This is a genomic window from Aquipuribacter nitratireducens, assembly GCF_037860835.1.
In the GTDB taxonomy this organism is placed as follows: domain Bacteria; phylum Actinomycetota; class Actinomycetes; order Actinomycetales; family JBBAYJ01; genus Aquipuribacter; species Aquipuribacter nitratireducens.
Map to the genome: position 1 here is coordinate 57,672 of NZ_JBBEOG010000001.1, position 230,686 is coordinate 288,357.

Genomic DNA, 230,686 nt, shown 5'->3' on the forward strand with positions numbered 1-230,686 from the left:
CGCCCTCCTCGCCGGCGAGGCCGTGCACGTCGTCAAGATCGACGTCGAGGGCATGGAGTGGGAGGTGCTCCGCGGGGCGGAGCGCACGCTCGCCGAGCACCGGCCCGTGCTGTTCGTCGAGGCCGCCGAGCCGGGCGGCCTCGCGCGCCTGTCGGCGTGGCTGCGCGAGCGCGGCTACGCCTACGTCGACACGTTCAACGCCACGCCCACCCACCTGTTCGTCCGCGACGACCACCCGCGGCTGCTGCCCGAGCTCATCGAGCGGCACGAGCGCGCCGTCCGGGACCGGCTCGAGCTGGAGGCACGCTCGCGCAGCGCCGAGCAGCGCCTCGCGGTGGCGCGTCGCGCGCTCGCCCGTCCGCGCGTGCCCGCGGACGGCGCTGTCGGCGACGGCGCTCCCGGCGACGGCGGCGCGAGCGTGTCGACGGCTGCGGCCCTCGGGCGCCACGCGCAGGAGCGGCTCCGCGCGGCTCTCGGGCGCGAGGAGCGTGCGCTCGTGGCCCTGCGGGAGGCCGTCGGCGAGGTCGAACGCCTCGTCGAGGAGTCCGAGCGGCAGCGCGCCGACCTCGAGCGCGCGGCCCACCGGCTCGCGACCCTCCGCCGCTCCCGGCTGCTGCGCTCGGCGGCCGCGCTGCGCCGGACCGGCAGCGCCCGCGACGTCGTGACGCTGCCCGCCCGCCTGCTCCGGGCGATGCGACCGGTGGCCGTCCCGGCGCCCGCCGCGACGGTCGCCGGGGCGCCGCCGACGTCCCGGGCCGTGCCGCAGGGCGCGCGCGGGGGCACGAGCACCCGTGAGGTCGACGAGCGGCTCGCGGTGCTCGCGACGACCATCGCGGCCGGACCCAGGAGCGACGGTCCCGACGGGCCGCGGGTCGCCGTGGTCGCGGCCGCGTCCGTCGGCGGGGTGCTCGCCCCGGCGTGCGCGCTCACCATGCTGTCGCAGGGGGGGTGGCGCGACGAGGTGGCGCTCGCCTCGCCCGAGCTCGTCGTCGTCGCGGGCACCGGCGCGCCCGCGTACGGCGGGTGGCCCGACGCCGAGGGCGTCGAGCTGCTCGCGTGGGCCGGGCCGGCGGGCGTGCCGGTCGTCCACTGGCGGGGGAGCGACGACCCGCCCGTGTGGGTGCAGGCGGTGCCCGCGACGCTCGACCTGCCCCCCGCGGTGGACCTGCACGTTCACGGCCCCGTCGCCGCGTCCCCCCGCGCGCGGACCGGGGTCGTCGTCGTCGGCGCCGGGCCCGACGCCGAGGTGCTGCGGGACCGGGTCGAGGCCGCGGGCGCCGCGGCGCGCCTCCTCGCACCGGCCATGCGGCTGGACCCCGGCGTGGGCCGCAAGACGGCGGTGATCGTGATCCACCCGTCCGTCGGACCGCACGCCGACCAGCTCGTCGTCCAGGCGCTCGCCTGCGGCGCCGCCGTCGTCGCCGAGCGGCACGGCGGTGCCCTCGACGACCTCCTCGCCGACGTGCTCGCGGGTGACAGCACCCCTGGCCGGCTCGCCGCGCTCGCCGCCGACGACCGTCGACGAGCCGTCCAGCGCGCACGGGCCCTCACCGCCGTGGCGCACGACCACACGGGCCTCAGGCGCCTGCAGCAGCTGGCCGCGGCCGCGGGTGCGGCTCTTCCGGCGCCCTCCGGCGCACGCGTCCTCGCGCTCCTCGCGCCGCCGGACGCGGCCGCCGCCGAGCGGCTCGTCGCGACCGTCGCGCGGCAGGCGGACGTCCGGGTGCCGGTCGTCGCCCTCGCCGCCGGCGACGCCGCCCGCGTGCTGTCCGAGGGCCTGCCCGACGCCGTGGTGCTCGGAGAACCCGACGACGTGGCCGCGGTGGTGGCCGAGCGGCTGCTCGTCGACGTGGACCTCGTGGCCGTGCTCCACGAGGACGACCGCTACGGCGAGGACTACCTGTCCGGGCTGGCGCTGGGTCGGCTGTGCTCCGACGGCGAGGTGTTCGGCAAGGCCGACCCCGGCGCGCCCGACTTCGTCGTCGCCCGCCGGCTCCCGGTCCGCCGCTCGGCCACCGCTGCCGGGTACGCCCACCACGTCGACTGGGCGGACGCGCTGCTGCGGCGGGACGACGCCGAGATCGTGTCGGGACGGTGCGTCGTGCTCGACGCGGAGGGCTACCAGCAGGGGGTCGATCGATGAAGGGACCAGCGGCGACCTCGGGGGAGACGGTGTGAACGCGACGAGCGTGCGGCGCGCGGCGGTGGTCGCAGTGACGCTGGCCGTCGCCGCGGCCTGCGTGGTCCTGCTCGGCGCGACGGGCTGGCTCCTCGCCGTCGAGGTCCTCGTGCTCGGGGTCGTCGTCGACCTGTCCCTCCTGCTGCGCGCCGAGCGGCGTGCCGCCGCCGCGCGCCACCGTGCCCGCGAGGCCGCCCGTCGCGCGTCGGACCAGCAGCGTGCCGCCACCGCGGAGTCCCTCGCCGAGACCCGGTCGGGGGTCGAGGCGCTCGACCGGCGTCTCGACGCGCTCGCCGACCGCCTCGCCGAGGTCGCGGCCGCCGTGCGGGAGGTCGGCCTCGTCTCGGACCGTCTCGAGACGGGCCTCCGCCGGGTCGACGACCAGTGCGTGTCCCTGCGGCTCGAGGTCGACCGGGCGACGGCCGCGATCGCCGACCGCGCCGAGCTCCTCGAGGCCGCCGAGGGCACCGAGCGGGCGTGAACGGGGACCCGAGGCCCGGCGTCACGGTCGTCGTGCCGTGCTACCAGGCGGGCGGCACGGTCCTGGAGTGCCTGGAGTCGCTGCGGCACCAGCGCCTGCCCCGCGCGGCCTTCGACGTGGTCGTCATCCACAACGGCCCCCCCGACCCGGCCGAGCAGCTCGTGCGGCGCATGGCCCGCCGGTACCCGACGTTCGGGCTCACCCAGCGCCGGTCACCGGAGGGCGCCGCGGCCGCCCGCAACGTCGGGATCGAGGCGAGCGACCGCGAGCACGTGACGTTCGTCGACCACGACGACGTCGTGACCCCCAACTACCTCCGCGGTCTCCTCGAGGCGGCAGGCCCCGGCGTCGTCGCCACGGCCCAGCTCGCCGACCGCGACCCCCGGGGCGGGGCGCTGCCGGAGTCCGACCTGTCGCGGGCGCTGCGCGCCGCCGCCGGGCACGAGCGCCAGGTCGGCTCCCTGCCGCAGGTCATCGGGTACTCCGTCGGCAAGCTCGTCCCCCGCGCGTGGCTCGACACGGTCCGCTTCGACCCCTCGCTGCGCAGCGGGGAGGACGTCGAGTTCTACCACCGCCTCTTCCGCGACCACCCGGCGCGGCTCCTCGTCACCCCGCCCGGCGAGGACTGCACGTACGTGCGGACGGTGCGGACTGGCTCCCTCGGGCGCCGCGAGGTCTCGTGGGGGTTCAGCGTCGAGGAGCGGCTCGCCGTCGTGGCGCGCCTCCATGCCGCCCGGGACCCCGACCGCGCGCCGGGGCCGCTCCTCGCGACGGCGCTCGCCGGTCAGGCCTGGCACATGAACCGCTACCTGCGCCTGCACCCGCAGGACCGCACGACCGTCGTCGACGCCGTCCTCGACCTCGGCGTCACGTACTTCCCGTTCCCGTCCCTCAACCGCTCCATGGCGCGCGCCGCGACCCTCGCCTACCGGTTCTCGCCCTACGCCGGGCCCGCGCACGAACCCCTCGTCCGGCTGCTCGAGGAGCGCGGTGAGGTGCACGACGTCCTGCAGGCCGACCTCGACGGGCACCACCCGCCGTCGTGGCAGTGGCGCGACCGCACCAACCGCCACCTCGACGAGCGGGTCCTGCTCGCCGTCACCGACCCGGCCGACCGCTCACCCGCGGCCGTCGAGGCGTACGTCGAGCGGCTCGTCGAGGCAGTGCGGGAACGCGCGGCGCGCAAGCGGTACGACACGCTCGTCTGCACGACGGAGCGGGTCGAGGACGTCCTCGCCTGCCGGCGGCTCCGCGGGATCCTCCCGGGCGTCCGATGGGTGTGCCTCGACGCCGGGCCGGCGTCGGACCCCTCGCTCGACCGCGCGGACCTCGCCGAGGTCGACGACCTCGTCGTGGCGGGCGCGGACTAGGCGCTCACCGGGACGTCGACGGCGTGGACGTCGAGGTCCTCGCCACGGAACCACCGGCCCCCGGAGACGGCGGAGACGACGTCGTCACCCGGCGTGGCGCTGCCGCTGAGCCGCCTCGCCCGGTTGAGCGCTGCGACCCGGTGCACCCGCAGGCCGGGGTCGACGGCCCCACCGACGGTCGCGGCGAGCAACCCGAGGTCGGTGCGCACCATGGTGTCGACGACCCGCTCGAGGGCCTGGGGACCGAGCCGGGCACCGGCCGGCAGCCTCGTGACGAACGGGACCGCCGGGTCGGTGCCGGCCATGGCGTCCGGACCGTCGACGAGGACGAAGCGGGGGTCGGCCCTCACGTACTCGCGCACGAGCCGGAACGGCATGCGGTCGTCCCGCAGCGGGGACCAGCGCCCCTCGTCCAGGGTGCGCCACGGCCCGGCCAGGCGGACCTGGAAGTCGTGGAGCGGGCCGCCCGCCACCGCGAGGAGGGTGGCGACGAGCGCGTCGACGCCGGACGGGTCGATGCAGTGAGCGGTGACGTCGACGCCGACCGCGACGACCGGGACGTCCCACAGCGGCCCCTGCGCACGGCGCCGGAACCGCGGGAGCGGCATGCGCTGCGCGACGTGGGGGCGGTTGTAGGCGATCACCCGCTCCTTCGTCGTCATGACGGTGGACGGACCGAGGTGGAAGGCCGCCGCGCGCGGCTCCGGCACGAACACCGCACCCTGGTTGTACAGCCGGTAGCCGGCCTCGGAGTCCTCGGCGAGCTTGAGCGAGACGTCGAGCCCGCCCGACGCCGCGAGGAGGTCGGCCCGCACCGACGCCGTCGCGCCCACGAGGACGCGGAAGGCGTCCCACCCCGCCTCCGCGAGACCGCACGTCCGGTCGACGATGGCCTCGATCCAGTCGTGGGGCAGGCGGGGCACCGACGCGTCGACGAGCGCCTCCTCCTGCCCGGCCCGCACGCGCCGGACGACCTCCGCCGGCGTGGCGAGGGGAGCGTCGACGAACCGCTTGTACCCGAGGGTCACGACGTCGTCGGCCACCTCGTGCCAGCGGACCTGCGCCTCGACGTGCTCCCGGAACGGCAGCATGTCGGAGTCGAGCCACAGCACGACCTCGCCGGTCGCGTGCTCCGCGCCGGTCTGCCGGGCCGCCGCGCTGCCCCAGCCGTGGCGGGGGTCGGTCGCGACGACGCGGGTGCCGGCCGGCCGCGGGCCGGCGAGCCGGACCGGCACCGCGCCGCCGTCGTCCACCACGAGCACCTCGAGGAGGTCCTGCGGGTAGCTCTGCTCCGACAGCGCCGCGAGCGTCAGGGGCAGGGTGTCCGCGCAGTCGTACGCCGGGACCACGACGCTGACGGTCCGCCGGGGCGTCCACCGCCCGAGCTCCGGTGGCCGGAGGCTGCGCCAGTCGTTGCGGAAGACGGGACCCGTCACGGCGTCAGACCCACCGGCGGTCGTCGTCCGCGTCCGTCATCGCGGGCCCCCCGGCCCGCCCCCACGTCTGGTGGTAGGCGCGGTCGAGGAAGTAGTCGACGCCCGGGTCCCACGTGTGCCCGTCGCGGGACCGGCGCAGGACCATGTTGTGGGCGTGGGTGCGGTAGATCGTCGCGCCGGCCGCCGTCGCGGCGGCGAGGAGGCCGGCGTCGACGCCGCTGGCGAGGGACGGGAACCCGCCGAGGTCCTCGACCGTCTCGCGGCGGGCGGTGATGGTGCCCCCGGCGACGTGGGTCGTCGGCAGCTCGTTGACGGACTGCCGGGCGACCGTGACGTCGAGCGCCTCGAGGTGGACGAACTCCGCGTTGCAGCCGACGACGGCGGCGCCGCTGGTGGTGAGGGCGGTGCGGAGCTCGCGGAGGTGGTGCGGGCCGTACCAGTCGTCGTCGTCCCACTTCGTCACGAGGTCGGTGCCGGCCCGCCGCACCGCCGCCGTGAGGACGTCCCCGAAGACCTCGTCGGCGCCGTGGACCGCGACGTCGGCGGCGAGCCCGGAGTCGTCGAGCGCCCCGCGGGCGTCGTCCGGCAGCCGCTCGACGCCGTGGAGCGCGATCACGAGGACCGGCCGGACCCCACGCTGGCCCGCCACCTGCTCGACGGCGTGCCGGAGCATGCCCGGTCGGCGGGAGCACAGCACGACCCCGACCTCGGGCTCGGGTCCTGCCGGCGCCGCCCGCTCCACCGCACGGCGGAGCCGGATGCTGTGGGTCTCCCGCTCCAGCGGGGCCCACGGCCCCGGGGCCCGTCCGACGAGCCGCGCGAGCGGGCGACCGAGCAGGTGCTCGGCCCACCGGGGGAGGGGCCCGCTCACGAGGGGGACGCCCGCGGCGGCGAGGGCGACGACGAGCCGGGTGTGCGCGAGGGGGTCGCGGACCGAGGACCACGTGACCTCCACCGCCGACAGCGGGCGGAGGGCCGCGACACCGACCGGGGCACCGCGCTCGAACCCGACGGGGGCGCGCCGACCGCCGGGCATCTCGACCGACCAGCCGAGGGTCGAGTCGCGCAGCACGCCGGTGTCGGGGGCGTGGCGCACGAGGAAGCCCCCGCGGTGCGCGGCGAGGACGTCGGCCGTGGCCGCCGCGACCCCCTCCGGCAGCTCCCACACCGGGGAGCCGTCGGCGGCCGCGGACCACGCGGAGGGGCCGGGTCGGTCGAGGCTCGCGGGGGCGTGCACGGGTCAGGCGCCTCCGAGGGTCACGCGCACGCAGCCCTTCTCGTGGTACGGCAGCGTCTCGGCGAGCGCGCCCTCCTCCTCGACCCAGCGCTCGACCGCCGCGCGCTCCGCGGGCCGCGCGGCGTCGTCGAGCAGGAGGACGGCGTCGGGGGCCAGTCGGTCCCGCAGCAGCGGGAGGGCCGGGTAGCGGGCGCAGTCCGCGGTGAGCTCCGGCGGTCCGTCGACGAAGACGACGGCGACGTCGTGGAGGTCGGCGAACGCGGCGGGTGAGTACCACACGACCTCCTCGCCCGAGGGGGTGCGCACGCGCTCCAGCGGGGCGAGCCGGACGTCGGCACTGCCCTGCACCTCGGTGCGGGCCAGCTCCTCGAGGGTGTGGTCCCGGAAGGTCTCCTCGTGCTCGAGCGCGACCACCCGGCCCCCGGTGCCGAGCTGCTCGAGCAGGGCGGCGAGGTAGACCGTCGAGACCCCGCTGCCGCACTCGAGGACCGTGACGGGTCCGGTGCGGGCGCGCCTGTCGACCTCCTCCAGCAGCGTGAGGAGCACGTCGGGGGAGGCGGCCCACCCGCGGGCGTGGCTGTGGAGCAGGTGCCCGCCGGGCAGGAGCTTGTCGAGCTGCTGGAGGGCGGAGACCTGCCGGTACTCCGTCTGCAGCTGCCGTGTGACGGCCGGCACCACGCCGGCCTGGGCCTCACGGGTCTCCCGCACGGCGGCGAGGACGTCCGTGCTGCTGCGCTCGACGGCGGCGGCGTGGGACTCGCCCGCCTCGCGCACGGCCGACTCGACGCGGTCCGCGAGGCGTGTGGTGTCGTCGGCGAGCAGGCGCAGGTCCGCCTGCGTCGCGCCGGCGAGGCTGTCGAGCGACAGGCGCAGCTCTGCGACGGCCGCGCTGACCTCCTCGAGCCGGGGCGCGAGGGCAGTCGCGTTGTCGCGGGCGGCGAGGGCGGCCACGCGGCGGTCGAGGGCGGCGAGGGCGCGGGACAGGGTGCGGACGTCGCCCCGTGCCCGGGAACCGACGCGGTACGTGGCGCCCGCGCGGCGCAGCACCCACAGCTGGAGGCCCGCGACGGCGGCGAGCGCGAGGACGACGAGGGCGTCACCGGCGCCGAGCACGCCCGTGACGGTGAGCACAACGAGCACGACGACGAGGACGGCGGCACCGGCCGCGGCCCCCGCCCGGATCCGGCTCACGGTCTGCCCCCACGGCAGCGGCGCACGCGACGCACGAGTCCCCTCTCCTCACGGCCGGGTGCGCCGCAGCGCCCCGGGTCTGACGCCCGCACCCTAGTCGACCGCATGGCGTGCCGGTCGCTCACGCAGCGTCAGGACACCTCGTCGCCGAGCAGGTCGTCGGCGTGCGTGGCGACGTACTCCGGCATCTGCTCCTCCGTGGCGGCGCGCCACAGCTCGTCGGCGCCCGCCTCGTCGAGCACCACGATGGACTGCCCGTCGGCGCTGCGGCCCGTGCCGTCGGTCGGGACCGTGAGGAAGTGCATGTCGTCGCTGCGCAGGTTGCGCAGCTCGAGCGCGAGGGAGCGCAGGTCGCCGGCGCCCATGCCCGCGTCGAGGGAGATCGAGCGGGTGGTGGCCCGCAGGAAGTCGTCGAGGCGACCCGGGTTGGTGAGGGTGTCCCGGCTGGCCGCCTCGGACAGGACCGCGCGGATCCAGTTCTGCTGCCGCTTGACGCGGTCGAAGTCACCGCCGGCGAGGCCGTAGCGCTGGCGCACGTAGCTCAGCGCCTCCTCACCGCCCATGCGGTACGTGCCGGCCTCGAACTCCGCCCGCATGTCGCCGGTGTCCTCCGGGACGGTGATCTCGACGCCGCCCAGGGCGTCGGTCATCGCGACGAAGCCCTCGAAGTCGACGACGCCGAGGTGGTCGACGCGCAGCCCGGTCAGCTGCTCGACGGTCTGGACGAGCAGCGGGGGACCACCGAAGCTGAACGCCGCGTTGATCTTCGCCTCGCCGTGGCCCGGGATGTCGACCCACGTGTCCCGGGGGATCGAGACGACGTAGAGCGCGGAGCGGTCCGCGGGCAGGTGCACGAGCATGATCGCGTCGGTGCGCTGGGCGCCGAACTCCCACTGCGAGGCGTCCCCGGCGGAGATGCGGCTGTCGCTGCCGAGCAGGAGGTAGTTCCGGGCGACGCCGCCGTCCTCCCCTTCGACGGGTGCGGGCCGCTGCTCCTCCGGCAGCGCCTCGAACGGGTCCTCGAAGCGCTCGATGTTGGCGTCGTAGCGGGCGCGGAAGGCGAGGTCGGCAGCGACGACCCCGACGCCGACGAGCGCGACGAGCACGCCGACGACGACGAGGGCGCGTACCCAGCGCCGGCGGCCGGGCCGGGCGTGACGAGGTGGTGCGGTGCTCACGGTGTGCTCCTCGGTGCGGTGCGGATCACCCGGTCGGTCGCGGTCGGTCCCGGCCCGGCTGACCCGTTCGGGCCAACGATCTCACGCGGTGTCATCGGTCGACGGCGGCGCGGACTTCAGTCGAGGGGCAGACGTGCCGTAGTAGGGGAGGCACAATCCGTGAGACAGGGGCGTCGGACCCCTGCCTGACCCAGGGACTTGCTTCGTGACTCCTCGCCAGCGCCGCACTCTGACCGCCTCCTTCGCGCTCCCGCTCACCCTCGCCCTCACCGGTGGGCTCGCCGCCACCTCGTCCGCGGCCCCCGCCGACGACTGGTCGACCGAGCAGCCCGCCGACGCCCGCAAGGGCGCGACCGCAGCGGGCGCCGCTGCCCTCGAGGTCGCACCGGCGCCGGCCCGCGCCGGTGTCGCCGAGGCGGCCGCCGCGCCGACGGCGTCCGTCGCGATCTCGGACTGCTTCGTCCTCGACTCCTTCGGCACCACCGAGATCTCCGGCACCCTGACGGCGGACTCCGCCGCCGCGACGACGTTCAGCCTCACCGACAGCTTCGGCGACGTCTACGACGTCGACGTGCCGGCCGGCCAGACGTACGTCTTCAGCTACGTCGAGGACTGGGGTCCCACGACCGTGGAGGTCCGGGTCGGTACGACACTGCTCGCCTCGCGCAGTCGCGACGTGCCGGACTGCACGCCCACGACGGTGTCGAGCACGTACGGCAAGGACGAGATCATCCGCTGGAGCACCCGCGGCTACGGCGACTTCGTCAGCACCCTCACCGACGGCAACACCGAGCTCCTCGGCTACTGGGACCCCAACGTCGAGGCCGACATCGTGGTGCCGGTCGAGATCGACGGGCAGCGCGGCGACGAGTTCATGGTCTACGACAGCGTGAGCGGCCGGCAGACGTTCTACGGCTTCGACTTCGTCGACGGGCCGTTCGTCATCTCCGACCGGCAGTGGTCGAAGGGGTGGGACGTCGTCAAGCCGATCCAGCTCGACGGCGACGCCCTCAGCGAGCTCGTCGTCTACAACTCCGTGACGGGCCGGCAGGTGCTCGTCAACCTGTTCTCTAACGGCACCACCGGCACGTACTCCGACCGGCAGTGGTCGCGCGGCTGGGACGTCGTCGAGCCGATCCAGCTCGACGCCGACGCCCAGAGCGAGCTCGTCGTCTACAACTCCGTCACCGGCCGGCAGGTCCTCGTCAACCTCTTCTCCAACGGGAACACCGGCACGTACTCCGACCGGCAGTGGTCGCGCGGCTGGGACACCGTCGAGCCGATCCAGCTCGACAGCGACCGGCTGTCGGAGCTCGTCGTCTACAACTCCGTCACGGGCCGGCAGGTGCTCGTCAACCTGTTCTCCAACGGCAACACCGGCACCTTCTCCGACCGGCAGTGGTCGAGGGGCTGGGACGTCGTGACGGCGGTCGAGTCCGACAACACCGCGCTGTCCGAGCTCGCCGTCTACAACTCGGTGACGGGCCGGCACGTGCTCGTCGACCTCAAGGCCGGCGGCGGCACCGGGACCTACCTCGACACCTTCTGGGGCCGCGGCTGGTCGGACGCCGTCCGGATCAACTTCGACGGCGACTGAGGTCCGTCCGGACCCAGCGCCACGGTGAGGGCCGGTCCCCGCAGGGACCGGCCCTCGCCCGTGTTCTCATGTCCCCGCACGTCGTCCGTCCCCGAGGAGCTCCCATGCGCTCGTCCCGTCCCCTCGTTGCGCTCGCTGCCGTGGCGGCAGCCGCTGTCGTCGGCGCCAGTGCGCCCGCAGGCGCGGCGGTCCCCGACGGCCCGAGCGGACAGAAGGGCTCCGGGGGTGACGTGTCAGGGCTCGAGTCGGGCCTCGAGGTACGACCGGCTGAGGGCGCCGACGAGGCGGCCGCGAGCACGGCGCGCGCGGCGGCGGCCGCCTCGGCCACCGTGCGCATCTCCTCCTGCTTCGTCCTCGACTCGTGGGGGACGGTCGAGGTGAGCGGCGTGCTCGTCGCGGACTCGGCGAGCGCCACGACGTTCACGGTCGTCGACAGCTTCGGCTTCGAGGAGCCCGTCGACGTCCCCGCCGGGGCAGCGGTCGAGTTCTCGTACCTCGAGGACGCCGGCCCAACGTCGGTCGAGGTGCGCGTCGGCGGGTCGACGATCGCCGGGTCCACGCGGGACGTGCCCGACTGCACGCCGACCACGATCGCTCCCACCGGTCGGGACGAGCTGATCCGCTGGGAGGGCGACGCGCTCGGTGAGTTCGTCGACGTACTGGCGGACGGCAACACGGAGTTCCTCCGCGAACTGCGCCTCTCGTGGGACGGGCGGGACAGCTACGCCGCGGTGGCGGTCGAGGCCGACCGGACGGCCGGCGAGGAGCTGCTCCGCTACAACATCCGCACCGGGAACAAGCAAGTGATCGACCCGGTGGTCGGGGCCGATGGGGGGCTCGACCTCCAGTGGCTCGCCTTCGCGGACTGGTCCCCCGGGTGGTCGACCGCCCGCCCCGTCGAGCTCGACGGCACACCGGGGTCGGAGCTGGTGCTCTACAACGCGACCACGGGTCGTCAGGTGATCCTCGACTTCATCGAGGACGGCAGGGCGCTCACGGTGTCCGACCGGCAGTGGTCGAAGGGCTGGGACGTCGTCGAGCCGATCCAGCTCGACGCCGACTCCCTCAGCGAGCTCGTCGTCTACAACTCCCTGACCGGTCGGCAGGTGCTCGTCAACCTGTTCCCGAACGGCACCACCGGCACGTACTCCGACCGGCAGTGGTCGCGCGGCTGGGACACGGTCGAGCCGATCGAGCTCGACGGCGACCGGCTCTCCGAGCTCATGGTCTACAACTCCACGACCGGCCGGCAGGTCCTCGTCAACCTCTTCGCCGACGGCAGCACCGGCACCTTCTCCGACCGGCAGTGGTCGAAGGGATGGGACGTCGTCACCGCCCTCGAGAGCGACACCACCGCCCTGTCCGAGCTCGCCCTCTACAACTCAGCGACCGGCAGACACGTCCTCATCGACCTCAAGGCCGGCGGCGGCACCGGCACCTACCTCGACACGTTCTGGGGTCGGGGCTGGTCCGACGCCATCCGGATCGACCTCGACGGGCGCTGAACCGTGACGACGTGCCGCTTCGCCAGCCTCGTCCCCGCGGCGCTGGCCGCCGTCCTCGGCGCCGGCCTCGCCGCCCCTGCCACGGCGGCGACCACCCGCTGGGCCGGTGAGCCGTGGGAACCGGGTCGGCTCTCGGTGACTGCCGTTGCGGCGCCGACGCTCCCCTCGCTGCCCCCGGGCAGCGCGGCGGCTGCCGCCGCGCCCACGGCGTCGCTGACGGTGTCGCCGTGCTTCGTCCTCGACTCCTACGGCGCCGTGGAGGTCGTCGGCACGCTGGTCGCCGACGCCGCGGCCGACACGGCGTTCACCGTCGTCGACAGCTCGGGCAGTCGTCACCCCGTGACGGTGCCGGCGGGGCGCGCCGTCAGCATCCGCTGGGTCGAGGGCTGGGGCGAGGTCAGCGTGGAGGTCTATGCCGGGGACACGCAGCTCACGCGTGTCGAGCGCGACGTCCTCGACTGCGGGCCGCGCAGCGTGTCGTCCTTCGTCGACGGTGCCGACGAGCTGCTGCGGTGGGACGCCCGTGGCGTGGGCGACTTCGTCGAGGTGTTCACCAACGGGCACACCGCGCTGCTCGGCTTCTGGGACGCCGAGATCCCCGCCGACGTCGTCGTCCCCGTCGACGTCGACGGCCGGCCCGGCGACGAGCTCGTGGTGTACGACAGCCTGACGGGGCGGATGGTCGTCGTGGGCATCGACCCGTTCGACGGGCCGTTCGTCATCTCCGACCGGGCGTGGTCCCCGGGGTGGGACACTGTCGTCCCGGTCGAGGTCGACGGCAGCCCCGGCTCCGAGCTGGTGGTCTACAACAGCGTGACCGGCCGTCAGGTGGTCGTGAACCTGTTCGCGGATGGTGGCACCGGCACCATCAGCGACCGGCAGTGGTCCCTCGGCTGGGACGTCGTCGAGCCGGTCCAGCTGGACGGCGACGCCCTGTCCGAGCTCGTCGTCTACAACAGCGTCACCGGCCGTCAGGTGCTCGTGAACCTCTTCGGTGACGGCCGCACCGGCACGTACAGCGACCGCGCGTGGTCGCGCGGCTGGGACACCGTCGAGCCCGTCCAGCTCGACACGGACGGGCTGTCCGAGCTCGTCGTCTACAACAGCGTGAGCGGGCGCCAGGTGCTCGTGAACCTATTCCCCGACGGCTCGACGGGCACGTTCTCCGACCGGCAGTGGTCGAGGGGCTGGGACGTCGTGACCGCCGTCGAGTCCGACCGCACCCCGCTGTCGGAGCTCGCGGTCTACAGCTCGACGACGGGCCGGCACGTGCTCGTCGACCTCAAGCCCGGCGGCGGCACCGGCACCTACCTCGACACCTTCTGGGGCCGGGGCTGGGCCGACGCGGTCGCCTTCGAGCTCGACGGCCGCCGCTGAGGCCCGCCACGACTACTGTGCCGCCGGGGTCATAGCGACGGAATCGCCGAATCCGGCGCTACAACCCCTGTGCCGCAGGGGTCGTGGCGGCGGTGGCGGCGAGGGCGGCGATGGCGGCCACCCGCGTCCACAACCTCTGTGCCGCAGAGGTTGTAGCGCGGAATCGGCCTGATCCCGGTCTACAACCCCTGCGGCACAGCCCTGGTAGGTGCGTGCGGGCGCTCAGCGCAGCGACGCCGTGAGGGTCATCGACCGCACCCGCGGCAGCGCCACGGTGACGACCGTCAGCGCACGCCCGTCGGAGGAGGTCTCCGGCGCCGGCGCCTCGCTGATGACCGACCCGGCGGGCAGGCCCGAGAAGCGGAGCGTCGCGGTCTGACCGGCCTTTCGGAGCACGACCTGACCCGAGCCCACCGACACGTCGGCGTCGGTGACCCAGCGCCACTGGAGGTTGACGGCGCTGTCGGCCCGGACCTCGTCGCGGATGTCGACACGGTCCGAGTAGTGGGTGACGGTCCGCTTCGCCAGGCGCGTGCCCGGGACGGCCTTCGTGAGGTCGACCCCGACCTGGGACGCCGTGAAGCCGCTGAAGGTCGCCCGCGCCGTGGTGGGCTGGTTCGCCCCGGCCCGCACGAGCGTCGAGTGCGCGGACACGCTGGGGTGCCAGTACGTCCACCGCTTCACCGAGTCGAAGTAGCCCGGCTGGGAGTAGCTGCCGAGGCCGGGGTCGACGGCCCAGTCGACGCCCTTGCGCTGCACGGACACCGAGCCGAGGTCGAGGTGGCCGTGGGACAGGCCGTTCCGCCCGCCCTTCACCGTCACGGTGCCCTCCGGGCGCTGGAGCACGGCGAGGCCGCTCGCCGGGTACAGGGACGAGCGCGGCGTGGCGACCGACCCGCCGTCGACCCACCACCACAGCAGGTACGGGTGCGGCTCCTGCGCGAACTTCCCCCGCGCCCACGCGGCGACGGTCGTGTTGCCCGTCGCCTTCGCGACCCACGCGGGCGCGAACGGGGCGACGTCCTGCGGCGCGGAGTCGCCGACCGGCACGACGGAGCCGTCCTTGTTCGCGCTGTTGAGGGCGTACGTCGCGAGCTTCCAGGGCGAGGGCAGCGTGACGGGGCCGGTGCCGTAGACGGCGTCGTAGGTGGCGTACAGCGCGGCGACCCCGCCGACGCCCGACGTCATGTAGTTCCAGTAGCCGGGGCCCTCGACCGACCCGCCGTCCTGCGCCAGGGCGCGGAGACCGGGGGCGACGCCGCCGAGCGTCGCGCGGGCGAACGCCGCGGACTGGGCGGGCTTGCCGCGGAGGAACACCGCGCCGGCGATGAAGTAGTTGCTGTTCTGGATGACCGGGATGTTCGTGCTGCCGGAGACGAAGCTGTCGCGGAACGCGTGCTCGCACGTCGCCGGTCCGAGCCAGCGGACGTACACCCGCTCCTCCGTCATCGGGTCGACCGTGGCCGTCCAGTTGTAGCCGGCGGCCATGGCGCCGAGCACACCGGCGGCGCGCAGCGTGTTGGTCTGCCGCTCCGGACCGGCAGCGGCGAGGGTGCGGACGTCCTTCTGCAGGGCCGTGCGCGACGCGCCGTCCCCGCCGCCGAGCCACGCGTAGCCGAGGCGCGTCGTGCGGGTGCCGAAGGACTGCCAGGCGCCGTCGACCGCCTGGGGCGTGCCGCGCTCGCGGGCCGCGCTCTGGAGCATCTGCCGGTGCGTCGTCGCGAGGGGCTCCCGCGTCACGCGCTGCTTCGCGGCGCTCACCATGGCGCTCGTGGTCGCGACGACGGGACGGTCCGTCGGCACGCTCGGGCGCCACACCGACGTCGCGTACGGCAGCGCGCAGCCGCCCGCGAAGCCGGTCCAGCCGCTCGCGGCGGGGACGCTGCCGCTGCGCGTCCGCACCGAGGACAGGTAGCGGGAGGAGAACAGGGTCGGCGTCGCCACGGCCTTGCCGGCGGCGGCGAGGTGGGCGGCGGTGTCGCCCGCGAGCCGCGTGGAGAACGACTCGAGCCGGGTGCGCTGCGCGGCGTAGGCCGACGACGACATCCGGCCGGTCGCCCGGTCGTCGAGCGCGGTGCGGGCGAGGGTGTGCTGCTCCGTGCGGTAGGCGGCGATCGTCTGCAGACGACCGGCGACGTCGCGCACGGTGCGGGCGCGGCGCGTCTCGCTGTCGATGCGGCGCTTCGCCGTGTCGTACGTCGACCAGCTCGTGACCGCGGAGATGAGCGGACCGGACGCGGTGAGGGAGGCGTAGCCGCGCGCGTTCGCGTCCTGCATCGCGACGACCTGCGAGCGGGGCAGGCCACCGAGCCGCGTCCGCGCCACCTTGTAGTCCTCGCCGGCGGCCTTGTACCTCGTCCACAGCGCCGCCTTCGCGTCGGCGAGGGCCGAGGCGGCGTGCCCGGGGGCGGGCAGCAGCAGCAGCGCGAGGAGGAGCGCGGTCAGACCGGCGAGGAGGGCGGCGGGCGTGGCAGAGCGGGAGCGGGTCACCGAGAAGTGGTCGGCACGCGCCCGACCGGTCTTGACGCCGACGCCCCGGACAGGACCCGGTCAGCTCCCGTCGACGTCGAGCGCGGTGAGCGACCAGCCCCTCGACCAGGTGGTGTCGCTGAGGGTCACCGTCGTGCCGTCGGCGCGCAGGTCGAGCAGGACGCGTCGGCCGGTGGTGGGGTTGTAGGTGAGGAGCTCGCTGCCGGTGGTGCCGTCGGTCTCGACGGGGGTGAGGGTCCAGGCCTTCGACCAGGTGGTGTCGGTGAGGGTGCGGGTGGTGCCGTCGGCGCGGAGGTCGAGCAGGGCCCGTCGGCCGGTGGTGGGGTTGTAGGTGAGGAGCTCGCTGCCGGTGGTGCCGTCGGTCTCGACGGGGGTGAGGTGCCAGGCCTTCGACCAGGTGGTGTCGGTGAGGGTGCGGGTGGTGCCGTCGGCGCGGAGGTCGAGGAGGACGCGTCGGCCGGTGGTGGGGTTGTAGGTGAGGAGCTCGCTGCCGGTGGTGCCGTCGGTCTCGACGGGGGTGAGGGTCCAGGCCTTCGACCAGGTGGTGTCGGTGAGGGTGCGGGTGCTGCCGTCGGCGCGGAGGTCGAGCAGGGCCCGCCGGCCGGTGGTGGGGTCGTACGCCACGAGCTCGTCGGTGCGCGTCGCGCCGCCGGGCCGGTCGTCGAGCCACGACTGCGGGCCCATGACTATCTGCGGTGTCGCGGCGGGGTCGAGCCAGCGGAGCAGCGTGTGCATCTGGGTCTGGCTCACCGAGACGCAACCGAGCGTCGCGTCCCGTCCGTTGACGTGGAGGAAGATCGCCGAGCCGCGGCCCGCGACCGGGTCCGGGCGGTTGAAGTCGATGACCGCCGCGTAGTTGTACTGCGGGTCGTACGTCGCGAGCCGCTCCGAGGCCTCGGTCCGGAAGCCGCCCTGGGAGCCCAGCCGCATGTCGTTGTAGTACGGCGACTCGCTGCCGCCGACCCAGTAGTGGTCCATGCCGACCTGGACGTACGGCATGCGGGTGCCGGGGTCGGCGAGCCGGCCGAAGGTCTCGGTGATGCTGTAGCTGCCGGCGGGCGTCGTCCGGTTCCCCACGACCCGCTCCTCGCCGATCATGAACCCGTTCGGTCCCAGACGCGCCTGCCACGGCCCGTGGACCCGCTCCCAGCCGGTGGCGCGCCGCTCGTAGGCGGTGAGCGTCGCGTAGGACGTCGTCCACGACGGGGCGGTCACGACGATCACCTGGCTCGTGGCGGCCGGCAGCCGCGACTCGAAGCGCTCGATGCCGGGCACCGTGACGGTCCCCGCGCTCGCTGGCGCGACGGCGCCCAGCAGGACGACGGCGAGGGTGAGCAGCACGGTCACGACAGGGCGGGCGGTACGGGACACAGCGGTCTCCTCGTCGACGGCGTCACCGATGTCATCGGCAGGGTGCACCGTCGAGCCAAGCGTCACGCCCGTTCCGCCACTGCGGACGCGACTATGGTCGGTCGACCGGGCGGTCGATCCCCCGGGGAGGAGGTTCGACGTGCGGGTGACCTGGACCTCCGTCGACGAGCGGACGCTGCACCTGGAGTTCCGCCCCGACGCCGAGGACGCGCTGGTCGCCCGACGTGGACCGGACGTGCGGCTCATGACGACGAGCGCGAACATCCGGCTGCCGGTCCCGGCCGACGACCTGCACCCCGACCTCCTCGCGCTGGCGGCGTACGCCGTGGTGTGGCCGTGGACCCGCTCGCGCCTCGTCGTCGACCGCCCCGTGAGCGACGCCCTCGCGGAGGCGATGGCCCTCGACGGCGTCGCGATCACCCCGACCGGGGGCGAGGCCCGCCGGCCGGGATCACGGGTCTCCCTCGCGTACTCCGGCGGCACGGACTCGATCGCGGCCTCGGTCCTGCTCCCAGAGGACACCGTGTACGTCCACCTGCGCCGGCAGAAGCACCCCCGGACCGTCGACCGCATGACGCACGTCAAGGGCGGCGTCCTGGAGCGGCTCGTGAGCGACGCGGGCCGGCGTGGCGTCGAGACGACGGTCGTGCGGACCGACCTGGAGTACGTCTGCCTGCCGTTCGCCACGTTCCCCGTCTGGTGGGCGGTGCTGGTCGGCTCCATCCTCACCGCGGACGCGTACGACGCCGGGGCGGTGGCGACCGGGACGGTGCTCGAGGCGCGGTACCTCGGCAGCGGGATCCGATTCATCGACCACGCCCACCCCTCGACCTTCCACCGCCTCTTCGAGGCCGTGGGCCTACCGTTCCTGCGCCCGACCGCAGCGCTGACGGAAGTCGGCACGACTCTCGTGGCGCGGCACTCGCCGCTCGCCGACCTCGCGCGGTCGTGCCTCCTCGGCTCGTACGAGCGGCCGTGCCTCCGCTGCGACAAGTGCCTGCGCAAGGAGATGACGACGGCGGCGATCGACGGCAGGCGCCTGTCGCCGGCAGTGCTCGACGCCATGCGGAGCCACCCGGCCATGTTCGCCAAGGTCCTCGCCGAGCCCCCGCTCTACATGCAGGACATGGTCGAGTACGCGCTCGCGCGGGTGGACGTGTCGGGGACACCGCTCGAGGCAGCGGCCGAGCGCCTCCGGCCCTCGGCGGAGTCGACGCGCTGGGTGGAGGGGTACTACGCCCCGGCCCTCGACCACGAGGTGCCGCCGCGCTGGCGCACCGACGTCGAGCGGCGCCTCGGCGGTCTGGTCCGGCGGATGACGGCGCAGGAGGAGGCCGTCGTCGAGACGTGGGACGCCGCCACGAGGTCGGAGGTCCCGGCGTGACGCGGCTGCGGGTGCGCCTCGCCGATCGCGTGAGGTCGCGTCTGGGGGTCACGGCCCTACGTCGCGAGAACGCGGACCTCACGCGGCGGGTGCGCGCGCTCGAGGCGGCCCTCGTGCGCGCGACGAGCGGCCCGGCGTCCGACGTCGAGCTCCTGTCCCTGCGCACGGAGCTGCGCGCGCTCGTGACGGCGCACCGCGACACGAGCCGGATGACGGTCGAGGCCGCGAAGGCCATCGAGCTCGTGCTCGCCGACCTCGTCGAGCTGCGGCGTGACCTCGACGCGCAGACCCCGGCGTCACCGGAGCACCACGACGAGTGATCGGTCACGGACACCCGCCGTCATAACGGTCCTGCAACGAGTCAGTCACGATCTCGACGCAGGTGCCATGAGGATCCCGCAGGTCATAGCGTCTGGTCCGAGCGTACGTCGAGGGCGTATCGACGCGTCCCGCGCTCCCGTGTCAAGGGGGATCCAGCCCGATGCGTCATGCCCGCCTACTGCCCGTCGTCGCCACCGCGGCCTGCGCAGCCATCGTCACCACCGGCCTGGCCGTGCCCGCGAGCGCGGACCGCGTGCCGGCCGCCGACTTCACATCCGAGGTCGTCGTCTACGACGCCGACACCGGCCGCCAGGTCACGATCGACCTGCGGACCGCCACGACCACCGGCACCCTCGCGGACCGGCGCTGGTCGGCGGGCTGGGACCACGTCGTCCCGGTGGACTACACCCAGTACGCCGCTGGCAACCCGGCGACGCTCGTCTACAACAGCACGACCGGGCGCTACGCAGTCGTCGACCACTACGACGACGGCAGCACCGTCACCCTCGCCCAGGGCCAGTGGTCGCGCGGCTGGGACGTCATCACGACGATCCCGGCGAACAGCCAGGAGCCTGGCCGCGTCGACGAGGTCATGCTCGTCGACAGCGAAACCGGTCGCGTCGTCGTCCTCGAGACCTTCGGCCTCGATGGGGGCGCCGGGTTCCGCACCGTCGCGGACCAGTCGAGCACCGCCCCGGTCGGCACCGACACGGTGCTCGCCTCCGAGGCGTTCTTCCGGGCGCCCGGCGACGACGTCTTCCGGGAGGCCGCGCTCGTCTTCTACGACAGCCGCACCGGCGAGCGGTCCCTCGGCTTCGTCTCGAGCAGCTACGCGAACACGCTCGTGTCGGTGGTCGTCGAGGACACGCTGCCGGCGTGGTCGGCGGGCTGGGACGTGGTGAGCCGGGTGGAGGTGGACGGCACGGCGGGGGACGAGGTGCTGTTCTACAACGCGAGGACGGGGCGCTCGATCCTCGCGGACCTTCTCGACGCGACCTACCGCTACCGGGTGATCTCGCAGCGGCCGTGGTCGGCGGGCTGGGACGTCACGGTCGTCGAGGCCGACGGCAGCCTCGGCAGCGAGGTGCTGCTGTACAACCCGGAGACCGGGCGGCAGGTGACGGTCGACCTCAAGCGGGACGGTTCGACCGGCACGTACGCGGACCGGCAGTGGTCGCGTGGCTGGGACTCCCTCGTCGCGATCGAAACGGAGTTCTTCGCCGACTGATCCACGCACCGTTCGCACGGCCCGCCACGACCTCGGTCGTGGCGGGCCGTCGCCCTGTGAGCACGCTCGGCGAGTGGCTGTCATCACGGATCGGCCACGGTCCCATCACGGATCACGCACCGCTCCCCACGGTGTTCTCGCAGGTCATAGCCTTCGCGGTGAGCGCACGTCGAGGACGCACCGAAGCGTCCCGCGCTCCCGTGTCAAGGGGGAACCACCCATGAGCTCTGCCCGTCGTCTGCTGCCCGCGGTCGCCACCGCGGCCTGTGCAGCAGTCGTCACCGCCGGCCTCGCCGGCCCGGCCACCGCCAGCCACACCACCGGCTACTACGACTACACGTCCGAGGTCGTCGTCTATGACGCCGACTCGGGCCGGCAGGTCACGATCGACCTGACGAGCGACGCCAGCACCAGCACGCTCGCCGACAGGCGCTGGTCGACGGGGTGGGACCACGTCGTCGCGCTCGACCACGGCACGGCGACCGGCCGGGCAACTCTGCTCTACAACAGCACGTCGGGCCGGTACGCGGTCGTCAACCACCTCCCCGACGGGCGCACCGGCACCCTGGCCCAGGGGCAGTGGTCGAGGGGCTGGGACGAGATCATCGCTGTCTTCGCCAATCGGTACACCGTCGGAACGGACGAGGTGCTCCTGCTCGACTCCGAGACGGGTCGCGTCGTTGCCCTGGACACCAGCAGGCTGTGGGACGGACGCGGGTTCCGGACCCTGTCCGACGACGTGGCTGCGCCTAGGGGGACGGACGTCCTCCGGGGTCAGGTCGGCAGCTCCGACACGTCCCTGGCGACAGCGGGGCTCCTCTACTACGACTCGGTGAACGGCTGGTACCACAGCTCCCACACCGATGATCGACGCTTCCCGGTCGATGGCACCATCGACGTGCGTGAACGCTCCGCGTTCGTCAGCAACCGGAAGTGGTCGGCGGGTTGGACGTACATCGAAACAGTGGAGTCCGACGGCAGCTACGGCCCGGAGACCCTCTTCTACAACCCCGCCACCGGCCGGGCGGTGGTACGCGACAGGTCGGGCATCGGCATCGGGTCCCAGCAGCCCAAGGAGGCGAACTGGGGCTCGGGCTGGAAGGTGACCGTCGTCGAGATCGACAACTTCACCGACACCGAAGTCATCCTCTACAACCCCGACACAGGCCGGACGCTCATCGCGGAGATCGAGCCCGACGCCACCCTCCGGGTCCTCTCCGAGCGCACCTGGTCGACCGGCTGGGACGCCATCACCGCCATCGACACGGAGTTCGCCTGGTCCTGACCGACGACGCCCGCCGGACGGCCCGCCACGCCCGCCGTGGCGGGCCGTCGCCGTCCCGGTGACCGGCGGACGTGCCTCAGCGCCGCCCGCGCGCCCGCACGTAGCTCGCGACGACCGCCCCGCCGAGCCGGTCCGGGTCCGCGGACAGCACCCGACCCCCGTTGCGCCGCGCGATGGCGTCGACGAACCGGACGAGCCCCGGGTCGTCGCCGAGCATCACCGTGTCGATCGGCACCCGCATGCGCGTGAGCGCGTCGACCTCCCGCACGGTCGCCTCCACCGTCTCCGGCAGCGGCGGCCAGCTGAACACCGCCTCGCTCTGCACCCCGCCGGTGCCGTCGGCCCACGTCTCGAGGTGCGCCGTCGGCTCCCCGTCGGTGACGACGAGGACGACGGGCGTCGCGTCCGGGTGCCGGCCGACGTGCCGTCGGGCGAGCGACAGCGCGTGCGCGAGGTTGGTGCCCTGCACGTACGCGGGTTCGACGTGGGCGAGCTCGGTCGTCGTCATCTCACGGGCGTAGCGGTCGAAGCCGATGACCTGCAGGGCGTCGCGCGCGAAGCGGGTCTCGACGAGGTGACCGAGCGCGAGGGCGGTCCGCTTCATCGGCGCCCACCGGCCCTCGCTCACCATGGAGAACGACAGGTCGACGCACAGCGCGACGGCCGCGCGGGTGCGGTCCTCGGTCTCGACGACCGCCATGTCGACGGGCGCGAGCCGGACGGCGCCGCCGCGGGCGACGCCGTCGCGAGCGACGTCCTCACCCGGTGCCTCCGACGCCGTCCGCAGGACGGCGTTCGTCACGGTCCGGACGACGTCGAGGGGCTGCTCGTCGCCGAAGCGCCACTCCCGCCACGCCCCCGTCGGCTCCCCGGCGCTGCCGGCGCGGGTGTCCTCGTGCTCCCCGGCCGCCCCGCCCGTCAACCGGTCCGCGACCGCGCGCAGTGCGCTCTGCCCGAGCCGGCGCATCGCCTTCGGCGACAGCCGCGCCTCGTGCGCGGGACCGGTCAGCCAGCCCTGGTCGCGCAGCGCCCGTTCGAGCTCGCGGAGCGCCTGCACGTCCTCCGCCGCCGTGCGCCCCAGGGCGCGCTCGACCTGGTCGACGTCGACGTCGTCGAGGGTCGCACCGGGGTGGCGCTGGCCCAGGGAGTCGAGGAGGTCGTCGAGGTCGGCGATCTCCGCGAGCGCGCCCGCCGCCTCGCCGTACCCGGACTCCCCCTGCCCGCGCAGCGGAGTGCGCGGCCCGGCGAGGTCCGGGCGCAGCTCGGCGAGCCGGTTCCCGAGCGAGGCCATCGCCTCGGCGAGACCCGGGTCGCGACCGAGCGCCTGCTCCATGAGGGAGGACAGCTCGGCCCGCTGCTGCGGCGACAGCTGGTCGAGCAGCGCCTGCGACGCCGCGGCCCGGCGGGCGAGCTCGTCGACGAGCTCCTCGGTGTTCCGCGGGTTCCCGGGCACGAGGTCGCCGTGCTCGGCCATGAAGCGCTCGAACTGCTCGGTCGTGTCCTCCCCTCGCGCATGGGCGGCCAGCAGGTCGTCGAGGTCGCGGAGCATCGCCCGCAGCGCCTCCTGCGCCGCGGCGTCCCCACCGCCCTCCGCCATCTGCCGCAGCGCCTGCGACATGCCGCGGAACTGGTGGTCGAGGACCTCCTCGCGCAGCTCGTCGAGCACCTGCCGGTACAGCTGCTCGGCCTCCGCCGACGCCCACTCGTAGTCGGACAGCTCGGCGACGGCCCGGGAGGTGGACCGGGGGAGGGAGTCGAGCCGCGCCTCGGCGAAGCGGGCGTCGTCGTCGTCCCGTGCCTGGAGCTCGGCGCGCTCGGCGGCGAGCGCCTGGTCGAGGCGCGCCTGGGCGCGGGTGAGCGCCCCCTCCGCGTTGCTGCGCCGCGCGAGCTCCGCCCGCCGACGCGCGGCCTCTGCCCTCAGCCGGTCGAGGCCGGCCCGCTGCTCGCGGCCGTCGCGGAACCCGTCGCGCAGGAGGCTGCGCAGCGCCTCCGCGGCGCCCTCGCCCTGCATGATCCGCTCGCCGAGCTCGTCGACGGCCGCCCGCACGTCGACTGGGGGCGCGAGCGGGTCCGCCCCGCCGCGCCACGCGCCGTAGCGGTACCCGCGCCCGGGTCGTGGGTCACGCGCCGGCACGGGGCTCAACCGTCCTCGCCGACGGCACGCGGCCGCTGCCGGGCGCTGAAGCGGGCCCGGCCCTCGCCGACCGGGTCCTTCGCGAGCCGTCGCGTGAGGTGGAGTCCCTCGAGGACGAACTCGACGACCGAGGCGAGCTCCGCGGGTTGCGGCGCGTCCTCCACGCCGAGCCGCGAGCACAGCGCGCCGAGCCCCGGCACGGCACCGAGCCGGGCGAGGAGGTCGTCGACCCGCACGTCGTCGCCGACCTCGACCGGTTCGCCGTCGGCCACCCGGTCGAGCACACCGCCGAGGTCGGCCCCGGCGAGGCGGTCGCGGAACGTCTCGGCGGTCGCGACCTTGAGCAGGTGGGCGAGGACCTCGACCTCGCGGCCCTCCTCGCCGGCCTCGAACTCCACCTTGCCCCGCAGGGTGGCGACGGCGGCCTCGAGGTCGCCAGCCCGCGCGACGACGGCACCGTCCTCCCCGAGGACGGCGGCGCGACGGTCCGCGGCGGCCGCGACGGTCTCGACGGCGGCGACGGCGAAGCGGGCCGACACGCCCGAGCGGGAGTCGACGCTGGGGGAGTCGCGGACCAGGCGGGTCCAGCGGGCGACGACCTCGACGAGGTGGACGGGGACCCGCGCGACGTCGGCGTGCCCGACAGCGGCCTCCTGGGTGACGAGGTCGACCTCCGCCTGGACGTCGACGGGGTAGTGCGTACGGACCTCCGCGCCGAAGCGGTCCTTGAGCGGCGTGATGATGCGCCCGCGGTTCGTGTAGTCCTCGGGGTTGGCGCTCGCGACGAGGAGCACGTCGAGCGGCAGACGCAGGGCGTAGCCGCGCACCTGGAGGTCCCGCTCCTCCAGCACGTTGAGCAGGCCGACCTGGATGCGCTCGGCGAGGTCCGGCAGCTCGTTGACGGCGAACACGCCCCGGTTCGTGCGCGGCAGCAGGCCGAAGTGGATGGTGTCGGGGTCCCCGAGCGAGCGGCCCTCCGCGACCCGGACGGGGTCGACGTCGCCGATGAGGTCGCCGATGCTCGTGTCCGGGGTCGCGAGCTTCTCCCCGTAGCGCTCGCTGCGGTGCCGCCACCCGACGGGCAGCTCGTCGCCGAGCTGCTCCGCGAGCGCCCGCGTCGCGGGCAGGACCGGCTGGAACGGGTCCTCCCACAGCGGCGAGCCGGCGACGTGCGGGCTCCACTCGTCGAGCAGACCGGCGAGGGAGCGCAGGAGGCGGGTCTTGCCCTGCCCGCGCTCGCCGAGCATGACGACGTCGTGACCCGCGAGCAGCGCCCGCTCGAGCTCGGGGAGGACCGTGTCGTCGAAGCCGACGATGCCCGGCCAGCGGTCACCGGCCGACGCGCCGGATCGCATGAGGCGCAGCAGGTTCGCCCGGACCTCGTCCCGGACGCCGCGGGACGTCCACCCGGACTCCCGCAGCTCCCCGACGGTGCGGGGCGAACCGGGGGGCGGGGCCGGGGGCAGCAGCGACGGAGCCGTCATGGCCTCACGGTAGGCATGCCGCGCACGACGGCGCGCGGGGTGGAGGATGTCGCCATGGTCACCGGCCCCGAGCGCGACCCGCGTCGACGCGTCGAGGTGCCGTGGGCGCTGGAGCTCGCGACCGCATGGGGGTGGCGTCTCCTCGTCGTCGGGGCCGCGATCTACGTGTTCTCCTTCGTCGTCCTCGGTCGGATCGACGTCGTCGCGGTGCCGCTGCTGCTCGCCGTGCTGGTGGCCGCCCTGCTGTTCCCCTTCTACAAGGGGCTCGTGCGGGCCCGAGTGCCCCGCTACCCCGCGGCGGGCATCGCCGTCGCCGTGTTCGGCACGCTCCTCGTGCTCGTCGTGGCGCTCGTCTCCCAGCAGATCGCGACCCAGATCGGGGACTTCGGCACCTCGGCGTCCGAGGGCCTCGACCAGGCCATCACGTGGGTCGCCGAGCTCATCGGGGTGCCGCTGTTCGTCGTCCGCCAGACCATCAGCGACGCGGTGTCCGCGCTCGGCGAGCAGTCGGTGGGGATCGCGACCGGTGCCGTCGTCGCCACGGGCGGCGCGATCAGCGTCCTCACGGGGACCCTGCTCACGCTGTTCGCGGTGTTCTTCTACCTCGCCGACGGGCCCCGGATCTGGGCGTTCGTCGTGTCGCTCCTGCCGCGGCAGGGCCGCGCCCGCGCCGACGTCGCCGGCCGCCGCTCGTGGCAGACGCTCGCCGGCTACGTGCGGGCCGTCCCCGTCGTCGCCGCCGTCGACGCCATCGGGATCGGGGCCGGGGCCGCGCTGCTCGGGGTGCCGTTCGCCATCCCCATCGCCGTGTTCACCTTCATCGGGGCGTTCGTCCCGCTCGTCGGCGCGATCGTGACCGGGACCCTCGCCGTCCTCGTCGCCCTCGTCACCCAGGGCCTCGTGACGGCGCTCATCCTCCTCGCGGTGGTCATCGGGGTGCAGCAGCTGGAGTCGTACGTGCTCCAGCCGCTCCTGCTGGGGCGGGCCGTCGAGCTGTACCCGCTCGCCGTCGTCACCGCGATCACGACCGGCATCGTGCTCGCCGGCATCGTCGGCGGCGTCCTGGCCGTGCCGCTCCTCGCGATGAGCGTGACGTTCATCAAGTCGTTGGCGGCACCGCAGGCCGTGGACGCGATCGAGGTGGAGCCGGACGACGTCGCGCCCCCGCCGCCCGGGCGACCGCCGAGCGCGGCCGAGCCCGTAGCCTCACCCGGCGCACCCCCACGCCGACGCGACGACGTCGTCGCGGCACCACCGGAGGCCTGAGCCATGACCACGCCCGCGACCACCCCGACCGTCCCCGCCGTCCCGGACGCCGCCGACCGCGCCGCCGCGCGCGCCCGGCTCACCGACGTCGTCCGCCGGACGCCCGTGGTCCGCAACCGGGCGCTGTCCGACCTCGTCGGCGGCGACGTGTGGCTCAAGTGCGAGAACCTCCAGCGCGCCGGGTCGTTCAAGATCCGCGGGGCGTACACCCGCATCAGCCGCCTGTCGGAGGCCGAGCGCGCCCGGGGTGTCGTCGCGGCCAGCGCCGGCAACCACGCGCAGGGCGTCGCCCTCGCCGCGTCCCTGCTCGGCACCCGCGCGACGGTGTTCATGCCGGTCGGGGCGGCCCTGCCCAAGGTCGCCGCCACCAAGGCGTACGGCGCGACGGTGGAGCACGTCGGCCGCAGCGTCGACGAGGCCCTCGTCGCCGCGCGCGAGATGGCGGAGCGCACCGGCGCGGTGCTCGTCCACCCCTTCGACCACGTCGACGTCGTCGCCGGGCAGGCCTCCCTGGGCGCGGAGGTGCTCGAGCAGGTGCCCGACGCCCGCACCGTCCTCGTGTGCACGGGCGGTGGCGGGCTGCTCGCGGGCATCGCGCTCGAGGTCGCCGCGGCCCGCGACGCCGGGCGCGCCGTCCGGCTCGTCGGGGTGCAGGCGGCGAGTGCGGCCGCGTACCCCGCCTCGCTCGCGGCCGGGCACCCTGTCGCGCTCGAGCGCATGTCGACGATGGCGGACGGCATCGCGGTCGGTCGGCCGGGGCAGGTGCCGTTCGGGATCGTCCGCGACCACGTCGACGACATCCGGACCGTCACCGAGGAGGACCTCTCCCGGGCGCTCGTGCTCCTGCTCGAGCGGGCCAAGCTCGTCGTCGAGCCCGCGGGCGCCGCGGCCGTCGCGGCCGTCATGGCCGACCCGCGGGCCTTCGAGCCGCCCGTCGTCGCGGTCCTCTCCGGCGGCAACGTGGACCCGCTCGTCCTCCACCGCGTGCTGCGGCACGGCCTCGTCGCCGCGGGCCGCTACCTGCAGCTGCGGGTCGCGATCGCCGACCGGCCCGGCGAGCTCGGGCACCTGCTCGAGCTGGTCGGCTCGAGCGACGCGAACCTCGTCGAGGTGGAGCACCGGCGCACCGAGGCGCGCCTGCACGTCGACGAGGTCGAGGTCGCCCTGCAGCTGGAGACCCGCGGCGGCGAGCACCGCGACGCCGTCATCGCCTGCCTGCGGGAGGCCGGTTACGCGGTGCAGGTCGACTGAGCGTCCCGGCGTCTACGACCCGCGCTCGAGCAGGTCGAGGAGGTACTGGCCGTACCCGGACTTCGTCTGCGCCTGCCCGACGCGACGCAGCGCGTCGTCGTCGAGCCAGCCGTTCCGCCACGCGACCTCCTCGGGGCAGCCGACCTTCAGGCCCTGCCGCCGCTCGACGGTCCGGACGAACTCGCCGGCGTCGAGCATCGAGTCGAACGTCCCGGTGTCGAGCCACGCCGTCCCGCGCGGCAGCACCTCGACCTCGAGGGTGCCCCGCTCGAGGTAGTGCCGGTTGACGTCGGTGATCTCCAGCTCGCCGCGGGCGGAGGGCCGCAGCCCGGCGGCGACGTCGACGACGTCGGCGGCGTAGAAGTAGAGCCCCGGGATCGCCCACCGGCTGCGCGGGTGCGTCGGCTTCTCCTCGATGGAGACGGGGCGGCCGTCGGCGCCGAGCTCGACGACGCCGTACGCCTGCGGCTCCGCGACCCAGTACGCGAACACGACACCCCCGGCCGGGTCGGCGAAGCGGCGCAGCTGGGTGCCGAGCCCGGAGCCGTGGAAGATGTTGTCGCCGAGGACGAGCGCCGCGGGCTGCCCGTCGAGGAAGGCCCGGCCGATGACGAACGCCTCCGCGAGACCGCGGGGCTCCGGCTGCACGGCGTACGACAGGGACACGCCGAACCGGCTGCCGTCGCCGAGGAGACGCTGGAAGCCGGGCGCGTCGTGCGGGGTCGTGATGACGAGGACGTCCCGCACGCCGGCGAGCATGAGCGTCGACAGCGGGTGGTAGACCATCGGCTTGTCGTAGACGTTGAGCAGCTGCTTCGACGTCGCGATGGTGATGGGGTGCAGCCGGGTGCCGGAGCCGCCGGCGAGGATGATGCCGCGCACCCGCCCGATCCTGGCCGACGTGGGCGTCTCGGCGCAGCGGTTCGTGCCCGCGCGTGCCTCGCCGACAGGGTCAGCGGGGCAGCAGCCCCTGCTCCTTCGCCTCGGCGAGCGTCGGGGCGGCGGCGTCCTTCTCCGACAGCACGGGCGTGAGCGGCGACCCCTGCCGGTCGGTGGTCGGCCACCCGATGCCGAGGGCCGGGTCCAGCGGGTGGACGCCGTGCTCCGCGCCGGGCGTGTACGGCGTCGAGCACGCGTAGACGACCGTCGAGCCGGCCTCGAGGGAGCAGAAGGCGTGCCCGAGGCCCTCGCCGATGAACACGGCACGCTGCTCGCCCGGCTCCAGCAGGACGCTCTCGTGCGCGCCGAACGTCGGCGACGACGTCCGCAGGTCGACGACGACGTCGAGCACCGCCCCGGCCACGCACGTCACGTACTTCGCCTGGCCGGGCGGGACGTCGGCGAAGTGGACCCCCCGCAGCACACCCGCCGCGGACACCGACAGGTTCGCCTGCGCGAGCGACAGCTCCCGCCCGGTCGCTGCGACGAGCGAGCGCTGCGTGAACAGCTCGAGGAACGAGCCCCTGTCGTCGCCGTGCCGGCGGGGCGTGAAGACCCACGCCCCCTCGATGCCCATCGCCGCGACGTCCACCGGGGCACCGTAGTGACCGGCCGGGCGCGAGGTGCGGCTTCGTCCGAAGCACCCCGGCGGGCCGGGCGCGGGCCGTAGGCTCGGCGACCATGCGCGTCGTCGTGACAGGGGGAGCGGGGTTCATCGGCTCGCACCTCGTGCGGGCCGCCCTCGGGGGCACGCTGCCGGGTCTCGAGCCGTCGCGGCTCGTCGTGCTCGACAAGCTGACGTACGCCGGCAACCTCGACAACCTCGCCCCGGTGCAGGACGACCCCCGGCTGGAGGTCGTCGTGGGCGACATCTGCGACCCCGCCGCGCTCGACCGGGTGCTGCCGGGCGCCGACGCCGTCCTCCACCTCGCGGCCGAGTCGCACGTCGACCGCTCGATCGCCGGCGCGGCCGACTTCGTCGTGACGAACGTCGTCGGCACCCAGACGCTGCTCGACGGCTGCCTTCGCCACGACGTCCCGACCGTCGTCCACGTCTCCACCGACGAGGTCTACGGCTCGATCGCCGAGGGCTCGTGGCCCGAGACGCACCCGGTCGACCCCAGCTCGCCGTACTCCGCGAGCAAGGCCGGCAGCGACCTGCTCGCCCTCGCGTACGCCCGCACCTTCGGCATGGACGTGCGGGTGACCCGCTGCTCGAACAACTACGGGCCGTACCAGTTCCCGGAGAAGGTCATCCCGCTGTTCGTCTCCAACCTCCTCGACGGCCTCCAGGTGCCGCTGTACGGCGACGGCCTCAACGTCCGCGACTGGCTCCACGTCCACGACCACTGCCGCGGCATCGCGCTCGTGCTCGCCGGCGGGCGCGCCGGTGAGGTCTACAACATCGGCGGCGGCACCGAGCTCACGAACCGCGAGCTCACCGACCGGCTCCTCGCGGCGTGCGGCGCAGGGCCGGGGATGGTGAAGCAGGTCCCGGACCGCAAGGGCCACGACCGGCGCTACTCGGTCGACATCACGAAGATCCGCACCGAGCTCGGCTACGAGCCGTCCGTGCCGTTCGACGACGGCCTGCGCGACACCGTCGAGTGGTACCGGGCGAACCAGGCGTGGTGGCGCCCGCTCAAGGCCGCCGCCGCGCTGTGAGCGGTCCCCGCCGCTGGCTCGTCACCGGCGCCGCCGGGACGGTCGGCAGCCGGGTCGTCGAGCGGCTGCTCGCCGACGGCGAGGACGTGACCGCGGCGACGCGCGCCCACCTCGACGTCACCGACCAGGAGGCGGTCGACGCCGCGGTCGAGGGCCACGACGTCGTCGTCAACGCCGCGGCGTGGACCGCGGTCGACGACGCCGAGACGCACGAGGCGGAGGCCTTCGCCGCCAACGCCGTCGGGCCCGCGCTGCTCGCGGTCGCGTGCGCGCGCCGCGGTGTCCCGCTCCTCCACCTGTCGACCGACTACGTCTTCGACGGGCAGGCCGACCGCCCGTTCCCGGAGGACGCGCCCCTGCGGCCGCGGTCGGCCTACGGCCGTACGAAGGCGGCGGGGGAGTGGGCGGTCCGCGCCGCCGGCGGGCCGCTGTGGCTGCTGCGGACGGCGTGGGTGTACGACGTCGACCGGCCGTGCTTCCCCCGGACGGTCGTCCGCCTGCTCGGGGAGCGGGAGTCCCTCGACGTCGTCGACGACCAGGTGGGCCAGCCGACGTGGGCCCGCGACGTGGCGGACCTCGCCGTGGCGGTCGTCCGGGCCGGTGCCCCGCACGGCACGTACCACGCGACGGCCGCCGGGCAGGTGTCGTGGTTCGGGCTGACCAGGGCGCTGCTCGCGCACCTCGGCGAGGACCCGGGGCGGGTCCGCGCGACGACGTCGGAGGCGTTCCGGCGCCCGGCGCCGCGACCCGCGTGGTCGGTGCTGGGGCACGCGGCCTGGCAGAACTCCGGTGTCACGGCGCCGCGGGCGTGGGAGGCGGCGCTCGCCGAGGCGGTCGGAGCGGGCCTGCTGCGATAGCGCCGTCAGCGAAACGCGCTCGCGGACTGTCGGACCGCGTGGACAGGATGGGTCCCGTGACCGACACCATCGTCGCCGAGGGCCTCGTCAAGACCTACGGCTCCGTCCGCGCGCTCGACGGCTTCGACCTGTCCGTGGCGCCGGGCACCGTCATGGGTCTGCTCGGCCCGAACGGCGCCGGCAAGACGACGTCCGTCCGGGTCTTCACGACCCTGCTGCGGGCCGACAGCGGCCGGGCGAGCGTCGCCGGCCTCGACGTCGTCCGGGACGCCACCGAGCTCCGCTCCCGCATCGGGGTGTCGGGGCAGTACGCCGCGGTCGACGAGAACCTCACCGGCTTCGAGAACCTCGACATGGTGGGCCGGCTCTACCACCTGGGCTCGAAGGTGTCGCGGGAGCGGGCGTGGGAGCTGCTCGAGCGTTTCGACCTCACCGAGGCGGGCCGGCGCCCGGTCAGCACGTACTCCGGCGGCATGCGCCGGCGCCTCGACCTCGCCGGCGCGCTCGTCGCGCAGCCGGAGGTGCTGTTCCTCGACGAGCCGACGACCGGGCTCGACCCCCGCAGCCGCATCGGCATGTGGGACGTCATCGCCGAGCTCGTCTCCGGCGGCACCACCCTGCTGCTCACCACGCAGTACCTCGAGGAGGCCGACCGCCTCGCCGACCGGATCGCCGTCATCGACACCGGCAAGGTCATCGCGCTCGGCACCGCCGACGAGCTCAAGCAGCAGGTCGGCGGGGAGCGGATCGAGGTGACCGTCGCCCGCCCGGAGGAGCTGCCCGTCGCCCGCGACGCGCTCGCGCGGCTCTGCCTCGCCGAGGTCGGCGTGGAGGAGCACACCCGCACCCTCACGGCGCCCGTCAGCGGCGGGGTCAGCGTCCTCGTCGACGCCCTCCGCGCGCTCGACGCCGCGCAGGTCGAGGTGCTCGACGCCGGCGTCCGGCGGCCCACCCTCGACGACGTGTTCCTCACCCTCACCGGGCACGCGGCCGAGGAGACCCCCGACCCGGACGCCGACGACGGCGGTGGCGTCGCCGGACGACGCGGGCGCCGGTCCCGACGCAGCAGCACCGAGAAGGAGGCGGCGCAGGCATGAGCGCTCCCACCACGCCCACGGGCACCACGACGTCCACCCGGTCCGGGCCGTCGCGCCGCCCGGCCGCGTCGCCCGCGAGCGGGCCGCTCGTGGCCCTGCAGGACGGCTGGACCGTCGCGCGGCGCAACCTCATCAAGATCAAGCGGGTGCCGGACCTGCTGGTCGGCTCGATCATCTCGCCGATCATGTTCATCCTGCTGTTCGCCTACGTCTTCGGCGGGTCGATCGCCCTACCCGGTCAGGACGCCCTCGACCCGGCGCTCTACCGGGAGTTCCTCATCGCCGGCATCTTCGCCCAGACGGTGATCTTCGGGGCGACCATCACGGGCTCCGGCATGGCGCAGGACCTCAAGACCGGCATCGTCGACCGTTTCCGCTCGCTGCCGATGGCGCCGTCGGCGGTGCTCGTCGGCCGCACCACCGCGGACGTCGTCAACAACGTCCTCACGATCGTCATCATGTCGCTGACCGGGCTCGTCGTCGGCTGGCGCATCGGGAGCTCGGTCGGGGAGGCGCTCCTCGGGTACGCGCTCCTGCTGTTCTTCGCCTACTGCATCAGCTGGGTCATGGCGTACGTCGGACTGCTCGTGCGGACACCCGAGGTCTTCAACAACGTCGTCTTCATCGTGATCTTCCCGTTGACGTTCATCGCGAACACGTTCGTGCCGCTGGAGAACTTCCCCTCGGCGCTGCGCGTGTTCGCCGAGTGGAACCCGGTGTCGGCGGTGACGCAGGCGGCCCGCGAGCTGTTCGGCAACGTGCCGCCGGGGTTCCCGGAACCGCAGGCGTGGCCGCTGCAGAACAGCGCCCTCTACACGGTGCTGTGGGGTGCGGCGATCCTGCTCGTGTTCGTGCCCCTCACGGTGCGGCAGTACCAGCGCGCCGCCGCCCGCTGAGGCCCCCCGGGTCTGACGCAACGCGCCGTGGTGTCGGATAGGGCGACGCGACGGCCCCTTGTGTCGGGTGAGGAGTGACGCAACGGCACGTCCCGTCAGACGGTTCGGCGCGTCAGCGCGGGTCCGGTTGGATGCGCAGGACCTGGCGGCTGCCGTGCGCGACGTACCAGACGTCTCCGGCGGCGTACGCCGCCGGGCCGGCGAACAACCAGCCGCCCAGTCGCAGGTGCTGCACGATCCGGCCGTCGTCGGCGCGGACCTGTGCGAGCGTGCCGCCGCCGGCCGTCACCCAGAAGGCGTCGCGGTCCGGGTCGTGGACGGCGTACGGGTCCTGCTCGTCCCGGCCGCCGGGGACGGTGAGGCGACGGACCTCGACGAGAGTGGTCGGGTCGAGGCCGACGAGCTCGTCGGTCTCGGGGACGCCGACCCACACCAGCCCGTCGCCGGCCAGGAGCGCGCCAGGCCTCCCCCCGAGGGGCGCCGGGTCGCCGACCGCGCCGTCGGGGGCGACGCGGACGGCCGCGCCCAGCGCCGGGACCGTCACCACGACGGCGCCGTCGGGCTGGACGAGGACGCGTTCGGCCGGCCCCGGCAGGGGCACCCGCTCGGCCACGGTGCCGTCGGCCGGATCGATCCGGGCCAGGCCCGCTGCGCCGTCGCTTGCCCACACCTGCTCGCCGGAGGCGCCGATGCCGAATCCGTCGCCGACCGCCACGCGCGTCCGCACCTCGAGCGTGTCGGGGTCGACGCCCAGGACCTCCTCGCGCAGGTGCACCCAGACCATGTCCGCCGACAGGGCCGGCGCCTCGACCCGCCCCGGTGGCAGTTCGACCTCGACGAGGCCGCCGTCGGCCGGGTCGATCCGGCTCAGCACGACCCCGCCGCCGTCTCGGGCGCTGGTGACCCACACGTGCCCCAGGCCCGCACTCGCGCCCGTCGGGAAGCCGGGGACGGACCACGTGCCGAGCACCGTGCCGTCGGCGGGGCGGGTCGGCGAGGGCGTCGCGAGGGCCGACGGCGGCGCCGGACGGACGGGCACCACGGGGGTGTCCGACGGTGAGCCCGCCAGGGCGACCACGGCCACCGTGGTGGCGGCGGCGGCTGCCACGCCGAGTGCGACAGCCACCCGCGGGCCGCGCGGGGGGCGCCGGGCGCGCGACCGCAGCTCGTCCCACGCCCCGGGCCGGGGACGTACTGTCTCGGCGCGTGCGGCGAGGGCGGCGCGGAGCTCGTCCTCCAACTGGTCCTGGTGCCGGCTCACGTGCCCACTCGCTCCAGCCCCGTGGGGCGGGCTGGGTCTGCCGGCCGCGCGTGCTCCCGCCGAACCCGCAGGGTCGCCGTGGCCCTCGACAGGTGCTGCTTCACCGAGCCCGGCGAGATCCGCAGGGTCTCGGCGATCCCGCGGTCACCGAGACCCGCCCAGTACCGCAGCACCACGCACTCCCGCTGCCGACGGGGGAGGGCAGCGACGAGGCCCAGCAGCTCGTCGCGCTCGCCACGCCCGACGACCTGCGACTCGCCCGACGGCGCGTCTGCGCGGGCGAGCCACGCCTCGGCCTCCAGCGCCCGCTGCCGGCGCCTCACCGCGACCCGCCGCCGCATCGAGGACCGGCACACGTTCACCACGGCGCGCCGCAGGTAGCCCTCGGCGGCGTCCGGGTCGCGCAGAGCCATGCCGCCGCGACGGTGCACGGAGAGGAAGACGTCCTGCACGACGTCCTCGGCCTCGTCGTGGTCCAGGAGCAGCCGAGCCAGCCGCACCATCGGCCAGTAGTGCACCTCGTAGAGTCGCTCGAGGTCCTCCAGCGCCGACGTGCCCGCCCCGGCCTCGCCCCCGGACCCGCGACCTCCCCGGCCCACGCCCACCAGGCTAGAGCCGCGAGCGGTCGACGTCCCGGCTCCCGGTCGACTGGTCGCGATCAGGTGAGGTACGCGCAGAGCGCCGTCTCGTCGAGCTCCTTCGGCCCGGCCGAGACCAGCTGCTCCCCGCCCGAGAGGACGGCGCGACCCGCGGACAGGAGCACGACGCCGTACCCGGGCACGGTCACACCGCGCTCCTTGCCGCGCAGGGTCACGGTCCCCGAGGGGTCGAAGGTCTCGTTGACCACGCCCCGCGAGCCCAGCGAGGCTCCCGTCTCGGGGTTGGACCACGTCAGCGTGTACGCAAGGTGCACGTCGAGGCGCTCGCCCCGGAACGTCTCCTGCGCCCAACCCTCGGCGGCCACGTCGAGCGCGACCTCACCGCAGTCGACCAGGCCGGGCAGCACGAACGCGAAGTGGATGCGTTCAGGTCGCTCCGGCGGCGCCGCCGACGCCACGGCGGGGGTGAAGGCCACGAGGGCGGCGCCGGCGGTGAGGGCGAGGGAGTGGCGGACGGTTCGATGCATGGCTGGTCTCCTCCGGACGGGCCGCGTGGTGCGGCGCCTGTGGTCGTGTGACCCCAGGTCGCCCGAGACCGCTCGCTGGTTGACACCCCTGCGCGCCCTCCCCCTGACGGAACGGCACATGGCGTCGACCTGGTCGACGCCATGTGCCGTTGCGACAGAAGCGGTGGGTGGGTGGCGGGTTGCTCAGCCGGTGAAGCGCTCCGCCTTGAGGATCCTCACGGGGATCTGGCGGCCGTTGGGCGCGGTGTAGCTCGTCTCGGTGCCGACCGGCTGGCCGAGGACCGCGGCCCCCAGCGGGGACTGCTCGGAGAACACGTCGAGGTCGGTCGTGGCGGCGATCTCGCGGCTGCCGAGGAGGAAGGTCTCCTCGGCGCCGGCGACGTCGGCGGTCACGACCATGCCGGCGTGGACGGCGCCGTCGTCGGCGATGTCCTCGGGCGCCCCCACCTGCGCGTTCTCGAGCATCTGCTCGAGCTGGCGGATGCGGGCCTCCTGCTTGCCCTGCTCCTCCTTGGCGGCGTGGTAGCCACCGTTCTCCTTGAGGTCGCCCTCCTCGCGGGCGGCCTCGATCTTGCGGGCGAGCTCCAGGCGGCCCTCGCCCCGCAGGTGGTCGAGCTCGGCCTGCAGCCGGTCGTGGGCCTCCTGGGTCAGCCAGGTCACGCTGCTGGTCTCGGACATGCACGTACTCCTCGGTGGTCGGGTCCCCCGGGCCCGTCCGCGTCGGCGTCGCCGGTGGCGCGCCGCGGGACCAGCCGGGCTCTCGTCACGGGTCCGTTCCCCCTGTCCGGGGCCCGTGGGTAAGCCCACGATCATACGCCAGTGGGTGCCCCCGGCCGGTACGGGTGCGAGCCCGGCGCCGGTCAGGCGCCGGTCAGGGGACGAGGATGCACGTCCGCACCGACGACGTGACGGCGCGGGAGGTCGTGCGGACCTCGGTCGTCACGCTCGTCGCGCGCTCCGCCAGCGGGTCCAGGTCGACGTCGACCTGCCCGACGTCGCCGTAGCGGGCGTCGGCGGCCCGGACCTGGCAGCGCAGCCGGTCGCCGGGGTCGGCGTACACCTCGAAGGTCGTCCGCACGAGGTGGTCGTCGACCACCTCGAACGACACCTCCCGCCACCGCACGTCGTCGGCGAGGACGGCGCGGGTCACGAGCGCGAAGGCCGACACCGCGAGGAGGCCACCGAGCACTGCGACGGCGACGGCGAGGGCGCGCCCGCCGCGTCGCGGCGGACGGGCGTAGCGGGCCGCCACGTCGTCGGCGGGCACACCCGGCGTGACCGCGTCCCGGCCCTGCTCCACGCGCCCTCCCGACGATCGGGGACAATCCCTGTCGGCCCCGACCCGGTGTCGGAGCCCGACCCCATGATGACCCGTCGTCCCCGGGCACACCGCCCGCCCGGTCGGGGACCGACAACGAGGGAGGACCGTGAGCGAGCAGCTCCGCCTGATGGCCGTCCACGCGCACCCGGACGACGAGTCGAGCAAGGGCGCGGCGACCACGGCCCGCTACGTCGCCGACGGCGTCGACGTCCTCGTCGTCAGCTGCACGGGAGGCGAGCGCGGCGACGTCCTCAACCCCCGGCTGCAGCACGACCCCGAGGTGGTCCGCGACATCGTCGGGTACCGCCGCCGGGAGATGGCCGAGGCCGTCCGCATCCTCGGGGTGCAGCACCGCTGGCTCGGGTTCGTCGACTCCGGGCTGCCCGAGGGAGACCCCCTGCCGCCCCTGCCGGACGGCTGCTTCGCCCTCGAGCCCCTCGAGATCGCGGCCGCCCCGCTCGTGCGGCTCGTCCGGGAGTTCCGCCCGCACGTCATGACGACGTACGACGAGAACGGCGGCTACCCGCACCCGGACCACATCATGTGCCACCGGGTCTCCGTCGAGGCGTACGAGGCCGCGGGCGACCCCGACCGCTACGTCGGCCACGGCGCGCCGCCGTGGACGCCGCTCAAGCTCTACTACAACCAGACCTTCTCCCGACTCAAGATCACCGCCTACCACGAGGCGCTCCTCGCCTCGGGTGCCGAGTCGCCGTTCGCGGAGTGGATGGAGCGCTGGGAGGAGCGGGAGGAGCGCCCCGTCACCACGCGCGTGCCGGTCGGCGACCACATCGAGACCGCTGACGCCGCCCTGCGCGCCCACGCCACGCAGGTCGACCCCGACGGGTTCTGGTTCGCGGTGCCGGCGGCGCTGCGCCGCGAGGTGTGGCCGACGGAGGACTACGAGCTCGCGCGCAGCCGCGTCGGCGGTCCCGTGGCGGGCACGCCCGAGGCCGACGGCGTCATCGAGGACGACCTGTTCGCCGGGGTCCGAGAGCACCTCGCCGCCCAGGCCGCCGGGGTCGCGAGGTGAGCGTCGCGGGTCTGCTGCTCGGCGCGAGCCCGTCGCCGGCGCCCGACGGCGCACCGCCCCCGGAGCTCGTGACCCCGGGGACGATCGGGTTCGTCGTGACGTTCCTCGTCGCCGTCGCGTTCGTCTTCCTGGTCCGCGACATGGTGCGACGCGTCCGCGGGATCGACGTCCGTGCCGCGCGGGAGGAGCGCGAGGCGCAGGCCTCCGACGGCGGGTCGGGTACCGAGGGCCCGCACGGCCGACCGGGTGAGCGCGGCACGGGCCGTGACGACGCGGACGGCACCGGTGGGGTGCCCGGACCCCGTCGCTAGCCCGTCCGGCTGACCTCGTCCGGCGGACCCGGTGACACGCCGTGGCCGCGGCCGCGGGCGGCCTACGGTCGGGTCATGACCCCGGTCCCCCTCCAGTCCCGCCGCCCCGACGAGGCCGCCGCCGTCCCGGTCGTGCCGGTCGAGCCGGTCGTGCCCGGCGCCCTCGCGGAGCCGGCCGTCGTCGACCTCGCGCTCCTGGAGCGGGTGCTCTCCGCCGTCGAGCGGCTCTGACGCCCACCGTCCGGGCGTGACGGCGCGCCGGACGGGTTGTGTCGCGGGCCCCGCCTAGCGTCGTCGGCATGCGGTTGCTCCACACCTCCGACTGGCACCTCGGGCGGCGTCTGCACGGTGCCGACCTCACCGAGGCGCACGCGGCGTGGGTCGACCACCTCGTCGAGGTCGTGGTCGGGGAGCACGTCGACGTCGTCGTCGTCGCGGGGGACGTGTTCGACCGGGCCATCCCCCCGGTGGCCGCCGTGCGGCTGTGGGACGAGGCGCTGCAGCGGCTGCGTGCGGCCGGGGCCGCCGTCGTCGTGTCGAGCGGCAACCACGACTCCCCGGCCCGGCTCGGCGCCCACGGTGCCCTGCTCGCCGAGCTCGGGGTCCACGTGCGCTGCGACCCGGCCCGCGTCGCGGAGCCCGTCGTGCTGCACGACACCCACGGCCCGGTGGCCTTCTACCCGCTGCCCTACCTCGAGCCCGTCACCGCGACGTCGTCGCTGCCCGACACGGTCCCCGGGCCTGCCCGCAGCCAGGCGGCGGTGGTGGGCCGCGCCGTCTCGCTCGCCACCGCCCACGCGGCGCAGGTGGGGCACGGCCGCACGGTCCTCCTCGCCCACACGTGGGTAGCCGGGGTCGGGGGCGAGGACCGTTGCGACAGCGAGCGCGAGATCGGGGTGGAGCCGCCCGTCACCGGCGGGTCCGTGCCGCGGGTGGGCGGGGTCGACCGCGTGCCCACGGAGCCGTTCCGCGGCACCACCTACACCGCTCTGGGGCACCTGCACGGGCCGCGCACCCTCGACGAGCACCTCCGCTACAGCGGGTCGCCTGTGGCGTTCTCCTTCTCCGAGCGGAACCACCGCAAGGGCAGCTGGCTCGTCGACATCGGTCCGGACGGCCTCGAACGGGTGGAGCGGGTCGAGGCCCCGGTCCACCGGGGACTCGCGCAGCTGCGCGGCACGCTCGAGCAGCTGCTCGGCGACCCCGCCCACGCGGTCGCCGAGCACCGCTGGGTGAAGGCGGTCCTCACCGACCCCGCCCGCCCCGCCGAGGCGATGCGCCGGCTGCAGGACCGGTTTCCGCACGCGCTCGCCCTCGAGTGGGAGCCGGAGGGCCGGGCCCCGGAGCTGCCGTACGCGGTGCGGCTCGCCGCCGCCCGCACCGACACCGAGGTCGCGACCGGCTTCGTCGAGCACGTGCGTGGCACACCCGCCACCGCGGCCGAGGCGACGGTGCTCGACGCGGCCTTCCGGGCCGTACGAGCGGCCGCGACGGGGGAGCCGGTGGCCGCGTCCGCCGCCCCCGCCGCCGACGAGCTCGCTGCCCTGGACGACGTCGACGGGCTCGACGGGCTCGACGGGCTCGACGCGGACCTGCTCGCAGGTGCGACCGACGTCCCACCGCCTCCGGCGCGGGGCGAGGGCGCGGCCTGATGCGCCCGCACCGGCTCCGCGTCACGGCGTTCGGGCCGTTCCCCGGGAGGGTCGAGGTCGACCTCGACGAGCTGTCGTCCGGCGGGCCGTTCCTGCTCCACGGCCCCACGGGGGCCGGCAAGACGAGCCTGCTCGACGCCATCGGGTTCGCCCTCTTCGGTCGGGTACCGGGCGCCCGCGGCCAGAAGCAGCTGCGCAGCCACCACGCCGCCCCGGAGCAGCGCACGGAGGTCGAGCTCTGGGCGAGCCTCGGCGACCGTGCCGTCCACATCACGCGCACCCCGGACCAGGAGCGACCCAAGACTCGTGGCAGCGGCACCACGAAGGACCGCGCGAGCGTCGCTGTCGAGGTCGCCCGCGACCTCGCCGGGCTCGAGCGCGGCGACCTCGTCGCGAGGTGGACGGGCGTCCAGGAGGCCAACGACGAGCTCCAGCAGCTCGTCGGCATGTCGCACGAGCAGTTCTTCCAGGTCGTCGTCCTCCCGCAGGGCCAGTTCGCCCAGTTCCTGCGCGCCACCGACGACGACCGCGCGGCGGTCCTCCGGCGGCTCTTCGACACCGCCCGCTTCGGCGCCGTCGAGCAGCGGCTGAAGGAGCGGGCCCGGACGCTCGAGCAGCGGTGCGCCGACGCCGCGCGGGCGTGCGAGGTCGCCGCCGCCCACGTGAGCGCGCACGCCGGTCTGTCGGACGAGGGCCCGCCGGACGCCGACCGGTCCGGGTGGGGGCTCGACCTGCTCGCTGCCGCCGGCCGGCTGGAGGCCGCCGCGGACGCCGCCGCGTCGTCGGCAGCGGCGAAGGAGGCGACAGCCCGCGCCGCCCTGGAGCTCGCCCGCGAGGCCGCCGACCTCCTGGACGCGCGCCACGCCGCCTCGTCCGCGCTCGCCGCCCTCGAGGCGGACGGCGACCAGGCCGAGGCGGACCGGCTCGCCCTCGCCGCCGCCGACCGCGCAGCCCCGGTGGCCGGGCTCCACGCGGCGGCCGTCGCCGCCACGACCGCCGTCGCCGAACGGCGTGCCCTCGCTCAGGAGGCCATCGAGGTCGTGCGCGGGACCGGCGCGGGCGACGGGTCACCCGCGTGGGTGCTCCCGACCGAGATCGACGGCGAGGCCTGGCAGGCGCTCGTCGACGAGGTCGCCGAGCGCGTGCGTACAGCCGTGGCGGGCGCCGAACGGCTGGCCGGGCTCGGTGCCGACCTCGAGCGCCTCACGCACCTCGTCGCCGGCAGGGGAGCCAGGGACGGTGCCGTCGCGGCCGCCCGCCGTGACGCCGACCACCGCCGGCGCGCACTCGAGGGGCTGCCCGCCCGGGTCCGCGCCGTCCAGCGCGAGCGCGAGACGGCCGTGCAGCTGGCGGCCGGCGCGAGCCAGGCGGAGGTCGAGGCCGCGCGCTACGCGAGGGCCGACCGCCTGCTCGACGAGCTCCTCGAGCAGGTCGGTGCGGTCGCCGACGCGGAGCGTGCCGAGCTCGACGCCAGGGCCGCCGCCCGCGCGGCCGAGAGCAGGTACGACGCCGTCCGGGAGGGCCGGCTGCGCGGCATGGCGGCGGAGCTCGCCACCTCCCTCACCGCGGGCGAGCCGTGCGCTGTGTGCGGTGCCACCGAGCACCCCGCGCCCGCGCGACCCGGCCCCGAACCGGTCGACGCCGGCACCGAACGCGTCGCCCGTGCGGCCGCCGACGACGCCCGCGCCGTCGCCGACCGCGTCACCGGACAGCTCGCGGACGCGCGCAGCTCCGCGGAGCGGACCCGTGCCGCGCTCGCCGAGGCGCTCGCGCCCGACGGGGAGGACGACGCCGTCCCGGCGCTCACCGACCTCGTCGCACCCGAGGGCGCCACCGGGCTCGACGCCCTGCGGGCCGAGGTGGCGCGGCGCAGCACGGCCGCCCTCGCACGGGGCGAGGAGTGCCGGGCCGCGCAGGTGCTCGTCGCGCACTGCGGCGAGCGGCTGGCCGCGCTCGATGCAGAGGAGGGCGAGCTCCGCGAGGGTCACGAGGCCGCGCGCCACGCAGAGCAGCACGCGGTCCACGAGGCGGCGACCGCCGAGAGCGAGGCCTCCCGGTTGGCCGCCGGGCTGGCCACCGACCTGGGTGTCGACGGAGTGCCGGCCGAGGGGTCCGGGGCCCCGGTCGAGGCGGAGACGCTCGTGCGCGTCGGGGAGGCCCTCGAGGAGGCACGGACCTCGGCGGCGGACGAGGAGGGGCGCGCCGACTCTGCGCTCACCGCCCTCCACGACCTCGCGTCCGCCGCCGGTCGCGAGCGCGCGGCGCGGGCGCACGCTCGCACCGCCGCCCACGACCACGGCTGGGAGGAGCCGGCCGAGGCGGCCGCCGCCGCCCGGCCCGCACCCTGGTGCGACACCACCCGGGCCCGGCTCGAGGACCGGGACCGGCGGTGCGCCGAGGAGCGTCGCCGCCTCACGGACGCCGACGCCCGGCTGACCGACCTCCTCGGACCCGAGGTGTTCGACGCAGCGGACGCCGCCGACGGCGGCGACGGGCCGGGCGAGGTCCTCGCAGCGGCCCGCTCGTGCGCGTCCGAGGTCCCCGTGCACGAGGCGGCGCTCGTCGCGGCCGGCAGGGCGCGCCGCGAGGCGGACTCGGCCGACGCCCGGGCCGCCGACCGGCACGCGGCGCTGCGCGTGTCCGTCCCGCGCCTCGTCGAGGCCGAGCGCGCCGTCGGGCCGCTGCGCGAGACCGCTCGCGAGGCGCGGCGTCTCGCCGACCTGTGCAGCGGCAGCAACGACAAGGGCATCCCCTTGTCCACGTACGTCCTCGCCGCGCACCTCGAGCACGTCGTGTCCGCCGCCAACGTCCGCCTCGGGCGGATGAGCGACGGTCGCTACGCGCTCGAGCACGTCGACGAGGGCGAGGATCGGCGGCGTCGGGCGGGACTCGGTCTCGCCGTCCTCGACGGCTGGACCGGCACGCGGCGCCCCGCCGGGACCCTGTCCGGCGGGGAGACGTTCCTCGCGAGCCTCGCCCTCGCCCTCGGGCTGTCCGACGTCGTCACGGCCGAGGCGGGCGGCACCCGGGTCGATGCCCTGTTCGTCGACGAGGGCTTCGGCACCCTCGACCCCGAGGCCCTCGACCGTGCGATGGACGTCCTCGACGGGCTGCGGGAGCACGGTCGCGTCGTCGGCATCGTGAGCCACGTCGACGAGCTGCGTCGCCGGCTGCCCACGCAGCTCCACGTGCACCGCGGGCGGGACGGCTCCTCCGTCGAGGTGCTGACGGCCGCGCTGCCCGGTTGACGGGTGGAACCCGTCACGATCAGGCGTGTTCCGCTGACAGCCCGTCACCTCCGCTGACACGATGTGTCGCCATGCGAGCCGCTGTCGTCGACGCCTTCACCGACCGGGCGTTCGCCGGCAACCCTGCCGCCGTCGTGTGGCTCGACCCCGAGGCCCCCACGCCGGCGCTGGGCTGGATGCAGCGGGTCGCCTCGGAGTTCGGTCTGTCGGAGACGGCCTTCGTCAGCCCGCTCGGTCCGGGTCAGTACCGGCTCCGGTGGTTCACCCCCACGGTCGAGGTCGAGCTGTGCGGGCACGCGACGCTCGCCACCGCCCACTGGCTGCTCGAGCAGGGCCTCGAGACCGGCCCCATGACGTTCCGCACCATGTCGGGACGACTCAGCGCCGACGGGTCCCCCGGCGACGTCCGCATCGGGCTCCCGCTCGTCCCGGTCGGGGACCGCCGCGCCCCCGACGGTTTCGAGCAGGCGATGGGCTTCCTCAGCTACGAGCTCGTCGGCTTCACCGACCAGTCCGAGGCGCTGCAGCGCAACGCCCTCGTCCTCGTCGACGCCGTCGACCTCCGTGACATGCAGCTCAACCTCCGCAAGCTCGCGCAGCTGCCGCTCGGCGGGGTCATCGCCACCGCCGCTGCCGACGACGTGAACGCCGCCAAGGGCGTCGACGTCCTCAGCCGCTACTTCGCCCCGGCCCTCGGGATCGACGAGGACCCGGTCACCGGGTCCGCGCACTGCACGCTCGCCGACTACTGGTGCGGCGAGCTCGGCCGGCGCAGCTTCCGTGCGGCGCAGGTGTCGGAGCGCGGTGGGCTGCTCGACGTCGAGCTCGACGACAGCCGCGACGAGCCCCTCGTGCTGCTGCGCGGCGGGGCCGTCACGACGATGGAGGTCACCCTCAGGGTGTGACGGTCACGGCGTGACCCTGCCGTCGTGGGCCGCCCGTCGCGACCTCGAACCAGACCCGCAGCCCGCTCGTCGTGCGCTGGCTGCCCCAGGCGTCCGCCACGTCGGCCACGATGCCCAGCCCCCGGCCCCGGGTGGCGCCCACAGGAAGGTCGTGCGGCCTCGCCTCGCCGTGCGCGCCCCGGTCGCTGACCGTCACGAGCACCCGCTCGCCGCCGCATCGCACCGCCACCTCGGCGGTCGACCTCGCGTGGACGACGGCGTTGGTCACGACCTCCGACAGGGCGACCTCGAGGTCGCCGACGCGGTTCGTCACTCCCCACGCCGCGAGCTGGTCCGCGAGCCACCGTCGTCCCTCCCGCGCCGCCGACGGCTCCGCCGGCAGCACCGTGCGGGCCGTCCGGACCCGCCCGGCGGTGCGGGCGGCCGCGAGCAGGGCGACGTCGTCGGACGTCTCGGGGCCGTAGCGCTGCAGCAGCGCCCCGCACAGGACGAGGGGGTCGGCGTCGCCGTGGCGGGCCACCTCGTCCAGCAGCAGGTCGAGCGAGTCGGTGAGCGACTGGTCGCGGCGTTCGACGAGCCCGTCGGTCAGGAGCAGGAGGAGGTCGTCGACGGCGAGCTCGAAGTCCATCGCCTCCCGGTCGCCGGCGATGCCGAGGGGCGGCCCCACCGGCAGCTCGAGCAGCCGCGGAGGCGGCAGCACTCCCTCGACCGGGGCGGGCCGCAGCACCGGCGGCAGGTGGCCCGCGCTCGCCGCGCACGCCCGGCCCGTCGCCGGGTCGAGCAGCACGTAGCAGACGGTGACGAAGTGCCCGGAGCCCAGGGCGTCGCTGGAGGACGCCATCCGCTCGAACAGGTCGCTGCAGGTCCCCAGCACGTGACCCGGGGAGGGGTCCCGCAGCGCGACGGCCCGGATCGCGGAGCGGACCTGACCCATGACCGAGCTCGCGAGGACCCCCTGTCCCATGGCGTCGCCGAGGACGAGCGCGACCTGGCCGTCGGCGACGTCGAACGCGTCGTAGAAGTCGCCGCCGACGGTCGCGCGGGCCGCACCCGGTTCGTGGCGGACCGCGACCAGCAGGTGGTCGTGCTGCGGCAGGTTGTCCGGCAGGAGGCTGCGCTGCAGCAGCTGCGCCGCGCTCCGTTCCTCCTCCAGGACGTGCGCGCGCCGCAGGGCACGGGCCAGCAGCCCCGCGCAGCTGTCGAGCAGCCGCAGACCGGTCGGGTCCGGTGCGGCGTCGGCGTAGCCGAAGGCGAACCAGCCGTCGCGGACGGGTCGGCGGCCGAGCTCGGCCTCGTCGCCGTCCAGGCGGACGGGAAACACCGCGACCTCCCCGACCTGCCGGTCCACCGCGTCCGCGGCCGGACCCAGCCAGCGCAGCAGCTCCTCGCCGGGGCGCAGGGAGGAGCGGGTGCCGGGCTGCTCGCCGCCCGCGACCGCGAGGTCCCACCGGGTCCCCCCGGACCCCGCGGAGCGGCTCCCCGACCGGCTCGGCGACCGTCCCGGCAGGGAGCGCCACAACGGCGGCAGGCGTTCCGTGGCCGGGTCCGCGAGGTCGGCGGCCGTGAACCGGACCGTCACCCAGCCGTCGCGTCCGGGGTCGCGCAGCGCGAGACGCACGAGGTCCGCCCCGAGGTCGGCGACCGCATGGTGGAGGGCGGCGCGGACGACGTCGTCGACCGTCACGGCCTCGGTGAGGCGGGCGGCCAGCCGCGTCACCACGTCGGCGCCGCCCGGCCCCGCCGCGGGCGCGGACCCGACGAGCAGCAGGCCCGCGAGCCCACCGGCGGAGTCGAGCACCGGCGAGCACCCACCGGCGAGGGGTGGCGTGATCTCGCCCGCGACCTGGTCCCGCCAGACCCGGTGCACGGCGTCGCCGACCCCCGGCACCTGCCACACCCCGGCGAGCACCTCGTCGGCCCGGCGGCCCGCCCCGTCGGCGCGGCCGACCAGGGCCGCGAAGGCGGCGTTGCCGAGCACGAGGTGGTCGGGTCCGTGGAGGTAGGCCATGGGGGCCGACGAGACGAGCACCGTGCGGACGACGGCACGGACGGCGGCATCCCCCGCGTGGCGGCCCAGCGGCGCCGCGAGGTGCGTCGGCAGGTCGTCGGCCACGGGCGCCACTGTGCCGGAGCGGGGCCCGTGTCGCGCGCACAGCCCCGCCCGGCGTCCCGCACAGCGTCCTGACAGCAACCCGGCGGAGGGTCGTCGGTACACGCGGGAGACACCCGCGCAGAAGGACGGAGGCACACCGTGACCCGACGCAGGACCCTCGCCGCCGTGGGGCTCGCCGGCGCCACGGCTGTCGTCGTCGGCGCGGCCGCCCTCACGGGCGCCGCTGCCGCGACGACCGACGACACCACGACGGGAACCGTCGTCGACCGCGTCCAGGCGCGCGTCGAGCGCATCGCCGAGGCGCTCGGCGGGCTCGTCGACGACGGGACCATCACCGAGGACCAGGCCGACACCGTCGCCGAGACGCTCGCGGAGTCCGACGCCCTGCGCGGCCCGGGCGGTCACGGGGGCCACGGCGGACCCGGTGGCCACGGCGGGCGGCTGCTCGTCCTCGACGCCGCCGCCGAGACCCTCGGCATGAGCGCCGAGGAGCTGCGCACCGCGCTCCAGGAGGACGGCGCGACCCTCGCCTCGGTCGCCGAGGCGCAGGGCGTCGACCGGGACGCCCTCGTCGACGCCCTCGTCGAGGCCGCGCAGACCCACCTCGACGAGGAGGTGGCCGAGGGCGACCTCACGCAGGAGCAGGCCGACGAGCTCGGCGCGGACCTGGAGACCCGCGTCGCGGACCTCGTCGACGACGAGCTGCCGGCTCGCGGTGTCGGCGCTGGTCGGGGCTGGCACCACGGCCCCCGCGGCGGGATGACGGACGACGGCACGGACGACGGCACGGACGACGGCACGGACGACGGCACGACGACGCCGTCCCCGTCCGCGTCGACCGCGGCCCTCGACGTCTGACGAGCCGCTGGGACACGGCCGGCTGCGCCGCCGGTCGCTGATGGCGACCGGCGGCGCAGCCGCGTCCACGACCTGGCCGGTGCCACAGCGACCGCACAGGAACCGCACAGCACACGCACCCTCGCCGCACAGCGCGCCGCGCCATGCTGGTCCCATGACGAGCCCCGCCCGCACCGAGCGCGCCGCGCCCCTCGCCCGGGCGGACGGCGCACCCGTCCGGGTCCTCGTCGTCGACGACGAGCAGGCGATCACCGAGCTGCTCGCCATGGCCCTGCGCTACGAGGGGTGGGAGGTCCGCAGCGCCGCCGCCGGCATCCCCGCCGTCCGCGCCGTCAAGGAGTTCCGACCGGACGCGGTCGTCCTCGACGTCATGCTCCCCGACATCGACGGGCTCGAGGTGCTGCGGCGCCTGCGCGGCGGCGGCGACGACGTTCCCGTCCTCTTCCTCACCGCGAAGGACGCCGTCGAGGACCGCGTCGTCGGCCTCACCGCCGGCGGCGACGACTACGTGACGAAGCCGTTCAGCCTCGAGGAGGTCGTCGCGCGGCTCCGCGGGCTCATCCGTCGCAGCGGCGCGGTGGCGGCGAAGACCGACGCCCGGCTCGTCGTCGGTGACCTCGTGCTCGACGAGGACTCCCACGAGGTCACCCGCGGCGGCGACGAGATCGCGCTGACGGCGACGGAGTTCGAGCTGCTCCGCTTCCTCATGCGCAACCCGCGTCGGGTCCTGAGCAAGGCGCAGATCCTCGACCGGGTGTGGAACTACGACTTCGGCGGGCAGGCGAACATCGTCGAGCTGTACGTGTCGTACCTGCGGAAGAAGGTCGACGCCGGCCGCACGCCCATGATCCACACGCTGCGCGGGGCCGGGTACGTCCTCAAGCCCGGCGCCGACGCCTGATCCGTGACCGGCAGCGTGGCCCACGGCCCGACCGATCGCGTGGCGCGGCGTCGCCTCACCCTGCGGGGGCGGTTGCTCCTCACCCTCGTCGCGGTGACCGCCGTCGTGTCGCTCACCGTCGGCGGCGTGAGCGTCGTGCTGCTCCAGGCGTTCCTCGTCGGCCGCCTCGACGACCAGCTCGCCGGAGCCGTGGCTCGCTCGAGCACCGGTCGTGAGGGCGGTTTCCCCGGTCCCGGACGCGGGCCGCGCGGCGGCGACTTCGGGTTCCTCCTCCAGCCCGGGCAGGCCGAGGGCACCCTCGGGGCGGAGATCGAGGACGGGACCGTCGAGCGGGTCGCCGTGCTCGACGACCGCGGTCGGGCCGCGTCGCTCGAGACCGACACCGCCTCGGCCCTGCTCGGGGTCGACCCCGGTGAGGGCCCGACGACGGTCCGACTCGCCAGCCTCGGGGCGTACCGCCTCGTCGCGACGACGACACCCGACGGGTCGACCATCGTCACGGGCCTGCCGCTGTCAGGGGTGCGGAGCACGACCCTGAGCCTGCTCGCGATCATCGTCACGGCGACCGCCGCCGGCGTCGTCGTCGTGGTCCTGCTGGGAGGTGCCGTCATCCAGCGGGCGGTCCGGCCCCTGCACGACGTCACCCGCACCGCGACGCGCGTCCGCGACGTCGACCTCACGAGCGGCGCGGTCGTGCTGCCCGACCGGGTGCCCGCCGACGTGGCCGCGACGCCGGACGAGGTGGGCGAGGTCGCCTCCGCCCTCAACCGCATGCTCGACCACGTCGAGGCGGCGCTCGCCGAGCGGCACCGCAGCGAGACGCAGGTGCGGCAGTTCGTCGCCGACGCCAGCCACGAGCTGCGCACCCCGCTGGCGTCCATCCAGGGGTACTCCGAGCTCGTGCGGCGCCGGCCCGAGCCGCTCCCCGACGACGTCGTCGCGGCGATGGGCCGGGTGGAGTCCGAGGCGCGGCGCATGGCCGGGCTCGTCGACGACCTCCTGCTCCTCGCCCGCCTCGACGCCGGCCGCCCGGTCGAGCGGGAGGAGGTGGACCTCGTCCCGCTCGCCGTGGCAGCGCTGTCCGACGCGCACGCCGCCGGCCCCGACCACCGGTGGGTCCTCGACCTCGACGGCCTCGACCCCGAGTCGGGTGACGCGGACGAGGTGACCGTGCTCGGGGAGGAGGCACGGCTGCAGCAGGTGCTGGCGAACCTCCTCGGCAACGCGCGGGTCCACACCCCACCCGGCACCACCGTCACCCTGCGCGTCGAGCGATCCGGCGGCGACGCGGTCGTGACGGTCGCCGACGACGGCCCCGGCGTCCCCGACGGTCTGCGGGACTCCGTGTTCGAGCGGTTCACGCGAGGCGACTCCTCCCGCTCCCGCGCCGCGGGGAGCACCGGGCTCGGGCTCTCGATCGTCGCGGCCGTCGTCCGTGCGCACGGCGGGACGGTCGCGAGCCCGGCGCAGGCGCGAGGAGCCGCCTTCGTGGTCAGCCTTCCTCTGGCGAGGTCGAGCGACGAGACCTCCACCACCGATGGTGGAATCGGAGGAGATGTACACCATGGCGCTCAACATCAAGGACCCTGAGGCGGAGCGTCTCGTCGCCGAGCTGGCCGCCCTCACCTCCCGTACCAAGACGGGTGCCGTGCGCGAGGCCGTGAGGGCGGAGCTCGAGCGACTGCGACGCGACGCTCATCCGGCTCGGGCCGACCTGCTCCGGGTGATGGCGGCGGAGGTGTGGCCGACGATTCCCGACGAGGCGCGTCGTCCCTGGACCAAGGCCGACGAGGAACGGCTGCTGGGCTACGACGACTCGGCGACGGCCGGGTGATCCTCGACAGCTCCGCGCTCGCCGCGGTCGTCCTCGGCGAGCCGCTCGCGCCGGCGATCCTCCGGGCGATCGGTGCGTCGGACGAGGTGTCGGTCGGGGCTCCGACGCTCGTCGAGGCCTCGATCGTCCTGCGTGCTCGCGCCGGTGAACCGGGGACCGCAGGCCTCGACCGTCTCCTGGTCGCCGGTGAGGTCGACGTGATCCCACTGGCGGCCGGGCACGTCCCCGTGGCGCTCTCACGTCCCTCTCATGAACGCTGCGGTTGTCTTGGTCCTGGCGACGAGGAGGCTGTCCTCGCCTGGTCCGTTCCCCCTTCGGCGGGCTGAGGGCGAGTCGCCGGGTGGCGTCGTCGGGGTCGGGCTGGGCCCCGACGACGCCCTGTCCCGCGTCCGGGAACAGATCTCCGACCTCTCGGGTTGGCCACAGCCGACGGCTCCACCGGCGTAGGCGTCCACCACATCCTCGCGACGGGACGGACGACCATGGCCGACGACACGACCACGCGCACGACCGACGGCGCGGCTGATCGCAGCCTCCTGCGGATGGTCCTCGTGCTCGGGGCCTTCGTCGCGGTCGGCCCGCTCACGATCGACATGTACCTACCGGCCCTACCGACCATCGCCGCGGAGCTGCAGACCACCGAGGCCGCGGTCCAGCTCACGCTCACCGGCACCCTCGTCGGCCTCGCGCTCGGGCAGCTGCTCATCGGGCCGCTGTCGGACGCCGTCGGCCGTCGGGTCCCGCTGCTCGCGGGGACGGCGCTGCACATCGTGTCGTCGCTGCTCATCGTGCTCGCGCCCGACATCGTCACCCTCGGCGTGCTCCGCGTCCTCCAGGGCGTCGGGACCGCCGCGGGTGCGGTCGTCGCCCTCGCCGTCGTCCGCGACCTGTTCACCGGCCGGGCCGCCGCGACCATGCTGTCGCGGCTGTTCCTCGTCATGGGGGCCGCGCCCGTCCTCGCCCCGACGATCGGCGGGGAGCTGCTGCGCTTCACGTCGTGGCGCGGGGTCTTCGTCGCGCTCGCCGTCTACGGGGTGGCGCTGCTCGTGCTCGGGTCGATGGCGCTGCAGGAGACGCTGCCCCCGGAGCGGCGCCGCTCCAGCCGCCCGCTCGCGACCCTGCGGACGTACCGCGGGCTGCTCAGCGACCGCTCGTACGTCGGCCTCGTGCTCGTCGCGGGGCTCAGCATGGCGGCGCTGTTCAGCTACGTCGCCGGCTCGTCGTTCGTCTACCAGGGCGAGTTCGGGCTCGACGAGCAGCAGTTCGGGCTCCTGTTCGGTGCCGGCGCGTTCTGGCTCATCGCCGCGACCCAGCTCAACCCCGTCGCGCTGTGGTGGTTCTCCCCGGCGCAGCTCCTGCTCGCCGGTGTCGTCGCCGGGACGGTGGCGGGTGGCGTCCTCCTTCTGCTCGCCCTCACGGGTGCCGGTGGGCTCGTTGGCGTCGTCGTGCCGCTGTGGGCGGTCCTCTTCGCCGCGGGCCTCGCGCTGCCGAACGCGCCCGCGCTCGCCCTCACCCGGCACGGCGAGGCCGCCGGCTCCGCCGCCGCGGTGCTCGGCGCCGTCCAGTTCGGGGTCGGGGCGCTCGTGTCGCCGCTCGTCGGGCTGCTCGGCAACGACGCGGCCGCGATGGGTGCTGTCATCGTCACGGCGTTGACGATCGCGCTCGTCGTGCTCCTCGTCGTCGTGCGCCCGTGGCGGCTCGACACCGGTGCGGGCGACGCGCAGGAGGCGGCGCTCGCCGCCGCGCACTGACGGGTCCGGACACCCTGGTCAGCCGAACGGAACCGCCCGCCACGGCACGACCGGTACGCCCGGGACGTCGACGCGGGCGCTGAACAGCCGACCGGACAGCGGGTGGGCCGCGCGTCCGGCGTCGTCGAGCTCGGCGCTGCCGGTCGTGACGACGAGCGTGCGGAGGTCCCCGCCCGCGAGCGCCGCGCTCGTCGTGTGCGGCGCGGGGACCCGCACGACGGTGTCGAGCACCCCGGTGGGGGAGAAGCGACGGACCTCGCCGGCGCCGAACACCGCGACCCACAGGTGGTCGGCGGCGTCGACCGTGATGCCGTCGGGCAGCGCGTCGCCGAGGTCGAGGTGGACCGCGCGCGGTCCCGTGCGGCCGGTCGCCGCGTCGTAGTCCCGGGCGTGGACGACGTGACGGGTCGTGTCGACGCTGTACATCCGCGTGCCGTCGGTGGAGAACGCGATGCCGTTGGCCTGGCCCAGGTCGTCGTCGAGGGTCGTGAGCGAGCCGTCCGGCTCCAGCCGGACGAGCGCCTCGTGGTCCGAGCCGCCGTCCATCGTCAGCGTGCCGACGAGCAGGCGACCGGCCGGGTCGGTCGTCGCGTCGTTGCACCGTCGACCGCTCCCGGCGGGGACGACGCGAGGGCCGAGCGCCAGCCGGCGGTCCGCGCCGAGCACGGCCACGTGCTCCTGGGCGGCGAGGACGAGCCCGCCGTCCGTGGTCGGCAGCGCCGCCCCGACCATGCCGTCGACGTGGTCCCGGTGCTCGACGGTGACGAGGCCCGGGCCGTCGACCGTCCCGCGGAGCACCTCCCCGGCGTAGATGTCGACCCACACCAGCCGCCCGCGCGCCGCGTCCCACCGCGGCCCCTCGGCCAGCTGGTACGTCTCCTCGCCCGCCGAGAGGGCCTCGATCGTCGTCAGCACGGCCCCACCGTGCCAGACCCTGCCCCGGCCCCGAGGTGCCTCGCCATCCGTGCCGCGGGTCGTGTCCGGCCCTGTGTCTACCGTGGTCAGGGTGACGGGGGAGTCGGTGGTCGAAGCGGTCGGGCAGGCGCCGTTGTGGCAGGGGTTCCTCCTGTCACCCGGATTCGGGGGTCTGGCCGCGCTGCTCGCCGCGCTCGTGGCCGGAGCCGTGGCGGCCTCCGTCGCCCGCAGGGACCGGCTCCAGCGCGAACGCACCGACCGCAAGAACCAGTGGTGGACCCGGGCCCAGTGGGCGCTCGACGCGACGACCAGTGACCGGGCGTGGGTCCGGGTCACCGGCTTCCGCATGCTCGAGGCCTTGGCGGAGAGCGAGTGGGCGGACGAGCACGAGGCGGACGTCGTCGCCGCGGCGACGGCGCCCTCGTTGAGCGGACCCTCGCCCGTCCGCCGGGTCCGGCGCATACTGGGGGGAGGGAGGTCGACATGACCCTGCACCAGGAGTGGACCCGCTTCCGCCGGAGCCTGCGGGACCGTGAGGCCCGCGTGGCAGACGGTCGTGAGCCCGTGACCGACGAGGAGCGCGTGGCCGCCGCACGCGCCCGGGTCGCGGCCGACCGCAAGCGCGGGGTCGAGACCGAGGCCTGGATCCTCCGGCTGGCCGAGCAGGGGCCGCGGCGCGACCGCCCGGCCTGACCGCTCGCAGAAGGGCCTCTCGCCGGGCTCCAGCGGCGCCTCGAGCCCTCAGGCCGCGTGCACCGACACGAGGACCGACTCCGCGACGCGCAGCGCGGGCGCCGACACCCCGACCGTCGTGAGGACGGAGCCGGGCAGCCGCACGCCGTCCGTCGCCCAGCGCGGCATCCGCTCCTTGTCCGGTGCGGACGTGGCCGGGTGCTCGAGGGCCAGCCGGTACGTGGTGTCGTCGCGGAGGCCGGGGAAGGTGATGCGGTCGATCGGCCACGTGAGGGGGTGCTCGAGCAGGCTGATGCGGTACAGCGCCGCGGAGCCGTCGGCGGCGACGACGCCGTCGACGCTGACGGCGGGGTCGGGGCGGTCGGCGTGGACGACGTCGCCGCTGTGGAGCAGGTGCCGGTGCTGCTTGTGCAGCTGCACCCACTCGGCGAGCTCGGACAGGTCGGCGTCGGACATGGTCGTGAGGTCGTTCTCGATGCCGAGGTGACCCCAGAGGGCGGTGGCGGCGCGGAAGGCGAGGCTGTGGTGCCGGTCGGTCGTGTGGTCGGTGGCGGAGCCGATGTGGGTGCCGAGGAGCTCCGGGGGCAGCAGGAGCCCGGTCCAGCGGACCATGCGGTGCCGTTCGTGGGGGTCGATGCAGTCCGACACCCACACCCGGTCCGTCGCCTCGACGGTGCGGAGGTCGACGCGGCCGCCGCCGCCGGCGCACGACTCGATCTCGAGACCCGGGTGCCGGCGCCTGAGCGCCGTCATGAGCCGCAGGACGGCGGCCGCCTGGTCCCGGCCTGCCGGGCGGGCGTGAGGCTGGTGGGCGGGGTCGAGGACCGGTCTGTTGTGGTCCCACTTGAGGTACGCCACGTCGTACTCCTCGACGAGGGCCGAGATCCGCTCGAAGACGTGGGCGAAGGCGTGGAGGTTGCCGAGATCGAGGACGTGCTGCTGGCGCGACGGGATACCGGGGCCGTGCTCGGTGGCGAGCAGCCAGTCGGGATGGTCTCGGGCGAGGTGGGAGTCGAGGTTCACCATCTCCGGCTCGACCCACAGGCCGAACTGCATGCCGAGGTCGCGGACGCGGGAGACGAGCGGGTGGAGACCCTCCGGCCACACGTCCGGGTCGACGACCCAGTCGCCGAGCCCGGCGCGGTCGTGCCGGCGGCCGAGGAACCAGCCGTCGTCGAGCACGAACCGCTCTACCCCCACCCGCGCGGCGCGGTCGGCGAGGTCGAGGAGCGTGTCGAGGTCGTGGTCGAAGTACACCGCCTCCCACGTGTTGAGCAGGACAGGGCGCGGTGTGGTCGGGTGCGCGGGCCGTGCCCGCAGGTACCGGTGGAGACGGGCCGCGAGCGCGTCGAGCCCGTCACCCCACGAGCCGACCAGCCACGGCGTGGTGTACCGCTCGCCGGGCGCGAGCCGCACCTCACCGGGCGCGAGGAGCTCCCCGCCGCCGAGCAGCCGCCAGCCGACGACGGTCCGCTCGGCCGCGACCTGCTGGCTGCCGTTGTGGGCGACGTGGACCCCCCACACCCGGCCGCCGCGGAAGCCGAAGCCGGTGCTGCCGGCGAGCAGCAGCGTCGGGGCGTCGAGGCCGGGGCGCCCGCCGCGGGAGTCCCGGACCCAGGCGCCGACGGGGAACGGGTGGCGCTGCGGGTGCCGCTCGTGCGTGTGGCGCCCGGTGAGGTCGACGAGCTCGGTCGCCGTCGCGGGGACGGGCAGGCTCACGCGGACCTGGTCGACCTGGTACGGGTCGTCGCCCCGGTTCTCCAGCCACGCCCGCAGCCGCACGAGACCGCTCGCGAGCAGCTCGAGCTCGGTGCCGACGACGACCCGGGCGACGGTGTCCTGGGCGGTCGAGACGACCCGGACCGCGTCGACGGGGCCGTCGGGCCAGTCGTGGGACCCGGCCTCGTGCACCTCGTGGTCGACGGCCGTGTAGTCGAGGGACCACGCCGCGCCGTCGCGGCCGCCGACGACGCCCGGGTGCCCCAGCCAGCCGCGGGCCGTCCGGGGGAGGACGGGGACCACCTCCTGCGTCGTGACGAGGCTGTCGGTGTCGGGCACGGCGAGCGCGGCGAGCAGCGCCCGCTCGTCGGCCGCACGGCTGCCCGCACCCGGGCCCGCACCCGGACCCGTGTCCGGCAGTTCCTGGCCCCAGTGGGCGAGGCTCGGCAGGTCGCGGCGGGGGAGCCGGACGAGCAGGCTCGTCCCGCCTCGTCGCAGGTGGACCAGGCGGTCCTCGTCGTGCGGCACGGCATCCACGTCCTTCGTCGTCCGGTTCGTCGTCCGGGTCGTCGTCGGTGTCATCGGGGGATCGGGAGGGGGGTGCGGGGCGGGCAGTGCCACCCGCCCCGCACCGGTCTCACTCGAACAGGGCGTTGACCTGCTCGTTCGCCGCGGTCAGGCTCGAGGCGTCCGCGGAGCCGTTGAGGACCGCGTCCATCGCCGGCGCCATGATGGCCGTGACGTCGGCCGCGTTGTCGGTGATGGGCAGCAGGAAGGTGGTGCCGTCCTCGACGTGCGTGGTGAAGGCGGAGACGTCCACGCCTCGCTCCTCGAAGGAGGCGGTGGCGGTGTCGACGGCGGCGGGGATGGCCGGGAAGACGACGCCGGCCTCGCCGACGAGCTGCTGGCACTCCTCGGATCCCAGGAACTCCACCCATCGGGCGGCCGCCTCCGGGTTGTCCGTTCCCGCGAAGATGGAGTCGGCGAGACCGTTGAACATGCTCGACCGCTCCCCGTTGGGGCCGATCGGCGTGGGCGCGATACCGAGCTCGATGCCCTCGTACCCCGCGTAGCTGCCGATCATCCACGAGCCGTTGGCGTTGATGGCGGACTGCCCGGCGCCGAAGTTGTCGTTCATGCTCGCGCCGACGGTCTGCTCCAGCGGCGGCATGTAGCCCTTGTCGATGAGGCTCTTCCACCACGCGATCGCCTCCTGGAAGGCGGGGTCGTCGTAGTTGTAGCTCGTGCCCCAGGGGTTCTCGTCGGTGTGGGTCCAGCCGACCGTGTCGGTGAAGAAGCTCCACTCGGTCTGGCCGAGTCCGCCACCGGACCCGGGCAGGCCGAGCCCGTAGACGGCGACGTTCTCGGGGTCGAAGCCGTCCTCGTTGCCGCGGACGCCGTTCTCGTCGACCGTGAGCGCCGCGACCGCGGCCTCGAAGGTGCCGCCGTCGTCGGGGTTCCACTCGAGGCTGTTCATGTCGTCCTCGGTGAGGCCGGCGTCGGCGAGCATCGCGGAGTTGTAGAACAGTGCGATGGTGTCCCAGTCCTTCGGAAGGCCGTAGCGCTGGCCGTCCTGCGCGATCCACAGGTCGGCGAGGCCCTCGACGTAGATGCTCGTGTCGACGTCGGGCAGCACCTCGTCGAGGGGCAGCAGGACCCCGTTCTCCACGAACTCGGGGTAGCGGGACAGGTGGTTGGTGAACACGTCGGGCGCGGTGTCGGACTGGAAGCCGGTCGTGAGCGTGGCCCAGTAGTCGTCCCAGCCGCGCTGCGTGATGGTGACGGTGACGTCCGGGTTCGCCTCGGTGAAGGCGTCCGCGCACGCCTGGTAGGCGGGCTGCTGGTTGGCGTCCCACAGCCAGTAGTCGATCGTCGTGGCGCCGTCGCCGGCGGCGCCCGACGCGTCGTCCCCGGAGCTGCCGTCACCGCAGGCGGCGAGGGCGAGAGCCACCGCCGAGACGGCGGCGAGGGTGGCGATCCTGTGCGTGTGCATGGTGGTCCTTTCGTGGGCGCCGGACCGGTGCGGCCGCGGACGGGTGGGTCGGGCAGGGGTGGGTCGGGTCGGGGTCGTCGGGGCTGTGGGGCTCATGGGGGTGGTCACTTGATGCCGGTGAAGCCGATGGAGTTGACGATCCGGCGGGCCAGGAGCAGGTAGAGGACGAGGATCGGGATGGCGGCGATGAGGGTCGCCGCCATGAGTCCCGCCCAGTCCGGCGAGCCCTGCGGGGTCTGGGAGCGGAAGACGCCGAGCGCGACGGTGAGCACGCGCGAGCCCTCGGTCTGCCCGACGAGCAGCGGCCACAGGTAGTCGTTCCACGCCGCGATGAACTGCAGGAGGGACAGCGTCGTGATCGGGGCGATCGACATCGGCATGATGACGCGCCAGAAGATCCTCAGGTGCGAGGCGCCGTCGATCTTCGCCGCCTCGTCGAGCTCGCGGGGGATGCCGAGGAAGAACTGCCGCATGAAGTAGACGGCGAACGGCGTCATGAGCATCGTCGGCAACGCGATCCCCGGCAGCGTGTTGAGCAGGCCGAAGGACTGGATCGTGAGGAAGTTCGGCAGCGCCACGAAGATCGGCGGCACGAGCAGGGCCGACAGGAAGAACGCGAAGACGACGTCGCGGCCGCGCCAGCGCAGCCGGGCGAAGGCGTACGCGGCCATCGAGCTGAAGAAGACCTGCCCGACGGTCACCAGCACCGCGACGACGAGGGAGTTGCGCAGGTACAGCCAGAACGAGAGGGACGCGCCGGACCCGCCCTGCGCCTGCGCCTCCTCGAGCGTCGCGAGGCCGAGGACCCGGCGGAACGCACCCAGGGTGAGGTCGGCAGGCAGCAGGTTCGCGGAGTTGGCGGCGAGCGCGACGTTGTTCGACAGCGCCGTGCGGAGCATCCAGTAGAAGGGGAAGAGGGTGAGGAGGATGAAGAGGACGAGGAACGCCCAGGCGACGACGCGGCCGGGGGAGAAGGAGCGGCGGTCCTTGGCGGTGGGGGTGGCAGTGGGGGTGGGGGTGGCGGTGGCGGACGACATCGGGACCTCTCAGGCCAGGTCCGACTCGCCGCCGCGCAGCCACTTGTTCTGCGCGAAGGCGATGACGGCGAGGATGACGAACAGGACGACGGACAGGGCGGAGGCGTAGCCGAAGTCGCTGCGTTCGAAGGCGCGTTCGACGATGTACACCTGGATGACGCGGCTGGCGTTGACGGGGCCGCCGCCGGTGGTGACCGCGACGGTGTCGAACACCTGGAACGAGCCGGTCACGGTGATGATGAGGACGAGCACGAGGACGGGGCGCAGCAGCGGCAGCGTGATCGACCAGAACGTGCGCCACTCCGAGGCCCCGTCGACCGAGGCGGCCTCGTAGACCGTCGGCGGGATCATCTGGAGCCCGGCGAAGATGAGCAGCGCCGTGTAGCCCATGTGGCGCCACACGTTGACGAACGCGATGGTCGGGATCGCGAGGTCCTCGCTGCCGAAGAACGCCAGGCGTGAGGCTCCGAGCCAGTCCAGCGCCGTGTTGACGATCCCGATCTGGAAGTCGAGCAGCCAGAACCACAGAAGCGCGACGACGACGTTGGCCACGAGGTACGGCAGCAGCAGGCAGATCCGCACGAGCAGCGAGGTCGTGAGGCGCTGCATGAGGACCGCCAGGCCGAGCGCGATGGCGGTCTGGAACCCGATGTTGAGGACGACGTAGTAGAGCGTCACCAGCATCGAGTTCCAGAACAGGTCGTCCTGGGCGATGTCGACGTAGTTGTCGACGCCGACGAACTCACCGCGCCCGAAGAGGTTGAAGTCGGTGAGGCTGAGCCAGATGCCGCGGACGGTCGGCCACAGGAAGAACAGGACGAAGCCGACCGCGGCGGGGAAGAGGAAGAACGCCGCCACGCGGGCGTCGCCGCCTCGCCGGCGCGGCCGGGTGGTGCGCGGGCGCCTCACCGTGCCCGCGACGGTGGCGGGGACGGTGGGGGTGAGCTGACTGCTCATGGGGACTCCTACACGCCGTCGTGTCCGGATCTGTTGGCTGGTGGATCGATCCACCATCTGGTTGATCGAAACATCGCACGGCCGTACGGTTGTCGTCAACCCCCCTCTTCGTCATGTGAGGACGCGAAAACGACGATGCGAGCCACGACACCGGCCCCCGCGGGGCGCGCCGCCGGCGCGCGGCGACCCCGCATCAAGGACGTCGCCGCCGCGGCGGGGGTGTCGCCGCAGACCGTGTCGAACGTCATCAACGCGCGCGGTCGCTTCACGGACGCGACACGGGACCGCGTCGAGCAGGCGATCGCGGACCTCGGGTTCCGGCCCAACCAGTACGCGAAGAGCCTCCGCACCCGGCGCACCACGATGATCGGGTTCGACCTGAGCGGCACCCAGATGAGCGTGCGGAACCCCTTCACGCTGTCGTTCCTCCACGCCCTCGTCCACGCCGCCGCCCTCCGCGGGTACCGCGTGCTGACGTTCACCCACGACGCGCCGGGCGCCGACGACCTGCGCGAGTCCTCCGTCGACGCGCTCGTCGACGGCTTCGTCCTCAACGACTCCACCCCCGCGGACCCGCGGCCGCGGGTCCTGCACGAGCGGGGCATCCCCTTCGTCGTCGTCGGGCGGACCGCCTCCGACCTGCCGGCCGCCTGGGTCGACGTCGACAACCGGGCGGCCATGCGCGCGCCCGTCGACCACCTCGTGGGGCGCGGCTTCCACCGCTTCGCCTTCCTCGGCTACGACACCCACGACTACTGGGACGTCGACCGCCTCGTCGGCACGGAGGAGCACCTCGCGCGGCACGGGCTCCCGCTGGCCTCGACCGTGCTCGTCGACCCGGCAGGAGCCGGGGTGCGCGAGGCGGTCGTCGACCTCCTGTCCGGCGACGACCGTCCGGACGCGGTGGTGACGAGCAGCGACTCCCTCGCGGTCGTCGTCGCCCAGCTCGCGCCCGGCCTCGGGCTGCGGATGGGGACGGACCTCGGCCTCACCGGCTTCGACGCCGGCCCGCTCGCGGGCATGACGGAGCCCCCCCTGGCCAGCGTCCGCATCCCCGTCGAGGAGATCGCCGAGCTCAGCATCGAGCGGCTCGTGCGCCGGCTGGAGGGGGAGGAGGCGCGGGACGGCCTGCTCGTCGACACCGAGCTCGTCACCGACCCCACGAGGCCCGGGGCCGGGACGTCGGACGGCTGACGCCGGGCGCGCGTGACGTCACCGCGAGGTGACCGTCCACCGAGCCCCGTCGACCGCGGGCCGCCCTACGGCATCGGGGTCAGGAAGTGCCGGAACCCCTCTCGCCGCTCGTGCAGACCCCAGACGACGTCGGCGATCGTCGTGGGGTTCGTCTGTGGGTCGTCCTCCCGGATGGCGCCGGGCACGACGAGCTGCGTCACGTGGATGCCCTCGGGGGCGAGGACCTCGTGGAGCAGCTGCGCGTAGACGCTCTCCGCCGCGAACGCGACGGACGTGCCGGCGTAGTCCGCGCGGGGACGGACGGCGGTGCCGCCGTTGACGAGCACGACGGTGCCGGCACCGGCCGCGCGCATTCCGGGGAGCACCGCGTCGACGGCCGTCTTGGGGCCGAGGACGGAGAAGTCGAGCGCGGCGGCCAGGTCGTCCCCGGTCGTGTCGGTCAACGGCTTGAGGAACTCCCGCTGCGGGATCGGGCTGAACTGGAGCACCTGCACGGGGCCCAGCTCGGCGGCCGCCGCGGCGAGCGCGTCCCGCAGGCCCGCGCGGTCGCGGACGTCGGCGGCGAACCCGCGGGCGGTGATGCCCTCGTCGGTCAGTGCGCGCGCGAGGGTGTCGAGCCGGGCCTGGTCCCGCGCGAGGAGCGCGACGGCGAAGCCCTCCCGGCCGAACCGGCGGGCGACGGCAGCGCCGACGCCCGCTCCGGCGCCGACGATGGCGATGGTCGTCATGGTGGTGTCCTCCGTGGTGGCGGCCGGCCGCTCAGGGCGTCCGGGACCGGTCGTCGACCGGTGCGATCGGGGGGTCGGTCGTCGCCGCCCACGACGCCAGGAGCGTGAGGGCGGCCGCGCTCGGTGACCCGGGCTCGGCGCTGTAGATGGTCATGGACAGGCTCGGGTCGGCGCGGAGGTCGAAGCTCTCGAAGGCGAGGGCGAGGTCACCCACCACCGGGTGACGGAAGTGCTTGACCCCCGTGCCGTGGGTCCGGACGTTGTGCGCCGCCCAGCGGTTGCGGAACTCGTCGGAGCGGGTGGAGAGCTCCCCGACGAGGTCGTGCAGGTCCTTGTCGTGGGGGTCCTTGCCGGCCGCCGTCCGCAGGTTGGCGACGCACATGTCGGCGGCCAGGCCCCAGTCGGGGTAGAAGCTGCGGGAGTCCGGCTGCAGGAAGATGTGCCGGGCGAAGTTGGGCGGGGTCGCGCCCGCGTGGTCGAGCCCGTGGTACATGGCGCGTGCGAGGTGGTTGGCGACGAGCAGGTCCTGGCGGCTGTTGCCGACGATCGCGGGGCCGCCCGTCACCGCGTCGACCGCCCACTGGAGGCTGGGGCGCGGCGCGGCAGGCCGGGCCCGGCGGCGCGAGCGCAGGATGGCGTTGGTGCCGTCCGCCTCGTGCGCGAGGTGGAGCAGGTGCGCCCGCTCCGCCTCGTCCAGGCGCAGGGCGGAGACGATCGCCTCGAGGATGCCGGCCGACACGCCCGCCAGGTCGCCGCGCTCGAGCTTCGCGTAGTACTCGACGCTCATCCCCGCCAGGGCCGCCACCTCGCTGCGGCGCAGACCGGGCACGCGACGGTGCCCGGTGGTGGGGAGACCGGCCTGTTCGGGGGTCACGCGCGCACGGCGTGTGGTGAGGAACGCTCGCACCTCGGCCCGGTTGTCCACGCCCCGAGGTTACGAGCGGGTCGAGCGACGAGGGATGCCCTCTCGGTACACCCATCGTCGGTGACTTCCCCGCTGCCGTTCCTCGCGGTGCAGTGGTGCCCCAGCACCGACGAAGCACGATGGAGGAACGCGCATGCGTGTCGCCGTGATGACAGCCCCGGGCCGCGTCGAGGTCGAGGAGCGGCCCGACCCGGGGATCGAGAAGCCCACCGACGCGGTCATCCGCCTGGCCGCGACGTGCGTGTGCGGGTCGGACCTGTGGCCCTACCGGGGCATCGAGCCGCTAGACGGGCCCCGGCCGATGGGTCACGAGTACGTCGGCGTGGTCGAGGAGGTGGGGGGCGAGGTCACCACCGTGTCGCCCGGCGACTTCGTCGTCGGGTCGTTCTTCGCCTCGGACAACACGTGCGAGATCTGCCGCGCGGGGTACCAGAGCTCGTGCGTACGACGCGAGGCCGCCGCGCCGGGCGGCGCGCAGGCCGACCTCATGCGGGTGCCGCTCGCGGACGGGACCCTGATCGCGACGCCCGGCGTGCCCGAGCCCGACCTCGTGCCGAGCCTCCTCGCCGCCTCCGACGTGCTCGGCACCGGCTGGTTCGGGGCCGTCGCCGCGGAGGTGGGCCCTGGGAAGACCGTCGCCGTCGTGGGGGACGGCGCCGTCGGTCTGCTGGCGGTGCTCGCCGCCCGCGAGCTCGGCGCCGAGCGGATCATCGCGATGAGCCGTACCCCGGCGCGGCAGGCGCTGGCCCGCGAGCTCGGCGCCACCGACGTCCTGACCGAGCGCGGCGACGAGGGCGTGGCGGCGGTGAAGGACCTGACGGACGGGCTCGGTGCCCACTCCGTCGTCGAGGCCGTCGGCACGCAGGAGTCCATGATGCAGGCGCTGCGTGCGACCCGTCCCGGCGGTCACATGGGCTTCGTCGGGGTGGCGCACGAGGTGTCCCTGTCCGGCATGGACGTGTTCTTCTCCCACGCGCACCTCCACGGTGGGCCCGCGCCCGTCCGGCAGTACCTGCCCGACCTGGTCCGACGGATCTGGGAGCGGCGGATCGACCCGGGCAGGGTCTTCGACCTCGAGCTGCCGCTGGAGCGTGCGGCCGACGCATACCGCGCCATGGACGAGCGCAAGTCGGTCAAGGTGCTGCTCCGACCCCGTGGCTGACGCGGGCCCTTCAGCAGCAAGAACCGACCGTCGAGCGCGAAAGGGAGTGTGTCGATGCAGACCCTCGACGCTGTCGGCTGGGCCGCGACCGCTCTGGGCTCGACCTTCGCCGTCCCGCAGCTCGTCCGTCTCGTCCGGACCCGGCGGACCGACGGCCTCTCCCTGCTCGCGTGGCAGGCCATGCTCGTGCTCAACCTCGCCTTCAGCGTCCACGGGGCGCGGATCGGGCAGGCCCCGCAGCTCGTCACCAGCGTGCTCGCGCTCTGGTCGAGCCTCCCGCTCGTCGTGCTCATCGCGCGTCACCGGGGACTGACCCCGTGGCGGGCGCTCGCACCGCCCCTCCTCGTCGCGTGCGTCGCCGTGGCCGTCGACGTCACCGTCGGCTCCGCGGCCTTCGGCGTGCTCGTGATCGGACCCGCGATCCTCGCAAACATCGGGTACAGCGTCGAGCTCGTGCGTGCGCCGTCGGTCGCCGGGGTGTCCCCGGCCTACCTCGTCCTCGCCGTCGTCAACCAGGCGCTGTGGGTCACGTGGGCGCTCCTGGTCCCGGACATGGGGACGGTGGTCGCTGCCACGACCATGACCGCCCTCACGACGTTCAACCTCGGGTGGTGGGCCGGGCGCCGACTCCGCGGGACCGCCACGCGACGCGGGACGCCGGGCCGCGTGGCGGACCCCGCGCCAAGCGTTCCGGAGGGAGCAGCGTGACCTTCCGACTCGGGTACCAGGTCGTGAGCTTCACCTACCCAGGCGGCGCGCCGTCGATCCGAGACACCCTGCTCGAGCAGGCCCGCGAGGCGGAGGTCGGCGGCTTCGACGCGGTCATGGTCATGGACCACTTCCTCCAGCTCGACTCCCACGGGGCGCTCGACGAGCCGATGCTCGAGTGCTACACGACGCTCGGGGTGCTGGCGGCCGCGACGTCCCGCGTCCGATTGTCGGCGCTCGTCACCGGCAACACATACCGCAACCCGGCGCTGCTGGCGAAGACCGTCACCACGCTGGACGTCCTGTCCGGGGGGAGGGCGGTTCTCGGGCTCGGGGCCGGCTGGTTCCGGGAGGAGCACGAGGCCTTCGGGTTCGAGTTCGGCACCGTGACCGACCGCTTCCAACGACTCGAGGAGGCGCTCAGCATCATCACGCCGATGCTCGCGGGCGAGCGTCCCACCGTCGAAGGTGTCTGGTACGGGGCGCGGGACGCGCTCAACGAGCCGCGCCTCGGCCGGGTCCCGGTGCTGCTCGGTGGGAGCGGCGAGCAAAAGACCTTCCGACTGGCGGCACGCTTCGCCGACCACCTCAACCTCATCTGCCCGTACGACGTCATCGACCACAAGGTCCGCGTCCTCGCGCAGCGGTGCGAGGAGGCGGGTCGCGACCCCGCCACGCTCGCGACGAGCTTCCTCGTCTCCGCGGTCCCGGTCGAGGCAGCGCGTGACGTGGCTCGGGTCCGGGCCGACCTGACGCCGTACATGCAGGAGTTCGCGCTGGTCGGGACGCCCGAGCACATCGCAGGACGGGTCGCCGAGGAGGTCCTCGGCCGGGGGGTGGGCGGTGTCGTGGTGAACCTGCCGACCACGGGGCACGTACGGGGCACCGTGCGGGCAGTGGCGGAGGCGCTGCTGCCCGTCCTCGGCGCCACCGGCGGAGGCGGGGACGTGGCCTGACGACCGCTACGCGCGGCCGTCCACGACCACCACGTCCAAAGTCCTCGGGCCGTGGACGCCCTCGACCCGGTCGAGCTCGATGTCGCTCGTGGCGCTGGGCCCGCTGATCCACGTGAGCGGCCTGGTGGGGTCGAGCCGCGCCAGCGCCTCCGGGACGAGCCCGACGACCTGGTCGGCGCGGACGACGACGACGTGGTGGTCGGGCACCAGGGTGAGCGCACGGCGGCCCTGGTCGGGTGAGGCGTCGAGGACGATCGTGCCGGTGTCGGCGACGGCGACCGCGCAGGCGGTGAGGACGCTGTCGGTGGCGTCGAGCCTCGACAGGGGCATCGGGGCGGCGGGGTGGTCCGGGCGCACCTCGACCCCGGTCGCGGCCGCGGTCCACGTCATGTCGAGGCCCGTCGGCACAGCGAGGCTTCGGGCGGGGTGGTCGCGCCGCTCGCGCAGCAGCCGCGCGACGACGGCGGGCACCTCCTCGGGCGTGCAGCGGTGGACGCCTGCCTTGTAGTCCTCGAGCCGGTCGACGAGCACGTCCACCAGGCCCGGGTCCCCGGCGGCCCGGCCGTCGCGGCGGCGGTAGTCGCGCGGCACGGGGCCGGGGGCGTCGCGGTGGTCGGCGCCGAGCGCCGAGCGCAGCCGGTCGAGGACCTCCTCGCGCGCGCCCGGGCTGCTCACGAGCGGCCCTCCTTCTCCCACCAGTCGCGGAAGCTGCCGCGGGGGACGGGCAGGTCCCGGGTGCGGGTCCAGCTGCGGCCGGGGCCGGGCAGCCACGACAGGTGCCGGGGGTGACCCTGCAGGCGCGCCAGCAGGCCCGCAAGCCGCGACAGCCGCTGGGCGAGGCGCAGGCGACGCGGGTCCCGGAACAGCCACGCCACCGTAGCCATGCCGGCGCGCTCGGCGACGTGGTCGACGTCACGGGCGTGGGCGTCGACGGCCTGCGCGCGCATGTGCACGAGAATCGAGGGGATGTCGATGCGGACCGGGCACGCGTCGAAGCACGCCCCGCACAGGCTGGAGGCGAACGGCAGCGACGCGCTGGCGTCGTCGGTCACTCCCGTCAGCTGCGGCGACAGCACCGCGCCGATCGGGCCGGGGTACACGCTGCCGTAGGCGTGCCCGCCGGTCCGCTCGTACACCGGGCACACGTTGAGGCAGGCGGAGCAGCGGATGCAGTGCAGCGCGGCACGTCCCCGCGGGTCGGCGAGGACCCGGCTGCGGCCGTTGTCCAGGAGCACGAGGTGGAACTCCTGCGGCCCGTCGCCCGGTGTGACACCCGTCCACATCGACGTGTACGGGTTCATCCGCTCGCCCGTGGAGGAGCGGGGCAGCAGCTGGAGGAACACCTCGAGGTCGGCCCACGTCGGCACGAGCTTCTCCACGCCCATGACGGTGATGAGGGTCTCGGGCAGGGTGAGGCACATCCGCCCGTTGCCCTCGGACTCCACCACCGACAGGGTGCCGGTCTCGGCGACGGCGAAGTTCGCACCCGAGATCGCGACCTTCGCCCGCAGGAACGTGCGGCGCAGGCGCAGCCGGGCCGCCTCGGCGAGAACCCGAGGCTCGTCGGTCAGGCCCTCAGGGAACAGCTCGTCGACGTCCGGCATCTCCCGTAGGAAGATCTCGCGGATCTCCCGGCGGTTGCGGTGGATCGCGGGCACGAGGATGTGGCTGCCCTCGTCGTGGCCGAGCTGCACGATGAGCTCGGCGAGGTCGGTCTCGTGCGCGGTGATGCCCGCGGCCTCGAACGCGTCGTTGAGCCGCGTCTCCTGCGTCGCCATCGACTTCACCTTCACGACCTCACGCGCCGCCTGCGGGTGACGGTCCAACGCCGCCCCGGCCAGGTCGACGACGATCCGGTTGGCCTCCTCGGCATCGCGGGCCCAGTGCACGACACCGCCGCGGGCGGTGACGGCGGCCTCGAGCTGCTCCAGCAGCTCGGGCAGCCGGGCCATGGTGTCGGCCTTGAGCGCCTCTCCGGCGAGCCGGAGCTCCTCCCAGTCCGGCACCTCGGCGACGACCCTCGCGCGCTTGCCACGGATGGTCGTCGTCGCGTGCGCGAGGTTGCGCCGCAGCTGGTCGTCGGTGAGCGTGCGCGCCGCGGCGTGGGGGAACGAGTCGGTGCCCCGCAGGTGCGACCCGGACGAGGCCGGAGGCGGGGGAGCGGCGGGCATCCCGAGGAACGTCGTCATCCCGTCACCCCGTCACCCGCTCAGGCCGGTCGGCGCGCGTGCTCGCGAGGATCTCCGCGAGGTGCACCGCACGGGGGGTGCCGTCGCCACGCGTGGTCGACAGCCGGGACAGGCCCCCGCCGAGGTGGAGCAGGCACGACGCGTCGCCGGCCGACACCACCTCCGCCCCGGTCGAGCAGATCGCGCTGCACTTGTCGGCGAGCATCGCGGATGACGTGTCGGCGTTCTTCACCGCGAACGTGCCGCCGAACCCGCAGCACTGCTCGGCCCCCGGCAGCTCGACGAGGTCGATACCTCCGACCGCCCGGAGCAGCTGCAGGGGTCTGTCGCCGACCCGGGCCATCCGGAGCGAGTGGCACGTCGGGTGGTACGTCACGCGGTGGGGGTACCAGGCGCCGACGTCGGTCACCCCGAGCACGTCGACGAGCAGCTCGCTGAGCTCGAACGTCCGCGCGGCGACGGCTCGAGCGCGCGCGGCGAGGGCCGTGTCGCCGGCCTGCTCGGCGACGTCGGCGTGCTGGTGACGCACCGACCCGGTGCACGACCCCGACGGCACCACGACCGCCTCCGCGCCGCCGTCGGGACCCTCACCCAGCGCCCGCTCGAACGTCTCCACGTAACGCCGCACCAGCGGCAGCGCCATCGCGGGGTACCCGGAGTTCACATGCATCTGCCCACAGCACGTCTGCTCGGGCGGGAACACCACCTCGTGACCCAGACGCTCGAGCAACCGGACCGTCGCAACGCCGACCTCAGGAGCCACCGTGTCGGCGAGGCACGTGACGAACAACGCGATCCTCATGCGGCGGCCTTGACGTGCCCAGTCATGCGGGCCATTGTGGCCTGAATCGTTTCACTGCGTCCACCGCCCCGGAGCCTCGTCCTCCGCCGCACCCTAAGGAGCGCTGCATGCCTGCGCCATCGGCACCCGTCGACGTCCGCTTCGACCACCTGCCCGCCGGGCGACCTGCGCTGGGGATCGGCAGCGCCGAGCCACGCCTGTCGTGGAAGGTCCTCGAGGCCCCCTCGGACTACAGCCAGGCGGCCTACGAGATCGAGCTCAGCCGGAGCGGCGAGACCGCCACGTACGTGGTCGAGTCCGACGAGCAGGTACTCATCCCGTGGCCCGCGGCGCCGCTGTCGTCCGGCGAGGCGGCCGAGGTGCGAGTGCGCGTCCGCGCCTCGGACGGCGACTGGAGCGGGTGGAGCGACCCCGCCTCCGTCGAGGCCGGGCTGCTGGGGGTCGAGGACTGGTCGGCACGGTTCGTCTCGCCCGCGGGGGCCCCGGCCGGGGGGGAGGGCCCTGCGCCCGTCCTCGTCGGACGGCTCACCCTCCCCGACGGCGTCGTGCATGCCCGGCTGCGCGCCACCGCGCACGGCGTCTATCGGGCGCACGTCAACGGCCGCCATGTCGGCGACGAGGAGCTGGCCCCGGGCTGGACGAGCTACTCCCACCGGCTGCGCTACCAGACGCACGACGTCACCGACCTCGTCTCCCACGGGGAGAACGTCGTCGAGGTGCTGCTCGGCAACGGCTGGTACCGGGGTCGGCTCGGGTTCCTCGGGCAGCGCGGCCTCTACGGCGACCGCCTCGCGCTGCTCCTGCAGCTCGAGGTGACGACGGCCGACGGCCGTGTCCACGTCGTCGGGACCGACGGGTCCTGGGGCTGGCGCCCGAGCGGCGTCCTGGCCGACGACCTCTACGACGGCGAGGAGCAGGACCTGCGCATCCCCCTGCTGGGGGACCCCGACGCCGACCACGGGATTGTCGACGTCCTCGACGACACCGACGCGCCCCTGAGCCGGCTCGTCGCTCCGGAGGGCCCCCCGGTCCGGGTGACCGACGAGCTCCCCGCCGTCGAGGTGTTCACCTCGCCGTCGGGTCGCACCCTCGTCGACTTCGGTCAGAACGTCGTCGGCCGCATCCGCCTCCGCGCCCGCGGCACCAGCGCCGGGCAGCGCGTCGTCGTCCGCCACGCCGAGGTGCTGGAGGACGGCGAGCTCGGCACCCGACCGCTGCGCACCGCGAAGGCGACCGACACCTACACGTGCGCCGGGGCGGGCGAGGAGGTCCTCGAGCCGCTCCTGACCTTTCACGGGTTCCGCTACGCGGAGGTCGAGGGCGTCGACGACCTCCGGCCCGACGACCTCACGGCGGTCGTCCTCGGCTCCGACCTCGTCCGCACCGGCTGGTTCTCCTCCGGCCACGAGCTGCTCGACCGGTTCCACGAGAACGTCGTATGGGGGATGCGGGGGAACTTCCTCGACGTGCCGACCGACTGCCCGCAGCGCGACGAGCGACTCGGGTGGACCGGCGACATCCAGGTCTTCGCCCCGACCGCCAGCTACCTCTTCGACTGCGCCGGCTTCCTCTCGACGTGGCTGCAGGACCTCGCCGCCGACCAGCTCGACGACGGCGGCGTGCCGTTCGTCGTCCCCGACGTCATCCGCGGCGAGGAGGCGGCGGCCGCCGCGTGGGGCGACGCCGCCGCCGTCGTGCCCACCGTCCTCCACGAGCGCTTCGCCGACGTCGACGTGCTGCGACGCCAGCTGCCGAGCATGCGGGCGTGGACGGACAAGCTCGTCTCCCTCACCGACGAGTCCGGGCTGTGGCAGGGCGGGTTCCAGTTCGGCGACTGGCTCGACCCGACCGCCTCCCCGCACGCCCCGTTCGACGCGAAGGCCGACCCGGACGTCGTCGCCACCGCCCACCTCGTCCGCTCCGCCGAGCTCACCGCCCGGGCCGCGCGGCTCGTGGGGGAGGACGACGTCGCCGCCCATTACGACGACGTCGCGGCGCGCACGAAGGCCGCGTTCCAGAAGGCGTACGTCACGGCGTCCGGGCGGGTGCTGTCCGACGCCCAGACCGTGTACGCGCTCGTCCTGTGCTGGGACCTCCTCCCCACCGAGGAGGCCCGTCGCGGCGCCGCGGACCGGCTCGCCGACCTCGTGCGCGGCTCCGGCTTCCGGATCAGCACCGGGTTCGTCGGGACCCCGCTCGTCACCGACGCCCTCACCGACACCGGGTACGCCGACCTCGCCTTCCGGCTGCTGCTGCAGACCGGCTGCCCGTCGTGGCTGTACTCGGTGACGATGGGCGCGACCACGGTCTGGGAACGCTGGGACTCCATGCTCCCGGACGGGACCATCAACCCCGGTGAGATGACGTCGTTCAACCACTACGCTCTCGGCGCGGTCGCCGACTGGCTCCACCGTCGCGTCGCCGGGCTGGCTCCCGCGGCGCCCGGCTACCGCAGGATCGCCGTCCGTCCCGTGCCGACCCCGCACCTCGACCACGTGACAGCGCGGCACGAGACGCCGTACGGCCCCGCGGAGGTGGCGTGGCGACGCGAGGCCGGCACGGTGCACGTCCGGCTCGAGGTGCCGGTCGGGGCCACCGCCGATGTCACGCTGACCGGTGGCGAACCGACGAGGGTCCGGCACGGCCGCCACGAGTGGGCAGTGCCCGACCCCTGCGTCGACAGCGCGCCGACGGCACCCGCCACCGTCCGCGACGTCCTCGACGACGAACACCTGTGGCAGCGGGTCGTCTCGGCGGCGCAGGAGCTCGACGTCGTCGGCGACGAGGCCGCTGCGGCCGCACGGGTGCGGCCCTACCTCGGGTCGTCGATCCACGCGCTCGCGCCGGCGCTGCTCGGACCGATGGGCATCGGGGAGCACGGCCCCCTCGCCGACCGGCTCCGAACGATCCTGCCTGCCCACGCGGACGCCTGAGGGCGGGTCGTTACCGGATCGAGACTGAATCCATTCACTACGGGCGCCTGTGACCTCTTGACGACGCACCTCAGCGCCGTCTACCGTCGGAATGAATCGTTTCACTAGCGGGTCGACGTCGACCTGGGTGGAGGACACACCAATGATCCCAACGCGAATCTCCCGCCGCGCCGCGGCCGTGACGGCGGCGCTGCTCGCGCCCGTGTTCGCCCTCGCCGCCTGCGGCGACGACGCCGGCTCCGAATCCGGAGGCGACGCCAGCGACGCCGCCGGCTCGGCCGAGCCCGTCGAGCTCTCGATCCTCATCGACGACGCCGAGAACAGCCTCCTGCTGTTCGAGGGGCTCACCGAGGCCTACACCGAGCAGAACCCGAACGTCACGTTCTCGGTCGAGACCCGCCCGGGCGGCGGTGAGGGCGACAACATCGTGAAGACCCGCCTCGCGACCGGCGACATGACGGACCTCTTCTTCTACAACTCCGGCTCCCTCCTCGCAGCGCTCAACCCCAGCCAGACGCTCGTGCCGGTCACCGACCAGCCGTGGGTGGACAACCTGAACGACGCCTTCGTCCAGGCCGTGAGCGCCGACGAGGACGTCTTCGGTGCGCCGGTCGGCAGCAACATGGCCGGCGGCATGTTCTACAACGAGGCGATCTACGAGGAGCTCGGGCTGGACGTCCCCACGACGTGGGAGGAGTTCATGGCCAACAACGAGGTCATCGCGGCCGAGACCGACGCCGCCCCCGTCGTGCAGACCTACCAGGACACCTGGACCTCGCAGCTGTTCGTCCTCGGCGACTTCCACAACGTCCTCGCCGACAACCCCGACTGGGCCGAGCAGTACACGGCCAACGAGGTCAAGTACGCGAGCGACGAGTCGGCCATCCAGGGCTTCGAGCACCTCCAGGAGGTGTACGACGCCGGCTACCTCAACGAGGACTTCGCCTCGGCGACGTACCCCGAGGGCCTGGAGAAGATCGCCACCGGGGAAGGCGTGCACTACCCGATGCTGAGCTTCGCCGTCAGCGAGCTCGTCGCGAACTTCCCCGACCAGGCGGAGGACGTGGGCTTCGCCGCGCTGCCCGGCGACGACGCCGACAGCTACGGCCTCACCGTGTGGACGCCGGGCGGCATGTACCTGCCGCAGAGCACGGAGGGTGCCGAGCGTGACGCCGCCCTCGACTTCATGGGCTTCGTCGCGAGTCCCGAGGCGTGCGAGGTCCAGACCGCGGCGGCCCAGCCGACCGGCCCCTACGCGGTGGAGGGCTGCGAGCTCCCCGCCGACGTCCCGAACGCCGTGCAGGACCTCCAGGCCTACTTCGACACCGAGGGCCAGACGAGCCCCGCGCTGGAGTTCCTGTCGCCCATCAAGGGCCCGGCTCTCGAGCAGATCACCGTCGAGGTCGGCTCCGGCATCCGCAGTGCCGAGGACGGCGCCGCCCTCTACGACGAGGACGTCGAGAAGCAGGCCCAGCAGCTCGGCATCGAGGGCTGGTGACCTGATCCACCCACCACGGCCGGCCCGGTCGGGCACTCGACCGGGCCGGCCGTGCACCACCAGGTCCGCCGCCCGAGGAGGGGTGTCCCATGACCGTCACCGCCGACCGATCGAGGGACGCCGCCCTCGAGGCGCAGGGGCCGAGGAAGCACCGCCGCCCGCGCGGCAGCCACGCCCGCAGCGCCTACCCGTTCTGGTTCTACCTCCCCGCGGCGATCGTCTACGGCGTCCTGTTCCTCGCGCCGACGTTCTTCTCCTTCTACTTCAGCCTCACGCGCTGGTCGCTCTTCGACCAGGAGTTCATCGGGTTCGACAACTTCGTCCAGTTCTTCCAGGAGCCGGCCCTCGTCACCGGTCTCGTCAACACGCTCGTCTACGGGTCCGTGACCTCGGCGGCGAAGGTCGTCCTCGGCCTCGCGCTCGCGGTGCTCCTCACCTCGCAGATCGTCGCGCGGGGCTGGCTGCGGTCCGTCGTCTTCTTCCCCGTGCTCGTCAGCACCATCGGCGTCGGCATCACGTTCCAGGTCCTCATGGACCCGCAGGACGGGCTCATCAACACGACGCTCGCCGTCTTCGGTGTCGACGGACCCGGCTGGCTCACCGACCCCGACCTCGCGCTGCTGTCCGTCGCGGCGGTCGACGTGTGGAAGGGGGTGGGCCTCGCGACCGTCATCTACATCGCCGGGCTCGTGTCCATCCCGCGGGACTACCTCGAGGCGGCGGCCGTCGACGGCACGACCGCCTGGCAGCGCTTCCGCACGATCACGCTGCCGCTCATGCGCCCGGCCACCGCGACGGTCATCATCCTGTCGCTCATCGGCGGCCTACGGTCCTTCGACCTCATCTGGGCGATGACGCGGGGCGGGCCCGGGTTCACGTCGGACGTCATCGCGTCCGTCATCTACAAGCAGTACCAAGCCGGCTTCTACGGCCTGTCGACCGCGGGCAACGTCGTGCTCTTCGCTGTCGTCACCGCCATCGTCGTGCCGCTGTCGTGGTGGCTCAACAAGCGCCAGGAGGACCTGTGAGCAGCCGGGCCACCGAAGCCGGGATCCGCACCGGCAGCCGCACCCGTCAGCGCGTCTTCAGCTGGGTGGTCGGCTCGATCGCCGTCGTCGTCAGCCTCGTCGTCTTCGTCGTCCCGTTCGCGTTCATCGCGGTCCAGGCCCTCAAGACGCGGCAGGACGCGAACCAGCTCTCCTTCGCGTGGCCGGAGGAGATCGTCCTGTGGCAGAACGTCGTCGACACGATCCAGACCCGCGACTACATCGTCGTCACGGCCCTCATCAACAGCACGATCCTCACCGTCGCCAGCGTCACGTTGATGATCATCTTCGCCGCGATGGTCGGCTACGTCCTCCAGCGCCGCACCACGCGGTGGACCGGGTTCATCAACTTCCTCGTGCTGTCCGGGCTCATCATCCCGCCTGCGGTCGTGCCGACGATCTGGGTCCTCCAGGGTCTCGGCCTGTTCCGGACCCTCACCGGCATGGTGTTCGTCGAGGTCGCCTTCGGACTGTCGTTCAGCATCCTGCTGTTCCGCGCCTTCATGTCGACGATCCCGAGGGAGCTCGACGAGGCCGCGACGATCGACGGTGCCGGGCCGCTGCGGGTGTTCTTCCAGGTGATCTTCCCGCTGCTGCGTTCGGTCGTCCTCACCGTGATCATCGTGCAGTCCGTCGTCGTGTGGAACGACTTCGTCCACCCGCTGTACTTCCTGCCGGGCGACGACAACGCGACGGTGCAGCTGACGCTCTACAACTTCCAGAGCCAGTTCTCCACGCAGTACAACCTGCTCTTCACCAACATCCTCATCATCACGATCCCGCCGCTCGTGGTGTTCCTCCTGTTCAACCGGCAGATCGTCGGCGGCTTCACCACCGGTGCCGTCAAGGGATGAGGTCAGTCGTGGCGCCGTGCGTCGCTCGAGCGGCGGATCACGAGGTCCGGCTCGAACCGCACCTGCCGAACCGGGCGCCGCTCGCCCTCGTCGGCGGCCTGCACCTGCTCGAGGAGCAGCTGGGCACCGGTACGACCGAGCTCCTCCCGGGGCTGGCGGACCGACGACAGCGGGATGGCCGCGGAACCGGCGAACTCGATGTCGTCGTATCCCACGATGGCGACGTCCTCGGGGACGCGAAGGCCGTGTCGGAGCAGGCCCTGGAGCAGTCCCAGGGCGGTGAGGTCGTTCGCGGCGAAGACGCCGGTGGGCCGCTCCGTCTCCGGCAGCAGGGCGATGGACTCGGCCGCACCGCGACCGGCGTCCGTGGTCAGGCCCTCCGTGGACAGCACGAGGAGGTCGGCGCCAGCGTGGGCCGTCACCGCCGCCTCGGCGCCGGCGCGACGTTCCCGCACCTGCCGCAGCGACGAGGGCCCGCCGGCGAACGCCAGTCGACGGTGACCGCGAGCCAGCAGGTGCTCGGCCGCCAGGCGGCCGCCGACCTCGTCGTCGACGCTCACCGACGAGAACGGGGCACCGTCGGGGTAACGGTCGAGGAACACCACGGGGATGCCGAGCCGCGTGAGGCCCTCGAGGGGCGGCGACTCGTCCGTGCTGGGGGCGATGAGCACCCCTCGCACGCGCTGCTCCTCGAAGAGCTCGAGGTAGCGCTGTTCCCGCTCGGGTCGCCCGGCGGCGTTCCCGAGGAGGACCACGCCGCCGGAGTCCTGGACGACGTCCTCGACGCCCCGTGCGACGTCGGCGAAGTACGGGTTGGCGGCGTCGATGACGACGAGTCCGATCGCGCGACCCGCGCCGGTGCGCAGCTGGCGAGCAGACTCGTTGCGCACGAAGCCGAGCCGCTCGATCGCATCCCTGACGCGCGTGAGCGTGTGGTCGGACACCCGGTCCGGACGGTTGAGGACGTTCGACACGGTGCCGACCGACACACCGGCAGCCACGGCGACGTCCTTGACGCTCGGGCGTGGGTTCACCGGCGGAGCCGCCGCGTGCTTGACGCTGTCACGAGGCGCAGCCTAGCGTGTAATGAAACGTTTCATCCAGTGCTCACGGAGGCCAGGCCATGACCCTCATCGACGAGGAGCGCACGCGGCGCACGCTCGATCGGCTCGCGTCCCAGGAGATCGAGCTGCCGTCGTGGGCGTTCGGGAACTCCGGTACCCGGTTCCGGGTGTTCGGGCAGCCGGGGGTGCCCCGGGACCCGTTCGAGAAGGTGGCGGATGCGGCGCAGGTGCACGCGCACACGGGTCTGGCGCCGGCGGTGGCGCTGCACATCCCGTGGGACCTGGTCGACGACTTCGGGAAGCTGCGTGCCCACGCGGAGGACCACGGGGTCCGGATCGGGACGATCAACTCCAACACGTTCCAGGACGAGGCGTACAAGCTCGGGTCGCTGTCGCACTCCGACACCGCGGTGCGGCGCAAGGCGATCGAGCACCATCTGGAGTGCATCGACGTCATGCGGGCGACGGGGTCGCAGGATCTCAAGATCTGGCTGGCGGACGGCACGAACTACGCCGGGCAGGACGACATGCGCGCCCGGCAGGACCGGCTCGCGGAGTCGCTGGCGGAGATCTACGCCGCGCTGGATGCGGAGCACCGGCTGGTGCTGGAGTACAAGTTCTTCGAGCCGGCCTTCTACCACACGGACGTGCCGGACTGGGGTACGAGCTACGCGCAGGTGAGCGCGCTGGGGGAGCGGGCGGTGGTGTGCCTCGACACCGGGCACCACGCGCCGGGCACGAACATCGAGTTCATCGTCATGCAGCTGCTGCGCCTGGGGAAGCTGGGGTCTTTCGACTTCAACTCCCGCAACTACGCCGACGACGACCTCATCGTCGGCGCGGCGGACCCGTTCCAGCTGTTCCGGATCATGTACGAGGTGGTCCGCGGCGGTGGACTGGACCCGGCCAGCGGGGTGGTGTTCATGCTGGATCAGTGCCACAACATCGAGAGGAAGATCCCTGGGCAGATCCGCAGCGTCCTCAACGTGCAGGAGATGACCGCCCGCGCGCTGCTCGTCGACACCGACGCGCTGCGTGCGGCGCAGGCCGCCGGTGACGTGCTGGGGGCGCACGAGGTGTTCATGGACGCCTTCTACACCGACGTGCGCCCGCTGCTCGCGGACTGGCGCGAGTCCCGTGGCCTGCCCGCGGACCCTCTCGCCGCCTACGCCGCCTCCGGCTACCAGGAGACGGTCGACGCGGAGCGCGTCGGCGGCACGCAGGCCGGCTGGGGCGCCTGAGCGTCCCCCCCTTGCTTCTCCTTCTCATCCCGCTCGACCGACAGGAGGACTGATCCCCGCATGAGAACGCACCCGGCCGTCGCCGACCTCGTCGCCCGCTCCAACCGACTCGGCGCGGACCCCAAGAACACGAACTACGCCGGCGGCAACGCCTCCGCGAAGGGCACGACGACGGACCCGGTCACGGGCTCCGACGTCGAGCTGCTGTGGGTCAAGGGCTCCGGTGGTGACCTCGGCACGCTGACGGAGAAGGGTCTCGCAGTCCTGCGCCTGGACCGGATGCGGGCGCTGGTGGACGTGTACCCGGGCGTGGAGCGGGAGGACGAGATGGTCGCGGCGTTCGATTTCTGCCTGCACGGCAAGGGCGGCGCGGCCCCGAGCATCGACACCGCCATGCACGGGCTCGTCGACGCCGCGCACGTCGACCACCTGCACCCCGACGCCGGCATCGCGATCGCGACGGCGGCGGACGGGGAGGCGCTGACGAAGCAGGTCTTCGGTGACGCGGTCGCGTGGGTCCCTTGGCGCCGCCCCGGGTTCCAGCTCGGGCTCGACATCGCCCGCATCAAGGCGGAGAACCCCGGCGCGATCGGGGTGGTCCTCGGCGGGCACGGCATCACCGCGTGGGGGGACACGAGCGAGGAGTGCGTGGCGAACAGCCTGCGCATCATCACCACCGCGCAGGAGTACATCGACGCCAACGGGGCGGCCGAGCCGTTCGGGCCGGTGCTGCCCGGCTACGAGCCGCTGCCGGAGGCCGAGCGCCGCCGGAGCGCGGCCGCGCTCGCGCCGCTGCTGCGGGGGCTCGCATCTACCGACCGCCCGCAGGTCGGGCACTTCACCGACTCCGACGTCGTCCTCGACTTCGTGAGCCGCGAGAAGCACCCGGCGCTCGCGGAGCTCGGCACGAGCTGCCCGGACCACTTCCTGCGGACCAAGGTCAAGCCGATGGTCCTCGACCTGCCGCCGACCGCGCCGCTGGAGGACGTCAAGGCGCGGCTGCGGGAGCTGCACGAGGCCTACCGCGCCGACTACGCCGCCTACTACGACCGGCACGCGAGCGCCGACAGCCCCGCGATGCGCGGCGCGGACCCCGCCATCGTGCTCGTGCCGGGCGTCGGGATGTTCAGCTACGGCGCGAACAAGCAGACCGCCCGAGTCGCTGGCGAGTTCTACGTCAACGCGATCAACGTCATGCGCGGCGCGGAGGCGCTCAGCACGTACGCCCCCATCGACGAGGCCGAGAAGTTCCGCATCGAGTACTGGTCGCTGGAGGAGGCCAAGCTCCAGCGCATGCCGAAGCCCAAGCCGCTGGCGACCCGGGTCGCGCTCGTGACCGGCGCCGCGTCGGGGATCGGGCTGGCCACCGCCAGGCGGCTCGCGGCGGAGGGCGCGTGCGTCGTCGTCGCCGACCTCGACCTCGAGAAGGCGACGGAGGCGGCGAAGGAGATCGGCTCCGCAGACGTGGCCGTGGGCGTCGCCGCGGACGTCAGCGACGCCGAGCAGGTCGCGGCCGCGATGCGAGAGGCCGTCCTCGCCTTCGGCGGGGTCGACCTCGTCGTCAACAACGCGGGCCTGTCGATCTCCAAGCCGCTGCTGGAGACGACGGAGAAGGACTGGGACCTCCAGCACGACGTCATGGCGAAGGGCAGCTTCCTCGTTTCCCGGGAGGCCGCGCGCATCATGATCGAGCAGGGCATGGGCGGTGACATCGTCTACATCAGCTCGAAGAACTCCCTGTTCGCCGGCCCGAACAACGTCGCGTACGGCGCGACGAAGGCCGACCAGGCCCACCAGGTGCGCCTGCTGGCGGCGGAGCTCGGCGAGCACCAGATCCGTGTCAACGGCGTCAACCCCGACGGCGTCGTCCGCGGTTCGGGCATCTTCGCCGGCGGCTGGGGCGCCAAGCGGGCGGCGGTGTACGGGGTGCCGGAGGACGAGCTCGGCGCGTACTACGCCCAGCGGACCCTGCTCAAGCGCGAGGTCCTGCCGGAGCACTGCGCCGACGCGGTCTTCGCCCTCGCCGGCGGGGAGCTGTCGCGGACCACGGGCCTGCACGTGCCGGTGGACTCCGGGGTCGCCGCCGCGTTCCTCCGCTGACGGTGCCGACGATCGGGAGCAGCTGATGACCACGAGGAGGGTCGCGGCCGTCGACATCGGGGCGGGCAGCGGCCGCGTCATGCTCGCGACGGTCTCGGAGGACCACCTCGATCTCATCGAGGTCCACCGTTTCGCCAACCGGCCGGTGCGGGTCGGCGGGACCCTGCACTGGGACGTCCTCGCCCTGTACGCCGGGGTTCTGGACGGGCTCAAGGAGACGGCCGGCCACCTCGACGGGGAACCGCTGGACGGGATCGGGATCGACACGTGGGCCGTCGACTACGGCCTGCTCGGCCCCGACGGCTCGCTTGTCGGCCTGCCCGTGCACTACCGCGACGCCCGGACCGACGGCATCTCGCAGAAGGTCGCCGCCACGGTCGGGGCCGCGGAGCTGTACAACCGCACCGGCATCCAGGATCTGCCCTTCAACACCGTCAACCAGCTCGTCGCCGAGCGGTCCGGTTCCCGGCTGCAGGCGGCGGAGCGGATGCTCCTCGTCCCCGACCTGCTGACGTACTGGCTGACCGGCGCGATCGGCGCCGAGGTGACGAACGCGTCCACCACCCAGCTGCTCGACGCCACCACGCGTGCGTGGGACAGCGACCTCGCCGGCCGGCTCGGCATCGACCCCGGCCTGCTGCCGCCCCTGCGGCACCCCGGGGAGGTCCTCGGTGTGCTGTACGGCGACGTTCTCGCGGAGACCGGGCTCACCGATCCCCACGGCGGCCCCGTCCCGGTCGTCGCCGTCGGCTCCCACGACACCGCCTCCGCCGTCGTCGGCGTCCCCGCCGACCGCGACTCCTTCGCGTACGTCTCGTGCGGCACGTGGTCCCTCGTCGGCGTCGAGCTCGAGCAGCCGGTCCTCACCGAGGACAGCCGCGCCGCCAACCTCACCAACGAGGCCGGCGTCGACGGCACCGTCCGCTACCTGCGCAACGTCATGGGCCTGTGGCTGCTGAGGGAGAGCCTGCGGACGTGGGCCGACCGCGGTGAGGAGCACGACCTCACCCAGCTCCTGGCCGCGGCCGCCGCCGAGCCGGCTGGCCGGTGGCCTGTCGACGTCGACCACCCCTCCCTCCTGCCACCCGGCGACATGCCCGCCCGCATCGCCGCCCTGTGCCGCGAGACCGGCACCCCCGAGCCCGAGACGCCGGCCCAGGTCGTCCGCTGCATCGTCGACGGCCTCGCCGAGGGACACCGGCGCGCCGTCGACGACATCCGCCGGCTCACCGGGCGCGACGTCGAGGTGATCCACGTCGTCGGCGGGGGAGCACGCAACACCCTGCTGTGCCAGGCGACCGCCGACGCGTGCGGCGTGCCGGTCCTCGGCGGCCCCGTCGAGGCCACCGCCCTGGGCAACGTCCTCGTCCAGGCCCGCGCCCTGGGCGTCGACCTGCCTGACCTCGCCGCCATGCGCGCGCTGGTCCGACGCACGCAGGAGCTGCGGCGGTTCGAGCCGGCTACTGCACCGACCACCCCAGGTCCGACGGCAGCACCGCGCCCGACACGTTCGTCGCGTCGTCCGACAGCAGCCACGTGATGCTCGCGGCCAGCTGGGTCGCGAGCGCCGCCGGCGGGAGCGCGCCCATGAACGACCCGAACCGGGGCGGTCCCATCCCGGCGCCCATGTGCATCGTCTCGGAGATGTTCGTGACGACGGGACCGGGCGCGACCGCGTTGACCCGGATGCCGAGCGGCGCGTAGGTCACCGAGGCGTTGCGGGTGAGCCCGATGACGGCGTGCTTCGACGCCGTGTAGGCGAGCCCGGCCGCGGAGCCGCGGAGGCCTGCCTCCGACGTCACGTTGACGACCGCTCCGGAACCGGCGGACAGCATGAGCGGGAGCACCGCCCGGGTGAGCCGGAAGACCCCGTCGAGATTGATCGACAGCACCCGTTCCCACACGTCGTCGGGGACCTCGTGCAGGGCCTCCATGTTGTCCATGACCCCGGCGACGTTGGCGAGGCCGTCGACGCGCCCGTCCGCGGCGGCGACGATGCGGGCGATGTCCGCCTCCTCACGGACGTCGCCCGCGACGGTGACGACACCCGGCGCGTCCCCGGAGGCGGCGAGCTCGTCCAGCCGTGACGCCGAGACGTCGGCCGCGACGACCCGTCCGCCCTCCCGGGCGATCCGCGACGTGGTCGCCCGACCGATCCCGGACCCGGCGCCCGTGACGACGACGGTGCGCCCGTCGAAGCGGCCCGGCACCACCTGCTCGTCCCATGACTGGATACGGACTCCCGCCGCCGCCGCCGCGGCTGCAGTCCCGGGGTCGTTCACGGCTTCGGACATGGCAGCTACCTCCGTCGGCGCTCCGGCGGCCGCGGACCGCGACCTCGTGCTGATCCTGCCCCGCCACCGTGCAGGCAGTCACCGGACCTTGGTCCGGGGCCCAGGGGTGGGGTCGACCTCCGGGCGCAGCGCCGTCGCGAGCAGGGCGGCGACCCCCAGGAGGACGGACACGGTCGTGATGGCCCGCAGCACGCCGACCGAGTCGCCCAGCACACCGATGAGCGGCGGGCCCGCGAGGAACGCGCAGTAGCCGATCGACGCAACCACGCTCACGCGACCCGCGGCGTGCTCGGGGTCGTCGGAGGCGGCGCTCATGCTCACGGGGAAGCCGAGGGACGTGCCGAGACCCCACAGCAGCACCGCGACCACCGCCACCCACGTGGTCGGGGCGACGACGAACAGCAGCGACCCCACCACCGCGAGGACGGCGACGGCGCGGACGACGGGGACCCGGCCGAAGCGGTCGATGACGTCGGGGCCGAACCACCGGCCGAGGGTCATGGCGGTGAGGAAGCCGGCGAAGAGGAGGGTGCCGACGACCGCGCTGCGGCCGTAGCCGTCGATGGCGGCGACGGCGATCCAGTCGTTGCCCGTGCCCTCGGCGAAGGCGAAGGCCAGGGCGACGACGCCGACGAGCAGGGTGCGCGGCTCCTTCCACGCGGCGAAGGCGCCGCGGCGCGGATGGTGGTCGGGGTCGGCGTCGTGCAGGGCCGCGTGCGAGGGGTCCGTCTCGTCGACCGCGCCCCGGTCCACCAGGAAGCCGCGCGTGCTGAGCGGGACGACCACGGCGACGAGCGTCGCGACGACCGCGAGGTGCACCGGCACGGGGACGTCCAGGGCGACGACGCCCGCGCCCGTCAGCGCCCCGGCGACCGTGCCGACGCTGAAGCCCGCGTGCAGTCGCGGCATGGTGGACCGCCCGCGCCGCTGCTCGACCATGGCGCCCTGCACGTTCATTGCGACGTCCCACGCGCCCGTCCCGAGGCCGACGAGGAAGAGCCCGGCCACCACGGGCCACACCCCGGCGAGCACCCCGAGCGCGACGACCCACAGCCCGACCGAGAACAGCAGCGACATCGCGACGACCGTCGCCGCCGAGCCGACGCGCGCCACGACGGGACCGGACAGGGGGAGCGCGATGAGCGACCCGACGGCGATCGCGAGGAGCACGAGCCCGAGCTCCGACGCGCTCAGCTCCAGTCGGTCCCGGACCTGCGGGATGCGCGAGGCCCAGCTGGCGAAGGCGACCCCCGACCCGACGAAGGCGACGTAGGTGGCGCGCAGCGCGCGGGCGACCTCGGGCGGGGCGATCGGGAGGTCGGGCCGGGCGGACGTGGACACGAGCGCCAGTCTCGGGGCGGAGGTGGGCGTCGTCACCCCGCCGCGCGGACACCCTCCTGCTAGACAGGACCGGTGAGCCGCTTCCCGCGCTGGGTGTACGACCTGGGTACGGAACCCGACCCGCGGTTCTCCCTGGCGAACGAGCGGACGTTCCTCGCGTGGAGCCGGACGTCGCTCGCGCTCATCGCCGCCGGCGTCGCACTCAAGGCGCTCGCGCTGCCGCTGGAGCCGACGCTGCGGGTCGTCGCCGCGACGCTGCTGCTCGTCCTCGGGGCGGTCCTGCCGCTGCTGTCGTGGTGGGACTGGGGGCGGGCGGAGCGGGCCATGCGGCTGGGGACCCCGCTGCCGAGCTCCCACGTGCGGCTCCCGCTCGCCGTGGGCACCTCGCTCGTCAGCGTCCTCGTGCTGCTCGGGCTGCTCCTGCGGTGACGGGCGCGCTCTTCGACCCCGGCCTGCAGCCGGAGCGGACCCGGCTCGCGTGGCGGCGCACCACCCTCACCCTGCTCGTGGGCGCCGTCGCCTCGACCCGGCTGCTCGCGCCGCTGCTCGGGGCGTGGGCGCTCGCCGTCGGCACGGCCGGCGTCGTCGCGTGCCTCGCGTTGTGGTCGGGCGCGAACCGTCGCGCGCGGGCCGTCGACCGGGCTCTCGCGACGGGCGAGCACCTGCCGGGCGCCGGACCTGCGCTGCTCGCGGTGGCGATCGCCACCGCGTCCGCGGCCGTGCTCGGCGTCGTCGTGGTCGCCGGGGGAGTCACCGTCCTGCAGCCGTGACCCGCGCGCCGTCGCGCACCCTCCCGTGCTCCCAGCGCCAGCGCCGCCACACCGGAACCGCGCGACGACGGCGCCACGCGGCGAACGTGCGGCCGAGGGCCGGATCCGGGGCCGGCGGGTCCGCGGTGTCGGAGCGCAGCCACCGCAGCAGCGCCGCCACCGCCTCGAGGCGCTCGCGGCGCGACCCGTCGGAGCCGTCGGCGCCGAGGTGGCGGGCGACCGCGGTCGCGAGCGCAGAGCGCCCGTCGTCCAGCAGCCGGGAGCCGTCCTCCTCGGTGAGCCCGAGCGCGTCGAGCACGTCGCGCCACGGCCAGCCCTCGACGTCATGCAGCCACAGCACCTCGCGGACCGCGAGCGGCTGGGCGACGAGGGTCCGCCGGACCACGACCCAGCCGTCGTCGCCCCAGTGGGCCGACCACGGCAGCGTCGCCCACGGGACCGGACCCGGGGCGGGTCGGTCGCGGGGTGCGGGTGCGTCGTCGATCCCGCACGTGTTGTCGCGACCCGCCCGCGCGCGGCCCTGGGTGACGAGGATCCCGGTCAGCCACGCCCGCAGGCTCGTGTGCCACGTGAACATGTCGAGCCCCGGAAGCGCGACCGACCACGTGTGCCGCACGAGCGTGTCGACCTCGCCGGGGCCGACGTACAGCGCCGCCACGCGGCGCATGACGGGACCATCGTCGCGCAGCACGTCGGCGAAGGCGCGGCTGCTGCCGAGTCGCAGCCCCTCGTAGGTGACCCCCTCGTCGTGCACGTGACCCGCGACCGCCGCCTCAGAGCCCGTGGTGGCGGTCGCCCGTCACCCGGCGGCACACCTCGGCCTCCGTGCGCGCCGAGAACGGTTCCTCCGTCTCGGCCGGCGCGGGTGCACGCGTCGAGGGGACGAGCTCGGGCGCGCGCAGGGGCGTCGTGGTCGCTGCTGGATCGGTCTCCGTGGTCGTCATCGGGTCCTCCGTCGCCGTGTCAGCGAGGGTCCTCCCGGTGCCGGGTCATGGCAAGGGTCGGGTGAGCTGGGCCTGCACGTGCGCGCGCACCGCGCCCACCATCGGGGCGCCGGTGAGGAGCCACTGGATCTGCAGGCCGTCCATGAGGGCGATCAGCTGGCGCCCGGCGACCGCCGGGTCGACCCCCGGTGCGAGCGCCCCCTCGCGCGCAGCCGCCGCGAACGCGTCGACGGCGTGAGCGACCGTCCGCTCGTAGCGGGCGACGAAGTACGCGTGGGCGGGGTGCGCGGGCGACGTCGCCTCGGCCGACAGCACCGCGTACAGCTCGACGACGCCCCGGCGGGACTCGTTGTGCCGCACGACGTCGACGAGCCCGGCCAGCTGCTCGACGCCGGTCCCGCTCGTGCGCAGCAGCCCGGCGTCGGCCTCGTCGCGGTGCGTGAGGGCGGCCATGAGCAGGGCGTCCTTGGTGGGGAAGTGGTAGAGGAGCCCGGCGTGGGTGATGCCGCAGCGGCTCGCGAGCTCCCGCAAGGACATGCCGCGGAAGCCGGCGGCGGCGAACGCCTCGAGCGCTCGGTCGAGGATCTCGCCCTTCGTCGCGCGGCCCTTCGCGTACCCCGTCATCTTCGCCCCCTCCAACTTTTACCACGTGGTCAGTTTTGCTCTACAGTAGCCGTCGAGTCGATGACGATCCAGCAACCGAGAGGACCCGCCCCATGCTCGACATCCCCGCCCTCCTCGCCGACCTCACGCTCGAGGAGAAGGCCTCGCTCCTCGACGGGTCCGACTTCTGGCGCACCCAGCCGGTCGAGCGGCTCGGCATCCCGTCGGTCATGGTCACCGACGGCCCGCACGGGCTGCGCAAGCAGCAGGAGGGCGGCGACCACCTCGGCATCGAGGACAGCGTCCCCGCCACGTGCTTCCCGCCCGCCGTCGGCCTGTCGTCGACGTGGGACGTCGACCTGCTCGTCCGCGTCGGTGAGGCGCTCGGCCTGGAGTGCCGCGCCGCGGAGGTCGCCGTGCTCCTCGGCCCCGGCGTCAACATGAAGCGCTCGCCGCTGTGCGGCCGGAACTTCGAGTACTTCTCCGAGGACCCCTTCCTCGCCGGCGAGCTGGGCGCCGCCCTCGTCCGCGGCATCCAGAGCCAGGGCGTCGGCACATCGCTCAAGCACTACGCGGCGAACAACCAGGAGACCGACCGCATGACGGTCTCCGCCGACATCGACGAGCGCACGCTCCGCGAGATCTACCTGCCCGCCTTCGAGCGGGTCGTCACCGGCGAGCAGCCGTGGACGGTCATGTGCTCGTACAACCGCATCAACGGCGTCTACGCCTCGCAGGACCCGTGGCTGCTCACCGAGGTGCTGCGCGACGAGTGGGGCTACACCGGTCTCGTCGTCTCCGACTGGGGTGCGGTGGACGACCGGCCCGCCGCGGTCGCCGCCGGTCTCGACCTCGAGATGCCGGCGACCTCCGGTGCGAGCGCGGCGAAGGTCGTGGCCGCCGTCGAGGCCGGCACGCTGTCGCAGGCCGACGTCGACCGCGCCGTCGAGCGCGTCCTCCGCCTCGTCGACCGCGCCCAGCCCGCCCTCGGGTCGGGGCAGACCTTCGACGTCGAGGCGCACCACGCCCTCGCGCGGGAGGCGGCGACCGCCAGCGCCGTCCTGCTGAAGAACGACGGGGGCATCCTCCCCCTCGACCCGGCCTCCGGTGGCGCCGTCGCCGTCGTCGGCGAGCTCGCCCGCACCCCGCGCTACCAGGGCGCCGGCTCCTCGCAGGTCAAGCCCACGCAGCTCGACACGGCCCTCGACGCGCTGCGCGCCGGGCTCGACGGCCGGCGCGACGTCCGCTTCGCCCCCGGCTACACCGTCGAGAAGGTCCACACGGAGGCCGGTCCCGCCGACCCCGCGCTCGTCGCCGAGGCCGTCGAGGCCGCGACCGGCGCCGACGTCGTCGTCGTGTTCCTCGGCCTGCCGGCCGTCTACGAGTCCGAGGGCTACGACCGCGCGCACATGGACCTGCCGCCGCAGCAGCTCGAGCTCCTCGAGGCCGTCGCCGCCGCCAACGACCAGGTCGTCGTCGTGCTGTCGAACGGGTCGGTCGTCACGCTCGAGCCGTGGCAGCACCAGGCGAAGGCCGTGCTCGAGGGCTGGCTGCTCGGGCAGGCCGGTGGCGCCGCGACCGCCGACCTCCTCCTGGGCGTCGCGGCCCCGTCGGGCCGGCTCACCGAGACCGTCCCGGTCCGCCTCGGTGACAACCCCACCGTCGGCAACTTCCCCGGCGAGCACGAGCACGTGCGCTACGGCGAGGGGCTGCTCATCGGCTACCGCTGGTACGACGCGCACGACCTGCCGGTCGCGTACCCCTTCGGGCACGGCCTCACGTACACGGCCTTCGAGTACTCCGACGTCGACGTCTCCGTCGCGAAGGACGGCGAGGACCCGCGCGTCGGTGTCCGCGTCACCGTCACGAACACCGGGTCCCGGGCCGGCACCGAGACCGTCCAGGTGTACGTCCGGGACCCGGAGGCGAGCGTCTACCGGCCCGAGCAGGAGCTCAAGGCGTTCGCCCGGGTCGCGCTCGAGGCGGGGGAGAGCACGACGGTGACCCTCACCCTCGACGCCCGCGCCTTCGCGTTCTGGCACGTGCCCGCCCACCGGTGGGTCGTCGAGGGCGGCGCCTTCGAGGTCCGCGTCGGGGCCTCGTCCCGCGACATCCGGGCCGCGGTCACCGTCGAGCTCGAGGGCCAGACCGTCGTGCCGCCGCTGTCCGGCATGTCGGCGACCTCCCAGTGGCTCGAGCACCCGCAGGCCGGTGACTGGCTGCGAGGCGCCCTCGGCGGCACGGAGTTCGGGCGGATGATCGACCACCCGGTCAACGGGGAGATGTTCCGCGCCATCCCGCTCACGCGCCTCACGCGGATGCCGGGCTTCCCGGTGTCGGAGTCCGACGCGGACGAGGCGGCGGCGCGGTTCTCGTCCTGACGAGTTCGGTCGGCGCCGTCAGTACGGCGCCGACCGCTTCGTGAACACGTAGGCGACGAGGTCAGTGAACAGGGCGACCGCTCGGGCGGACGGTCACGAGTCGGTGAGCCGCCGCACCGTGCCGCGGGGCAGGCTCTCGACGTGGTTCTCGCCCGGCGAGCCCGAGTCCGGTGCGGGACGACTCCGACAGCAGCCGCTCGTACTGACCGTCGGTGAGCGTGACCTGCGTCCGGTGACTCACTCCCTTGAGGCTGGATCGGTCGTCCACCGTCAGCGGGGCGGACCCTGGAACTCCAGGCGCATGCCCGCGTCGTCCCGGAGGGCGACGAGGGGACGGGTGCCGGGCTGCCAGTCGTCGGGCACGAGGAACCACGTGTCGCCCGTGCGCTGCAGCAGGCGGAGCCCCTCGTAGCGGAACCGGTAACGGGACGTCTCGTCGCCGACCTCGTCGGTGCGGACCGGCGGTGCGAGCTGCAGGTCGCGCTCGCTGAACACGACGACCCCCGAGCGGGTGCCGACGGCGGCCACGACCGCGTCGGCCCGGCCCCTGCCGACGACCTCGGCGTACTCGGCGACCTCCCAGAACAGCAGCGCCGTGACGAGGACCCCGACGAGGGTCGAACGTCCCGACGGCAGCACGCGTCGCGGGCCATGCGAGTCGCGCGACGTGGCGTCGAGGCGGTGCCGCACCACGCTGCGGTGGTGCAGGAGGAGGACGAGCACGGCGAGGCCGAGCGGCACGACGAGGTCCCGCCCGGGTGGCCACCAGACCGCGAGCGCGACGGTGAGGGCGGCCCACACCCACCACAGGTGGAGCGCGACGCGTGCGGCCGGGGGCGTGCGCCGCGCGCCCGCGGCCCCGCTCTCGACGTCGTGCACGACGCGGGCGCGGAACGCCGACCACGCGATGAGGGCGGCGGAGCCGACGAGGACGGGGACGAACAGCGCATCGAGGCTGCGCAGGACGTAGTCGGTGGTGCCCATGCCGAAGATCGACTCGTCGAGACCCATCGCGGCGGCCTGGGCGTGGGTGGTCGCCCAGCCGAAGTAGAACAGCAGCGCGGTCGCCACCGTCACCGGTGGGCCGACGAGCGCGACGCCCCGCAGCAGCCCGCCGAGGGTGACGGCCGGCGCCGGCTCGTGTGCCGGCGCCGGCGGTGTCGGCGGCTGCGCGGGGGCGGTGTCCCGTGCGGGGTCCGACGCCCCACGGCGGGCGCGCCGCCTCACCCGCCGCCCTCGTCGATGTAGGTGAACGTGCCCGCGTCGACCACGCCGTGCCCGCCGAGGTCGAGGGTCACAGGCACGTCCCCGGTCGGACCCTCCGGTGCGAGGTACGACGCGTGGCTCGGACCTTCGTCGAAGGTCCACGTCGCCTCGACGTCGCCGAAGCGGACCGTCATGGTCGTCGCGAGCCACGCCGCCGTGCCCCAGCCGATGCGGACCTCGGTGCCGGGCGGGCCCGAGGCGGGGTCGAGGACGAGGTCGCTCGGCGGGCACGCGACACCGGGTCCGGCCGGCCCGAGCTCGGGCGGCGCGGCTCCGGCGGCGGCCAGCGCGGCCGTGACGTCGCGCACCGCCTCCTCGAGGCACCCGTCGGGGGCGTACGTGGCGCCGCCGGCGTCCCACGCCGCCAGGCCGGCGGTCCACGCGGCCTCGTCGCCCGCGCGCGCACCCGCGCACAGCAGCGCGGCGGACCGCCAGAACTCCGCCTGGGCGCCCGTCAGGCCCTCGCTGTCGACACGGTCGACGGCGTCGGCGCAGCTGCTGTCGAGCGTGGCGTACAGCCGCATGACGGGCGACGGGGAGTCCGGCGTCGACGGCCCGAACGGCAGCCAGGCGAGCACGCCGCCACCGCCCTCGCCCTCGTCCTCTGTCTCGTCCTCTGTCTCGTCCTCGGTCTCGGTCTCGGTCTGCGCCTTGGTCTCGATCTCCTCGTCGTCGTCGACGGTGGTCGAGGACGGACTCGAGACGGCGGTTTCGGTGGGCCCGGAGGTGTCGGGTCCCGTGGTGCTCGTGGTGACGGACACGTCGCCCCCGGCGTCGGCGGTCGTGCCGGCCGCCCCGCAGGCCGCGAGGGCGAGGCCCACCACCGACAGACCGGCGAGGCGCAGCGCGACGTCGTGTGCTCCCCGGCCCCGTGCGCCGCTCGTCCGCCTCATCCGCCCTCACTCCTCCGGTGTGGCGGACCTCAGGAGGCGTGCGAGTGACCCGTGATACCCCTGACGTGCTCGTCGCCCGTGCTACCCGGCGCCGACGAGGACCACCTCGCAGCGGGGACCAGCCGCGTGAGCGAGGCGCGCGTCGGCAGTGAGCAGCGCCGCGTCCAGCCGCTCGGCGAGGGCGACGTACATCGCGTCGTATCCGCGGACGTTCGTGCGGAGCTCCCACGCCCGCTGGAGCAGCGGACCGTGGGGCCAGCGCTGCGCGGGCCACGACCGCAGGTCCGCGACGGCACGGGCGGCCGCGCTGCCGTCGAGGAGGCCACGGCGGTGCTGCGTCTGGATCACGGCCAGGACCTCCGCGTCGACGAGATGCGGAGCAGCCAGGTCGTCGTGAGCCGCCATGATCCGACGAGTGGGTTCGGCGTGTGCCGTGTCGGCGACCACCTCGAACAGCGGGCCCGCGTCAACGACCAGCATCTGGCCACGAGCCCCGGAGCTCGTCGAGCGAGGCGAGGACGGCGTCGCGGTCGATGTCGCTGGGGTGGTGGCGCGTCCGCTCCAGCCACTCCTCGACCGGGGGCCGGCTGGCCAGGCGCCTCATCTCGCGGCGAAGGAGCTCCGGAACCGTCACACCCGCCGCTGCCGCGTGCCGACGCAGGCCTGCATAGGTCTCGTCGTCGACGTCTCGCACCTGCAGGGTCCGTGGCACAGGCGCAACTCTACATGCGAGAACGCATGTCAAGAGTTCAGGTGCCCGTGGGTCGTGCGGCCGGCACCACGACGACCCCGGTGCCAGGGTCGCCGTCGAGCCACGCGGCCTGCTGCCGCCACGCGGCGGTGCACCCGGTCCGCAGCCACGTGCAGTGGACCCGGATCCGGCCCGTGCGGTGCACCCACTCCCCGGTCGCGGGGTCCCGGAGCATGCGGGCGTCCATGATGTCGGGGCTCACGACGCGCTGGTCCTCGGGCCGGCGCAGGCTCGCGATCCCGTCGACGTAGTACGCCCACAGGTGCCGCGCCCCGCCGGTGACGTCGCGTTCGAGCATGAGGAGCTCGCCGGCGGGCGACACGATGAGCTCGGCGATGCTGTAGGTGCCCTCGCCGCCGCGGTAGCGCGCATCACGGGTGCCGACGCACGCGCGGGCGCGTGCCGCGCTGTCCGGCTCGAACGCCCCGCGCAGCTTGAGGGACCGCCCGCCCTTCGCCGACTTGTACCGGGTCGTGCCGACGAGGTCGAGGCCGCCGCCGTGCTCGCTCACCTGCCGGTCGATGCGCACCCCGGCCTCGGCCGCGACGTCGGTGAGACGGGCGTCGAGGTAGCGCCCGCTCAGCAGCTGCGCCAGCCGCGTCGGGCGCGGCCGCCACCTCTCCCGGAAGGTCGCATCGGCGTCCCACAGCCGGTCGAACAGCGCCGCGAAGCGGTCGACCTCGGGCCGCAGGCCCGCAGTGAAGGCGGCGTCGGTGCGCTCGTCGACCGCGCGGAGCGCGGCCAGCGACTCCGCGAGCCCGACACGCCCCGCGGTCACGACCGTCATGCTGCCAGCGCTCGCGCGGGAGGACCACGGACCGGTGCCGACACCCGCCCGAAACCCGACGGCCCTACCATCCGCGTCGTGGCCGACACCGACTACGTCCTCGACCCCGTCAAGGGACCGCGCACCGTCCCGACCCACGAGCGGGCGCTCGCGCCCGTGTCGACGCCCCCGCACACCGTCGACGCGTTCGTCGAGGCGTTCCTGCGCGAGCTCAACGTCGGGCAGGGGGTGTCCCTGGCCCGGTCCTCGGTCAACGACCAGGCCCTGGCGCTCGCCCGCACCGTCCGCCACCACCTCATGGCGCGGTGGCTGGAGGCCATCGCCACGCAGCGCCGCTCCCCGGTCAAGGCGGTCGGCTACCTGTCCGCGGAGTACCTCCTCGGGCGGCAGCTCGACAACGCCCTGCTCGCGACCGACCTGCTCGACGTCGTCCGGGAGGGGCTCGCCGCGTGCGGTCTCGACCTCGACACCCTCCGCGACGCGGAGCTCGAGCCCGGGCTCGGCAACGGCGGCCTGGGCCGCCTCGCGGCGTGCTTCGTCGACTCCCTCGCGACGATGAACGTGCCGTGCATCGGCTACGGCATCCGCTACGAGTACGGCATCTTCCGGCAGACGTTCGTCGACGGCCGCCAGGTCGAGCAGCCCGACACGTGGCTCACCCTCGGCAGTCCGTGGGAGTTCCCGCACCCGGAGTCCGCGCAGCAGGTCGACTTCGCCGGGTACACCGAGACCTACGTCGACGACGACGGGCAGGAGCGCTGCCGCTGGGTGTCCGGCTGGCACGTGGTGGGGGTGCCCTACAACTACATGGTCCCCGGCTACCGCAACGGCCGGGTCAACACGCTGCGGCTGTGGAGCGCCCGGGCCACCAAGGAGTTCGACCTCGAGATCTTCAACTCCGGTGACTACGCCGACGCGGTCCGCGCCCGGACCTTCGCCGAGAACATCACGAAGGTGCTGTACCCGGAGGACTCCACCCCCCAGGGCAAGGAGCTCCGGCTGCAGCAGCAGTACTTCTTCGTCGCGTGCTCGCTCGCCGACTACATGTTCGAGGTCCTGCCGCGGGACTTCGACATGACCCGGCTCCACGAGCGGATCGTCTTCCAGCTCAACGACACCCACCCGGTGATCGCCGTCCCGGAGATGATGCGGCTGCTCGTCGACGTCAGGAAGCTGTCGTGGGACGACGCGTGGGCCGTCACGCAGAAGTGCTTCGCCTACACGTGCCACACGCTCTTGCCGGAGGCGCTGGAGGTGTGGCCGGTCGACCTCATCGGCCGGCTCCTGCCCCGCCACCTGGAGATCATCGAGCGGATCAACGCGGAGTTCCTCGCCGAGGTCCGTGAGCGCTTCCCGGGGGACGAACTCCGGGTGCGCCGCATGTCGATCATCTCCGACTACCCGGAGCGCGGCGTGCGGATGGCGCACCTCGCGACGGTCGCCGCCACGAAGGTCAACGGCGTCGCGGCGCTGCACTCCGAGCTCCTGCGCGACAAGGTCCTGCCGGACTTCTCCGAGATGTGGCCGGAGCGGTTCACGAACGTGACGAACGGCGTCACGCCGCGCCGGTTCCTCAAGCAGGCGAACCCCCGCCTGTCCGACCTCGTCACCGAGGCGATCGGCGACGGGTGGATCACCGACCTCGACCAGCTGCAGGGCCTCGAGCCCCTCGCCGACGACGCGGAGTTCCGTGCCCGCTTCCGCGCGGTCAAGCGGAGCAACAAGGAGCGCCTCGCGGACCTTCTGCGCCGTCGGGACGGTTACGAGCTGCCCGTCGACAGCATGCTCGACGTCATGGTGAAGCGGCTCCACGAGTACAAGCGGCAGTCGCTCAAGCTCCTCCACGTCGTGTCCGTCTACGAGCAGATCGTGTCCGGGCGCGTCGACCCCGCCTCCGTCGTGCCGCGCACGGTCGTCTTCGGCGCGAAGGCGGCCCCGGGCTACCGGATGGCGAAGGAGACGATCCACGCCATCAACTGCGTCTCCGCCGTCGTCAACGACGACCCCGCGGTCAAGGGCGTGCTGTCCGTGGTGTTCCCCTCCAACTACAACGTCACCCTCGCGGAGAGCCTCATCCCCGCCGCCGACCTGTCCGAGCAGATCTCGCTCGCCGGCAAGGAGGCCTCCGGCACGGGCAACATGAAGCTCGCCCTCAACGGTGCGCTCACGATCGGCACGGACGACGGGGCGAACGTCGAGATCCGCGAGCTCGTCGGCGACGACAACTTCTTCCTCTTCGGCATGCTCGAGCCCGAGGTGGCGACGCTCGCCGAGCACTACGTGCCGAGCCGGTGCTACGAGGAGGACGACGACCTCAAGCGGGCCATCGACCTGCTGTCGTCCGGGGCGTTCGCCGGTGGCGACCGCACGGCGTTCGAGCCGCTGGTGTCGAACCTCCTGTACGAGGACCGGTTCATGGCGCTCGCCGACTACCGCAGCTACGTGGACGCCCAGTCGCGCGTCGACGCGGCGTACCGCGACCCGGACGCGTGGGCGCGCGCGGCGATCCTCAACGTCGCCCGGTGCGGGTTCTTCTCCTCCGACCGCTCGATGCGCGACTACATCGACCGGATCTGGCACACGGAGCCGGCGCCGGCGGGGGAGTGACGCAGTGGGTCGCCGCTGTGTGCCTTACTATCGGGTAAGGAGGTGTCTGTGGTCGCGGCGACAGTGACGAGCAAGGGCCAGATCACCATCCCGGCGAGCGTGCGGGCGGCTCTCGGCCTGCGGGCGGGGTCGAGAGTGGAGTTCGTGCCGACGTCCGAGGGGACCTACGAGCTCGTGTCCGTCGCGGGGAGCGTGAGGTCCCTGCGGGGCGCCGTGCCGACGCCGGTGCGGGCGGTGTCCCTCGCCGAGATGGACCGGGCGGTCGCGGACGGGATGGCGGGGGAGGCGTGACGGTCGGGATCGACACGAACGTCCTCGTTCGCTACCTCGCTCAGGACGACCCGCATCAGGCCGCAGCCGCCGACGTATTCATGAACGGCCTCAGCGAGCAGGCGCCTGGCTTCGTCTCGCTCGTCACGGTCCTCGAAACCTACTGGGTGCTGACGCGCAGCTACGGCGTCAGCCAGGACGACGTCCTCGACATCATCGACCGCTTCCTCACGTCGGTCGAGCTCGAGGTGGAGGGTGCCGACGTCGTACGCCGCGGACTGCGGCTCGCTGGAGCCGGCGCGGACTTCTCCGACGCTCTCATCGCAGAGGCCGGCCGAGCCGCTGGCTGTAGCGCGACCGTCACCTTCGACCGACGCGCGGCGTCGAGGGCGGGCATGGTCCTGCTCGACGCGTAGTCGCTCCGTCACGATCGACGGTGGGCAGGGTCGAGTCAGCCGGCTCGCGGCGAATCGCGGCCATCACGGCGGTCATGTCGACATCGTCCGTGATCGCGGGGTGGCGCGGACCTCATCCGCGCGGGTAGGCCACGCCGGCGCACTTCGGCCACCAGCGCATCCGGCAGATAGACGGTCACGATCGCCACGCCCACGATCGTGACGCACCGGAGCCCCGGTCGCCCGTGTCTTGACTCGTTCAAGTCTTCGTACCAGGGTGAGTCCGTGCCCACGAGCGAGGAGCTGACCCGCGCGCTGCGCGGCTCGGCGCTGCGCGTCACACGTCCACGGCTCGCGGTGCTCGAGGCCGTTCACGCCCACCCGCACGCCGACACCGACACGGTGCTGCGAGCCGCCCGCGAGTCCCTCGGTGCCGTGTCGCACCAGGCGGTTTACGACGTGCTGCGGGCCCTCACCGAAGCGGGGCTCGTCCGCCGCATCGAGCCCGCGGGCTCCGTCGCCCGCTACGAGGCACGCACCGGCGACAACCACCACCACGTCGTGTGCCGCGGCTGCGGCGCCGTCGCGGACGTCGACTGCACGGTCGGGCACGCACCGTGCCTCACCGCGTCCGACGACCGGGGCTTCGTGATCGACGAGGCCGAGGTCGTGTTCTGGGGCACGTGCCCCACGTGCACCACCTGACGCACCACCCGACGCACCACGTCCGTTCCACCCACCTGATCGAGAGGACCGACGTTGACCACGCCGCCCACCGACCGCCCCGTCGACAGCCCGAAGCCGTACGACACCTCGGCCGACCCGCAGGCCGCGCCCACGACGGCGAGCACGAGCGAGAGCGAGAACCCGGCGATCAAGTCCCCGACGGTGCAGGTGACGAACCGCCCCCGCACCGAGCAGGACTGGTGGCCCAACCAGGTCGACCTCTCCCCGCTCACCCGCACCTCGCGCGACTCCGACCCGCTCGGCGAGGACTTCGACTACAAGGCCGCCTTCGCCACGCTCGACGTCGACGCGCTCAAGGCCGACCTCCGCGAGGTCATGCGCACCTCGCAGGACTGGTGGCCCGCGGACTGGGGCCACTACGGCCCGCTCTTCATCCGCATGAGCTGGCACGCGGCCGGCACCTACCGCAGCGCCGACGGCCGCGGCGGGGGCGGGCAGGGCGGGCAGCGCTTCGCCCCGCTCAACAGCTGGCCGGACAACGCCAACCTCGACAAGGCCCGCCGGCTCCTGCTGCCGATCAAGCAGAAGTACGGCCGGGCGATCTCGTGGGCCGACCTGCTCGTGCTCGCCGGCAACGTCGCCCACGACGACATGGGCCTGCCGACGTTCGGCTTCGGCTTCGGCCGCGAGGACGTGTGGCAGCCCGACGAGGTCTTCTGGGGCCCGGAGGACACGTTCCTCGGTGACGAGCGCTACGCCGGACCGGACACCCCCCTCGACCTCGACGCGGGCGACCTGGCCGCGGTGACGATGGGTCTCATCTACGTCAACCCCGAGGGCCCGCAGGGCAACCCCGACCCGCTGGCCTCGGCGCACGACATCAAGGTGACGTTCAGCCGCATGGGCATGAACACCGAGGAGACCGTCGCCCTCGTCGCCGGCGGCCACACCTTCGGCAAGACCCACGGCGCCGGCGACCCGGAGCTGGTCGGCCCGGAGCCCAACGGCTGCCCCGTCCACGCCGGCGGGATCGGCTGGAAGAGCCAGTTCGGCACCGGCAAGGGCGCGGACACGATCACGAGCGGTCTCGAGGGCGCGTGGACCCCCACTCCCACGAAGTGGGACAACACCTACTTCGAGATGCTGTTCTCCTACGACTGGGAGCTGACGGAGTCGCCCGCCGGGGCCAAGCAGTTCCGGCCCACGAACCCCGAGGCGCAGGAGCTCGTGCCGGACGCGCACATCGAGGGGAAGAAGAACCCCCCGATGATGGCCGTCACCGACATGGCGCTCGTCGTCGACCCGGAGCTCCGCGCGATCTCCGAGCGGTTCTACAACGACCCGGAGTACTTCGCTGACGCCTACGCGCGGGCGTGGTTCAAGCTCCTGCACCGCGACATGGGGCCGCGCAGCCGCTACCTCGGCCCGGACGTGCCGTCCGAGGAGCTGCTGTGGCAGGACCCGGTCCCCGCCGTCGACCACGAGCTGATCTCCGAGGCCGACGCGGCCCGGCTCAAGCAGCAGATCCTCGACTCCGGCCTGACGGTGTCGCAGCTCGTCCACACCGCGTGGTCCTCGGCGGCGTCCTTCCGCACCACCGACAAGCGCGGCGGGGCGAACGGCGCGCGCATCCGGCTGGAGCCGCAGGCCTCGTGGCCGGTGAACGCCGGTACGCAGGAGGTCGTCGCGCGACTCGACGAGGTGCGGCAGGCCTTCGACGCACCGGTCTCCCTCGCCGACACGATCGTCCTCGGCGGCTGCGCGGCGGTGGAGAAGGCGGCCCGTGACGCGGGCGTCGACATCAGCGTCCCGTTCACGCCGGGCCGCACCGACGCCACCCAGGAGGCGACCGACGTCGACGGCATGCGGTGGCTGCAGCCGCGTGCCGACGGCTTCCGCAGCTGGATCGCGGAGGGCACGAAGGTCGAGCCCGAGAAGCTGCTCGTCGACCGCGCGTACATGCTCGAGCTCACGGCCAAGGAGATGACGGTCCTCGTCGGCGGGCTCCGCGTGCTCGGCGCCAACACGGGCGGCACCGCCCACGGCGTCTTCACCGAGAACGTCGGCGTCCTGTCGCAGGACTTCTTCCGGACCCTGCTCGACCTCGGGGTCGAGTGGCGGACCTCGGTCGACAGCGAGGGCGTCTACGAGGCCCTCGACGCCGACGGGAACGTCGTCCGCACGGCGACGGCGGCCGACCTCGTGTTCGGCTCGAACGCGATCCTCCGCGGGATCGCCGAGGTGTACTCGGCCGACGACGCGAAGGAGCAGTTCGTCCGCGACTTCGTCACCGCGTGGGACAAGGTGATGATGCTCGACCGCTTCGACGTGCGGTGACGGTCGACTGACCTCGAGGGCCCGGGACGGCAGCCGCCGCCCGGGCCTCCGTACGTCGTGCGCGGGCCGACGCGTCAGCGGCCACAGCGCAGGCCCGGGCGGGCGGGCCGGTCGGCGACCAGCCGGTTCGCGGCACCGTTCCTGCGCTGTGGCCGCTCGGGGGGTCGACGCCTCGGCGGGTCGAGGTGTCAGCGGGCGATGTAGCCGCCGTCGACGTACAGCTCGAGGCCGGTGACGAAGGAGGCGTCGTCACCGGCGAGGAACGCGACGGACGCGGCGACCTCGTCCGGCTGACCGAGCCGCGCCATCGGGGTGAGGTCGATCATCGCCTGCTCGAACGGGGTGCCCTTCGCCTGGTCGAGGATCGGCGTGTCGATGAAGCCCGGGTGCACGGAGTTGACCCGCACCTGTCCCGCCCAGTGCAGGGCCGTGTTCTTCGTGAGCGTCCGGACTGCGCCCTTGGCCGCGTGGTAGGCGGGGGAGGAGCCGAACCCGCCGCTCGTGCCGAAGATCGAGCTGATGTTGACGACGGACCCGTGGCCGGACTCCTTGAGCAGCTCCGCGGCCGTCCGCATGCCGAGGAAGACGCCCGTCTGGTCGATCGTGACGGTCCGCTCCCAGTCCGCCAACGACGTCTCCTCGATCGTCGCGAGGTCACCCATGCCCGCGTTGTTGACGAGCACGTCGAGCCGGCCGTGCTCGCGGCGGGCGGTCTCGACCGCGCTCTCCCAGTCCGCCTCGCTCGCGACGTCGTGGTGGACGTACGTCGCGGTACCACCGGCGTCGCGGATCTCCTGCGCCACCTTCTCGCCGGCGTCGTCGGTGATGTCGGTGACGACGACCGCCGCGCCCTCCGCCGCCAGGCGCAGCGCCGTGGCCCGCCCGATACCGCTCGCCGCGCCCGTCACGAGCGCCACCCGTCCCTGCAGCCGTGTCATCTCGGTCATGGCTCCAGCCTCGCGCCGTCCCGGCCTGGCGGGACGGGACATTGGTCCCGGCCGACGCAGGCCTACGCTCCGCCCGTGACGATGACGGACGAGGAGCTCGTCGACGCGCTGCCCAAGCACGAGCTCCACGTCCACCTCGAGGGCTCGATGCCCCCCGAGACCCTCCTCGCGCTGCGGCACCGCCACGGGCTCCACACCCTGCCGGGCGACCTCGACGGCATCCGCGACCTCTACGAGTTCCGCGACTTCGACCACTTCATCCGGACCTACCTCGCCGTGGTGCAGGCGCTGCGCGAGGAGGAGGACTTCGAGCTCCTCGCGCGCTCCGCCCTCGGCCTGCTCGCCGACCAGGTCGTCCGCTACGCCGAGGTGACGTGGACGCCGGTCCTCCACGCCGACCGCGGCGTCCCCGTCGAGGCGGTCTTCGCGGGTCTGGAGGCCGGTCGGCTCGCCGTCGAGGCCGAGGGCGGCCCCGTCGTGCGGTGGGTGACGGACCTGCCCGGCCACCTCGGACCGGACGCCGCCGAGCGGACCCTCGACCTCGTCCTCGGTCTCGGTGGCGGTACCCCGCCGCCGAGCGTCGTCGGGTTCGGCCTCGGCGGCCCCGAGGTCGACCGGGCGCCTTTCGCGGCGGCGTTCGCCCGCGCCCGTGCGGCCGGGCTGCGCTCGCTCCCGCACGCGGGGGAGGTGACCGGCCCGGAGTCGGTCCGCGCCGCGCTCGACCACCTCGGCGCCGAACGGCTCGGGCACGGGATCGCCGTCGCGCAGGACGCCGCCCTCATGGCCGAGGTCGCGGAGCGCGGCGTGGTCGTCGAGGTCTGCCCCACGAGCAACCTGCGCACGCGCGTCGTCGCCTCCTACGAGGAGCACCCGCTGCGCCGGATGCTCGACGCCGGCGTGGCCGTCACGATCAACAGCGACGACCCGCCGATGTTCGGTACGACGCTCCGCGAGGAGCACCTCGTCGCGCTCCGGCACCTGGGGCTCGGGCCCGCGGAGCTCCTCGCGTGCGCGCGCACGGCCGCGACCGCGGGCTCCGCACCGCCCGCCGTGGTCGAGCGCACGCTCGCCGACCTCGACGCCCTCGAGGCCGTCGCCGTCAGACGGTGACGACGACCTTGCCCCGGGCCCGCCCGCTCCTCACGTGGGCGAGCGCGGCGGCGGCCTCGGAGAGGTCGTAGGTCCGGTCGACGACGACCCGAAGGGAGCCCGTCGCCGCCTCGTCGACGAGCGTCTCGACGTCCTCGCGGGTCGTCCTCGCGACGAGGAACCCGAGGTGCCGCGACGAGCCGAGTGACGCCGCGGCGGCACTCAGCATGACCGGGAGGGGTCCGAGCAGGCGTCCGCCGTCCCCGGACACGAGGACCAGGCGTCCGTCGGGGGACAGGGCGCGACGCATCGCGAGGACCGATGTCGGACCCGCGACGTGGACGATGCGCTCGTACGGCCCGCCGTCCGGCACCGGGTCCGTCGTGCGGTCGAGGACCCGCTCGGCCCCCAGGGACCGGGCGAGGGCGACGTTGTCGGTCCGGCACGACGCCGTCACTCGGGCGCCGGCGGCAACGGCCAGCTGGACGGCGAACGCCCCCACCCCGCCGGAGGCGCCGGTGACGAGCACCCGGTCGCCCGCGCGCAGCGGCCCGCCGTGGCGCACCGCCTGCAGCGCGGTGGTGCCTGCGAGGGGGAGCGCCGACGCCTCGACCGGGTCGAGCGTGCCGGGACGGAGCACGACGTCGTCCTGGCGAGCGACCACGAGCTCGGCGAGCCCGCCGCCGTCCGCCCACGCCACCACCTCGTCGCCGGGGCGCACGCGGGTCACGGCCGCACCGACCGCCTCGACCGCCCCCGCCACGTCCGAGCCGGGGCAGCGTCGCCGCGGCGCCCGGACACCCTCACCGGCCCGGACGAACAGCGGCACGCCCTCGGACAGGTGCCAGTCGGCGGCGTTGAGCGACGTCGCGCGGACCCGGACGACGACGTCGTGGGGGCCGACCACGGGGTCGGGGACGTCCGCGAGGCGGAGGACCTCCTCCGCCGGTCCGTACCGGTCCTGCACCACTGCCTTCATGCGGCCATCCTTACGTCGTAAGACTTACGACGTAAGGTAAGGTCGGCCGGCATGGCCGTCAAGCCCCGCCCCGCCCTCGACCGCGCACGCGTGCTCGCGGTCGCCCTCGATGTGGCGGACGCCGAGGGCCTGCCCGCGCTGTCGATGCGGCGGCTCGGCGCCGAGCTCGGCGTCGAGGCGATGTCGCTGTACCACCACCTGCCGAACAAGGCGGCGTTGCTCGCGGGCATCGCCGACCTCGTCGCCGAGGAGGTGGCCGAGCCGGACGCCGCGCTCGGGTGGAGGGACTCGCTGCGGTCACGGGCCACCGACACCCACGCGGCGCTGCTGCGCCACCCGTGGTGCGCCTCCCTGTGGGCGGGGCAGGCGGTCGAGGCCGGGCCGGCGAGGCTCCGCCACCTCGACGCCGTGCTGCGGACGCTGCGCGAGGCCGGCTTCCCGCCCTCGCTGCTCGAGCTCGCCTTCCACTCCGTGCAGAACCACGTCGTCGGGCACGCGTTCCAGGCCGTCGCCTTCGCGCGCGGGGCCGCCGCGGCGGAGGGGCTCGACGTCGCCGCCCGGCGCTTCCTCGAGCGGCCGGGCCTCGACCGGCTGCCGGACCTCGCCGCACACGTCCGCTGGCACGCCGAGCACCCCCACGAGGAGAGCGCCTTCGGCTTCGCCCTCGAGCTGCTGCTCGACGGGTTCGAGCAGGCGCTGGCGGAGGCGCGCCCCAGGTCGTGATGGCGCGACGTGCGGCCGACGTCCTCAGGCGGCGGGCTCGGCCCACTCCGGCGCCGGGCCGAGCCCGAGCCGCCAGCGCGCCGACTCCTCCGACGGGCTGCGGGTGCCGAGCGCGAGCGTCAGCGCCCGCAGCTGTCCGGCCGCGGCCCCGAGCCGGGCCCGGGCCACGAGGTCGCGGCGGTCCCGGCCCGGCACGCCCGCGCACGCGGCGAGCCGCGGCGACACGAGCAGCCCGGCCGCGGCGGCGAGCCCGCCGTAGAACAGCTGCTCGGGCGGGCTCAGGCCGGGCGGGGCGGACAGGAACGCCCGCAGGTCGTCCGGGACCGGTTCGAGGACCGGCCCGTAGGCGGCGAGCGCGTCGTCGAGCTCCGCGACGCTCGCCGGCAGGTCGGTGGCGCCGAGCACCTCGGCGCTGCGGGCCCACTCCGCGACGTACGTGTCCGGCCACTCGCGCCCGAAACGGTCGCGGAGGTCCGTGCCGACGGCGCGCTGGGCGGCGAGGAACGCGTCGGTGAAGGCGAGGTGCACCCAGCGCAGGAGGTCGGGGTCGGAAGCGGCGTAGGGCCGGCCGTCGTCGGCACTGCCGCGGACCTTGCGGTGCATGCCCCTCACCCGGGCCGCCTCGCGCTCGGCCAGCTCGGCGGAGCCGAAGGTGCTGACGACGAGCCACCGGGCGGTGCCGGCGAGCCGCTTCCACGGGTCGTCGCGGTAGTCGGAGTGCCGCTGCACGCCGGCGAGCGCGAGCGGGTGGGCGGCCTGCCCCAGCAGGGCCGTCACGCCGCCGACGAGGGTGGCGAGGTCGCCGTGGACCCGCCACACGACCCCGTCCGGCTCGAACCAGCCGGGACCGTCGCCGACCAGGGCGATGTCCCGCACCCACGAGGGCGCGCCCGTCGGGTCGCCGGAGACCCGGGCACGGAAGCGCTGCCGGGCGGCCTCGGCGAGGTCGGTCGTCAGGGGCACCCTCGCAGGGTCGCACTGCTGCGGGTGCGGCGCCCCCCGGGCGGGCCCTGCCGGGTCCGGGGGACGCCGCAGGCGCCGGGTCAGGACTTCAGCAGCCGGTCCAGGAGCATGGCGCGCCGCATGCTGCCGTGCAGGCGCATCCGCCCCGTCGCCATGCCCGCCATCGGGTGGAGCTGCCCGTGGACCAGGGCCGCGAAGTCGTCGCGGCTGAGGTCGACGGTGAAGTCCGCGACCGTCCTCGCCGCGTCGTCCGCCGCGTCGTCCGCCGGGTCGCCCTCGACCCATCCGCGGCCTCCTGCGCGGGCGTCCAGGAGTGCGGCGCCGCCGTCGGTGAACGCGAAGCGGTAGACGGCGTCGATCCTGCGCCTCGCCTCGGGTGTCAGCCGGTCCTTCACCCGCCGCACCGCGGCGGCGTACCGGTCGGCCGAGGGGTCGCCGGCGACCGCGTCGGGAACGGCGTGCCAGTGCTGGACGAGGGAGTAGAACCGGAAGTCCGGACTCGCGAGGTCGAGGGTCTCCTCGAGGTTGCGGTCCATGTCGGCCATGCGCGAGATGGCGTCGACGGCGTGGTCCTCGCTGTCCCACAGGGAGTAGTTGACGACGCGCTCGCCGTCGCGGCTGCGGTGGAAGTTCGCCGACCGGTACCCGGGCGTCCCGAGCGACTGCTCCTCGTTGTTCGCGACGACGAGCTCGACGAGCCGCTGCTGGCTCTCGGGTCGGGTCGTGATCTCGTTGACGAAGACCGCGCCCCGGTAGTCGGGGGAGATCACGCTGACGCCTCCGGCGCTGCGGTCGTCGGTGTGGACGACGTCGTGGAGGCGCGGAACGCCGGGTGCAGTGGTGCGGGAGCGGTACGTCGTGTCGTGCCCGCTGTGCTCCAGCCACTCGTGGGCGCTCCGCCACGACCGCTCGTCCCGCCACTGGCCGTAGACGAGGACACGGCTGTCGTCGCGGGAGCGCAGGACGTCGAGCGCGTGGGCGCCGGGGCGCGTCGCGAGCGCGGTCGCCGTGGCGCCGACCCCGGCCGTGACGGCGTCGGCGTCCTGCCGCTCGACGTGGAGGAACGTCAGCGACGTGAGGTGGGTGGCGGTGGTCGTGATGGTGGTCGGGGGGATGTCGGTGCTCATGGCATTGCCCTTTCGTCGAGGCGGTGCCCACCACTGTGCAACACACTGTCCCATAACGCAACAGTGTGTTGCAGAGTAGGGTGGGCGAGTGCCCCGCTCGACACCCGCCGCCCGTGACGTCGACCCGCGTGTCGAGCGCACGCGGGCGCGCGTCCTCGCGGCGACCGCTGACCTGCTCCTCGAGGACGGCTTCGCGCGACTGACGATCGACGAGGTCGCGACCCGGTCCGGCGTCGCGCGGAGCACCATCTACCGCAACTGGGCGACCCGGGCGCCGCTGCTCCTCGACGCCGTGCAGACCCTCCTCGACCCGCCCGCGCGCGTGGCGACGGGCGACGCGCGTGAGGACCTCGTCGCGACCCTCCTCACCCTCGCGCGCGCGCTCGACCCCGCGACGCCGCAGGGCCGTCTCCTCCCCGGGCTCGTCGAGGCCGCCGAGCGCGACGCCGAGCTGGCGCGGCTGCACAGGGCCGCCACCCGGGAACGTCGCGAGCTGCTCGCCGACGCCGTCCGCCGGGCCGTGGACGCGGACGTCCTCGCGGCGGACACCGACCCCGACGACACGGCGACGCGACTGGCGGCGCTGCTGTACTACCGCCGTCTCGTCTCCGGGGAGCCGGTCGACGAGGGCGTCGTCCGGGGCCTCGTGGCCGACCTCCTCCCGTCAGCCGGTCGGTCGGTCCACGATCTCGAGGAGCGCGCCGAGCCGGACCGGTCCACCGTCGAGCCCGCGTAGCGCCGACGACCGACCACGACCCGCCCGGGTCACGGAGTCCGGATCGGCCTCGATCACGGTGACGAGGACCTCGGCGACGATCCGACCGCCCACCGGGCCCAGCCGGTCGCCGCCCTCGCGGACCTGCGACTCCTTGAGCACGTAGAACCACAGCGGCGTCTCGTGCCCCCAGCCGAGACGCTCGAGATCGAGCTCACCGGCGTCCAGCGGCTCGATCCCCATGCGGCGGGCGACGGCCTCGCCGGACGGGAGCCCGGTGGCGAAGCCCCGCTCGAGGTCGCGGATGGCGAGGGAACGGTGCGACTCGTCGTCGACCCCGCCCGTCACCTCGACCGGAAGCCGGATGAGCGAGGGGACGAGGCGCTCGTCGATCCGCTTGGCCCGCTGGGGCGCCGGCGGGTGCCCGGGCAGGTCGAACAGCATGCTCCACTCCACGGCCTGCTCCGCCGGCATCGTCCGGAAGCCGAGGAGGTCGGGGAAGAGGCACACCGCCTCCGACCGGGAGGTGAGCCGGTAGCGCTCCCGGACCTGGCTGTGCCCGTAGCGGAAGGCCGCGTCGGCGAACTCCAGGGGCAGGACCGGCGGCCCGTCGGGGCGGAACCAGCGGACGTCGCCGTCCCGCACGCTCGACGTGAGGTCCGCCCCGACCGTCGTCGGGAGGTAGTCGTCGAGGACGACCGACTGCACGAGCCACGTCAGCTCCCGTCGGGCGTCGTCGAAGAGCCGCCCCTCCGGCGTGCCGGCGGCGCGGAGGTCGTCGACGAGGCGGTTGTGCAGGCGCGCGAGGGCGACGGTCAGCTGGGCGATGGGTCGGTGGACGTCGTTGCGGGGGTCGCCGATGATCGCGACACCCTCGTGGTTGCGGGGCAGGTCGTGGCCACCACCCTGCAACGGCTGGAGGAGCAGCTGCGCCGGGTCGTCGCGCCGGCGCAGGTACGGGCTCCCACCGGGGTCGGCGCCGTACAGCGACTCCAGGTCGAGGCGCGCCCGTCGCGCGTTGCGGAGACCCCCGACGTCGGCGGTCGCGACGAGGGGGGACCGGTCGGCGGTGAGCTCGTGCGCGAGGAGCTGGGCGAAGAACGGCCAGCCCGCGGCCGCCTCGGCGTCGTCCTCGTCGTCGTCGACCAGGACGAAGGGCGAGTCCTCGCCCGCGACGGCGGCCCGACCGTGATCCGCGACGAAGCCCCGGCCGTCGACGAGGGCGGGCAGCTCCGGGAAGAGACGGCCGTACCCGTCGTCGGTGCCGGAGGCGTCGCGACCGACGGGCGGCCGTCCGGGGGCGAGGCACTGGTCGCGTACGAGCGTCGCCGGTGCCGATGGCGTTCCGGACGACCCGTCGAGCGTGTCGGTCATGGCAGCCCACCTCGGTGGTCGCAGGGTGCGCACACGATAGGCACGTCGTCGCCTCCGGCGGGAGGGTGCGTGGCGCCGCGCCATCGGACGGTCGCCTCCGCGTCACCTCACGGCCACCCACGATCCTCGTGCGGCGTACTACGGTCGCCGGGTGCCTGCCGACGCCGCCGTGCCGCCCGCCCGCCGTCCCCGTGCCCGCGCGTGCTCCGCCGCCGCGGCCCTCGCTCTCGCCGCCGGCCTCGGCGCCGGCGCGGCGGCCCCGGCCGCCGCGGGCCCCCCGCCCGAGGTGAGGTTCGCGACGTTCAACGCGAGCCTCAACCGCGCCGCCCCCGGTGAGCTCACCGAGGACCTCGCGACGCCCGGTGACCCGCAGGCCGCAGCCGTCGCGGAGATCGTCCAGCGGGTCCGGCCCGAGGTGCTGCTCGTCAACGAGTTCGACTACGTCCCGCCCGCGGACCCCGGCGACCCCACCAGCTCGCCGCCGGTGGCGGGCTTCCTCGAGAACTACCTCGGGGTGTCGCAGGACGGCGCCGATCCGATCGACTACCCGTACGCCTTCATCGCCCCGAGCAACACGGGAGTACCGAGCGGGTTCGACCTCAACGACAACGGGTCCGTCGGCGGCCCCGACGACGCCCTCGGCTTCGGCTTCTTCCCCGGCCAGTTCGGGATGCTCGTCCTGTCGCAGCACCCCATCGACACCGACGCCGTGCGCACGTTCCAGGACTTCCGCTGGGCGGACATGCCCGGCGCCCGGCTGCCCGACGACCCCGCCACCCCCGAGCCCGCGGACTGGTACTCGCCCGAGGAGCTCGCCGTCCTGCCCCTGTCGAGCAAGTCGCACTGGGACGTGCCGGTCCTCGTCGACGGCCGCACTCCCGTCCACGTCCTCGCCTCGCACCCCACCCCGCCCGTGTTCGACGGTCCGGAGGACCGCAACGGTCTCCGCAACGCCGACGAGATCCGGTTCTGGGCCGACTACGTGCTGCCGTCCCGCTCGCGCTACGTCTACGACGACGACGGCGGCCGCGGCGGCCTCGAGCCCGGCGACGCCTTCGTCATCATGGGCGACCTCAACTCCGACCCCTTCGACGGGGACTCCCTGCCGGGCGCCGCCCAGCAGGTGCTGGAGTCGCCGCGCGTGAACGCACGCACGGTCCCCGACTCCGACGGCGCGGTCGAGGCGACCGCGCTGCAGGGTGGGGCGAACCTCACCCACGAGGGCGACCCCGCCCACGACACCGCCGACTTCGCCGACGGCACGCCGGGCAACCTCCGCGTCGACTACGTCCTGCCGTCGAAGAGCCTCCGCGTGACGGACTCGGGCGTGTTCTGGCCGGTGCAGGCAGACCCCCTGTCCCGGCTGACCGGGACGTTCCCGTTCCCCTCGAGCGACCACCGGCTCGTGTGGGTCGACGTGCGCGTGCCGCCCGCCCGCTGACCTCGCCAGCGGTCGCCGGGCACGCGCGGTGTGCCCGACGATCGGAGCATGCCGAACCGCCTGGCCGGCTCCACGAGCCCGTACCTGCTCCAGCACGCCGACAACCCCGTCGACTGGTGGGAGTGGGGGCCGGAGGCGTTCGAGGAGGCCCGCCGCCGCGACGTCCCCGTGCTCGTGAGCGTCGGGTACGCCGCGTGCCACTGGTGCCACGTGATGGCGGCGGAGTCCTTCGAGGACGACGCGACAGCCGGGCTCGTCAACGACGGCTTCGTCGCGGTGAAGGTCGACCGGGAGGAGCGCCCGGACGTCGACGCCGTCTACATGCGCGCGACGACCGCCCTCACCCGCCACGGCGGCTGGCCCATGACCGTCTTCACCACCCCGGACGGGCGCCCGTTCCACGCCGGGACGTACTTCCCGCCCGACCCGCGCCCCGGCATGCCGTCGTTCACGCAGGTGCTCGACGCCGTCGGCGACGCGTGGCAGCAGCGCCGCGACCAGGTCGAGGCGACCGCCGACCGGCTCGCCCGCGCCATCGGCGGCGAGGGCGCCGCACCCGTGGCAGGCGTCGACGTCCCCACGGCCGGCGAGCCGCTCCTGCCCGAGGGTCTGCTCCGCGACGTCGTCACCGGGCTGCTCGCCGACGAGGACACCGTCCACGGCGGGTTCGGCGGCGCACCGAAGTTCCCGCCGTCGGCCGTCCTCGCCTTCCTCCTCGTGTGCGGGGACGACGACGGCTACGACCTCGCCGCCCGGACGCTGCGCGCCATGGCCCGGAGCGGGATGTACGACCAGGTCGAGGGCGGCTTCGCCCGCTACGCCGTCGACGCCGGCTGGGTCGTGCCGCACTTCGAGAAGATGCTGTACGACAACGCCCAGCTCGCCCGCGTCTACGCCCGCTGGTCGGCGACGACCACCGACCCCGCGGACGCCGCGACGGGGCTGCGTGTGGCGGTCGAGACGTGCACGTGGCTGCTCGAGCGGCTCGGCACCGCCGACGGCGGCCTCGCCTCCGCCCTCGACGCCGACACCCCGGCCCCGGCCCCGGGCGCCGACCTCGACGCGCTCGGGCTCACCGGTCTCCCGGAGTCGGGCCTGCCGGGCACGAGCCACGGCGTCGAGGGCCTCACGTACGTGTGGACCCCCGCGTCGCTCGTCGCCGCCGCGGGCGAGGACGACGGCCGGTGGGCCGCCGACGCGCTGGGGGTGAGCGAGCACGGCAGCTTCGAGGGCGGGACGTCGACGCTGCGGCTCACCCGCGACCTGTGGGACGAACGGACCAGGCCCGCCGGGGTGCCGCCGCGCGAGGGCGACCCCGCCCGTTGGGAACGGGTGCGGGCCCGGCTGCGCGAGGTCCGTTCCCGGCGACCGCAGCCTGCCCGCGACGACAAGGTGGTGGCGGCGTGGAACGGGCTGGCCGTCGCCGCGCTCGCCGAGACGGGCCTGCTCGCCGGACGACCGGACCTCGTGGCCGCCGCGCGTCGCGTCGCCACCGTCGTGCTCGCCCGGCACGGCGTCGAGGGCGACGACGGACTGCTCCGGCTGCGTCGCGTGTCCCGTGACGGCACCGTCGGTGCGCACGCCGGGGTCCTCGAGGACTACGGCGACCTCGCCGCCGGGCTGCTCGCCCTCCACGGCGTCGACGGCGACCCGCAGTGGGCGGACGCCGCCCGCCGGCTCGTGCGGACGGCGCTCGCCCGCTTCGTCGACCCGGCGACCGCGTCGTGGCAGGACATCGCCACCGACGAGGCCGACCCCGCCCTCGCCCGCGCCCTGGGTGGACGCGCTGCGCTCTCGGACCCCGCCGACAACGCCCACCCGTCCGGGCCGTCGGCCGCGACGGGCGCCTGCCTGCACGTCGCCGCACTGTTCGGCGACAGGGACGCGCGGGCTGCCGCCGAGAGGGCCCTGCGCGGGGCGGTGCCGCTCATGGCCCAGGCGCCGCGCTTCGCCGGGTGGTGGCTCCACGTCGCGGCCGCCGCCCTCGACGGGCCCCGCGAGGTCGCGGTCGTCGGGCCGTCCGCCGGCGGCGCCCGAGGGCGCCTGCAGCGGACGGCCCTCTCCTCCCGGGCGCCCGGGCTCGTGCTGTCGGTGGGGGAGGACGGCGCGGAGGGGCCGCCACTGCTGGCAGACCGCACGGCACGCGACGGTCGGGCGACGGCCTACGTCTGCCGCGGCTTCGTCTGCGACGCCCCGACGGACGACGTGCACGTGCTCGCCCGGCAGCTCGCCCGCGCGTGACGGGCGCGGTGGCTCAGCGCTGGGCGAGGACGACGAGGAGCACGCCGGTCCAGTGCGCGGCGAAGGCGAGCACGGTGGCCGCGTGGAAGATCTCGTGGAAGCCGAACACCGTCGGGAACGGGTCCGGGCGCTTGAGCGCGTAGACGACCGCGCCGCCGGAGTACAGCAGGCCCCCGGCCGCGAGCAGTGACACGACGAGCGCGCCGCCCGAGGCGTAGAGGTCCGGCAGGAACCACACCGCCGTCCAGCCCAGCACGATGTAGATGGGGGTGTAGAGCCAGCGCGGCGCGCCGACCCACAGGATGCGGAACGCGATCCCCAGCGCCGCGCCGCCCCACACGAGCCACAGCAGGAGCTGCGCCTGCGCCGGTGGCAGCAGGAGCACCGAGTACGGCGTGTACGAGCCGGCGATGAGCAGGAAGATGCTCGAGTGGTCGGCGCGCTTCAGCAGCACGCGCGTGCGCTCCGACCAGCTCCCGCGGTGGTACGTCGCGCTGACGGCGAAGAGGGTCGTCGTGCAGAGGGTGAACACGACCGTGACGACGCGCGTGGTGAGGTCGGGCGACAGCGCGACGAGCAGGAGGCCGCCGAGCAGGGCGAGCGGCGCGGTGCCGAGGTGGAGCCACCCGCGAAGGAGCGGCTTGACGAGGGCGAGCGCCTGCTGCCGGGTCGGCACGCCGACCGCGGGTGCGGTCGGTCGGTGGGAGTGCGTGCTCACGGGACGAGCGTAACCTACGCGACCGTAGGTTACGCCACCGTAGGTCCGATGACCCGGTGTCACGTCCCTCACACCGGTCGTCACGCCCGGGCCTGCGCCGTCAGCCCCGTCCGGGGGGCCCGCGGCGGTACCGTGTGCCCGCGGACGCTCGGGGTCGGAGGAGGTGCCGTGGGACTACGCGTGCTGGCGTACCGCGCCTACCAGCGGGTCCTCCGTTCCAGGCTCGCGCCGTCGGCGCTCCCGCGCCACGTCGGGGTCATCATCGACGGCAACCGCCGCTGGGCCGCCGCCTACGGCGCGACGCCCCGGCACGGCCACGCCGCCGGGGCGGACAAGGTCGTGGAGTTCCTCGGCTGGTGCGACGAGGTCGGCATCGACGTCGTCACGCTGTGGCTGCTGAGCACCGACAACGTCACCGCACGGAAGTCCGCCGAGCTCGACGCGCTCCTCGAGATCATCCCCGACCTCGTCGACCGACTCGCCGAGACCGGTCGCTGGCACGTCAACCCCGTCGGGCGCCTCGACCTGCTGCCCGCCCCGATCGCCGCGCGGCTCAAGGAGGTGGGGGAGGCGACGGCGGCCATCGACGGCATCACCGTCAACCTCGCGATCGGCTACGGCGGCCGACAGGAGATCACCGACGCCGTGCGCTCGCTGCTCGCCGAGCACGCCGAGCGCGGCACGCCGCTGCACGAGCTCGCCGACACCCTCGACGTCGCCGACATCTCCCGCCACCTCTACACCCGCGGACAGCCGGACCCGGACTTCGTCATCCGCACGTCGGGGGAGCAGCGGCTGTCGGGCTTCCTCCTGTGGCAGAGCGCGCACAGCGAGTACTGGTTCTGCGAGGCGTACTGGCCGGAGTTCCGCAAGGTCGACTTCCTCCGCGCCCTGCGCTCGTACTCGACCCGGCACCGCCGCTTCGGCTCCTGACGGGCAGTCGCGGCCGGCGGCGCGCCGGGCGGGTGACCGGGTGCGTGTCCTGCCCCCGGGGGTCGGGTGGGCGTCGTAGCGTGGACGGGTCGGATGCTCCACCGGTACTGACCAGGGCGCCGGGCGCCCGGGCGGGAGACGACCATGAGCGACGCGACCACGACGAGGACGTACGTGCTCGACACGTCGGTCCTGCTGTCCGACCCGGACGCCCTGTTCCGCTTCGACGAGCACGAGGTCGTGCTGCCGGTCGTCGTCATCTCCGAGCTCGAGGCCAAGCGGCACCACCAGGACCTCGGCTACTTCGCCCGCCAGGCCCTGCGCCACCTCGACGACCTCCGCATCGAGCACGGTCGCCTCGACGTCGCCCTGCCCGTCGGGCGCGGCGGCGGCAGCCTGCGCGTCGAGCTCAACCACACCGACGACTCGTGCCTGCCGGCGGGCTTCCGCCTCGGCGACAACGACACCCGCATCCTCGCGGTGGCGAAGAACCTCGCGGTCGAGGGCCGCGACGTCGTCCTCGTGAGCAAGGACGTCCCGCTGCGTGTCAAGGCGTCCGCCGTCGGCCTGCGTGCCGAGGAGTACCGCGCGGAGATCGTCGCCTCGTCGGGCTGGACCGGCATGGCCGAGCTCGACATCGCGGCCGACCTGATGGCCCAGCTGTACGGCGACGGCGTCCTCGAGCACGACGCCGTCCGCGACCTGCCGTGCCACACCGGCCTCGTCGTCCACTCCGAGCGCGGCAGCGCCCTCGCCCGGGTCACGCAGGACAAGCAGCTGCGGCTGGTCCGCGGCGACACCGACGTCTTCGGTCTCCACGGCCGCAGCGCCGAGCAGCGGATCGCCATCGACCTGCTGCTGGACGACAGCATCGGCATCGTCTCCCTCGGCGGGCGCGCCGGCACCGGCAAGTCGGCCCTCGCGCTGTGCGCCGGCCTCGAGGCGGTCATGGAGCGCCGCGAGCACAAGAAGGTCATGGTGTTCCGGCCGCTGTACGCGGTCGGCGGCCAGGACCTCGGCTACCTCCCCGGCTCCGAGGCGGAGAAGATGAACCCGTGGGGCCAGGCGGTCTTCGACACCCTCGGGGCGCTCGTCTCCGACGAGGTCGTCGAGGAGGTCATGGACCGGGGGATGCTCGAGGTGCTGCCGCTCACGCACATCCGCGGTCGCTCGCTGCACGACGCATTCGTCGTCGTCGACGAGGCCCAGTCGCTCGAGCGCAACGTCCTCCTCACGATGCTCAGTCGCATCGGGCAGAACTCGAAGGTCGTCCTCACCCACGACGTCGCGCAGCGGGACAACCTCCGCGTCGGGCGCTACGACGGCGTCGTCAGCGTCATCGAGAAGCTCAAGGGCCACCCGCTGTTCGCCCACGTCACCCTCACGCGGTCCGAGCGCAGCCCCATCGCCGCGCTCGTCACCGACGTGCTGGAACGGCCCGAGTGAGCTCCTCGCACACCTGCCACAGCCGGTCCTGCCGCGCGCGGTCGTAGGTCGGCGGCGCGGTCGCCCGCACACGACCGAGCTCGACGTAGGCCCCGTGGAGGCCGGCGTGGGTGTCACCGAGCGCGAGCCCGGCGAGGTGGCCGGCCGAGCGCCGCGCGGACGCCGCGCCGGGCAGCACCTGCATCGCGGGCATGAGGTTCTCCCACACCCACCGCTTGTACGCCGGCATGTGCCGGCCGAGACCCGTGCCCGGGACGAGGCCGGGGTCGTAGACCGACAGCCGGTGCGGTGCCGGGAGCTCGCGGGCCCACCGCTGCGCGAGGGTCACGAGGGCGAGCTTGCTGTCGGCGTACGCCCGGCCGCCCGCCGTCGCCGTCGCCCCCGCAGGGGTGGTGTCCGGCGCGGCGAGCTCGGCCGGGTCCCGCCACGCGGGGGAGGGGAGGAGGCCGAACGTCGCCGCGCGCCCCCGGTGGCTGCTCGAGCCCAGGAGGACGACGTGGGCGGCCGGGGCGAGCGCCGGCAGCAGACCGCGGACGAGGGCGTGCTGGGCGAGGACGTTGACGGTGAACGTCGCCTCGTGGCCCTGCGCCCCGGTGTGGTGGCGGTCCTGGTACTGGATGCCCGCGTTCGCGACGACGACGTCGAGCGCCGGCAGCGTCCCGGCGGTGACGGCGTCGACGACCCCGGCCGCGGCGGCCGCGACGGCGTCGAGGTCGAGGAGGTCGACGACGACCTCGTCGACGACTGCGCCCGTGGCCCGTGCCCGCTTCGCGGACGCGCCGAGGGTGGCCGGGTCCCGACCGGCGAGCACGAGGCGGGGGCGGCTCCGGTGCGCGGCGAGGGCGTCGACGAGGGCGGCGCCGAGGCCCCTCGTCGGTCCGGTGACGAGGACGGTGGGCGATGTGATGTCAGTGTCTGCCATGACGCCCATGGTGAGTGATGTCAGTTCCTGACGCAAGGGCTACGATCGCCGCCATGCCACGGTGGCCGGGGGACTCGCGCGAGCGGCTGGTCGGCGCCGCGATGCGGCTGTTCTCCGAACACGGGTACGCGGCGACGACGGTCGACGACGTCGCCGCGGCCGCGGGTGTCACGCAGCGGACGTTCTTCCGGCACTTCCCGGACAAGGAGGAGGTTCTGTTCGCCGACGACGAGCACCTCCTCGCCGCCGTCCTCGCCGCCGTGCGCGCCGGCGACCCGCGGCACCCGCTCGCGCACATGCGGCGGGCGCTCGACGACGTCGCGGCGGGGCTGGAGCCCCAGGAGGACGCGCTGCGGCGCCGGGCCCGCGTCATCGAGGGCGACGTCGCCCTGACGGGGCGGGAGCTGGCGAAGCAGGCACGCTGGACCGCCGCCGTCGCGGGGGCGCTGGGGGAGGCCGGGTACGAGCCGCACCGGGCGGACCTCCTCGCCCACGTCGGCTTCGCCGTGTTCCGCTACGCCCTCGGGGCGTGGCTGGCGGACGCCGGGGGCCCGGGGCTGCGGGAACGCCTCGCGGGCGCGTTCGACGACCTCGAGGGGTCCTTCAGCGGGTAGCGGCGCGGACCGCCTCGCCCAGCTGCTCCCACGAGACGGCGCGCGCGCGGTCCTGCACGGCCCGCAGCCCGACGGCGACGCCGAAGTGGCGTACGTCCTCACGTGCGAGCACGTAGAACTCCCACTGCCGGTGGTCGACGACGTCGACCTGCGAGCGGTGCGTCGCGGTCTGCAGGCACAGCACGTAGAGGTCCGCCCGCGCGGCCGCCCCGAAGTCGCTGCGCGGGGTCTCCTCGGCCCGCCCGCCGCCCCGGGTGCGCCCCCACGTCACGGTGCCGGTACGGGGCCGGCCGTAGGCGTCGAGGTGAGCGGCGGACATCACCTCGATCGTCGTGCCCTCGGGTGTGACGACGTCCCACGTGTCGGTGTCGCGTCGCGGCCGGCTGAGGTCGGCCTCGACCGCCCGGGCGACGAGGTACTCGGCCACCGCCTGCCGGACGATGGTCGCGAGGCCGTCGGAGAAGGCCCACGACCACACGTCCGTCACGCGCGCGCCGTCCGGCGTCACGACCTCGTCGGGTGACAGCAGCGCGGTGTCGGGCTCCGTGCCCGCCGCCGACCCCGTCCGGACCTCGGCTGCCTGGCTCATGCCTCCACTGTCCTCCGCCTGTCGCCCGGCTTCACCCCGGCGCGCGGGTTCGGGACGTTCGTCCGGTCGGGGCATCCTCCGAACGGCCCGCGACGGGCAGGATGCGGAGGGTGGCCTCGCGGTGGGTGCTCCACGTCGACCTCGACCAGTTCGTGGCCGCCGTCGAGCTGCGCCGGCGGCCCGAGCTCGTGGGGCTTCCCGTCGTCGTCGGCGGCGACGGTGACCCGCGGCGACCGCGGCAGGTGGTGGCGACGGCGACGTACGAGGCGCGCGAGCGCGGGGTCCGCTCCGGGGTGCCGATGGCCCGGGCGCTGCGGCTGTGCCCGGACGCCGTGTTCCTCCCGCACGACGCGGCCGCCTACGACGCCGCCTCGGCGGAGGTCATGGCGGTGCTGCGGCACCTCGAGGCCGACGTCCCGGTCGACGTCGAGGTGCTGGGGTGGGACGAGGCGTTCCTCGGGTGCGAGACCGACGACCCGCAGGGACTCGCGGAGACGGTGCGCGCGGCGGTGCGCGGGGCGACGGGGTTGTCGTGCGCGGTCGGCATCGGCGACAACCGCCTTCGGGCGAAGACCGCCACCGGGTTCGCCAAGCCCGGCGGCATCGCCCGGCTCACGGCCGAGGACTGGGACGCCGTCATGGGGGAGCGGCCCGTGCGCGAGCTGTGGGGGGTCGGTCCGCGCACCTCCGCCCGGCTCGCCGCGCTCGGCGTCACGACGGTCGCCGAGCTCGCCCGCGCCGACCACGTCCTGCTCGCGGAGCACTTCGGGCCCGCGACCGGACCGTGGCTCGTCCTGCTCGGGCGCGGTCGCTCGGGCGCCGACGTCGACCCGACCCCGTGGCGGGCGCGGTCGGTGAGCCACGAGACCACGTTCCCGACCGACCTCCGCACGGCGGCCGAGGTACGCGAGGCGGTCGCCCACCTCGCCGCCCGCGTCGCCCACGACGCCGCAGCCGACGGTCGCGCGGTCGTCCGGGTCGCGGTCAAGGCACGCACGCGGCCTTTCCTGACGAGCACCCGCAGCGTGCCGCTGCGGCCGCCGCTGCAGGGAGACGCGGTCACGGCCACCGGTGCCGTGACCGACGCCGCGCTCGCGGCCCTCGACCGGTTCCCCGGTGGTGCGGGGGAGCCGGGCGACGACGGGGTCCTCGCCCGCCCGGTCCGGTTGCTCGGGGTGCGCGCCGAGCTCGTCACCGACGGTGACGACGGCCGCTAACCTGGGCGCGGGCCGTGGCGCCGCCCCGGCCGGAGGCAGAGGGGGTCCGTGGTGCCGTCAGGCTCGACCGCCCTGTCCCGTGCCTCCACGCGGCACGTCGAGGCCCGGCTGCGGGAGGTGCTCGCCGACCCGCAGCGGCGGGACTCCGACCTCGACGTCCACTTCCAGCCGATCGTCGCGCTGCCACGGGGCGACGTCGTCGAGGTGGAGGCGCTCGTCCGCTGGCACGACGAGCGGCTGGGGGAGGTGCCGCCGGACGTGCTCGTGGGCGTGGCCGAGGACAGCCGGCTCGTCGGGGACCTCGGCCGGTGGGTGCTCGAACGCGCGTCCCGGGCCGCGGCGTCGTGGCCCGACGGGGCAGGTGGGCGCCCGGCCGTCGCCGTCAACGTCTCCCCCCTCCAGCTGGAGGAGCCGGGCTTCGTCGACGACGTGCGCGGGGCGCTGGCGCGCTCGGGCCTGCCCGCGGACGGCCTCGTGCTCGAGGTGACCGAGGCGGTCGGCGTCGCCGACCCCGGGGCCACCCACTCGGTCCTCAGCACGCTGCGCCGGGACGGGGTCCGGGTCGCGCTCGACGACTTCGGCATGGGCCGGTCGTCCCTCACGCTCCTGCGCGACCTCCCCCTCGACCTCGTGAAGATCGACCGGTCGTTCGTCTCGGGACCACGCCGCGGCGCCAGCGACGCCGTCCTCCTGCGGCTGCTCGTCGACGCGTGCCACAGCCTCGGGCTGCAGCTGGTCGCCGAGGGCGTGGAGGACGAGGCGCAGGCGCGGACGGTCACCGCGCTCGGGGTCGACCGCGCGCAGGGCTGGTACTTCGGCCGACCGGCGCCCGACGCCGACGGGGTCGGCGCGGCGTCCCGGGCGCCCGTCCCGACGCCGCTCGACGTGCGCGCGGAGGTCGTCGGCCCCGACCGGCCGACCCACCGGCCCGACGAGTTCGTCCTGGTCTCGACCCCGGACCACCGCGTCCTCTTCGCCTCCTCCGCGGTGCACGACGTCCTCGGCTACCTCCCGGCCGAGGTCGCCGGCGGCGCCCTCACCGCCTTCGTCCACGAGCCCGACGTCGCCCTCATGTCCGACCCGGACGACGTCGCGACCGCACCGGGGGAGCGGCTGCTGCGGGTCCGGCACCGGGACGGGAGCCTGCGGTACCTCCGCAGCCGCACCGACGTCGTCGACGACCCCGACCACGGCCCGCGCGTGGTGACGCTGTGCCGTGACGTCACGCCGGTCGAGCTCGACAGGCGCGAGGCCCGGGTGGCGGCGAGCACCTTCGAGCGCGTCTTCGAGGAGGCGCCGTGCGGCATGAGCGTCACCGGCCTGGACGGTGTCATCCGCTCCGCGAACCGCGCGCTCGCCGACCTCTACGGACGCGGCCCGGACGAGGTCGTCGGCCGTCACATCGACGACCTCACCCACCCCGACGACCGCGCCGTCGACGCCGTCAACCTCGCGGCCCAGGCGGGTGGGGCGGTGGAACGTGTCACGGTCCGCAAGCGGGTGCTCCGCCCGGACGGCGCCGTCCTGCCCGTCGAGGTCGTCGCGAGCGTCGTGCGGGACGAGGACGGGACGCCGTCGCTCATCGTCGCCCACGTCACGGCGGTCGTCGCGCGCTGAGCCGTCGGCAGTCGGCAGGCGGCAGCCGGCAGTGCGGTCGGCCGGCCGGCCGGCGCCCGGCTCAGCCCGCGGTGGACTCGACGGTGAGCGTGCGGGTCGCGCTGAGACCGCCCGGGGCGCTCGCACGGACGACGACCGTCCAGCGGCCGACGGCGGTGGTCGTCCCGAGCACCCAGCCGGTGCGCTCCACCCGCAGCCCCGGGGGCAGGGACCCGCTGTCGACGGTCCAGCCGTGCCGGCCGGTCGGGCCGCCGGTCGCCGTAAGCCGCGCCGAGTACGGGACACCGGAGCGCACGCTCGGCAGGGACGTCGTCGTGACGGCGACAGGGGCGACGGCACGGACCTCACCCGTCCACCGAGCCGTGCGGCCGTCGGCGTCGGTGACCCGCACGGTCGGCTTCCAGCGTCCGGGGCGGGTGGGTCGCCCGGTGAGCTGCACCGTCGTGCCGGTGAGGGTCGTGCTCGACAGCACCATGCCGGGCGGTACGGCGACCGACGTCAGCCGGTACGGCGCTCGCCCGCCGCTGAGCGTGAGCGACACCGCGGCGCTCCGGCTCGTCGAGGCCGTGGTCTCCCGGGGACCGCTCACCCGCGCCGCCCGGGCGACCGGGAGCTGCAGCGTCGTCGTGACGGACGTGGTCGGGCTCGTCACCCGGACAGGGACCGGGAGGCTGGTCGGTGGTGCCGTCGAGGACGGCGCGGTGAGCGTGCCCCCGAGCACCCCCGCGCTGCTGAGTGTGAGACCGGCTGGGGCGGTGCCGGCGAACGACCACGTGAGCGGGCTGCCGTTGGCGGCGCTCAGGGTGTGGGAGTACCGCACGCCGTAGGTGGCGGCGGGCAGGGGGCTCGTCGAGGTGACGACGAGGTCGGTGGAGGAGCTCGTCTCGACGGTGAGGGAGTACGTCCCCGTGCTGCCGTACGCGGTGTAGCCGGGGGCGGGCGTCGCCTGGCCCGTGCCGCGCACGACGACCCCGTACGTGCCGGCCGGCAGCGAGCCCACCTGCAGCCGGGCGTCGAGACCGGTCGGCCACGCCGAGGTCCCGTCCCACGCCGACGGCGGGTTGTCCGCGGCGACCGTCGTGCCGTCGCCGCGGACGAGGGTGAGGCTCGCGTCGAGGTTGCCGCCGGGGGCGAGCGGCCGGACGGTGAGGGTCGTGAGTCCGCCGCCCGCGGTGAAGGTGAACCAGTCGGAGTCCGTCGGGGTCGACACGACGCCGTCGACGCTGACGCGCCCGCCGGCCGGCGCGCCGAGCGCCGTCGCCGCCGCGAGGCTGCCGCCGTGGTCGTCGGGCCGGGCCGGCGCGCCGTAGGAGCGGATGACGGCGTAGTCGTCCTGCAGCCCTGTCGTCGTGAGCCGGTTGATCGCACCCGGGTACTCCCCGCGCGACCACTGCGTGAGCGGACGGGTGCTCGCGCCCATGATCGGCGCCCACAGCCCGTGCCCGGAGTAGTAGTCGAGGGTGCCGCCGGACGTCTGGATGCCGTCGTGGTCGAGGCCGAGGTTGTGGCCGACCTCGTGGGAGACGATGTCCGCGACGGTCGCCGTGCCGTAGCCGGGGTGGAAGACGAACGCCGGCTGGTAGTAGGCGTGCCGCGTCGGGTCGTCGTAGTTGCCGACGTACGCGATGCCGCCGCAGCCGCACAGGCGGAAGCCCTCCTCGCGGGTGACGACCGCGCGGGTGCCGAAGCGGGTGTCGCCGGTCCCGGAGCGGGTGATGTCCGCGTCGAGCGGCTTCTCGGTCGTGACGTCGACGTCGAACGGCGCGTAGTCGTCGGCCACCCGCCGCCAGATCTCGAGCACGGCCTGGCGCTCCGCGGCGGAGAACGTCGACCGGTCGGCGTCGAGGGAGAAGGCCGGCGCGCTGAACGACGACAGCGACAGCTGCGAGTTCCAGCCGGTGCCGGAGACGACGTGGCCGTCGAAGTCGAGGTACACGACCCGCTCGGCGCCGGGGCGGGAGTGGAGGGCGAAGACGTCCGTGCTGCCCGCGAGGGGCGCCTCGGCCGTCGTGAGGGTGTCGTCGCCGTCGGAGCCGGGGGCCTCGGCGTGGGCGTGCTCGTCGGCCGGTTCGTCGTGGCCGACCTCGAGGCGCGGCTCGACGTAGAACGGCAGGCCGCAGCGGTCGAGCCACAGGGTCGAGTCCGCCACCAGCGTGTCGGTGAGGACGTCGACGTCGACGTCCGCGCGCGCCTCGAGCTCGGCGGTGGCGTCCGCGGGGAGCGCCTCGACGGCGTCGGCCGCCGTCACGCCGTTCGCGCGGCCCGGCAGCAGCACCTCCCCGTCCCCGGGGCACGGCACGGCGCTCGCGCCGGGGGCGCTGGCCCCGGCGGGGGACGCCGACCCGGCGAGCAGGGGCAGCGCGACGGCGACGGCCACGAGGAGCGCCGGGCCGCGGGAGAGGGGAGACCGCACGGCGACATCGTCGGCGCACGGGCGCCCCGACTGCAGCGATATGACCGGAGTCGCTCTCAGCCGAAGCTCACACCCTGGGCGAGGGGCAGCTCGTCGGAGTAGTTGACGGTGTTCGTCGCCCGCCGCATGTAGGCCCGCCACGAGTCGGAGCCGGACTCCCGGCCGCCACCCGTCGTCTTCTCCCCGCCGAACGCCCCGCCGATCTCCGCACCGGAGGTGCCGATGTTGACGTTGACGATCCCGCAGTCCGAGCCCGCCTCGGACAGGAACCGCTCGGCCTCGCGGGCGTCCCGGGTGAAGATCGAGGACGAGAGCCCCTGCGGGACGTCGTTGTGGATGTCGACGGCCTCGTCGAGGGAGCGGCACGGCAGCACGTAGAGCACGGGCGCGAACGTCTCGCGACGGACGACGGCCGTCTGGTGCGGCATCCGCACGAGCGCGGGCCGGACGTAGGCCGCCGCCGGGGCGCCGGCCACGTCGACCCGCTCGCCGCCGACGACGACCTCACCGCCGTCGGCGACGGCGGCCTCCAGGGCGGCGACCATCGCGTCGCGGGCGGCCGCCGACACGAGCGGACCGACGAGCGTCCCCGGCTCGCGCGGGTCGCCGACCGGGAGCCCGGCGTAGGCGGTCCGCAGCCGCTCCAGCAGCGGCTCGACGACGTCCTCGTGGACGACGAGGCGCCGCATCGTCGTGCACCGCTGCCCGGCGGTGCCGACGGCGGCGAAGACGACGGCGCGGACGACCAGGTCGAGATCCGCCGAGGGCATCACGACGGCGGCGTTGTTGCCGCCCAGCTCGAGCAGGGTGCGGCCGTGCCGGGCGGCGACGACGGGCGCCACCGCGGTGCCCATCCGCTCGGACCCGGTCGCCGAGACGAGCGCCACGCGGTCGTCGCGGACCAGCGCGTCACCGGTCTCGCGGCCCCCGAGGACGAGCCGGTGCACGTCGGCCGGTGCCCCGGTCTCCGCCGCGGCCCGGTCGAGGAGCGCGGTGCACGCGAGCGCCGTGAGGGGCGTGAGCTCGGACGGCTTCCACACGACCGGGTCCCCGCAGACGAGGGCGACCGCGGTGTTCCACGACCACACGGCGACGGGGAAGTTGAAGGCACTGATGACACCGACGACACCGAGCGGGTGCCACTGCTCCGTGAGCCGGTGCCCGGCCCGTTCCGACGGCATGGTCCGCCCGCCGACCTGCCGGGACAGCCCGACCGCGAGGTCGCAGATGTCGACCATCTCCTGGACCTCGCCGAGCGCCTCGGCCGGGATCTTGCCCGCCTCGAGCGTGACGAGGGCGGCGAGGTCGGTCGCGTGCTCCTCGAGCAGCTGCCCGAACCGCTTGACGGTGCGCCCGCGCACGGGCGCCGGTACCGACCGCCACACCCGGAACGCCGCGTGCGCGGCGCCCACGGCCTCGGCCACGTCGTCCCGGCTCGCTGCCGCGACCGGGAAGAGGTCGGCGCCGGTCAGGGGCGTGCGCGCGGTCACGCTCGGGTGCCCCGCCACCGGAGCCGGGACCGCGGCCCCGACCCGGTCGAGCGCCGCCATCGCCTCGGCGCGGAGGGCGGCGGTGTCGGTCGGGGCCGAGGGCGTGCTCGTCATGGGCGCAGTCTGGCCGACGGCGCGTCCCCGCCGGCGGCCGCCACGGCGTCGACGCGTGCGCGGGACGCCTCCTGCTGCGCGGCGTAGAGCGCGAACGGGTCGTGGAGCTCGCGCCCGAGCACCCCGGCCAACCAGTCGGCGTCGCGGGCCAGGCCGGCGCGGGAGGCGTCGCTGCGGCCCTCCTCGGCGAGGTTCGACCGGAAGATGCCCGCGGCGGACTGGGGGAGGAAGTCCTCGTAGACGATCGGGCGTCGCTCGACCCGACCGTCGACCACGACGTGCTCGCAGTAGCCGAGACCCTGGTCGAACAGCTCCGCCTCGGTCGGCGGGAACGTCCGCCGCCACGCCTCGACCGTCGCCTCGTGCCGCTCCTGGGCGGTCGGCAGGGCGAGCGCGGCGACCTCGGCGACGGCGGCGTCGTACCGGGCCCGGCCCTCGGGGGTGAGGGCGATGCCGCGGGCCTCCACCTCGCCGAAGCGGACGCGGAGCGCGCCCGGCACGACGGAGCCGTCCGGCAGCCGGAAGGGGCGCTCCTCGTCGAGGGCCCGGAAGGAGGTCTGGCGGAGCAGGACGTCCGGCCCCGACCAGCGGGGCGGGCCCTGGATGTCGTCGATCATCGCGATGCCCCGCCCGGCCATCCGGGCGTAGAGGGCGTCGATGTCGAGCACCCGCGGGGTGAGGTGGTTGACGTGCGTGGAGCGGACACCGCCGATGTCGGCGGCCACGCCGGAGACCCGCTCCAGCTCCTGGTACCACGCCCGGTCGACCGGTTCCCGGGAGAGGGCGAACACGGCCGTGGCGAGCTCGAGTAAGCGCTCGGCCCCGGCGCGGTCGAGCCCGCCGTCCCGCTCGGCGCGGGCGGCGAGGTCGAGCAGGTCGGGCGGGAACAGCTCCCGGGTGGCGAGGAACGCCTCGAGCCGCGCCTGCAGGTCGGCGTCGAAGAACCTCCGGTCCCCGGGCACGAGCAGCGAGGTGAAGACCCGGAAGGGGTTGCGGGCGAGCTCCCCCGCCGCGACCGGGCGGAACGCCGTCGAGACGACGGGCACCGGGCTCGGGGCGGCGTCCCGGAGGTCGTAGAAGCCCACCGGGTGCATGCCCATGGCGGCGAACACCGCGCCGACCTCCGCCAGCTCCTGCGGGGTGCCGAGGCGGATGGCGCCGTGCCGCTCGGCCGTCACGCGCTCCAGGCTGCCGAGTCGCTCGGCCTCCGCGCCGTGGGCGGCGACGACCTCGGCGTTGACCTCGTGGGCGACCTCGAGCAGCGTCGTGTACGCGGGCACCTCGCGGCCGTACAGGTCGGACAGGCGCCGGGCGAAGGCCGCGCGCAGCTGCCACGGCAGGACGTCGGGGGTGCTGCTCGGCATGGGCGACAGCGAATCAGACGATCGCCGCCTCCGTGAGGGCCGCCTCGCCCGCGAACCGCTCCGCGTGGAACACGCGGACGTCGACGACCGGCTCCCGGTGGAGCACGAGGTCGCGGACGGCCTCGCCGACGGCGGGGGCCTGGAGGAAGCCGTGGCCGGAGAAGCCGCACGCGTAGAGGAACCGGGACACCCCGGTGGCCTCGCCGATGAGCGCGTTGCGGTCCGGTGTCATCTCGTAGAGCCCGGCCCAGCCGTCGACGAGGGGCACGTCGGCGAGCGCGGGGACGCAGCGTCGGGCGGCCGCACGCAGCGTCGGCAGCCACGACGGGTCGTAGTCGCGCCCGAACCCGGGCGCCTGCTCGGGGTCGGCCAGCCCGAGGAGCAGGCCGTCGCCCGCGCCGTGCACGTAGAACGTCGAGCCCTGGTCGATGGTGAACGGCAGGTCGGGCTCGGGTCGGGGCAGCGGGGCGGAGAAGGCGATCTGCCGCCGCAGCGGCGTGACGGGCAGGTCGACCCCCACCGTGTCCCCGAGCGACCGCGACCACGCCCCCGCACAGCACACGACCGTCGACGTACGGACGTCTCCCGCGGGCGTGCGCACCGCCATCACCACCCCGCCCCGGACGTCGGTGCCGGTCACCGCGACGCCCGTGCGGACGCGCGCCCCCAGGCGCACCGCCGCGTCGGCGTAGCCGCGCACGACCGCGCCGGGCAGCGCCCACCCGTCGGTCGGTGACCAGGCGGCGGCCGTGTAGCCCGTCGGGTCGACGTAGGGGTTGAGCCGGACCGCCTCGTCGAGGTCGACGAGGCGTGACGGCACCCCGTGGGCGTGCTGCGCGGGGAGGCCGGCGGCGAACGCCGCGACGTGCGCGTCGGTCGGCAGGAGGAACAGGTAGCCGACCTGCCGCAGGCCGATGTCGGCACCGGGGCGGCGCGGGAAGTCGGCGTACGCCCGGAGGCTGCGGGCGGCGAGGGCGACGTTGGCCGGCTCGCTGAACTGCGCCCGCACCCCGCCCACCGGCTTGCCGCTCGAGCCGGAGGCGAGGCCGTCGCGCTCGAGGAGGAGGACGTTGACCCCCGCCTCGGCGAGGTGGAACGCGACGGACGTGCCGACCGCACCGCCCCCGACGACGACGACGTCCGCGGACCGCGGCAGCGGCGCGCCCGCGCCGCTCACGGCAGGAGCGCCCGCACGGCGTCGAGCGTGTCGGCGTCCGCAGGGGTCCGGTCGGGGCGGTACCGCACGACGCGGGCGAAGCGCAGGGCGACCCCGCCCGGGTAGCGGGAGCTGCGCAGGGCGCCGTCGAGGGCGATCTCGACGACGATCTCCGGTCGCAGCGCGATGACGTAGCCGTCGAGGTCCTCGCCCTCGCGGGCGTGGCGGGGGAAGGTCTCGGTCTGCCAGGCGAGGAGCTCGTCGGTCATGCCCTTGAACGTCTTCCCCACCATGACCGGCTCCCCACCGTCGGGGTCGCGGGCCCCGAGGTGGATGTTCGACCAGGTCCCCGTGCGCCGGCCGGAGCCCCGCTCGACCCCGATGACGACGAGGTCGAGGGTGTGGACGGGCTTCACCTTCTGCCAGGCGCGGCCCCGGCGCCCTGCCGCGTACGGGGCGGCGAGGTCCTTGACGACGACCCCCTCGTGCCCGGCGGCGAGCGCGTCGTCGAGCACCTGCGCGGCGTCGGCGGCACTCGGCCGGCGTCGTCCCGGCATGCGGAGCGGGGCGTGCTCGTCGTCGGTGAGGAGGCCGGCGAGGACGTCGAGCCGCTCGGCGAGCGGCGCGTCGAGCAGGTCGTGCCCGTCGAGGTGGAGGACGTCGAAGAAGAACGGGCTGAGCACCACCGCCGCGGCGGCGTCGGCTCCCGGACCGTCGCTGCCGAAGCGGCTCATCGTGTCCTGGAAGGCGCGGGGGCGGCCGTCGTCGTCGAGGGCGAGGGTCTCCCCGTCGAGCACGACCGTCGAGCACGGCAGCGCCCGCACGCGGTCGACGAGCTCCGGCACCCCGTCGGTGACCTCCCGCAGGGTGCGCGTCCAGACCCGCACGACGTCTCCGTCGCGGTGGACCTGGATGCGCGCCCCGTCGAGCTTGTGCTCGACGGTGACGTCCGCGCCGAGCGCGGCGAGCGCCTCGTCGAGGGAGGAGCCGGGGCTCGCGAGCATGGGCCGGACGGGGCGCATGACCTCGAGCCCGACAGCGCCGAGCCCGGCCTCCCCGCTCGTGAGCGCCGTGACAGCCGTCGCCGGCAGGCTGCCCGACAGCATGAACGCCCGCCGGACGGCCGCGGCGGGGACGGCCGCCGCGCCCGCCACGGCGTCGAGGACGACGCCCTCGAGGGCGCCCTGGCGCAGCTCGCCGCGCAGCAGGTCGGTGAGGAAACGCTGCTCGTCGGCGGTGGCCCGGGCGAGCAGCCCGCGCAGGACCACCTCGCGCCGCGCGCCCGAGCCGGACCCGGTCGACGCGGCGACGTCGTCGAGCAGCGCGTCGACCTGCGCCACGGTGAGGGACGGCTCCTCGGCCGCGGGGACGCGCAGCCCGGCGAGAGTGCGGTGACCGACCCCGACGCGGCCCTGACGCAGCTCACCGGACAGCCACGCCGTCGCCGGCGTCACCTCCCCGGGCCCGAGCCGACGCAGCAGCCCCGCCAGGGCCTCCGCCTTCGTGAGCCGGGACCGCGTGGCCCCGACCGCACGCGAGACCGCGACGACCTCGCTCAGCAGCACGTGCCGAGGATGGCAGGCGGCGCCGACAGCGGCCCGGTCGTCCCCGCGGGTCAGCCGCGCCCGGCCGCCTCGAGGAGGGTCGCGGTGCGGACGACGCGGCAGAACTCGTTCGCGAGGTTCGTCGCCGTCACCTCCCGCAGCAGCGACGCCGGCACCGTGCCGCCGCTGAAGCCCGGCAGGTCGTACGTCCACGTCGCGTCGAGCGCGTACAGGACGTCGAAGCCGAGGTTGGCGCCGACCCGCGCCGTGGTCTCGCAGCAGAAGTTCGTCTGCACCCCGCACACCACCAGCTGCCTCGTGCCGCGCTCGCGCAGCCAGGCCGCGAGGTCGGGGGTGCCGTGGAAGGAGGAGTTGACGGTCTTCGTCACGAGCAGGTCGGGCGACGCACCGCCCAGCGCCTCGGTCACCTCGCCCTTGTACGCGTTCCCCGGCGAGGTCGGGTGCAGCGGCGAGGCCGCGTGGGCCGAGTCGTGGCGGACGAGCACGACGGGGCGCCCGCTGCCCCGCCACGCCGCGACGAGCGCCGCCACGGCGGCCTCCGCGCCCGCGTTGTCGCGCGTGCCCCACGCGGGGTCGTCGAAGCCGTCCTGCACGTCGACGACGACGAGGGCGGTGTCCGCGTCGAGACGGACGTCGGTCGTCTCGAGCCGCGCGGCGGGGACGGTGGTCGTGTCGCTCACGCGCGCATCCTGCCGGACGGGTCCCGCGAGGCGTCCGAGCCGACCGCCTCGTGCTGCGACGGGGCGAGCGCCGTCGCGGGGCTCAGCCGCCGGTTGAGGCTGAACACGCGGCCGAGCACCGGTATGAGGAGCAGGTTGAGCCCGTGGAGCACCCCCATGACGAGGAGGATGCCGCCCACCCGGACCGCGCTCATCTGCACCTGGGCAGCGGTGACGTCCGGCTCGAACGCCGGCCGCTCCAGCCGCAGCGTCAGCAGGATGTAGGCGGCGAAGATGAGGTAGTAGACGACGTCGGCCAGCACGAGGTAGCTCTTCCCGGTGAGCGGGTTGTCGTGGATACGTCGGCGGCGTAGGCGCGACCGAAGCGCTTGATGAACGGGCCGAGCCAGAGCGCGAGCCCGACGAGCAGGGCGTTCGTGAGGAGCTCGAGCACCCACCAGGACATGGTTCCTCCTCGGAACGGGGCGGACGGGACGAGGTCGGTGACGGCGACCGCGACAGGGGCGCCGGTCGCGGCGAGGACGGTCGTCGCGGCTGTCGCCACGACGGCGAGCGCAACGCCCACGCCGAGCACGGCGCGGCGGCGCCTGCGCCTGCGGCGGTCGTCGGCCACGACGTCCCGCACGCGCGCGAACAGGTCGGGGGCGGGCCGGACCCCGTTCGCGGCGCCGGTGAGGGCGTCGCGGAGGCGGGCCTCGACGTCGGTCATCGCGTCTCCTCCCAGGTGTCGCGGCGGGTCGGGGACAGGGCCGTCTCCATGGCGTGGAGGCCGCGGCGCAGGTGCGTCTTCACCGAGTTCGTCGACAGGCCGAGCGTGGCCGCGATCTCGGGCGGGCCCAGCTCGAGGTAGTACCGCAGGACGACGCAGTCCCGCTGCCGCCGCGGCAGGGCGCCGAGCGCCGCCACGACCGCACGGGCCTGCTCGCGTCCGGTGACGACGTCCTCCGGCAGCTCGGGGTCGGGCTCGGCGGGCGGACGGTGGCGCAGCGACATGAGGCCGCGCCGGTTGTGGTCCCGGCACAGGTTGAGCACGATCGCGCGCAGGTACGCCGCCCGGGCCGCCGGTCCGCCGGTCCGTCGAGGCGGTGCAGGTGGCGGGCGAGGCGGATGAAGGCCTCCTGGACGAGGTCCTCGGCCGCCGTGCGGTCCTGCACGAAGAACCGGGCGAGGCGGACGAGGTTCGCCGCCTCGGCCGTGAACAGGGTCGCCAGGACCTCGTCCGCCGTGCCCGCGGTCGTGGGCGCAGCCGCGGCCGCTGCCGCAGCCCGTGCTCCCGGTTGCGGCAGCACCTGCTGCCCGTGCGCGTCGAGCGCCACACCACCCTCCATCACCTCACCAGACGAGGAAGTGTGCCGCCGGGGTGACAGCCGGCGCCCACGACTTCGTCACACCGGTTCGTGTCACCCCCGTCCGCCCCCGGCTCGTGCTCCTGGGTGGGACGGCACGGTGCCGCCCGAGGGAGGTGGTCGGGATGAGCACGACGGCGGTCGAGGCGGGGACGCCGGTGACAGCGGCCCCGCGACGGGCGGTCACGGGGGCCGCGGTCCTGCGGTGGCTGGGAGGGGGGCTGCTGGCCGGGGTCGCGTGGGGGGTCGCAGCGCGGCTGTGGATGCGCTACCTCGCTGACGTCCCGAGCTTCTCGTGGGAGGGGACGCTGTTCATCCTCGGGCTCACGGGCGTCGCCGGGCTGGCCCTGGGAGGTGTCGAGCTGCTGCGGCGGCGTGGGGTCGGCGCGTGGCGCGTGCTGCTGGTGGTGCCGGCGCTCGTGATGTTCGCGGGCCAGGGTCTGCCGTTCCTTCCGTGCGCGGTGCTCGGCGGCCTGGCGGTGAGCGGTCGCGGCGGGCCGGGGGTCCGGCTGCCGGCGGCGCTGCTCGCCGCGTCGCCCGTCGTGATGTTCTGGGTCCTGGACGTCGACGTGCCCCACAGCCTCACGGTGACGGCGCTGTGGTTCCTCGCCCTCGGCGCTGCGCTGGCCGTGGCGTGGGCGCCGCTGTGGCGACGCCGGGCGTCGCGCTGACGGCGGAGCGAGACGTCAGCGCCGGCGTGCCTCGCGTCGTCGGCGCAGCGCCTCCCGCACCGGCGGGACGACGACGCCCGCCTCGGCGAGGCGGGCCCGTACGCGTCGCCGTGTGGTGACGATCCCCACGACGCCGACCGTCCAGACCAGGTACTGCACGGCCATGGCGACGCGGAAGTCGTCGAGGCCGGGGGAGGCGCCCGAGCGCCGCAGGTCGAGGACGAGCCCGACGAGGAAGATCGTCACGAGGGACGCGACGAACCCGCCGACGTTGACGATGCCCGTCGCGGTGCCGAGCCGGTTCGGCGGGTTGAACGTCCGGGCGAAGTCGAAGCCGATGAGCGAGCCGGGGCCGCCCAGCGCGAGCGACAGCACGAGCACGACGAGCAGCGGCAGCGGCGCCGGTCCGGGCCACAGCAGGACGACGGTCCACGCGAGGGCGTTGACCGCGACGACGGCGAGCACGAGCCACGAACGGCGGAAGGGGTGCCGCTGCACGAGCACGGCGAGGACCGGTCCCGTCACCATCCCCGCGAGGACGAACAGCGTGAGGAGCGCGCTCGCGGTCGCGGTCCGCACGCCCTGGCCCTGCACGAGGTAGGGGAAGCCCCACAGCAGCGCGAACGCCGTCCCCGAGAACTGCGTCGTGAAGTGCGTCCACAGCCCGAGCCGGGTGCCGGGGTGCCGCCACGCCGTCACCAGGTCGGCGAGCAGGTCCCGCGCCGTGCGCACCGGCGGGCCGCCCGTGGCGTCGGGGCTGTCACGGACCGCGATCAGCACGAGGACCGCGACGAGGACGCCCGTCGCGGCGGCGGCGAGGAACGTCGTCGTCCAGCCCGGCCCCTGGAGGAGCACGACGAGGGGCACCGCGCTCAGCACCTGCCCGAGCTGGCCGACGATGCCGCTCAGCTGCGTGAGCAGCGGCACCCGCCTCGAGGGGAACCACGCCGGCACGAGGCGCAGGAGGCTGATGAACGTGAAGGCGTCGCCCGTGCCGACGAGGAGGCGTCCGGCGAGGGCCGGCAGCGGCGTCGTCGCGAGCGCGAGCACCGCCTGCCCGGCCGCCATGACGAGCGCGCCGACGACGAGCAGCCGCCGCGAGCCGAAGCGGTCGAGGAGCACCCCGACCGGCACCTGCAGCCCCGCGTAGACGACGAGCTGCACCACGGCGAGGGACGCGAGCGCGCTCGCGGAGGTGTCGAAGCGCTCCTGCGCCTCCACCCCCGCCACGCCGAGGCTCGTCCGGTGCATGACCGCGACCACGTACGCCAGCAGGCCCGTCCCCCACACGAGCCACGGCAGGGCGGGGCGGGTGGTGCCGGCGGGGAGGGGGCGCGCGCGTGTCGTCATGGCCGTCGGCGACGCTAGCCGTCCTAGCGTGTGCGGGTGCGCGTGGTCCTCGCCCCGGACAGCTTCAAGGGTTCCCTCGACGCCGCCGGCGTGTGCGACGCCCTCGAGCGGGGCGTGCGGGACGCCGACCCGCACGCCGACGTCGTCGCCGTGCCCATGGCCGACGGTGGCGAGGGGACGCTCGACAGCCTCCTGCGCTCGTGGGGCGGGGAACGCGTGACGCTCGACGTCACCGACCCGCTCGGCGGTCGCGTCCCGGGCCACTACGGGTGGGACGCCGCCGGCCGCCGGGCCGTCGTCGAGCTCGCCGTCGCGTCCGGCCTCACGACGCGCGAGCGGCTCGAGCCGCTCCGCGCGACGACCCGCGGGACCGGCGAGCTCCTGCGCGACGCCCTCGACCGCGGCGCGGACGAGGTCGTCGTGTGCCTCGGTGGCAGCGCCACGACCGACGGCGGCACGGGCATCCTGCGGGCGCTGGGGGTCCGGCTGCTCGACGCGGCCGGGCGCGACCTGCCTGACGGCGGTGGCGCGCTCGTGGACCTCGACCGGGTCGACGTCACGGCCCTCCACCCGAGGGCGCACGAGGTGCGGGTGCGGGTCGCGTGCGACGTCGACTCCCCGCTGCTCGGCCCCGACGGCGCCGCCGCCGTCTTCGGGCCGCAGAAGGGCGCGGGTCCGGACGACGTCGCCGTGCTCGACGCAGGGCTCGCCCGTCTCGCCGAGGCCCTCGTCGTCGCGTGCGGCCCGCGCGCCGCGGACGTCGTCGACCTCCCCGGTGCCGGGGCCGCGGGCGGCACGGCCGCCGGTCTCGTCGCGGTGCTCGACACCGCTCTCGAGCCGGGGGCGTCGCTCGTCGCCGACGCCGCCGGGCTCGACGCCGCGCTCGCGGGCGCCGACCTCGTCGTGACGGGCGAGGGCCGGGTCGACGAGCAGAGCGCCCGCGGCAAGGTCGTGTCGGCGGTCGTCGCCCTCGCGGCGGCGGCGGGCGTGCCGGTCGTCGCGGTCGGCGGCCAGGTGCGCGGGGACCTCGCCGGGCTGCACGCGGCCGGGCTCACCGCCGCCTTCGCGGTCGCGGACGGGCCGCGACCGCTCGCCGAGCTCGTCGCGGACCCCGCACCGTTCGTCCGGCGCACCGCCGAGCAGGTCACCCGTCTGTTCCTCGCCCGGCGGAGGTGACGCGCCCCTGAGGCGGCGGCGGCCTCGATGGGTGACAGTGCGGGGGTGGCGATGACGGCGCCGGACGGCGCGCCCTGGGACCTGCTCGTCGTCGGCGGTGGCACCGCCGGGCTCCTCGCCGCGCGCACCGCCGCCCGGTTCGGGGCCCGCGTCCTCCTCGTCGACGACGCCCAGCCCGGCGGGGACTGCCTGTGGACCGGGTGCGTGCCGTCGAAGTCCCTGCTGGCGGCGGCCGAGGTCGCCGCGACCGCCCGGGACGGCGCGCGGTTCGGCGTCCGGGTCGACGGGGTCGCCGTCGACGGCCCTGCGGTCCTGCGGCACGTCCTCGCCGCCCGGGCGGCTATCGCGCCGCACGACTCGGCGGAGGCGCTGCGGGCCGACGGCGTGCAGGTGCGGCGGGGGCGCGCACGCTTTCTCGCTCCCGGGCTCGTGGCGGTCGACGGACCGGACGGCGTGCGCGAGGAGCGCTACCACCACGCCGTCGTCGCCACCGGCGCGGACCCGGCTGTCCCGCCCGTGCCCGGCCTGCGCGACGTGACACCGCTGACGACCGCGACCCTGTGGTCGCTGACGGACCTGCCGTCGTCCGTCGCGGTCGTCGGGGGAGGGGCGATCGGCTGCGAGCTCGGTCAGGCCCTCGCCCGGCTCGGGGTCGCCGTCACCCTCGTCGAGCAGGGCGACCGCCTGCTCGCGAAGGAGGACCCCGACGCGTCCGCCCTGGTCCGCGCCGCCCTCGAGCGCGACGGCGTCGACGTCCGCGTCGGTGCCGCCGTGGAGCGGGTGGACGCCGACCCCGACCGCGCGGGTGCGGGCACGCTGCTCCTCGGCGACGGGGCGTCGGTGGCCGTCGACCGGGTCCTCGTCGCGGTGGGGCGGCGACCCGCCACGGCGGGTCTCGGTCTCGACGCCGTCGGCGTCGCCGTCGACGAGCACGGCCACGTCGTGGTCGACGAGCGGCTCCGGACCACGGCCCCGCGCGTGTGGGCCGCGGGCGACGTCACCGGCCACCCGCAGTTCACCCACACCGCGGGCGCCCACGGCAGCACCGTCGCGGCCAACGCCGTGCTCGGGCTCCGGCGCCGGGTCGACAGCTCCGGCGAGCCCCGCGTCACCTTCACCGACCCGGAGGTGGCGGCGGTCGGCGTCGGCACCGACGTCGCCGCGGGTCGTGGCCTGCGGGTCGTCACCCGCCGCCACGACAGCGTCGACAGGGCCGTCACCCAGGGCCGCACGGAGGGCTGGACACGGCTCGTCGTCGACCGTCGTGGTCGCGTCGTCGGCGCGGGCGTCGTGGGGCCCCGGGCGGGGGAGACCCTCGGGGAGCTGTCGCTCGCGGTCGCCGAGGGCGTCACGCTGCGGCGGCTGGCGGGGGTGACGCACGCCTACCCGACGTGGAACGACGGCATCTGGACCGCCGCGTCCGACGACCGGTTCGCCTCGCTCGGGCGGGGTGTCGTCGCGCGGGTCCTCCGCCTCCTCGTGCGGCTGCGCCGCCGCGCCGCGTCGCGGGGGTAGCGACAGCGGCGCGTGTATCGGCGGGCGCGCAGGGGCCTCCTCCCGGTCGACACCCGCTCCGCTGGAGGTCCCCATGCCCGCCGCGACCGCGCCCGCGTCCCCGACCGTCCCCGACGCGCCACCGGGGCGCGTCCGCCGCCGTCTCCCCGTCCGACCCCGGTCGGGCCCGGTGCGCGAGGGACGCGACGGGCGCTACCGCGGCGAGCCGCACCTGCCACGCCCCGTCGAGTACGTCCGCAACATCCCCGCGTGGCCCGTGAGCCTCGTCCTGCTCGTCCTCGCGGGCTGGCTCGCCCTCGGCGAGGTCGACCGGATGATCGGCCAGGCGGTGGGTCCGGACGGCTCGACCGCCACGGTCGCCACCACCCTCGGGCCGGTGCCGTGGGCGGAACGGCCGGCCTGGGCGGTCTGGGCCGGCACCGACCCCGGCTACGGCGTCGGGGGGATGCTGCGGGTCCACGCCGTCCTCGCCCTCGTCGTCGTCGCGACCGTCGCAGCGGCCGTCGCCTGCGCGACCTCCGGCAGCGCCCGCACCTTCTTCTCCCGCGACCACCGCCGGGTGCGCGTCGCGCTGCTCGTCGCCGTCGGCGTCGAGGTCGTCGAGGCCGTCCTCTTCGTCGCGGCGACCGTCGCACTCGACGGCACCGGTCCCGCACCCGCGCTCCTCACCACCCTCGCGTGGACGTCGGCGGCGAAGTGGTGCGCGTGGGTCGCGGTCGCCGTCGCGGCGCTCGTCACGCGGCAGGTTCGCGAGCGGCTCCGTCGGCTCGTGCGCCGCGTCGCCCCGGCGGTGTGGCACCAGCGGCTGTCCGCGGTGGTCGTCGCGGCGTACGTCGGGATCGGCCTGCTGCCGGGCGCCGGCATCCCCGACCAGTACCCGGACGTCCTGCGCGCGTGGCTCACGTGGGAGCTGCCCGGCCCGCTCCACCTCCTCACGGCCGTCGTCACCTCCTTCGTCGTCGCGGCGGCGCTGTTCGTCTGCGGTCGCTCGCGGTCGTGGACCGAGCGCTGCCGCTACCTCGTGCGGTCCGTGCCGGAGGACACCCGGCCGAGCCCGGTGTGGCTGCTCCCGGCGGCCGCGACGCTCCTCGTGGCCGGTGTCCTCGTCGTCACCGGCCGGGGCGACCTCGTCGACCCGCTGCCGCTGGCGGTGTTCACCGGAGTCGTCGTCGGGGTGTGGCTCGTGTCGCTCGCGCTGTGGCGCTGGCACCCGGACCAGGTGTCGGTGGAGCCGGCCCGTCGTCCCGACCGCGCGCGGGTCGCGGAGGTGTACGTGGTCGGCGACACCCTCGCGCTGTGCGTCGTCGCGCTCGGCGCCGTCGCGTTCGTGCGGGCCTTCACCGCGCCCGCGGTGCTCGCCGCCGTGCGGGCCGACGAGGTGAGCTCGGCGCAGTGGGCGCGGCTCGGGCTGCTCCTCGCCGCGGTCCTGGTCGTGGTGGGCTGGCTGCCCCTGGGCCGGTTGCTGCTCACCCGCACCGGCTGGGACCCCGCCCCCGTGGACGGGTCGCGCCGCCACCTCGTCGTGCCCGCGCTCGCGGCGCTCACCCTCCTCGCGCTCACCCTGGTCCCGGTGCTCGCCTCGTGGGTGCTCGGCGTCGCGGCCGTCACGTTCCTCGCCCTCGCGTGCTGGGTCGTGCTCCTCACGTCGTTCGTCGTGCACCTGTCGCACCGCCAGCCGCTGCAGGCGTTCGCCGTCCTCGGGGCGCGCTCGGCGCCGGTGCTGTCGCTGTTCGTCGTCCTCCCGCTCCTCGTGTCGCTCGGCGGCGGGGACCGCGACCTCCACACGGTGCCGGGCGCACCCCCGGCGGGCGCGCCGGCGCGGGCCGACGTCGCGACCGCGTTCGCGAGCTGGCTGGACGACAGCGCCGCGTGCGACCGGGCGGTCGCCGACCCGGACGCCGGCGGCCTCACCGCCCGCCCCCTGCTCCTCCTCGCCGCGGAGGGCGGCGGGATCCGCGCGGCCGTGTGGACCGCGCACGGCATGGAGCGGCTGTCGGGGCCGTGCGCGTCCCAGGCGGTGCTGCTGTCGAGCGGGGTGAGCGGCGGCTCGGTCGGGCTCGTCGCGGCCCGCAGTTCGCAGCCCGTCGAGGCGGCGGAGCGGCTGTCGCGTCCGACCGGGCTCGGTGCGGCGGTGACGGGCCTCCTCGTCGGCGACGCCGTCGGCGGCGCGACCGGGGTCCGCGTGCCCTCGTGGGCGCCGGGCATGGCGTGGGACTGGCGGGACCGGGCGGCGCTCGTGGAGGACGCGTGGGCGACGAGCGGCCGGCTCGGCGCCACACCGGCCGCCCTCGAGCCGCTGCTCGAACCGTGGGACGCGGGGACGGTCGTGACATCCGACGAGGGCGGCGGCGTCGGGACGGTGCGCGACGTGACCTACGCCCGACCCGCAGGGGCCCTCCTGCTCAACAGCGCGGCCGCCGGCACCGGGTGCCGGGTCGTCGTCAGCCAGGTCGCGCTCACCGAGGTGCCGGAGGACGTCACCGCGGCTGCGGCGGGGTGCCGGGGACCCGAGGCCGCGCCCCCCGCGACCCTCGACTACCACGAGGCGTTCGGACCGTGCGTCCTGCGCTCGCGCTGGCTCACGATGTCGATGGTGAGCGCGCGGTTCCCCACGGTCACGCCCGCCGCCCGCGCGCCGCTGGCCGACCGGCCGGGCTGCGCCGGCGCCCCGGACCTGCAGCTGGTCGACGGTGGGTACGCGGAGTCGTCCGGACTCGGCACCCTCGCCGACATCGCACCCGCCGTCGTGCGCGAGGTCGTCGCGCACAACAGCGCCGTCGCGGCGGCGGGGGAGGGCAGCGTCGTCGTGCCGTTCGTCGTCTACCTGCGCAACGCCCCCGGCGGCGACCTCACCGCGGCGACCCCGCCCCTGTCGGCGGAGCTGCTCGTCCCGCTCGCGGGCCTCGCGGCACGCGACGTCCAGCTGTCGGAGGGCGCGTGGCTGCAGCGCCTCGAGCAGCAGCTTCTCGACCCGTGCCCGCCCGGCGAGGCGGCGGGTGCCTGCCGGGCCGTCGTCGGCGACCTGCACCGGGCGGCCGACGGACCCGTCGTCGTCGTCGGCCCGTCGACGCAGCCGGCGGTCGACGCCCCGCTCGGCTGGACCCTGTCACCCGGCAGCCGCGCGCACCTGGCGAACGCCATGCGCGAGCAGGTCGAGGGGTGCGAGGCGCTCTCCCGGCAGTCGTACGGCTGCTTCGGCGACCTGCTGGGTGTCCTCGACGGGTGACGGGGCCGGCCGTCGGCAGTCCGGGCGACTGCCGGCAGGCCGGAGCCTTGGCTCCACTACGCAAGAACTTGCGTAAAGTCGTCTCGCTCTTTCCTTTGCCTTTGCGCGATCCCGGGTTACCGTGACGGCGCTCGTTGACCAGCCCGCGCCCCCGCGCACCCCCGCACCAGGAGCGACGATGACGTCACGCCCACCCCGCCCTGCCCTCCTCGTGGCCAGTGTGGCCGCGGCCTCCCTCGCGGCGACGCTCGCGGGCCCGGTGCCCGCGAGGGCCGACCACACCGGCCCGCCGACGTCCGTGACGCTCGCCGGCAGCTTCCAGTCCGAGCTCGGCTGCCCGGGCGACTGGCAGCCGGAGTGCGACGTCCCCCGCCTCGCCGACGACGACGGCGACGGCGTCTGGACCGGCACCGTCGAGCTGCCCGCGGGGGACTGGGAGTACAAGGCCGCGCTCAACGGCACGTGGGACGAGTCCTACGGCGACGGCGCGAACAACAAGGTGCTGTCCCTGCCGACCGCCGGCGAGGTGTCCTTCACCTACGACCACGCCACGCACGAGGTCTCCCACGACACCGGCCTCGGCGGGCCCGTCGACCCCGCGCTGCTCGACCTCGCCCGCCCGAGCCTGCGCGAGGACCTCACCGACGAGGTCTTCTACTTCGTCCTGCCGGACCGCTTCAACGACGCCGACCCGACGAACAACACCGCGGGCATCGAGGGCGACCGTCTCGACCACGGCTACGACCCCCTCGACGAGGGCTTCTTCCACGGCGGCGACCTCGCCGGCCTGCTGGAGAAGATGGACTACCTCGAGGGCATGGGGATCACCGCCATCTGGATGGCGCCGGTCTTCAAGAACAAGCCCGTCCAGGGCATCGGCACGAACGACGTCAGCGCCGGCTACCACGGCTACTGGACGGTCGACTACACCCAGATCGACCCGCACTTCGGCACCAACGAGGAGCTCGACGCCCTCATCGCCGAGGCGCACGCGCGGGACATGAAGGTGTTCTTCGACATCATCCCGAACCACACCGCCGACGTGATCCAGTACGCCGAGGGCGTCTACGACTACGTCGCGAAGTCGGCCGAGCCGTACCGCGACGCGAACGGTGACGTGTTCGACGACCGCGCCGTGGCCGGCAGCGACGCCTTCCCGCCGCTCGACGTCGACGTCAGCTTCCCGTACACCCCCGTGGTCCCGGAGGACGAGGCCGACGTCAAGGTCCCGGCCTGGCTCAACGACCCGACGCTCTACCACAACCGCGGCAACTCGAGCTTCGCCGGCGAGAACTCCGTCTACGGCGACTTCTTCGGCCTCGACGACCTCTTCACCGAGCACCCGCAGGTCGTCGACGGGATGATCGAGATCTTCAAGCCGTGGATCGACCGCGGCGTCGACGGCTTCCGCATCGACACGGTCAAGCACGTCAACGTCGAGTTCTGGCAGGAGTGGGGCCCCGCGACGGAGGAGTACGCGAAGGCCACCAACGAGGACTTCTTCATGTTCGGCGAGGTCTTCTCCTCCAACGAGGAGCTCCTGTCGATGTTCACGACCAAGGGCGAGCTGCCCGCGGTCCTCGACTTCGGCTTCCAGGAGGCCGCGACGGGCTTCGCCGCCCGCAACGCGAACGCGTCCGTCATGAGCGACTTCTTCGCCGCCGACGACTACTACATCGACGCCGAGGGCAACGCGTACTCGCTGCCGACGTTCCTCGGCAACCACGACATGGGCCGGATCGGCACGTTCATCGCCCAGGCGAACCCGGGCGCGAGCGACGACGAGATGCTCGCCCGCGACACCCTCGCCCACGCCCTCATGTACTTCTCCCGCGGCATGCCGGTCGTGTACTCCGGTGACGAGCAGGGCTTCACCGGTTCCGGCGGCGACAAGGCCGCGCGGCAGGACATGTTCCCCAGCGTCACGCCGATCTACCTCGACGACGACCAGATCGGCACCGACGCGACGGCCGCCGACGACAACTTCGACGCGACGCACCCGCTCTACACGACGCTCGGCGACCTCGCCGCCCTCACCGGCGACCACGCCGCACTCCGCTCCGGTGCGCAGCTGCCGCGCTTCGCCGCCGACGGGCCGGGCGTCCTCGCCTTCAGCCGCGTCGACCGCGACGAGCGGGTCGAGTACCTCGTCGTGACGAACAACGCCGAGGCGACGAGCGAGGCGACCTTCGCGACCGGCACCCCCGGCGCGACGTTCACCCCGCTGTGGTCGGCGGCGGGTGACGCGACGGCGCTCACGGCGTCCGGCGACGGCACCGTCAGCGTGTCGGTGCCCGCCTTCGGCGCCGCCGTCTACCGCGCCGACACCACTCTGCCGGTCAGCGACAGCGCCCCCGGCATCACGGTCCAGCAGAGCGGCGTCATCGACTTCGACATCGACGGGCAGACCCGCGAGGCGCTCGTGTTCGAGGCCGAGCTCGACCGCGACCTCTACGCCGAGGTCAGCTTCCTCCAGCGGATCGACGGCGGGGAGTGGACGTACGCCGGCACCGACGACAACGCCCCGTACCGCATCACCGTCGACACCGAGGAGCTCGCGGCGGGCACGACCGTCGAGGTCGCCGCGGTCGTCGACGACCTCAACGGCAACCGCGCCGGGTGGCAGACCTCCGCCGTCGTGGCGGAGGAGCCGGCGCCGCCCGCCGGCGGGCTGCAGGACCACCTCATCGTCCACTACCCCTCCGACGCCGGCGGTCCCGCCGTCGACGACCTGCGGATCTGGGCCTTCGGTGACATCTCCGCCGCCACGGCCGCCGAGCGGGGCGAGAACTACCCCAACGGTCTGCAGTGGAACGGCGAGGACGACTACGGCCCGTTCCGCTTCATCGAGGCCGACACGAGCGACGGCGAGAACCAGGACGTCGGCTTCATCGTCGTGGACGCCGTGCGCAACGTGAAGATCGGCACGGACGCCGACCGCTTCGTCGACCCGTCGATCACACCGGAGGTGTGGGTGCGGCCGGACACCGGGGAGGTCTTCACCTCGCAGGCGGCCGCCCAGGGCTACGCGACCGTCCACTACCAGCGCGAGGACGGCGACTACGACGGCTGGGGCCTCCACCTGTGGGGCGATGCCATCGCGGGCGGCGTCGCGACGGAGTGGACGACGCCCCGGCTCCCGGACGGCGTCGACGAGTTCGGCGCCTACTGGAACGTGCCGGTCGACGACGTCGACGCCCCGCTCAACTTCATCATCCACAAGGGTGACGAGAAGGCGCAGGCCGCCGACCAGTCCTTCGTGCCGGCCGACCAGCCGAACGCGTGGGTCGTCCAGGGCGACGAGACGACGTACGAGACGCGGGGCGCCGCCCTCGACCTCGCCGTCATCCACTACCACCGCCCCGACGGCGACTACGGCGACTACTCGTCGACGAACTTCGCCGACTACTGGTCGCTGTACACGTGGACCGGCGCGGCGAACCCGTCGCCGAGCTGGCAGGAGTCGGCGAAGCCGACCCGAGCCGACCGCTTCGGTCAGGTGTGGGAGGTGCCCCTGACGCCGACCGCCACGACGCTCAACTACATCCTCCACCGCGGCGACACGAAGGACCTGCCGGAGGACCAGACGCTCGACCTCGTGACCGTCGGCCACGAGGTGTGGATCCTCGCGGGCCGCGGGGGGTACCTCCTGCCCGTGGCAGGCAGCGGCGGTGAGCCCGGCGACCTCGCGACCGAGGAGGCCGTCTGGCTGAGCGAGGGCGTCCTCGCGTGGGACGTCGAGGACGACGCCGCGACGTACTCCCTCCACACCTCACCGGACGGCGGGCTCGAGCTCGTCCCCGGCGGCGTGGACGGCCCGGCGGGCTCCGACTCCGTCGAGCTCGAGTGGCTGTCGGCGGAGCTCCCGGCCGACCTCGCCGAGCAGTTCCCGCACCTCGCGGGCTACGCGGCGCTCGGTGTGCCCGAGGACCTCGACGTCGCCGAGGCGCTCAAGGGCGCCCTCGCGGTCTCCGCTGTCCGCAACGGCGCACGGCAGGACGCGACCGGCGTGCAGGTACCGGGTGTGCTCGACGACCTCTACGCCGCCGAGGCGACCGGGGCCGAGCTCGGCGTCACGTGGGACGGGGACACCCCGACGATCCGCCTGTGGGCGCCCACGGCCCGCTCCGTCACGCTCCACCGGTTCGACGACCCGTCGGCGCCGCCGCCCGGTGACACCGCCGCGATGACGCTCGACGAGGCCTCCGGGGTGTGGAGCATCACCGGCGAGCCCGGCTGGGACCGCCAGTACTACCTCTTCGAGGTCGAGGTCTACGTGCCGTCCACCGACCAGGTGGAGCGCAACGTCGTCACCGACCCCTACTCGGTGAGCCTCGCGACCAACTCGGTGAAGAGCCAGATCGTCTCCCTCGACGACGCCGACCTGGCGCCGGCGGGCTGGGACGAGGTCGGCACCGAGGCGCCGGCGACGCCGGAGGAGTGGGAGGTCTACGAGCTCCACGTCCGTGACTTCTCCATCACCGACGAGACGGTGCCGGAGGAGCTGCGCGGGACCTACAAGGCCTTCACGCAGCAGGACTCCGACGGCATGACCCACCTGAAGGAGCTCGCCGAGGCGGGCCTCACGACGGTGCACCTCCTGCCGACGTTCGACATCGCGACGATCGAGGAGGACCGCTCCGAGCAGGTGGAGCCCGACGTCCCCGACGCCGGGCCCGCCTCCACCGAGCAGCAGGAGGCCGTGCTCGAGGTCGCCGACCAGGACGGCTTCAACTGGGGCTACGACCCGTTCCACTACAACGCCCCCGAGGGCTCGTACGCCACCGACCCGGAGGGCACGACCCGCATCGTCGAGTTGCGCGAGATGGTGCAGTCGCTCAACGGCAACGACCTCGGTGTCGTCGTCGACGTCGTGTACAACCACACGGCGCAGGCCGGGCAGGGCGAGAAGTCGGTCCTCGACAAGGTCGTGCCCGGCTACTACCACCGCCTCCTCGCGGACGGCTCCATCGCGACGAGCACGTGCTGCCAGAACACGGCGACCGAGCACGCGATGATGGAGAAGCTCATGGTGGAGTCGGTGGTCCTGTGGGCCACCGAGTACAAGGTCGACGGCTTCCGCTTCGACCTCATGGGCCACCACTCGAAGGCCAACATGCTGAAGGTCCGCGAGGCGCTCGACTCCCTCACGCTCGAGGAGGACGGCGTCGACGGCGAGCGGATCTACGTCTACGGCGAGGGCTGGAACTTCGGCGAGGTCGCCAACGACGCCCGCTTCGTCCAGGCGACGCAGGCGAACATGGCGGGCACCGGCATCGGGACGTTCAACGACCGGCTCCGTGACGCCGTCCGCGGCGGCGGCCCGTTCGACGAGAACCCCCGCATCCAGGGCTTCGGCTCCGGCCTGTACACCGACCCCAACGGGGACGGCGTCAACGGCGACGAGGCGGCCCAGCGGGCGCGGCTCCTGCGGAACATGGACCAGATCAAGGTGGGCCTCGCGGGCAACCTCCGCGACTACACCTTCGTCAACAGCTCCGGTGAGGAGGTGACCGGCGCCGGCGTCGACTACAACGGCAGCCCCGCCGGGTACACCGCCGACCCGCAGGAGAACGTCATCTACGTCTCCAAGCACGACAACGAGACGCTGTTCGACTCGCACGCCTTCAAGCTGCCGCAGGGCACCTCGATGGCCGACCGGGTCCGCATGCAGCAGCTCGCCCTGTCGACGGTGGCGCTCGGCCAGGGCGTGGCGTTCTTCCACGCGGGCAGCGACATGCTCCGCTCGAAGAGCCTCGACCGGAACAGCTACAACTCCGGCGACCACTTCAACGTCCTCGACTTCTCGTACGGGACGAACAACTTCGGCGTGGGCCTGCCGCCCGCACCGGACAACCAGGCGAAGTGGCCGTTCATGGAGCCGCTGCTCGTCGACCCGGCGCTGCAGCCGGAGCAGGCCGACATCGAGGCCTCCGTGGCCCGGTTCCAGGACCTGCTCCGGGTGGCCGACTCCTCGCCGCTGTTCTCGCTCACCACGGCGGAGCTCGTGCAGGAGAAGGTGTCGTTCCCCGACGAGGGGGCCGTCCCCGGCCTCATCGTCATGCACCTCGACGACACCGTCGGCGCCGACCTCGACCCGCGCCACGAGCGGGTGGTGACGCTGTTCAACGCCACCGACGGCGAGCAGTCCTTCACCATCGACGCGCTCGTCGATGCCGGCGTCGTCCTCAGCCCGGTCCAGGCGAACGGCGCCGACCCGGTCGTCACGGGGGCGACGTTCGACGCCGCCACCGGCACGTTCACCGTGCCGGCCCGTACGACCGCGGTGTTCGTCGAGGCGACGCCGCTCACCGTCGACGTGCAGATCCGCGGTGAGAACGGGAAGCCCGCGCCGGTGAACCCGAAGAGCCGGGGCGTCATGCCGGTGACCGTGCTGTCCCAGGACGGGTTCGACCCGGTCGCGGACGTCGTCGTCGACTCCCTCCGCTTCGGCGTCGCGGGCACGGAGGACTCGGTCGAGTCCTGCGAGGCCGGGGACGACGTGAACGGCGACGGGGTCGCCGACCTCGTGTGCGCGGCACGGGTGCCGCTCACGGGGGTGGCGGCCGGCGACACCGAGCTGCTGCTCACCGGCAGCACGGTCGACGGGATCCCGATCGACGGCACCGCGACGATCCGCACGGTCGGTCCGCCTGCGAAGGAGGCGAAGCCCAAGGGCAAGGGCTGAACCTCGGCAGATGACAACGGCAGGGCCGGGCGCTGCGGCGCCCGGCCCTGTCGCGTGTCAGGCGGGTCGCTGCCAGCGCACGCCGGGGAAGCGGCCGAAGTCGTCGTCGTAGGACACGACGGTCGCCTTCTGCTCGAGAGCGAGAGCCGCGAGGTGCGCGTCGTTCACGAGGTTGCCGCCCGTGCCCGCGCGCTCGAGCAGCGACCTGAGCACGCGGCCGTGCTCGGGGCCGGGCCGGACGAGGACGGCGGACGGTGAGGCGAGCCAGGCGTCCACACGGTCGAACGCGTCGTCGACGGCGAGGGGGGACGGGAAGAGCCCTGCCTTGGTCGACAGCCGGAGGAAGGCGAGCAGCGCGACCCAGGCGAATCCGACGGTGTCACGCCCCGAGAGGGCCTCGTCCAACCAGCGACGCGACGCGTCGTGGTGGTCGGTGTCGGAGTTGACGGCGTACAGGAGGACGTTGGCGTCGACGAGCCTCATCGGCGAGCCCGCATACGCCGGACGAGCTCCTCGTCCTCGAGCTCGGCCGCGAGCTGCAGCGCCCGCTCGAGGGGAACCGTCGGCACCCCCATCGACGCGGTCGCCGTCCGGAAGGGGGTCGGTTCCACGGTTGCGGTCGCGCCTCGGCGGATGGCGTCGTTGAGCGCCTGCTTGAAGGTGAGACCGCGTTCACGCATCGCCCGCCGCACCAGCTGCTCGGTGTCGGCGTCGAGCGTGACGGTCGTCCGCATCCCGGCATCATACCGTCACGCTGCATGATGCCTAGACATCTTCCGTGCGGACGTGACGGTCGTCACCTGTCGGAGGGGAATCGACCGACGTCTCAGCGGCTTGGGCAGGGACGTGCCGATGGACCGGGTACCTCCGCCGCGCGTGACGGTCAGCGACCGCGCCGGTAACCCGTGGCACCTGTGCGCGCGGCTCCACGTCGACCTGCAGCGCACCGCCAGCAGCACCTGAGGACCGGGTCCCTCCCCGACCCGTCCACCGCCGGAGTCCTCCGGCCGTCCTCACAAGGAACTCCCTCATGCTGCGTGCGCTCACGCGTGTCCCCTTCGGCGCCCAGGTCCTCGTCGGTCTCGTCCTCGGCGTCGTCCTCGGCGTCGTCGCCCGCGAGATGGGCCCGACCGCCGACGGCGACAACTGGCTCGCCACCGCCCTCGCGACCCTCGGCTCCTCCTTCGTCGCGCTGCTTCGGACGATCGTCCCGCCCCTCGTGTTCCTCGCGATCGTCGCGAGCATCGCCAACCTCCGGCAGGTGACGAACGCCGCCCGCCTCGCCGGACAGACCCTCCTGTGGTTCGCGATCACCGCCCTCATCGCCGTCGGCATCGGCCTCGGTCTCGGCCTGCTCACGAACCCCGGCCGGACCACGAGCGTCGACGCGTCGGCGGCCGAGGCGCCGTCGAGCACCGGCTCGTGGCTCGACTTCCTCACCGGGCTCGTCCCCGCGAACGTCCTCGGGCTGCAGGCGTCGACGTCCGCCGCGGACGACGGCAGCCTGTCCACGGGCCTGTCGTTCAACGTCCTCCAGATCATCGTCGTCGCGATCGCCGTCGGGGTCGCCGCGCTCAAGGTCGGATCCGCCGCGGAGCCGTTCCTCGCGTTCTCCCGCTCCGCGCTCGCCGTCGTCCAGAAGGTCCTGTGGTGGGTCATCCGGCTGTCGCCGATCGGCACCGTCGGCCTCCTGGGCAACGCCGTCGCGCAGTACGGCTGGGACGCGCTCGCCCCGCTCGGCACCTTCGTCGGCGCCGTCTACGCCGGTCTCCTGATCGTCCTGCTCGTCGTCTACCCGGTGCTCCTGCGGGCGCACGGGCTCAGCCCGCTGCGCTGGTTCGCCGGGGCGTGGCCTGCGATCCAGCTCGCGTTCGTCTCCCGCTCGTCGGTCGGCACCCTCCCCGTGACGGAGCGCGTAACGGTCCGCAACCTCGGGGTGCCCCGCTCGTACGCGTCGTTCGCCGTGCCGCTCGGCGCGACGACGAAGATGGACGGCTGCGCGGCGATCTACCCCGCGATCGCGGCGATCTTCGTCGCGGAGTTCTTCGACGTCCCGCTCGGCGTCACCGACTACCTCCTCATCGCGTTCGTCTCCGTCGTCGGCTCGGCGGCCACCGCCGGGCTCACGGGTGCGGTCGTCATGCTCACCCTCACCCTGTCGACGCTGGGGCTGCCGCTGGAGGGTGTCGGTCTGCTGCTTGCCGTCGACCCGATCCTCGACATGGGCCGCACCGCGGTGAACGTCGCCGGGCAGTCGCTCGTCCCGACGATCGTCGCGAAGCGCGAGGGCATCCTCGACGAGGCGGTGTTCGCGCGGACGAACGCCGGTGACCCGTTCGCGGACGACGCCGACGACACCGACGACACCGACCACGCCGACGACCGGCGGGACGAGTCCACGGTGGCGCAGGTCCCGTCGACGACCGAGGACCGTGGCGAGCCCGCCCGGGTCTGAGCCGGCGCTCAGCCGAGCCGGTGGGCGGTGAGTCGCCCGGCGGGCACCGACACCCCGAGCGTCGTGTCCGGTGCGAGACCCGGCAGCGGCGCCGCGAGCAGGCCGTCCGCGCCGAACACCTCGAGGGTGGGCCCGTCGACCACGACCCGCAGCCGGTCGCCGGGGTCAGGTGCCTGCCACGACCCCTCGGCCGTCACGAGGGTGACGGAGGCGCCGACGACCACGTCGAGCCGGGCCCGCCCACCGAGGTCGAGCACGGCCGTGCCCTGCGTGGGGAGGTCCCACTCGAGGTCGGCGAGCGCCGGGATCGTGGTCCGGTCGCCTGCCGTCACGTCGTGGGTGGTCGTCCGGGCGGCGGTCACGGCGGGGTGCGGCTCGACGACGAGGCGGTCGCCGTCGAGCCGGACGACGTGCGGCAGGCTGATCGCACCCGCCCAGCCGCCGCCGTCCCGGTCGGCGACGCCGCGGAGCCAGTGCACGAGACACCGCCGACGGGCCTGGTCGGTGAACGTGCTCGTCGCGTAGTACGACGGTCCGTACGCCAGCCGCCCCCACGACGCGGCCTCGAAGCGGCCGTCGGCGTAGTCGCCCACCGCCCACACGACGTGGTGGGTGACGTCCGCCTCCCACACCGACACGACGAGGACCCAGCGCCCGTCGAGCGGGAACAGCTGCGGGCACTCCCACACCGTCCCCGTCCACACCGGGTGCCGCTCGTCGGTGTGCCGGGCGGCGAGCTCGCCGTCGTAAACCCAGGTCCGCAGGTCGGTGGAGGTGTGGACGAGCGCGGTCGCGGTCCCGTCAGGTCGGCCGGCGCCGGTGAGCATCCGCCACACCCCGCCGTCGCGGAGGACGAACGGGTCCCGGTGCGCCACCGCCGTGTACCCGTCCGGGACGCCGGCGACGACGTCGCCCTTCGTCCACCCGTCCCACGACGCGTCCGTCGGTCGGGCGACGCGCACCCGGCCCTGGTGCACGTCGGTGACGTCGACGGCGGTGTAGAAGAGGGTGGCGTCCTCGGGCCGTGGGCCCGGCACGACGCACCCCGACCAGCAGCCGTCCTCCCCGCCGCCCGGGGCGAGCGCGACGGGCCCCTCCTGCCAGTGCAGGAGGTCTGCGCTCGTGAGGTGCGCCCAGTGGCAGCCCGGCGCCCAGTCCGTGCGGCCGGGCACGTTCTGGAGGAACAGGTGGTAGCGCCCGCCCAGCCACGTGAGGCCGAGGGGGTCGTTGAGCCAGCCCTCCCGGACGGTCGCGTGGAGGACCGGTCGTCCCTCGCCCCGGAGCGTCACAGGCCGTGCTCGGCCGCGACCCTGCCGTCGCGGACGGCGCGCGACAGCGCGGCGTGGTCGGCCTCGGTCTGGTCGGCGTAGGCGCGGGCGAAACGGCACATCGCCTCGTCGAGGACCTCTCCCTTGCCGACGTAGCCCGCGATCATCGAGGCGCCGCTCGTGCGGGCGTGGCCCTTCGCGAGGAGCCGCCCGCAGATGCCGACGTAGTCGGCGAACGCCGTCGCGCCGATCCGGTCGAGGGCGAGGGTGCCCTTCATGTTCCGGAACTGGCGTACGTAGAACTGGCGGCCCTCGACCGTCGTCCAGCCCAGCAGCGGGTCGCTGACGGTCTGCAGCGCCTGCTGGTACTCCACGACCCGCTGGCCCTGGTGCTCGTGCCATGCGGAGTCGCCGTGCACGTAGGGGGCGACGACCGAGCGCCGGGCCTGCTTGAGCTGGAGGAACAGGACGTCGTCGGGGCTGCTGCCTTCGCAGAGCGCGACGTACGCGCGCAGCCCGACGCTGCCGACGCCCACGACCTTGTGGGCCATGTCGAGGACCGTGTACCCGCCGAGCAGCCGTCGCCAGTGCGAGGGCAGCGTCGTGAGGTACTCGTCGAGGCCGATCGCGAGCGCCTCGCTGTGGACGGGGTCGAGCCGCGTGATGAGCGGCGGCTCCTCGACGATCCGGCGCCCGCCGGCCTCGTCCTGCTCGGTGAAGCGGGGCAGGGCCCGGTCGCTCGTGCGGCTGCGGGCCTTGCCGGCGGCCTTCTCGATGGCCTCCGACAGCTCGTCGTCGTCGGTGCCGGCCAGGAGGCTGTCGAGGTCGAGGCGCTCGAACGAACGGGTGAGCAGAGGCTCGTCCGCGAGACGGCGCACCTGCCGACGGTACGCGGCGGAGCAGGAGGTGACCGCCTCGGCGCAGTCGCCCTCCGAGTGCCCGTTCTGACGCCCCGCGACCCACGTGCTCGCGCACAGCCGGCGCAGGTCCCACTCCCAGGGACCGGGGTGCGCCTCGTCGAAGTCGTTGAGGTCGAGCACGAGCTCGCGCTCCGGCGAGCCGTAGAAGCCGAAGTTCCCGACGTGGGAGTCGCCGCAGATGACGGGCTGGATGCCGGTGGACGGGAGCGCGGCGCAGTCGGCCGCCATGACGATCGCGCTGCCGCGGAGGAAGCCGTAGGGGGAGGCGACCATCCGGCCGACGCGCACGGGGACGAGCCACTCCTCGCGCCCCTCGTGCGACTCCTCGACGAGCGCGACCGGGTCGACGCGGTCGTCCGGGACCTCCCACGTGCCGAGGTCCGAGCGCTTCACCCTCTGGCGCAGCGCCTTGCCCATCGCCCACCGCTCGGCGCGCGGCGTCGGCCGGTCCCGCAGGGTCAGGTACGGCTGCGCCGGGGCGTCGGCGTGGACGACGTGGGTCACGCGATCATCCTCGCGCCCTGCACCGCCCGGGCGTCAACCGCCGAGCCACCGCGAGCGCGTCAGCTCGTGTGCCCGTGCCCGCCCGGGGCCTGGAGCCGCCGGACGTCGGCGAAGGGGTCGTCGACCTCCGCCCAGGCGACGGGGTCGCCCGGTGTCCCCGGGTCGATGCGCACCTGGGCGGCCGGGGCGCCGGTGGCGCGCGAGAGGGCGAGCACGGCGCTGTCGAGCTGGTTCCTGGGCAGCAGGGGACCCACGTAGCGGACGACCAGCCGTCGGCCGTCCACGTCGAGCTCGTGGAAGCCGAGGGCGTCGGCGAGGATCGCCTCGAGGGCGACGGCGTCCGCCGCCGCGGTGGCCGCGACGGCGTCGGGGAGCCCGACCGAGAGCACCAGGTCGTGGGCGTAGACCGTGACGGCCTGCTGCTGCGAGACACCGGAGCGCGCGCCGAGCTCGTCGAGGACGTGCTGGGCGTCCTCGTCCGACGTCCCCTCCTCGAGCAGGAGCGTGACCTCCGGCAGGTCGCCGGGGCGGTCGGGTCGCAGCACGGCGGCGTAGGTGAGCCGGGGCTCGTGGCCCAGGGTCGCGGCGACGTCGAGGAGGGTGTCCTCGACGGGCTCCCGGTCGGTGTCCGGGTCGACGGCGACCGCGACGGCGGCCCGGCGGCTGATGAACTCCCCGTCCAGCGACGGCACGACGCGGGCGTCCCCGCGCCCGCCGGTCGTGGGGTCGGTCGGGGTCGTCACGCACCCGGCCAGGGCGAGGGTGGCGAGGACGGCGAGGGTGAGCGTCGTCGTCGGGCGGCTCCACCGGTTCCGTCCGGCCGGAGGGCTCACGTGCCCTTCCTGCTCCGCGTCGGCGACGGCTTCGGCTTGGAGGACGGGCCGCGGGTCCTCGACGGCTGGGTCGCCGTCGGTGTGGCGCTCGCCGTCGGTGTGGCGCTCGCCGTCGGCGTGGCGCTCGCCGTCGGCGTGACGGTCTCGCTCGGCGTGGCGCTCGTGCTCGGCGTCACGGTCGGCGAGGTGGTCCCCGTCGACGTCGCGGTCGCCGTCGGCGTCGGTCCGTCGTCGTCGCCCTCGTACCTCTCGTCGTCGTCCGGCAGGTGGTCCTCGACGCAGGGGTCGGTGTAGATGGGGTCGTTGACCGTGGGGTCACCGACGGCGTACTGGACCATCATGTCGTGGTCCTCGTGCGCGAGGTTGTGGCAGTGGATCATGTACCGGCCGCCGTCGTTCCCAGGGGGAAGGTCGAACGGGATAAGCAGCGTCACCCGCTCGTTCTCGCCGACGTACACGGTGTCCTTCGCCCCGCACTCCCACGCGAACGGCTTGCCCCCGTTGGTGTTGCGCCCGAGGACGAGGAAGTCGGAGAGGTGGATGTGCAGGGGGTGGAACCAGCCACCGCCCGTGTTCTCGACCTCCCAGATCTCGACGGCTCCCGGCGCGGGGTTGCCCTCGATGAGGGTGAAGCCGCTCGCCTCGACGTCGTGCCACGTCCGGTCGTTGATGACCCACTCCTCCGGGTCACCCTCCTTGTTGACGCGCAGCCGACGGCGCCGGGGGTAGGTGACGTCCGCCTCGGTGAGGTCGAAGATGTTCATCCCGTACGGCGCCGGCCCCGGGTCGAGGGAGCTCGGCACGACGTACGGGTCCGGGTCTCCGTGGTCCTCGACCACGCGGAAGCGCATGATCTTGTCGGTGTCGTCGTAGTCGTCGTTGTTCGCGTTGCTGAGGTTGAGGAGGTCGACGGTGTCGCCGGGCCGGTGTCCGCGGAAGTCGACGAGCACCTCGTAGCGCTCGGCGTTGCCGTGCCGGTACGACGGCACGGCGGCGGGGTACGGGACCAGCCCGCCGTCGGTGCCGACGACGACGAGGGGGTTGCCGTCGGACAGCGTGGGGCGGAACGAGCGCGCGACGGCCGCGTTGAGGATGCGGAAGCGGTAGACGCGGGGCTCGACGTCCATGATCGGCCACGGCACGCCGTTGACGAGGACGACGTCGCCCCAGAGCCCGTCGTGCTCGCCCGCGCCGCCGTCGTCGTACACGAGCCGGCCGTCGCGCGCGAAGATCGCGTCCGTCAGCATGATCGGCACGTCGTAGCGGCCCTGCGGGAGCTGGGCGCGCTCGTACTCGTCGTTGATGAGGTAGAAGGCGGCGAGCCCCGAGTACGCGTTCTTCGCCGTCGTGTGCACGTGGTGGTCGTGGTACCACATCGTCCGTGCGTGCTGGACGTTCTCGTAGCGGTAGGTCTTCACCTGGCCGGGAGGCGTGACGTCCGAGGCGTACCCGTCGTACTGGGGACGCGAGGCGTGCCCGTGCAGGTGCGTCGAGGTGGCGAACTCGTTGCCGTGCAGCGGGTTGATCGTCAGCTTGTTCCGGACGCGCAGCTCCGACCGCACGCCCTTCTCCACCCGGATCGTCGGTCCGGGGAACAGTCCGTTGTACCCCGCGATGGGGGTGACGAGACCGGGGACGATCGCGGCGGTGCCGGTCCGCTCGACGACGCTGTAGCGGGCGAAGCGGCCCGCCTCGTCCTCTCCCCACTCGTACGGCCGGAGCGTGGGAGGCACCCGGAAGGGGGAGGTGAAGGGGACCGGGAAGTTCTCGCGGCGCAGGTCCGACGCGGACTTCGCCGACGCCGGTGCCATGGTGGAGAGGGGGACGAAGAGCCCCGCACTGCCGAGCGCGCCGGCGAGGCCGAGCTTGAGGGCGTCTCGACGGGTGGGACTGTCCGAGCGTGCTCGGGTGTGGATCATGCTGACCTCCGAGAGGCCGCGCAGGGGGCGGCTCCTCGACGGTAACTTCGTGTGCGAACGAGCGCGGGGTCTGCGGTGACACCTCACTCAGCGCACAAGGTTTCCCGAAGGTCAGCCCCCTCTGTGTCGATTTCTCGTCACCTATCGTGACGTCGCCGGGTGGGTGCGCGGGCGTGCGGCAGCGCGGCGCCGGGACCCGACAGGCCCTGGCCCGCCGGGGTCCGGAGTCCTAGCGTGGTGCCCATGGCGCCGGCGACGCCCGCGGCCCGACCGATGCTCCTGGTGGCCGAGCGAGACCCGGTGGCGCTCGACCTGCTGGAGGGTGAGCTCCAGCGCGCGTTCGGCAGCGACTTCCGCGTCCGGGGTGAGCGCAGCGGCGACGCCGCGACCGCCGCGCTCGTCGAGGCGCACGAGGTGGGACGCCGGGTCGCGGTGGTGCTCGTGGACCACCGGCTGCCCGCCGCCGACCGCGAGCGCCTCCTGCGCCGGGCGCGTGAGCTGCACCCCGACGCCCGGCGTGCGCTCACGGTCGAGTGGGGCGCCTGGGGCGACAAGGACGTCGCGTCCGTCGTGCTCACCGCCATGGCGGTGGGCGACATCGCGTACTACGTGCTCAAGCCGTGGACCGCCCGCGACGAGCTGTTCCGGCGGACCGTCGCGGAGTTCGTCCACGAGTGGTCGCGCAGCGAGGTGGACAACCGTCGCGAGGTCGTCCTCGTGGCCGACCGCCGCTCCGTCCCCGCCGCGGCGATCCGCACGCTGCTGTCGGGCAACGGGATCCCGTACGCGTTCCGGCCCCTGGGCTCCCAGCTCGGCACCGACGTCCTGTCCGCCCTCGACGAGACCGTGAGGGAGGACGAGTGGCTCGTGTGGCTGCCCGCGGTCGGCGGGGCCGTGCTGCGCAGCCCCAGCCGACGGGAGGTGGCCGAGGCCTGGGGTCTGCGGACGACGCTGCCCGACGGCGACGCGGACGCGCGACGCTACGACCTGCTCGTCGTCGGCGCCGGTCCCGCGGGGCTCGCGGCGGCCGTCTACGCCGCGTCGGAGGGCCTGCGCGTGCTCGTCGTCGAGCGGGACGCCGTCGGCGGCCAGGCCGGGACCAGCTCCCTCATCCGCAACTACCTCGGCTTCTCCCGCGGCGTCAGCGGCGCCGAGCTGGCGCAGCGCGGCTACCAGCAGGCCTGGGTCTTCGGTGCCGACGTGCTCCTGCTGCGCGAGGTCACCTCGCTGCGGCGCGACGCCGAGGCGGGTGTCGTCGTGGCCCACGTCGGCGGGGTGGGCGACGTGACAGCCCGCGCCGTCGTGCTCGCGACCGGGGTCAGCTACCGACGGCTCGCGGTGGAGTCCGTCGACCGGTTCACCGGAGCGGGGGTCTGGTACGGCGCGAGCGTGTCCGAGGCCCACGCGCTCACCGGCCGCCCTGCGGTCGTCGTCGGCGGCGGGAACAGCGCCGGCCAGGCGGCGCTGCACCTCGCCCGGTACTGCTCGAGCGTCACCCTCGTCGTCCGCGGGGACGACGTCGGTGCCACCATGTCCCGCTACCTCGTCGACGCGGTCGACGCCAGCAATGTCGTCACCGTCCGTACCGGCTGCCAGGTGGTGGCCGGGCAGGGCGAGGGCCGTCTCGAGGCGGTCACGCTGCGACGGCGCCACGACGGCGCCGAGGAGGTGCTCTCGTGCGACGGGCTGTTCCTCATGATCGGGGCGGTGCCGCAGACGGCGTGGCTGCCCGACGCCGTGTCCCGTGACGAGCGCGGCTTCGTGCGCACCGGGGAGGCGGTCGGCGGGGCCGCCGCGCCCGACCGGCGTCCCCGCCCCCGCCAGCCGTACGAGACGTCCGTCCCCGGCGTCTTCGCCGTCGGCGACCTGCGCAGCGGGTCGGTCAAGCGCGTCGCCTCGGCCGTCGGCGAGGGGTCGGTCGTCGTCTCGCAGGTGCACGCCCACCTGGAGGCGCCGGGTGGCTGAGCGCCGGCGCTTCGCCTACTCGTCCACGGCGCTGCTGCTCGCCGCCGCGGTGCTCGCCCTGCCCGTCGCCGGTCTGGGCCTCCTCCTCGCGCGTCCGGCGCTCGACGTCCGCTGGCAGCACCAGCCGAGCCACTTCTGGCTCGTGCTCGGTGCGGCGGGGCTCTCGGCGGTGCTGGCGTACGGGACCGGGTCGGCGGCCCTGCGTCGCGGCGACCCGCGGGTGCTCTTCGTCTCGCTCGCGTTCCTCGCCTCCGCGGGCTTCCTCGCCCTCCACGCGCTCGCCACGCCGGGTGTGCTCCTGCCGACGCCGAACGCGGGGTTCGTCCTCGCGACGCCGGTCGGGATCGCCCTGGGGTCCCTGGCGGCCTCCGCCTCGGGCATCGAGCCGGCGGACCCCGTCCGCTGGGTCCGGTGGGGCCGAAGGCTCCGCCTGCTGCTCGTGGCGCTCATGGTCCTCTGGGCCGTGCTGTCGCTGAGCCGCGCGTGGCCGCTGCACGAGGCGTCCGTCCCGGAACGCGCCGACGGGGTGCTCGCGGTGCTCGCCGTGCCGGCATTCGCGCTGTACGCCCTCGCGGCGGGTCGCTACGCCGTGCTGTGGTGGCGTCGCCGCTCGCTCATGCTGCTGTCGGTCCTCGCCGCGTGGGTCCTGCTCGGCGAGGCGATGCTGGCGGTGCTGTTCGCCCGCGACTGGGCGCTGTCGTGGTGGGAGTGGCACGTCCTCCTGCTCGCCGCCTACGCCGCCGTCGCGGTCGGGGCGCGGCTGCAGTGGCACGAGGAGCGCTACGCCGACCTCTACTCGGGGCAGACCGCGGCCGGTCACCGCGACATGAGCGTCCTCTTCGCCGACCTGCAGGGGTTCACCGCGTACTCCGAGGCCCACGAGCCGGAGGAGGTGGCCACGATGCTCAACACGTACTTCGCCGTCACCGTGCCGCAGGTCGCGCGCCGCTTCGGTGGTGACGTCGACCGCATCATCGGTGACGCGATCATGGTGACGTTCAACCGCCGTGGGGACCAGCCGGACCACGCCCGCCGCGCCGCCGCCGCGGGTCTCGCCCTGCAGGCGGCGGCGTCCCGGGTCGCGCGCGACCGGCCCGGGTGGCCGCGCTTCCGGGTCGGGGTCAACACCGGACCCGTGACCGTCGGGCTGCTGGGGACGGAGGGCGGTCGCACCCACACCGTGGTCGGCGACACCGTCAACGTGGCGTCGCGCATCGAGGGCACCGCTCCCGTCGGTGCCGTCGCCATCGGCCCGGGCACCCTCGCGGCCCTGCCGGGCGCCCGGACGGAGCAGCTGGGGGCGATCGTGCTGAAGGGTCGCTCGGAGCCCGTCGAGGTGCACCGCCTCATCGACCTCACCGACCGGGCGGACGAGCCCGCGTCCTGAGGCCGGCGTGCACCGGGCGCCCGATCCGGCCGTACGTGGTAGCACGCTGTCCGCGGGGCGTCACCGAGGGCTTCACTGGTCGTCGTGACGGGTGGCCGCGGTTGGCGGCGCCTGCGCCTCGCGGGCGCGGACGTCGAGGTGCCGGACGGCATGGCGCCGTCGGAGGAGCAGGGGGTCGAGGGCGGCGTCGTCGTCCTCGAGGACGCTGGTCTCCGGCTCACGGTCGACGCGACGCCGTTCCGCGACCGGCTCGAGGGCTACGGCGCGCGGCCCGGCTTCCGGGCGTGGTCGGAGGCCGTCGACGGCACCGACCTCGACCTCGTCGCCTTCGACGACGAGGACGGCGGCCGGGTCCTCGCCACGACCGTGCCCGGCGGCCCGACCGTCGCCGTCCACGTCGAGCAGGAGGCGTATCAGCCCGACGCGCTCCGCATCCTCCGCAGCATCCACCCGACCCACCCACAGCAGGGAGACACCGATGCCTGACGACGTCAGAGCGTTCACCCACCTCGCGGACGTGCCGACGACCTCCCCCGGGGAGGAGAACGAGGGCTTCGCAGGGGTCCAGGAGTTCCTCGACCGCTTCGGCTACCTCGACCGCACCGCCGTGCACCTCATGGAGAACGACGACCCCACGCAGGAGGCGCTCGCCCGCTTCCAGCGCTTCTACGGCCTCGAGCCGACGGGCGTGTTCGACGAGGCGACGCGCGAGGCGATGATGCAGCCCCGCTGCGCCCTGCCGGACCCGCAGGGCGACCCGAACAGCATCGACTTCGCGACGACGTGCGCGTGGGCCGACCGCTCGCTCACCTTCGCGTTCGACACCGGAACGGACGACGTCGCCGGGGGTGGGGAGTTCGACGCGATCCGCCGCGCCATCGCGACGTGGCGGGGCCTCGGCGGCCTCACGTTCACCGAGGTCGCCGTCGGCGCCTCGCCCGACATCCGCATCGGGTGGCGGCCCGCGAACGACCCGGACCACTCGATGGTCGGCGGGGTCCTCGCCCACGCCGACTTCCCGCCCGGCTGCAGCGTCGTGACCAACACCCTCCCCAAGCCCGTCCACTTCGACGACACCGAGCACACGTGGAGCGTCGGTGCGGTGAGCGGGGCCTTCGACATCGAGACCGTCGCGCTCCACGAGCTCGGCCACATCGTCGGGCTCGCCCACTCGAGCGTCGCCGGCGCGGTCATGGCGCCGACCGTCTCCGCCAACTTCACCAAGCGCGCGCTCACGCAGGACGACGTCGACGGATTCCGTCGGCTCTACCCGGCGCCGCCGTCGGCGTGGTCCAGCTGGAGCTCCCTCGGGGGCGTCATCACGAGCAACATCACGGTCGGGATCAACGGCGACGGGCGCATGGAGCCGTTCGTCCGCGGTACCGACGGCGCCGTCTGGCACCGCTGGCAGACCGCCCCGAGCAACGGCTGGTCGGGCTGGGCGAGCCGCGGCGGGGTCATCACCTCCGACATCGCCGCCGGGCGCAACGCCGACGGGCGCATCGAGATCTTCGCCCGCGGCACCGACAACGCCCTGTGGCACCAGTGGCAGACGTCTGGACCCAGCTGGTCGGGCTGGCACTCCCTCGGCGGCGTCATCACCGGCCCGCCCGCCGTCAGCCGGAACCGGGACGGGCGCCTCGAGGTCTTCGCGCGCGGCACCGACGGCGCCGTGTGGCACCGTTGGCAGACCGCCCCGAACGGCACGTGGGCGGGATGGAGCTCCCTCGGCGGCGTCATCACCTCCGACATCACCGTCGGGGTCAACGGGGACGGGCGCATGGAGTTCTTCGCGCGCGGCACCGACGGCGCGGTGTGGCACCGCTGGCAGACGGCCCCGAGCAACGGCTGGTCCGGGTGGGCGTCCCTCGGGGGGGTCATCACGTCGAACATCGCGTGCGGCAACAACGCCGACGGCCGCCTCGAGATCTTCCTCCGCGGCACGGACAACGCCCTGTGGCACAAGTGGCAGGTCCCGGGTGGCTGGTCCGGCTGGGCCTCGCTCGGCGGGGTCATCACGTCCGACCCCGCGGTCGGGCGCAACCGGTCGGGTCGCCTCGAGGTGTTCGCCCGCGGCACGGACAACGCCCTGTGGCACAAGTGGCAGGTCGCCCCGAACGGCACGTGGTCGGGCTGGGCGTCGCGCGGCGGGGTCATCACGACCGAGCCGACGGTCGCGTCGAACGCCGACGGGCGGCTCGAGGTGTTCGCGCGCGGCACCGACAACGCGATGTGGCACCAGTGGCAGAACCAGCCGTTCCTCACCGTCGACGAGCAGGCGGAGGTGACGTCCCTGGAGCTCGGCGAGCAGATGCCGGAGCAGCGGGCCGACACCGAGTCCTACGAGGCGGCGGCGCAGGAGCAGCTGGTGGGCGACATGCCGGTCGCCGGCATGTCGCCCATGGAGTCCACGGAGTCCGGAGCGACGGTCATCGAGCTCGACGGCATGCCGGGCTCGGCGATGCCCGAGGGGCCGGACGCCGAGGCCGACATGCCGGTCGCGGCCATGGCCGAGGAGGCCACGACCACCGCCCAGCCGTCGCACCCCGCGCCGGCCTGACGCACCTCACACCGGGACGGCGGGCGCCGTCGCACCCTCACCGGTGCGGCGGCGCCCCTGTCGTGCCCGCACGAGCCACGCGCCGAGCACCGCGACGGCCACCCCGGCCAGCGCGAGATCCGCGGCAGGGGCGGACCAGTCGCCGATCCCGGCCACCGCGACGACCGCGAGGCACGCCGTGGCGGCCAGGGGCAGCCAGACGCCGGGGAGCCGGTCCCCGCCGCTGACGGACTGCAGCCACGCCACCGCGACCAGCGCCGCGGCCGTCGGGACCCCGACGGCCGCAGCGGGCAGCAGGCCGCTGCCCTCCTGGGCGTGGTCGAGCTCGAGCTGGGCCACGACACCCGCGCCGACCGCGGCCACTGCGGCGAAGAGGACGTAGTGCCCGTAGCCCCAGACGAACGCGGCGCGGCGTTCGCGGGCGATGCCCCCGGTCCCGACGAGGTCGAAGTACAGCCACCACACCGCGAGACCGACCACCAGGGCGCTCGCACCGACGACCACCGGCACCGACGCGGCCCCCTCCCCGTCGAGGGCGTCCCGGAGGCCGACGACGACGGCGAGGATGGTCTCGCCGAGCACGATGATCGTGAACAGCCCGTAGCGCTCGGCGACATGCCCCCGGTGGTAGACGCGACCGGTGGCGCGCCGGGTCGCGAGGACCGGCGTCGCGAGCTCGACCGCGAGCGCGGCGCCCACGACGAGCCGCCTGCCCGGGCCGGGCACGGCACCGGCGACGAGCCACACCACCATCGCGACGACCGACCCGTACGCGTAGGTGAGCGCGAAGGCACGGTGAGGGGGGTCGTCCCTCGCGGCGCGCAGCCACTGGGCCACGAGCGGCACCCGCATGGCGACGTACGCGAGGACGAAGGGGCCCAGGTCGCCGGCCGCGGCGGTCGGGACGGTGGCGGCGAGCGCGAGCACCCCCGCCATCTGGAGCATCGTGAGCGCGCGGCTCAACGGGTCGTCGTGGGAGAACGCGGTCGCGAACCACGTGTGGCTCACCCACACCCACCACACGGGGGCGAAGAGGACGAGGTACGTCAGGGTCGCCTCGAGCGCGTGGTGCTCGACGATGCCGTGGTGCAGCTCGGTCGCCAGGAGCGCGACGGCGACAACGAAGCACAGGTCGAAGAGCAGCTCGAGCGGGGTGGCCGCACGGTGGGGCTCGTCCGGGTCGCGGAGGACGGACGGGACGAGGAGGCTCACGGGACGGCCCTCCGGTGCGCGACGAGGACGACCTGGCGGCCGAGCCCGCCCGCGAAGGCGAGCAGGCCCCAGTACCGGGCGGCCTCCTCCAGCAGGGCCGCGGCGTCGAGCCCGCCGACGGCGACGGCGTCGAAGCCGAGCTCCGCGGCGAGGACGACGACGCGATCGCGAGCGGCGGTGTCGTCGCCCGCGACGGGCAGCAGCGGGCACGCACCGTCGGGCAACGCCGGGGAGGCCATGTGCTCCGCACCGAGCACGTTGAACGCCTTGACGACGTGGACGTCCGGGCCGGCCACCGCGGCGACGTGAGCAGCCCCCGACGGCAGCCCGGCCGGCACCGTGCGGCCGAAGGGGTTCGTCGCGTCGACGAGGACGGCACCGTCGGGCAGTCCGAGCCGGGGGACGACCTGGGCGACCGCGTCGAAGGGGACGGCGAGCACCGTGAGGTCCGCCGTGGCGCCGGCGCCGTCGAGGGGTGCCGTCGTGGTGCCGTCCGGGAACGGTTCGTCCGGGTCCCGCCCGACGGCGACGGTCACGGCGTGGCCGGCCCCGGCGAGGTTGGCCGCGAGCGCCCGGCCGACCCGACCGGCGCCGACGACGGTGACGTTCACCGTCCGAGCGCCTCGACGACGAGCCGCGCGGCGGCGGCACCGGAGTACTGCTGTTGCCCGGTGACGAGGTCGCCGTCGCGGACCGCGTGGGCGCGGAACCGGCCTTGGACGACGAAGTTCGTGCCGGTCATGGTGCGGGCCTCCTCCTCGATCCAGAACGGCTGGATCTTCGTCCCGACGAAGTCGTCGGCGAAGCGCTCCTCGGAGTCGGCGAAGCCCGTCCACGTCCGGCCCTCGACGACGAGCGACCCGTCGGGCATGCGGGCGTCGAGCAGCACGCACGTCGCGTGGCACACGACCGCGGCGACCCGTCCCGAGGCGAGGAAGCGCCCGACGAGGTCCTTGACCCGCTCGTCGCGGCGGAACGTGTACATGGGCGCCTGCCCGCCCACGAGGAAGAGGGCGTCGAAGGAGTCGATGTCGACGTCGGCGAGCGCCGGGGTGCCCTTCGTGAGGGCGAGGTGCTCGGGGCTCGCGACGAAGCCGCGGCTGATGAGGTCGTGGGCGGAGTAGCCCGACTCGTCGGACGGGTCGGACCAGGAGTCGGCGACGAGGTCACCCCCGTCGGGGCTCGCGATGGTCGACGCCGTCGCGGCGGGCGAGCTGCCTGCCGAGGCCGACCTGCTCGTCGCGGGCAGCTTCCTCACAGGGTCGTGGTACGCGCTGGCACTCGCCGGCACGTCGCCGCCGGACGACTGGGCGCTCCGCGTCGCGACGCTCGTGTGGCGTTCGTGCGGGGGAGCGTCGCCCACGGTGGGCTGACCGAGCGCGTCACGCGCCGCGGCCGATCGTGAGGACGATCCGGCCGGCGACGGTCCCGGACTCCAGCAGCCGGAGGGCCTCGACGGTGCGCTCGAGCGGGAGGGCCGCGGCCACGGTCGGCCTGAGCACCCCGTCCGCGAGCATCGCGCTGAGCTCGGCGAGGCGCTGCGGTCGTGGCGCGGAGCGGTCGACACCGTGGATGTGCTCGTCGAACGGCGCTCTGGCCATGAGGGACAGGACCCCGACCATGCTGCCGAGCCACCGGTTCATGCCCTGGCCGTAGTGGTCGTGACCGACCCGGACGTACGTCGCGTGCGGGGCGAGCACGGGCCACCAGTCGCGGTAGGGCCGGGAGCTCGCGACGTCGATGACGACGTCGAAGCGCTCGCCGCGGGTCGTGACGTCGTCCGTCAGGTGGTCGACGGCGTCGTCGCAGCCGAGCGCGCGCAACGCGTCGGCGGTCTCGCCCCGGTCGACGCCGACGACCCTCCCCGCCCCGAGGGCCTTGGCGAGCTGGACGAGCTGCTGCCCCATGGCGCCGGCGGCGCCGTTCACGCACACGCTCGCACCGGCCCGCAGCCGGCCCTGGTCGCGGAGCACCTCGAGGGCGAGGACGCCGGGTGTGCCGACGGCCACGGCCTGCTCGTCGCTGACGCCGGGCGGGATGCGGGCGAGGGCGTCGGCCGGCGCGAGGACGCGTTCGGCCCACGCGCCGCCGTCGCGCCACGGGATGCCGTCGATCGTCTCGCCCCACACCCGGTCGCCGGGGGAGAGGTGGTCGACTCCGTCTCCGACCGCGACGACGGCGCCCGCCACGTCGCTGCCGGGGACGCCGCCGCGGGGTCGCAGGCCGTTGCCCATGAGCCGCATGACGTACGGCAGGCCCGTGACGGTGTGCCAGGCATCGGCGTGGACGCTCGATGCGCGGACGGCGACGAGCGCCTGCCCCGGCCCGGGCGGACCCGGGTCGGGGACCTCGGCGACCCGCAGCACCTCGGCGGGCGGGCCGTACCTGTCGCGGACGACGGCCTTCAGGGCGTCACCTCCTCGTCGTGCCGTGCGCGCGGTGTCACCAGCGGTGGGCGACGTCGACGACGATCCTGCTCCCGCTCCCCGGTCCGGCGAGGGTGAACACGCGGAACGGGAGCCGGGCGCGGACCCCGAGCCCGAGGGACGTCTGGCCCTCGAACGTGTCCGCCCACGTCACCTGCCGGAAGGTCCGGTAGCCGGTGACGTCGCTGACCCGGGCGCGGTTCGGCAGGAAGGTCGGGTTGCCGTCGTCGTCGTAGGCGGGCGCCTTGGCGACGATCTGCAGGCGGGCCCCGCCGGCGGTCGGGATGACGAGGCCGGAGGCGTCGCCGCGGACCTTGTCGACGTAGCGGACGGAGAACCCGTGGGAGGCGCCGTCGACGTCGATCACGAGCCGGTCGTAGCAGGCGTGCCGACCCGTGCGGACGTTTGTGACGTCGCCCGTCGGCACGCCCCGCGGCACAGTGGCGGAAGACGACTTGGCGAGGGAGCCCCAGTAGATGCCGCAGTGCGGCGTGGCCGCCTGTGCGCTGCTGGGGAGGAGGAGCGCCGGAAGCACGAGGGCGAGCACGGCGAGGAGACGGGTGACCTGGCTGCGGGCGGTCACGACCCGGTGAACGGCAGTGTCCATACCTCCACCACGATCGTCACGCCTGCGCGGATGACAACCGTGCTGGCACTGCAGCGCGGTGCTGCCGGCGCACGAGGCGGCTGCGACGGGCGTACCAGTGGGCGCCGCCGACGAGGACGACCCACGACGCGACCAGCGTGAGGGCCGCGGCGGCCGCGCCGAGCGGCTGGGTGACGACGAAGGTGGGGACGAGCCGGTCGGGCACGACGACGGCGCCGACGAAGGCACCGGTGAGACCGAGGTAGCTGCCGAGCATGTTGCCGCGGTGCGCCTGGACCTGGTGCCGGCGGGCGGCACGGACGCCGAGGACGAGCGACACGAGCGTCACGACGGACAAGACGTGGAGGACACTGAAGCGTCCGTCGCGCAGGTCGCGGATCGCGAAGGAGCTCGTCGCGACGAACGTCATGCCGAGCACCCACGCCCAGCCGACGAGGCGGTGGACGGTGTCGCCCTTGCGCCGCCGGAGCAGGGCGTAGCCGCCGAGGCCGAGCGCGAGGACGGCGGTCGCGGCGTGCGCGGCGACGAGCGCGAGTGGAGCGGTCACGTTGGTCATCCCTCCGGTGGGGGAGCGCTGGTGTCGTCGAGCGCGCTGATGAGACGACGGGTGTCCTCGGCGTAGCGGTCGTAGTCGACGCCGCTGCGGGCGACGAGGTCCGAGAACCGGCCCTCGAGCAGCTGCAGGCACGCCTCGACCCTGTCCTTGCCCGCCGGGGTCAGGCTGAGCCGGCGTCGGTTCCCGCCCGCGGGGTCGGGGACGACCTCGAGCAGGCCCACGTCCGCGAGGACCCCCACCATGCGGCTCGTGGACGGCTCGGTCACGCCGAGCCGTTCGGCCAGCACCCGCTGGGTGGGGGAGTCCTCGCCGACCAGCAGGAGCGCGAGGAACCGGCGGTACGGCAGGTCGAGATGGGTGCGGAGCAGCCGGTCGGCGCTGCGGTCGAGGCGCGCGGTCAGGGCGTGGAGGTCGAAGGTGAGGGTCCGCTCGCGCACCCTGCAAGACTAAGGGCGCTAAGTTAGAACTGCAAGGTACTGGGTCAGCACGTGGCGTCCTCGACATGGACCGTCACGCCCGTGACGCGCAGCGGGCCGAGCAGCGTCGCGTCGATCGTCTCGATCGGCAGCCACTCGGGCTCGCTGACGAGGGTGACGACGGTTCCGGGCGCGAGGGTGGCCTCGAACGTGGTGACGACCTCACCGGGCCCTGCCGTGAAGGGGGGTGGCGGCGGGTCCGTCCCCAGCTCGTCGGCGGCCTCGTCCGCGGGCTGAGCGGGAGCCACGCCGAATGTCGTCTCGAAGCCGTTGCCGGCGCCTCGGGACCCCACGGCCACGACGGCGCCCTCGCTGTCGACGAGCACGACGCTGTCCGTCCCGTCGGTCGTCGTCCACGCGTCGCAGCGCGCGAGGTGGTCCGGTAGGTGGTCCGTCGCCGGCAGATCCTGGTCGGGCACGACGAGCGCGGCGCGCTCGGCGTCCGCCACCGGGTCGCCGAGGCGGATGTCGGCGGTCCCGGTCGGCTCGAAGGTGGCGACAGGGGCGTCGGGGTCGGCGATGTCGTCCGGCTGCACCCGGGAGGCGGTATCGAAGAGCGGGCAGCGGACCTCGTCGCCGGTGCGGACCGTGATGTGGCTGATCCGCCCCTCGGTCGGGGTGACGGGGTCGTAGGGCGGGTCGGCGAAGACGACCTGACCGGCGTCGGTCTCGACCACGACGCTCGTGACGCCCGGTCCGTCGTCACCGAGGGTCCTCCGTGACGACGCGCGCGCCGGGCAGCGCGAGGGCCTCGGCGATGGGGTCACCGAGCGTGGGTCCGAGCCACACGTCAGGCAGGGCACCGGGCGCGGTGACGCTGGTGGATCGCTCGACGAGCGTGACGGCGACGACGTCGTCCCCGTCGGTCTCGACCCGGACGTTCGTACCGACGCCGAGGGCGCGCAGCTCGTCCGTGAGGCCGGAGAGGCTGCGGTTGCAGCCGTTCTCGATGGAGACGCTCCACAGGTCGGGGTCGACCGGCTCGCCGAGCGCGAGCGCCTCCAGGCCGTCGGGGCCGAGGCGGGGGCCGGCGACGGGCTGCTCGGTCGGGGACGACGAGGGCTCGGGGGCCGTCGGGGGCTCGGAGTCGTCGCCGAGGGCCAGAGTCAGCCCGGCGACAGCCGCCGCCGCGACGACGAGGACGACGGCTGCGCGTCGCCCCCGTGTGCTCTGCCCAGGTGCCACGGTTCCCTCGTGTCGCCTCCCGTCGGATCTCGCCCCGTGGTCCGACGTTAGTCGGACGTCACGACGACCTGGGACTCCCCGACATGCACCTGCTCGGTGGCCTGGAGCTGTTGGGTGAGGACGCCGCTCGGCCCGGTGCTCGCGCTCCAGTTGGCGACCCAGTAGGACGTGGCGGTGACCGGGAAGGCCTCGCCCGGCAGGCCTGCACTCGTCGTGGTGTACGTGTGCCCGCAGTCCGGGCTGGCGGTCGCGCCGCGCTCCTCCGTCCACGGGGTGCCCGGCGTCGTGCACGTCACCGTCGTGCCGTCGCCCATGTCCCACTCGACGCGCTCGACGCCAGCCTCGAGGGTGACGGTGACACCGCCGGTGGACAGGGACAGCGACGCCGGCCCGAACGACTGCGCGTCGACCTCGTCCACCCACATCCACACCGGGAGACCGACGAGCCCGAGGCTGTCGGCGTCGTCGGACACGGTCCTCGGCGCCATGCCGACCGGGACGGGCCTGATGGCCATCTGACGGAAGAGGTACGCCGCGACCGCGGCGGGGTCGACCACGGGGCCGGTGTCGCCGCCTGGCCCGACGACGTAGTCGACGTAGGGGAGGCCGTCCGGCCCGCTCGCGTTGTCGAACCAGCACCGCATGACCGTGCTCTCGGCAGGGTCAGCGTCGCCCCAGATGGGGTCGTCGGGTGCTGGTGGTGGGAAAGCCGGCGCTCGCTCCCGACAGAAGTCGTCGAGCGGGCCCCGACTTGGCGTCTCGTTCGAAGTCGGAGTAGCGATGTCTTCTGAACTCCCGCGGCCGGCCTCTGAGCCCGGCGACGGAATACGGTCACGACCGATCCCACAGCCGAAGCCGATGTTGGCGTTGTTGCAGTGCTTATCGGCGTGCGCAGGAAGGCTGGGCCACGAGCCCAGCAGCAACCCGGTGGCGAGCGCCGCTGTCACGATCGACGACCGCTCTAGCACGAACGTTCCCCGTCGCCACCCAACCGCTTCACGTACCAGCCTTCGAGGCCATCCTCGCTGACGTACTCGACCCGGGCACCACTTGGGTACGCGGACTCCATGTCGACATCTGCGAACTCCTCGGCCTCGCCGCCGTCCGCTTCGAGAATCCGGACATCGACAGGTTGTAGGCAAGCGTCCAATTCAACGTATGGGCGCCCATCCTCAGGAGTCGGCTCGACCTCGAAGGCGTCGACGCTGGCGACCTCGATGGTGCCGTCTTGCCGCCAGCCTTCGTCGTTGTACTGAAAAACGCCTTGCAGAAGTTCCGCCTCGGCTTCCTCGATGCCGTACAAGCGGACCTCTGTTAAGAACGCGGTGAGCGTTTCGTCGTCGGTGGTGTCGCCGGACGAGATCTCCGGGGGATCCTGCAGCACGCGGTTCTGGAGATCCACCCATGCCCGGTAGGCCTGCTCGGCCTCTGCCACTGCCTGCTCCGACGGACTCAGCGAAGGCGCCGCACTTGTCGGCGCAGCGGAGGGTGTTTCGCTCGCCACCGGTGACGACGGCGCAGCCACCGTCTCGGGCGCGCTCGACACCGGGTCGTCTGCGTCGGCGTCGGAGCAGGCCGCGGTCGCCAGCAGCGCCACAGCAGCGGCGCCCGCTGCCATCTGGTGTCGTCCCCACCGCACGAGCCGGTCTCCCTCCGTCGTGTCCGCGGTGATTGTGCCTCACCGCGTCAACCGCGCCTGACAGTTGTCCACAGGCAACATGAACAGCCCCTGACCAGCATGTACGGAGCGGGACCGACCCCTCACGAGCAGTGGTCGGTGCCGCATCGTGCGGTCGTCGGCGAGCGACCCGAGCCCGTGCGGCGCGGATCTCAGGGGTGGCAGTCCGCCAGCGCGTCCAGGAGCCGGTCGACGTCGCCGTCGTCGGTGTACGGCGCCGTTCCGATCCGCAGTCCGCCCTCGTCGCCGAGCCCGAGCCAGCAGCTGGTCTCGATGGCGTACATGTGGCCCGCCGTCGTCGCGACCCCGCGCTCGGCCAGTGCGTGCATGAGGGCGGTGGGCTGGATCGCCGACGACGTGCAGAGGAGCGTCGGAGTCCGCAGCTTCGCCCTCGACCAGACGGTGAAACCCAGGTCGACGAGTCCCGCCTCGATCCGCTCGCGGAGCCGGTCCTCGTGCGCCTCGACGGCACTCAGCCCGGCCACCAGCCGGTCACGGCGGGTGGCGTCTGCGGACGGCACCACGCCTGCGAGGAGGTCGACGGCCGCCGTCGTCCCGGCCAGCAGCTCGTACGGGAGCGTCCCCAGCTCGAAACGCTCGGGGACGGCGTCGGAGCTCGGCAGCAGCTTGTCCGGGCGCAACGACTCCAGCAGGTCCGCCCGGCCCGTGAGCACGCCACAGTGCGGGCCCAGGAACTTGTACGGCGAGCAGACGAACGAGTCGGCGCCCGTCGCGGCCACGTCGACCGACGCGTGGGCGGCGAGGTGCACCCCGTCGACGTGCAGGAGCGCGCCGACCTCGTGCGCGGTCGCGGCGATCGCAGGCAGGTCCGGTCGGGTGCCGATGAGGTTCGACGCGCCGGTGACGGCGACGACGCGTGTCCGCGGGCCGACGACCGCCGCGACGTCGGCGGGGTCGAGCTCGCCCGTCATCGGGTCGAACGGCACCCACCGCGCCAGCGCCCCGACGGCCTCGGCGGCGAGCACCCACGGCCGGACGTTCGCGTCGTGGTCCAGCCTGGTGACGACGACCTCGTCGCCCGGCGCCCACCCGCGGGACAGCGTCCGCGCGAGCTGGAACGTCAGCTCGGTGGCGCTGCGGCCGAACACGACCGTGTCCGCGCTCGTCCCGAGCAGGTCCCCCACGGCGTCGCGCGCGGCGAGGGTGATCGCGTCGGCGTTCCTCGCGGCGACCGTGTGGGTCCCGCGGTTCGACAGCGGCGCGAGCAGCGCGTCGTGGACGGCGTCGGCGACCACGTCCGGGGTCTGGGTGCCGCCGGGTCCGTCGAAGTACGCCGTGCCGTCGGCGAGCTGGGGGAAGTGCCGCCGGAGCGCGGCGACGTCGAGCGCGGTCGGGAGCTCGTCCACGCCGGCATCGTGCCAGCCGCGGGGGACGCGACCGCGGGGCTCACGCCCAGATGTGGACCGTCTTGTCCGAGCTGCTGCTCGCGAGCTCTCGCCCGTCGGGGGAGAACGCGACGGACAGCACCCAGCCCTGGTGCTTCGTCAGCGCGCCCAGGCGGTTGCCCGCGGTGTCCCACAGCCTGACGCTGCGGTCGTCGGACCCAGTTGCGACGAATCCGGCGCGGGGGTGGAACGCGACGCCGCGCACCCAGTTGTCGTGCGCCTTGGTCTCGAGCCGCTGCTCACCTGTCCTCGCGTCCCACAGCCGGAGGGTCCCGTCGGAACCGCCCGTCACGAGCACACGCCCGTGCGGTGAGAACGCGACGGACATTGCCTTGCCGTACGGCCTCGACGCCTCCGTCAGGCGGGTCACCGCCCCGCCGGGGACCCCCACGAGGCGCGACTCGGTGCCGCCGCCCACCACGGCCAGGGTCGAGCCGTCGGGGGAGAAGGCGAGCGACGTCGCGCCCATCGCGGAGCGGTGGGTGTGGAGGTCGAGGCGCTCCCGGGTGCGCCAGCGCCACAGACCGACCTTGCCGTCGGCGGTGGCGACGGCGAGGCGCTCCCCGTCGGGGGAGAAGGCGATGGCGTTCGCCGGGCTGCCCGACTCGCAGACGAGGCTCTGGCGCTCCCCGTTCGAGGTGGCCCACACGGCGACGGACCCGTCGGTCGCGCCCGTCGCGACCACGTCGAAGGACGCCGTCGCGTCGAGGGCGCGCACCTCGATGAAGGTGCCGCTCGCGGCGTCGATGCTGCGGGTCTGCGCGCCGGTCGCCGGGTCCCAGAACCGGACGGTCCGGTCGTCGCCGCACGTCACGAGCACGCGGCCATCGGGGGACCACAGGACGCGGCTCACCTTGCTGTTGAACCCGCGGAGGCCCCGGTGACCGGTCAGGACGCGCCTCGACGCCGTCGGCAGGGGCGGGACGGCCGGTGCGGGTCGCGGACGCGGCGCGGGTGCTTCCACGGGTTCCGGCATGGCGGCCGGCGCTGGAGCAGGTGGGGGATCGGGCTGCGGCGGGGCGACGGTCTCCGGTGGCCTCTCGACGGGGACGGCCGTCGGCTCCGGAGCAGTCGTGACGCCGAGCAGCTCCCGGGCGACGGACGCCACGCGGGGGATGTCCTCCGCCGCCGTCCTCTCCAGCTGCTCACGCGCGGTGACCTGCCGGCCGGGGTCGTCGCCGGTGAGCCACGCGCCGAGCTCGCGCACCGCGCCCGCCCGCACGTTCGGGTGCGGGTTCTCCAGGGCCGCGCGCAGGGAGTCCGGCAGCGGCTCGGCCTCGACCGGCCGCCCCGCGCGGCTGCGCGCGAGGACGATGTGCCCCTCGCCGTGGGCGACGGAACGCTGCGGGGTCTGCGCGGCGCCCGCGGCGCGGACCTGCTGGTAGGCGTAGGTGTAGAGCTCGTCGACGGTGATGTGCCCGTCGCCGTCGCGGTCGGCGGCGCCGTCGCGCAGACCCTCGAGGAGCGCCGTGGTGAACACGGACCCGGGTGGGGTGTCGCCGGGGTGGGCGTCGGCGTCGTCGAGGGACTCGAAGGAGTACTCCGTGGCGCTCGACGCGGTGAGGACCACCTGCCCGCGGCCGGGCTGCCCCACGAGGGTGTCGAGGCCGACGTCGGTGCTGCCCTTGGCGCCGCGCCCGAAGGCCCCGCTGAAGCAGCAGTCGAGGATGACGACCTGCCGCCGCGCGCGGCACTCGACGAGCCGGTCGTGTACCCAGTCGGACGAGACACCGGTCGAGGCGAGCCGTGCCTTGACGGTGTCGGTCGTGGCGAAGTGCAGCCGCCGCCGCGCGTCGGTGACGCCGTGGCACGAGACGTACAGGAGCGCGACGTCGCCGGGGGAGCACGACAGCGCGAAGTCCTCGATGGCGACGCGGACGTCGTGCGCGGGCCGGTCGAGGACCGTGGTGACGTCGAACGCGCCGACCTCCGGGTCCGCGAGCAGCTGGGCGAGGTCGGCGGCGTCGGTCGCCGGGGCGCGGAGCGCGTCCAGGGTCGTGTCGGAGTAGCTCGTGGTCGCGACCACGAGCGCCTTCCGGGCGCCTGCCGGCAGGTCAGGCGCGGGCAGCCTGACGTTCAAGCCACTCATCGATGAGCCTCTGCTGCTGGGTGTCGTCGAGGCCCGTCACCTTGAGGGTGTCGTCCCCGAGCACGATCTCCACGCTGCGCCCGGGCGGGCTCGCCCACGCGGCGATCCGCCGCACGAGCGCCTTCAGCGCCGTCGGTCCGAGCTGGACGGCGAGCCAGCCGGCCGCGGCTGTCACGCCCTTCGCGCCCTCGGGGGCACTGTCGGCCTCGACGGGGTCGACCGCGTCGACGTCGAGGTCGAGCAGGTCCTGCCGTAGGAGGTGGACGAGCTCGGCGAGCTCCTCGGCGTCACCGTCCGGTGGTCCCTCGACGTGGACGAGCACGCCGTCCTGGGCGTCGTCGGCCATGGGTGTCCCGCCTTCCATGTCACCGGTCGGTCACGGTCAGGAGCAGTCTGCCCCGTGCCGCGATACCTCGACGTGCGGACGGATGGATCCGAATCGTGGTCCTCGGTGCCGTTACCCGTCGCGAGGCAGCTGCAGCCGCACCGACGCCAGTGACGAGACGGTCACCTCACCCGCACGGCGCCCGGCGCGTAGAGTCGCCGCTCGTCCTGGCCGACCCGCCGTAGGGACCGGGCATGGTGATCAGCCCGTGACCTCGGCCGTTGCCGCACGGGGAGCGGGCGGCGCGCCTGGGGTCGCCCGTCGGCCGCGGCCGTCGAGCCACGATCCGACCTGGTCCGCGCTCATGGGACGTGCCAGGTGGAAACCCTGCACGACGTCGCACCCCAGGCCGGTGAGCGCGCTGAGCGTGGCCTCGTCCTCGACCCCCTCGGCCACTACCGCGAGTCCGAGGTTGTGCCCGAGGTCGATCGAGGACCGGACGAGAACCTGGTCGCCGCTGTTCTGCAGCATCTCGAGGACGAACGAGCGGTCGATCTTCAGCTCGTCGACCGGGAGCCGCTTGAGGTAGGCCATCGACGAGTACCCGGTGCCGAAGTCGTCGATGGACAGCGATACCCCGAGCTCCCGCAGGGCGAGGAGGACGTCGAGGGCGCGTGCGGGGTCCGACATGATCGTGCTCTCGGTGATCTCGAGGCGGATGAGCCCGGAGGGCACCCCGTGGCGGGACAGGATCTCCGCCACCGTGCCGGCGAAGCCGCTCTCGAGCAGGCAGCGCGGTGAGAGGTTCACCGCGATCTGCAGCGGTCGTTGCTCGTCGAGCCAGCGCCTCGCCTGCGCGATGGCGAGCTCGAGCGTGCGGACGGTCAGGGGGACTATGAGGCCGGTCCCCTCCGCGACGGGGACGAACTCCGCCGGCGTGACGAGCCCGCGGGTGGGGTGCGCCCAGCGGACGAGCGCCTCGACGCCCCGCACCTCGTCGGCGGCGACGTCGACCTTCGGCTGGTAGGTGAGGTAGAGCTCGCCCTCCTGGAGCGCCCGGCGCAGGTCGGCGAGCAGAGCGAGGCGGGTGGGGGTGTTGACGTCGAGGTCCTGGTCGTAGAGGACGGCCCCGCCGCGTGTCTCCTTCGCGGCGTACATCGCGACGTCGGCCGCGCGCAGGAGCGCCTGCTCGTCGCGACCGTGGTGCGGGGCGAGGGCGATACCCAGACTCGCCTCCACGGCCAGGCGGACGCCGTCGACGACGAACGGTCCCTGCAGCGCGTCCAGGCAACGACGCGCGAGGGTCAGGGCGCCCTCACGGCCGTCGACGTCGCTGAGGAGGACGGCGAACTCGTCGCCGCCCAGACGGGCCACGGTGTCGACGTCGCGGACGGTGGCGCGGAGTCGGTCGGCGACCTGCTTGAGCAGGACGTCGCCGTACCCGTGACCGAGAGTGTCATTGACCTCCTTGAACCGGTCGAGGTCGATGAGGAGCACGGCGAGCGTCGTCCCGCGTCGCCGGGCGTGCAGGAGCTGCTGGGCGATGCGCTCGCCGAGCAGGCGGCGGTTCGGCAGCCCGGTGAGCTCGTCGGACAGGCTCGCCCGACGAACCTGTCGCTGGCTCAACCTCAGGTGGACCCCGGCGAGGCCGAGGAGGAGCACGGCGGCCACGGCCATCGTCACGGTCGCTGGGCGGAGCACCGCCTGCCACGGATTCGCGTGGCTCGTGGCGACCGTCACGACAGCCCACTCGTTGACGTTGTCGGGGTCTCGCGGCAGGACTGCGACTGCGGCCGGCAGGTCGTCGAGCTGGCTCGAACCTCTTACGGCCGTCCGGACCAGCTCGCGCACCGCAACCGGGTCGGCAGTCCCGAAGGGCGATGCACCCCGTCCGTCCGTCAGCACGACCTCCCCGGACGGCAGGTCGACGATGGCGCTGCGGATCCCCGACCGGCGCGCGTCCTCGCTGACAGGGCGGAAGCTGTCGAGCGCGACCTCGAAGTGGACGAGACCCCACGCGCGACCGGCTGCGGTCACCAGCGGCGTCGAGTTAGAGATCACCATGACGTCCGTGTCCGGGGACCGGTAGGGCGCGGCCTGGTGCACCCGATCCGCCGAGAGCGCCATCGTCGGTGCGAAGAAGGGTGCGGAGGCTTCCTCCGTCGACAGCTCGGCGGCCGGGGCGACCTCTTCCTCGACGACCCGGGCGAGCTCGGTCCCTGAGGCGTCGATGAGGCACGCCTCGCTGATACGTCCGGGATACAGCCGCTCGAGGTAGGCGAGGGCCGCGGCCGCCTCGCCACCCAGCTCGACCGCTTCGTCATCCTGGGGAGCATCAGGACCGGGTTCGAAACGGCGGAAGGCGGAGTCCTGCGCGAGGAGCAGGTTGAGGCTCCGTGCGCGGTCGAAGTACTCCGCCAGCTCGCCAGCCTGCGAGGTGGCCTCGACGGCGAGAGCGGCGTCCAGGTCGGTGCGCGCGCTCTGCCGTGCCGCGTGCACCGCACTGACGACGGCAATCACCAGCAGGGCGAGGCCGCCGAGCAGCGAGACCGTTCGGAGGAACTCGGTACGGCGCCAGGGACGCGTGCTCGCGTGACGGAGGGCTCGCACCCGCTTCTCCTGTCGACGTCGCCGCCCGGTGCGTCCCCGGGTTCGAAGGTGGATCGACCGGGGCGGTCGCCCGCTTGAGCCTTCCCACCCCGTTACACCCCTACCCCCACGCCTCAGACGCCTCGGTGCGCATCCGCGGCACGTACTGGTCGAAGTAGATCCGCGCGATGAGCTCGCGGCGGCTGCGCACCCCGGCCTTGTCGAAGACCGCCTTCAGGTGGTCCTGCACCGTCCACGACGACAGGTGCAGGCTCGTCCCGATCTCCTTCGTGTCCATGCCCCGGAGCACGAGCTGCGTGACGTCCCGCTCCCGCGGTGTCAGGCCGAACGCCGACACGACGAGGGGCACGATCTCCGGCGGGCGGGCCTCGTCGATCGTCACCACGACGTCGCCCACCGCACCGTCCGGCCCGCACATCGGCGAGGCGTGGAGCACGTGCCACATGCCCGAGCGCGAGCGCACCCGCGCCCGCGGCGGCAGGTCGACGAGACCCTGCGCGAACCGGCGCGACGCCCCCACCAGCGAGCTGATCATCCCGTCCGCCTCGGGCGTCGTGATGGTGCCGAGCAGGTCGGCGACGCGTTCGGCCGCCCCGTGGCTGTACTGCTTCACGTGCCCGTCCGGTCCGATGACGATGACGGCCGGGCCCGCCGTCCCGCGCAGCGTCTCGTCCGCGGTCCGTGCGAGCAGACCGCCGCGGATGCCCGCCGACAGTGCGGGCGACAGGGCCCGGGCGAGCGCGACGTCGTCGGCGTCGAAGTCCCCACCCGTCGGGTCGCGGAACAGCGCGAGGCCCGCCCACACCTGCTGCCGGTCCCGCGCGATGACCCTCAGCTCGTCGGAGTAGCCGTAGTACGGCGTCATGAACTCCTGCACCCGCCGGGTCGCCTCCGGCTCGTCGCGTCGCACCGCGCTCACCGCGACGGCCGGGTCCTCGGCGCGGGCGAGGTCGCGGAAGCTCGTCGTGTCCGCCTGCCCGTACTCCAGCAGACCCCACTCGTGGTCGAGCTCGTCGCGCCCGCGCAGGTCCCCGAACTTGTACGTGCCGGTCAGGAGGTGCGTGGCGGGGTCGACCGTGCCGACGCACGCCCCGACGTAGGGCAGCGCCCGCGACAGCGACTCCAGCGCCTCCGAGAGGAACGTCTCGAGGTCGAGCCCGGCGCGCGCGACCACCTCGACGTCCCGCAGCACACGCTGCGCCGCCAGACCGGTCGTCATGCGACGGAGTGTGACGCCGCCGGGGCCGCCGGCGCCATCCCCAGATTGCTGGGGGACGGCGTCCTCCCAGGTCAGCGGGCCGCGAACCTCCCTGCCCGCGGGGATGGGGTATCAGGACGGCGGGTCGCAGGCTCATGGCACGAGCGGTCCGACCCGAGGCCGCCCCGTCCGACCTGGAGACCCCGTGTCGATCACCACCACCCCGACCACGCCCACGACCACCGCTGCGGCCGAGCTTGCGCTGCGCCACGAGCTCGGCGACCTCGTCCGCCTCCCGATGGACGACGACTACGACGTCGTCCGGACGCCCTGGAACGTCGCCGTCGCCCAGCGACCGGCGGCGGTCTCCGTCCCCACGAGCGCCGACGACGTCGTCCGCGTCGTCCGGGCGGCCGCCCGCCACGGCCTCCGCGTCGCCCCGCAGGGGACCGGCCACGGTGCCGGTGCCCGCGACACCGACCTGTCGCGGACCGTCCTCGTCCGCACGACCGCGATGCGCGACGTCAGCGTCGACCTCACGACCCGCACCGTCCGCGTCGGCGCCGGCGCGATCTGGGACGACGTCGTGCCGGTCGTCGCGGAGCACGGCCTCGCGGTGCTCCACGGGTCCTCCCCGGACGTCGGCGTCGTCGGCTACACCCTCGGCGGCGGCATCGGCTGGTACGCCCGCGCCCACGGGCTGTCGGCGAACCACGTCCGCGCCGTCGAGCTCGTCACGGCCGAGGGGGAGCTCGTGCGCGCCTCCGCGGAGGAGCACACCGACCTCTTCTGGGCGGTGCGCGGGGGCGGCGGCAGCTTCGGCGTCGTCACGGCGATCGAGCTCGAGCTGCTCCCGATCGCGGACGCGTACGCCGGGATGCTGCTGTGGGACGGCTCGCGCGCCGACGAGGTCGTGCGCACGTGGGCGCGCTGGACGCACGACCTGCCCGAGGACACGACGACGTCGTGCCGGATCCTCCGTCTGCCGCCGCTGCCGGAGCTGCCGCCGTTCCTCTCCGGGCGGACCGTCGTCGTGGTCGACGGGGCAGTGCTCGGCGACGACGCGACCGGTGCCGCGCGGATCGCGGCGCTACGGGCGCTCGAGCCGGAGATGGACACGTTCGCCCGCACGCCGGCTGCCGCGCTCAGCCGCCTCCACATGGACCCGGAGGGCCCGACGCCGTCCGTCGGCGGCTCGCTCACGCTCGACGGGCTCGACGACGCGACTGTCGACGCGTTCCTCGGCGCCGTGGGGCCGGACGTGCCGTGCGCCCTGCTCGTGTCCGAGCTCCGTCACCTCGGCGGAGCGCTCGCGCGACGGGCCCGGGACGGGGGTGCGCTCGACCACCTGCCGTTCGGCTACCTCGCGTTCTTCGTCGCGGTCGCGCCGACCCCCGAGGTCGCCGCGCTGGGCGCGGCCGACGTCGCCCGCGTGCGCGAGGCGCTCGGGCAGCTCTCGACCGGGCGTGAGCTCCTCAACTTCGCCGAGGGGCCGGTCGACGCCTCGACGGCGTTCGACGCGGCAGCGTGGGAGCGGCTGCGCGCGGTGCGTCGCTCGGTCGACCCGACCGGTCTCTTCGCGCCGACGAACGAGGTGCCTGTCGGGGCCTGAGCGCGACGCTGCGTCACCGGCGGGTCGCCAGCAGCGGCGACCGCCGGTGTCGCGCCCCGTTGTGTCGCGACCTGTCCCCATGATCGGTCGTGACGCCTACGATCCGTCCGCAGGCGCAGGTCCGACCAACGGAGGTAGGCCCCATGCACACGACCACGTCCCGTCACGGTGGACGGCGCCGGTGGGCGCTCACCGTCCTCGTCGCCGCGCTCCTCGCCGTCGTACCGACGGTGCCGGCGCAGGCGGCGCCGGACCGCGACCCGGACCTCGTCGTCATGAGCCGCAACCTCTACCTCGGCTCCACCCTCACGCCGGCGCTCACGGCGACGAGCCAGCAGGGCTTCGTCGCCGCGGTCGCCCAGATCTACGCGACGGCCCAGTTCACCGACTTCCCCGCGCGCGCCGAGGCCATCGCCGACGAGATCGAAGCGACGTCGCCGGACCTCGTCGGGCTGCAGGAGGTGACGCGCTGGACCACCTCGGGCCTCAACCCGCCGCCGGGGTACGACTTCCTCGCGATCCTCCAGGCGGCGCTCGACGCCCGCGGTCTCGACTACACGGTCGCGGCGACGGTCGACAACGCCTCGATCGGGCCGGCGCCCCTCGCCCTGCCCGGGTGCGTGCAGCCCGGTCCGACGATCACGTGCGCCGTCCAGCTCGACGACCGCGACGTCATCCTCGTCAACGACGACACCCCGGGCCTCACGTGGAGCAACCCCCGGTCCGGCCGCTACGACGCGCAGGCCCTCGTGCCGTCGCCCGTCGGGGCGCTGTCGTTCGACCGCGGCTGGGTGAGCATCGACGCGCGCCTCGACGGTCAGCCGTTCCGCTTCGTCAACACCCACCTCGAGACCGAGGCGTTCCCCGCCGTCCAGGAGGCGCAGGCCGCGGAGTTCCTCGCGGGTCCGGCGAAGGGCGGCACGGTGATCGCGGTCGGCGACTTCAACTCCGCCGCCGACGGGTCGACGACCACGTCGTACGCGCAGCTGACGGCGCCCGGGAAGTTCCGGGACGTGTGGGACGAGGCCGCTCTGGGTGCCGGCGACACGTGCTGCCAGTCGAGCGCCCTCACCAACCCGGTGTCGCAGCTGCGCTCGCGCATCGACCTCGTCCTCGTCCGGGGCGCCGCACGCGCTACCGGCGACGCGCAGCTGGTCGGCGACACGCCGTTCCGGGCGGTCCCACCGTTCTGGGCGTCCGACCATGCGGGCGTCGTGGCCGGGCTCCGGCTGTAGGCGGCCGCATGGCGATGCTCTAGCATCAGATGCGTGCGCACCACGCTGGCCATCGACGACGACGTGCTGGCCGCCGCACGCGAGCGCGCCCGTCGTGAGGGCCGTCCCATCGGGGCCGTGATCAGCGATCTGGCACGACAGGCGCTCACGGGCAGCAGCGGTACGGCGGAGTCGGAGGCGGAGGGGACGCCTCGCCACACAGGACCGTTCCGGCCGTTCCCGTCGCGTGGGCGCGTGGTGAGCAACGAGCTCATCGACGCTCTCCGCGAGCAGGAGGGGGTGTGAGGGCGCTCCTCGACGTCAACGTCCTCCTCGCCCTCTTCGACCCCGACCACGTCGACCATCGCGCTGCCCAGGCTTTCGCGACCGGTCTCGACGACGGGTGGGCCTCGTGCCCGCTGACGCAGAACGGCTTCCTCCGCATCGTCAGCCAGCCGCGGTACCCGTCTCCCGTTCCCGTCGCCGAGGCCGCAGCCCGCCTCGCGGAGGCGGCCGCGGACGGGGGCCACGAGTTCTGGCCGGACGACGTCAGCCTGCTCGACCGCACGCTGATCGAGCGACGGGTGCTCCTCGGGTCGCGGCAGATCACCGACGCCTATCTCCTGGCGCTCGCGACACGGCGGGGCGGACGCCTCGTCACGTTCGACCAGGGCATCTCGCTCGCCGCGGTGACCGGGGCGACCGAGGCGAATCTGGCCGTCGTCCCCACGTGACCGCGGCCTAGGGTCACGCGTGTGACCGTTCCGTCGTACCTCCGCTTCCCGTCCGTCGCCGGCGACGTCGTCGCCTTCGTCGCCGAGGACGACGTGTGGGCGTGCCCGCGCGACGGCGGCCGCGCGTGGCCGGTCACCGCCGACCGGGCGCCCGTCGCGTACACGCGGCTGTCGCCCGACGCGTCGACGGTGGCCTTCACCAGCCGACGGGAGGGCGTGCCCGAGGTGCACGTCGCGGGCCTCGACGGCGGCGGCGCCCGCCGCATCACGTGGTGGGGTGACGCGTTCACCCGCGTCCTCGGGTGGCTCGACGACACCCACGTCGTCGCCTGCACCGCGGCCGGGCAGATGGGCCGCGACGTCACGTGGGCGTACGCCGTGCCGGTCGACGGCGGGCCGGCGCGCCGCCTGCCGCTCGGCCCCGTCACCGGGTGGACGGTCCGAGGCGACGGCGCGTGCGTCGTGCAGACCGACGGCAACCGGCGCGGCGCCGCGGCGTGGAAGCGGTACCGGGGCGGCACCATCGGCCGGCTGTGGCTCGACCCCGACGGGTCGGGTCGGTTCGAGCGGGTCCTCGCCGGCCTCGACGGCCAGCTGGAGGACCCGGAGTGGGTGGGGGAGCGGCTCGCGTTCCTCTCGGACCACGAGGGCTGGGGCAACGTGTACTCCGTCGCCGCCGACGGCACCGACCTGCGCCGGCACACCGACCACGGTGACCGCTACGCCCGGGCGCTGTCCGGCGACGGGCAGCGGCTCGTCCACGCCGCCCACGGCGAGCTGTGGCTGCTCGACGACCTCTCCGCCGACTCGCAGCCGCAGCGGCTCGACGTCGTCCTGCCCGGCGCGCGCACGTCTCGTCGCCCCTCCGCCGTCCCCCTGCCCGACGGGCTCGCGGCGTTCGCCGTCGACCGCACCGGCCGCGCCGCCGCCGCCCTCGTCCGCGGCACCGTGCAGTGGCTCACGACCCGGGACGGGCCCGTGCGCGCCGTCGCGGACACCGCCGGTGTGCGGGTCCGCCTCCCGCGCGTGGTCCCGACGTCGGGCGCCGACGGGCCGGACCACGACCGCCCGCTCGTCCTGCGCGTGACCGACGCCGAGGGCGACGACGCGCTCGAGCTCGGACCCGTCGACGGGTCCGTCGAACCGCGTCGCTTCGCCGCGGGGCGCCTCGGTCGGGTCCTCGACCTCGCCGCGGCACCCGACGGACGCCGCGCCGCCGTCGCGACCCACGACGGTCGGGTGCTCGTCGTCGACCTCGCCGGAGCGGGTCAGGCGGAGCCCGTCGTCGTCGCGGACGGGCTCGTGAGCGACGCGACCGGGCTCGTGTTCTCCCCGGACTCCCGCTGGCTCGCGTGGTCGCACCCCGGCTCCTACCCGCTGCGCCAGATCCGCCTCGCCGAGCTCGGCGAGCCCGGGGACGCCCCCAGGGTCGTCGAGGCGACGCCGCTGCGGTTCGTCGACACGGAGCCGGTCTTCACCGACGACGGGCTCCACCTCGCGTTCCTGTCGGTGCGGACCTTCGACCCGGTCTACGACGCCATGGCCTTCGACATGGCGTTCGTCACCGCCCAGCGGCCGTACCTGCTGCCGCTCGCGGCGGGCACGCCGTCGCCGCTCGACCCGGCGCTCGACGGGCGCCCGGTCGCGCCCGCACCCGCTCCCGGGCAGCCGTCCGGTCCCGTCTCCCCTCCGCAGGTGCACGTCGACGCCGATGGGCTCCTGGCGCGCGCCGTGCCCCTGCCCGTGCCCGCCGGCCGCTTCGCCCACCTCCGCGCGGCCGGTCATGCTCTCCTGTGGCTCGAGCCGCCTCTCACGGGCGAGCTCGGCGAGTCCCGCGGCACACCCGACGAGGAGCCCAAGTCGCCGCTGCGCCGCTTCGACCTCCGCACCCACCGGGTCGACACCCTCGCCGAGGGGGTCCGCGACGCCCAGCTCTCCGGCGACGGGACCCGCGTCCTCGTCCGCGACGACGACGGCCTGCGGCTGCTGCCCACCGACCGGGTCGTGCCCGCCGACGACACCGAGGCCGTCGTCCGCGTCGACCTCGACCGCGTCCACGTCGTCGTCGACCCGAGCGCCATGTGGCGGCAGATGTTCGACGAGCAGGGCCGGCTCATGCGCGACCACTTCTGGGTCGAGGACATGGCCGGGGTCGACTGGGACGAGGTGCTGCGCCGGTACCGCCCGCTCGTCGACCGGGTCGCCACCCGCGACGACCTGTCGGAGGTGCTGTGGGAGACCGTCGGCGAGCTCGGCACCTCCCACGCGTACGAGACGCCGCCGGACCGGCCCTCGGAGCGCGCGGCACGGCTCGGCCACCTCGGCGCCGACCTCGCCCGCGACGACGACGGCCCCTGGCGCATCGAGCGGATCCTGCCCGGCGAGCCGAGCGTCGCCGCTGCACGGTCCCCGCTCCTCGCCCCCGGGGTCGGGGTCGCCGTCGGCGACGCCCTCGTCGCGGTCGACGGGCACCCGGTCGACGCGACGACGGGCCCCGGGCCGCTGTTCGTCGGGACCGCCTCACGACCGACCGAGCTGACCGTCGCGCCCGCAGACGGCGGGGACGTGCGACGCGTCGTCGTCGTGCCGCTGCCCGACGAGCGGCAGGTGCGCTACCACGACTGGGTCGCGGGACGTCGGCGCGCGGTCCACGAGGCGACCGGCTCGCGTGTCGGCTACCTCCACGTCCCCGACATGGTGGCGAGCGGCTGGGCGCAGCTGCACCGCGACCTCCACACCGAGCTGCGCCGCGACGGCCTGGTGCTCGACCTGCGGGCGAACGGCGGCGGTCACCTGTCGCAGCTCGTCCTCGAGAAGCTCGCACGGCGCATCGAGGCGCGGGGAGTGAGCCGGCACGCGCCGGAGGAGACGTGGCCGAGCGACGCCCCGCGCGGCCCGCTCGTGTGCGTGACGAACCAGTGGGCGGGCAGCGACGGCGACATCGGCACGGCGATGTTCCGGGCCCTCGGGCTGGGCCCGGTCGTCGGCATGCGGACGTGGGGCGGGGTCGTCGGGATCGACGGGCGCTACTCCCTCGTCGACGGCACCCGCGTCACGCAGCCCCGGTACGGATTCTGGACCCGGCGCGAGGGGTGGGGCATCGAGAACTACGGCGTCGACCCGGACGTCGAGGTGCCGCACCCGCCGCACGCGTGGGCCGCGGGCGAGGACCCGCAGCTCGACACCGCCGTGCGGCTCGTCCTCGAGGCGATGGAGACGGCGTCGCCGCTGGCGGAGCCGGACTGGCGGACCCGCCCCGACCGGCGGGCGCCGGAGCTGCCGCCGCGCTGACCTAATGAGAGCTACCGGATCCAGTCCTGGGGCAGGATCTGGTCCTGGTGGCCGCCTGCGGGTGAGCACTCCTCTGACCCGGACGCTGGTGAGTCCTTAAGTCAGATCGTGCCCCCGCGGGTGGGTCGGGAAGGGTGATCGCTGATGGGATGTCGTGCCCGCTGCGGGTTGGCGTGAGCACTTGATCATTAGGTTGCCGGGTTCCTTCCCGCTGCTGCCGGACTCCAGTGATGCAGTCGATGAGCGAGGCGGAGATGGGAGCTGGTGCGGGTGCTGTTCGTGGGCGACGACTGGGCTGAGGACCACCATGACGTGGAGGTGATGGACGCCTCCGGGCGCCGGCTGGCCCGGGCGCGGCTGGAGGAGGGCATCGGGGGAATGGCGCGGCTGCACGCGCTGATCGGCCAGTTCGTCGATGACGACGAGGACGAGGGTCAGGCGAACGCGCACGGCGAGGAGGGTGAGCCCGATGCGCTGGAGGGGTCGGGGCCGGTGGTGCTGGTGGGGATCGAGACCGACCGGGGGCCGTGGGTGCAGGCGCTGATCGCGGCGGGGTATCGGGTGTTCCCGATCAACCCGCTGCAGGTGGCCCGCTACCGGGAGCGGCACAGCGTGTCGGGGGCGAAGAGCGATCCCGGGGACGCGCACGTGCTGGCCGACATGGTCCGCACCGATGCGCACCAGCTGCGCCAGGCGGCCGGGGACAGCGACCTGGCGCAGGCGGTGAAGGTGGTGTCCCGGGCGCACAAGAACCTGATCTGGGAGCGGACCCGGCATGTTCAGCGGCTGCGGCACGCCCTGCGGGACTACTTCCCGGCCGCGCTGGCCGCCTTCGACGACCTGGCCGCCGCGGACGCCCTGGAGCTGCTGGCCAAGGCCCCGGACCCGGCCTCGGCGGCCCGGCTGAGCACCGCGCAGATCATGGCGGCGCTGAAGCGCGCGGGCCGCCGCGGCCGCGACCGGCGGGCGGCGGCGATCCAGGCCGCGCTGCGGTCGCCGCAGCTGGGCCGGGCGCCGCTGGTCAACGGCGCCTACGCCGCGACCGTGCGCGCGCAGGCCGCGATCCTGGGCGTCCTCGCCGAGCAGATCGAGATCATGGAAGCCGAGGTGCAGGCCCATTTTGGCCGGCACCCGGACGCTGAGATCTACACCAGCCAGCCCGGCCTCGGTGTCGTCCTCGGCGCCCGGGTGCTCGCCGAGTTCGGGGACGACCCCGACCGCTACGCCGACGCCCGCGCCCGCAAGAACTACGCCGGCACGTCCCCGATCACCCGCGCCTCCGGCCGCAAGCGGGTCGTCATGGCCCGCTACATCCACAACGACCGGCTCATCGACGCCGTCGCCCAGCAGGCCTTCTGCGCCACCAACACCTCATCGGGCGCCCGCGCCTACTACGACCGGCAGCGGGCCCGCGGCATCGGCCACCGCGGCGCCCTCCGCCAACTCGCCAACCGCCTCGTCGGGATCCTCCACGGCTGCCTCAAGACCCACACCCCCTACGACGAGGCCACGCCTGGGCCCACCACATCCAAGATCAACAAGCCGCGGCTTGACACCACTACGCCATGGGATGTCTGACTCGTGCCGATTTAGTGTGTCGGCCGCTCGATCCCGAGGGCGTCGATGATGTTGGCGGCGGTGTCGGTGAGTGGGTCGCTGGCGGTGTGTTCGTGGCCGCCGATGGTGACGGTGATCTGCTGCAGCGGGCGTAGGGCCTGGATGACCTTCCTCACGCTCATGCCGGTGGTGTCTTGCAGGTAGCGGGCGACGGCGAGAGCAGCGGTGACGATGGTGAGGTGGGCCTCGATGGCGTCGCGGTCGTGGTGGAACACCGGTCGGGCGCGTAGGTCGCTCTTGCTCATGCGGAAGGACGCCTCGACCTGCCACAGCGAGTGGTAGGAGCCGATCACCTCCGCGGCGGGCATGAGCGTGGCGGGCAGGTTGGTGACGTAGCCCTTCAACCCGACCAGCCGGCGGGCCCGGGCCAGGGCGGCCTCATCGAGGCTGACCGCACCGTTGGCGGTGGTGACGAACCGTGGGGTCCGGGTGGCTTTCTCCCCGGCGACGACGGCCTTGGCCCGGTTCTCCTGCAGGGTGAGGGTCCGCCCGTCGCGGGCGGCGCGCTTGGCGGAGTACGACCACACCGCCCGCCACGACCGCTCGTGCTCAGCGTGCGCGCCCGGGTCCCAGACCGGTTCGGCGCGCTTGCGCGGGTCGTTGCCGGCGCGGGCGGCGGCCGTCGCGGTCCTCGGGGTGATCCTCGGGGTGATGGTGTCGATGACCTGCCCGTCGCTGAACGCGTCGCCGTGCCAGCGGAAGTGCGAGGCGAGATCGACCGGTGCCTTCGTGACCCGGGAGCCGACGATGAAGCGGAGGTCCGCGGCGTGCAGCTCTCGTAGGTTCGTCGCCGACAGCATCCCCGCGTCCGCGACCACGACCATGTCCGCGACGTCGTGGCGGGCCTGGAAGGCGCGGATGACCGGCAGGATCGTGAGCGTCTCCGCCTTGTTGCCCTCGAACCCGACATCAGCACCAGCCGACCTCGAGCGGGAACCCGGCGCGGTCCACGAGCAGGCCGACGACGACCTGCGGGTCCACGCGGCGTTCCTTGGAGTACCCGACCCGGCGCAGGTCGTCTTCCTTCTCTGCCTCGAAGTACAAGGTGGTGACGTCGTACAGCACCAGCGACACGTCGCCGTGGGCGCTGGCGTGGGTGAAGCACGCCTTCGCGACTTGCCCGCGGTAGTCCCGCTCCTGGCAGCGGGCCAGGGACCGGAACATCGTGCGCAGCGACGCGCGCGGGACACCGAGCTCGTCGAGGACCCGCAGCGAGTCGGCCTTGCTGGTCGGCTCGACCAGCCGCGCCAGGACCAGCTGCTTGAACGCCTCGTCCGCGAGGACGTCGAAGCCGAGCCGGGCGTACGCGGTCGACAGCACATGCCACAACAACGCGCTGGACCGGGCGGTGATGACCGCCTGACCCGCCGGGACCGAGCCCACCGCGCCGGCGCTGAGGTCCAGCTCACCCTGCCCCGGCCTCGCCTCCCGGCGAGCGACCTCCAGCAGCGCCGCCAGCTCCTCGGGCGTGTGCGCGGAGCCCAGGTGCTTCAGCACCTTGTCACGCCCACCAACCCGCTCGGCGATCTGCACCGCCGTCGCCCCCGACGCCGTCCGGACCTTCCGAACGAACACCACCGGGCGAGGCTACCCACCGCTTAGTGTGTCGACGCCCGCCCGCCGAGCCCGCTGACCAGCGACGATCCCTCAGCAGCCTCCAAGATCACCGGAAGTGGCACGAGTCAGGGCTGACGCTGCCCGGGCGCCCGCGCACGCTTTCGCCACGCTTCCGCGTCAGGAGGAGGCATCGGGACTGTCAGGCTCGACGGTTGCCGCCGGCGCCGGGTCGTAAAGAACCTGCCATTGAGGCTGGTACGTCTTGCGGGTGTCGAGCAGGGCGGCCAGTTCGCCCAGTCGGTACTGCAGGCTCGCCAGGCGCTCGGACTCGGCCGCATCCGGCTCGTTCAGCGCTTCGTGAAAGTCCTCCAACCATGGAGCGAAGGCCGTGTCGAACTCAGCGACGAAGGACGCGTAACCAAGCATCGGCGTGCCGGAGCCGTCTGGGCGCAGCAACTCGGCGACGGCTCTCTGCTCTTCTCGCCACACCATGAAGCGCTTGTTGTCGAGATTGTCGTCACTCATTACTCGACCGATCTCGCGGAGAGCACCTGAAACGGAGCGGGTGGCCCCGGACGCCTCGAATGCCAGCATGTGGACGTCGTCATACAGGGACTCGACGACGCACCAGTACCTCGCGAAGCGGTAAAGGGTGCTGAGTCGAGCGGTCTTCGCGTGTCGCGAGTGCGGAGCCGGATGGACGTAGGCCTCAAGGAGGCGATCCGCTCTGATGTTGCGAATGCGCCGACCCAGGTCGAGTGTCGCGAGGAGTAGCGGCTCTCGGTGTCTGTCGAGCTCTCCGAGAGCACCCTGCCGTCGCTCCTCCGCGTTCCTGCGCCTTGTCAGTTCATCCTTGAGTCGCTCGAGTTCCCGGTTCTGCTCTCCCTTGACGGCCTCGAGCGACCGCTGTGCCTCCTCCGCCTTTGCTGCTGCACGCCTTGAGCCGATCAGGCCCACGACGGCGACCACCGCCGATCCCAGTGCGGCGACGACCGCGACCCCTGCCGACGCCAGGGCGCCGACGATCGCCGCTAGGACCTCAGGCTCCACGGCTCAATGGCACACCCCGGCCGTGGTCGAGTCAACGGCTTCAGGCGAACGCGGGACAGGGACCGTGCGTAGGAGGACGCTGATCTCGTGAGGACGACACATCGGTCGAATCACCTCGACCGTCTGTACTTCTCCCAGGACAGCTGGGCGCGCCGACGCGAACGGTGGGTAGGCCGCGCGGACCGCCAAGGCAGCTTCGCTCGGGGCAATGACGAGATCGTCCAGGAGGCCGTGGCCGACGAGGAGTCGGGCCTCCGCGTAGTGCTCAACTTGGGGGTACACGCGCTGCTCCGCTTGCTGCCTGACGGCCGCTACGTGAATCTCTACGAACGACCAGTCATTGGCGGATCGCCTCGACGACCTTCCCCGTCCCGCCGGCAAGTCGATCACTTGTTTGGGCTGGTCGGGCGGGACACGTACTTCGCGGCGGTGGCTCTCGGCGGTGCCGGGGTGCGGTTCTATGGCGAGTACTGCCTCGTGTTGCATCTCGACGAGATTGATGACGACCCGCAGATTGTCGACAGGGATTCCTACGACGTGCTCCTGCCTCCGCTTGCCGAGCAGTCGGATAAGCACGCGGTCGTCGCGGCGATCACCGGTCGGTGGCAGCGCGACCGTCATGACATCGTCGCTCTGAAGGTCCTGCCCGAGATCACGCACCTGCGCAACCTCGTCACGACCGGGACGGTCAGCGAACTGGTCCTCAAGGACCAGGAGTTCATCGAGGTGCATCTACGCCCCGGAAAGTCGGGAAGTGATGAGAGAGGCGGCTTCGGGCGGAAGCAGGTGCTCGAGGTCCGTCAGTCGCCCGACGAAGTTGCCGTCGCAGCCCGGATCGTAGAGAGGGAGCGCGCTGGCGAGGTGCTGCCTGCCGTAGACGACGAATGGATGCTCAGGAGAGAGTCCGCTGAACGCGTTCTCGCTCGCGCCGGTGTGCCCGTCCGAGTCGTCACTACCCACGGACGAGGTTATCAATGGAAGTAGCTAGGCCGCTTCCCTGGGTGATCGACGCTTGGGCCGTGCACGACGGGAAGGTCTTCGCATCCAGGCGCCCGCTTGACTCGATAGATGCGGACGTGACGGTCTTTCTGTCGGTACCGGACCTCGAGGCTGTCCCTGTGGGCAGGATCTCGACGGCTCTTCGAGCTGTGCGTAGCGGCTTCCAGGCGGGACTTCGAGATGCGGAAGGGAATGAGATCGCCTTCTCGAACCTGGGCCAGCTGCGTGCGCTTGTGAGTCGTGCCTATCTCGCTGCAGGGCTAGGCCCCGAAGCTCCTGGTGCTGTCGCCGGTCCGCTACCGGCTCCGGACAGGGGTCCGGGAGCGGGTTCGGCACTGCTTGAGTCGATGGCCCCCGAGTACCCCCCTTGGTCAGATGAGATGCACTTTCCCGGTCATGCTCCGGAGAGACTTGATCAGGCGGTGGCTCTTTATGCGGCAGCAGTGATCCTCGAGTTCGAGGAGCTGTTCTTCGACGACCTCGCTCCGTCGTTGATCCGCGGTTTCGTCCAGTTCGTCGAGGCAGTATTGGGAAGCGGTATCGTTCCTGACATCCTCTTCACCGAAGCGGTCGACTGGATGCGAGACGAAGCGGACATCCACGGTCTCGCACGATCAATACCATCGGCCACATGGCCCGCGGCTCTGGGTCAAGCCGCGGAGAACCGTGGCTGGGGCGGCTTGGCGCATGCCTGTTCTCGCATCGTTGATGCGTTCCCGCCCGGAGCCGTGACCACGCTCGGGACCAATTACGGCCACCTTGTCATCCATCGCCCAGGGGATCTTGTCAGTCTGGAGTCGCGAGGCTTGTTGGCGGTCGTCCCAGGTCCCCGTCCGACGGCTTACCGCCGTTGGCCATGCTCTCGCCTCGCCGAATTGGCGTTGATTCCTCAGATTGACTCGCGCTTCTGGGAAGGAGCGCGGACCACGCTGGATCTGGCGCCAGCGACTTTGGCGGTGGCGCTCCGTTCGCCAAGGCGGCTCGGGGTGCTGGATGGCGAGGTGTCCCCCGCTGGGGCTGCCTTCGCCCGACTCCGTCCTCGCCTTGACGCACCCTCGTGTCCGAAAGCTGCCGAGTCGGCACTACACGGCTTCATCGATGCGTGTCTGGCTGGTCGCGCGAGCGGCGAACCCGATCCCGAACCGCCCTCGCGGCCGTCGACAGATGGCTTGCGCGCGAAGCGCAGCTCTGCTCCACAGAGTGACGAAGTCCGACGGCATGACGGACCAAGTGCTCTGGCCTGAGGCATTCGTCAGCAGGGACTTGCGGCGGCCAGGCAGGCACGCACCGACGTCATTGCCGTGCGAAGCGAGTCGGCGCGCTCACACCAGGGCGCTGGGTGCGATGTGTTCCCTCTCAGTGACTCACGCGTGAACGACCCGGCGGGGTGGTGCGGCCGCGCCGGTGTCGGTGGCCCGTGGGACGGTTCTCGTCGTGGCCGAGCAGGCAGAGGACCTCGTCGTCGCCGACGTCGAGGCGTGGCGGGCGTGGCTGGCGGACAACGTCGACCTCCAGCCGGGCGTGTGGCTGGTCCTCGCGAAGAAGGGGACCACGAGCCCGACGAGCCTCACGTACCAGCAGGCGCTCGAGGAGGCGCTGTGCCAGGGCTGGATCGACGGGCAGACCAGGCGCTTCGACGACGCGACGTACAGGCAGCGCTTCACGCCACGGCGGAAGCGCAGCCTGTGGTCGCAGCGGAACGTCGGCATCGTCGCCCGGCTCGTCGAGGAGGGCCGCATGCAGCCGAACGGTCTCGCCGAGGTCGCGCGCGCGAAGGCCGACGGCCGCTGGGACGCCGCCTACGCCGGCCCCGCGACGATCGAGATGCCCGACGACCTCGCCGCCGCGCTCGCCGCCGAGCCCGCGGCGCAGCGGTTCTACGACTCCCTCGGCAAGCAGGGCCGCTTCGCCGTCATGGCGCGGGTGACGACCGCCCTCACGCCCGAGACGCGGGCGCGTCGGATCGAGCGGCTCGTCGCGGGCCTCGCGGCGGGCAAGGCGCCGTAGTCAGTCCGGTCGCAGCCCGCGCAGCACCACCCGCAGGTAGCGCTCCTGCGCGCGACCCGTCGGGTCGTCCGGCACCTGCGCGAGCACGACGGCGAGGTCCTCCGTCGTGACGTCGGGCCGCAGCGCTCCCGCGTCCTGCGCCAGCGCGAGCACCCTGCCCACAGCGGCCTCCGCGCGACGCGTCGCCGCGGTGAGCGTCTCGCCGCCTGCGCCGTCGGGGCGGAGGAGAGCCGCGGCGGCCTTCACCGCCTTGTCCGCCTGGTAGCTGCGGGCCACCTGCTGGACGAGGTCCTCGACCACCTCCCACGCCGGCGCGCCCGCCTCGAGCGCGGCGGCGCTCGCCTCGGCCCGGTCGGCGATCGCGACGACGGAGTCCTCGACCACGGCGGCGACGAGCGCCTCCTTCGTGCCGAAGTGCCGGTACAGCGTGCCGACGGCGACACCGGCCTCGGTGGCGACGTCGTCCATCCGCACGGCGGCGCCGTCCCGGGCGACGAGCCGGCGGGCGGTCTCGAGCACGCGGGTGCGGTTGCGGACGGCGTCGCTGCGCACAGGCCTCCTTGACAACATGAACCATGGTTCCGCATCCTTTTTCGGAACCAGCATTCACCTTAGTGGAAGGGACCTCACCATGGCGCGATGGACGCTCGACGACGCCCCCCGGCAGGACGGCCGGCTCGCGGTCGTCACCGGAGGCAACGACGGACTCGGCCTCGAGACCGCCCTCAGCCTCGCGACGCTCGGCGCCCGCGTCGTGCTCGCGTGCCGCACGACCGCGAAGGGCGAGGCGGCCGCGACCCGCATCCGCGAGCGGGTGCCCGGTGCGGACGTCACCGTCCGCCGGCTCGACCTCGCCTCCCTCGCGAGCGTCGAGGCGTTCGCCGCCGACCTGCTGCGCGACGAGCCGCGCCTCGACCTGCTCATCGACAACGCCGGCATCATGGCCGTCGACGAGGGGCGGACCGAGGACGGCTTCGAGCTCCAGCTCGGCACCAACCACCTCGGCCACTTCGCCCTCACCCTGCGGCTGCTGCCTGCGCTGCTCGCGACGCCCGGGTCGCGGGTCGCGACGATATCGAGCGTGGGGCACCGGCGGGGCCGGCTCGCGCTCGACGACCTCATGGGGGACGTGCGCGGCTACGACCGCTGGCGGGCGTACTTCCAGTCGAAGCTCGCGAACCTCCTCTTCACCGCCGAGCTGCAGCGTCGCCTTGCCGCCGTGGGGGCCGGCACCATCGCCGTCGCGGCGCACCCCGGTGGCTCCCGGACGGACCTCGGCACCGAGGGGACGGGCCTCAGCAACCGGTTGTCGACCGCGGTGGCGGCCGTCCTCACGCAGTCCGCGCGGGTCGGGGCCCTGCCGATGCTGCGTGCGGCGGTCGCGCCGGACGTCGTGGGCGGGGAGTACTACGGCCCGCGCCTCGGCCTGGTCGGCCACCCGGTCCGCGAGACGCCGTCGCGGCGGGCGAGGGACGCCGACGACGCCGCGGCGCTGTGGGAGGCGTCGGAGCGGCTGACCGGCGTGACGTGGGCCGCCGTGGTCCCGCCCGCCCGGGACCTCGCGCGCTGACGGGGTGGGTGTCCGGGCTCGGCGCTAGCGTGCGGCGGCATGACGCACGTGCTGCTGTTCCACCACGCCCTCGGGCTGACGCCCGGCCTGCTCGGCTTCGCCGACACGCTGCGCGCGGACGGCCACGAGGTCACGACGCCCGACCTGTTCGACGGCCGGACGTTCGCGACCGTGGAGGAGGGCGTCGCCTTCGCCTCCGAGGCCGGGTTCGGCGCGCTCACGGAGCGGGGGGTGCGGGCGGCCGACGACCTGCCGGACGACCTCGTGTACGCCGGGGTGTCGCTCGGCGTCATGCCCGCGCAGCAGCTCGCGCAGACCCGGGCCGGTGCCCGCGGGGCGCTGCTCCTCGAGGCGGCCGTACCGACCTCCGAGTTCGGTGCCTGGCCCGTCGGGCTGCCGGTGCAGGTGCACGGCATGGACGCCGACCCGTACTTCGCCGAGGAGGACCTGCCCGCCGCGCGGGCCCTCGTCGAGGAGGCCGGGTCGGCCGGCGAGCTGTTCCTCTACCCGGGCGGCGGGCACCTGTTCCTCGACCCGTCGTCGCCGGCGTACGACGCGACGGCCGCCGAGCTCGCGACCGAGCGCATCCGCGGGTTCCTCCGCGCTCTGTCCTGACAGCAGCGTCACGGCAGCAGCAGGACGGCACCGAGCACCGCGCCGCCGACCGTCACCGCGAGGAGGAGCAGCAGCCACAGCAACCGCGGGACGCCGGTGACGCTCGCGAGCTGCGCGGGGTCCGACCGGGGGTCGCGGCGCGCGGAGCCGCCGAACAGCTCGAGCACCGTCCGCGGGGCGGTGAGCAGCAGCGTCCACACGAGCAGCAGCGCCACCCAGCCGACGACCGTCGGCGGCAGGAACCAGCTCGCGGCCGCGACGGCCCCACCGAGTGCGAGGAGGACGAGCAGCCCGTAGAGGTTGCCGACGGCGAGCACGAGCACCGTCGCGGCGAGCACGAGCGCCCACAGCAGTCCCGCGGCGTACCCGGCGGCCACGGCGGCGGCACCCGCGACGCCGACGACCGACGGCGCGGGATAGCCCGCGAGCAGCGTCGCGACCATGCCCGGTCCGCTCGGGCGACCGCGCGAGAGCGTGACGCCGGACGCGTCGGCGTGCAGCCGGATGCCGCTGACCCGGCGTCCGACGCACACGGCGACGACCGCGTGACCGGCCTCGTGGACGACCGTCACCGCCTGCCGAACGAGGGGCACCTGCGCGAGCGCGAGGGCGACTCCGGCGACGACGAGGACCACGACCAGGCCGGGCGGTGCCGCGGCCGTGAGGGCGTCGGACCAGATCTCACGCAGGGCGTCGGTCACGGGACCGAGGGTGCCGCGGCGAGACGGAACACGTACGCGAAGGCGTCCCGTGTGTACGCGATACCGCGCCCGCTGCGCCGGATGGCAGCGACCGGCTCGATGTCAGGGTCGAGCGCCGCCACGCTCGCGTCGCCGTGGCTCGCGTTGGCGAGCAGGAGCCCGCCGGGTGCGAGGTAGGCCCGGCAGGCGTCCCAGACGAGTCCCGCGTACAGCGAGACGACGGGGTCAGCTGCTGCGGCGGTAGCCCGCCCACTCTCGCTCTCGACGCGTCTGTCGATCGGCCCGATGGTCGTCCGCGTGCGTAGTCTCGTGCTCATGATGGCCGCGGAGGCAGTGCCGCTTCCGGAAGAGTTGTCGCTGGACGACCTCCGGGCCCACCTCCGTGACTCGGGTGCCGTTTTCGCTTTCCTGCACGGGAGTCGGGTCGCCGGCGCTTTCCGTGTCGATTCCGACGTCGACGTCGCCGCCTGGTTCGGGCGCTCGGTCGCCTCGTGGGAGGTGCCGATGCCGCCTGCCGTGGACCTCCTGGTCCTCGATGACGCGGGTCTCGAGCTGTCCGGTCGGGTGGCGCAGTACGGGGTGCTGCTACTCGACGACGACCCACCGGCACGCGTCGCGTGGCAGGCGGACCGGTCCAAGCGATACCTCGACGAGGCGCACCGTCGCCGCGATCTCACCGACACGGTCTTCGGTCGGGCCCGCTGATGGTCGACGAGGTCCGACTCGCGCGCTTGCTGCAGCGGCTCGGTGAGCAGGTCTCGCACCTGCGCGCACGCGCGTCCGAGGATCCCGACGAGTTGCTGCGCGACGAAGCGCGCCTGTCGGGTACCAAGTACCGCTTCGTCACCGCTGTCGAGGCCGTCCTCGACGTGTCGCACCACCTGCTCGCCTCGGAGCTGTGGGGACCGGCGGACAACTCGGCCGCGGCAGTGGGCCTCCTCGCCCGACACGGGGTTCTCGACAGCTCCCTGGCCCAGCGCCTGGCGGGAGCTACAGGCTTCCGCAACGTTCTCGTCCACGGCTACGCAGAAGTCGACGACAGCCGGGTCGTGGCGAACCTGGCTCACCTGGCGGACTTTGACGACTTCGCCGAGCAGGTCCGCGCCTGGGCGGCGTCCACGCGCTGAACAGCGGCGGCTGCCCAGCCGGCCCGGAAGCCGAGCCGGCTGGGCAGCTGCGCGTCAGGGGGCGGTGACCCCGAACGTCGCGAGCCACGCCAGGTCGTCGGCCTGGTCGACGCGGTACGCGCCGTCGCTGCCGGTGCAGGTCGGGTTGATGCCGAACGACGTCACCGCGACGATCACGTGGCTCGTGTCGCCGGCGAGGACGGGGCCGCCGGAGTCGCCGGAGCACGTGCCGCCGGTCGTGTTCGTGCCCTGGTTGTTGGAGAACTTCGCCGACGTGCCCTTGCCGTAGCCGAAGACGCCGTTGAGGTTGACGAGCTTCTGCGTGGCCTTGCGGCGGGTGTCGCCGCCGGACGCGGTGAGCGGTCCCGACTCCTCCAGGCCGTAGCCGACCGGCTCGTACGTCCGGCCCTTCACCCGCGCGAGCCGGTCGAGCAGGCCCACCTCCGGCAGGACACCGAAGCCGTCCGAGGTCGCGTAGTCCGGCGCGGGCTCGTCGAGCACGAGGACCCCGAGGTCGTGGAGGACGAAGTTCCCGTCGTCGTACTCGGGGTGGTGGTAGGCGGTGGCGGACCGCCAGTCGGGGTCGGCGTCGAGGACGGCGGACCACGCGTCGTAGCGCTCGTCGTTGCCGTCGGGCACGAAGGTGCTGCTGGGCGGCAGGGCCGAGTAGTCCGGCGCCTCGAGGAAGTTGATCCAGACGTCGGTGCCGCCGGTGCTGCTGAGCGCGCCGTCCGGCAGCGTCGTCGGCTCGCCGTCGGTCCCGATGCCGTACACGCAGTGCCCGGCCGTGAGGACCGTCGTCTCGTCGAGGAGCGTGCCGGTGCAGGTGAACCAGCCGCCCGGGTCGTCGAAGCGGGAGTCGACGGCATCGGGCACGTAGTACAGGAGCTGCCCGACGTACGGGTGCTCGCCGTCGTCCGGCACGCCGTTGACGATGGCCGCGGCGGGCAGGCTGGGGACGAGGAGCACGGCGGTGGCCGTGAGCGCTCCGACGACAGTGCGCTTTATGCATCAGTCCTTCGGGTTGTCGACGTCGAGGTCGTGCGGTGGCAGGACCGTACGTGCCGACCCGACACAACGGAAGAAACTGCGCCTGACGGCCTTCAGTCCTCGATGATGTCGCGGCCCTCCGCTCGCAGCCGGGCGAGGCTGTCGAGCATCCCCTGCAGCACCTCCGGGTCGTGCCCCTGCCAGTCGGTCACTTCGCCGACGACGCGGAGCGCGTGCCGGGTGCGGTACGACCGGGTCGGGTTGCCGGGAAACCTCTTGTTCGTGACGTTGGGGTCGTCCTCGAACGGGCCCGTCGGCTCGACCAGGTAGACGTAGCCGCGGTGCTCGTCGCCCGCGAGGGCGGTCGACAGCTCCGCGCCCCACACGGCGGTCTCGAGCGCCGCCGCGAAGTAGACGTGGTTCGAGATGCGACCGGCCTGGAAGTTCGACCCGCGGCCGGGGACGAGGTCGACGCCGACGGCGACCTCGTACCGCGTGCCGTGGAAGAACGGGCCCTCGATGTGCGCGCAGGAGTCGTACGTGACCGGGACGTCGGCCGTCACCGGGTCACCAGGCCGTCGGGACGCCGTAGCGGCGGAGCGCATCGTCCTTGGTGACGAGCACGAGGTCCTCCAGTCGCGCCTGCGCCACGAGCATCCGGTCGAACGGGTCACGGTGGTGCAGGGCCAGGTGCGCGGCGGCGGTCGCGTGCTCGGCCGTGACAGGCAGCACGTCCACGCCGAGACGACGCGCCGCCTCCGCGAGCGGCGGGGCGCCAAGGCGTCCGGCGGCACGCTTGATCTCGGCCTCCCAGACCGACGCGGCGGACAGCACCAGGCTGTCGGCCCGGTCGATGAGCGCCCGGGCGCTCGGGACGAGGCGCTCGTCCCCGGCCGCCAGCCAGAGGAAGGCGTGCGTGTCGAGCAGCAGCCTCACGACCGTGGGATCCCGAAGAGATCGGCCAGCTCCGGGTCGTCGTCGTTCCAGTCGCCGGGGTCGTCGAACTCGGCGGCCAGCAGTCCGAACCGGTCGCTCTCGGGCTCGGGTGCCCGCACCGGCACGAGCCGTGCCACTGCCCGGCCGCCGCGCGTGACGACCACGTGACCGCCGGCCTCGACCTCACGGAGGAGCTCCGACAACCGTGTCTTCGCCTCGTGCACTCCCACCTCGGTCACACGACCAGGTTAGGCGGCTGCGGCTCGTAGGACAACCAATCTGGTTGTCCGCCGACGCTGATGCGTTCGCTCAGTACGTCGCGCCGACGGTGTTCGTCGGCCGCTCTCCACGCGCGACCATGAGCAGCTGGTCGCGGGCCACCGCCCACGCGCGCTCGCCCGAGCCGTCGGTGTGCCCGCCGACGTGCGGGGTGAGCAGCAGGCCGGGCGCGTCCCACAGCGGGTGGTCGGCGGGGAGGGGCTCGGGGTCGGTGACGTCGAGCCCGGCCACGAGGCGCCCGGCCTGCAGCTCGGCGAGGAGCGCGTCGGTGTCGACGACGGGTCCCCGGGAGCCGTTGACGAGGCGGCGCCGTCCTTCATGCGCGCGAGGAACGCCGCGTCGACGAGGCCGCGCGTCGCGTCGGTGAGCGGGAGGACGAGGACGACCGCGTCGGCGTCCGGCAGCAGGTCCGGCAGCTCGTCGACGCCCCGGACCCCGTCGCGGGCGGTGCGGGCGACGAGGGTGATGGTGCAGCCGAAGCCGTCGAGCCGCCGGCGGGTCTGCTCGCCGAGGTCGCCGGCCCCGACGACCAGCACGTGCGCGCCCTGCAGGCCGGGGGAACGGACCTCGGTCCACTCGTGCCGGTCCTGCTGCCGGACGAAGCCGGGGATGCCGCGGCGCAGCGCGAGCAGCACGGTGACGGCCCACTCCGCGGTCGAGCCGCCGTGGGCGCCGCGGCCGTTGACGAGCGTCACGCCCTCGGGCAGCTTCCCGAGCCACGCCTCGACCCCGGCGGCGAGGATCTGGACGACCTCCACGCCCGGCACGCCGCGTACGACGTCGAGGACGCCGTCGGTCGACTCACCCGCGGCGACGACCGCGCGGGCGGAGTCCGGCCACGTGCTGCGGTCGGCGGCGTCGACGAGGACGGGATCCAGCTCGTCGGTGGCGGAGAGGGCGTCGAGGCCCTGCTGGGTGAAGACGACGACGGGCGTGGGCACCGGACGACCGTAGGGCGAGCGCGAGTGCCCGGCACCTGCCGGTCAGCGGGGCCGGGCGAAGTCCTCGATCGGTCGGCCCGTGGCGCGAGCCTCCTGGGCGTCGGCGAGCGACACCTCGAACCACTGCGACGGAAGGGTGTGGGTGTAGCGGGCGAAGACGGTGCCGGCTCCGGGGTCGTAGAAGTCCGCCTCCCACGGTCGGGCGCCGAGCGCAGCCGCGTAGTCGCGCAGCATCGGCACGGTGAGGCGGTCGGTGACCCGGCGCTCTCGGTACGTCTCGGGTCGCTCGAACGACTGGACCGGTCCGGCGTCGAGGAACTCCCACCGGGAGGAGTCCGTGCGGCGCACCGCGACCGTGCGGCCCTCGAACCGGCAATCCTCCTCGACGGGCCCGGCGAGGGTGAGCTGCCGGTGTCCGTGGTAGCCGGTGTCGGTCGCGGAGACGTGGGTGTGGGGCTGGGCGATGACGACGAGGCACGTCCGCCCCCGCGAGGCGAACACCGCCAGCGGTGAGTTGTGGTCGAGGCCTCGGAAGCGGTTGTCGAGGACGAGGGTCCACGGTCGACCCGTGGGGCTCGTGCCGCGCGTCGGCAGGAACAGGAAGCGGGTGCCGCTGGGCCCTGCCAGGGTTCCAGCGCGAGCAGCGCCCACTCGGTGTCGTGGGCGTCGACCGGTTAGAACGTCATGTCGTAGCCCTGCGGCGCCATCGCGGACTGGCGCACCTCGGCCCACTGGGCGGCCAGCTCGGCGGCCGTTCCCTCGACGAGGAGAAGCGCGGCCGTGAGGGGAAGGAGCCGGCCGCCGAGCAGGAGGAGCTCCGCGTCGCGGTCGGTGGCGCGGCTCAAGGTGACGAGGGAACCACGCGTCCCGCCGCAGCCGGGGCCTTCGCCCGCGGGCACCCCCCAGATGTCATGGGGACCGGCGATCCCAGGTGCCCTCGGCTGCCGTTCCCCTCGTCGTCGGGATACCGCCCGCGCGGTCGGGAAGTCGAGGCTGTCGGCGGACACACCACACCTGCCGGACGTCCCGGCGCCTATCCGAGGAGAGACCATGCGTCGCCACCTGCCCACCGTGACCGCCACCGTCACCGCCGCTGCCACTGCCGCCCTCGCCGGCTTCGTGCTGGCCGCGAGCGCACCCGCGCTCGCCCACGACGGCCACGACCACGACGATCCCGTCACCCGGCCCGCTGCGAGCGCGGCGCACAGCCGTGCGGGCGCGGGTGCCGAGCTCGCCCGGATGCGGCGCGACCTCGCCCGCTACACCGACGTCGAGGTCGCCCTCGCCGACGGCTACGTCCCCGTCAGCCCGTGCGAGGTGTCGCCCGAGGGAGGCATGGGCGTGCACTACCTCAACCCCGCGCTCGTCGGGAGCACGGACCCCCTCGCGCCCGCGGTCCTGCTGTACGAGCCCACCGCCGACGGCGGTGCCCGGCTCCTCGGCGCCGAGTGGTTCGCCGTCGACGCCGACCAGGACCTCGCGACAGACGACGACCGCCCGTCCCTGCTCGGCCGGGCCTTCGACGGGCCGATGCTCGGCCACAGCCCGGACATGCCGGTCCACTACGACCTGCACGTGTGGCTGTTCGAGCCGAACCCGTCCGGGGTCTTCGCCGCGTGGAACCCGCGGGTGGACTGCCAGGGCTGAGCCGAGCAGGTGCGTCGTCGCCTACGGGCCCACGAGAGCGAGCGGAACGACCCCGATGCCGTCCGCGCGCCGGTAGGCGGCCGGTCCGGTCGTGAGGACGACCGCGTCGAGGAGGTCCTCGCCGAGCCGGTTCCGGAGCCAGGTCAGGTGCCGCACGTCACGGTCGCTCAACGCGGCGGCGAGCTTCACCTCGCACGCGACGACCTTGCCGTCGTCACGGACCACCACGAGGTCGACCTCGTGGTCGCCGTCGCGGGTCCGCAGGTGCCCGACCGTCGCCTCCGCAGCCTGCGCCGCCACCCGCACGCACAGGGTCGCGAGCGACTCGAAGAGGTGGCCGAGCAGCGTGCCGTCGCGTGGGCTCAGCACGTCACCCTCCCCGGCGAGGAGCGTGTCCGTGGTGGCGCCGAGCAGCCGTGCCGCCAGCGCCGGGTCGGCGAGGTGGTGCTTGGGTGCCTGCTGCAGCCGCGCCGGCGGACTGCGGGTCGGGGACCACCCGGGGACCGGGTCGAGCAGCCACAGGGTGGTGAGGGCGTCGCGATACGACATGCCGGTCGTCTTGGCGGGTTTGTCGCTCTCGCCGGGCGTGGCGGCGTCGAGGATCCGGTTGTAGCTGCTCGTCGTCGAGGTGGCGGCGGCGTAGGCCCGCAGCCAGCCGAGCAGGACGTCCGGCTTGCGGACGAGGAGACCGTTCTCGGGCACGTCCCGGTCGACGACGCCCCGCACGTAGCCGTCGAGCTGCGCCCGCCGCGCTCGCGGCGGCAGGTCGCGGATGCCCGGGAAGCCGGAACGGAGGATCTCGTCGACGTACGTCGGCAGCGCGACCCCGGTCTCGCCCTCGAGGGCCGGCTGACCGCCGGCGAGGAGCCTGCGGAGGCTGACCGACGGCGTCTCCACCAGTCGCTCGGTCAGCGTCATCGGCCGGATGCGGAGCCGCACGATCCGACCGGCACCGGAGTGCGCGGTCGCGCCCGGCCGTGGGCTAGCGCTGCCCGTGAGAAGGAACTGACCGGGGGTGGGGTCCCGGTCCACCTGGCGGCGCACGACGTCCCAGACCTCCGGGACGAGCTGCCACTCGTCGATGAGGACGGGCGGTTCCGCACGGAGGACGGCGGCTGGGTCGGCCTCGAGGATCCGCCGGCGTGCGAGCGAGTCGAGCCGGAACTGTGATGCGGCGCGCCGCTCTGCGGTCTCCGTCTTCCCCGCGCCCTTCGCGCCGTCCAAGGCGATGGCCGCCAGCCCCGGGAGCAGGTCGTCGAGCTCGTCGTCGACGGTCCTGCGGAGGTAGGGCACGGCGTCGACAGTACCGTCAGCGGACAGTGAAGACTACCGTTAGCGGATTCCGAATCCTACCGTTTGCGGCGTCGAGGTCAGGTCCAGCGCACCGTCCGCGAGGCGCTCGTGCCGGTCACGTACCCCGGCTTCGGGACAGCCACCACCCGGTACGTCAGCGTCGTCGCGGACGACGACCGCGAGCGGCTCACCGTGAACCGGTACGCGCTCGCGCTCGACAGCTTCTGCTCCGCCACCGTCGACCACCCGCTGCTCGTCCTCGTCTGCAGGCGCACGGTGCGCCCGGCGTGGTCGGGCGCCACCCTGCCGCCGATCGTGACGGTGCTGCCGCGCGGCGCCGACGTCGCGCTCGCCGTCGCGGTCACGGCTGCCCGCACGTCGAGCACGCGCGCCGCGGACACGGAGCCGTGCCGACCCGCGCCGCCCGGGAACAGGACCCGGTATTCCGTGCCGGCTGAGGGTCGGTGGACGAGGCGCGCCTGCCCGCTCACCGTCGTGGCGGTGGCCACCGTCGACCACGTTCCCGAGGAGCCCTTGGCCCGCGACTGGAGGGACACCGCGACGCCGTTGACGGGGCTGCCGTCGCCCAGCTGCAGGCGCGCGGTGTGGACGACGGTCTGCGAGGTCCCGTACGTGATGGCCGTGACCGCTGCGCCGTCCACGCTCGTGGACACGCTACTGCGCGTGCCGCGGAACTGGACCAGCTGTCCGGAGCTGGTGTTGCCGAGGCGGTCGCGCGTGCACACCGTGAACGAGTACGACGCTCCCGGCTTCACCCGCTGCCTCGTCGAGGTGCCGGTGCCGCGGTACACGACAGTCGTGCCGGGCGCCTCCGTGCAGCCCGGTCTCGACAGGCCCGTCCGCCGGGTCACGATGACTCCCGCGAGATCCGGGTCGGCGGGCAGCGTCCAGCGCAACGTCACGGAGCCCACGGCGTAGCCGGTGGTGCCGAAGGTGACGGGGCCGGGTGGGACGGTGTCCCGGGGCACCGCCCAGGCACTGCGCAGCGAGGGGTCGCCACGTCCGCGGTCGCTGAGCGCGGTAACGGTGTAGTGGGCCGCCACGTCGTTCGGAGCCTGCAGCACGATGCTGCGCTGGGTGGCCGGCACCTCGGTCGTGCGGCGCCCGTCCCGGTCGCGGACGACGTAGCCGCTGATCTCGGAGCCGCGCGCGTCGGGTGCATTCCACGAGACCGTCACACGCCCGTCACCCGGCACGACGCGCACGGCGGGCGGGGCGGCCGGCCGTTCGGCCCGGAGCGTGTACCGGTGGACGGTGACGTCGTGCAGCAGGTTGCTAAGCGATAGGACCTCACCGCTCGGGTCGGCGTAGATCGCGCCCGGGAAGGGGTCGACCGTCCCCTCGACGCGCCGCGCGGCCCGGCCCACCGCGGGGTCGATCTCGGAGAACTGTCCCTGGAGGGTGTACAGCCGCAGCGTGTCGCCGGTGCTCACCCACACCCAGTCGGCCGGGTGGGTGAGGAGCTGCTGCGGTGCCCAGTCGAGCCCCACGGGCAGCTGTGTCGGGGACTCCTGCCCGCTCGTCGGGTCGAACAGCGTCGCGGTGGTAGCCCCGGGCACCGCGAGGAGCAGACGGCCGTCGCGCAGCGGCGCGACGCGCTCCGGCACGCTCGACAGGCCCGCGACGGTCGAGAACGTCGACGTCGCGAGGTCGAGCACCTCGAGGGGCCCGTCGCCGATGGTGAAGTACACGCGCTTCGTCGCCCTGTCGTACTCCCAGACCCGCGCGGCCGGGCGTGTGGCGGCGTCCGGCCACGGCACCGTCGACCAGGTCCCGGTGGAGTCTCGTCGGCGCACGACGCACGTCTCGTGGTCCCGACACACGAGCCCGACCACGTCGCCGGGCACGGCGAACGACGCCCGCCACCAGACGGTCGACGGCCACCCCAGGCCGCCGGCGGCATCCGCGGCGGTCGCGGTGACGACGACGCGTCGCGTGCTGGTGATGTTGTCGCGGTGGACGATGCGCGCGTCGACCGTGCTGACGATGCCCACCTCGCCGTACATCGCGAGCTGGAGGTCGTGCGCGCTGCCCGGCAGGTAGGCGCGGTGCGCCTCCGTGCCGGTCGGGGACCCCTGCTGCGTCGTGGCGTCCTCCCCGCGTCCGACGACGACCGCGCCCGGACTGCCGGCGTCGGACCCGTCGGGACGGAAGGCACGGATTGACCACTGGCACGCCACGAGCACCCGACCGCTCTCCCAGAGCGGCCGGGGCCGGTTCGAGCAGCCGGTCCGGTCACCGCCCCGCCAGGTCGGCGAGACCGTCCGGAGCGTCGCGCCGCCTGCCGGTCCGGAGACCACGCGCACGCGCAGCACGTCCCGGGGGCTGAGGTCGAGCAGCGCGATCCGGCCGGTGGCGTCGACGTCGATGCCGAGCGGCTGCATGGAGGCGCCGAGCGCCGGGCCGTCCGGGCGGTCCTCGCCCGCCGGCCAGGCGCCGGTTGTGCCGGCCACGAGGACCGGGCTGCTGCCGGGACGGTGCCGGTAGACGCCGGCGCCGTACGCCTCGTAGAGCGTGCCGTCGGGCGCCTCCGCGAAGTGGCCGCCCTGCCGTGCGACGAGAGTGGTGAACGGGCTTGTCGGCGTCCACCCCGGCTCCAGGAGCGCGACGCGGGGAGCGCTCGCGTCGTTGAGGTGGACGACGAGCGAACCGTCGCGCCGGACGAGCAGCGGCTGGGTGCCGCCGTTCACCTGTGGTACGTAGTGGACGGACATCAGGTGGGTGACCGGGTCGATCCTCACCATCCGGCTGGTGACATCGAGCCAGAGGGCCCCGTCGGGAGTCGCCCACATGGCGGCGGGGGAGGGGAGCGCCGCGTCCCGGGCGTGCACGCCTGCGAAACCACTCAGCAGGTCGCTGTCGCCGCGCCGGCCGTTGCCGAAGACGTCGGAGACCGTGCCGTCGGGGGTGCGGACGCGGATCTGGTGCGAGGCGAAGTCGTACCACCCGATCTCGCCGCGGGGCAGGCGCACGACCGTGCTCGAGCCGGGGCGGGTGAGGGCGTCCGTACCGGGTCCGTCGTCCCCCACACCGCCGCCGGCGACGTGCACCGCTCGGTGCCCGGTCGCCGCGACGGCGTCGGTCGCCGGCGTGGACGCCGTCAGGGTGACGCCGACGAGGAGCGCGACGAGCAGCGCTCCGACCGCGCGGCGGGCCCGCGTTCCGCGCAGCAGAGGACGACGCGGAACCGCTGCCATGGAACCCCCTCGGCCCCGCGGCGCGGGTCGGCTCAGTGTGCACCGTCGCCGCGGGTCGGGGAAGGGTTTCGGGTCGACGACCACCCTGGGAGGCGCCCGTGCCGTCGGCCCACGGCGGTGCGTCCGACCGTGCTCGTACCGTGGCCGCCGTGACCCATACCCCGGACCAGGACGAGCGCCGCCGGCTGGCCCGGCAGTGGCTGCAGCGTCTCGACCAGGCGGACCTCGCCGACCTCGCCGCGACCGCACGGGAGGGCGCCTGCACGAGGCGTTGCGGGCGGTCGCGAACCGGCCGCGGCACCCGCGTCGGGAGACGCCGGTGCGTTACCGGGTCCGCGCGGAGCTCGCCGAGGTGACGCAGCCGGTGTGGCGTGGGCTCGAGCTGCCGTCGGACCTCGCGCTCGACGAGGTCCACCACGTCCTCCAGGGCGCATTCGGCTGGCACGGCTACCACCTGCACCGCTTCGCGATCGGCGAGCCGTTCGACGAGACCGCCGAGGTGTACCTCTGCCCGTTCTTGGTCGACGAGGGCGAGGCGGTCGGCATCGACGCCCGCGACGTGCGGCTCGACGAGCTGCTCGGCGAGCGGGGCGAGTCCTGCCACTACGCCTACGACTACGGCGACGGCTGGGAGGTCGAGCTCCGCCTCGAGCAGGTGCTCGACGGCCCGGCGGACGGCACGCGACGGGTGCGGTGCCTCGACGGTGCGGGTGCACCTCCGCCGGAGGACTGCGGCGGACCCCCGGGGTTCGACGACATCGTGGTGGAGCGCGAGTACGACGGCCGACCGTTCGACCCCGATGAGTTCGACGCCGACGACACGACCCGCGCCATCGACGCCTCCCTGCGGCTGTCGTCGGGCACCCGACGCGCGGTGCGCCTCGAGCGCTACCAGTGGCTGCTCGACCGGGTGGGGGACACGGGGCTGCCGCTGACCGCGGCCGGGTACCTCAAGCCCGTCGACGTCCGCGCCGCCTTCGACGCGTGGGGCCTGGAGACGGAGTGGATCGGCGCCGGCAACCGGGAGGACCTCACGTGGCCCGTGGCGGAGGTGCGGGAGGGCGCGATGGCGCTCGGTCTGCTGCGCCGGTACAAGGGCCGGCTGCTGTGCTCGCGGCTCGGGAAGCAGGCGCGAGCCGACCGGGCGGTCCTCGAGGCGCAGGTGGCGCGACTCGTCGAGTAGGCGCCGAGGCTCGTCCCGCTCGACGGGCGCGCGGTGCGCTACAGGCCGATCGTCTTGCGGACGGACGTGGGACACGGACCGGCGTAGCGCCGCAGCCGGTGCGGGTCGAGGACGATGCGGCGGTCGGTCCGGAGCCAGCTGATGCCGCCGGTTCCCGCCCAGCCGTGGCGGGGGACCTCCACCCACCCGCGGCGGCCGGACTTGTCGGTGCTCGTGATGGAGAGGACCACGGTCCGCAGGCCGTGGGTCTCGACGACGAGGCACGGCCGGTCCTTGCTGCCGGTGCCGTCCTCGAACGGCACGTCCGCCCACCAGATGTCACCGACGGCGGGCTGGCGCGTGCGTCGGCCCCGACGCCGGGTGGGCCGCCGGGTGGGGCGCCGGGACTGTCGCCTCGTGACCGCCCACAGCAGCACGACGACGAGACCGGCCGCGACGGCCAGCACCGTCGGGTCGACCTCGTCGAGGAACGCCGGGGACGCGGCGGCTGACGCGGTCACCGCGGCATCGTGGCGGACCGACCGGACGCCGGGCCGACGACACGACCGCACCACAGCGTGTCCCGGGCCCGGGTCAGCGCCACGTGGAGGCGGCGCTGCCACTCCTCTGCCCGTTCCGCGTACGCGTCGTCGCTCTCCGCCGACCGGCGCGGTGGCATGGGGTGGGTGTCGAGCACGGCGACGTGGGCGAACTCGAGGCCCTTGGCGCGGTGCACGGTGCCGACCTTGACCGCGTCGACGGGCCGGCCGTCGTATTCCTGCAGGGAGACGGCGTGGAGCCCTGCCGCACGGACCAGTCGCAGCCACCGCTCGGCGTCCCGGTTGCCGGGCACGAGGACCGCGCAGTCGCCGGCCCGGGCGCCCGCGTGGATGGCATCGACCAGACGTGAGAGGAGCGCCTGGTCGAGCGCGGCGGGGCTGGCCGCCTCGACGGCGTGCACCGCCCCGCCTAGGCGCGTCGTCACCGGCGGCACCTCGCCGTTCGGCGTCTCCGTCACGTCCGCGTCGAGGTCGACCGCCTGTGCCGGCAACCGGCTCACGTGCTCGAGGATCGCCGCCGCGTTGCGGTAGTTGCGGCCGAGCCGGACCGAGCGGCCGACCACGTCGACGCCGGCGTCCTTCAGCCGGAAGCCGCCCGGGTACAGCGCCTGGGTGCTGTCACCCACGAGGAGGAGGCCGTCGGTGCGGTCGCCGACCGCGGCGTGGAGCAGCTGGACCCCGACGAGCGTGAGGTCCTGGACCTCGTCGACGACGACCGCCGTGTACGGCTGCTCCAGCGGTTCCGTGCGGAGCTCGTCCCGGGCTAGGCGAAGGACGTCGGCGAAGTCGTGACGGCCCGTTGCGGCGAGCGCGTCCTGGTAGGAGCAGTACAGGTCCCACACGGCCTCGCGGTGCTCCAGGCGCAGGGGCGTGCGACGCCCGATCCGGTCGAGAGCGGCGTAGTCCTCGAAGCGGTTGATGCCGCGTCCCTTGATGACGTGGTCGATCTCCTCGCGCCAGTAGCTCGGTACGACCGCGACGGTGGCGAGGACGCTCCTGCGACCGACCGAGGTCCACGCCCGACCGAAGGCGACCTCGGCGCGGTCGGCGTCGAGCCTGGGCCGGACCCCGCGCTCCCGAAGCAGCCCTCGGGCCCAGCCGTGGACGCTCTGCGCTTCGACGGTCCCGCCGGTGCCGTCGCCGAGTCGGTGGACGAGCGTCGCGAGGACCACGGGCAGGGTGCGGACGAAGGAGGTGAGCAGCACCCGCGCCCCGGGTCGGCGCGCGGCGAGGGCGGCCCGGTGGAGAGCGACAACCGTCTTGCCCGTGCCGGCAGGCCCGGCCAGGCGGGCCGGTCCGTTGAACGTGCGGGTGACGAGCGGCGCCTGGTCGGGGTGCAGCCACGTCATCCACTGCTCGATCGGCGCGGCGGTCGCCGCGGCCCGGTCGGCGGCGGCGATCTCCGCGGCGTCGAAGAGGTCGGCGGTCTCCGGCGCCGGGCGGGTGCGGGGCTTCGGCGGGCTGACGACCGTCCGGGACGCGCGACGGCCGGACGTGGTGTGCGGCGGGAAGCTCGCGTCGAGCAGCCGGACGACCCGGTCGACGTCGCGCCGGGCGAGCCGGCGACCACGCCGCAGCAACCACGGGGCCACCTCGGCCTCGCCGACGACGACGACACCGGCGACGTCGGTGGCCGGGAGCCGGTGACCGGACAGGACGGCGGCAGTGGCGACGGCCGTGGGCGCGTACCCGAGGTCCGACAGGGCATCGACGACGAGAGGGACCGCGCTCGCGCTGCGCGCCGTCAGGGTGTCGGTCTCGTCCTCGTCGCCGCGGAAGAGGCGGTCACCGGCGATGCGGGGTTCCGCCCAACGCTTGACGTCGACAACCACGACGCCGCCCGGCCCGACGAGGAGCAGGTCGACGTTGCCAGCGGAACGTGGCCACTGCCGGTCCGCGAGCACCCGCCACCCGTACACCTCGAGGGACAACAGAGTCGCGGCGACGGACACCTCGGCGCGGCTGGCGGCCTCGAGCCGTGTCGCCCGGTCGAGCAGCGCCTCGCGCTCGCGGGCGCACTCCTCGGCGAGCTCACGGCAGGCCGCTGCGTCCGCGCGCAGCGAACCGCCCGCGGTCGCGAGCACGTCGTCGGTCGTGCCGGTCATCGATCATCACCCCGGTAGACCATCGGTCAGCGGGGGCGCCCGCTGCAGTCGTCGAGCGCTACCTCCGTCGACTTGGAGACGAGGGCACCCGACCAAGGTCGCGCGACGCGTCACCAGTCGTCCGACGAGTCGTCGTCGAAAGGGTCCAGCGGATCCGTCCAGGTGTCGTCCTGACCGTCCGCGCCTTCCGGTTCGAGGTCGTCTCGCGAGCAGAGGTCGTTCGCGAGGTTGTCGTCGTCACGAGCGCCACACGCGGTACTACCGCGACAGTGCGCGGCTGGCGCTCGAGCATGCAGTTGCCGCCCACACCGCACGCACCAGTCTGCCGACGCAGCGGTGTTCCGCCGTCTCGCACCAGGTGGAGAAGGACGAACGGTTCTGGGTGGCGTCGGCGCTCATGACGCTGTTCCACCACGACGACCGCCTTGGCCGCTTCGCGCAGCTGCTCGAGCGTGCCTTCGACGGACGAGTGCCGGACGGCTGGGAGGGCTGGCGCGACGCGCTGGGCGACCCTGACCGGCTGGAGCTCTTCTTCGAGGTGAACCTGCCCTCGCCGCCCTCGTACAAGGAGGGTCTGGCTCACCGACTCGACCGCGTCGCCATTCTGCCGTGGGTGCGCGCTCGTGGCGTCGCGAGCCGCAACCTCGAGGGGGCCACGAAGCTCGACGCGTTGCTGCTCGCGTCGACGGGCGTCGCGGTCGCGTTCGAGGCGAAGGTGCTGTCCGACCTGTCGAAGGACACCCACTACGACGCGACGCGCAACCAGCTCGCCCGCATCGTCGACGTCGTACTCGAGCCCAACCGCGGACTGCTGTCTGGCCTGGACGAACGTGACCCGGAGCAGACGTACGTCGTGCTGCTGACGCCGGAGCTCTTCCGATCACAGCCACGGTCGCGGCTGTACGGGCATCTGTTCCACGAGTACCGCAGCAACCCGACTGCCCTCCGGGAGGACCTGCCGCACCGTGATGCCGCGACGATCGAAAAGATGAGCGAGCGTCTCGGCTGGGCGACATGGGAGGAGTGTGAGGACGTCGTCACCGGCGCGTGTCGGTGGCTATCGGCGGAGGTTCCGGCGCCTCGCGACGGCAGGTAGGAGTCTGCCGGACGCTCGCGATCGACGGGATGCGCCGTGTCACCCCTTTCGTGCGGCAAGCTGGCTCGGTGACGACGCCCGACGGAATTCGCGATCAGGCGTTGGAGTGGCTCCGACGGGTGACGTTCGACGGCGAGGTCCCCGTCACGCGTGAGCAACTGACCAACGACTTCTCCGTCGACGGCGTGCGCTTTCCTCTCGTCGACACAGGCCGCGGCATCCGCAAGCCCGCTGGCTGGGACGCGGCACTGTCCATCCTCACCGCCGTCGCCAAGGGTGGCGTGCGCCCGTACGAGGACGACATCGGGTCGGATGGCCTGCACCGCTACAAGCTGCGCCGGGACTCCGGCGGGTCGAGTGAGAACCGCGGTCTGCGGCGCGCGATGGAGCGCCGTCTGCCGCTCATGTGGTTCATCGGTCTACAGCCGGGTGTCTTCCAGGCGATCGCCCCCATCTACCTCATCGCCGAGGAGCAGGAGCAGGAGCAGTTCGTCCTGGCGCCAACCGACGAGCTGCTCGTCACGCCTGGCTCCGTCATCGAAGAGGCCACGCGTCGCTACCTGGTGACCCAGACGCGCCGACGGCTGCACCAGCGCGTCTTCGCCGGTCGAGTGATGCTCGCCTACGACGAGCACTGCGCGGTGTGCTCGCTGCACCACCGACGCCTGCTCGACGCGGCGCACATCACCCCGGACACCCATGAGCACGGGCTCCCAGTGGTCACCAACGGCCTGGCGCTGTGCAAGATCCACCATGCCGCCTTCGACAGCAACGTCCTCGGCGTCACGCCGGACTACGAGGTGCGGATCTCGCAGCGTCTCCTCGACGAAGTCGACGGCCCCATGCTCCGGCACGGGTTGCAGGAGCACCACGGCAAGCCGCTCATGCACGTGCCCCGGGTGCGGTCGCAGCGGCCGGACCCGGATCGCCTCCAGGCGAGGTTCGAGGGCTTCTCGGCCGCGTGACCACCGCGAAGGCGCCTGAGCCGACCGAACCGGTCACCCGTGTCCGGTGTCGCTGGTAGACACCCCATATGGCGAAGTACCGCGTGACCCAGTCGGCCGTGACTCAGCTCCTCGAGGACGTGAAGCGGGATCACATCGCCATCCCGGAGCTCCAGCGGCCGTTCGTCTGGGACAGCGTCAAGGTCCGTGACCTCATGGACTCCCTCTACAAGGGCTATCCCGTGGGTTACCTCATCACGTGGCAGTCGGTGGGAGCACACCTGAAGGGCGGCCGAACGGCGGCGCACCAGCAGATCCTCATCGATGGCCAGCAGCGAATCACTGCCCTCAGAGCTGCGGTGGCCGGGCTGAAGGTGATCGACAAGCGGTACCGGTCCGCGCGCATCCGGATCGCCTTCAATCCCGTGGCCGAGGAGTTCGCGACGCTCACGCCTGTCATCGATAAGGACAGCGCCTGGATCAGTGATATCAGCGAGCTCTTCAACTCGTCGTCGACTTTCCGCTTCATCAGCGAGTACTTCGAGGCGAACCCTCAGATCGATCGGGGGAGTGTAGAAGCAAGCCTCGCACGCCTGGAGGCCGTCAAGAACGCCCAGATTGGGATCATCGCGCTCGACGACGACCTGGATGTCGAGACCGTGTCCGAAATCTTCATCCGGATCAACAGCAAGGGCGTACCCCTGTCGAGCGCGGACTTCGCTATGTCGAAGATCGCGACCTACGGAGACCGAGGCCGCAACCTCCGCAAGCTGATCGACTACTTCTGCCACCTGGCCGTGGCGCCGCACGCCTACTCCGACATCGCCGAGAACGACGCTGAGTTCGTGGCTAGCGGCCACCTCAAGTCGATCGCCTGGCTGAAGGATGACTCGGAGGACCTATACGACCCGGCTTACGGTGACGTGATCCGAGTGGTCGGACTGGTCGGCTTCAGCCGGGGCAAGGCGTCGTCGATCGTCAGTGAGCTCTCCGGCCGCGATCCCGAGACACGTCGGGTCGACGAGGCTCGCGTCCCACTCGCCTACGACCGCTTGGAGGCGGCTCTGGGGGAAGTGGTGCGGAAGTACCACTTTGAGAACTTCATCATGATCATCAAGTCCGCGGGGTTCATCTCACAAGACCTCATCGGCTCGAAGAACGCCCTGAACTTCGCCTACGCACTGTACCTGCGCCTGCGTGAGGACGACTCAATGACGGAGGGCGAACGTAAGCGGATCGTCCGGCGCTGGTACGTGATGTCGACGCTTACGGCGCGTCACTCCGGCAGCTTCGAGTCGACGTGGGAGCAGGACATCCGCCGCATCAGCTCGCTGGGTGCGGCCGCCTACTTGAAGCAGATCGAGGAGTCGGAGCTCACCGACGGGTTCTGGACCGTGGCCCTACCGGCGAATCTGGAGACCACGAGCACGAGCAGCCCCTACTTCCAGGCCTTCGTCGCCGCACAGGTGGCTGCTGGGGCTAGGGGCTTCCTCTCAAAGTCCATCACGGTTGCTGCCATGCACGAGCAGTCAGGCGACATCCACCACATCGTGCCGAAAGACTACCTGCAGAAGAACGGCTTTCCCGACCGGCGCGACTACAACCAGGTGGCCAACCTGGCCTTGACCGAGACGTCCATCAACATCAGCATCTCCAACTCGCCGCCCGCGCAATACATGGCCCGGGTACGGCAGCAGATCGAAGAGTCCCGCTTGGTGCTCGGGGAGATTGTCGATGGCGGCGACTTGATGGCAAACCTCCGGGAAAATGCGGTCCCAGACGACATCGAGGCTGTCACCGCGGCTTCGTACCCAGGGTTCCTCGAGCGGCGACGACGCCTGATGGCTGCTGCGATCCGGCGTCACTTCGAGTCGCTGTGATGGCGGCCCCGTTTCCTGCGTGCTCACGTTACTCGCATGGTGCGGTTGCGACACAAATGGACATAGGGCTGGAGTCGGTCGCATGCGCATAGTCTGGGCCGGACAGGATGGCGACGACGGCGACGTGTACGACTTCACGCTGGTGCTTGCGCAGATAGAGGAGTGTCTTCTCGCGGTTCAGAAGGCCGCGGGCATAGACGTTGGTCTTTCCGTGCAGCCGCAAGCGTGCTTGGAAGTCTACATCCGCCGTCGTGGCATACGCGAGGAGGACGGCCCGGAGCTGGACGCGTTGCGTTACCTCATTGCGGCTCGCGAAACACTTCGGCGCGGTCGAGCTGTCATCAACGGCTACTCCCATGGAGGCGACGTTCATACTCTGGCGATTGGACCTGACGTGGCAGCCGCTCCAGAGTACGGCGTCGAGCCTGACCCGTACTTCGACAACGATTGTGCCTCGGCTCGCCAACTCTTCACGCTCGCAGCCCAGATGACCCGCGAGGTGCCGACGCTAGGCCTTCCGGCGTCCGATACCTAGCTAACTGGGCACTACTTTATACAGTCTCTCCTCAGCCCGTCGAAGTTCCCGCTCGACCGAGGCTGCAATGCCGGGGTTATCGATAGTGATGCCGAGTTCGACGTTGCCGTACTCGGCGCTCCACGAAAAGTTGGCGCTGGTGACCACGAGGAACCGGTGGTCTACGCACACTAGCTTCGCATGATTTCGCACTGCCTTGCCCTCAAACGGTCGCGTCTGGAGCACCACCCCCGGCCGCAAGTTCTTTGAGATCTCTGACGAGCTAGGCCCTGACGATCCGTCGCTCGCTCGCGCATCGACGTAGACGCGGAGATCGATCTCCGGTCGACCCGCCGCCGCGCGGAGGCCTTCCCATAGTCCCGACGTCTCCTGGAAGTTGAACGTCGAGCAGACGATTGAGGTTCTTGCGCCGGCCACGAGCCGCACGATCGACGTCGTCAGTGGACTGGTTTGAGCCAAGTGCCCGGGCATTGTCCACAGCGTCCCGATGTCCGTGTCCGCGTCTCGCGCGCCGGCGATGGCCCGCAGGACGACCGCGAGCGTCTGAGGGTCGTGCCGCAACCCGGCGTCGGATGCAAGCCGGGTCACCTCGGGTCGGCGTGCCGGGCCGATGGCAGCGAGTGCACCTGTGAAGCTTTCGCCTGCGACCAGCCTTGCGGCGACTGAATCGGCCTCCGAGACGGTGAGGAACGCACCGAGCGCCCGCACCGCAGTCGCTGCCTCAGCTGAAGAAGCCAAGGCCAACCGCTCCGGGCAGGTCGACGAGGAAGCGCCGGTCTAGGAACCGGTTCGCCCGCTCGCAGGACGTCTCGGACGCCATGGCACAGCAGTGGCAGGCTGCTCCGTGCAGGAAGTCCTCGGGGTCCTTGGGCGTGCGATGGGCACACACCGGATCAGATGAACAGCGGCCGGCACGTTCCAGCGCCGAGGTCACCACCTGCTCAAGTCGTGCTGGCTCGCTCAACTGGACGAGCCCACCCAGGGTGCCGTCGCTGTCGGACGCGGTCGTGCAGATCAGCAGCCCGGCCGCAGGCTCTCGCCCACTGTCGGCCGTCCAGGCGTAGATCCGCTCACTGAGGCTGGCTGCCGAGTAGCCGCACTGCATGGCCATCTCCCGGATGAGCACGTGGGCGAAGGTGTGCACCAGCCAGTAACGGGGAGGCTTGAGTCGCTCGTCAGCGTCGACCTGCTTGGCGGTCTCGGAGTAGCGGCGCTCGAAGTTGCGACGGTGTGCAGCCCGGTGGTCCGCCCAGATCTCACCACCGACGGTCGTCCGCTCCCAGGCGTCGACCGCCTGCTCGTCAAGCTGCAGGAAGATGCCCTCACCTCGATCTTCGGTCGCCACTGCCCAGCGTGGCCGCCTGTCGCGGTTCAACGGCACGAGCCGGGAGGTGAGGTCACTAACGCGCTCCATCTCGTCGATCCGCGTGAAGCCGAGAACCGCGTTCACCTTCCGTAACTTGTCGACGGCGAGCACCCGCGTGATCTGTGGCCGCAGCTGCGGATCCAGGGCTCGGCCGGACAGCATGAGGCCGCTGGGGTCGTCGTGCTGATTGCCTATTGGGTCACGTTGGAGGTAGCGCCACTCCGGCACGAGCAGGTCGACCGGGTCGAAGGCGCGGCGCTGCTCCTCGAGCTCCTCGTCCGAGAGGGCCGGTGCCATTGCCAACGTGATGGCTGCGCTCAGGTCGTCGTCAGACAGGTTGGCGAGCGGTGAGCCGCCCTGTTGCAGCAGCGCCCGCACGAACGCGACGTTGTCGTGGAACTGGGCGAGCTGGTCCCCCAGCGCCGCCTTGAGTGCGTCCCCTCGGCTGGCGACCGCTTCCGCTCTCGACTGTGGCATGACGATGATCGATTGAGTTGCGGGGAACCACAGGTTTGACGCCCCGACGAGCATCAGCCGGACAGGCATCGGGCAGCCCTGGGCCGCAAAGGCGTTCAGGTGCGGGTGCCTACCGCGGCACTTCGGCAGCTTGCCGCGGGCGGCTTCGCCCTGGGCTTCGTTCATGGGCCGCCGGACGTTGCACGAGTCGCAGGAGATCGTCGCCGACGCGCCCTTGCCGCCGGTGCGGTCGACCATCTTCAGGACCGGGAACTCGGCCTTCGGACAGTCATTGCCGTGGTGCACCCACCACGTGTAGGGGAACTCGTCCAGGTGGCCGTCAGCGCACGCGAGCAGGTAGCGAGCAGGGACAGCGGGCCGACGACGGGCTTTGCGGTTCGTTTTACCCGCCCGCCCGTAGCACTTCTCGTGCTCGAAACGGGCTTCGTCCGTCCTGTACGGGTGGGTGTTGGTGTACGTGAAGCGGCTGATCGGACCGAGCAGGTCGCACCCGGTGCAACGCATCCACTGTGGGAAGACCCGAGCGGGGACCCCGAGGTCGTCGCCCTCCTTGGACATGAAGTTCTTCTTGGGCGCCCACGGAAAAGGGCGCAGCTCGCTGACCTGCGAGCCGAGCATCGTCTGCACGGCCTGGAGCAACCGAGGCGCGTGCAGGCTGGGGACACCGTCCCGGCGCCGCCAGATCGTCTCCCAGTCGTCGAGCCCTGCCGGCATGATCGTGAACTGGGGAAGGTCCATGATCGAGCCCGGTCCGTAGGTGTAGAGCAATGACGAAGGACGGGCGGAACCAACCTTGGCGCGGTTCTTGGTCGACTTCTGCGCCGACGCCGTGTCGACGTCGCCGAGCGGGTCCAGGAGGTCGTCGGCGTAGGTCATGGTGGTGTCAGTCATTGACTGCCCCGTTCGTCTCGTCGAGCTCCCAGCCGGGAGCGTCGTCCGGCTCGACGGCGTACAGGCGCTCCTTGATCGGACTCACCAGCAGGTTGATCTCGGGCTGGACCTCTCGCATCGAGTTGGCGACGACGAACGGCGGGCCTGATGTCGCCCCCGCGACAGCGCGGGCGTTGTCCGGGCTGATGAGCAGCGCCTCGTGCTTTCCGTCTCCGGCCTGACGCTCGTACACGAGCGTGAGCTGCTGCTGGCTGAGAGCCTTTCGCCGGTTGACCCACTGGTCCAGCCGGTTCAGCAGGCGCTGACGGGTGGTCTGGGTCGTCGTCGGGCTGGACAGTGTGGCGCGGGCAACGAGCGCGTCTACGAGCTCCTTCACCTGGTCGTACTCGCCTTGGATCCGTCCTGCGCCTCGCTCGGCCGACAGCCCGTCGGCGCGGACGGCGTCGAGCACTCGCGCTGCGCTGACGAGGACGCCGTCGAGGCCGCGCTCGATCGAGGTGACGGAGAAGGGAGTGACGGACAACGCCTCCACCTGCGCGTAGAAGGTCTCGTGGTAGTGCCGGAACTGCTCGAAATGAGCCAGGTCGCGAGGCCGAGCCCAGTTGCCCAGGGTGACGACCAGGCCGGGGCGTGCCGCGTCACGACCCACGCGCGAGGACGCCTGGATGTACTCGGCCGTGTTCTTCGGCTGCCCCACCATGAGCATGAGACCCAGCCGCGTCACGTCGACACCGACCTGGAGCATGGAGGTCGCGAGCACTACGTCGAACGGGTTGGCCGTGCGCGCCTCGACGTGTTGGCCCGCGGCGCGCTGCTCCATGCGGACGCGCTTGCCTTCGGTGGAGTCGTGGTCAGGCGTGAACTGCCGACCCATCTCGTCCAGCGTGCGGGTGATGTCTGCGCTGGCGACACGGGAGGTCAGCTCGGCGATGTTGAGACTGCCGTAGTCGGTCCCCCGTCGCCGCGGCAGCCCGGTCCACGGCCGCCCCTTGCTCAACGCCGTCTGGATGTCGTCGGCCATATAGCGGGCCATGCCGGCCAGCTCCCGCGTGGCGTTGAAGTACCCCACGAGCGTCATGTACGGGTCCGCGCTAGCCCCGGACCGGTCCATGAGCAGCTGTGCCGCCGACATCAGGACCTCGGAGACCCGGATCTCGGCGGAGGTGAGGCGAACCCCCGTGGTGCTGATCCCGATGTACCTGCGCCCAGGTTGCTGCTCGGACACCGCTACCTCGGTCGAGAAGTACGTGTCCTTGACGTCGAGGACCTGCGGGGGGAACACGGTGACGCCGCGCCCGTACAGGCCCCGAATCTGGTCGTTGGCGTTTCGGACGGTCGCGGTGGACGCGACGATCAGCGGCTTGACGCGCTTGCCGCCAGCGGTCGTCCAGGACGTGAGCACGTCGATAGCCACCTCGAACAGTCCGACCGTCGTGCCCAACGCCCCGGTGATGAGATGGAGCTCGTCCTGGATGATCAGGTCCGGCGGACGCAGACGGCTCACGGCATGCACCGCGGCGGCAGGCAAGCCGTCCTTGGCGGGGTGCTTGCTGCCGTCCTTCAGGCTGCACGGCTCGTAGTCGGCGTGCACGTACCCGTGCCGCTCGCAGCGTTGGCGCACGTACCCGAACAGCGACGCCGCTTCGCCCTCTCGAGCCAGACGCGCGAACTTGTCAACCGTGGCGATCACGAAGGCCGGGGCTAGTCGGTAGATCTCCTCGTCCACGGTCAGGACGGGGAGACCGTCATCGACGACGCCACCTCGGGCGAACGGGCACTCGGCGAACTCGTCCCCGCAGTAGACGTGCACCCGCCGGTGCGCGTCGTCGCCCAGGACGTCCCTGGCCTCGATGCGTGTCCCGCACCACGGGCACCGTTGCAGTTGCAGGACGGTGAGGCGGTGCCGCCGGCCGTCGTTGACGTTCGCGAGCTGCTCAGCCGCCTCGGGGTACCGCTTGGGGGACACGTCGGTGCCGACCCACAGGCCGATACGGAAGGGCTCCGTCCCCCAGGTGGCCTCGTCCTCGCGGCGGGCCAGCTCGGCGGCGCAGACCAGGGTCGTGGCGCGTTGGAACTGCTGAGCGGTGAGCAGTCTGAGGGTGTAGCGCATGAGCACCGCCACACCGGCGCGGCCGTCCACAGGCCCGTCGACGCCGGTCACGATGCCCTGTCGGCGCCGTACCGCGAAGGTGAAGGCCGCGAGGCCGAGGTACGCCTCCGTCTTGCCGCCGCCGGTGGGGAAGAACAGCAGCTCGACCTTGCCCAGGTCGTCTCCCGACCGGCGGTCCAGCTCCGGCCGCGACAACGACTCCAGCTGCATGAGGATGAAGGCGAGCTGGAACGTACGCCAGGAGTGTGCCCTCGGGCCCTTCGCGAGCACGCGCTCACGTGCCGCGTCCCGTCCGAGCGTGGGCAACGCGGCTCGCTCCTCGGCGACCTGGGACTGGATGCGCTGGTCGGCCATGACCCGGTTCATGAAGCGAAAGCACCGCAGCGCCTCGGGATCTGCGAGCAGGTGCGTCAGGCCTGACTCCAGCTGCGTGCAGACCCGACGGGCGTCATGTAGCGCGTCGTGGGCGTCGTCCTTCAAGTGCGCAGGGAGCGCGGCTGCGAGTCCGTCCTGGGTGTCGAGCCATTCCCGGTAGCCCGTGATGATCGGTCTGAGGCCCGCGTCCACCTCTGCCGGAGACGCCTCCGCCAGCCGGCGCATGTCCAGCAGCGCTCCGTCGATCTCGGTAGCGAGCGTCTGCGGGGTCTCAGACACTGGTAGCCAGGTGGTCCACACCCGACTGGCGCGGCGCGTGCCGGGCTGCTCGGACCAGTCGGCCGAGCAAGTGCGTCCGTGCGCGAACTCAAGCCGGTCCCGGTACTGCAGGTTGAGCCGGCGGAGCTCGTCGTCCCGCTCGAATCGGGTGTCGGCAAGGACGTCCGTCACGGGCAGGAAGGCGGCTTCGCCGTCAGTCTCAACGTAGAGCTTCGTCTGGAACAGCCAGGCGTTGACGGGGATGCGGCTGGGAGTCTCGCGGTCGTTGCACAGCGCCACCTCGATCAGACGGCGGTCGCGGTCAGGGTCGTCCATTACGTCGACGCGAAGCACGACGTCGTCCTGGAGGGGGTACTCAGCGGTCGTCGCGGGCGACAGGTCGGCGACGGTGACGACGACCGGCTTCTCTACCGGGGTGCGTCGGAAGTGGCGGATAGCAGCGCCGCCCTTGGACACCTCGCCGCTGTCGAAGGGGTTGTACACGCCCCAGGACGCTCGCACGGTGAAGGTCGGGAGGTCGGCGGGGATCTGAAAGCGCAGCCCCATGGAGGCGGGGATCATCAGGCCACGCCGCTGTGGCTGGTCATCTACGGCGTCCTCGTCGGACTCCGCCGTGGTGTCGCCGACCGCCGTCACCGGGACTCCGCGACCCTCGGCTGCGTCGGCTGCGTCGCCCACGTCCGCAGCAGGCTCGTCGGAGCCTGCCTGAGCGGGGTCTGCTTTGCCTGTCAGGCGGACGGGCGCGATGCGGCCGACGAGGTACATCGAGTCCGGCGGGGCTTCGATGACCTCCTCGTCGCCGCGCGAAGGCCCGAGAAGTTCTCGCTGGAGGATGTCGGCAAGATTCTCCCGATCGGTCCACGACCGGCCGTCGGGTGCGTGGCTGAGCTCGTAAGACGGTGTCTTTCGGGGAGGCACGACTGGGTCGCGGGGCGGCACCGGCGTCTCGGTCACTCCTCGACCTCCGTGTCGTCTGAAGGAGGCGCGACGTCGCCCTGCCGAGCCGCGCGCCGGTGGTTCTCCTCCAGCAACCGATCGAGGATCTCGACCCTTGCCGCCGGGCTCACTGTCCAGCGCTCCATCTGACGGTAGGTGTGGAAGCCGTGGTCGAGCGGTACGTCGTCCCAGCCGTAGGCAGCCATGACTGCTTGGTCCAACTCGACGTGGACCTCACGCATGCGGCCCACATCGGAGTCTGAGGTCATAGAGATGGCAGGGTCGTTCACCCGATTGTAAAGCTGAGTTGCCCCAATGTCTCGGCTCAGCATCAATTCGCGTCGTTCAGTATCCAGTGTGCGACCGACTGAACAGAGGAGCGCCGTCTCCTCGGGACGTGGAAAAGTTTCGAAGACGTCCGAAGGTGTGTAGCGAGGATCCAACCTTAGCCCTGAACCGTACTTTACTGCCCACAACTGATGCAGGCTCGACGACAACACGGCTTGGTCTGCATAGGAATCGGTCGCGAAGACGCACAAGGAGTTGCTTAGCAACTGCTTCGCCGACACGCGCATAGGCATCAGAGTCTTGCTAACAACCGTCAGGGCGAGCACTTCGTTGAGACGCGCGATAGCAGCCCGCATGCGGGGAGCCTTGTCACCGTGTTGCCACCATTTCTCCCGACGTGCCTTCATGTTGTCCTTCTCGCGCACGGGGCGAACTTCATCACGAACTCGCGCGAAGGGCAAAGAAAATCTGGCTGCAGCTGCCTCGTCTCGATCAAAAAAGTCAATGACCCAGCGCGACGCCGAGCAGTCGGGGCGACCGTAAAGGTCATCGCCGCCCAAGTATGGAGTCAGAACCAATTCGTTGTTCCTGTCGGTGGCAATCCAGTCATCGACTTCGCTCTTGTCAATCACGAAGCCCATTCCGATTAGGAAACCTCCCTTGAAGGCGATCCCGCTATTTGCGGCCAGACGAGCCGGAGGGCCTGCGGTTCGTCCCTCCGCTTCGAGGAGTGGACTGATGCGAGCAACTGGGCGATCATCTGAATAAATCTGCGCTTGCTCGCCGAGGGGCCCCAGGCGGCCCCATACCGCAGCGTATTCTAGGTTGGCGCCTTTGGCGGGCCACCTCCTGGACTGGATAGACCTAGTGATCGAGAATCCCTGCGCAACCATTCGGCTTAGGCCTACGTCGCGAGTGTCGCCTTGGGCCAGCGTGTTGGTGGCGATCAACCCAAGGCTGCCACCTTGTGTCAGCAATTGTGTAGCTCGAAGAAAGAAGTAGGCAACCAGGTCTGCTGCCCCTCTCGTTCCGTCTGAGATGACATTAATCAACCAGTCACGAGCGTTGGCTCCCATAGCATTGGTCAGTTTGAATCCGCCCAGGAAGGGAGGGTTCCCGATAACCGCGTTAAAGCCTCCGTGTGTCATTACATCGGGCACCACAAGTGCCCAATGCAGCGGCTTCCACCTGAGGTGGTCGGTCTCCACTGTTGGGGTCAGCCCGCTCTCGATGATCGCGTCAAGCATCCTCGGGTCGGCTTCACCGTGTTTCGGGTAAGCAAGTCCCGCTGCGATTCGAAGGTTCTCATACGCCTCCTCGAGGGCTCGCCCCTTTTTGCCTCCGACAATCAGGCCTGCGGCGACCACGGCATCAGCAATGGTGGAGAGCTGGCCCGTCAGTTGTTGGTAGTCGTCCCACTGTCGACGCTTGGATACGGCAGACCGTTGGGGGTCGTCGTTATCGATCTCGGAGGCGAGGCGCTGGCGCAGGCTAACCGCGCGCGCGATGACGGCGTCCACCTCCAGGCGCTCCGTCCAGCCCCCGTCCGCGGTCTGATAGAACAATGTCGCAGCCTTCGCCTCCCCGGGCCGGATGTGCAGCGCCCGAAGCTGCTCCAGGTCGGTGAGGCCCAGGAGGGAGTTGCCGAGTAGCACTTTGTCGTCGACGAACGAGAACGGCAGCTTGGGGTCGAGGGACACGAGCCAGAGCGAGAGCTTGCACATCTCGACTGCCATGCCGTTGATGTCAGCGCCGTACAGGCAGTTGGCCACGACCTGGCGCACAGCCCGTGTCTTCATCTCCTGGGAAGTGCCACGCGCGACGCCCTCGCGGTGCCACGCCTCGAGGAGCCGTTCGCCCAGGTACTCCGCGGCCGCCACGAGGAAAGCCCCAGAGCCGCAGGCTATGTCGGCGACCTTGAGGTCGAGGATCTCGTCGGAGCTGAGCAACTGCCACTGATCGCGCTCAGCCGTCTGGTGCGGTCCCGGTCGGTAGACGAGGGGTTCCAGCGCGTGCAGGACTACCTCGCGAGCAAGCGACTTGGGCGTGTAGTGCGCGCCCGACGTCGCCCGTGATGGGGTCTCGACGACGACGAGTCCGCCGGCCTGGAACACCATCGGCCGGTCGCGTAGGTCCCGGCGGATGATGCCGATGTAGGGCCTCAACCGTTCGATGAGCCCGCGGTCCCGGGTCACCGCGAGCAGGGCGCGGTCGACGTCGTCCATCTGGTCGCCAGTGCGCAGGGCTTTGGTGATCGCCGCCTTCGAGGCCGGAGTCGCGCCCGGCTGAGACGCCTTCACCGTCGCGATGATGGCCTCCGCCAGCCGAGTGTCGTCCTGGTGCAGCTCCGCCAGGTCGTCGAGAGCGTCAAGGGTCATCTCTGGCTCGGCGCCGGCAGCCCCGATCAGCCCGACGGTCACGTCGTCGACGTCGGCGCACGAGTAGCCGAGCAGGCCCTCGTAGATGTAGCCGATCTGCTCCACGTCTACCGCGCGGAACGAGATCCGCCGGGCGGGCTGGCCCTTGAGCTGGGCGACCTGGACGGATCGCAGCACCTCGAGCATGACGCGGTCGCTGACCGGCACGGCGAGCACACCGCGCTCGTCGCGGGCGGTGAGGAACGGGAACCGCGCGCTGTCGAACAGCGATCCACCGTACGACGGCAGGCGCATGTCCTCGAACGTCGCGCCGGCGTACAAGGCCCGCGACGTGGCCAGAAGCCGGTGCCAGGTCAGGGCCGTGGCGTCGAGCGACTCTGTCCCCTCCTCGCGGGCCCGGGCGTCCAGAACGTCCAGCTCACCGCTGATGCCGTAGCCCATCGTGAACAGGCGTCCTTGCGGCAGGAGCGAACGCTCCTCGGCAAAGAGCAGGAATACGACCCGCATCATCGCGGTGACGGCGGCCTGGTACACGAGGTCACGGTCAACTGGAAGCGGGTCAGGGCTACCACGTCGCCGGGCGTCCTGCGCTGCCTCTGCGAAGGCGCTGACCAGAAGCTCCACCGCACGACGGACCTGCGTCCCCAGCGCCTCGGTGACGTCCTCGGCGGCCGTCACCGACTCCAGGAAGAGCTGTGCTGTCCGGTCCTCCGGGGCGCCACCGACGAGCTGCCTGGGAGACAGGAGCGCGAGGAAGGCGTCGCGCACGTCGGGCTCCTCGACCCAGCGTTGAGAGTCGACGACCCCGCTCGCGACCATGGTGTCCGCCTGCGCGCTCACCAGCGCCCACCAGCGCCCATCCGTGACCACGGCCAACGGCACCCCCGACGCACGGAGCACGGCCTCGGCTCGGTCGATGGGGCACGCGGCCCACCCGTCGTCGACCACGTCGTGCAGCGAGTCGCAGGGATCGGCCAGAAGGACTAGGGCGCCGACGGTGTCACCCCGGACCAGGGCCCAGTCCGGCTCGACGGTCACCACGCGATTGGGCGACGTTCCACGAGCCTGCGCCGCCGGTGTGTGCCTCAGGTCGAGCTTCAACCCCTCGGCCCAGCCCGCGACGTCGCGCACCACCGTCTCTGCGAACGCGTCCCGCGCCGCACGCAGGGCCTCGATATGTGCGGGCTCACCTGGTTGTGCGTCCCAGGTGTCCCAGGCGCGCTCAAAGGTCGATTTGGCATCCACGAGAGTGGCGCGGGTGGACGAAGAGATTTGTGGCATGCCTTGCGGCCAGACGCGCTTCAGCGCGGGGACGGCCAGGAACGGTCCGTCCGTGTCGACGAGTTCGAGCCAGCGTCGATGCTGCTCGGTGCCGCTGGGGGCGGTGACGCGACGTCTCATGCCAGTTCTCCTTGACGAGCGTCCCGCGGGGTAAGCGCGAACACCACGGCGGCGGCCGAGACGTGCGGGCGAATGTCGGTGTAGCGCTCCTGGATGGCCGCGACCTCACGCGCCTCCTCGTCGGCGAGCGTGGCAAGGCGATCCTCCATGGCGCGGATGTCGCGACGGACCTGCGCGAGCTGTTCTGTGGGCCACAAGGTGGATGCCTCCTCGGCCTCGATCGCACGTAGTCGCGTCTGGGAGTCGTGGAGGTTGCGCCGGAAGGCGCCGAAGATCTCGCGGGCGCGCGTCACGTCGGACTGCCTGCGTGACTCCAGCCGCTCCTCCACCGCCCCCTGATGCCGCTCGGCACGGCCAGTCATGGCCGTGAGTAGCCGGGAGCGCAGGCGAGAGCCGTCCTGGTTCCACTCGGCAGACAGCTGCGCTCGGATCCGGTCGTCGGCCAAGGTCAGGCCCTGGCCGTCCAGCGTCTGCTCCAACAGCTGCTCGACCTTGCTCTCGGCCATCGCCTGGCCCCTCACCCGGATGCCGGTGAGGAACACCTCCTCGTGCAAGCGAACGCCACCGCGACCCACGAGCACCAGCCGCGACACCGCAGCCACGCACGACTGCTCGATGCCGGGCACGACCACGGCCGTCACCCGGCTCATCGCGGAGTCGGCGCTGAACAGCGAGCTGCGCAGGATCCGTCCCGCCTTCTGCAGCAGGGCGTGACCGAGGTGCACGTGCACCACGTCGCTCCGGCCGGACTGGCCGTCGTCGAACGTGATAGGCCGCCAGACTCCAGGCTTCAGGCGCGTGTCCAGCCCGCGCAATGCCGGCTGCCACGAGGAGCCCAGCGACGGCACCTGGAACACCTCGGCGTCGGAGTAGTCGTCGCCGATCTCGACGAGCTCAGGCTGCGCCGTGAGGGAAAGGGCGGTGTCGACGACGCGGCGAGAGTTGGCAGGCGTCAAGTGCATCGCTGCCTTCCGGTCGGCGTACGTGCGCGACAGCTCCGTCAGCTGCCTATTGAGCTCCGCGCTGCCGGCCAAAGCTCGGCCGATGATGGCGTTGCCGTCATCGGCAGGTGTCTTCGTCCGCACCGACCTGAGGCGGCTGAAGTGGTTCTGCACCTGGGCGTCGATGACCTGGTTGACCGAACCCAGGTCCCTGGCGATGGTGCCGACCTTCTCCGCGATCCGGCGCATGAAGTCCATGTCTGCGCCATAGGTGGTCGAGGCCCGGTCGGGCTGGAAGTGGTAGATCTCCGGGGTGTGCTGCTGGCCGTAGCGGTCGATGCGGCCTATCCGCTGCTCAAGGCGTGATGGGTTGAACGGGATGTCGAAGTTGACGAGCCGGTGGCAGTACGCCTGCAGGTCGATGCCCTCGCCTGCGGAGTCCGTGGCCACCAGTACGCGGATCGGCTCCTTGTCCGGGCTCTCGCTGAACCGTGCGCGCGTCTGCTCACGCTGCTCGGGGTCGGTCGAACCCCGGATGGTGTCCAGGACCGGTCCGTAGCCGCGCTGCTCCAGTACGCCGACGATCCACTCCAGGGTGGTCGCGTACTCGGTGAAGATGACGACCCGCTCGTTGGACCACAGACGCCCGTCCGGTCTACACACCGCGTCGAGGAAGGTGACCAGGGCCCTGAGCCGGGAGTCCGGTTGGTTCTCGTACCCCTGCCCCCACGCGACCAACTCAGCGATCTGCTGGGGCGAGGCGGCCACCAACGGGTCTGAGCCCTTGCTTTGTCGGAGGGCCGAGAACTCCGGTTGGTCGGAGTGCCCCTCCTCCTCGTCGTCCTGTTCGCTGCCGAGGACCTCCGCGTAGTAGTCGTCCTCGTCGTCGAGGTCCGGCAGACGACCACTTGAGCCTGAGCTGTCGTAAAGCGACATCGTCATGGCGAAAGCCCAGGAGCTGGACAGGAACCGCTTCTTCAGCAGCATGGAGACGATGTCGCCGGAACGGCCACGGCCGTTGGCACGGGCGGACTCTTCCAACAGCGAGGTCAACGACTCAAAGGCTGCCTGCTCGTCGTCGCTTGGGGTGAACAGGATGGACTTGATCTGGCGAGGCTGGAACTGCTTATCGTGGAGTTCGGTCTTGAGGCGACGAACGGTCACGTCTGCCAACGCCTTCTCGTCGAGCGTTGCCCCTCTGCTGAAACGGCGGTCGTCGATCATCTCCAGCAGCGCCGTGAAGGACTCGGAGTGCCCGTTGTGCGGTGTGGCACTGAGGAACAGGCGGTGCTCGCAGACCATCGCCAGGTCGCGTGTGGCGATTGTGCGGGCGCTGTCCACTGCGTACCCGCGCCCACCACCCACGGCACTCGGGCTCGACGGCGCGACGTGATGGGCTTCGTCGACCACGAGCATGTCGAAGGCGAAGCGGCGGGCTGAGTTGATGTCGCCGACCTGTGCGTAGACGTCCCGCAGCAGCCGCTGCGCACGCAGGGACGGCAGCCACGCCATGCTGACGATGACGCGAGGGAACAGTCGGAACGGGTTGGCGTTCAGCCCGTGGCTGCGGCGGACGTCGGACATCAGCGCGCTGTTGACGATGACGAAGTCCAGCCCGAACTTCTCCCGCATCTCGTCCTGCCACTTCAGCGACAGGCTGGGCGGGCACACGATGACCACAGAGCGCGCTCGGTGCCGCAGCAGCAGCTCCTGGATGACGAGCCCGGCCTCGATGGTCTTCCCTAGGCCCACGTCATCAGCTAAGAGCAGGTTCGTCCTGGGGGCTTGCAGCGCGCGTCGCAGCGGCTCGAGCTGGTACGCCTCGACGTTCGCGCCGCTGCGGAACGGCGCCTGGAACGACTTCTCGTCGGCAGACGTCACAGCACCCCAGCGCACGGCGTCGACGAACGCCGCGAGCCGGTTCGGGTCGTCGAAGCCATCAGCGGTGATGGCCTCAGGGAGGCCCTGGTCCGGCGCGACGGTCTGGCCGACCTCCAGCTCCCAGACCACGTCGAGCTCGGTGCCGAGGCGGTCCTCGTCCAGAGACTGAAGCGAGACGACGTGGTGGGTGCCTGCGACGCCCTCGTCGGCCGGGCTGCGTGTCAGGCCCTGCTCGCGGACGTCGGCGACGGCCCACGTGGAGCCGCGGACCTCGACGACCTGGCCTGGTTCGGGCACGGGCGGGACGCCGTGTTGCGTTGCCGGATGTGGTGGTGCCGTGGTCACGAGTGGAGTCCCTTGAGTAGTGACGATCTTGAGGAGGGAAGTGATGCCGGGTCTAGAGGGGTTGATAGCCAGGCGGAAAGTCGAGGCCGTACTTCCGGACGAGCCGAACGGTCTGACCGTGTCGGATGCCGTTCTTTGCCGTGGCGCCCAGCATGGCTGCGCTGAGACCGGCACCTGTGACAATGGAAACCACGGGGATGGCCTTGCTCACCGCGGAGACGGAGACTGTCGGTTTGGTCGACAGGGTCTTCAACAGCTTCTCCGTGGCGGCGATCAGGCGGTGATCTGTCCGCAGTTTCATGCTCCATCGCTGCCGTCCGGCGATCGCCTCGAAGGCCTTGCCCGACGCCCGGAACGTCGCCGTCTTGCCCCCCTCGCTCGCCAACCCCTCCACCTGCGTGTGCAAGGAGCCTCGCACGATGCGGTGCAGCAGTTCCTCGTACTCCTCAGCGGAGTCGTCGAAACCGTAGGCGTGCAGTGTGCGTGTCGCCAGCGCGTTGGAGAGGGCGTGCACGACTAGGACGTCCAGCGTCACCGCAGCTGCGATGCCTGCTACGGGGACTAGCGCTAGCGCACCCATCGCCGCACCCTCGCCGGCGCCCACTGTTCTCCAGTGCAGGGGCATACGACGCGTGACCTCATCCAACTCCTGCATGTCGAGCAAAGCGAGGCTGTTGAGAGCGCCCACGTCTCGGCTGCGTTCACGGTGGTGGCTGAGAACCTCCTCCGGATCCATCAACCGTGCCGTCCACGTCGCGACCAAGTCGAGCAGCTCGACCGCAGCGTCCGCGACGGGCCGAAGAGTCAGGTCCGCGGCACGTCCCGCGGCTCTCTGCACGCCATCGGGCACCCGTGAAACGGCGTAGTCGACTCCACGGGCGGCGCCGCTACCGGCCTGTCGTGCGGCGGACGTGACCTTCTCGAAGGCTGCCGGTGGCCGAGACTTCTTCTCCCAGTGGACGGTCAGAGCATTCCAGCGCTGCAACTCATAGGCCGACATGCCCGCGAGGAGATCACCGTGACGAGAGGACACCTGATTGCTCCTTGAGTCGTCCTGCGTGCAGCGCATGTGTCAGCGCCGAGTCCACGCGCTCGCGCACGCCGGGTGTGAGTCGCTTGCCACCGAAGCACGCGAGTGCCTCACGCAAGAGCTCCTCGCGCTCGAGGCCGAAGCCGGCGACGCACAGCGCCCGCATGGCGTTGCCGATCTCCCACAACGGCACGTCTTCGATTGGCCGCGGGTTGTCGGGGGTCGAGGTCCGGAACCCCTCCCAGCGCTCCGTGTCCCTGCCTTGCGGCCAGAAGAAGCTCGGCTCGTCACCACCCCGGAGCTCGGTCGGGACGGTCGCGAGGATCGACCGGATGCGCGACTCGTTGAGTCGCGTGAGGTCGTAGGCGGCCGCCACGCTGCGAGCAAGCCGCACCTCATGGATCGGTCCCTCGGCTGCGATCACCTCGAGCGCGACGTGCCGCACGGCCGCCGTTGCCCGCGCGTGCGGCAGCGCGTCGAGCCACGACCGGTCACCGACCAGACGAGGGGTCCACGCGACGAAGGGTTCGGCGCCAGGCAGGGCGGCTGGCGCTTGTTCTCGCACGACCGAGCGGACGGAGGGATCGACAGTGGCCCGCACGGTCGCCGGCTCGGCGGAGCGCAGCGCAGCCGCGGGCCTGACCGCGGGTGCCTGCGGTGCGCTCGTGGTCCACTCGGCCGCCGCGAGCGCCCGCTCCAGCCGCCCTACGACCGCGTCGGAGTCGGCGACCCACTCCGGCAGCCACACCCGCTCCACGGCGGGCCACCCCATGAGCCGCGACAGGACCGCGACGGGCAGGCCGTCACGGTCGCCGACCGTCTGACGTCGGGCCCACGCCGGTCCGTCGAGCAGCACCGCAAGGCGCGGTCGTCCGGGCTCGCCTGCGCGGGCGACGCTGATGTCGACGCGGAAGTCGGACAGGCCGACCTCCGTCGTCACGACGTGCCCGCGGGCGCGGAGCGCCGCGGCGATGGCGTCTCGGTGCCGGTCGACGAGGCCAGCGCGACGACGCGCCTCGGTCTCGTCGGCGCCCGCTGCGGCGAGGTCGAGGTAGGCGCGCAGGTGCTTGATCCCGACGGCCGCGGTTTCCTCCGTGCGCAGCTGCGCCGGGTCGAAGGAGCTGAACACGACGACCTGCCGGCGCGCACGGGTGACCGCCACGTTGAGGCGCCGCTCGCCGCCGCCACGGTTGAGCGGACCGAAGTTCAGCGGCAGCACACCCTTGTCGTTCACGCTGAACGCGGTCGAGAAGAGGATGGTGTCCCGCTCGTCGCCCTGGACGTTCTCGAGGTTCTTGACGAACAGGCCGTCGGGGTCCTCGAGCGCGTCGACGAAACGCTGGTCGCCGCTGTCGCGCAGCAGCGCCTCGATGTAGGCGCGCTGCTGCACGTTGAACGTGACCACTCCGACGGACGGGTGGGTGCCGTCCGGTGACGCGTCGAAGCGGCGCCGGATCTCCTCGACGACTGCCTCCGCCTCGACCGGGTTGGTGCGCAGCAGCTTGCCCTTGCCCGTGCGGTTGAAGTGACCGTCGACCCGTACGAGCGAGATGCCGTGGCCGCGCGGGCCAGGGTCGGCGTCGCCCGACCTCGGCGCGGGGAACGACGAGAGCCGCTGGTCGTAGTAGTGCTGGTTGCTGAACGAGATGAGCGACTCGTCCTGGCTCCGGTAGTGCCACGACAGCCACTGCTGGGGCACGCGCGCTTGGACCGCCTCGGACAGGATGCTCTCCTCGTCCTCGACGGCGAGCAGGCCGTCCGGAACGGCGTCCTCGTCGTCGGAGATGCCCGCCTCCGCGAACGACGTCGGGGGCATCTGCTTGCTGTCGCCGACCACGACCACCGAGCGAGCCCGTCCCATCGCCCCGATTGCGTCCGCGACGCGGATCTGGGACGCCTCGTCGAACACGACCAGGTCGAACAGCTCCGCCTGCACGGGGAAGAAGCGGGCCAGCGAGTCCGGGCTCACGAGCACGCACGGCATCACCTGCGTGATGAGGGCGCCGTACTGCTGCAGCAGGGCGCGGACGCCGAGCCCGCGCCGCTGCTTGTTGAGCTCCCGCTGCAGCGCTCCAACCTGGCCGTGACCAGTCCTCGGGTCGAACGACCGGGAGTCGACGGCGCGCCGCGGCAGCTCCTGCACCATCAGGTCACGCACCGACTCCGAGGCGGTGACGAAGCGCCGGATGCTCCGTTCGTGGGCGACGGCGTCGAACGCGTCGAGGCCGGCGGCGGCCCGCCGTTCGACGAGCGACGTGCGGGCGACCCCGCGGTCGAAGGCCTTGACCGCCTCGTCGGCGGGGACGGCCCCGACCTCGAGCGCCCGCGCCGCCTCGTCCAGTCCCTCGCTGCGCAGCGCGGCGAGCTCGGCGAGCAGCGCGACCCAACGGCGGACGGGGAGCAACTGCTCGTCAGCGGCGTCGCGGCTTGCGCGGGTGCGGTCCCACGCCCGTACGAACGACAGTTCGTCCGACCAAGTGGCGAGGCTGATGTCGTCGACGTCGCAGGCGGCCAGCAACTCCGCGACGGCGTCACGAAGCGCCGTGAGTCGGGTCGCGGTGTCGGGGTCGCCCGGGCCGCGCTGGTCGAGCCACGCACGGACGGCGTCGGTGAAGCCGGTGGCCGCGCCGTCGCGCCTGGCGATCGACCGGCCCGCCCAGCGGAGCCACTGCACCTGGCGTTCGAGGAGCCCGCGGCCCTCCTCCGTCAACGGGTTCCACCCTTGCGGCACAGCGACGCCTGGGACCCGGCCGGCCTGGTCCGCGAGTCCTCGGACCGCACCCTGCACCTGCAGCAGCGCGCCGGTCAGGGCGACGAGATCCTTCGGGCGGACGGCGGCGCCAGGGCGAAGCACGGGCGACAGTTGCTCGGCCACCGCTCGCAGGCGCTTCTTTCGGCCCCAGAAGCCGGACGCGGCGGCGGCTTGAGCCTGCCCGTGGATGTCGGCGAGCGGTAGGTCCATCGCTGCGGGGGTGACGACGTCGAGACCCGGGTGGGTGGCGGCGACGAAGGCGCCGATCTCGCGAGCCAGGGCCTCGTTGGACGAGTCCCACGCCGGCTGCTGGGTGCTGTCGAGGTCTTGCAGGGTCACCGATGTCGCGCCGGCCAGCCCGACGAGTGTGTCGAGGTCGTCCAGTCCCCGGACTTCGGCGACGGCACGGGCGAGCGGCCCGGCGACGGCCAGCCGGTCGAGTGCGGTGTCGACGGCCCGGACCGACCGTCCGATGCGCTCTGCCTGGCCGTCCGCCAGCGTGGTGCAGCGGACGAAGCCCCACGGGTGCAGCGCCGCCGGACGAGCCGGATCGGCGACGTCGGGGAGCAGACCAAGCCGGTGCCGGATGGCGTGGACGGCGTCCTCGCCACGGGCGAGGACCCGCGGCGGCACCTCGAGGACGGAACCGTCGCCTAGGGCGAGCTGTGCCGCGTGGGCGGAGTACATCGAGTGACCCGCGGGGTTCGTCTCGTGCAGCCGGGTCGCGTAGCGGGTGAGGTGACGCCGCGACGTGCGCAGGTCCTCCTCGCTCGCAGCCAGACCGTGGGCGTCGACGTCGACGGCATGCTCGAGCGCGGCGAGGATCTGGGCGCGCACCTGCGCCGGCTTGCTGCCCTTGTCGTGCAGGTCGAGCGAGAAGGGACCCATGCCGACGGCGTCGAGCCGCTTCTGCACGACGTCGAGCGCGGCCCGCTTCTCCGCGACGAAGAGCACGCGACGGCCGCCGGCGATCGCCCGGGACAGCAGGTTCGTGATGGTCTGCGACTTGCCGGTGCCGGGCGGACCCTCGAGGACGAGGGTCTTTCCGGCAAGGGCGTCGGCGATCGCCCGCAGCTGCGACGCGTCCGCCGAGATCGGACACTCGGCGGCGAGCTCGTCCAGGTCGGTCGTCACCTCGCCCTCGACGGGGTCGACGAACGGTTCCGTCGGAGTGTGGACGAGGTGGGAGACGAGCGGGTTGGCGATCATGGTGTCCCAGTGCTCGTCGAGGTCCTTCCACAGCCGGAACTTCGCGAACTGCAGGATGCCGAGGTGCGCCGTGGTCTCCACGCGCCACGGGCGGCCCGCCTCGGCGACGGCGACGCGCACGGCGTGCAGGGCGGCGTCGAGGTCGCTGCCCGCGTCGTCCAGGGCGGGGTCGGCGAGGCCGGGGATGTGGACGCCCAGCTGGCCGAGCTTCTCGAGCAGGCAGTAGTTGGGGGTGCTCGTGCCGCTCTCGTCGAGCTCGATGCGGTAGGCGTGCTGTCGGGTCGCGCTGCGCAGGGTCACCGGGACGAGGACGAGCGGGGACCGCAACGGCTTGCCCTCCCACTCCCACGCGAGCATGCCGAGCGCGAGGTAGAGGTTGTTGGCCCCGGTCTCCTCGACGATCGTTCTCGCCTTGTAGGCGAGGCTCCGCATGCGTGTCGCGTAGGACCCGCCGGACACGTCGCTGAAGACGGCGCGCTTGGAGTGCAGCAGCTCGGCGAGCTGGTCCTGAGGGAGGTCGCGCCCGAACCGGATACCACGCGCCTCGGCGATGTGGTCGACACCGTCCGACGGCCAGAGGGACAGGGCGCCCGAACCGTGGAGCAGGTCCTCGACGCGGCCGAGCTCGCCGTCGGGGACCGCCAGCGCGATGCCGCTGCGGTCGGTGAAGTTGATGAGGCGGTTGCGGAGGCTGAGGTCGAGCAGCGCGTTCTTCCACTGCGCCACGCGAGGCGGCACCGGGGCGGTTGACATCGTCCCGCTCGACGTCTGGTGCCGGGGGAGCGGGACCGCCGCCGGCGGGCTGCTGTGCACCGCGGGGACGTACTCCACGACGGTGACCTCACCGGTCGCGTGCTGCGCGACGGCGGGGAGCGGGACGACGCCGCTGCGTCGCGCCGTGTAGACGTCGACAACGGCCAGCACCTCCTCGAGGTCACCCGTCAGGTACCTCGCGAACGGGGGCCGGTGCGTCTCCGCGAAGGACCTTGCGCGCTCGCCGTCGGTCACCATCGTCGTCTCGACGAGGCGGACGCGACCCACGTCGATGAGGTTGACGACGTCCGAGACGTCGGTGTGGGCGATGTTGACGAGGGCGTCCTCGGTCCGCCAGTAGCCGAGGAACGCGTGACCCTGCACGACCCACAGCAAGGGGCGGATGCCGGCCTGCTCGAGAGCGGCAGCAAGGACGACGACGGTGTCGAGGCAGGTCCCGAGTCGCCCTTCGAGCACCTCGCGAGGCGTCCGGACGAGCTGCCCGACCGACCCCCAGCTCGCCGGTGGTTCGGCGTACCGGATCGCGCGAGCGCGGGCGGCGTCGAAGACGGCTTCCGCGATGGCGTCCACCCGCTCGGCACCCGACTGGTAGCCCTGGATCGACGAGCTGCCCGTGCGCGCCTTGAGCAGATCGCCCGCCTCGGCGACGAGCGCGGTCACCGCCGGGTCGTTCGGCATGACGAACGCGGGGAGGAGCTCGAACGAGAGCTGCGCGGGACGCGCCAGCCAGTGGCGCGCCGGGAGGACGAGGAGGTCCTCGGACACCTCGGCGACGAGCTCGCCGTCCGCCATCAGGCGCGCGGTGAGACGGCCGGGTCGCCTCTCGGCGACGTCCTTCATGCGCGCGGGGTCGAGCTGCAGGCGTACGTCGTCGACCACCGTCCGGGCCCCCGCCGCGAGGTCGACGATGCTGCGACAAGTCCGCGTCAGCACGCCGCTCTCGTCGCTGATGGCGACGTCGAGCTCGGCGCCGCGCAGGTCGACCGTCGACGTCAGGGACACCTCGTCGACGACTGGGATGCCGTTGTGAGCCATCGCGTAGCTGACGACGGGTGTGCACTGCGTGGTGACGGTGACGGGCGAGCCGGTGTTGCCGAGCACGTGGTTCCTTCCCCCGGGGCTGGTCGCGCACAGTGTGCTGCAGGTCTCGCTCCGTGCGCGCCGAATCGAGCGGATCGGTGGCAGTTCGCTGCTGTACCGGTTGAACGCCACGTGGACGTGGACTCGGCAGATCCGGCAGCGGTGCAGAAGAAGACCTTCTCCCACGGGCTGGGCCCTGGGCCGGTGGCAGCTACGTCAGGGCGCCTCCGTGGCCCGAATGCACTCGTCTTCGCCGTGCAGCTACGCAGGCGCTCCCGCCCATCGCCCGATGGGTCGACCCTGGACGACTATGGCGGCGAGGCACCACGTTCTGTCCCGCCCTTCCGGCATCCTCAGCGGTGTGGAGCACGACGAGCTGGACAGCCTGCGCCGCCACCCGGCGTGGCGGCTGCTCAGCGCCGACAGCGCCCCGCTCGTGCTGGACGTACTCGGAGCGGTCTTCGTCGACTCTGGCGGCGGCCCGATGGCCGAGACCGACCTGGTCCAGCGGGTCGACGACCACCTGTTCGCCCTGTCCCGCACCTGCCCAGGGCGCTACCCCCGCCCCGCCCTGGAGTACGTCCGGGACTGGGCCGAGCCGGGCAAGGGCTGGCTGCGAGCCTTCTACCCGCCGGGCAGCGACGGCCGCCACTACGACGTCACGCCCGCCGTGGAGAAGGCGCTGCGGTTCCTCGACGGCCTGCGGGCCCGGTCTTTCGTCGGGACCGAGTCGCGGCTCGACGCCATCGTCACGCTGCTGCGCGACCTTGCCCTGGGCAGCGAGCCGGACACTGAGCGGCGCCTTTCCGAATTGGAGCGGCGCCGGGCCGAGCTCGACCGGGAGATCGAGGCCGTGCGCACCGGCCGCAGCCCGCTGCTGAGCGACACCGCTCAGGCGGAGCGCTTCGATCAGGTGACGCGCCTCGCCGTGGACCTGCTGTCGGACTTCCGTCAGGTGGAGGAGAATTTCCGCACCCTCGACCGGCAGCTGCGCGAGCGGGTGACCCGGTGGGAGGGGCCGAAGGCGGGGCTGCTGGACGAGATCGTCGGATCCAGGGCCGGGATCGCCGAGTCCGACCAGGGTCGCAGCTTCCACGCCTTCTTCGACTTCCTGCTGTCCAGCAGCCGGCAGGAGGAGTTCCGCGAGCTCCTCGCGCAGGTGCACGACCGCGCCGGCGCCCCCTCCGGCGCGCGCACCCGGCGCGTCCATCACGATTGGCTTGCCGCCGGGCAGCGCACTCAGGAGACCGTCCGGTCGCTGTCGGAGCAGCTCCGCCGCTTCGTGGACGACCAGACTTGGCTGGAGAACCGGCGTGTCCTCGATCTCGTCCGCTCGATCGAGCAGCACGCCCTCGCCCTGCGCGACACCGGTCCTATCCCGGTCGCAGCGGACCTCCCCGACACCCATCCGAGCCTCGTGCTGCCCATGGAGCGCCCGCTCTACCGGCCCAGGACGAAGGCCGCGGTCGCGAGCGACGACGTGGTCGAGGCCGACGCGGTACTCGACGCCACGGCTCTGTTCGAGCAGGTCGTCGTCGACCGCGAGCGGCTCGTGGGCGCTGTCGGCAGCAGCCTGGCGGGCGCCGAGCAGGTGCCTCTCGCCGCCGTGGTCGGGCGGCACCCGCTGCGCGAAGGGCTCGCGGAGCTCGTCGCCTACTACACGCTGTCGGCGGCCGCCGACACGACCTTCGACTCCGTGGTCGACGACACCGCTACCGACCGGATCGGCTGGACCGACCGCGACGGCGTCGACCGCGTGGCGACCGTCCCGAGGCTGGTGTTCACACGATGAGCGGACGCCCGAGCCCGCGCGGCGAGCTCGACCTGTCCCTGGTGCTGGTCTCCCTCTACAAGGGCGTCGTGCAGCGCGACACGCACGAGCGCGCCTGGCAGCACCTGCTCCACCTGCAGCCGCAGGTCCGCGACCACGTTGGGGTCGTGGGCCTCCAGCTCGTGGTCGACGAGTCCGAGGGGTACGCCTACCTGCGGCAGCGCCCCGAGGACGACGACGCCACGACGGACGCGCCGCGCCTCGTGGCGCGCCGGCAGCTGTCGTTCCCGGTCAGCTTGCTGCTCGCGCTGCTGCGGCGCCGTCTCGCCCTGCACGACGCCGAGGGCGGCGACGTCCGGCTCGTGCTCACGCGGGAGCAGATGGTCGAGATGGTGCGGGTGTTCGTGCCCGAGAGCAGCAACGACGCCCGGGTCGTGGACCAGGTGGAGACGAGCATCGCAAAGGTGGTGGAGCTGGGCTTCTTGCGACGCCTGCCCGGCGACGACGGCGCCCTCGAGGTCCGTCGCATCCTCAAGTCATTCGTGGATGCCGAGTGGCTGCACGACTTCGACGCGAGGCTCGCGGCCTACCGCGACGTCCTGGCGGGTCAGGAGACCGCATGACGCTCTTCCCCGTGACGGACCTCGAGGTGCGCGACTCCGCTCGCAGCGCACCGGGCTTCCGGCTGCACCGGCTGGAGGTCCTCAACTGGGGGACCTTTGACGGCGCGGTCTGGTCGCTGACGGCCAACGGCCACGACACCCTGCTCACCGGCGACATCGGGTCCGGCAAGTCCACCCTGGTGGACGCCGTGACGACGCTGCTGCTGCCGCCGCACCGGATCGCCTACAACCGGGCGGCCGGGGCGGAGACGCGCGAGCGCGACCTGCGCTCCTACGTCGAGGGCCACTACACGTCCCGCCGCCATGAGGAGACCGGCTTCAGCCGTCCGGTCGGGCTGCGCGGCGGCAGCACGTACTCGGTGCTGCTCGGCTGCTTCGCCAACCCGGGCCTGAGCCGGACCGTAACGCTCGCGCAAGTGTTCTGGCTGCGGGAGGGGCACGGCGGCCAGCCCGAGCGGTACTACGTCGTCTCCGACACGGGGCTCACGATCGCGGGCGACCTGGCGGGCTTCGGCGGCGACCCGGTCGATCTCAAGCGGCGGCTGCGGCGCGAGGGCCACCACGTGAGCGACAGCTACCCCGGCTACGGCACTGAGCTCCGGCGCCGGCTCGGCGTGCCCGGCGAGCAGGCCCTGGAGCTCTTCCACCAGACGGTCTCCATGAAGTCCGTGGGCGACCTCAACGAGTTCGTCCGGCGCCACATGCTCGAGCCGCTGGACACGACGGCCCAAGTCCAGGGGCTCGTCCGCCACTACGAGGACCTGACGCGGGCGCACGAGGCCGTCCTGCTGGCGCGGGCCCAGCTCGACTCGCTCGCCCCGGTGCTCGGCACCGCCGACGACCTCGACGCCGTCACCGCAGGGGTGGAGTCCGACACGCAGCGGCGAGACGCCGTGCCGTTCTGGGCGGCCGACCGGGGCCGTCGCGCGCGCGAGCGCCAGCTCGTCGCATGCCAGGACCGTCTCGGCAGGATCAGCGAGCAGCTGCGGGACGTGGACCACGAGCGCAGGCAGCGCTCGGAGCTGAGCGACCAGCTGCTGGCCGAGCGCGCCGGCCACGGCGGGGACCGCCTCGCGGCCATCGAGCTCGACAAGGACGCCACGGCCCGGCAGCGAGACGAGCGCCGGCGCCGGCACCGTGACGTCGGCGACGACCTCGCCCGCCTCGATCTTCCGGGTTTGGGCGAGGCGGAGGCCTGGCCGCGCCGACTCGGCGAGGTCGAGCAGGCGCGGACCGCCGCCCACGAAGCCAGGGAGAGGCTGCAGGAGGAGCGCACCAAGCTGGAGGTGCGCCGGCAGGAAACCACTCGGGAGTTGGACGAAGTCGACGCCGAATTGACCAGCCTCCGGTCCAGGCAGAGCGCGCTGCCCCGGGAGTCGCTGGAGCAAAGGAGAAGGCTTTGCGAGGGCGCCGGCCTGGCGGTCGAGGAGCTGCCGTTCGTCGGCGAGCTGGTCCGGGTGCGGGAGGGGCGCGAGGAGTGGGAGGGCGCCGCCGAGCGGCTCCTGCGCGGCTTCGCACTGTCGCTGCTGGTCCCCGCA

Annotated in this window: 188 protein-coding genes and 4 pseudogenes (2 of these 192 only partly in view); 90 read left to right on the forward strand and 102 right to left on the reverse strand. The window is 73.5% G+C overall.

Annotation, left to right across the window (positions count from 1 at the left end):
- The 3 genes in view from WAB14_RS00265 to WAB14_RS00275 are tightly spaced (at most 31 nt apart) and all read left to right on the forward strand, a layout consistent with a single transcriptional unit that may run on beyond the window.
- On the forward strand, positions 1 to 2,143 hold the 3' portion of the coding sequence (locus tag WAB14_RS00265) for an FkbM family methyltransferase (protein ID WP_340266246.1). The gene continues 458 nt to the left of window position 1, outside the view; the window shows 2,143 of its 2,601 coding nt (coding positions 459-2,601); its start codon lies beyond the left edge, outside the window; its stop codon occupies positions 2,141 to 2,143.
- A gap of 31 nt (positions 2,144 to 2,174) precedes the next feature.
- Complete coding sequence (locus WAB14_RS00270; RefSeq protein ID WP_340266248.1) at positions 2,175 to 2,660, forward strand: hypothetical protein; 486 nt, start codon at positions 2,175 to 2,177, stop codon at positions 2,658 to 2,660.
- A complete protein-coding gene (locus WAB14_RS00275; RefSeq protein ID WP_340266250.1) occupies positions 2,657 to 4,030 on the forward strand; it encodes a glycosyltransferase in 1,374 nt (457 codons plus the stop codon). Before WAB14_RS00270 ends, WAB14_RS00275 begins: the two co-directional genes overlap by 4 nt.
- On the opposite strand, the gene WAB14_RS00280 is transcribed toward WAB14_RS00275, so the two are convergent.
- The 4 genes from WAB14_RS00280 to WAB14_RS00295 form a co-directional block, all read right to left on the reverse strand.
- Positions 4,027 to 5,466 carry a glycosyltransferase family 2 protein gene (locus tag WAB14_RS00280; protein WP_340266252.1) on the reverse strand — a complete coding sequence of 480 codons (1,440 nt, stop codon included), beginning with the start codon at positions 5,464 to 5,466 and terminating at the stop codon, positions 4,027 to 4,029. The two genes, WAB14_RS00275 and WAB14_RS00280, sit on opposite strands and share 4 nt — an antisense overlap.
- Positions 5,467 to 5,470: 4 nt before the next feature.
- Positions 5,471 to 6,703, reverse strand: a complete 1,233-nt coding sequence (locus WAB14_RS00285) for a hypothetical protein (protein ID WP_340266254.1) — start codon at positions 6,701 to 6,703, stop codon at positions 5,471 to 5,473.
- Positions 6,704 to 6,706: 3 nt separating this feature from the next.
- Positions 6,707 to 7,894 (reverse strand): class I SAM-dependent methyltransferase, encoded by a 1,188-nt coding sequence (locus tag WAB14_RS00290; protein WP_340266256.1) that lies wholly within the window; start codon positions 7,892 to 7,894, stop codon positions 6,707 to 6,709.
- Positions 7,895 to 8,025: 131 nt separating this feature from the next.
- Entirely contained in the window at positions 8,026 to 9,072 is a 1,047-nt protein-coding gene (locus tag WAB14_RS00295; RefSeq protein WP_340266258.1) for an LCP family protein, read from the reverse strand.
- A 205-nt stretch (positions 9,073 to 9,277) separates the two neighbouring features.
- Between WAB14_RS00295 and WAB14_RS00300 the strand changes: the two genes are divergently transcribed.
- The 3 genes from WAB14_RS00300 (at position 9,278) to WAB14_RS00310 (ending at position 13,551) form a co-directional block, all read left to right on the forward strand.
- Positions 9,278 to 10,669, forward strand: a complete 1,392-nt coding sequence (locus tag WAB14_RS00300) for a hypothetical protein (RefSeq protein ID WP_340266261.1) — start codon at positions 9,278 to 9,280, stop codon at positions 10,667 to 10,669.
- Positions 10,670 to 10,809: 140 nt separating this feature from the next.
- Entirely contained in the window at positions 10,810 to 12,174 is a 1,365-nt protein-coding gene (locus WAB14_RS00305) for a hypothetical protein (protein ID WP_340266263.1), read from the forward strand.
- Between the two features lie 3 nt (positions 12,175 to 12,177).
- Positions 12,178 to 13,551: a hypothetical protein gene (locus tag WAB14_RS00310; RefSeq protein ID WP_340266265.1), complete on the forward strand. Its 1,374-nt coding sequence runs from the start codon at positions 12,178 to 12,180 to the stop codon at positions 13,549 to 13,551.
- A 222-nt stretch (positions 13,552 to 13,773) separates the two neighbouring features.
- On the opposite strand, the gene WAB14_RS00315 is transcribed toward WAB14_RS00310, so the two are convergent.
- The gene (locus tag WAB14_RS00315) at positions 13,774 to 16,041 is read right to left on the reverse strand and encodes a heparinase II/III domain-containing protein (protein ID WP_340266267.1); all 2,268 of its coding nucleotides are present in this window, start codon (positions 16,039 to 16,041) and stop codon (positions 13,774 to 13,776) included.
- A 60-nt stretch (positions 16,042 to 16,101) separates the two neighbouring features.
- Complete coding sequence (locus WAB14_RS00320) at positions 16,102 to 17,412, reverse strand: L,D-transpeptidase family protein (protein WP_340266268.1); 1,311 nt, start codon at positions 17,410 to 17,412, stop codon at positions 16,102 to 16,104.
- Between the two features lie 139 nt (positions 17,413 to 17,551).
- On the opposite strand from WAB14_RS00320, the gene WAB14_RS00325 reads away from it, so the two are divergent.
- The 4 genes from WAB14_RS00325 to WAB14_RS00340 all read left to right on the forward strand — a co-directional run bounded on the left by WAB14_RS00325 (position 17,552) and on the right by WAB14_RS00340 (position 21,630).
- Positions 17,552 to 18,796, forward strand: coding sequence for a DUF6395 domain-containing protein (locus WAB14_RS00325; RefSeq protein ID WP_340266270.1), 1,245 nt, complete (start codon positions 17,552 to 17,554; stop codon positions 18,794 to 18,796).
- Positions 18,793 to 19,116 (forward strand): hypothetical protein, encoded by a 324-nt coding sequence (locus WAB14_RS00330; protein ID WP_340266272.1) that lies wholly within the window; start codon positions 18,793 to 18,795, stop codon positions 19,114 to 19,116. Before WAB14_RS00325 ends, WAB14_RS00330 begins: the two co-directional genes overlap by 4 nt.
- A gap of 161 nt (positions 19,117 to 19,277) precedes the next feature.
- Positions 19,278 to 20,345 (forward strand): hypothetical protein, encoded by a 1,068-nt coding sequence (locus WAB14_RS00335; RefSeq protein ID WP_340266274.1) that lies wholly within the window; start codon positions 19,278 to 19,280, stop codon positions 20,343 to 20,345.
- A 220-nt stretch (positions 20,346 to 20,565) separates the two neighbouring features.
- A complete protein-coding gene (locus WAB14_RS00340; protein WP_340266276.1) occupies positions 20,566 to 21,630 on the forward strand; it encodes a hypothetical protein in 1,065 nt (354 codons plus the stop codon).
- 76 nt (positions 21,631 to 21,706) lie between these two features.
- Here the strand turns inward: WAB14_RS00340 and WAB14_RS00345 are convergent, their stop codons facing one another.
- Positions 21,707 to 23,764 carry a hypothetical protein gene (locus tag WAB14_RS00345; RefSeq protein WP_340266278.1) on the reverse strand — a complete coding sequence of 686 codons (2,058 nt, stop codon included), beginning with the start codon at positions 23,762 to 23,764 and terminating at the stop codon, positions 21,707 to 21,709.
- A gap of 5 nt (positions 23,765 to 23,769) precedes the next feature.
- A complete protein-coding gene (locus tag WAB14_RS00350; RefSeq protein ID WP_340266280.1) occupies positions 23,770 to 25,248 on the reverse strand; it encodes a magnesium chelatase ATPase subunit I in 1,479 nt (492 codons plus the stop codon).
- Positions 25,249 to 25,302: 54 nt separating this feature from the next.
- Here WAB14_RS00350 and WAB14_RS00355 point away from each other — a divergent pair, with 54 nt between their 5' ends.
- Positions 25,303 to 26,514 (forward strand): AI-2E family transporter, encoded by a 1,212-nt coding sequence (locus tag WAB14_RS00355; protein WP_340266282.1) that lies wholly within the window; start codon positions 25,303 to 25,305, stop codon positions 26,512 to 26,514.
- Positions 26,515 to 26,517: 3 nt separating this feature from the next.
- A complete protein-coding gene (gene ilvA, locus WAB14_RS00360; RefSeq protein WP_340266285.1) occupies positions 26,518 to 27,765 on the forward strand; it encodes a threonine ammonia-lyase in 1,248 nt (415 codons plus the stop codon).
- A gap of 12 nt (positions 27,766 to 27,777) precedes the next feature.
- Here ilvA and rfbA read toward each other — a convergent pair whose 3' ends face one another.
- Both rfbA and WAB14_RS00370 read right to left on the reverse strand, forming a co-directional pair.
- The gene (gene rfbA / locus WAB14_RS00365) at positions 27,778 to 28,647 is read right to left on the reverse strand and encodes a glucose-1-phosphate thymidylyltransferase RfbA (RefSeq protein WP_340266287.1); all 870 of its coding nucleotides are present in this window, start codon (positions 28,645 to 28,647) and stop codon (positions 27,778 to 27,780) included.
- A 70-nt stretch (positions 28,648 to 28,717) separates the two neighbouring features.
- On the reverse strand, positions 28,718 to 29,296 hold the full coding sequence (locus WAB14_RS00370) for a dTDP-4-dehydrorhamnose 3,5-epimerase family protein (protein ID WP_340266289.1): 579 nt from the start codon (positions 29,294 to 29,296) through the stop codon (positions 28,718 to 28,720).
- A gap of 89 nt (positions 29,297 to 29,385) precedes the next feature.
- On the opposite strand from WAB14_RS00370, the gene rfbB reads away from it, so the two are divergent.
- From rfbB to WAB14_RS00390, 4 genes are read left to right on the forward strand one after another with little or no spacing between them, the layout of a single operon-like run.
- A complete protein-coding gene (rfbB, locus tag WAB14_RS00375; protein ID WP_340266291.1) occupies positions 29,386 to 30,369 on the forward strand; it encodes a dTDP-glucose 4,6-dehydratase in 984 nt (327 codons plus the stop codon).
- Positions 30,366 to 31,226, forward strand: coding sequence for a dTDP-4-dehydrorhamnose reductase (rfbD, locus tag WAB14_RS00380; protein ID WP_340266293.1), 861 nt, complete (start codon positions 30,366 to 30,368; stop codon positions 31,224 to 31,226). Before rfbB ends, rfbD begins: the two co-directional genes overlap by 4 nt.
- 47 nt (positions 31,227 to 31,273) lie before the next feature.
- Positions 31,274 to 32,323 carry an ATP-binding cassette domain-containing protein gene (locus tag WAB14_RS00385; RefSeq protein ID WP_377002234.1) on the forward strand — a complete coding sequence of 350 codons (1,050 nt, stop codon included), beginning with the start codon at positions 31,274 to 31,276 and terminating at the stop codon, positions 32,321 to 32,323.
- Positions 32,320 to 33,219, forward strand: coding sequence for an ABC transporter permease (locus WAB14_RS00390; RefSeq protein ID WP_340266298.1), 900 nt, complete (start codon positions 32,320 to 32,322; stop codon positions 33,217 to 33,219). The genes WAB14_RS00385 and WAB14_RS00390 overlap by 4 nt, the downstream gene beginning before the upstream one ends.
- Before the next feature lie 112 nt (positions 33,220 to 33,331).
- Here WAB14_RS00390 and WAB14_RS00395 read toward each other — a convergent pair whose 3' ends face one another.
- The 5 genes from WAB14_RS00395 to WAB14_RS00415 form a co-directional block, all read right to left on the reverse strand.
- The gene (locus WAB14_RS00395) at positions 33,332 to 34,480 is read right to left on the reverse strand and encodes an NHL repeat-containing protein (protein ID WP_340266300.1); all 1,149 of its coding nucleotides are present in this window, start codon (positions 34,478 to 34,480) and stop codon (positions 33,332 to 33,334) included.
- The gene (locus WAB14_RS00400; protein WP_340266302.1) at positions 34,477 to 35,079 is read right to left on the reverse strand and encodes an RNA polymerase sigma factor; all 603 of its coding nucleotides are present in this window, start codon (positions 35,077 to 35,079) and stop codon (positions 34,477 to 34,479) included. Before WAB14_RS00400 ends, WAB14_RS00395 begins: the two co-directional genes overlap by 4 nt.
- A 59-nt stretch (positions 35,080 to 35,138) precedes the next feature.
- Positions 35,139 to 35,606 carry a hypothetical protein gene (locus WAB14_RS00405; protein WP_340266304.1) on the reverse strand — a complete coding sequence of 156 codons (468 nt, stop codon included), beginning with the start codon at positions 35,604 to 35,606 and terminating at the stop codon, positions 35,139 to 35,141.
- Positions 35,607 to 35,789: 183 nt separating this feature from the next.
- Entirely contained in the window at positions 35,790 to 36,284 is a 495-nt protein-coding gene (greA, locus tag WAB14_RS00410) for a transcription elongation factor GreA (RefSeq protein ID WP_340266306.1), read from the reverse strand.
- A 193-nt stretch (positions 36,285 to 36,477) separates the two neighbouring features.
- On the reverse strand, positions 36,478 to 36,906 hold the full coding sequence (locus tag WAB14_RS00415; protein WP_340266308.1) for a DUF4307 domain-containing protein: 429 nt from the start codon (positions 36,904 to 36,906) through the stop codon (positions 36,478 to 36,480).
- A gap of 148 nt (positions 36,907 to 37,054) precedes the next feature.
- On the opposite strand from WAB14_RS00415, the gene mca reads away from it, so the two are divergent.
- The 6 genes from mca (at position 37,055) to WAB14_RS00445 (ending at position 44,076) form a co-directional block, all read left to right on the forward strand.
- A complete protein-coding gene (gene mca / locus WAB14_RS00420) occupies positions 37,055 to 37,960 on the forward strand; it encodes a mycothiol conjugate amidase Mca (protein ID WP_340267369.1) in 906 nt (301 codons plus the stop codon).
- Entirely contained in the window at positions 37,957 to 38,271 is a 315-nt protein-coding gene (locus WAB14_RS00425; RefSeq protein WP_340266310.1) for a hypothetical protein, read from the forward strand. The genes mca and WAB14_RS00425 overlap by 4 nt, the downstream gene beginning before the upstream one ends.
- A 75-nt stretch (positions 38,272 to 38,346) precedes the next feature.
- On the forward strand, positions 38,347 to 38,502 hold the full coding sequence (locus WAB14_RS00430; protein ID WP_340266312.1) for a hypothetical protein: 156 nt from the start codon (positions 38,347 to 38,349) through the stop codon (positions 38,500 to 38,502).
- 68 nt (positions 38,503 to 38,570) lie between these two features.
- On the forward strand, positions 38,571 to 39,923 hold the full coding sequence (locus tag WAB14_RS00435; RefSeq protein ID WP_340266314.1) for an exonuclease SbcCD subunit D: 1,353 nt from the start codon (positions 38,571 to 38,573) through the stop codon (positions 39,921 to 39,923).
- Positions 39,923 to 43,171 (forward strand): AAA family ATPase, encoded by a 3,249-nt coding sequence (locus tag WAB14_RS00440; protein ID WP_340266316.1) that lies wholly within the window; start codon positions 39,923 to 39,925, stop codon positions 43,169 to 43,171. The genes WAB14_RS00435 and WAB14_RS00440 overlap by 1 nt, the downstream gene beginning before the upstream one ends.
- 71 nt (positions 43,172 to 43,242) lie before the next feature.
- Complete coding sequence (locus WAB14_RS00445) at positions 43,243 to 44,076, forward strand: PhzF family phenazine biosynthesis protein (protein ID WP_340266318.1); 834 nt, start codon at positions 43,243 to 43,245, stop codon at positions 44,074 to 44,076.
- Here the strand turns inward: WAB14_RS00445 and WAB14_RS00450 are convergent.
- Complete coding sequence (locus WAB14_RS00450; RefSeq protein ID WP_340266320.1) at positions 44,066 to 46,189, reverse strand: ATP-binding SpoIIE family protein phosphatase; 2,124 nt, start codon at positions 46,187 to 46,189, stop codon at positions 44,066 to 44,068. The two genes, WAB14_RS00445 and WAB14_RS00450, sit on opposite strands and share 11 nt — an antisense overlap.
- Positions 46,190 to 46,327: 138 nt before the next feature.
- Between WAB14_RS00450 and WAB14_RS00455 the strand changes: the two genes are divergently transcribed.
- The 6 genes from WAB14_RS00455 (at position 46,328) to WAB14_RS00475 (ending at position 51,533) form a co-directional block, all read left to right on the forward strand.
- The gene (locus tag WAB14_RS00455) at positions 46,328 to 47,047 is read left to right on the forward strand and encodes a hypothetical protein (protein ID WP_340266322.1); all 720 of its coding nucleotides are present in this window, start codon (positions 46,328 to 46,330) and stop codon (positions 47,045 to 47,047) included.
- A gap of 154 nt (positions 47,048 to 47,201) precedes the next feature.
- Entirely contained in the window at positions 47,202 to 47,948 is a 747-nt protein-coding gene (locus WAB14_RS00460; protein ID WP_340266324.1) for a response regulator transcription factor, read from the forward strand.
- Between the two features lie 3 nt (positions 47,949 to 47,951).
- Entirely contained in the window at positions 47,952 to 49,538 is a 1,587-nt protein-coding gene (locus WAB14_RS00465; RefSeq protein WP_340266326.1) for a sensor histidine kinase, read from the forward strand.
- Positions 49,513 to 49,782 carry a type II toxin-antitoxin system VapB family antitoxin gene (locus tag WAB14_RS00470; protein ID WP_340266328.1) on the forward strand — a complete coding sequence of 90 codons (270 nt, stop codon included), beginning with the start codon at positions 49,513 to 49,515 and terminating at the stop codon, positions 49,780 to 49,782. The genes WAB14_RS00465 and WAB14_RS00470 overlap by 26 nt, the downstream gene beginning before the upstream one ends.
- Positions 49,779 to 50,108, forward strand: a complete 330-nt coding sequence (locus WAB14_RS18190) for a type II toxin-antitoxin system VapC family toxin (RefSeq protein WP_422665456.1) — start codon at positions 49,779 to 49,781, stop codon at positions 50,106 to 50,108. The genes WAB14_RS00470 and WAB14_RS18190 overlap by 4 nt, the downstream gene beginning before the upstream one ends.
- A gap of 156 nt (positions 50,109 to 50,264) precedes the next feature.
- Positions 50,265 to 51,533 (forward strand): multidrug effflux MFS transporter, encoded by a 1,269-nt coding sequence (locus WAB14_RS00475; protein ID WP_340266330.1) that lies wholly within the window; start codon positions 50,265 to 50,267, stop codon positions 51,531 to 51,533.
- A gap of 18 nt (positions 51,534 to 51,551) precedes the next feature.
- Here WAB14_RS00475 and WAB14_RS00480 read toward each other — a convergent pair whose 3' ends face one another.
- The gene (locus tag WAB14_RS00480; RefSeq protein ID WP_340266332.1) at positions 51,552 to 52,448 is read right to left on the reverse strand and encodes an SMP-30/gluconolactonase/LRE family protein; all 897 of its coding nucleotides are present in this window, start codon (positions 52,446 to 52,448) and stop codon (positions 51,552 to 51,554) included.
- Positions 52,449 to 52,539: 91 nt separating this feature from the next.
- Here WAB14_RS00480 and WAB14_RS00485 point away from each other — a divergent pair, with 91 nt between their 5' ends.
- Complete coding sequence (locus tag WAB14_RS00485) at positions 52,540 to 52,935, forward strand: hypothetical protein (RefSeq protein WP_340266334.1); 396 nt, start codon at positions 52,540 to 52,542, stop codon at positions 52,933 to 52,935.
- Positions 52,932 to 53,141 carry a hypothetical protein gene (locus WAB14_RS00490; RefSeq protein WP_340266336.1) on the forward strand — a complete coding sequence of 70 codons (210 nt, stop codon included), beginning with the start codon at positions 52,932 to 52,934 and terminating at the stop codon, positions 53,139 to 53,141. The genes WAB14_RS00485 and WAB14_RS00490 overlap by 4 nt, the downstream gene beginning before the upstream one ends.
- A gap of 48 nt (positions 53,142 to 53,189) precedes the next feature.
- On the opposite strand, the gene WAB14_RS00495 is transcribed toward WAB14_RS00490, so the two are convergent.
- The 4 genes from WAB14_RS00495 to WAB14_RS00510 form a co-directional block, all read right to left on the reverse strand.
- Positions 53,190 to 55,442 (reverse strand): alpha-galactosidase, encoded by a 2,253-nt coding sequence (locus WAB14_RS00495; RefSeq protein ID WP_340266338.1) that lies wholly within the window; start codon positions 55,440 to 55,442, stop codon positions 53,190 to 53,192.
- Between the two features lie 55 nt (positions 55,443 to 55,497).
- The gene (locus WAB14_RS00500; protein ID WP_340266340.1) at positions 55,498 to 56,853 is read right to left on the reverse strand and encodes an ABC transporter substrate-binding protein; all 1,356 of its coding nucleotides are present in this window, start codon (positions 56,851 to 56,853) and stop codon (positions 55,498 to 55,500) included.
- A 104-nt stretch (positions 56,854 to 56,957) separates the two neighbouring features.
- Entirely contained in the window at positions 56,958 to 57,890 is a 933-nt protein-coding gene (locus WAB14_RS00505; RefSeq protein WP_340266342.1) for a carbohydrate ABC transporter permease, read from the reverse strand.
- 9 nt (positions 57,891 to 57,899) lie between these two features.
- Positions 57,900 to 58,847: a carbohydrate ABC transporter permease gene (locus tag WAB14_RS00510; RefSeq protein WP_340266344.1), complete on the reverse strand. Its 948-nt coding sequence runs from the start codon at positions 58,845 to 58,847 to the stop codon at positions 57,900 to 57,902.
- 135 nt (positions 58,848 to 58,982) lie between these two features.
- Here WAB14_RS00510 and WAB14_RS00515 point away from each other — a divergent pair, with 135 nt between their 5' ends.
- The gene (locus WAB14_RS00515) at positions 58,983 to 60,041 is read left to right on the forward strand and encodes a LacI family DNA-binding transcriptional regulator (RefSeq protein ID WP_340266346.1); all 1,059 of its coding nucleotides are present in this window, start codon (positions 58,983 to 58,985) and stop codon (positions 60,039 to 60,041) included.
- 65 nt (positions 60,042 to 60,106) lie between these two features.
- On the opposite strand, the gene WAB14_RS00520 is transcribed toward WAB14_RS00515, so the two are convergent.
- Together WAB14_RS00520 and WAB14_RS00525 are read right to left on the reverse strand one after the other, a co-directional pair.
- On the reverse strand, positions 60,107 to 60,769 hold the full coding sequence (locus WAB14_RS00520; protein WP_340266348.1) for an SDR family NAD(P)-dependent oxidoreductase: 663 nt from the start codon (positions 60,767 to 60,769) through the stop codon (positions 60,107 to 60,109).
- A gap of 31 nt (positions 60,770 to 60,800) precedes the next feature.
- A complete protein-coding gene (locus WAB14_RS00525; RefSeq protein WP_340266350.1) occupies positions 60,801 to 61,694 on the reverse strand; it encodes a helix-turn-helix transcriptional regulator in 894 nt (297 codons plus the stop codon).
- A gap of 133 nt (positions 61,695 to 61,827) precedes the next feature.
- Between WAB14_RS00525 and WAB14_RS00530 the strand changes: the two genes are divergently transcribed.
- Genes WAB14_RS00530 through WAB14_RS00540 form a run of 3 tightly spaced genes read left to right on the forward strand, consistent with a single transcriptional unit; the run spans position 61,828 to position 64,520 of the window.
- The gene (locus WAB14_RS00530) at positions 61,828 to 62,856 is read left to right on the forward strand and encodes a zinc-binding dehydrogenase (protein ID WP_340266352.1); all 1,029 of its coding nucleotides are present in this window, start codon (positions 61,828 to 61,830) and stop codon (positions 62,854 to 62,856) included.
- A gap of 54 nt (positions 62,857 to 62,910) precedes the next feature.
- Entirely contained in the window at positions 62,911 to 63,564 is a 654-nt protein-coding gene (locus WAB14_RS00535; protein WP_340266354.1) for a hypothetical protein, read from the forward strand.
- Positions 63,561 to 64,520 carry an LLM class F420-dependent oxidoreductase gene (locus WAB14_RS00540; protein ID WP_340266356.1) on the forward strand — a complete coding sequence of 320 codons (960 nt, stop codon included), beginning with the start codon at positions 63,561 to 63,563 and terminating at the stop codon, positions 64,518 to 64,520. The genes WAB14_RS00535 and WAB14_RS00540 overlap by 4 nt, the downstream gene beginning before the upstream one ends.
- A gap of 6 nt (positions 64,521 to 64,526) precedes the next feature.
- Here WAB14_RS00540 and WAB14_RS00545 read toward each other — a convergent pair whose 3' ends face one another.
- Genes WAB14_RS00545 through WAB14_RS00555 form a run of 3 tightly spaced genes read right to left on the reverse strand, consistent with a single transcriptional unit; the run spans position 64,527 to position 67,511 of the window.
- Positions 64,527 to 65,195 (reverse strand): LutC/YkgG family protein, encoded by a 669-nt coding sequence (locus WAB14_RS00545; protein ID WP_340266358.1) that lies wholly within the window; start codon positions 65,193 to 65,195, stop codon positions 64,527 to 64,529.
- A complete protein-coding gene (locus WAB14_RS00550) occupies positions 65,192 to 66,709 on the reverse strand; it encodes a lactate utilization protein B (RefSeq protein ID WP_340266360.1) in 1,518 nt (505 codons plus the stop codon). Before WAB14_RS00550 ends, WAB14_RS00545 begins: the two co-directional genes overlap by 4 nt.
- 4 nt (positions 66,710 to 66,713) lie before the next feature.
- Positions 66,714 to 67,511: a (Fe-S)-binding protein gene (locus WAB14_RS00555; RefSeq protein WP_340266362.1), complete on the reverse strand. Its 798-nt coding sequence runs from the start codon at positions 67,509 to 67,511 to the stop codon at positions 66,714 to 66,716.
- Between the two features lie 107 nt (positions 67,512 to 67,618).
- Here WAB14_RS00555 and WAB14_RS00560 point away from each other — a divergent pair, with 107 nt between their 5' ends.
- From WAB14_RS00560 to WAB14_RS00575, 4 genes are all read left to right on the forward strand, one after another.
- A complete protein-coding gene (locus tag WAB14_RS00560) occupies positions 67,619 to 70,444 on the forward strand; it encodes a family 78 glycoside hydrolase catalytic domain (protein ID WP_340266364.1) in 2,826 nt (941 codons plus the stop codon).
- 142 nt (positions 70,445 to 70,586) lie between these two features.
- A complete protein-coding gene (locus WAB14_RS00565; protein ID WP_340266366.1) occupies positions 70,587 to 71,942 on the forward strand; it encodes an ABC transporter substrate-binding protein in 1,356 nt (451 codons plus the stop codon).
- Positions 71,943 to 72,031: 89 nt separating this feature from the next.
- On the forward strand, positions 72,032 to 72,970 hold the full coding sequence (locus tag WAB14_RS00570) for a carbohydrate ABC transporter permease (RefSeq protein WP_340266368.1): 939 nt from the start codon (positions 72,032 to 72,034) through the stop codon (positions 72,968 to 72,970).
- Complete coding sequence (locus WAB14_RS00575; RefSeq protein WP_377002184.1) at positions 72,967 to 73,842, forward strand: carbohydrate ABC transporter permease; 876 nt, start codon at positions 72,967 to 72,969, stop codon at positions 73,840 to 73,842. The genes WAB14_RS00570 and WAB14_RS00575 overlap by 4 nt, the downstream gene beginning before the upstream one ends.
- A 2-nt stretch (positions 73,843 to 73,844) precedes the next feature.
- On the opposite strand, the gene WAB14_RS00580 is transcribed toward WAB14_RS00575, so the two are convergent.
- Entirely contained in the window at positions 73,845 to 74,876 is a 1,032-nt protein-coding gene (locus WAB14_RS00580) for a LacI family DNA-binding transcriptional regulator (RefSeq protein ID WP_340266370.1), read from the reverse strand.
- An 89-nt stretch (positions 74,877 to 74,965) separates the two neighbouring features.
- Between WAB14_RS00580 and rhaI the strand changes: the two genes are divergently transcribed.
- Genes rhaI through WAB14_RS00595 form a run of 3 tightly spaced genes read left to right on the forward strand, consistent with a single transcriptional unit; the run spans position 74,966 to position 79,787 of the window.
- A complete protein-coding gene (gene rhaI, locus WAB14_RS00585) occupies positions 74,966 to 76,147 on the forward strand; it encodes an L-rhamnose isomerase (RefSeq protein WP_340266372.1) in 1,182 nt (393 codons plus the stop codon).
- Between the two features lie 60 nt (positions 76,148 to 76,207).
- Entirely contained in the window at positions 76,208 to 78,247 is a 2,040-nt protein-coding gene (locus tag WAB14_RS00590; protein WP_340266374.1) for a bifunctional aldolase/short-chain dehydrogenase, read from the forward strand.
- A gap of 25 nt (positions 78,248 to 78,272) precedes the next feature.
- Positions 78,273 to 79,787, forward strand: coding sequence for a rhamnulokinase (locus WAB14_RS00595; RefSeq protein WP_340266376.1), 1,515 nt, complete (start codon positions 78,273 to 78,275; stop codon positions 79,785 to 79,787).
- On the opposite strand, the gene WAB14_RS00600 is transcribed toward WAB14_RS00595, so the two are convergent.
- A complete protein-coding gene (locus tag WAB14_RS00600) occupies positions 79,708 to 80,541 on the reverse strand; it encodes an SDR family NAD(P)-dependent oxidoreductase (RefSeq protein WP_340266378.1) in 834 nt (277 codons plus the stop codon). The genes WAB14_RS00595 and WAB14_RS00600 overlap by 80 nt on opposite strands.
- A gap of 78 nt (positions 80,542 to 80,619) precedes the next feature.
- A complete protein-coding gene (locus tag WAB14_RS00605; RefSeq protein ID WP_340266380.1) occupies positions 80,620 to 81,882 on the reverse strand; it encodes an MFS transporter in 1,263 nt (420 codons plus the stop codon).
- 72 nt (positions 81,883 to 81,954) lie between these two features.
- On the opposite strand from WAB14_RS00605, the gene WAB14_RS00610 reads away from it, so the two are divergent.
- Together WAB14_RS00610 and WAB14_RS00615 are read left to right on the forward strand one after the other, a co-directional pair.
- Positions 81,955 to 82,311 carry a YidH family protein gene (locus tag WAB14_RS00610; RefSeq protein WP_340266382.1) on the forward strand — a complete coding sequence of 119 codons (357 nt, stop codon included), beginning with the start codon at positions 81,955 to 81,957 and terminating at the stop codon, positions 82,309 to 82,311.
- On the forward strand, positions 82,308 to 82,652 hold the full coding sequence (locus tag WAB14_RS00615; RefSeq protein WP_340266385.1) for a DUF202 domain-containing protein: 345 nt from the start codon (positions 82,308 to 82,310) through the stop codon (positions 82,650 to 82,652). The genes WAB14_RS00610 and WAB14_RS00615 overlap by 4 nt, the downstream gene beginning before the upstream one ends.
- Here the strand turns inward: WAB14_RS00615 and WAB14_RS00620 are convergent.
- From WAB14_RS00620 to WAB14_RS00630, 3 genes are read right to left on the reverse strand one after another with little or no spacing between them, the layout of a single operon-like run.
- A complete protein-coding gene (locus WAB14_RS00620) occupies positions 82,633 to 83,406 on the reverse strand; it encodes an RNA polymerase sigma factor (RefSeq protein WP_340266387.1) in 774 nt (257 codons plus the stop codon). The genes WAB14_RS00615 and WAB14_RS00620 overlap by 20 nt on opposite strands.
- A 19-nt stretch (positions 83,407 to 83,425) precedes the next feature.
- A complete protein-coding gene (locus WAB14_RS00625) occupies positions 83,426 to 83,596 on the reverse strand; it encodes a hypothetical protein (protein WP_340266389.1) in 171 nt (56 codons plus the stop codon).
- A 45-nt stretch (positions 83,597 to 83,641) separates the two neighbouring features.
- Positions 83,642 to 84,220 (reverse strand): TetR/AcrR family transcriptional regulator, encoded by a 579-nt coding sequence (locus WAB14_RS00630; RefSeq protein ID WP_340266391.1) that lies wholly within the window; start codon positions 84,218 to 84,220, stop codon positions 83,642 to 83,644.
- Positions 84,221 to 84,312: 92 nt separating this feature from the next.
- Here WAB14_RS00630 and WAB14_RS00635 point away from each other — a divergent pair, with 92 nt between their 5' ends.
- Entirely contained in the window at positions 84,313 to 86,580 is a 2,268-nt protein-coding gene (locus WAB14_RS00635) for a beta-glucosidase family protein (protein ID WP_340266393.1), read from the forward strand.
- Positions 86,581 to 86,850: 270 nt separating this feature from the next.
- On the opposite strand, the gene WAB14_RS00640 is transcribed toward WAB14_RS00635, so the two are convergent.
- The 5 genes from WAB14_RS00640 to WAB14_RS00660 all read right to left on the reverse strand — a co-directional run bounded on the left by WAB14_RS00640 (position 86,851) and on the right by WAB14_RS00660 (position 90,268).
- Positions 86,851 to 87,807, reverse strand: a complete 957-nt coding sequence (locus WAB14_RS00640) for a hypothetical protein (protein ID WP_340266395.1) — start codon at positions 87,805 to 87,807, stop codon at positions 86,851 to 86,853.
- A complete protein-coding gene (locus tag WAB14_RS00645) occupies positions 87,804 to 88,739 on the reverse strand; it encodes a hypothetical protein (RefSeq protein WP_340266397.1) in 936 nt (311 codons plus the stop codon). The genes WAB14_RS00640 and WAB14_RS00645 overlap by 4 nt, the downstream gene beginning before the upstream one ends.
- 81 nt (positions 88,740 to 88,820) lie before the next feature.
- The gene (locus WAB14_RS00650) at positions 88,821 to 89,219 is read right to left on the reverse strand and encodes a type II toxin-antitoxin system VapC family toxin (protein WP_340266399.1); all 399 of its coding nucleotides are present in this window, start codon (positions 89,217 to 89,219) and stop codon (positions 88,821 to 88,823) included.
- A complete protein-coding gene (locus tag WAB14_RS00655; protein WP_340266401.1) occupies positions 89,206 to 89,451 on the reverse strand; it encodes a hypothetical protein in 246 nt (81 codons plus the stop codon). The genes WAB14_RS00650 and WAB14_RS00655 overlap by 14 nt, the downstream gene beginning before the upstream one ends.
- 37 nt (positions 89,452 to 89,488) lie before the next feature.
- Positions 89,489 to 90,268, reverse strand: a complete 780-nt coding sequence (locus WAB14_RS00660) for a hypothetical protein (protein ID WP_340266403.1) — start codon at positions 90,266 to 90,268, stop codon at positions 89,489 to 89,491.
- 165 nt (positions 90,269 to 90,433) lie between these two features.
- Here WAB14_RS00660 and WAB14_RS00665 point away from each other — a divergent pair, with 165 nt between their 5' ends.
- From WAB14_RS00665 to katG, 5 genes are all read left to right on the forward strand, one after another.
- Positions 90,434 to 92,884 carry a glycogen/starch/alpha-glucan phosphorylase gene (locus tag WAB14_RS00665; RefSeq protein ID WP_340267373.1) on the forward strand — a complete coding sequence of 817 codons (2,451 nt, stop codon included), beginning with the start codon at positions 90,434 to 90,436 and terminating at the stop codon, positions 92,882 to 92,884.
- Positions 92,885 to 92,932: 48 nt separating this feature from the next.
- The gene (locus WAB14_RS00670; protein ID WP_340266405.1) at positions 92,933 to 93,175 is read left to right on the forward strand and encodes an AbrB/MazE/SpoVT family DNA-binding domain-containing protein; all 243 of its coding nucleotides are present in this window, start codon (positions 92,933 to 92,935) and stop codon (positions 93,173 to 93,175) included.
- Positions 93,172 to 93,570, forward strand: coding sequence for a PIN domain-containing protein (locus WAB14_RS00675; RefSeq protein WP_340266407.1), 399 nt, complete (start codon positions 93,172 to 93,174; stop codon positions 93,568 to 93,570). The genes WAB14_RS00670 and WAB14_RS00675 overlap by 4 nt, the downstream gene beginning before the upstream one ends.
- A gap of 264 nt (positions 93,571 to 93,834) precedes the next feature.
- The gene (locus tag WAB14_RS00680) at positions 93,835 to 94,254 is read left to right on the forward strand and encodes a Fur family transcriptional regulator (RefSeq protein WP_340266409.1); all 420 of its coding nucleotides are present in this window, start codon (positions 93,835 to 93,837) and stop codon (positions 94,252 to 94,254) included.
- A 54-nt stretch (positions 94,255 to 94,308) separates the two neighbouring features.
- Positions 94,309 to 96,573, forward strand: a complete 2,265-nt coding sequence (gene katG / locus WAB14_RS00685) for a catalase/peroxidase HPI (protein WP_377002176.1) — start codon at positions 94,309 to 94,311, stop codon at positions 96,571 to 96,573.
- A 188-nt stretch (positions 96,574 to 96,761) separates the two neighbouring features.
- Here katG and WAB14_RS00690 read toward each other — a convergent pair whose 3' ends face one another.
- On the reverse strand, positions 96,762 to 97,520 hold the full coding sequence (locus WAB14_RS00690) for an SDR family NAD(P)-dependent oxidoreductase (RefSeq protein ID WP_340266411.1): 759 nt from the start codon (positions 97,518 to 97,520) through the stop codon (positions 96,762 to 96,764).
- An 81-nt stretch (positions 97,521 to 97,601) separates the two neighbouring features.
- On the opposite strand from WAB14_RS00690, the gene add reads away from it, so the two are divergent.
- On the forward strand, positions 97,602 to 98,630 hold the full coding sequence (gene add, locus WAB14_RS00695; protein ID WP_340267377.1) for an adenosine deaminase: 1,029 nt from the start codon (positions 97,602 to 97,604) through the stop codon (positions 98,628 to 98,630).
- Here the strand turns inward: add and WAB14_RS00700 are convergent.
- Positions 98,620 to 99,588: an NAD(P)-dependent alcohol dehydrogenase gene (locus WAB14_RS00700; protein ID WP_340266413.1), complete on the reverse strand. Its 969-nt coding sequence runs from the start codon at positions 99,586 to 99,588 to the stop codon at positions 98,620 to 98,622. The two genes, add and WAB14_RS00700, sit on opposite strands and share 11 nt — an antisense overlap.
- Before the next feature lie 51 nt (positions 99,589 to 99,639).
- On the opposite strand from WAB14_RS00700, the gene WAB14_RS00705 reads away from it, so the two are divergent.
- Complete coding sequence (locus WAB14_RS00705) at positions 99,640 to 100,311, forward strand: TetR/AcrR family transcriptional regulator C-terminal domain-containing protein (RefSeq protein ID WP_340266415.1); 672 nt, start codon at positions 99,640 to 99,642, stop codon at positions 100,309 to 100,311.
- A 24-nt stretch (positions 100,312 to 100,335) separates the two neighbouring features.
- Here the strand turns inward: WAB14_RS00705 and WAB14_RS00710 are convergent, their stop codons facing one another.
- Together WAB14_RS00710 and WAB14_RS00715 are read right to left on the reverse strand one after the other, a co-directional pair.
- On the reverse strand, positions 100,336 to 101,274 hold the full coding sequence (locus WAB14_RS00710) for an oxygenase MpaB family protein (protein WP_340266417.1): 939 nt from the start codon (positions 101,272 to 101,274) through the stop codon (positions 100,336 to 100,338).
- Between the two features lie 80 nt (positions 101,275 to 101,354).
- Positions 101,355 to 102,401: an antibiotic biosynthesis monooxygenase gene (locus WAB14_RS00715; protein WP_340266419.1), complete on the reverse strand. Its 1,047-nt coding sequence runs from the start codon at positions 102,399 to 102,401 to the stop codon at positions 101,355 to 101,357.
- A gap of 88 nt (positions 102,402 to 102,489) precedes the next feature.
- On the opposite strand from WAB14_RS00715, the gene WAB14_RS00720 reads away from it, so the two are divergent.
- Positions 102,490 to 103,137, forward strand: a complete 648-nt coding sequence (locus WAB14_RS00720) for a TetR/AcrR family transcriptional regulator (RefSeq protein WP_340266421.1) — start codon at positions 102,490 to 102,492, stop codon at positions 103,135 to 103,137.
- Here the strand turns inward: WAB14_RS00720 and WAB14_RS00725 are convergent.
- On the reverse strand, positions 103,066 to 104,490 hold the full coding sequence (locus WAB14_RS00725) for a peroxidase family protein (RefSeq protein WP_340266423.1): 1,425 nt from the start codon (positions 104,488 to 104,490) through the stop codon (positions 103,066 to 103,068). The genes WAB14_RS00720 and WAB14_RS00725 overlap by 72 nt on opposite strands.
- 151 nt (positions 104,491 to 104,641) lie before the next feature.
- Between WAB14_RS00725 and WAB14_RS00730 the strand changes: the two genes are divergently transcribed.
- Positions 104,642 to 105,931, forward strand: a complete 1,290-nt coding sequence (locus WAB14_RS00730; protein ID WP_340266425.1) for an endonuclease/exonuclease/phosphatase family protein — start codon at positions 104,642 to 104,644, stop codon at positions 105,929 to 105,931.
- A 48-nt stretch (positions 105,932 to 105,979) separates the two neighbouring features.
- A complete protein-coding gene (locus tag WAB14_RS00735; protein ID WP_340266427.1) occupies positions 105,980 to 108,172 on the forward strand; it encodes a thioredoxin domain-containing protein in 2,193 nt (730 codons plus the stop codon).
- Positions 108,173 to 108,185: 13 nt separating this feature from the next.
- Here the strand turns inward: WAB14_RS00735 and trhA are convergent, their stop codons facing one another.
- Positions 108,186 to 108,890, reverse strand: a complete 705-nt coding sequence (gene trhA / locus WAB14_RS00740) for a PAQR family membrane homeostasis protein TrhA (RefSeq protein ID WP_340266429.1) — start codon at positions 108,888 to 108,890, stop codon at positions 108,186 to 108,188.
- Positions 108,891 to 109,058: 168 nt separating this feature from the next.
- Between trhA and WAB14_RS00745 the strand changes: the two genes are divergently transcribed.
- Positions 109,059 to 109,823, forward strand: coding sequence for an isoprenyl transferase (locus tag WAB14_RS00745; protein WP_340266431.1), 765 nt, complete (start codon positions 109,059 to 109,061; stop codon positions 109,821 to 109,823).
- A gap of 144 nt (positions 109,824 to 109,967) precedes the next feature.
- Positions 109,968 to 111,269 carry an RNA 5'-3' helicase PhoH2 gene (locus tag WAB14_RS00750; protein ID WP_340266433.1) on the forward strand — a complete coding sequence of 434 codons (1,302 nt, stop codon included), beginning with the start codon at positions 109,968 to 109,970 and terminating at the stop codon, positions 111,267 to 111,269.
- Here WAB14_RS00750 and WAB14_RS00755 read toward each other — a convergent pair.
- Positions 111,241 to 112,191 carry an SDR family NAD(P)-dependent oxidoreductase gene (locus tag WAB14_RS00755; RefSeq protein WP_340266436.1) on the reverse strand — a complete coding sequence of 317 codons (951 nt, stop codon included), beginning with the start codon at positions 112,189 to 112,191 and terminating at the stop codon, positions 111,241 to 111,243. The genes WAB14_RS00750 and WAB14_RS00755 overlap by 29 nt on opposite strands.
- A gap of 53 nt (positions 112,192 to 112,244) precedes the next feature.
- Between WAB14_RS00755 and WAB14_RS00760 the strand changes: the two genes are divergently transcribed.
- A complete protein-coding gene (locus WAB14_RS00760; protein ID WP_340266438.1) occupies positions 112,245 to 112,805 on the forward strand; it encodes a TetR/AcrR family transcriptional regulator in 561 nt (186 codons plus the stop codon).
- Here WAB14_RS00760 and WAB14_RS00765 read toward each other — a convergent pair.
- A complete protein-coding gene (locus WAB14_RS00765; protein ID WP_340266440.1) occupies positions 112,795 to 113,394 on the reverse strand; it encodes a hypothetical protein in 600 nt (199 codons plus the stop codon). The two genes, WAB14_RS00760 and WAB14_RS00765, sit on opposite strands and share 11 nt — an antisense overlap.
- Before the next feature lie 101 nt (positions 113,395 to 113,495).
- On the opposite strand from WAB14_RS00765, the gene WAB14_RS00770 reads away from it, so the two are divergent.
- On the forward strand, positions 113,496 to 114,611 hold the full coding sequence (locus WAB14_RS00770) for a DNA polymerase IV (RefSeq protein WP_340266442.1): 1,116 nt from the start codon (positions 113,496 to 113,498) through the stop codon (positions 114,609 to 114,611).
- 51 nt (positions 114,612 to 114,662) lie between these two features.
- Positions 114,663 to 116,228 carry a sensor domain-containing phosphodiesterase gene (locus WAB14_RS00775; protein ID WP_340266444.1) on the forward strand — a complete coding sequence of 522 codons (1,566 nt, stop codon included), beginning with the start codon at positions 114,663 to 114,665 and terminating at the stop codon, positions 116,226 to 116,228.
- 61 nt (positions 116,229 to 116,289) lie between these two features.
- Here the strand turns inward: WAB14_RS00775 and WAB14_RS00780 are convergent, their stop codons facing one another.
- The 10 genes and pseudogenes from WAB14_RS00780 to WAB14_RS18195 all read right to left on the reverse strand — a co-directional run.
- Complete coding sequence (locus WAB14_RS00780; RefSeq protein WP_340266446.1) at positions 116,290 to 118,641, reverse strand: zinc-dependent metalloprotease family protein; 2,352 nt, start codon at positions 118,639 to 118,641, stop codon at positions 116,290 to 116,292.
- Positions 118,642 to 118,697: 56 nt separating this feature from the next.
- Positions 118,698 to 120,245 carry an L-piperidine-6-carboxylate dehydrogenase gene (gene amaB / locus WAB14_RS00785; RefSeq protein WP_340266448.1) on the reverse strand — a complete coding sequence of 516 codons (1,548 nt, stop codon included), beginning with the start codon at positions 120,243 to 120,245 and terminating at the stop codon, positions 118,698 to 118,700.
- The gene (gene hglS, locus WAB14_RS00790) at positions 120,242 to 121,609 is read right to left on the reverse strand and encodes a 2-oxoadipate dioxygenase/decarboxylase (protein ID WP_340266450.1); all 1,368 of its coding nucleotides are present in this window, start codon (positions 121,607 to 121,609) and stop codon (positions 120,242 to 120,244) included. The genes amaB and hglS overlap by 4 nt, the downstream gene beginning before the upstream one ends.
- Before the next feature lie 13 nt (positions 121,610 to 121,622).
- The gene (locus WAB14_RS00795) at positions 121,623 to 122,786 is read right to left on the reverse strand and encodes an NAD(P)/FAD-dependent oxidoreductase (RefSeq protein ID WP_340266452.1); all 1,164 of its coding nucleotides are present in this window, start codon (positions 122,784 to 122,786) and stop codon (positions 121,623 to 121,625) included.
- Positions 122,783 to 124,330 carry an ATP-dependent DNA ligase gene (locus WAB14_RS00800; protein ID WP_340266454.1) on the reverse strand — a complete coding sequence of 516 codons (1,548 nt, stop codon included), beginning with the start codon at positions 124,328 to 124,330 and terminating at the stop codon, positions 122,783 to 122,785. Before WAB14_RS00800 ends, WAB14_RS00795 begins: the two co-directional genes overlap by 4 nt.
- Before the next feature lie 50 nt (positions 124,331 to 124,380).
- Complete coding sequence (locus tag WAB14_RS00805) at positions 124,381 to 125,010, reverse strand: cysteine hydrolase family protein (RefSeq protein ID WP_340266456.1); 630 nt, start codon at positions 125,008 to 125,010, stop codon at positions 124,381 to 124,383.
- The gene (locus WAB14_RS00810) at positions 125,007 to 125,312 is read right to left on the reverse strand and encodes a hypothetical protein (protein ID WP_340266458.1); all 306 of its coding nucleotides are present in this window, start codon (positions 125,310 to 125,312) and stop codon (positions 125,007 to 125,009) included. Before WAB14_RS00810 ends, WAB14_RS00805 begins: the two co-directional genes overlap by 4 nt.
- The gene (locus WAB14_RS00815; RefSeq protein ID WP_340266460.1) at positions 125,261 to 125,719 is read right to left on the reverse strand and encodes a hypothetical protein; all 459 of its coding nucleotides are present in this window, start codon (positions 125,717 to 125,719) and stop codon (positions 125,261 to 125,263) included. The genes WAB14_RS00810 and WAB14_RS00815 overlap by 52 nt, the downstream gene beginning before the upstream one ends.
- Positions 125,716 to 126,042: an RNA polymerase sigma factor gene (locus tag WAB14_RS00820; protein WP_340266462.1), complete on the reverse strand. Its 327-nt coding sequence runs from the start codon at positions 126,040 to 126,042 to the stop codon at positions 125,716 to 125,718. The genes WAB14_RS00815 and WAB14_RS00820 overlap by 4 nt, the downstream gene beginning before the upstream one ends.
- A gap of 98 nt (positions 126,043 to 126,140) precedes the next feature.
- Positions 126,141 to 126,338: pseudogene (locus WAB14_RS18195) on the reverse strand (hypothetical protein); the annotation flags it as partial.
- Between the two features lie 143 nt (positions 126,339 to 126,481).
- Here WAB14_RS18195 and WAB14_RS00825 point away from each other — a divergent pair.
- Complete coding sequence (locus WAB14_RS00825; RefSeq protein ID WP_340266464.1) at positions 126,482 to 127,027, forward strand: hypothetical protein; 546 nt, start codon at positions 126,482 to 126,484, stop codon at positions 127,025 to 127,027.
- 15 nt (positions 127,028 to 127,042) lie between these two features.
- On the opposite strand, the gene WAB14_RS00830 is transcribed toward WAB14_RS00825, so the two are convergent.
- Positions 127,043 to 128,377 (reverse strand): MFS transporter, encoded by a 1,335-nt coding sequence (locus tag WAB14_RS00830; protein ID WP_340266466.1) that lies wholly within the window; start codon positions 128,375 to 128,377, stop codon positions 127,043 to 127,045.
- A 36-nt stretch (positions 128,378 to 128,413) separates the two neighbouring features.
- On the opposite strand from WAB14_RS00830, the gene WAB14_RS00835 reads away from it, so the two are divergent.
- From WAB14_RS00835 to pulA, 4 genes are all read left to right on the forward strand, one after another.
- On the forward strand, positions 128,414 to 129,553 hold the full coding sequence (locus tag WAB14_RS00835; protein ID WP_340266468.1) for a glycerate kinase: 1,140 nt from the start codon (positions 128,414 to 128,416) through the stop codon (positions 129,551 to 129,553).
- A 51-nt stretch (positions 129,554 to 129,604) separates the two neighbouring features.
- Positions 129,605 to 131,068 carry a dihydrolipoyl dehydrogenase family protein gene (locus WAB14_RS00840; RefSeq protein ID WP_340267379.1) on the forward strand — a complete coding sequence of 488 codons (1,464 nt, stop codon included), beginning with the start codon at positions 129,605 to 129,607 and terminating at the stop codon, positions 131,066 to 131,068.
- Positions 131,069 to 131,141: 73 nt separating this feature from the next.
- Positions 131,142 to 134,294 carry a hypothetical protein gene (locus WAB14_RS00845; RefSeq protein ID WP_340266470.1) on the forward strand — a complete coding sequence of 1,051 codons (3,153 nt, stop codon included), beginning with the start codon at positions 131,142 to 131,144 and terminating at the stop codon, positions 134,292 to 134,294.
- A 178-nt stretch (positions 134,295 to 134,472) separates the two neighbouring features.
- Positions 134,473 to 140,982 (forward strand): pullulanase-type alpha-1,6-glucosidase, encoded by a 6,510-nt coding sequence (gene pulA / locus WAB14_RS00850; RefSeq protein WP_340266472.1) that lies wholly within the window; start codon positions 134,473 to 134,475, stop codon positions 140,980 to 140,982.
- A gap of 57 nt (positions 140,983 to 141,039) precedes the next feature.
- Here the strand turns inward: pulA and WAB14_RS00855 are convergent, their stop codons facing one another.
- Positions 141,040 to 141,465 carry a type II toxin-antitoxin system VapC family toxin gene (locus tag WAB14_RS00855; protein WP_340266474.1) on the reverse strand — a complete coding sequence of 142 codons (426 nt, stop codon included), beginning with the start codon at positions 141,463 to 141,465 and terminating at the stop codon, positions 141,040 to 141,042.
- On the reverse strand, positions 141,462 to 141,716 hold the full coding sequence (locus tag WAB14_RS00860) for an antitoxin (protein ID WP_340266476.1): 255 nt from the start codon (positions 141,714 to 141,716) through the stop codon (positions 141,462 to 141,464). Before WAB14_RS00860 ends, WAB14_RS00855 begins: the two co-directional genes overlap by 4 nt.
- Positions 141,717 to 142,012: 296 nt before the next feature.
- Here WAB14_RS00860 and WAB14_RS00865 point away from each other — a divergent pair, with 296 nt between their 5' ends.
- Entirely contained in the window at positions 142,013 to 143,437 is a 1,425-nt protein-coding gene (locus WAB14_RS00865; RefSeq protein ID WP_340266478.1) for a dicarboxylate/amino acid:cation symporter, read from the forward strand.
- A gap of 8 nt (positions 143,438 to 143,445) precedes the next feature.
- Here WAB14_RS00865 and WAB14_RS00870 read toward each other — a convergent pair whose 3' ends face one another.
- From WAB14_RS00870 to WAB14_RS00885, 4 genes are read right to left on the reverse strand one after another with little or no spacing between them, the layout of a single operon-like run.
- Complete coding sequence (locus tag WAB14_RS00870; protein ID WP_340266479.1) at positions 143,446 to 144,726, reverse strand: glycoside hydrolase family 32 protein; 1,281 nt, start codon at positions 144,724 to 144,726, stop codon at positions 143,446 to 143,448.
- Positions 144,723 to 146,129, reverse strand: coding sequence for a DUF2252 domain-containing protein (locus tag WAB14_RS00875; RefSeq protein ID WP_340266481.1), 1,407 nt, complete (start codon positions 146,127 to 146,129; stop codon positions 144,723 to 144,725). Before WAB14_RS00875 ends, WAB14_RS00870 begins: the two co-directional genes overlap by 4 nt.
- 59 nt (positions 146,130 to 146,188) lie before the next feature.
- On the reverse strand, positions 146,189 to 146,962 hold the full coding sequence (locus WAB14_RS00880; RefSeq protein ID WP_340266483.1) for a hypothetical protein: 774 nt from the start codon (positions 146,960 to 146,962) through the stop codon (positions 146,189 to 146,191).
- Entirely contained in the window at positions 146,959 to 148,881 is a 1,923-nt protein-coding gene (locus WAB14_RS00885) for a multicopper oxidase family protein (RefSeq protein WP_340266485.1), read from the reverse strand. Before WAB14_RS00885 ends, WAB14_RS00880 begins: the two co-directional genes overlap by 4 nt.
- Before the next feature lie 243 nt (positions 148,882 to 149,124).
- Here WAB14_RS00885 and WAB14_RS00890 point away from each other — a divergent pair, with 243 nt between their 5' ends.
- The 4 genes from WAB14_RS00890 (at position 149,125) to WAB14_RS00905 (ending at position 154,793) form a co-directional block, all read left to right on the forward strand.
- Positions 149,125 to 150,846: an NAD(P)/FAD-dependent oxidoreductase gene (locus WAB14_RS00890; RefSeq protein ID WP_340266487.1), complete on the forward strand. Its 1,722-nt coding sequence runs from the start codon at positions 149,125 to 149,127 to the stop codon at positions 150,844 to 150,846.
- The gene (locus WAB14_RS00895; RefSeq protein WP_340266489.1) at positions 150,839 to 152,233 is read left to right on the forward strand and encodes an adenylate/guanylate cyclase domain-containing protein; all 1,395 of its coding nucleotides are present in this window, start codon (positions 150,839 to 150,841) and stop codon (positions 152,231 to 152,233) included. The genes WAB14_RS00890 and WAB14_RS00895 overlap by 8 nt, the downstream gene beginning before the upstream one ends.
- 84 nt (positions 152,234 to 152,317) lie before the next feature.
- Entirely contained in the window at positions 152,318 to 152,719 is a 402-nt protein-coding gene (locus WAB14_RS00900; protein ID WP_340266490.1) for a hypothetical protein, read from the forward strand.
- The gene (locus tag WAB14_RS00905) at positions 152,712 to 154,793 is read left to right on the forward strand and encodes a DUF8189 domain-containing protein (protein WP_340266491.1); all 2,082 of its coding nucleotides are present in this window, start codon (positions 152,712 to 152,714) and stop codon (positions 154,791 to 154,793) included. The genes WAB14_RS00900 and WAB14_RS00905 overlap by 8 nt, the downstream gene beginning before the upstream one ends.
- 6 nt (positions 154,794 to 154,799) lie before the next feature.
- On the opposite strand, the gene WAB14_RS00910 is transcribed toward WAB14_RS00905, so the two are convergent.
- The 16 genes from WAB14_RS00910 to WAB14_RS00985 all read right to left on the reverse strand — a co-directional run bounded on the left by WAB14_RS00910 (position 154,800) and on the right by WAB14_RS00985 (position 170,582).
- Entirely contained in the window at positions 154,800 to 156,005 is a 1,206-nt protein-coding gene (locus WAB14_RS00910; RefSeq protein ID WP_340266492.1) for a low temperature requirement protein A, read from the reverse strand.
- Entirely contained in the window at positions 156,002 to 156,616 is a 615-nt protein-coding gene (locus WAB14_RS00915; protein ID WP_340266494.1) for an NADPH-dependent F420 reductase, read from the reverse strand. Before WAB14_RS00915 ends, WAB14_RS00910 begins: the two co-directional genes overlap by 4 nt.
- Complete coding sequence (locus WAB14_RS00920) at positions 156,613 to 157,263, reverse strand: type 1 glutamine amidotransferase domain-containing protein (RefSeq protein ID WP_340266496.1); 651 nt, start codon at positions 157,261 to 157,263, stop codon at positions 156,613 to 156,615. The genes WAB14_RS00915 and WAB14_RS00920 overlap by 4 nt, the downstream gene beginning before the upstream one ends.
- A gap of 124 nt (positions 157,264 to 157,387) precedes the next feature.
- Positions 157,388 to 158,371 carry an NAD(P)-dependent alcohol dehydrogenase gene (locus WAB14_RS00925; protein WP_340266499.1) on the reverse strand — a complete coding sequence of 328 codons (984 nt, stop codon included), beginning with the start codon at positions 158,369 to 158,371 and terminating at the stop codon, positions 157,388 to 157,390.
- Positions 158,372 to 158,447: 76 nt separating this feature from the next.
- Entirely contained in the window at positions 158,448 to 159,038 is a 591-nt protein-coding gene (locus WAB14_RS00930; protein ID WP_340266501.1) for an AMIN-like domain-containing (lipo)protein, read from the reverse strand.
- Positions 159,039 to 159,054: 16 nt separating this feature from the next.
- Positions 159,055 to 159,585 (reverse strand): DUF2306 domain-containing protein, encoded by a 531-nt coding sequence (locus tag WAB14_RS00935; protein WP_340266503.1) that lies wholly within the window; start codon positions 159,583 to 159,585, stop codon positions 159,055 to 159,057.
- 5 nt (positions 159,586 to 159,590) lie between these two features.
- Positions 159,591 to 160,031 (reverse strand): MarR family winged helix-turn-helix transcriptional regulator, encoded by a 441-nt coding sequence (locus tag WAB14_RS00940; protein ID WP_340266504.1) that lies wholly within the window; start codon positions 160,029 to 160,031, stop codon positions 159,591 to 159,593.
- Positions 160,032 to 160,075: 44 nt separating this feature from the next.
- Positions 160,076 to 160,747 (reverse strand): hypothetical protein, encoded by a 672-nt coding sequence (locus WAB14_RS00945; RefSeq protein ID WP_340266505.1) that lies wholly within the window; start codon positions 160,745 to 160,747, stop codon positions 160,076 to 160,078.
- Between the two features lie 25 nt (positions 160,748 to 160,772).
- On the reverse strand, positions 160,773 to 161,255 hold the full coding sequence (locus tag WAB14_RS00950) for a hypothetical protein (RefSeq protein WP_340266506.1): 483 nt from the start codon (positions 161,253 to 161,255) through the stop codon (positions 160,773 to 160,775).
- A 47-nt stretch (positions 161,256 to 161,302) separates the two neighbouring features.
- Complete coding sequence (locus tag WAB14_RS00955) at positions 161,303 to 161,899, reverse strand: hypothetical protein (protein ID WP_340266507.1); 597 nt, start codon at positions 161,897 to 161,899, stop codon at positions 161,303 to 161,305.
- 317 nt (positions 161,900 to 162,216) lie between these two features.
- A complete protein-coding gene (locus WAB14_RS00960) occupies positions 162,217 to 162,873 on the reverse strand; it encodes a hypothetical protein (protein ID WP_340266508.1) in 657 nt (218 codons plus the stop codon).
- A 212-nt stretch (positions 162,874 to 163,085) separates the two neighbouring features.
- On the reverse strand, positions 163,086 to 164,300 hold the full coding sequence (locus WAB14_RS00965) for a cysteine desulfurase-like protein (protein ID WP_340266510.1): 1,215 nt from the start codon (positions 164,298 to 164,300) through the stop codon (positions 163,086 to 163,088).
- A 40-nt stretch (positions 164,301 to 164,340) separates the two neighbouring features.
- On the reverse strand, positions 164,341 to 166,428 hold the full coding sequence (locus tag WAB14_RS00970) for a caspase, EACC1-associated type (protein WP_340266512.1): 2,088 nt from the start codon (positions 166,426 to 166,428) through the stop codon (positions 164,341 to 164,343).
- Positions 166,394 to 166,774 (reverse strand): hypothetical protein, encoded by a 381-nt coding sequence (locus WAB14_RS00975; protein WP_340266513.1) that lies wholly within the window; start codon positions 166,772 to 166,774, stop codon positions 166,394 to 166,396. Before WAB14_RS00975 ends, WAB14_RS00970 begins: the two co-directional genes overlap by 35 nt.
- Positions 166,775 to 167,014: 240 nt before the next feature.
- Positions 167,015 to 169,363: a putative bifunctional diguanylate cyclase/phosphodiesterase gene (locus tag WAB14_RS00980; protein WP_340266514.1), complete on the reverse strand. Its 2,349-nt coding sequence runs from the start codon at positions 169,361 to 169,363 to the stop codon at positions 167,015 to 167,017.
- A 100-nt stretch (positions 169,364 to 169,463) separates the two neighbouring features.
- Positions 169,464 to 170,582 (reverse strand): helix-turn-helix transcriptional regulator, encoded by a 1,119-nt coding sequence (locus tag WAB14_RS00985; protein WP_340266515.1) that lies wholly within the window; start codon positions 170,580 to 170,582, stop codon positions 169,464 to 169,466.
- A 184-nt stretch (positions 170,583 to 170,766) separates the two neighbouring features.
- Between WAB14_RS00985 and WAB14_RS00990 the strand changes: the two genes are divergently transcribed.
- The 6 genes and pseudogenes from WAB14_RS00990 (at position 170,767) to WAB14_RS01015 (ending at position 178,965) form a co-directional block, all read left to right on the forward strand.
- Positions 170,767 to 172,173: an FAD-binding oxidoreductase gene (locus tag WAB14_RS00990; protein ID WP_340266516.1), complete on the forward strand. Its 1,407-nt coding sequence runs from the start codon at positions 170,767 to 170,769 to the stop codon at positions 172,171 to 172,173.
- Between the two features lie 143 nt (positions 172,174 to 172,316).
- On the forward strand, positions 172,317 to 173,408 hold the full coding sequence (locus WAB14_RS00995) for an endonuclease/exonuclease/phosphatase family protein (RefSeq protein WP_340266518.1): 1,092 nt from the start codon (positions 172,317 to 172,319) through the stop codon (positions 173,406 to 173,408).
- Between the two features lie 33 nt (positions 173,409 to 173,441).
- A complete protein-coding gene (locus WAB14_RS01000) occupies positions 173,442 to 173,693 on the forward strand; it encodes a hypothetical protein (protein WP_340266520.1) in 252 nt (83 codons plus the stop codon).
- A complete protein-coding gene (locus tag WAB14_RS01005; protein WP_340266522.1) occupies positions 173,690 to 174,121 on the forward strand; it encodes a TA system VapC family ribonuclease toxin in 432 nt (143 codons plus the stop codon). The genes WAB14_RS01000 and WAB14_RS01005 overlap by 4 nt, the downstream gene beginning before the upstream one ends.
- Before the next feature lie 21 nt (positions 174,122 to 174,142).
- Positions 174,143 to 177,412 (forward strand): S41 family peptidase, encoded by a 3,270-nt coding sequence (locus WAB14_RS01010; protein WP_340266523.1) that lies wholly within the window; start codon positions 174,143 to 174,145, stop codon positions 177,410 to 177,412.
- A 270-nt stretch (positions 177,413 to 177,682) separates the two neighbouring features.
- Positions 177,683 to 178,965, forward strand: a pseudogene (locus WAB14_RS01015) (IS110 family RNA-guided transposase).
- Between the two features lie 36 nt (positions 178,966 to 179,001).
- On the opposite strand, the pseudogene WAB14_RS18200 reads toward WAB14_RS01015, so the two are convergent.
- A pseudogene (locus tag WAB14_RS18200) lies at positions 179,002 to 180,607 on the reverse strand (IS1634 family transposase).
- Between the two features lie 156 nt (positions 180,608 to 180,763).
- Positions 180,764 to 181,636, reverse strand: a complete 873-nt coding sequence (locus WAB14_RS01030) for a hypothetical protein (RefSeq protein ID WP_340266525.1) — start codon at positions 181,634 to 181,636, stop codon at positions 180,764 to 180,766.
- An 87-nt stretch (positions 181,637 to 181,723) separates the two neighbouring features.
- Here WAB14_RS01030 and WAB14_RS01035 point away from each other — a divergent pair, with 87 nt between their 5' ends.
- Positions 181,724 to 182,620 carry a hypothetical protein gene (locus tag WAB14_RS01035; protein WP_340266526.1) on the forward strand — a complete coding sequence of 299 codons (897 nt, stop codon included), beginning with the start codon at positions 181,724 to 181,726 and terminating at the stop codon, positions 182,618 to 182,620.
- Between the two features lie 386 nt (positions 182,621 to 183,006).
- Here WAB14_RS01035 and WAB14_RS01040 read toward each other — a convergent pair whose 3' ends face one another.
- Positions 183,007 to 183,237 carry a hypothetical protein gene (locus tag WAB14_RS01040; RefSeq protein ID WP_340266528.1) on the reverse strand — a complete coding sequence of 77 codons (231 nt, stop codon included), beginning with the start codon at positions 183,235 to 183,237 and terminating at the stop codon, positions 183,007 to 183,009.
- An 832-nt stretch (positions 183,238 to 184,069) separates the two neighbouring features.
- Here WAB14_RS01040 and WAB14_RS01045 point away from each other — a divergent pair.
- On the forward strand, positions 184,070 to 184,642 hold the full coding sequence (locus WAB14_RS01045) for a YdeI/OmpD-associated family protein (RefSeq protein WP_340266529.1): 573 nt from the start codon (positions 184,070 to 184,072) through the stop codon (positions 184,640 to 184,642).
- Here the strand turns inward: WAB14_RS01045 and WAB14_RS01050 are convergent, their stop codons facing one another.
- The gene (locus WAB14_RS01050; protein ID WP_340266530.1) at positions 184,643 to 185,194 is read right to left on the reverse strand and encodes a TetR/AcrR family transcriptional regulator; all 552 of its coding nucleotides are present in this window, start codon (positions 185,192 to 185,194) and stop codon (positions 184,643 to 184,645) included. It lies immediately after the preceding gene.
- A gap of 79 nt (positions 185,195 to 185,273) precedes the next feature.
- Between WAB14_RS01050 and WAB14_RS01055 the strand changes: the two genes are divergently transcribed.
- Both WAB14_RS01055 and WAB14_RS01060 read left to right on the forward strand, forming a co-directional pair.
- Positions 185,274 to 186,212, forward strand: coding sequence for an oxidoreductase (locus WAB14_RS01055; RefSeq protein WP_340266532.1), 939 nt, complete (start codon positions 185,274 to 185,276; stop codon positions 186,210 to 186,212).
- 39 nt (positions 186,213 to 186,251) lie between these two features.
- Positions 186,252 to 186,827 carry a dienelactone hydrolase family protein gene (locus WAB14_RS01060; protein ID WP_340266533.1) on the forward strand — a complete coding sequence of 192 codons (576 nt, stop codon included), beginning with the start codon at positions 186,252 to 186,254 and terminating at the stop codon, positions 186,825 to 186,827.
- A gap of 8 nt (positions 186,828 to 186,835) precedes the next feature.
- Here the strand turns inward: WAB14_RS01060 and WAB14_RS01065 are convergent, their stop codons facing one another.
- Positions 186,836 to 187,528, reverse strand: a complete 693-nt coding sequence (locus WAB14_RS01065; protein WP_340266534.1) for a M50 family metallopeptidase — start codon at positions 187,526 to 187,528, stop codon at positions 186,836 to 186,838.
- Entirely contained in the window at positions 187,525 to 187,845 is a 321-nt protein-coding gene (locus tag WAB14_RS01070; protein WP_340266535.1) for a hypothetical protein, read from the reverse strand. Before WAB14_RS01070 ends, WAB14_RS01065 begins: the two co-directional genes overlap by 4 nt.
- On the opposite strand from WAB14_RS01070, the gene WAB14_RS01075 reads away from it, so the two are divergent.
- Together WAB14_RS01075 and hepT are read left to right on the forward strand one after the other, a co-directional pair.
- A complete protein-coding gene (locus tag WAB14_RS01075) occupies positions 187,844 to 188,233 on the forward strand; it encodes a nucleotidyltransferase domain-containing protein (protein WP_340266536.1) in 390 nt (129 codons plus the stop codon). The two genes, WAB14_RS01070 and WAB14_RS01075, sit on opposite strands and share 2 nt — an antisense overlap.
- Complete coding sequence (hepT, locus tag WAB14_RS01080) at positions 188,233 to 188,655, forward strand: type VII toxin-antitoxin system HepT family RNase toxin (RefSeq protein ID WP_340266537.1); 423 nt, start codon at positions 188,233 to 188,235, stop codon at positions 188,653 to 188,655. Before WAB14_RS01075 ends, hepT begins: the two co-directional genes overlap by 1 nt.
- 54 nt (positions 188,656 to 188,709) lie before the next feature.
- Here hepT and WAB14_RS01085 read toward each other — a convergent pair whose 3' ends face one another.
- The 7 genes and pseudogenes from WAB14_RS01085 to WAB14_RS01115 form a co-directional block, all read right to left on the reverse strand.
- Positions 188,710 to 189,624 carry a trypsin-like serine protease gene (locus WAB14_RS01085; RefSeq protein WP_340266538.1) on the reverse strand — a complete coding sequence of 305 codons (915 nt, stop codon included), beginning with the start codon at positions 189,622 to 189,624 and terminating at the stop codon, positions 188,710 to 188,712.
- 134 nt (positions 189,625 to 189,758) lie between these two features.
- On the reverse strand, positions 189,759 to 190,208 hold the full coding sequence (gene arr, locus WAB14_RS01090) for an NAD(+)--rifampin ADP-ribosyltransferase (RefSeq protein WP_340266539.1): 450 nt from the start codon (positions 190,206 to 190,208) through the stop codon (positions 189,759 to 189,761).
- Between the two features lie 4 nt (positions 190,209 to 190,212).
- Positions 190,213 to 190,581, reverse strand: coding sequence for a type II toxin-antitoxin system VapC family toxin (locus tag WAB14_RS01095; RefSeq protein ID WP_340266540.1), 369 nt, complete (start codon positions 190,579 to 190,581; stop codon positions 190,213 to 190,215).
- The gene (locus tag WAB14_RS01100; RefSeq protein WP_340266542.1) at positions 190,578 to 190,820 is read right to left on the reverse strand and encodes a type II toxin-antitoxin system Phd/YefM family antitoxin; all 243 of its coding nucleotides are present in this window, start codon (positions 190,818 to 190,820) and stop codon (positions 190,578 to 190,580) included. The genes WAB14_RS01095 and WAB14_RS01100 overlap by 4 nt, the downstream gene beginning before the upstream one ends.
- A 70-nt stretch (positions 190,821 to 190,890) precedes the next feature.
- A pseudogene (locus WAB14_RS01105) lies at positions 190,891 to 191,801 on the reverse strand (2-hydroxyacid dehydrogenase).
- Between the two features lie 42 nt (positions 191,802 to 191,843).
- Positions 191,844 to 192,452, reverse strand: coding sequence for a hypothetical protein (locus WAB14_RS01110; RefSeq protein ID WP_340266544.1), 609 nt, complete (start codon positions 192,450 to 192,452; stop codon positions 191,844 to 191,846).
- Between the two features lie 23 nt (positions 192,453 to 192,475).
- Positions 192,476 to 192,646 (reverse strand): hypothetical protein, encoded by a 171-nt coding sequence (locus tag WAB14_RS01115; protein WP_340266545.1) that lies wholly within the window; start codon positions 192,644 to 192,646, stop codon positions 192,476 to 192,478.
- Positions 192,647 to 192,851: 205 nt separating this feature from the next.
- On the opposite strand from WAB14_RS01115, the gene WAB14_RS01120 reads away from it, so the two are divergent.
- Complete coding sequence (locus tag WAB14_RS01120) at positions 192,852 to 193,448, forward strand: hypothetical protein (RefSeq protein ID WP_340266547.1); 597 nt, start codon at positions 192,852 to 192,854, stop codon at positions 193,446 to 193,448.
- Between the two features lie 21 nt (positions 193,449 to 193,469).
- On the opposite strand, the gene WAB14_RS01125 is transcribed toward WAB14_RS01120, so the two are convergent.
- A complete protein-coding gene (locus tag WAB14_RS01125) occupies positions 193,470 to 194,741 on the reverse strand; it encodes an ATP-binding protein (protein ID WP_340266548.1) in 1,272 nt (423 codons plus the stop codon).
- 77 nt (positions 194,742 to 194,818) lie between these two features.
- Positions 194,819 to 197,959 (reverse strand): fibronectin type III domain-containing protein, encoded by a 3,141-nt coding sequence (locus WAB14_RS01130; RefSeq protein ID WP_340266550.1) that lies wholly within the window; start codon positions 197,957 to 197,959, stop codon positions 194,819 to 194,821.
- Positions 197,960 to 198,278: 319 nt separating this feature from the next.
- Between WAB14_RS01130 and WAB14_RS01135 the strand changes: the two genes are divergently transcribed.
- Positions 198,279 to 199,142, forward strand: a complete 864-nt coding sequence (locus tag WAB14_RS01135; RefSeq protein ID WP_340266552.1) for a plasmid pRiA4b ORF-3 family protein — start codon at positions 198,279 to 198,281, stop codon at positions 199,140 to 199,142.
- 38 nt (positions 199,143 to 199,180) lie between these two features.
- Here the strand turns inward: WAB14_RS01135 and WAB14_RS01140 are convergent, their stop codons facing one another.
- Both WAB14_RS01140 and WAB14_RS01145 read right to left on the reverse strand, forming a co-directional pair.
- Positions 199,181 to 199,642, reverse strand: coding sequence for a type II toxin-antitoxin system PemK/MazF family toxin (locus WAB14_RS01140; RefSeq protein WP_340266553.1), 462 nt, complete (start codon positions 199,640 to 199,642; stop codon positions 199,181 to 199,183).
- Positions 199,639 to 201,786: a UvrD-helicase domain-containing protein gene (locus WAB14_RS01145; protein WP_340266554.1), complete on the reverse strand. Its 2,148-nt coding sequence runs from the start codon at positions 201,784 to 201,786 to the stop codon at positions 199,639 to 199,641. The genes WAB14_RS01140 and WAB14_RS01145 overlap by 4 nt, the downstream gene beginning before the upstream one ends.
- A gap of 397 nt (positions 201,787 to 202,183) precedes the next feature.
- Here WAB14_RS01145 and WAB14_RS01150 point away from each other — a divergent pair, with 397 nt between their 5' ends.
- From WAB14_RS01150 to WAB14_RS01165, 4 genes are all read left to right on the forward strand, one after another.
- Positions 202,184 to 202,882: a hypothetical protein gene (locus tag WAB14_RS01150; protein WP_340266556.1), complete on the forward strand. Its 699-nt coding sequence runs from the start codon at positions 202,184 to 202,186 to the stop codon at positions 202,880 to 202,882.
- Positions 202,883 to 202,950: 68 nt separating this feature from the next.
- On the forward strand, positions 202,951 to 203,847 hold the full coding sequence (locus tag WAB14_RS01155; RefSeq protein ID WP_340266558.1) for an HNH endonuclease: 897 nt from the start codon (positions 202,951 to 202,953) through the stop codon (positions 203,845 to 203,847).
- Positions 203,848 to 203,915: 68 nt separating this feature from the next.
- Positions 203,916 to 205,706: a GmrSD restriction endonuclease domain-containing protein gene (locus tag WAB14_RS01160; protein ID WP_340266560.1), complete on the forward strand. Its 1,791-nt coding sequence runs from the start codon at positions 203,916 to 203,918 to the stop codon at positions 205,704 to 205,706.
- An 82-nt stretch (positions 205,707 to 205,788) separates the two neighbouring features.
- The gene (locus WAB14_RS01165) at positions 205,789 to 206,241 is read left to right on the forward strand and encodes a hypothetical protein (RefSeq protein ID WP_340266562.1); all 453 of its coding nucleotides are present in this window, start codon (positions 205,789 to 205,791) and stop codon (positions 206,239 to 206,241) included.
- Here WAB14_RS01165 and drmC read toward each other — a convergent pair whose 3' ends face one another.
- The 7 genes from drmC to WAB14_RS01200 all read right to left on the reverse strand — a co-directional run bounded on the left by drmC (position 206,242) and on the right by WAB14_RS01200 (position 226,775).
- The gene (drmC, locus tag WAB14_RS01170) at positions 206,242 to 206,949 is read right to left on the reverse strand and encodes a DISARM system phospholipase D-like protein DrmC (protein WP_340266563.1); all 708 of its coding nucleotides are present in this window, start codon (positions 206,947 to 206,949) and stop codon (positions 206,242 to 206,244) included.
- Positions 206,950 to 206,962: 13 nt separating this feature from the next.
- Positions 206,963 to 208,975 carry a DrmB family protein gene (gene drmB, locus WAB14_RS01175; protein ID WP_340266565.1) on the reverse strand — a complete coding sequence of 671 codons (2,013 nt, stop codon included), beginning with the start codon at positions 208,973 to 208,975 and terminating at the stop codon, positions 206,963 to 206,965.
- Positions 208,968 to 212,693: a DISARM system helicase DrmA gene (gene drmA / locus WAB14_RS01180; RefSeq protein ID WP_340266567.1), complete on the reverse strand. Its 3,726-nt coding sequence runs from the start codon at positions 212,691 to 212,693 to the stop codon at positions 208,968 to 208,970. Before drmA ends, drmB begins: the two co-directional genes overlap by 8 nt.
- Positions 212,690 to 216,742 carry an Eco57I restriction-modification methylase domain-containing protein gene (locus WAB14_RS01185; RefSeq protein ID WP_340266568.1) on the reverse strand — a complete coding sequence of 1,351 codons (4,053 nt, stop codon included), beginning with the start codon at positions 216,740 to 216,742 and terminating at the stop codon, positions 212,690 to 212,692. The genes drmA and WAB14_RS01185 overlap by 4 nt, the downstream gene beginning before the upstream one ends.
- Positions 216,739 to 219,861 carry a DISARM system SNF2-like helicase DrmD gene (gene drmD, locus WAB14_RS01190; protein ID WP_340266569.1) on the reverse strand — a complete coding sequence of 1,041 codons (3,123 nt, stop codon included), beginning with the start codon at positions 219,859 to 219,861 and terminating at the stop codon, positions 216,739 to 216,741. Before drmD ends, WAB14_RS01185 begins: the two co-directional genes overlap by 4 nt.
- 100 nt (positions 219,862 to 219,961) lie before the next feature.
- The gene (locus WAB14_RS01195) at positions 219,962 to 220,942 is read right to left on the reverse strand and encodes a hypothetical protein (RefSeq protein ID WP_340266570.1); all 981 of its coding nucleotides are present in this window, start codon (positions 220,940 to 220,942) and stop codon (positions 219,962 to 219,964) included.
- On the reverse strand, positions 220,923 to 226,775 hold the full coding sequence (locus WAB14_RS01200) for a DUF4011 domain-containing protein (protein WP_340266571.1): 5,853 nt from the start codon (positions 226,773 to 226,775) through the stop codon (positions 220,923 to 220,925). Before WAB14_RS01200 ends, WAB14_RS01195 begins: the two co-directional genes overlap by 20 nt.
- A 340-nt stretch (positions 226,776 to 227,115) precedes the next feature.
- Between WAB14_RS01200 and WAB14_RS01205 the strand changes: the two genes are divergently transcribed.
- The 3 genes in view from WAB14_RS01205 to WAB14_RS01215 are tightly spaced (each overlapping or abutting the next) and all read left to right on the forward strand, a layout consistent with a single transcriptional unit that may run on beyond the window.
- Positions 227,116 to 228,546 (forward strand): DUF3375 domain-containing protein, encoded by a 1,431-nt coding sequence (locus WAB14_RS01205; RefSeq protein ID WP_340266572.1) that lies wholly within the window; start codon positions 227,116 to 227,118, stop codon positions 228,544 to 228,546.
- Complete coding sequence (locus WAB14_RS01210; protein WP_340266573.1) at positions 228,543 to 229,148, forward strand: DUF4194 domain-containing protein; 606 nt, start codon at positions 228,543 to 228,545, stop codon at positions 229,146 to 229,148. Before WAB14_RS01205 ends, WAB14_RS01210 begins: the two co-directional genes overlap by 4 nt.
- Positions 229,145 to 230,686 carry the beginning of an ATP-binding protein gene (locus tag WAB14_RS01215; RefSeq protein WP_340266574.1) on the forward strand. 1,902 nt of this gene lie beyond the right edge of the window, so only the first 1,542 of its 3,444 coding nucleotides appear in the window; it begins with the start codon at positions 229,145 to 229,147; its stop codon lies beyond the right edge, outside the window. Before WAB14_RS01210 ends, WAB14_RS01215 begins: the two co-directional genes overlap by 4 nt.

Excerpts from the sequence above, each read along its gene's own strand:
- WAB14_RS00335 (WP_340266274.1), top strand. The coding sequence starts at position 19,278 with ATGCGTCATGCCCGCCTACTGCCCGTCGTCGCCACCGCGGCCTGCGCA.
- WAB14_RS00340 (WP_340266276.1), top strand. The coding sequence starts at position 20,566 with ATGAGCTCTGCCCGTCGTCTGCTGCCCGCGGTCGCCACCGCGGCCTGT.
- WAB14_RS00350 (WP_340266280.1), bottom strand. The coding sequence starts at position 25,248 with ATGACGGCTCCGTCGCTGCTGCCCCCGGCCCCGCCCCCCGGTTCGCCC.
- WAB14_RS00355 (WP_340266282.1), top strand. The coding sequence starts at position 25,303 with ATGGTCACCGGCCCCGAGCGCGACCCGCGTCGACGCGTCGAGGTGCCG.
- ilvA (WP_340266285.1), top strand. The coding sequence starts at position 26,518 with ATGACCACGCCCGCGACCACCCCGACCGTCCCCGCCGTCCCGGACGCC.
- rfbB (WP_340266291.1), top strand. The coding sequence starts at position 29,386 with ATGCGCGTCGTCGTGACAGGGGGAGCGGGGTTCATCGGCTCGCACCTC.
- WAB14_RS00385 (WP_377002234.1), top strand. The coding sequence starts at position 31,274 with ATGGGTCCCGTGACCGACACCATCGTCGCCGAGGGCCTCGTCAAGACC.
- WAB14_RS00390 (WP_340266298.1), top strand. The coding sequence starts at position 32,320 with ATGAGCGCTCCCACCACGCCCACGGGCACCACGACGTCCACCCGGTCC.
- WAB14_RS00405 (WP_340266304.1), bottom strand. The coding sequence starts at position 35,606 with ATGCATCGAACCGTCCGCCACTCCCTCGCCCTCACCGCCGGCGCCGCC.
- greA (WP_340266306.1), bottom strand. The coding sequence starts at position 36,284 with ATGTCCGAGACCAGCAGCGTGACCTGGCTGACCCAGGAGGCCCACGAC.
- mca (WP_340267369.1), top strand. The coding sequence starts at position 37,055 with ATGGCCGTCCACGCGCACCCGGACGACGAGTCGAGCAAGGGCGCGGCG.
- WAB14_RS00430 (WP_340266312.1), top strand. The coding sequence starts at position 38,347 with ATGACCCCGGTCCCCCTCCAGTCCCGCCGCCCCGACGAGGCCGCCGCC.
- WAB14_RS00435 (WP_340266314.1), top strand. The coding sequence starts at position 38,571 with ATGCGGTTGCTCCACACCTCCGACTGGCACCTCGGGCGGCGTCTGCAC.
- WAB14_RS00440 (WP_340266316.1), top strand. The coding sequence starts at position 39,923 with ATGCGCCCGCACCGGCTCCGCGTCACGGCGTTCGGGCCGTTCCCCGGG.
- WAB14_RS00445 (WP_340266318.1), top strand. The coding sequence starts at position 43,243 with ATGCGAGCCGCTGTCGTCGACGCCTTCACCGACCGGGCGTTCGCCGGC.
- WAB14_RS00460 (WP_340266324.1), top strand. The coding sequence starts at position 47,202 with ATGACGAGCCCCGCCCGCACCGAGCGCGCCGCGCCCCTCGCCCGGGCG.
- WAB14_RS00470 (WP_340266328.1), top strand. The coding sequence starts at position 49,513 with ATGGCGCTCAACATCAAGGACCCTGAGGCGGAGCGTCTCGTCGCCGAG.
- WAB14_RS00475 (WP_340266330.1), top strand. The coding sequence starts at position 50,265 with ATGGCCGACGACACGACCACGCGCACGACCGACGGCGCGGCTGATCGC.
- WAB14_RS00490 (WP_340266336.1), top strand. The coding sequence starts at position 52,932 with ATGACCCTGCACCAGGAGTGGACCCGCTTCCGCCGGAGCCTGCGGGAC.
- WAB14_RS00495 (WP_340266338.1), bottom strand. The coding sequence starts at position 55,442 with ATGACACCGACGACGACCCGGACGACGAACCGGACGACGAAGGACGTG.
- WAB14_RS00500 (WP_340266340.1), bottom strand. The coding sequence starts at position 56,853 with ATGCACACGCACAGGATCGCCACCCTCGCCGCCGTCTCGGCGGTGGCT.
- WAB14_RS00505 (WP_340266342.1), bottom strand. The coding sequence starts at position 57,890 with ATGTCGTCCGCCACCGCCACCCCCACCCCCACTGCCACCCCCACCGCC.
- WAB14_RS00510 (WP_340266344.1), bottom strand. The coding sequence starts at position 58,847 with ATGAGCAGTCAGCTCACCCCCACCGTCCCCGCCACCGTCGCGGGCACG.
- WAB14_RS00515 (WP_340266346.1), top strand. The coding sequence starts at position 58,983 with ATGCGAGCCACGACACCGGCCCCCGCGGGGCGCGCCGCCGGCGCGCGG.
- WAB14_RS00520 (WP_340266348.1), bottom strand. The coding sequence starts at position 60,769 with ATGACGACCATCGCCATCGTCGGCGCCGGAGCGGGCGTCGGCGCTGCC.
- WAB14_RS00530 (WP_340266352.1), top strand. The coding sequence starts at position 61,828 with ATGCGTGTCGCCGTGATGACAGCCCCGGGCCGCGTCGAGGTCGAGGAG.
- WAB14_RS00535 (WP_340266354.1), top strand. The coding sequence starts at position 62,911 with ATGCAGACCCTCGACGCTGTCGGCTGGGCCGCGACCGCTCTGGGCTCG.
- WAB14_RS00550 (WP_340266360.1), bottom strand. The coding sequence starts at position 66,709 with ATGACGACGTTCCTCGGGATGCCCGCCGCTCCCCCGCCTCCGGCCTCG.
- WAB14_RS00555 (WP_340266362.1), bottom strand. The coding sequence starts at position 67,511 with ATGAGGATCGCGTTGTTCGTCACGTGCCTCGCCGACACGGTGGCTCCT.
- WAB14_RS00560 (WP_340266364.1), top strand. The coding sequence starts at position 67,619 with ATGCCTGCGCCATCGGCACCCGTCGACGTCCGCTTCGACCACCTGCCC.
- WAB14_RS00565 (WP_340266366.1), top strand. The coding sequence starts at position 70,587 with ATGATCCCAACGCGAATCTCCCGCCGCGCCGCGGCCGTGACGGCGGCG.
- WAB14_RS00570 (WP_340266368.1), top strand. The coding sequence starts at position 72,032 with ATGACCGTCACCGCCGACCGATCGAGGGACGCCGCCCTCGAGGCGCAG.
- rhaI (WP_340266372.1), top strand. The coding sequence starts at position 74,966 with ATGACCCTCATCGACGAGGAGCGCACGCGGCGCACGCTCGATCGGCTC.
- WAB14_RS00590 (WP_340266374.1), top strand. The coding sequence starts at position 76,208 with ATGAGAACGCACCCGGCCGTCGCCGACCTCGTCGCCCGCTCCAACCGA.
- WAB14_RS00595 (WP_340266376.1), top strand. The coding sequence starts at position 78,273 with ATGACCACGAGGAGGGTCGCGGCCGTCGACATCGGGGCGGGCAGCGGC.
- WAB14_RS00600 (WP_340266378.1), bottom strand. The coding sequence starts at position 80,541 with ATGTCCGAAGCCGTGAACGACCCCGGGACTGCAGCCGCGGCGGCGGCG.
- WAB14_RS00625 (WP_340266389.1), bottom strand. The coding sequence starts at position 83,596 with ATGACGACCACGGAGACCGATCCAGCAGCGACCACGACGCCCCTGCGC.
- WAB14_RS00630 (WP_340266391.1), bottom strand. The coding sequence starts at position 84,220 with ATGACGGGGTACGCGAAGGGCCGCGCGACGAAGGGCGAGATCCTCGAC.
- WAB14_RS00635 (WP_340266393.1), top strand. The coding sequence starts at position 84,313 with ATGCTCGACATCCCCGCCCTCCTCGCCGACCTCACGCTCGAGGAGAAG.
- WAB14_RS00645 (WP_340266397.1), bottom strand. The coding sequence starts at position 88,739 with ATGAGGCGGACGAGCGGCGCACGGGGCCGGGGAGCACACGACGTCGCG.
- WAB14_RS00650 (WP_340266399.1), bottom strand. The coding sequence starts at position 89,219 with ATGCTGGTCGTTGACGCGGGCCCGCTGTTCGAGGTGGTCGCCGACACG.
- WAB14_RS00690 (WP_340266411.1), bottom strand. The coding sequence starts at position 97,520 with ATGACCGAGATGACACGGCTGCAGGGACGGGTGGCGCTCGTGACGGGC.
- add (WP_340267377.1), top strand. The coding sequence starts at position 97,602 with ATGACGGACGAGGAGCTCGTCGACGCGCTGCCCAAGCACGAGCTCCAC.
- WAB14_RS00700 (WP_340266413.1), bottom strand. The coding sequence starts at position 99,588 with ATGAAGGCAGTGGTGCAGGACCGGTACGGACCGGCGGAGGAGGTCCTC.
- WAB14_RS00705 (WP_340266415.1), top strand. The coding sequence starts at position 99,640 with ATGGCCGTCAAGCCCCGCCCCGCCCTCGACCGCGCACGCGTGCTCGCG.
- WAB14_RS00715 (WP_340266419.1), bottom strand. The coding sequence starts at position 102,401 with ATGAGCACCGACATCCCCCCGACCACCATCACGACCACCGCCACCCAC.
- WAB14_RS00725 (WP_340266423.1), bottom strand. The coding sequence starts at position 104,490 with ATGACCGACACGCTCGACGGGTCGTCCGGAACGCCATCGGCACCGGCG.
- WAB14_RS00735 (WP_340266427.1), top strand. The coding sequence starts at position 105,980 with ATGCCGAACCGCCTGGCCGGCTCCACGAGCCCGTACCTGCTCCAGCAC.
- WAB14_RS00750 (WP_340266433.1), top strand. The coding sequence starts at position 109,968 with ATGAGCGACGCGACCACGACGAGGACGTACGTGCTCGACACGTCGGTC.
- WAB14_RS00755 (WP_340266436.1), bottom strand. The coding sequence starts at position 112,191 with ATGGCAGACACTGACATCACATCGCCCACCGTCCTCGTCACCGGACCG.
- WAB14_RS00760 (WP_340266438.1), top strand. The coding sequence starts at position 112,245 with ATGCCACGGTGGCCGGGGGACTCGCGCGAGCGGCTGGTCGGCGCCGCG.
- WAB14_RS00765 (WP_340266440.1), bottom strand. The coding sequence starts at position 113,394 with ATGAGCCAGGCAGCCGAGGTCCGGACGGGGTCGGCGGCGGGCACGGAG.
- WAB14_RS00770 (WP_340266442.1), top strand. The coding sequence starts at position 113,496 with ATGCGGAGGGTGGCCTCGCGGTGGGTGCTCCACGTCGACCTCGACCAG.
- amaB (WP_340266448.1), bottom strand. The coding sequence starts at position 120,245 with ATGACGAGCACGCCCTCGGCCCCGACCGACACCGCCGCCCTCCGCGCC.
- hglS (WP_340266450.1), bottom strand. The coding sequence starts at position 121,609 with ATGCCGAGCAGCACCCCCGACGTCCTGCCGTGGCAGCTGCGCGCGGCC.
- WAB14_RS00815 (WP_340266460.1), bottom strand. The coding sequence starts at position 125,719 with ATGACCGACGTCGAGGCCCGCCTCCGCGACGCCCTCACCGGCGCCGCG.
- WAB14_RS00825 (WP_340266464.1), top strand. The coding sequence starts at position 126,482 with ATGAGCACGACGGCGGTCGAGGCGGGGACGCCGGTGACAGCGGCCCCG.
- WAB14_RS00830 (WP_340266466.1), bottom strand. The coding sequence starts at position 128,377 with ATGACGACACGCGCGCGCCCCCTCCCCGCCGGCACCACCCGCCCCGCC.
- WAB14_RS00840 (WP_340267379.1), top strand. The coding sequence starts at position 129,605 with ATGACGGCGCCGGACGGCGCGCCCTGGGACCTGCTCGTCGTCGGCGGT.
- WAB14_RS00845 (WP_340266470.1), top strand. The coding sequence starts at position 131,142 with ATGCCCGCCGCGACCGCGCCCGCGTCCCCGACCGTCCCCGACGCGCCA.
- pulA (WP_340266472.1), top strand. The coding sequence starts at position 134,473 with ATGACGTCACGCCCACCCCGCCCTGCCCTCCTCGTGGCCAGTGTGGCC.
- WAB14_RS00855 (WP_340266474.1), bottom strand. The coding sequence starts at position 141,465 with ATGAGGCTCGTCGACGCCAACGTCCTCCTGTACGCCGTCAACTCCGAC.
- WAB14_RS00860 (WP_340266476.1), bottom strand. The coding sequence starts at position 141,716 with ATGCGGACGACCGTCACGCTCGACGCCGACACCGAGCAGCTGGTGCGG.
- WAB14_RS00865 (WP_340266478.1), top strand. The coding sequence starts at position 142,013 with ATGCTGCGTGCGCTCACGCGTGTCCCCTTCGGCGCCCAGGTCCTCGTC.
- WAB14_RS00885 (WP_340266485.1), bottom strand. The coding sequence starts at position 148,881 with ATGATCCACACCCGAGCACGCTCGGACAGTCCCACCCGTCGAGACGCC.
- WAB14_RS00890 (WP_340266487.1), top strand. The coding sequence starts at position 149,125 with ATGGCGCCGGCGACGCCCGCGGCCCGACCGATGCTCCTGGTGGCCGAG.
- WAB14_RS00905 (WP_340266491.1), top strand. The coding sequence starts at position 152,712 with ATGCCTGACGACGTCAGAGCGTTCACCCACCTCGCGGACGTGCCGACG.
- WAB14_RS00930 (WP_340266501.1), bottom strand. The coding sequence starts at position 159,038 with ATGGACACTGCCGTTCACCGGGTCGTGACCGCCCGCAGCCAGGTCACC.
- WAB14_RS00955 (WP_340266507.1), bottom strand. The coding sequence starts at position 161,899 with ATGCGGTGCTGGTTCGACAACGCGAGCGGGCCGGACGGCCTCCCCTAC.
- WAB14_RS00960 (WP_340266508.1), bottom strand. The coding sequence starts at position 162,873 with ATGGCAGCGGGCGCCGCTGCTGTGGCGCTGCTGGCGACCGCGGCCTGC.
- WAB14_RS00970 (WP_340266512.1), bottom strand. The coding sequence starts at position 166,428 with ATGAGTGGCTTGAACGTCAGGCTGCCCGCGCCTGACCTGCCGGCAGGC.
- WAB14_RS00975 (WP_340266513.1), bottom strand. The coding sequence starts at position 166,774 with ATGGCCGACGACGCCCAGGACGGCGTGCTCGTCCACGTCGAGGGACCA.
- WAB14_RS00985 (WP_340266515.1), bottom strand. The coding sequence starts at position 170,582 with ATGACGACCGGTCTGGCGGCGCAGCGTGTGCTGCGGGACGTCGAGGTG.
- WAB14_RS00995 (WP_340266518.1), top strand. The coding sequence starts at position 172,317 with ATGCACACGACCACGTCCCGTCACGGTGGACGGCGCCGGTGGGCGCTC.
- WAB14_RS01055 (WP_340266532.1), top strand. The coding sequence starts at position 185,274 with ATGGCGCGATGGACGCTCGACGACGCCCCCCGGCAGGACGGCCGGCTC.
- WAB14_RS01060 (WP_340266533.1), top strand. The coding sequence starts at position 186,252 with ATGACGCACGTGCTGCTGTTCCACCACGCCCTCGGGCTGACGCCCGGC.
- WAB14_RS01075 (WP_340266536.1), top strand. The coding sequence starts at position 187,844 with ATGATGGCCGCGGAGGCAGTGCCGCTTCCGGAAGAGTTGTCGCTGGAC.
- WAB14_RS01070 (WP_340266535.1), bottom strand. The coding sequence starts at position 187,845 with ATGAGCACGAGACTACGCACGCGGACGACCATCGGGCCGATCGACAGA.
- hepT (WP_340266537.1), top strand. The coding sequence starts at position 188,233 with ATGGTCGACGAGGTCCGACTCGCGCGCTTGCTGCAGCGGCTCGGTGAG.
- WAB14_RS01120 (WP_340266547.1), top strand. The coding sequence starts at position 192,852 with ATGCGTCGCCACCTGCCCACCGTGACCGCCACCGTCACCGCCGCTGCC.
- WAB14_RS01130 (WP_340266550.1), bottom strand. The coding sequence starts at position 197,959 with ATGGCAGCGGTTCCGCGTCGTCCTCTGCTGCGCGGAACGCGGGCCCGC.
- WAB14_RS01145 (WP_340266554.1), bottom strand. The coding sequence starts at position 201,786 with ATGACCGGCACGACCGACGACGTGCTCGCGACCGCGGGCGGTTCGCTG.
- WAB14_RS01150 (WP_340266556.1), top strand. The coding sequence starts at position 202,184 with ATGACGCTGTTCCACCACGACGACCGCCTTGGCCGCTTCGCGCAGCTG.
- WAB14_RS01160 (WP_340266560.1), top strand. The coding sequence starts at position 203,916 with ATGGCGAAGTACCGCGTGACCCAGTCGGCCGTGACTCAGCTCCTCGAG.
- WAB14_RS01165 (WP_340266562.1), top strand. The coding sequence starts at position 205,789 with ATGCGCATAGTCTGGGCCGGACAGGATGGCGACGACGGCGACGTGTAC.
- drmB (WP_340266565.1), bottom strand. The coding sequence starts at position 208,975 with ATGACTGACACCACCATGACCTACGCCGACGACCTCCTGGACCCGCTC.
- WAB14_RS01185 (WP_340266568.1), bottom strand. The coding sequence starts at position 216,742 with ATGAGACGTCGCGTCACCGCCCCCAGCGGCACCGAGCAGCATCGACGC.
- WAB14_RS01210 (WP_340266573.1), top strand. The coding sequence starts at position 228,543 with ATGAGCGGACGCCCGAGCCCGCGCGGCGAGCTCGACCTGTCCCTGGTG.